The 230,686-nt window shown below is 34.4% G+C and carries 232 protein-coding genes, 11 tRNA genes, 2 other RNA genes, 2 pseudogenes, 1 riboswitch and 2 other annotated features (1 of these 250 cut by a window edge); of the genes and pseudogenes, 95 read left to right on the top strand and 152 right to left on the bottom strand.

The features are described 5' to 3' along the window. From fabF to GVV10_RS01210, 5 genes are all read left to right on the top strand, one after another. Positions 1–1,196 carry the 3' portion of a beta-ketoacyl-ACP synthase II gene (gene fabF, locus GVV10_RS01230; RefSeq protein WP_236261842.1) on the top strand. Its footprint begins 46 nt before the window's first position, so the window shows 1,196 of its 1,242 coding nt (coding positions 47–1,242); its start codon lies beyond the left edge, outside the window; it ends in the stop codon at positions 1,194–1,196. Continuing rightward, positions 1,186–1,611, top strand: coding sequence for a 3-hydroxyacyl-ACP dehydratase FabZ (gene fabZ / locus GVV10_RS01225; RefSeq protein WP_159518708.1), 426 nt, complete (start codon positions 1,186–1,188; stop codon positions 1,609–1,611). The genes fabF and fabZ overlap by 11 nt, the downstream gene beginning before the upstream one ends. Beyond that, positions 1,580–1,939: a holo-ACP synthase gene (gene acpS / locus GVV10_RS01220; protein WP_159518706.1), complete on the top strand. Its 360-nt coding sequence runs from the start codon at positions 1,580–1,582 to the stop codon at positions 1,937–1,939. Before fabZ ends, acpS begins: the two co-directional genes overlap by 32 nt. Continuing rightward, entirely contained in the window at positions 1,926–2,600 is a 675-nt protein-coding gene (locus tag GVV10_RS01215; protein ID WP_159518704.1) for a lysophospholipid acyltransferase family protein, read from the top strand. The genes acpS and GVV10_RS01215 overlap by 14 nt, the downstream gene beginning before the upstream one ends. A gap of 71 nt (positions 2,601–2,671) precedes the next feature. Further along, the gene (locus GVV10_RS01210) at positions 2,672–3,073 is read left to right on the top strand and encodes a hypothetical protein (RefSeq protein ID WP_159518702.1); all 402 of its coding nucleotides are present in this window, start codon (positions 2,672–2,674) and stop codon (positions 3,071–3,073) included. 32 nt (positions 3,074–3,105) lie between these two features. Here GVV10_RS01210 and GVV10_RS01205 read toward each other — a convergent pair whose 3' ends face one another. The 6 genes from GVV10_RS01205 to GVV10_RS01180 form a co-directional block, all read right to left on the bottom strand. After that, positions 3,106–3,522: a DUF2721 domain-containing protein gene (locus GVV10_RS01205; protein ID WP_159518700.1), complete on the bottom strand. Its 417-nt coding sequence runs from the start codon at positions 3,520–3,522 to the stop codon at positions 3,106–3,108. A 53-nt stretch (positions 3,523–3,575) separates the two neighbouring features. Beyond that, entirely contained in the window at positions 3,576–3,884 is a 309-nt protein-coding gene (locus GVV10_RS01200) for a GIY-YIG nuclease family protein (RefSeq protein ID WP_159518698.1), read from the bottom strand. A gap of 27 nt (positions 3,885–3,911) precedes the next feature. After that, entirely contained in the window at positions 3,912–4,745 is an 834-nt protein-coding gene (locus GVV10_RS01195) for a helix-turn-helix domain-containing protein (protein WP_159518696.1), read from the bottom strand. A gap of 156 nt (positions 4,746–4,901) precedes the next feature. Beyond that, positions 4,902–7,229, bottom strand: coding sequence for a family 16 glycosylhydrolase (locus GVV10_RS01190; protein WP_159518694.1), 2,328 nt, complete (start codon positions 7,227–7,229; stop codon positions 4,902–4,904). Positions 7,230–7,241: 12 nt separating this feature from the next. Further along, positions 7,242–8,135, bottom strand: coding sequence for a DUF7916 family protein (locus GVV10_RS01185; protein WP_159518692.1), 894 nt, complete (start codon positions 8,133–8,135; stop codon positions 7,242–7,244). Positions 8,136–8,160: 25 nt separating this feature from the next. Continuing rightward, positions 8,161–9,444 (bottom strand): PTS sugar transporter subunit IIC, encoded by a 1,284-nt coding sequence (locus GVV10_RS01180; protein WP_159519071.1) that lies wholly within the window; start codon positions 9,442–9,444, stop codon positions 8,161–8,163. Between the two features lie 221 nt (positions 9,445–9,665). Here GVV10_RS01180 and GVV10_RS01175 point away from each other — a divergent pair, with 221 nt between their 5' ends. Continuing rightward, a complete protein-coding gene (locus GVV10_RS01175) occupies positions 9,666–10,835 on the top strand; it encodes an ROK family transcriptional regulator (RefSeq protein ID WP_159518690.1) in 1,170 nt (389 codons plus the stop codon). 53 nt (positions 10,836–10,888) lie between these two features. Here the strand turns inward: GVV10_RS01175 and GVV10_RS01170 are convergent, their stop codons facing one another. The 21 genes from GVV10_RS01170 to GVV10_RS01070 all read right to left on the bottom strand — a co-directional run bounded on the left by GVV10_RS01170 (position 10,889) and on the right by GVV10_RS01070 (position 23,806). Further along, positions 10,889–11,536 carry an ATP-binding cassette domain-containing protein gene (locus tag GVV10_RS01170; RefSeq protein WP_159518687.1) on the bottom strand — a complete coding sequence of 216 codons (648 nt, stop codon included), beginning with the start codon at positions 11,534–11,536 and terminating at the stop codon, positions 10,889–10,891. Further along, entirely contained in the window at positions 11,533–13,659 is a 2,127-nt protein-coding gene (locus GVV10_RS01165) for a hypothetical protein (RefSeq protein ID WP_159518685.1), read from the bottom strand. The genes GVV10_RS01170 and GVV10_RS01165 overlap by 4 nt, the downstream gene beginning before the upstream one ends. A gap of 37 nt (positions 13,660–13,696) precedes the next feature. Then, the gene (locus GVV10_RS01160) at positions 13,697–13,978 is read right to left on the bottom strand and encodes a hypothetical protein (RefSeq protein ID WP_159518683.1); all 282 of its coding nucleotides are present in this window, start codon (positions 13,976–13,978) and stop codon (positions 13,697–13,699) included. A gap of 428 nt (positions 13,979–14,406) precedes the next feature. Next, a tRNA-Phe gene (locus GVV10_RS01155) sits at positions 14,407–14,482 on the bottom strand. Between the two features lies 1 nt (position 14,483). Further along, positions 14,484–14,560 (bottom strand) — tRNA-Met (locus GVV10_RS01150). 59 nt (positions 14,561–14,619) lie between these two features. Further along, a tRNA-Ser gene (locus GVV10_RS01145) sits at positions 14,620–14,708 on the bottom strand. Between the two features lie 12 nt (positions 14,709–14,720). Further along, positions 14,721–14,797, bottom strand: a tRNA-Ile gene (locus tag GVV10_RS01140). 30 nt (positions 14,798–14,827) lie between these two features. Next, positions 14,828–14,904, bottom strand: a tRNA-Met gene (locus GVV10_RS01135). A 39-nt stretch (positions 14,905–14,943) separates the two neighbouring features. After that, positions 14,944–15,020 (bottom strand) — tRNA-Pro (locus GVV10_RS01130). A gap of 8 nt (positions 15,021–15,028) precedes the next feature. Then, positions 15,029–15,105: transfer RNA gene (locus GVV10_RS01125), tRNA-Arg, on the bottom strand. A gap of 22 nt (positions 15,106–15,127) precedes the next feature. Then, a tRNA-Leu gene (locus GVV10_RS01120) sits at positions 15,128–15,215 on the bottom strand. Between the two features lie 11 nt (positions 15,216–15,226). Then, positions 15,227–15,300: transfer RNA gene (locus tag GVV10_RS01115), tRNA-Cys, on the bottom strand. An 82-nt stretch (positions 15,301–15,382) separates the two neighbouring features. Further along, positions 15,383–16,426 (bottom strand): ABC transporter substrate-binding protein, encoded by a 1,044-nt coding sequence (locus tag GVV10_RS01110; RefSeq protein WP_159518681.1) that lies wholly within the window; start codon positions 16,424–16,426, stop codon positions 15,383–15,385. After that, complete coding sequence (locus GVV10_RS01105; RefSeq protein WP_159518679.1) at positions 16,423–17,223, bottom strand: ABC transporter permease; 801 nt, start codon at positions 17,221–17,223, stop codon at positions 16,423–16,425. The genes GVV10_RS01110 and GVV10_RS01105 overlap by 4 nt, the downstream gene beginning before the upstream one ends. Further along, positions 17,220–18,065, bottom strand: a complete 846-nt coding sequence (locus GVV10_RS01100) for an ABC transporter permease (protein ID WP_159518677.1) — start codon at positions 18,063–18,065, stop codon at positions 17,220–17,222. The genes GVV10_RS01105 and GVV10_RS01100 overlap by 4 nt, the downstream gene beginning before the upstream one ends. Before the next feature lies 1 nt (position 18,066). Then, positions 18,067–19,110, bottom strand: coding sequence for a spermidine/putrescine ABC transporter ATP-binding protein (gene potA / locus GVV10_RS01095; RefSeq protein ID WP_159519069.1), 1,044 nt, complete (start codon positions 19,108–19,110; stop codon positions 18,067–18,069). A gap of 12 nt (positions 19,111–19,122) precedes the next feature. Then, complete coding sequence (locus GVV10_RS01090) at positions 19,123–19,656, bottom strand: helix-turn-helix domain-containing protein (protein ID WP_159518674.1); 534 nt, start codon at positions 19,654–19,656, stop codon at positions 19,123–19,125. A gap of 188 nt (positions 19,657–19,844) precedes the next feature. Beyond that, positions 19,845–20,150: a thioredoxin gene (gene trxA / locus GVV10_RS01085; RefSeq protein ID WP_159518672.1), complete on the bottom strand. Its 306-nt coding sequence runs from the start codon at positions 20,148–20,150 to the stop codon at positions 19,845–19,847. 55 nt (positions 20,151–20,205) lie between these two features. Continuing rightward, positions 20,206–21,090 carry a diacylglycerol/lipid kinase family protein gene (locus GVV10_RS01080; RefSeq protein WP_159518670.1) on the bottom strand — a complete coding sequence of 295 codons (885 nt, stop codon included), beginning with the start codon at positions 21,088–21,090 and terminating at the stop codon, positions 20,206–20,208. A 63-nt stretch (positions 21,091–21,153) separates the two neighbouring features. Continuing rightward, complete coding sequence (locus GVV10_RS01075) at positions 21,154–23,181, bottom strand: LCP family glycopolymer transferase (RefSeq protein WP_159518668.1); 2,028 nt, start codon at positions 23,179–23,181, stop codon at positions 21,154–21,156. Further along, positions 23,162–23,806 carry a hypothetical protein gene (locus GVV10_RS01070; RefSeq protein ID WP_159518666.1) on the bottom strand — a complete coding sequence of 215 codons (645 nt, stop codon included), beginning with the start codon at positions 23,804–23,806 and terminating at the stop codon, positions 23,162–23,164. The genes GVV10_RS01075 and GVV10_RS01070 overlap by 20 nt, the downstream gene beginning before the upstream one ends. A 108-nt stretch (positions 23,807–23,914) precedes the next feature. Between GVV10_RS01070 and yfcE the strand changes: the two genes are divergently transcribed. Then, on the top strand, positions 23,915–24,454 hold the full coding sequence (gene yfcE / locus GVV10_RS01065; RefSeq protein WP_159518664.1) for a phosphodiesterase: 540 nt from the start codon (positions 23,915–23,917) through the stop codon (positions 24,452–24,454). A gap of 30 nt (positions 24,455–24,484) precedes the next feature. Here yfcE and GVV10_RS01060 read toward each other — a convergent pair whose 3' ends face one another. The 5 genes from GVV10_RS01060 to GVV10_RS01040 form a co-directional block, all read right to left on the bottom strand. Further along, positions 24,485–25,291, bottom strand: a complete 807-nt coding sequence (locus tag GVV10_RS01060; protein ID WP_159518662.1) for a hypothetical protein — start codon at positions 25,289–25,291, stop codon at positions 24,485–24,487. After that, positions 25,285–25,983, bottom strand: coding sequence for an ABC transporter ATP-binding protein (locus tag GVV10_RS01055; RefSeq protein ID WP_159518659.1), 699 nt, complete (start codon positions 25,981–25,983; stop codon positions 25,285–25,287). The genes GVV10_RS01060 and GVV10_RS01055 overlap by 7 nt, the downstream gene beginning before the upstream one ends. Next, positions 25,976–26,347, bottom strand: coding sequence for a GntR family transcriptional regulator (locus tag GVV10_RS01050; RefSeq protein WP_159518657.1), 372 nt, complete (start codon positions 26,345–26,347; stop codon positions 25,976–25,978). The genes GVV10_RS01055 and GVV10_RS01050 overlap by 8 nt, the downstream gene beginning before the upstream one ends. A 64-nt stretch (positions 26,348–26,411) precedes the next feature. Next, positions 26,412–28,046 carry an arginine--tRNA ligase gene (gene argS, locus GVV10_RS01045; RefSeq protein ID WP_159518655.1) on the bottom strand — a complete coding sequence of 545 codons (1,635 nt, stop codon included), beginning with the start codon at positions 28,044–28,046 and terminating at the stop codon, positions 26,412–26,414. Between the two features lie 3 nt (positions 28,047–28,049). Continuing rightward, positions 28,050–28,895: a DegV family protein gene (locus tag GVV10_RS01040; protein ID WP_159518653.1), complete on the bottom strand. Its 846-nt coding sequence runs from the start codon at positions 28,893–28,895 to the stop codon at positions 28,050–28,052. Positions 28,896–29,180: 285 nt separating this feature from the next. On the opposite strand from GVV10_RS01040, the gene GVV10_RS01035 reads away from it, so the two are divergent. Both GVV10_RS01035 and GVV10_RS01030 read left to right on the top strand, forming a co-directional pair. Beyond that, a tRNA-His gene (locus GVV10_RS01035) sits at positions 29,181–29,257 on the top strand. Positions 29,258–29,348: 91 nt separating this feature from the next. Further along, complete coding sequence (locus GVV10_RS01030) at positions 29,349–30,485, top strand: TraB/GumN family protein (RefSeq protein WP_159518651.1); 1,137 nt, start codon at positions 29,349–29,351, stop codon at positions 30,483–30,485. Between the two features lie 21 nt (positions 30,486–30,506). Here GVV10_RS01030 and GVV10_RS01025 read toward each other — a convergent pair whose 3' ends face one another. Both GVV10_RS01025 and GVV10_RS01020 read right to left on the bottom strand, forming a co-directional pair. Next, positions 30,507–31,706, bottom strand: coding sequence for an MFS transporter (locus GVV10_RS01025; protein ID WP_159518649.1), 1,200 nt, complete (start codon positions 31,704–31,706; stop codon positions 30,507–30,509). Positions 31,707–31,753: 47 nt separating this feature from the next. After that, positions 31,754–32,659: a sugar phosphate nucleotidyltransferase gene (locus tag GVV10_RS01020; protein ID WP_159518647.1), complete on the bottom strand. Its 906-nt coding sequence runs from the start codon at positions 32,657–32,659 to the stop codon at positions 31,754–31,756. 102 nt (positions 32,660–32,761) lie between these two features. On the opposite strand from GVV10_RS01020, the gene GVV10_RS01015 reads away from it, so the two are divergent. After that, positions 32,762–32,835, top strand: a tRNA-Thr gene (locus GVV10_RS01015). Between the two features lie 151 nt (positions 32,836–32,986). Here GVV10_RS01015 and GVV10_RS01010 read toward each other — a convergent pair. The 16 genes from GVV10_RS01010 to GVV10_RS00935 form a co-directional block, all read right to left on the bottom strand. After that, positions 32,987–33,550 carry a Maf family protein gene (locus tag GVV10_RS01010; RefSeq protein WP_159518645.1) on the bottom strand — a complete coding sequence of 188 codons (564 nt, stop codon included), beginning with the start codon at positions 33,548–33,550 and terminating at the stop codon, positions 32,987–32,989. Positions 33,551–33,570: 20 nt separating this feature from the next. Beyond that, a complete protein-coding gene (locus tag GVV10_RS01005; protein WP_236261840.1) occupies positions 33,571–34,293 on the bottom strand; it encodes an NYN domain-containing protein in 723 nt (240 codons plus the stop codon). Between the two features lies 1 nt (position 34,294). Then, entirely contained in the window at positions 34,295–35,623 is a 1,329-nt protein-coding gene (locus GVV10_RS01000; protein WP_159518643.1) for a sensor histidine kinase, read from the bottom strand. Further along, complete coding sequence (locus tag GVV10_RS00995; RefSeq protein ID WP_159518641.1) at positions 35,620–36,276, bottom strand: response regulator transcription factor; 657 nt, start codon at positions 36,274–36,276, stop codon at positions 35,620–35,622. The genes GVV10_RS01000 and GVV10_RS00995 overlap by 4 nt, the downstream gene beginning before the upstream one ends. A gap of 16 nt (positions 36,277–36,292) precedes the next feature. Then, entirely contained in the window at positions 36,293–37,609 is a 1,317-nt protein-coding gene (gene glmM / locus GVV10_RS00990; RefSeq protein WP_236261839.1) for a phosphoglucosamine mutase, read from the bottom strand. Between the two features lie 14 nt (positions 37,610–37,623). Then, complete coding sequence (locus GVV10_RS00985; protein WP_159518639.1) at positions 37,624–39,000, bottom strand: CdaR family protein; 1,377 nt, start codon at positions 38,998–39,000, stop codon at positions 37,624–37,626. Continuing rightward, positions 38,981–40,648, bottom strand: a complete 1,668-nt coding sequence (gene cdaA / locus GVV10_RS00980; protein WP_159518637.1) for a diadenylate cyclase CdaA — start codon at positions 40,646–40,648, stop codon at positions 38,981–38,983. Before cdaA ends, GVV10_RS00985 begins: the two co-directional genes overlap by 20 nt. A 67-nt stretch (positions 40,649–40,715) precedes the next feature. Further along, a complete protein-coding gene (locus GVV10_RS00975; protein ID WP_159518635.1) occupies positions 40,716–42,386 on the bottom strand; it encodes an ABC transporter ATP-binding protein in 1,671 nt (556 codons plus the stop codon). Continuing rightward, complete coding sequence (locus GVV10_RS00970; protein ID WP_159518633.1) at positions 42,376–44,067, bottom strand: ABC transporter ATP-binding protein; 1,692 nt, start codon at positions 44,065–44,067, stop codon at positions 42,376–42,378. Before GVV10_RS00970 ends, GVV10_RS00975 begins: the two co-directional genes overlap by 11 nt. A gap of 1 nt (position 44,068) precedes the next feature. Then, a complete protein-coding gene (locus GVV10_RS09435) occupies positions 44,069–45,952 on the bottom strand; it encodes a DUF2207 family protein (protein WP_201289962.1) in 1,884 nt (627 codons plus the stop codon). Positions 45,953–45,997: 45 nt separating this feature from the next. Then, complete coding sequence (locus tag GVV10_RS00960; protein WP_159518631.1) at positions 45,998–46,546, bottom strand: LemA family protein; 549 nt, start codon at positions 46,544–46,546, stop codon at positions 45,998–46,000. A gap of 57 nt (positions 46,547–46,603) precedes the next feature. Then, positions 46,604–47,044 (bottom strand): SsrA-binding protein SmpB, encoded by a 441-nt coding sequence (gene smpB / locus GVV10_RS00955; protein WP_159518629.1) that lies wholly within the window; start codon positions 47,042–47,044, stop codon positions 46,604–46,606. After that, complete coding sequence (gene rnr / locus GVV10_RS00950; RefSeq protein WP_159518627.1) at positions 47,019–49,124, bottom strand: ribonuclease R; 2,106 nt, start codon at positions 49,122–49,124, stop codon at positions 47,019–47,021. Before rnr ends, smpB begins: the two co-directional genes overlap by 26 nt. Positions 49,125–49,170: 46 nt before the next feature. Beyond that, complete coding sequence (gene secG, locus GVV10_RS00945) at positions 49,171–49,395, bottom strand: preprotein translocase subunit SecG (protein WP_159518625.1); 225 nt, start codon at positions 49,393–49,395, stop codon at positions 49,171–49,173. 134 nt (positions 49,396–49,529) lie between these two features. Next, positions 49,530–50,192 carry an HD domain-containing protein gene (locus GVV10_RS00940; RefSeq protein ID WP_159518622.1) on the bottom strand — a complete coding sequence of 221 codons (663 nt, stop codon included), beginning with the start codon at positions 50,190–50,192 and terminating at the stop codon, positions 49,530–49,532. 19 nt (positions 50,193–50,211) lie between these two features. Beyond that, positions 50,212–50,418, bottom strand: coding sequence for a helix-turn-helix domain-containing protein (locus GVV10_RS00935; RefSeq protein ID WP_268892242.1), 207 nt, complete (start codon positions 50,416–50,418; stop codon positions 50,212–50,214). Positions 50,419–50,598: 180 nt separating this feature from the next. On the opposite strand from GVV10_RS00935, the gene GVV10_RS00930 reads away from it, so the two are divergent. Together GVV10_RS00930 and nrdG are read left to right on the top strand one after the other, a co-directional pair. Further along, complete coding sequence (locus tag GVV10_RS00930) at positions 50,599–52,917, top strand: anaerobic ribonucleoside triphosphate reductase (protein WP_159518620.1); 2,319 nt, start codon at positions 50,599–50,601, stop codon at positions 52,915–52,917. After that, positions 52,914–53,456, top strand: a complete 543-nt coding sequence (gene nrdG, locus GVV10_RS00925; RefSeq protein ID WP_159518618.1) for an anaerobic ribonucleoside-triphosphate reductase activating protein — start codon at positions 52,914–52,916, stop codon at positions 53,454–53,456. The genes GVV10_RS00930 and nrdG overlap by 4 nt, the downstream gene beginning before the upstream one ends. Before the next feature lie 13 nt (positions 53,457–53,469). On the opposite strand, the gene GVV10_RS00920 is transcribed toward nrdG, so the two are convergent. From GVV10_RS00920 to GVV10_RS00890, 7 genes are all read right to left on the bottom strand, one after another. Next, positions 53,470–53,802, bottom strand: coding sequence for a hypothetical protein (locus GVV10_RS00920; RefSeq protein ID WP_159518616.1), 333 nt, complete (start codon positions 53,800–53,802; stop codon positions 53,470–53,472). Between the two features lie 155 nt (positions 53,803–53,957). Continuing rightward, positions 53,958–54,380: a glycine radical domain-containing protein gene (locus tag GVV10_RS09430; protein WP_236261848.1), complete on the bottom strand. Its 423-nt coding sequence runs from the start codon at positions 54,378–54,380 to the stop codon at positions 53,958–53,960. Between the two features lie 321 nt (positions 54,381–54,701). Further along, entirely contained in the window at positions 54,702–55,493 is a 792-nt protein-coding gene (locus GVV10_RS00910; RefSeq protein WP_268892241.1) for a transposase, read from the bottom strand. Positions 55,494–55,510: 17 nt separating this feature from the next. Then, complete coding sequence (locus GVV10_RS00905) at positions 55,511–56,230, bottom strand: transposase (protein ID WP_159518595.1); 720 nt, start codon at positions 56,228–56,230, stop codon at positions 55,511–55,513. A 66-nt stretch (positions 56,231–56,296) separates the two neighbouring features. After that, on the bottom strand, positions 56,297–57,013 hold the full coding sequence (locus GVV10_RS00900) for a DUF6037 family protein (RefSeq protein ID WP_159518611.1): 717 nt from the start codon (positions 57,011–57,013) through the stop codon (positions 56,297–56,299). A 190-nt stretch (positions 57,014–57,203) separates the two neighbouring features. Beyond that, positions 57,204–58,127, bottom strand: coding sequence for a sce7725 family protein (locus GVV10_RS00895; protein ID WP_159518609.1), 924 nt, complete (start codon positions 58,125–58,127; stop codon positions 57,204–57,206). 15 nt (positions 58,128–58,142) lie between these two features. Continuing rightward, the gene (locus tag GVV10_RS00890) at positions 58,143–59,015 is read right to left on the bottom strand and encodes a sce7726 family protein (RefSeq protein ID WP_159518607.1); all 873 of its coding nucleotides are present in this window, start codon (positions 59,013–59,015) and stop codon (positions 58,143–58,145) included. A gap of 158 nt (positions 59,016–59,173) precedes the next feature. Between GVV10_RS00890 and GVV10_RS00885 the strand changes: the two genes are divergently transcribed. Continuing rightward, positions 59,174–60,460, top strand: a complete 1,287-nt coding sequence (locus tag GVV10_RS00885; RefSeq protein WP_159518605.1) for a UPF0236 family transposase-like protein — start codon at positions 59,174–59,176, stop codon at positions 60,458–60,460. A gap of 90 nt (positions 60,461–60,550) precedes the next feature. Here GVV10_RS00885 and GVV10_RS00880 read toward each other — a convergent pair whose 3' ends face one another. After that, positions 60,551–60,739 carry a hypothetical protein gene (locus GVV10_RS00880; protein WP_159518603.1) on the bottom strand — a complete coding sequence of 63 codons (189 nt, stop codon included), beginning with the start codon at positions 60,737–60,739 and terminating at the stop codon, positions 60,551–60,553. A gap of 124 nt (positions 60,740–60,863) precedes the next feature. On the opposite strand from GVV10_RS00880, the gene GVV10_RS00875 reads away from it, so the two are divergent. Next, a complete protein-coding gene (locus GVV10_RS00875) occupies positions 60,864–61,265 on the top strand; it encodes an HTH domain-containing protein (RefSeq protein ID WP_159518601.1) in 402 nt (133 codons plus the stop codon). A gap of 90 nt (positions 61,266–61,355) precedes the next feature. Continuing rightward, complete coding sequence (locus GVV10_RS00870; protein ID WP_159518599.1) at positions 61,356–61,733, top strand: IS3 family transposase; 378 nt, start codon at positions 61,356–61,358, stop codon at positions 61,731–61,733. Between the two features lie 215 nt (positions 61,734–61,948). Here GVV10_RS00870 and GVV10_RS00865 read toward each other — a convergent pair whose 3' ends face one another. The 3 genes from GVV10_RS00865 to GVV10_RS00855 all read right to left on the bottom strand — a co-directional run bounded on the left by GVV10_RS00865 (position 61,949) and on the right by GVV10_RS00855 (position 64,187). Next, positions 61,949–62,626: a transposase gene (locus tag GVV10_RS00865; RefSeq protein WP_268892240.1), complete on the bottom strand. Its 678-nt coding sequence runs from the start codon at positions 62,624–62,626 to the stop codon at positions 61,949–61,951. A 17-nt stretch (positions 62,627–62,643) separates the two neighbouring features. Next, on the bottom strand, positions 62,644–63,363 hold the full coding sequence (locus GVV10_RS00860) for a transposase (protein ID WP_159518595.1): 720 nt from the start codon (positions 63,361–63,363) through the stop codon (positions 62,644–62,646). Positions 63,364–63,461: 98 nt separating this feature from the next. Continuing rightward, a complete protein-coding gene (locus GVV10_RS00855; RefSeq protein WP_159518593.1) occupies positions 63,462–64,187 on the bottom strand; it encodes a tyrosine-protein phosphatase in 726 nt (241 codons plus the stop codon). 73 nt (positions 64,188–64,260) lie between these two features. On the opposite strand from GVV10_RS00855, the gene msrA reads away from it, so the two are divergent. Next, a complete protein-coding gene (gene msrA / locus GVV10_RS00850) occupies positions 64,261–64,776 on the top strand; it encodes a peptide-methionine (S)-S-oxide reductase MsrA (RefSeq protein WP_159518591.1) in 516 nt (171 codons plus the stop codon). Here the strand turns inward: msrA and GVV10_RS00845 are convergent. The 3 genes and pseudogenes from GVV10_RS00845 to GVV10_RS09475 form a co-directional block, all read right to left on the bottom strand. Beyond that, positions 64,773–65,510: a gamma-glutamyl-gamma-aminobutyrate hydrolase family protein gene (locus GVV10_RS00845; protein WP_159518589.1), complete on the bottom strand. Its 738-nt coding sequence runs from the start codon at positions 65,508–65,510 to the stop codon at positions 64,773–64,775. The genes msrA and GVV10_RS00845 overlap by 4 nt on opposite strands. A gap of 81 nt (positions 65,511–65,591) precedes the next feature. Then, the gene (locus GVV10_RS00840) at positions 65,592–66,863 is read right to left on the bottom strand and encodes a glucose-6-phosphate isomerase (RefSeq protein WP_236261847.1); all 1,272 of its coding nucleotides are present in this window, start codon (positions 66,861–66,863) and stop codon (positions 65,592–65,594) included. A 144-nt stretch (positions 66,864–67,007) separates the two neighbouring features. Then, a pseudogene (locus tag GVV10_RS09475) lies at positions 67,008–67,226 on the bottom strand (S1 RNA-binding domain-containing protein); the annotation flags it as partial. 75 nt (positions 67,227–67,301) lie between these two features. On the opposite strand from GVV10_RS09475, the gene GVV10_RS00835 reads away from it, so the two are divergent. Together GVV10_RS00835 and GVV10_RS00830 are read left to right on the top strand one after the other, a co-directional pair. Continuing rightward, a complete protein-coding gene (locus tag GVV10_RS00835) occupies positions 67,302–67,760 on the top strand; it encodes a divergent PAP2 family protein (RefSeq protein WP_159518585.1) in 459 nt (152 codons plus the stop codon). 8 nt (positions 67,761–67,768) lie between these two features. Further along, the gene (locus tag GVV10_RS00830) at positions 67,769–68,008 is read left to right on the top strand and encodes a NifU family protein (protein ID WP_159518583.1); all 240 of its coding nucleotides are present in this window, start codon (positions 67,769–67,771) and stop codon (positions 68,006–68,008) included. A 37-nt stretch (positions 68,009–68,045) separates the two neighbouring features. Here the strand turns inward: GVV10_RS00830 and GVV10_RS00825 are convergent, their stop codons facing one another. The 19 genes from GVV10_RS00825 to GVV10_RS00735 all read right to left on the bottom strand — a co-directional run bounded on the left by GVV10_RS00825 (position 68,046) and on the right by GVV10_RS00735 (position 86,480). Next, the gene (locus tag GVV10_RS00825; protein WP_159518581.1) at positions 68,046–68,969 is read right to left on the bottom strand and encodes an alpha/beta fold hydrolase; all 924 of its coding nucleotides are present in this window, start codon (positions 68,967–68,969) and stop codon (positions 68,046–68,048) included. 155 nt (positions 68,970–69,124) lie between these two features. Then, the gene (locus GVV10_RS00820) at positions 69,125–69,685 is read right to left on the bottom strand and encodes a thermonuclease family protein (RefSeq protein ID WP_159518579.1); all 561 of its coding nucleotides are present in this window, start codon (positions 69,683–69,685) and stop codon (positions 69,125–69,127) included. Positions 69,686–69,802: 117 nt separating this feature from the next. Further along, positions 69,803–70,606: a phosphonate ABC transporter, permease protein PhnE gene (gene phnE, locus GVV10_RS00815; protein WP_159518577.1), complete on the bottom strand. Its 804-nt coding sequence runs from the start codon at positions 70,604–70,606 to the stop codon at positions 69,803–69,805. Then, the gene (gene phnE, locus GVV10_RS00810; protein WP_159518575.1) at positions 70,606–71,427 is read right to left on the bottom strand and encodes a phosphonate ABC transporter, permease protein PhnE; all 822 of its coding nucleotides are present in this window, start codon (positions 71,425–71,427) and stop codon (positions 70,606–70,608) included. The genes phnE (GVV10_RS00815) and phnE (GVV10_RS00810) overlap by 1 nt, the downstream gene beginning before the upstream one ends. Next, a complete protein-coding gene (gene phnC, locus GVV10_RS00805) occupies positions 71,414–72,196 on the bottom strand; it encodes a phosphonate ABC transporter ATP-binding protein (RefSeq protein WP_159518573.1) in 783 nt (260 codons plus the stop codon). Before phnC ends, phnE (GVV10_RS00810) begins: the two co-directional genes overlap by 14 nt. Before the next feature lie 56 nt (positions 72,197–72,252). After that, complete coding sequence (locus GVV10_RS00800; protein WP_159518571.1) at positions 72,253–73,272, bottom strand: PhnD/SsuA/transferrin family substrate-binding protein; 1,020 nt, start codon at positions 73,270–73,272, stop codon at positions 72,253–72,255. Positions 73,273–73,409: 137 nt separating this feature from the next. Next, positions 73,410–75,173 (bottom strand): glycerophosphodiester phosphodiesterase family protein, encoded by a 1,764-nt coding sequence (locus tag GVV10_RS00795; RefSeq protein WP_159518569.1) that lies wholly within the window; start codon positions 75,171–75,173, stop codon positions 73,410–73,412. Between the two features lie 6 nt (positions 75,174–75,179). After that, positions 75,180–76,862, bottom strand: coding sequence for an NAD(+) synthase (gene nadE / locus GVV10_RS00790; RefSeq protein WP_159518566.1), 1,683 nt, complete (start codon positions 76,860–76,862; stop codon positions 75,180–75,182). Further along, the gene (locus GVV10_RS00785) at positions 76,852–77,574 is read right to left on the bottom strand and encodes a TrmH family RNA methyltransferase (RefSeq protein WP_159518564.1); all 723 of its coding nucleotides are present in this window, start codon (positions 77,572–77,574) and stop codon (positions 76,852–76,854) included. Before GVV10_RS00785 ends, nadE begins: the two co-directional genes overlap by 11 nt. Positions 77,575–77,629: 55 nt before the next feature. Next, positions 77,630–77,968, bottom strand: a complete 339-nt coding sequence (locus tag GVV10_RS00780; RefSeq protein WP_159518562.1) for a hypothetical protein — start codon at positions 77,966–77,968, stop codon at positions 77,630–77,632. Positions 77,969–77,972: 4 nt separating this feature from the next. Further along, positions 77,973–78,452 carry a hypothetical protein gene (locus GVV10_RS00775; RefSeq protein ID WP_159518560.1) on the bottom strand — a complete coding sequence of 160 codons (480 nt, stop codon included), beginning with the start codon at positions 78,450–78,452 and terminating at the stop codon, positions 77,973–77,975. A 24-nt stretch (positions 78,453–78,476) separates the two neighbouring features. Then, positions 78,477–79,508, bottom strand: coding sequence for a tRNA preQ1(34) S-adenosylmethionine ribosyltransferase-isomerase QueA (gene queA / locus GVV10_RS00770; RefSeq protein WP_159518558.1), 1,032 nt, complete (start codon positions 79,506–79,508; stop codon positions 78,477–78,479). Positions 79,509–79,550: 42 nt separating this feature from the next. Then, entirely contained in the window at positions 79,551–80,693 is a 1,143-nt protein-coding gene (gene tgt, locus GVV10_RS00765; protein ID WP_159518556.1) for a tRNA guanosine(34) transglycosylase Tgt, read from the bottom strand. 2 nt (positions 80,694–80,695) lie between these two features. Next, a complete protein-coding gene (gene typA, locus GVV10_RS00760; RefSeq protein WP_159518554.1) occupies positions 80,696–82,504 on the bottom strand; it encodes a translational GTPase TypA in 1,809 nt (602 codons plus the stop codon). Positions 82,505–82,613: 109 nt separating this feature from the next. Continuing rightward, on the bottom strand, positions 82,614–83,405 hold the full coding sequence (gene map / locus GVV10_RS00755) for a type I methionyl aminopeptidase (RefSeq protein WP_159518552.1): 792 nt from the start codon (positions 83,403–83,405) through the stop codon (positions 82,614–82,616). Between the two features lie 856 nt (positions 83,406–84,261). Continuing rightward, positions 84,262–84,753, bottom strand: coding sequence for a hypothetical protein (locus GVV10_RS00750; RefSeq protein ID WP_159518550.1), 492 nt, complete (start codon positions 84,751–84,753; stop codon positions 84,262–84,264). A gap of 1 nt (position 84,754) precedes the next feature. Next, positions 84,755–85,096: a hypothetical protein gene (locus tag GVV10_RS00745; protein ID WP_159518549.1), complete on the bottom strand. Its 342-nt coding sequence runs from the start codon at positions 85,094–85,096 to the stop codon at positions 84,755–84,757. Beyond that, positions 85,089–85,424, bottom strand: a complete 336-nt coding sequence (locus tag GVV10_RS00740) for a PadR family transcriptional regulator (RefSeq protein ID WP_159518546.1) — start codon at positions 85,422–85,424, stop codon at positions 85,089–85,091. Before GVV10_RS00740 ends, GVV10_RS00745 begins: the two co-directional genes overlap by 8 nt. Before the next feature lie 114 nt (positions 85,425–85,538). Then, a complete protein-coding gene (locus GVV10_RS00735) occupies positions 85,539–86,480 on the bottom strand; it encodes an L-lactate dehydrogenase (RefSeq protein ID WP_159518544.1) in 942 nt (313 codons plus the stop codon). A 102-nt stretch (positions 86,481–86,582) separates the two neighbouring features. Between GVV10_RS00735 and GVV10_RS00730 the strand changes: the two genes are divergently transcribed. Next, positions 86,583–87,815, top strand: a complete 1,233-nt coding sequence (locus GVV10_RS00730) for a hydroxymethylglutaryl-CoA reductase, degradative (RefSeq protein WP_159518542.1) — start codon at positions 86,583–86,585, stop codon at positions 87,813–87,815. Between the two features lie 90 nt (positions 87,816–87,905). Continuing rightward, positions 87,906–89,060, top strand: coding sequence for an AI-2E family transporter (locus tag GVV10_RS00725; RefSeq protein ID WP_159518540.1), 1,155 nt, complete (start codon positions 87,906–87,908; stop codon positions 89,058–89,060). A gap of 69 nt (positions 89,061–89,129) precedes the next feature. Here GVV10_RS00725 and GVV10_RS00720 read toward each other — a convergent pair whose 3' ends face one another. Further along, positions 89,130–90,374 (bottom strand): hypothetical protein, encoded by a 1,245-nt coding sequence (locus GVV10_RS00720; protein WP_159518538.1) that lies wholly within the window; start codon positions 90,372–90,374, stop codon positions 89,130–89,132. Between the two features lie 357 nt (positions 90,375–90,731). Here GVV10_RS00720 and GVV10_RS00715 point away from each other — a divergent pair, with 357 nt between their 5' ends. Beyond that, positions 90,732–91,613 carry an A/G-specific adenine glycosylase gene (locus GVV10_RS00715; protein ID WP_236261838.1) on the top strand — a complete coding sequence of 294 codons (882 nt, stop codon included), beginning with the start codon at positions 90,732–90,734 and terminating at the stop codon, positions 91,611–91,613. A gap of 52 nt (positions 91,614–91,665) precedes the next feature. Here GVV10_RS00715 and GVV10_RS00710 read toward each other — a convergent pair whose 3' ends face one another. From GVV10_RS00710 to GVV10_RS00665, 10 genes are all read right to left on the bottom strand, one after another. Then, positions 91,666–93,363, bottom strand: coding sequence for an FAD-dependent oxidoreductase (locus tag GVV10_RS00710; protein ID WP_159518534.1), 1,698 nt, complete (start codon positions 93,361–93,363; stop codon positions 91,666–91,668). 13 nt (positions 93,364–93,376) lie between these two features. Beyond that, positions 93,377–94,639, bottom strand: a complete 1,263-nt coding sequence (locus GVV10_RS00705; protein ID WP_159518532.1) for a YeeE/YedE family protein — start codon at positions 94,637–94,639, stop codon at positions 93,377–93,379. Positions 94,640–94,956: 317 nt separating this feature from the next. Beyond that, positions 94,957–96,591, bottom strand: a complete 1,635-nt coding sequence (locus tag GVV10_RS00700) for a hypothetical protein (RefSeq protein ID WP_159518530.1) — start codon at positions 96,589–96,591, stop codon at positions 94,957–94,959. Between the two features lie 93 nt (positions 96,592–96,684). After that, complete coding sequence (locus tag GVV10_RS00695) at positions 96,685–98,061, bottom strand: NCS2 family permease (RefSeq protein WP_159518528.1); 1,377 nt, start codon at positions 98,059–98,061, stop codon at positions 96,685–96,687. 64 nt (positions 98,062–98,125) lie between these two features. Then, positions 98,126–98,228: riboswitch (purine riboswitch) on the bottom strand. Between the two features lie 95 nt (positions 98,229–98,323). Continuing rightward, positions 98,324–100,180 carry a heavy metal translocating P-type ATPase gene (locus GVV10_RS00690; RefSeq protein ID WP_159518526.1) on the bottom strand — a complete coding sequence of 619 codons (1,857 nt, stop codon included), beginning with the start codon at positions 100,178–100,180 and terminating at the stop codon, positions 98,324–98,326. 200 nt (positions 100,181–100,380) lie between these two features. Beyond that, the gene (locus GVV10_RS00685; protein WP_159518524.1) at positions 100,381–100,857 is read right to left on the bottom strand and encodes an AraC family transcriptional regulator; all 477 of its coding nucleotides are present in this window, start codon (positions 100,855–100,857) and stop codon (positions 100,381–100,383) included. 25 nt (positions 100,858–100,882) lie between these two features. Next, on the bottom strand, positions 100,883–101,236 hold the full coding sequence (locus GVV10_RS00680) for a helix-turn-helix transcriptional regulator (RefSeq protein ID WP_159518522.1): 354 nt from the start codon (positions 101,234–101,236) through the stop codon (positions 100,883–100,885). Further along, on the bottom strand, positions 101,236–102,135 hold the full coding sequence (locus GVV10_RS00675) for a patatin-like phospholipase family protein (protein ID WP_159518520.1): 900 nt from the start codon (positions 102,133–102,135) through the stop codon (positions 101,236–101,238). The genes GVV10_RS00680 and GVV10_RS00675 overlap by 1 nt, the downstream gene beginning before the upstream one ends. Before the next feature lie 80 nt (positions 102,136–102,215). Then, on the bottom strand, positions 102,216–103,247 hold the full coding sequence (gene alr / locus GVV10_RS00670; RefSeq protein WP_159518518.1) for an alanine racemase: 1,032 nt from the start codon (positions 103,245–103,247) through the stop codon (positions 102,216–102,218). Continuing rightward, positions 103,247–103,654 carry a hypothetical protein gene (locus tag GVV10_RS00665; protein WP_159518516.1) on the bottom strand — a complete coding sequence of 136 codons (408 nt, stop codon included), beginning with the start codon at positions 103,652–103,654 and terminating at the stop codon, positions 103,247–103,249. Before GVV10_RS00665 ends, alr begins: the two co-directional genes overlap by 1 nt. Positions 103,655–103,804: 150 nt before the next feature. On the opposite strand from GVV10_RS00665, the gene GVV10_RS00660 reads away from it, so the two are divergent. The 9 genes from GVV10_RS00660 (at position 103,805) to GVV10_RS00620 (ending at position 110,664) form a co-directional block, all read left to right on the top strand. Then, a complete protein-coding gene (locus tag GVV10_RS00660; RefSeq protein ID WP_159518513.1) occupies positions 103,805–104,461 on the top strand; it encodes a beta/alpha barrel domain-containing protein in 657 nt (218 codons plus the stop codon). A gap of 37 nt (positions 104,462–104,498) precedes the next feature. After that, positions 104,499–104,783 carry a HesB/YadR/YfhF family protein gene (locus GVV10_RS00655; protein ID WP_159518511.1) on the top strand — a complete coding sequence of 95 codons (285 nt, stop codon included), beginning with the start codon at positions 104,499–104,501 and terminating at the stop codon, positions 104,781–104,783. A gap of 3 nt (positions 104,784–104,786) precedes the next feature. Then, positions 104,787–105,998 carry a DUF1576 domain-containing protein gene (locus tag GVV10_RS00650; protein WP_159518509.1) on the top strand — a complete coding sequence of 404 codons (1,212 nt, stop codon included), beginning with the start codon at positions 104,787–104,789 and terminating at the stop codon, positions 105,996–105,998. A gap of 30 nt (positions 105,999–106,028) precedes the next feature. Further along, entirely contained in the window at positions 106,029–107,939 is a 1,911-nt protein-coding gene (locus GVV10_RS00645) for a S9 family peptidase (RefSeq protein ID WP_159518507.1), read from the top strand. A gap of 205 nt (positions 107,940–108,144) precedes the next feature. Continuing rightward, positions 108,145–108,489: a transfer-messenger RNA gene (ssrA, locus tag GVV10_RS00640) on the top strand. Between the two features lie 278 nt (positions 108,490–108,767). Next, positions 108,768–108,989, top strand: a complete 222-nt coding sequence (locus tag GVV10_RS00635; RefSeq protein WP_159518505.1) for a helix-turn-helix domain-containing protein — start codon at positions 108,768–108,770, stop codon at positions 108,987–108,989. A gap of 307 nt (positions 108,990–109,296) precedes the next feature. Further along, complete coding sequence (locus GVV10_RS00630; protein WP_159518502.1) at positions 109,297–109,650, top strand: Type 1 glutamine amidotransferase-like domain-containing protein; 354 nt, start codon at positions 109,297–109,299, stop codon at positions 109,648–109,650. A 149-nt stretch (positions 109,651–109,799) separates the two neighbouring features. Next, entirely contained in the window at positions 109,800–110,390 is a 591-nt protein-coding gene (locus GVV10_RS00625; RefSeq protein ID WP_159518500.1) for a type IV toxin-antitoxin system AbiEi family antitoxin domain-containing protein, read from the top strand. A 22-nt stretch (positions 110,391–110,412) separates the two neighbouring features. Next, the gene (locus GVV10_RS00620; protein WP_159518498.1) at positions 110,413–110,664 is read left to right on the top strand and encodes a nucleotidyl transferase AbiEii/AbiGii toxin family protein; all 252 of its coding nucleotides are present in this window, start codon (positions 110,413–110,415) and stop codon (positions 110,662–110,664) included. A gap of 303 nt (positions 110,665–110,967) precedes the next feature. On the opposite strand, the gene GVV10_RS00615 is transcribed toward GVV10_RS00620, so the two are convergent. From GVV10_RS00615 to GVV10_RS00605, 3 genes are all read right to left on the bottom strand, one after another. Next, complete coding sequence (locus GVV10_RS00615) at positions 110,968–111,354, bottom strand: VOC family protein (protein ID WP_159518496.1); 387 nt, start codon at positions 111,352–111,354, stop codon at positions 110,968–110,970. Positions 111,355–111,430: 76 nt separating this feature from the next. Further along, complete coding sequence (locus tag GVV10_RS00610) at positions 111,431–111,715, bottom strand: helix-turn-helix domain-containing protein (RefSeq protein ID WP_159518494.1); 285 nt, start codon at positions 111,713–111,715, stop codon at positions 111,431–111,433. A 6-nt stretch (positions 111,716–111,721) separates the two neighbouring features. Continuing rightward, on the bottom strand, positions 111,722–112,210 hold the full coding sequence (locus GVV10_RS00605) for a DUF6597 domain-containing transcriptional factor (RefSeq protein WP_159518492.1): 489 nt from the start codon (positions 112,208–112,210) through the stop codon (positions 111,722–111,724). 317 nt (positions 112,211–112,527) lie between these two features. Here GVV10_RS00605 and GVV10_RS00600 point away from each other — a divergent pair, with 317 nt between their 5' ends. Further along, on the top strand, positions 112,528–112,731 hold the full coding sequence (locus tag GVV10_RS00600; protein ID WP_159518485.1) for a cold-shock protein: 204 nt from the start codon (positions 112,528–112,530) through the stop codon (positions 112,729–112,731). 51 nt (positions 112,732–112,782) lie between these two features. Here the strand turns inward: GVV10_RS00600 and GVV10_RS00595 are convergent, their stop codons facing one another. After that, on the bottom strand, positions 112,783–113,976 hold the full coding sequence (locus GVV10_RS00595; protein ID WP_159518482.1) for an MFS transporter: 1,194 nt from the start codon (positions 113,974–113,976) through the stop codon (positions 112,783–112,785). A 187-nt stretch (positions 113,977–114,163) separates the two neighbouring features. Beyond that, entirely contained in the window at positions 114,164–115,654 is a 1,491-nt protein-coding gene (locus tag GVV10_RS00590) for an aldehyde dehydrogenase family protein (protein ID WP_159518480.1), read from the bottom strand. A 146-nt stretch (positions 115,655–115,800) separates the two neighbouring features. Here GVV10_RS00590 and GVV10_RS00585 point away from each other — a divergent pair, with 146 nt between their 5' ends. Beyond that, positions 115,801–116,370, top strand: a complete 570-nt coding sequence (locus tag GVV10_RS00585) for a histidine phosphatase family protein (RefSeq protein ID WP_159518478.1) — start codon at positions 115,801–115,803, stop codon at positions 116,368–116,370. Between the two features lie 56 nt (positions 116,371–116,426). On the opposite strand, the gene GVV10_RS00580 is transcribed toward GVV10_RS00585, so the two are convergent. Next, a complete protein-coding gene (locus tag GVV10_RS00580) occupies positions 116,427–116,813 on the bottom strand; it encodes a MerR family transcriptional regulator (protein WP_159518476.1) in 387 nt (128 codons plus the stop codon). 71 nt (positions 116,814–116,884) lie between these two features. On the opposite strand from GVV10_RS00580, the gene GVV10_RS00575 reads away from it, so the two are divergent. Continuing rightward, a complete protein-coding gene (locus GVV10_RS00575; protein WP_159518474.1) occupies positions 116,885–117,460 on the top strand; it encodes a histidine phosphatase family protein in 576 nt (191 codons plus the stop codon). A gap of 29 nt (positions 117,461–117,489) precedes the next feature. Continuing rightward, entirely contained in the window at positions 117,490–118,443 is a 954-nt protein-coding gene (locus GVV10_RS00570) for a serine hydrolase domain-containing protein (protein WP_159518472.1), read from the top strand. Positions 118,444–118,451: 8 nt separating this feature from the next. Here GVV10_RS00570 and GVV10_RS00565 read toward each other — a convergent pair whose 3' ends face one another. Further along, positions 118,452–119,003 (bottom strand): phosphatase PAP2 family protein, encoded by a 552-nt coding sequence (locus GVV10_RS00565; RefSeq protein ID WP_159518470.1) that lies wholly within the window; start codon positions 119,001–119,003, stop codon positions 118,452–118,454. A gap of 41 nt (positions 119,004–119,044) precedes the next feature. Beyond that, positions 119,045–119,695 (bottom strand): metal-dependent transcriptional regulator, encoded by a 651-nt coding sequence (locus GVV10_RS00560; RefSeq protein WP_236261837.1) that lies wholly within the window; start codon positions 119,693–119,695, stop codon positions 119,045–119,047. Positions 119,696–119,801: 106 nt separating this feature from the next. On the opposite strand from GVV10_RS00560, the gene GVV10_RS00555 reads away from it, so the two are divergent. Further along, on the top strand, positions 119,802–120,473 hold the full coding sequence (locus tag GVV10_RS00555) for a metal-dependent hydrolase (RefSeq protein WP_159518468.1): 672 nt from the start codon (positions 119,802–119,804) through the stop codon (positions 120,471–120,473). Between the two features lie 26 nt (positions 120,474–120,499). Here the strand turns inward: GVV10_RS00555 and GVV10_RS00550 are convergent, their stop codons facing one another. The 7 genes from GVV10_RS00550 to GVV10_RS00520 are packed head-to-tail and all read right to left on the bottom strand — an operon-like array spanning position 120,500 to position 126,537. Then, the gene (locus GVV10_RS00550; RefSeq protein WP_159518466.1) at positions 120,500–121,603 is read right to left on the bottom strand and encodes a cation diffusion facilitator family transporter; all 1,104 of its coding nucleotides are present in this window, start codon (positions 121,601–121,603) and stop codon (positions 120,500–120,502) included. A gap of 3 nt (positions 121,604–121,606) precedes the next feature. Then, complete coding sequence (locus GVV10_RS00545) at positions 121,607–122,017, bottom strand: Fur family transcriptional regulator (RefSeq protein ID WP_159518464.1); 411 nt, start codon at positions 122,015–122,017, stop codon at positions 121,607–121,609. Continuing rightward, positions 122,014–122,655 (bottom strand): YigZ family protein, encoded by a 642-nt coding sequence (locus GVV10_RS00540; RefSeq protein ID WP_159518462.1) that lies wholly within the window; start codon positions 122,653–122,655, stop codon positions 122,014–122,016. The genes GVV10_RS00545 and GVV10_RS00540 overlap by 4 nt, the downstream gene beginning before the upstream one ends. Before the next feature lie 59 nt (positions 122,656–122,714). Beyond that, a complete protein-coding gene (locus tag GVV10_RS00535) occupies positions 122,715–123,473 on the bottom strand; it encodes an ABC transporter permease (RefSeq protein ID WP_159518460.1) in 759 nt (252 codons plus the stop codon). Then, entirely contained in the window at positions 123,457–124,326 is an 870-nt protein-coding gene (locus tag GVV10_RS00530) for an ATP-binding cassette domain-containing protein (RefSeq protein ID WP_159518458.1), read from the bottom strand. The genes GVV10_RS00535 and GVV10_RS00530 overlap by 17 nt, the downstream gene beginning before the upstream one ends. Then, entirely contained in the window at positions 124,323–125,885 is a 1,563-nt protein-coding gene (locus GVV10_RS00525) for a sensor histidine kinase (protein WP_159518456.1), read from the bottom strand. The genes GVV10_RS00530 and GVV10_RS00525 overlap by 4 nt, the downstream gene beginning before the upstream one ends. Further along, positions 125,869–126,537, bottom strand: a complete 669-nt coding sequence (locus GVV10_RS00520) for a response regulator transcription factor (protein WP_159518454.1) — start codon at positions 126,535–126,537, stop codon at positions 125,869–125,871. The genes GVV10_RS00525 and GVV10_RS00520 overlap by 17 nt, the downstream gene beginning before the upstream one ends. Positions 126,538–126,685: 148 nt before the next feature. Between GVV10_RS00520 and GVV10_RS00515 the strand changes: the two genes are divergently transcribed. Both GVV10_RS00515 and GVV10_RS00510 read left to right on the top strand, forming a co-directional pair. Beyond that, positions 126,686–127,558: a DegV family protein gene (locus GVV10_RS00515; protein WP_159518443.1), complete on the top strand. Its 873-nt coding sequence runs from the start codon at positions 126,686–126,688 to the stop codon at positions 127,556–127,558. A gap of 35 nt (positions 127,559–127,593) precedes the next feature. After that, on the top strand, positions 127,594–128,442 hold the full coding sequence (locus GVV10_RS00510; RefSeq protein ID WP_159518441.1) for a DegV family protein: 849 nt from the start codon (positions 127,594–127,596) through the stop codon (positions 128,440–128,442). Between the two features lie 74 nt (positions 128,443–128,516). Here GVV10_RS00510 and GVV10_RS00505 read toward each other — a convergent pair whose 3' ends face one another. The 3 genes from GVV10_RS00505 to GVV10_RS00495 form a co-directional block, all read right to left on the bottom strand. Then, complete coding sequence (locus GVV10_RS00505; RefSeq protein WP_159518439.1) at positions 128,517–130,067, bottom strand: DEAD/DEAH box helicase; 1,551 nt, start codon at positions 130,065–130,067, stop codon at positions 128,517–128,519. Positions 130,068–130,243: 176 nt separating this feature from the next. Then, complete coding sequence (locus tag GVV10_RS00500) at positions 130,244–130,594, bottom strand: DUF1622 domain-containing protein (RefSeq protein ID WP_159518437.1); 351 nt, start codon at positions 130,592–130,594, stop codon at positions 130,244–130,246. Between the two features lie 18 nt (positions 130,595–130,612). After that, positions 130,613–131,368, bottom strand: a complete 756-nt coding sequence (locus GVV10_RS00495) for an exodeoxyribonuclease III (protein ID WP_159518435.1) — start codon at positions 131,366–131,368, stop codon at positions 130,613–130,615. 109 nt (positions 131,369–131,477) lie between these two features. On the opposite strand from GVV10_RS00495, the gene GVV10_RS00490 reads away from it, so the two are divergent. Both GVV10_RS00490 and GVV10_RS00485 read left to right on the top strand, forming a co-directional pair. Further along, positions 131,478–133,874, top strand: a complete 2,397-nt coding sequence (locus GVV10_RS00490) for a PD-(D/E)XK nuclease family protein (protein WP_159518433.1) — start codon at positions 131,478–131,480, stop codon at positions 133,872–133,874. Further along, positions 133,874–136,990 carry a UvrD-helicase domain-containing protein gene (locus GVV10_RS00485; RefSeq protein WP_159518431.1) on the top strand — a complete coding sequence of 1,039 codons (3,117 nt, stop codon included), beginning with the start codon at positions 133,874–133,876 and terminating at the stop codon, positions 136,988–136,990. The genes GVV10_RS00490 and GVV10_RS00485 overlap by 1 nt, the downstream gene beginning before the upstream one ends. On the opposite strand, the gene GVV10_RS00480 is transcribed toward GVV10_RS00485, so the two are convergent. From GVV10_RS00480 to GVV10_RS00445, 8 genes are all read right to left on the bottom strand, one after another. Further along, on the bottom strand, positions 136,956–137,372 hold the full coding sequence (locus GVV10_RS00480; RefSeq protein ID WP_159518428.1) for an NUDIX hydrolase: 417 nt from the start codon (positions 137,370–137,372) through the stop codon (positions 136,956–136,958). The two genes, GVV10_RS00485 and GVV10_RS00480, sit on opposite strands and share 35 nt — an antisense overlap. A gap of 1 nt (position 137,373) precedes the next feature. After that, positions 137,374–138,333 (bottom strand): ribose-phosphate diphosphokinase, encoded by a 960-nt coding sequence (locus GVV10_RS00475; RefSeq protein WP_159518426.1) that lies wholly within the window; start codon positions 138,331–138,333, stop codon positions 137,374–137,376. After that, positions 138,333–139,697, bottom strand: coding sequence for a bifunctional UDP-N-acetylglucosamine diphosphorylase/glucosamine-1-phosphate N-acetyltransferase GlmU (gene glmU / locus GVV10_RS00470; RefSeq protein WP_159518424.1), 1,365 nt, complete (start codon positions 139,695–139,697; stop codon positions 138,333–138,335). The genes GVV10_RS00475 and glmU overlap by 1 nt, the downstream gene beginning before the upstream one ends. 37 nt (positions 139,698–139,734) lie before the next feature. Beyond that, positions 139,735–140,565: a 4-(cytidine 5'-diphospho)-2-C-methyl-D-erythritol kinase gene (gene ispE, locus GVV10_RS00465; protein WP_159518422.1), complete on the bottom strand. Its 831-nt coding sequence runs from the start codon at positions 140,563–140,565 to the stop codon at positions 139,735–139,737. Continuing rightward, positions 140,558–141,373 carry a 16S rRNA (adenine(1518)-N(6)/adenine(1519)-N(6))-dimethyltransferase RsmA gene (rsmA, locus tag GVV10_RS00460; RefSeq protein WP_159518420.1) on the bottom strand — a complete coding sequence of 272 codons (816 nt, stop codon included), beginning with the start codon at positions 141,371–141,373 and terminating at the stop codon, positions 140,558–140,560. The genes ispE and rsmA overlap by 8 nt, the downstream gene beginning before the upstream one ends. Next, positions 141,354–141,902, bottom strand: coding sequence for a ribonuclease M5 (rnmV, locus tag GVV10_RS00455; RefSeq protein ID WP_159518418.1), 549 nt, complete (start codon positions 141,900–141,902; stop codon positions 141,354–141,356). The genes rsmA and rnmV overlap by 20 nt, the downstream gene beginning before the upstream one ends. A gap of 65 nt (positions 141,903–141,967) precedes the next feature. Then, positions 141,968–142,804: a 3D domain-containing protein gene (locus GVV10_RS00450; protein ID WP_159518416.1), complete on the bottom strand. Its 837-nt coding sequence runs from the start codon at positions 142,802–142,804 to the stop codon at positions 141,968–141,970. A gap of 172 nt (positions 142,805–142,976) precedes the next feature. Beyond that, the gene (locus GVV10_RS00445; protein WP_159518414.1) at positions 142,977–143,429 is read right to left on the bottom strand and encodes a QueT transporter family protein; all 453 of its coding nucleotides are present in this window, start codon (positions 143,427–143,429) and stop codon (positions 142,977–142,979) included. 79 nt (positions 143,430–143,508) lie between these two features. Next, positions 143,509–143,741: a binding site (T-box leader), on the top strand. Positions 143,742–143,784: 43 nt separating this feature from the next. Between GVV10_RS00445 and GVV10_RS00440 the strand changes: the two genes are divergently transcribed. Both GVV10_RS00440 and GVV10_RS00435 read left to right on the top strand, forming a co-directional pair. After that, entirely contained in the window at positions 143,785–144,759 is a 975-nt protein-coding gene (locus tag GVV10_RS00440; RefSeq protein WP_159518412.1) for a methionine ABC transporter ATP-binding protein, read from the top strand. Next, positions 144,752–145,423, top strand: a complete 672-nt coding sequence (locus tag GVV10_RS00435; protein WP_236261836.1) for a methionine ABC transporter permease — start codon at positions 144,752–144,754, stop codon at positions 145,421–145,423. Before GVV10_RS00440 ends, GVV10_RS00435 begins: the two co-directional genes overlap by 8 nt. A 64-nt stretch (positions 145,424–145,487) precedes the next feature. On the opposite strand, the gene GVV10_RS00430 is transcribed toward GVV10_RS00435, so the two are convergent. From GVV10_RS00430 to mnmG, 10 genes are read right to left on the bottom strand one after another with little or no spacing between them, the layout of a single operon-like run. Further along, positions 145,488–146,831: an aldehyde dehydrogenase family protein gene (locus GVV10_RS00430; protein ID WP_159518408.1), complete on the bottom strand. Its 1,344-nt coding sequence runs from the start codon at positions 146,829–146,831 to the stop codon at positions 145,488–145,490. Next, positions 146,828–147,598: a TatD family hydrolase gene (locus GVV10_RS00425; protein ID WP_159518406.1), complete on the bottom strand. Its 771-nt coding sequence runs from the start codon at positions 147,596–147,598 to the stop codon at positions 146,828–146,830. The genes GVV10_RS00430 and GVV10_RS00425 overlap by 4 nt, the downstream gene beginning before the upstream one ends. Before the next feature lie 9 nt (positions 147,599–147,607). Beyond that, positions 147,608–148,945 carry a tRNA uridine-5-carboxymethylaminomethyl(34) synthesis GTPase MnmE gene (mnmE, locus tag GVV10_RS00420; RefSeq protein WP_159518404.1) on the bottom strand — a complete coding sequence of 446 codons (1,338 nt, stop codon included), beginning with the start codon at positions 148,943–148,945 and terminating at the stop codon, positions 147,608–147,610. Beyond that, on the bottom strand, positions 148,946–149,500 hold the full coding sequence (locus tag GVV10_RS00415) for an SIR2 family NAD-dependent protein deacylase (protein ID WP_159518402.1): 555 nt from the start codon (positions 149,498–149,500) through the stop codon (positions 148,946–148,948). Between the two features lie 49 nt (positions 149,501–149,549). After that, on the bottom strand, positions 149,550–150,422 hold the full coding sequence (locus GVV10_RS00410) for a ParB/RepB/Spo0J family partition protein (RefSeq protein WP_159518400.1): 873 nt from the start codon (positions 150,420–150,422) through the stop codon (positions 149,550–149,552). Further along, a complete protein-coding gene (locus GVV10_RS00405) occupies positions 150,412–151,203 on the bottom strand; it encodes a ParA family protein (RefSeq protein ID WP_159518399.1) in 792 nt (263 codons plus the stop codon). The genes GVV10_RS00410 and GVV10_RS00405 overlap by 11 nt, the downstream gene beginning before the upstream one ends. Positions 151,204–151,216: 13 nt before the next feature. Then, entirely contained in the window at positions 151,217–151,975 is a 759-nt protein-coding gene (locus GVV10_RS00400; RefSeq protein WP_159518397.1) for a ParB/RepB/Spo0J family partition protein, read from the bottom strand. Positions 151,976–151,980: 5 nt separating this feature from the next. Then, on the bottom strand, positions 151,981–152,691 hold the full coding sequence (gene rsmG, locus GVV10_RS00395) for a 16S rRNA (guanine(527)-N(7))-methyltransferase RsmG (RefSeq protein ID WP_159518395.1): 711 nt from the start codon (positions 152,689–152,691) through the stop codon (positions 151,981–151,983). An 11-nt stretch (positions 152,692–152,702) separates the two neighbouring features. Continuing rightward, positions 152,703–153,671: a Gfo/Idh/MocA family protein gene (locus GVV10_RS00390; protein ID WP_159518393.1), complete on the bottom strand. Its 969-nt coding sequence runs from the start codon at positions 153,669–153,671 to the stop codon at positions 152,703–152,705. Continuing rightward, on the bottom strand, positions 153,668–155,524 hold the full coding sequence (mnmG, locus tag GVV10_RS00385; RefSeq protein WP_159518390.1) for a tRNA uridine-5-carboxymethylaminomethyl(34) synthesis enzyme MnmG: 1,857 nt from the start codon (positions 155,522–155,524) through the stop codon (positions 153,668–153,670). Before mnmG ends, GVV10_RS00390 begins: the two co-directional genes overlap by 4 nt. A gap of 118 nt (positions 155,525–155,642) precedes the next feature. On the opposite strand from mnmG, the gene GVV10_RS00380 reads away from it, so the two are divergent. The 9 genes from GVV10_RS00380 (at position 155,643) to GVV10_RS00340 (ending at position 164,390) form a co-directional block, all read left to right on the top strand. Next, complete coding sequence (locus tag GVV10_RS00380; RefSeq protein ID WP_159518388.1) at positions 155,643–156,005, top strand: GntR family transcriptional regulator; 363 nt, start codon at positions 155,643–155,645, stop codon at positions 156,003–156,005. Continuing rightward, positions 155,998–156,873: an ABC transporter ATP-binding protein gene (locus GVV10_RS00375; RefSeq protein ID WP_159518386.1), complete on the top strand. Its 876-nt coding sequence runs from the start codon at positions 155,998–156,000 to the stop codon at positions 156,871–156,873. Before GVV10_RS00380 ends, GVV10_RS00375 begins: the two co-directional genes overlap by 8 nt. Next, the gene (locus GVV10_RS00370) at positions 156,870–158,870 is read left to right on the top strand and encodes a hypothetical protein (protein WP_159518384.1); all 2,001 of its coding nucleotides are present in this window, start codon (positions 156,870–156,872) and stop codon (positions 158,868–158,870) included. Before GVV10_RS00375 ends, GVV10_RS00370 begins: the two co-directional genes overlap by 4 nt. A 131-nt stretch (positions 158,871–159,001) precedes the next feature. Further along, positions 159,002–159,691 (top strand): DUF969 domain-containing protein, encoded by a 690-nt coding sequence (locus tag GVV10_RS00365; RefSeq protein ID WP_159518382.1) that lies wholly within the window; start codon positions 159,002–159,004, stop codon positions 159,689–159,691. A gap of 14 nt (positions 159,692–159,705) precedes the next feature. Next, the gene (locus tag GVV10_RS00360; protein WP_236261835.1) at positions 159,706–160,668 is read left to right on the top strand and encodes a DUF979 domain-containing protein; all 963 of its coding nucleotides are present in this window, start codon (positions 159,706–159,708) and stop codon (positions 160,666–160,668) included. A 13-nt stretch (positions 160,669–160,681) separates the two neighbouring features. Continuing rightward, positions 160,682–161,323, top strand: a complete 642-nt coding sequence (gene pcp / locus GVV10_RS00355) for a pyroglutamyl-peptidase I (protein WP_159518377.1) — start codon at positions 160,682–160,684, stop codon at positions 161,321–161,323. Continuing rightward, complete coding sequence (locus GVV10_RS00350) at positions 161,323–161,745, top strand: gamma-glutamylcyclotransferase family protein (RefSeq protein WP_159518375.1); 423 nt, start codon at positions 161,323–161,325, stop codon at positions 161,743–161,745. The genes pcp and GVV10_RS00350 overlap by 1 nt, the downstream gene beginning before the upstream one ends. 102 nt (positions 161,746–161,847) lie before the next feature. Further along, entirely contained in the window at positions 161,848–162,984 is a 1,137-nt protein-coding gene (locus GVV10_RS00345) for an acyl-CoA dehydrogenase family protein (RefSeq protein ID WP_159518373.1), read from the top strand. Continuing rightward, positions 162,984–164,390, top strand: coding sequence for an amidase (locus tag GVV10_RS00340; RefSeq protein WP_159518371.1), 1,407 nt, complete (start codon positions 162,984–162,986; stop codon positions 164,388–164,390). Before GVV10_RS00345 ends, GVV10_RS00340 begins: the two co-directional genes overlap by 1 nt. Before the next feature lie 125 nt (positions 164,391–164,515). Here GVV10_RS00340 and GVV10_RS00335 read toward each other — a convergent pair whose 3' ends face one another. The 8 genes from GVV10_RS00335 to tmk form a co-directional block, all read right to left on the bottom strand. Continuing rightward, a complete protein-coding gene (locus GVV10_RS00335; RefSeq protein WP_159518369.1) occupies positions 164,516–165,121 on the bottom strand; it encodes a histidine phosphatase family protein in 606 nt (201 codons plus the stop codon). A gap of 24 nt (positions 165,122–165,145) precedes the next feature. Continuing rightward, complete coding sequence (metG, locus tag GVV10_RS00330) at positions 165,146–167,062, bottom strand: methionine--tRNA ligase (RefSeq protein WP_159518367.1); 1,917 nt, start codon at positions 167,060–167,062, stop codon at positions 165,146–165,148. Positions 167,063–167,199: 137 nt separating this feature from the next. Further along, the gene (locus tag GVV10_RS00325; RefSeq protein ID WP_159518365.1) at positions 167,200–167,436 is read right to left on the bottom strand and encodes a hypothetical protein; all 237 of its coding nucleotides are present in this window, start codon (positions 167,434–167,436) and stop codon (positions 167,200–167,202) included. Between the two features lie 188 nt (positions 167,437–167,624). Beyond that, positions 167,625–168,020 carry a Fur family transcriptional regulator gene (locus GVV10_RS00320; RefSeq protein WP_236261846.1) on the bottom strand — a complete coding sequence of 132 codons (396 nt, stop codon included), beginning with the start codon at positions 168,018–168,020 and terminating at the stop codon, positions 167,625–167,627. Positions 168,021–168,045: 25 nt separating this feature from the next. After that, positions 168,046–169,020, bottom strand: coding sequence for a GMP reductase (gene guaC, locus GVV10_RS00315; RefSeq protein WP_159518361.1), 975 nt, complete (start codon positions 169,018–169,020; stop codon positions 168,046–168,048). Next, complete coding sequence (rsmI, locus tag GVV10_RS00310) at positions 169,017–169,865, bottom strand: 16S rRNA (cytidine(1402)-2'-O)-methyltransferase (RefSeq protein ID WP_159518359.1); 849 nt, start codon at positions 169,863–169,865, stop codon at positions 169,017–169,019. The genes guaC and rsmI overlap by 4 nt, the downstream gene beginning before the upstream one ends. After that, complete coding sequence (locus GVV10_RS00305; RefSeq protein WP_159518357.1) at positions 169,862–170,746, bottom strand: hypothetical protein; 885 nt, start codon at positions 170,744–170,746, stop codon at positions 169,862–169,864. Before GVV10_RS00305 ends, rsmI begins: the two co-directional genes overlap by 4 nt. A gap of 1 nt (position 170,747) precedes the next feature. Then, the gene (tmk, locus tag GVV10_RS00300) at positions 170,748–171,362 is read right to left on the bottom strand and encodes a dTMP kinase (protein ID WP_159518355.1); all 615 of its coding nucleotides are present in this window, start codon (positions 171,360–171,362) and stop codon (positions 170,748–170,750) included. A gap of 82 nt (positions 171,363–171,444) precedes the next feature. Between tmk and GVV10_RS00295 the strand changes: the two genes are divergently transcribed. Next, positions 171,445–171,954 carry an NUDIX hydrolase gene (locus GVV10_RS00295; protein WP_159518353.1) on the top strand — a complete coding sequence of 170 codons (510 nt, stop codon included), beginning with the start codon at positions 171,445–171,447 and terminating at the stop codon, positions 171,952–171,954. 108 nt (positions 171,955–172,062) lie between these two features. Here the strand turns inward: GVV10_RS00295 and GVV10_RS00290 are convergent, their stop codons facing one another. The 8 genes from GVV10_RS00290 to rpmH form a co-directional block, all read right to left on the bottom strand. Beyond that, positions 172,063–172,386 carry a septum formation initiator family protein gene (locus GVV10_RS00290; RefSeq protein WP_159518350.1) on the bottom strand — a complete coding sequence of 108 codons (324 nt, stop codon included), beginning with the start codon at positions 172,384–172,386 and terminating at the stop codon, positions 172,063–172,065. 84 nt (positions 172,387–172,470) lie between these two features. Then, positions 172,471–172,719 (bottom strand): RNA-binding S4 domain-containing protein, encoded by a 249-nt coding sequence (locus GVV10_RS00285; protein ID WP_159518348.1) that lies wholly within the window; start codon positions 172,717–172,719, stop codon positions 172,471–172,473. Further along, a complete protein-coding gene (mfd, locus tag GVV10_RS00280; RefSeq protein ID WP_159518346.1) occupies positions 172,709–176,113 on the bottom strand; it encodes a transcription-repair coupling factor in 3,405 nt (1,134 codons plus the stop codon). The genes GVV10_RS00285 and mfd overlap by 11 nt, the downstream gene beginning before the upstream one ends. Beyond that, positions 176,110–176,655 (bottom strand): aminoacyl-tRNA hydrolase, encoded by a 546-nt coding sequence (gene pth / locus GVV10_RS00275; RefSeq protein ID WP_159518344.1) that lies wholly within the window; start codon positions 176,653–176,655, stop codon positions 176,110–176,112. The genes mfd and pth overlap by 4 nt, the downstream gene beginning before the upstream one ends. A gap of 67 nt (positions 176,656–176,722) precedes the next feature. Next, positions 176,723–177,337, bottom strand: a complete 615-nt coding sequence (locus tag GVV10_RS00270; protein WP_159518342.1) for a Jag family protein — start codon at positions 177,335–177,337, stop codon at positions 176,723–176,725. A 16-nt stretch (positions 177,338–177,353) separates the two neighbouring features. Then, on the bottom strand, positions 177,354–178,196 hold the full coding sequence (gene yidC, locus GVV10_RS00265; RefSeq protein WP_159518340.1) for a membrane protein insertase YidC: 843 nt from the start codon (positions 178,194–178,196) through the stop codon (positions 177,354–177,356). Between the two features lie 26 nt (positions 178,197–178,222). Further along, the gene (gene rnpA / locus GVV10_RS00260) at positions 178,223–178,549 is read right to left on the bottom strand and encodes a ribonuclease P protein component (protein WP_159518337.1); all 327 of its coding nucleotides are present in this window, start codon (positions 178,547–178,549) and stop codon (positions 178,223–178,225) included. Positions 178,550–178,583: 34 nt separating this feature from the next. Next, on the bottom strand, positions 178,584–178,718 hold the full coding sequence (gene rpmH, locus GVV10_RS00255) for a 50S ribosomal protein L34 (RefSeq protein ID WP_159518335.1): 135 nt from the start codon (positions 178,716–178,718) through the stop codon (positions 178,584–178,586). A gap of 525 nt (positions 178,719–179,243) precedes the next feature. Here rpmH and dnaA point away from each other — a divergent pair. The 8 genes from dnaA (at position 179,244) to serS (ending at position 190,319) form a co-directional block, all read left to right on the top strand. Then, positions 179,244–180,611 (top strand): chromosomal replication initiator protein DnaA, encoded by a 1,368-nt coding sequence (dnaA, locus tag GVV10_RS00250; RefSeq protein ID WP_159518333.1) that lies wholly within the window; start codon positions 179,244–179,246, stop codon positions 180,609–180,611. 188 nt (positions 180,612–180,799) lie between these two features. Then, entirely contained in the window at positions 180,800–181,918 is a 1,119-nt protein-coding gene (gene dnaN / locus GVV10_RS00245; protein ID WP_159518331.1) for a DNA polymerase III subunit beta, read from the top strand. Positions 181,919–182,036: 118 nt separating this feature from the next. Next, the gene (locus GVV10_RS00240) at positions 182,037–182,852 is read left to right on the top strand and encodes a MerR family transcriptional regulator (RefSeq protein WP_159518329.1); all 816 of its coding nucleotides are present in this window, start codon (positions 182,037–182,039) and stop codon (positions 182,850–182,852) included. 218 nt (positions 182,853–183,070) lie between these two features. Further along, positions 183,071–183,283: an RNA-binding S4 domain-containing protein gene (locus GVV10_RS00235; RefSeq protein ID WP_456236450.1), complete on the top strand. Its 213-nt coding sequence runs from the start codon at positions 183,071–183,073 to the stop codon at positions 183,281–183,283. Beyond that, positions 183,273–184,364, top strand: coding sequence for a DNA replication/repair protein RecF (recF, locus tag GVV10_RS00230; RefSeq protein ID WP_159518325.1), 1,092 nt, complete (start codon positions 183,273–183,275; stop codon positions 184,362–184,364). The genes GVV10_RS00235 and recF overlap by 11 nt, the downstream gene beginning before the upstream one ends. Further along, positions 184,361–186,283: a DNA topoisomerase (ATP-hydrolyzing) subunit B gene (gene gyrB / locus GVV10_RS00225; protein ID WP_159518323.1), complete on the top strand. Its 1,923-nt coding sequence runs from the start codon at positions 184,361–184,363 to the stop codon at positions 186,281–186,283. The genes recF and gyrB overlap by 4 nt, the downstream gene beginning before the upstream one ends. A gap of 12 nt (positions 186,284–186,295) precedes the next feature. Further along, positions 186,296–188,797, top strand: coding sequence for a DNA gyrase subunit A (gene gyrA, locus GVV10_RS00220; RefSeq protein WP_159518321.1), 2,502 nt, complete (start codon positions 186,296–186,298; stop codon positions 188,795–188,797). Positions 188,798–188,817: 20 nt separating this feature from the next. Beyond that, positions 188,818–189,001: a binding site (T-box leader), on the top strand. Between the two features lie 31 nt (positions 189,002–189,032). After that, entirely contained in the window at positions 189,033–190,319 is a 1,287-nt protein-coding gene (gene serS, locus GVV10_RS00215; protein WP_159518319.1) for a serine--tRNA ligase, read from the top strand. A 25-nt stretch (positions 190,320–190,344) separates the two neighbouring features. On the opposite strand, the gene GVV10_RS00210 is transcribed toward serS, so the two are convergent. After that, complete coding sequence (locus tag GVV10_RS00210; RefSeq protein WP_159518317.1) at positions 190,345–191,139, bottom strand: HAD family hydrolase; 795 nt, start codon at positions 191,137–191,139, stop codon at positions 190,345–190,347. Positions 191,140–191,277: 138 nt separating this feature from the next. Here GVV10_RS00210 and ffs point away from each other — a divergent pair. Together ffs and GVV10_RS00200 are read left to right on the top strand one after the other, a co-directional pair. Then, an RNA gene (gene ffs, locus GVV10_RS00205) (signal recognition particle sRNA small type) lies at positions 191,278–191,365 on the top strand. A gap of 23 nt (positions 191,366–191,388) precedes the next feature. Then, positions 191,389–192,270: a GNAT family N-acetyltransferase gene (locus tag GVV10_RS00200; protein ID WP_159518315.1), complete on the top strand. Its 882-nt coding sequence runs from the start codon at positions 191,389–191,391 to the stop codon at positions 192,268–192,270. Positions 192,271–192,288: 18 nt separating this feature from the next. Here the strand turns inward: GVV10_RS00200 and GVV10_RS00195 are convergent, their stop codons facing one another. Continuing rightward, entirely contained in the window at positions 192,289–192,897 is a 609-nt protein-coding gene (locus GVV10_RS00195) for a sortase (protein WP_159518313.1), read from the bottom strand. Between the two features lie 66 nt (positions 192,898–192,963). Here GVV10_RS00195 and dnaX point away from each other — a divergent pair, with 66 nt between their 5' ends. The 3 genes from dnaX to GVV10_RS00180 are packed head-to-tail and all read left to right on the top strand — an operon-like array spanning position 192,964 to position 196,215. Continuing rightward, positions 192,964–194,757, top strand: coding sequence for a DNA polymerase III subunit gamma/tau (gene dnaX, locus GVV10_RS00190; RefSeq protein ID WP_159518311.1), 1,794 nt, complete (start codon positions 192,964–192,966; stop codon positions 194,755–194,757). 3 nt (positions 194,758–194,760) lie between these two features. Then, positions 194,761–195,351: a recombination mediator RecR gene (gene recR / locus GVV10_RS00185; RefSeq protein WP_159518309.1), complete on the top strand. Its 591-nt coding sequence runs from the start codon at positions 194,761–194,763 to the stop codon at positions 195,349–195,351. A gap of 9 nt (positions 195,352–195,360) precedes the next feature. Further along, complete coding sequence (locus tag GVV10_RS00180) at positions 195,361–196,215, top strand: hypothetical protein (RefSeq protein WP_159518307.1); 855 nt, start codon at positions 195,361–195,363, stop codon at positions 196,213–196,215. Here the strand turns inward: GVV10_RS00180 and GVV10_RS00175 are convergent. Further along, entirely contained in the window at positions 196,190–196,729 is a 540-nt protein-coding gene (locus GVV10_RS00175) for a CYTH domain-containing protein (RefSeq protein WP_159518305.1), read from the bottom strand. The genes GVV10_RS00180 and GVV10_RS00175 overlap by 26 nt on opposite strands. A gap of 43 nt (positions 196,730–196,772) precedes the next feature. Here GVV10_RS00175 and GVV10_RS00170 point away from each other — a divergent pair, with 43 nt between their 5' ends. After that, the gene (locus GVV10_RS00170) at positions 196,773–197,555 is read left to right on the top strand and encodes an NAD kinase (protein ID WP_159518303.1); all 783 of its coding nucleotides are present in this window, start codon (positions 196,773–196,775) and stop codon (positions 197,553–197,555) included. A gap of 7 nt (positions 197,556–197,562) precedes the next feature. On the opposite strand, the gene GVV10_RS00165 is transcribed toward GVV10_RS00170, so the two are convergent. Next, positions 197,563–198,753, bottom strand: coding sequence for an FtsW/RodA/SpoVE family cell cycle protein (locus tag GVV10_RS00165; protein ID WP_159518301.1), 1,191 nt, complete (start codon positions 198,751–198,753; stop codon positions 197,563–197,565). A 64-nt stretch (positions 198,754–198,817) separates the two neighbouring features. Here GVV10_RS00165 and GVV10_RS00160 point away from each other — a divergent pair, with 64 nt between their 5' ends. From GVV10_RS00160 to GVV10_RS00135, 6 genes are all read left to right on the top strand, one after another. Further along, positions 198,818–200,368, top strand: a complete 1,551-nt coding sequence (locus GVV10_RS00160) for a PTS glucose transporter subunit IIBC (RefSeq protein WP_159518299.1) — start codon at positions 198,818–198,820, stop codon at positions 200,366–200,368. After that, on the top strand, positions 200,365–202,881 hold the full coding sequence (gene mutS / locus GVV10_RS00155; protein ID WP_159518297.1) for a DNA mismatch repair protein MutS: 2,517 nt from the start codon (positions 200,365–200,367) through the stop codon (positions 202,879–202,881). Before GVV10_RS00160 ends, mutS begins: the two co-directional genes overlap by 4 nt. After that, positions 202,865–204,682, top strand: a complete 1,818-nt coding sequence (gene mutL, locus GVV10_RS00150) for a DNA mismatch repair endonuclease MutL (protein ID WP_159518295.1) — start codon at positions 202,865–202,867, stop codon at positions 204,680–204,682. The genes mutS and mutL overlap by 17 nt, the downstream gene beginning before the upstream one ends. Beyond that, positions 204,679–205,581 (top strand): tRNA (adenosine(37)-N6)-dimethylallyltransferase MiaA, encoded by a 903-nt coding sequence (gene miaA / locus GVV10_RS00145; RefSeq protein WP_159518293.1) that lies wholly within the window; start codon positions 204,679–204,681, stop codon positions 205,579–205,581. The genes mutL and miaA overlap by 4 nt, the downstream gene beginning before the upstream one ends. 65 nt (positions 205,582–205,646) lie before the next feature. Next, complete coding sequence (locus tag GVV10_RS00140; RefSeq protein ID WP_159518291.1) at positions 205,647–206,495, top strand: ABC transporter ATP-binding protein; 849 nt, start codon at positions 205,647–205,649, stop codon at positions 206,493–206,495. Then, entirely contained in the window at positions 206,488–207,636 is a 1,149-nt protein-coding gene (locus tag GVV10_RS00135) for an ABC transporter permease (RefSeq protein WP_159518289.1), read from the top strand. Before GVV10_RS00140 ends, GVV10_RS00135 begins: the two co-directional genes overlap by 8 nt. On the opposite strand, the gene GVV10_RS00130 is transcribed toward GVV10_RS00135, so the two are convergent. After that, on the bottom strand, positions 207,633–208,883 hold the full coding sequence (locus GVV10_RS00130) for a replication-associated recombination protein A (protein WP_159518287.1): 1,251 nt from the start codon (positions 208,881–208,883) through the stop codon (positions 207,633–207,635). The two genes, GVV10_RS00135 and GVV10_RS00130, sit on opposite strands and share 4 nt — an antisense overlap. Before the next feature lie 57 nt (positions 208,884–208,940). Here GVV10_RS00130 and dtd point away from each other — a divergent pair, with 57 nt between their 5' ends. The 5 genes from dtd to GVV10_RS00105 all read left to right on the top strand — a co-directional run bounded on the left by dtd (position 208,941) and on the right by GVV10_RS00105 (position 211,971). After that, positions 208,941–209,396: a D-aminoacyl-tRNA deacylase gene (gene dtd, locus GVV10_RS00125; RefSeq protein WP_159518285.1), complete on the top strand. Its 456-nt coding sequence runs from the start codon at positions 208,941–208,943 to the stop codon at positions 209,394–209,396. A 38-nt stretch (positions 209,397–209,434) separates the two neighbouring features. Beyond that, positions 209,435–210,286: a bifunctional 5,10-methylenetetrahydrofolate dehydrogenase/5,10-methenyltetrahydrofolate cyclohydrolase gene (locus GVV10_RS00120; RefSeq protein WP_159518283.1), complete on the top strand. Its 852-nt coding sequence runs from the start codon at positions 209,435–209,437 to the stop codon at positions 210,284–210,286. Further along, positions 210,279–210,461 carry a DUF951 domain-containing protein gene (locus tag GVV10_RS00115; RefSeq protein WP_159518280.1) on the top strand — a complete coding sequence of 61 codons (183 nt, stop codon included), beginning with the start codon at positions 210,279–210,281 and terminating at the stop codon, positions 210,459–210,461. The genes GVV10_RS00120 and GVV10_RS00115 overlap by 8 nt, the downstream gene beginning before the upstream one ends. 18 nt (positions 210,462–210,479) lie before the next feature. Continuing rightward, a complete protein-coding gene (gene ychF / locus GVV10_RS00110; RefSeq protein ID WP_159518278.1) occupies positions 210,480–211,583 on the top strand; it encodes a redox-regulated ATPase YchF in 1,104 nt (367 codons plus the stop codon). A 64-nt stretch (positions 211,584–211,647) separates the two neighbouring features. After that, the gene (locus tag GVV10_RS00105) at positions 211,648–211,971 is read left to right on the top strand and encodes a cyclic-di-AMP receptor (protein ID WP_159518276.1); all 324 of its coding nucleotides are present in this window, start codon (positions 211,648–211,650) and stop codon (positions 211,969–211,971) included. Positions 211,972–212,015: 44 nt separating this feature from the next. On the opposite strand, the gene GVV10_RS00100 is transcribed toward GVV10_RS00105, so the two are convergent. Then, positions 212,016–213,155 carry a hydroxymethylglutaryl-CoA synthase gene (locus GVV10_RS00100; protein ID WP_159518274.1) on the bottom strand — a complete coding sequence of 380 codons (1,140 nt, stop codon included), beginning with the start codon at positions 213,153–213,155 and terminating at the stop codon, positions 212,016–212,018. Positions 213,156–213,323: 168 nt separating this feature from the next. On the opposite strand from GVV10_RS00100, the gene gltX reads away from it, so the two are divergent. From gltX to GVV10_RS00005, 19 genes and pseudogenes are all read left to right on the top strand, one after another. Next, positions 213,324–214,763 (top strand): glutamate--tRNA ligase, encoded by a 1,440-nt coding sequence (gltX, locus tag GVV10_RS00095; RefSeq protein WP_159518272.1) that lies wholly within the window; start codon positions 213,324–213,326, stop codon positions 214,761–214,763. Beyond that, complete coding sequence (locus GVV10_RS00090) at positions 214,753–215,985, top strand: HD domain-containing protein (RefSeq protein ID WP_159518270.1); 1,233 nt, start codon at positions 214,753–214,755, stop codon at positions 215,983–215,985. Before gltX ends, GVV10_RS00090 begins: the two co-directional genes overlap by 11 nt. Further along, positions 215,982–217,214, top strand: a complete 1,233-nt coding sequence (locus GVV10_RS00085) for an aminopeptidase P family protein (protein WP_159518268.1) — start codon at positions 215,982–215,984, stop codon at positions 217,212–217,214. The genes GVV10_RS00090 and GVV10_RS00085 overlap by 4 nt, the downstream gene beginning before the upstream one ends. A gap of 96 nt (positions 217,215–217,310) precedes the next feature. Continuing rightward, entirely contained in the window at positions 217,311–217,703 is a 393-nt protein-coding gene (locus tag GVV10_RS00080) for a DUF1934 family protein (RefSeq protein ID WP_159518266.1), read from the top strand. Continuing rightward, positions 217,703–217,999, top strand: a complete 297-nt coding sequence (gene rpoE / locus GVV10_RS00075) for a DNA-directed RNA polymerase subunit delta (protein WP_159518264.1) — start codon at positions 217,703–217,705, stop codon at positions 217,997–217,999. Before GVV10_RS00080 ends, rpoE begins: the two co-directional genes overlap by 1 nt. Before the next feature lie 106 nt (positions 218,000–218,105). Next, the gene (locus GVV10_RS00070; RefSeq protein ID WP_159518262.1) at positions 218,106–219,713 is read left to right on the top strand and encodes a CTP synthase; all 1,608 of its coding nucleotides are present in this window, start codon (positions 218,106–218,108) and stop codon (positions 219,711–219,713) included. Between the two features lie 33 nt (positions 219,714–219,746). Further along, positions 219,747–220,613 carry a class II fructose-1,6-bisphosphate aldolase gene (gene fba, locus GVV10_RS00065; RefSeq protein ID WP_159518260.1) on the top strand — a complete coding sequence of 289 codons (867 nt, stop codon included), beginning with the start codon at positions 219,747–219,749 and terminating at the stop codon, positions 220,611–220,613. 65 nt (positions 220,614–220,678) lie between these two features. Then, positions 220,679–221,419, top strand: a complete 741-nt coding sequence (locus GVV10_RS00060; protein WP_159518258.1) for a formate/nitrite transporter family protein — start codon at positions 220,679–220,681, stop codon at positions 221,417–221,419. 58 nt (positions 221,420–221,477) lie between these two features. Next, positions 221,478–222,743 (top strand): UDP-N-acetylglucosamine 1-carboxyvinyltransferase, encoded by a 1,266-nt coding sequence (locus GVV10_RS00055; RefSeq protein WP_159518256.1) that lies wholly within the window; start codon positions 221,478–221,480, stop codon positions 222,741–222,743. Continuing rightward, on the top strand, positions 222,736–223,392 hold the full coding sequence (locus GVV10_RS00050) for an HAD family hydrolase (RefSeq protein WP_159518254.1): 657 nt from the start codon (positions 222,736–222,738) through the stop codon (positions 223,390–223,392). The genes GVV10_RS00055 and GVV10_RS00050 overlap by 8 nt, the downstream gene beginning before the upstream one ends. Before the next feature lie 134 nt (positions 223,393–223,526). Next, positions 223,527–224,567, top strand: a complete 1,041-nt coding sequence (locus GVV10_RS00045) for a transcriptional repressor (protein ID WP_159518253.1) — start codon at positions 223,527–223,529, stop codon at positions 224,565–224,567. Next, on the top strand, positions 224,560–225,303 hold the full coding sequence (locus GVV10_RS00040) for a hypothetical protein (protein WP_159518251.1): 744 nt from the start codon (positions 224,560–224,562) through the stop codon (positions 225,301–225,303). Before GVV10_RS00045 ends, GVV10_RS00040 begins: the two co-directional genes overlap by 8 nt. Before the next feature lie 254 nt (positions 225,304–225,557). Next, positions 225,558–226,529 carry an SIS domain-containing protein gene (locus tag GVV10_RS00035; protein ID WP_201289960.1) on the top strand — a complete coding sequence of 324 codons (972 nt, stop codon included), beginning with the start codon at positions 225,558–225,560 and terminating at the stop codon, positions 226,527–226,529. A 55-nt stretch (positions 226,530–226,584) separates the two neighbouring features. Next, positions 226,585–227,292: a GntR family transcriptional regulator gene (locus GVV10_RS00030; RefSeq protein WP_159518249.1), complete on the top strand. Its 708-nt coding sequence runs from the start codon at positions 226,585–226,587 to the stop codon at positions 227,290–227,292. Positions 227,293–227,301: 9 nt separating this feature from the next. Beyond that, positions 227,302–227,712, top strand: coding sequence for a PTS sugar transporter subunit IIA (locus GVV10_RS00025; RefSeq protein WP_159518247.1), 411 nt, complete (start codon positions 227,302–227,304; stop codon positions 227,710–227,712). 14 nt (positions 227,713–227,726) lie between these two features. After that, positions 227,727–228,190: pseudogene (locus tag GVV10_RS09580) on the top strand (PTS sugar transporter subunit IIB). Positions 228,191–228,302: 112 nt separating this feature from the next. Next, on the top strand, positions 228,303–229,064 hold the full coding sequence (locus GVV10_RS00015) for a PTS mannose/fructose/sorbose/N-acetylgalactosamine transporter subunit IIC (RefSeq protein ID WP_159518245.1): 762 nt from the start codon (positions 228,303–228,305) through the stop codon (positions 229,062–229,064). Beyond that, on the top strand, positions 229,051–229,860 hold the full coding sequence (locus GVV10_RS00010) for a PTS system mannose/fructose/sorbose family transporter subunit IID (RefSeq protein ID WP_159518243.1): 810 nt from the start codon (positions 229,051–229,053) through the stop codon (positions 229,858–229,860). The genes GVV10_RS00015 and GVV10_RS00010 overlap by 14 nt, the downstream gene beginning before the upstream one ends. 208 nt (positions 229,861–230,068) lie before the next feature. Beyond that, the gene (locus tag GVV10_RS00005) at positions 230,069–230,473 is read left to right on the top strand and encodes a hypothetical protein (protein WP_159518241.1); all 405 of its coding nucleotides are present in this window, start codon (positions 230,069–230,071) and stop codon (positions 230,471–230,473) included. Positions 230,474–230,686 lie beyond the last annotated feature (213 nt).

Below are 230,686 nucleotides of genomic sequence, written 5' to 3'. Positions count from 1 at the left end.
TCGGAAACAGTGTTAATGAAGCCTTCCAAAACGCCATCAATGGTGTCAGCGGAATAAAAATTATCGATAGTTTTAATACCGATGAACTCAAGGTAAAAATAGCTGCACCTGTCGAAAATTTTGATCCGAGTCCTATTTTATCAAAACGTGAAATAAGACGTCAGGATTTATTTAGTCAATTCGCAGTCGTTGGAGCCCATCAAGCTTTTGAGGATTCAAAACTCGAAGGGAACATTGATCCTAAACGACTTGGTGTTATCTTAGGGACTGGAATGGGGGGTATGCAAACATACGCCAATGATTTAAATAAAGCGTTTGATGGTGGACTTAAAAAAATACCACCGATGTTTATTCCTATGATTATCCCCAATATGGCGAGTGGTAATGTCGCAATAGCTTTCAATGCTCAAGCCCATACCACAACGATAACCACTGCATGTGCTGCCGCAACTCACGCAATAGGTGATGCTTATCGTTTAATTCAACATGATTATGCAGACGCCATGATTACAGGTGGAACAGAAGCAGCTGTCAATCCATACACACTTGCAGGTTTTTCAGCACTCACTGCTTTAAGTACAAACCCTGATCCATCCAAAGCTTCACGTCCTTTTGATAAACATCGTGATGGGTTTGTTTTGGGAGAAGGAGCTGGAATACTCGTCATTGAATCATTAGACCATGCACTCAATAGAAAGGCTCACATTTACGCTGAAATTATAGGTTATGGCTCCAGCAGTGATGCCTATCATATAACGGCACCCAACGGCATTGGTGCCCAAGACGCTATGAAATTAGCCTTAGACGATGCCAACCTAAAACCAGAAGACGTTGATTATATCAACGCACACGGAACCAGCACACCCATTAATGATAAATTTGAAACGGATGCTATCAAACAAGTCTTTAAAGATCATGCATACCATCTCGCAATCTCTTCAACCAAATCAATGCACGGACATGCTTTGGGAGCAACCGGTGGAATTGAAGCCATTCTAAGTGTAAAAACAATCACAGAAGGGGTCATTCCACCCACAATAAACCAAGAAACAAGTGATGAAGAATGCGATCTAAACTACACACCCAACGTTGCACAAAAGAAAAACATTGACGTCGCTATGTCAACATCCCTTGGATTTGGTGGACATAATGCCGTGTTAATTTTTAGAAAGTATGGTGAGAAACATGATTCTTAATAGTAACGACATTCAGGACATTATCCCTCATCGATACCCTTTTTTATTAGTCGATAAGGTCATAACAATGAATGAAACATCAATCAAAGCAATTAAAAATGTTTCCGCAAATGAAATGCATTTTATGGGACATTTTCCACAGAAACATGTCATGCCTGGTGTCTTAATTTGTGAAGCACTTGCCCAAGCAGGAGCCATCGTTCTTTTATCAAAAGAAGAATACAAAGGAAAACTTGCCTACTTTGTCGGCATTGATGACTTCAAATTCAAAAGACAGGTGATCCCTGGTGATACCTTGGAACTCAATGTTGAATTAATTAAACTAAAAAGTATTTTAGGCATTGCGAAAGCAAGTGCCAGTGTGAATGGAGAAGTGTGTGCCCATGGGACAATTAAGTTCGCAATCTCAGATTAAAATCGGAACAGACATTGTATATATCCCCCGCTTCAATGATAAAATAAACAATCAAAAATGGATCAATCGTATTTTGACTCCCAATGAAATCCTACTTTTCAACAATTTAAACTCCAAACGAAGAAAGCTTGAGTTTTTTTCAGGACGATTTGCTGCGAAAGAAGCCTATTCAAAAGTATTGGGTACAGGAATTGGACACTGTGATTTTCATGATATCGAGATCCTCTACGATACAATGGGAAAACCAATCTCCAATAAAATGGAGGTTTCAATCAGTCATGATGAAGATTATACAATTGCAATGGTGATGGTTTATGAAAAAGTTTAATATGTTCATTACATTTCTAGTTCTGCCTATTTATTGGATTCGAAGTCAAGTGATACGACGGTTTGGAAGCGAAACAAAGAAAGATAAAGAACTAAGAATGTATCCCGACCATTACCTAGGTTTTAGAAGAATAAGTGTAAAAATAATTGGCAAACAACCAAACAGTCAAACACCCTGTATTTATATTGCTAATCACCAATCCATGAATGATATTTTCATTACGATTGCTGCAGTCAACAAACCTTTTCGATTCATCGCAAAAAAAGAACTCTTTACCAATCCAATTTCAGGGACATTTATGAAAATGAGTCAATCTTATCCACTTGATCGTGAAGATCCTAAGCAATCTTTAATGATCCTTAAACAAGCATTAAAGGATGTTGAAAAAGGGTATAGTATTTTAGCATTTCCTGAAGGTACACGATCTCACACCAAAGAAATGCTTCCCTTCAAAGATGGTATGTTTGCAGTCTTAAGAAAAGCAAATGTACCGATTGTTCCGATGTATATTCAAGAAAGTTTTAACGAAAATCAAAAAGAATTTAACGTTCACTTTTGCCAAGCTATCGAAAAGGATACGTACCAAACAATGAAAACAATTGAATTAAGTCAATTAGTCCGTACACTGATGGAAGAAAAAATGAAATCAATCTACGCATAATATTCACTCTGCTTAACCAATGAACCTCATCTTGTTATAATAAGACTATATAATAGAAAAGAGGTTCATTCATGCAAGAAAGAATAAATAGAGTTATCAATAATCACCAGTTGTCATGTCAAGACTCAAATAATTATTTCTATGTACTGAGAGGATTTAAGGGTTTCATCGATACAATTTCCATTCCAGTAAAGAAACAAAACAACACGCTAGAAAACTTTACGAATTATTATTGCTTAGAAGAAGATTGGAATAGAGAAGAAATTCCAGGACTCATTACTGTAACGGTCACGTTTAATTTTTTTGATGACAAACTTCTTGATGAAACACTTGATCTAGTTCCTTTCTTACCCTTATCACTTGAAAATATTAATATTTTTAATAGCAATAATCCACTGATTGGAGTCAGTGAAGACTTAGATATGACCAATGAGCAACGATTGATGTTTCTTCAATCGATCAATCTAATCTAAAAGAGAAGCCGGCTAAACCGACTTCTCTTTCTTTATGATTCAATATCTTGATCACTAATATCATTCAATTGAATGGTCAACGCATCAATGGATATGCTGAGTTCTTTCAATAAATAAGCAAGCGAGATGATAAGCAACACTAACGATGCTGTAAATAAAATTCCTGCAAGCCAAGGTTGCTGGATAAGTGCAACCAACATACTTGAAACAGCTGCAATAAAACTCGAAGCTCCAAATATCTGCATCTTTTTGATGACGTCCATCCGATATTTTAAATTCGCAATTTGATCTAAATTTTCTTGCCGTGGATTTTGACGGTGTTCATTATAAAGATTTCGAATTAAGTCCGCTAAGACAACAAATCGATTCGTATACGCTAACATCAATAAAGATATCGCTGGAAAAATAAGTGCTGGTGTTGTGAGTGAAAAATCAAAAATAAATTTCATACGACCCCTCCCATGGCTCATAGACTCTTGACAAATTATACATCAATTTCTCTTCATTTAAAAGAATCAAAGTACCTATCCTCAATTCGACCGACCTCATAACCATCAAACACATCTGGATCTAAGATCAATGCTTCTTTTTGGGGCTTGCTTAGTTTTTTTATTGAATATTCAAGTTTGCTTGCACTCGAACGATCATTAGCATGCCATAAAGCCTCCAAGCTAATTACATTACGACTTTTTGTATACGCTGCTGCTTTAGGAGTTTTTTTAACATGTTCTTTCATCCGACGACTAAGATCAGTGGTGATCCCAGTATACAAACTATTGTCATCACACCGTATCATATAGACAACATACATTTTCTCACCATCCCTACATCTACACCACTATTTTGATTTTCTATATGCTTCTTCCAAAAAATCATATTCCTGATGAATTGATTCAAGAATATTATAAGGATCAATGATTTGTATCCCTTCTTTTTCAAAATATTTAAAAACAGGATAAAAGTACTGATATTCCTTCGTATTTGAATAATAGATTACATCAAGATCTAATTTATAAGTTTCCTGATTACGACATCTCACTAAAGCATAAAATTCTTCACGATTCATATGATTTTGTCGTTTACGATAATCAAGGCCTTGCGACCCTTTATAGCCACGTGTTTCGATAGATAATTCTATTGACTCAATATCTCTATAAGGGATAAACCTACCTTCACGCTTATTAAAGATTCCTTTGATAATTTTCACATAGGGTAAAGTTCCCCTTGTGACATCAACTTCAATCCCATTGCGTTCAACGACAAAATATGAATGATAACGATGATAATTATACAAACGTACAATAGACTGTAAAAGAAAAATGAAGAGACCAGAAGCAATTGGGTAGAGTCGTTCAACAGGATTTTCAAACGTTCCAAATAAACCTGCAACGATGAGAATACACGGTCCTAATAAAAACATAAACACTCTGAATTTACTTTCCGGTTTACCAAACTCAAATCCATCTGGAAAGTCTAATTTCCCTTTGACTAATTCTTCTAGTGGTATATGTAAAATCTGACTTAAGATCACTAAGTTATCAATCGTTGGATAACTTTCACCTTGTTCCCACTTTGAAATTGATTGACGTGATACATGCATTTTTTTTGCTAAATCATCTTGCGTCATATTATCAAGTAAACGATATTTCTTTATTTGTTGATTAATGATCATTGTAATTTCCTCCTAACCCAAGATTAGAATATCTTACGTTAAATTGCACGCACTTAATCGTTGCATCCCGTATTAAGTCCTTATTATTGTTGTTTTTATTATACTATACTCCTTGAGATTAACATAAGAAAACCGACTTTCGTCGGTTTATCTTGTTTATTCTTTATTTCTTATTTTGATTCCTAATCCTATAACAATCAGTGAGAGTGAGAGTGCATTCATCTTACTGAATGCTGAGATACCTGTTTGAGGTAAGATGCTTGAATCAGGGGTTTTATCTGAATTATCTTCTGTTGTCGTATCGCCATCTGTTTTATTATCAGTTGGTGTGTCGACATCAGCATTTCCATTATCATTTTTTTCTTCCAAATTACTTATAATAAAATCTAAGTATTCTACAGAAATTCTAACTTGTTCTTCTGTCATTTCTGTTTTTCTAATTTCCTTTAATAACTCAATTGTTTTAACAAGGTATTCTTTTGATTCTGGAGTATATTTATTATTATTCAATAATGCTTCCGCTTCCGCAATTTTTTCATCTAATAACGTATAATCAACTTTTTCGATGCGAACTTGAACCATTGATTTTTCATTGGTATCGAGTGTTTGATAGTATGCTTCGAATTTTTGATCTTTGTTAACAACGGTATCTGGACTTGTCCAATACCAATCTTGTGGAAGTTCAATATCTTTTAATTTCGTTCCTTTTTGAACGGTAAACTCTAAATCATCTGCAAGTGAGTTTTTAACAATTTCAAGTGTTGTCGACGTACGAGCAACTTTGGCTGCTAAATCATCATTTAACTTAACACCTTCTGGTAATGCACTGTAATGAATATTATATGTTCCAGCAGGAAGCTTGGAAAGTTTATCTAACTCATGGACACCTGCCACTTTTAGGTTAACGTTTTTATTTCCACCTTTGTGATCAAACATTGGGGAATCTTCGATTGAAAAATCTAAAAAGTAACCTTCTTTTGTGCTTAAATCTTTCAATGGGTTAAATGCTTGTCCACGTGTCATTGTTAATGGTTTAACACCATTAATATAAGGCGCAGTTTCATAATATGATTGATTGGCTTTGGCTTGTGTTTCTGTTTGTGAATATGAGACATAATCGACCTCAAATTCTGTTCCAGCTAATCCATCACCAACATGACCTGGCCATGCTCCACCCATTGCTAAGTTCAATTGAATGTATTGAGGCTTACTGAAGATATCTTTAGCCATTGGATCTTGTGCATAAGGCACTGTTCGTACTAAGACATCATCAACGTACCAATCCATACGGTCTTCATGCCAGTCAAATGCGAATGTATGGAAATCATCATTGAAGACTTCACCTATTGTATGTGATGTTCCACTTCCAGAGAATTTACCAACATTTTCTTCTGTTGGACCATAATGAACAGTTTGATAGACAGTTCTATTCCCTGCTGCACCATAGGTTTCACTACCAATTAATTCCATGATATCAATTTCACCTGTACTTGGCCATCCGTGACCTTGTTCACCATTTATTTTACCATCAAGTGTGAAATCAGCACCTAAAGTCCAAAAGGCTGGGAAGACTGCTTTACCTTTAGGTAACTTCGCTTTAATCTCTAATTTACCATAAAGGAATTCTCTTTTACCATGTGTTCTGATACTTCCAGAATTATATTTAACTTTACGACTTGGATCTCTTGGATGATCATATTGATCTTCTTTGGCACGGTCCGTTGCTCTTAAAACAAGTTTTCCATCTCTTAAAAATACATTTTCTTCATCATTAACATAGTGTTGATGCTCTGTTCCACGAATCATTCCTAATTCATAGCCCCAATCATCACTATTTAATTGATCTTGATCAAACTCATCACGCCATACTTCTTTATATGACTCTTCTGGCTTCGGTTTTTCTTCTTCAGGAAGCTTAGTTTCCCCTTTAGTAATAACAACATTATCGATGTATGCATTCGATTTCTTTGTTTCTTCTTTATCTGACCATTTCACAAGTTGTATTAAGGCTTGCTTATTTTTTTCAGTATTAAATGTATATTCCACTTTTGTCCATTCTGTATTTGTAACAGCTTTGTCTACAGACGAACCTTTGTGTTCAATGACACTTTGTTGACTATTATTTGCCCACCAACGACCTGTGAAGATAGCATCGGCTCCTTCAACGTCAACTTTAACATAAGCACTCACAGTATAATCTGTGTACTGTTCCAAATTAACTACTTGCCCAATAAATCCATTTGCCATTCCATTGGATACGGCTGTGTTAGGAATTACACCTGATTTAGTTCCATTACCAAAACTAACACCATCAGCAATTTCCCCTTTGTTTCTTTGGTTCCAAGCAGCTCCTCCCTTTTCAAAATCTCCATCAACAATGATTGGTGTTTCTTGTTTTGTTTCGGCGCTAATTGGGTTAACACTCGAAACCATAACCAGTAAGACCAAGAATGATTTGAATAAATTACTCATACTTTTTTTCATACTATCTCCTTTTTATCGATTAATTGAACGTGCAGCGGATGCGACTGTATGACGCAATCCTCGAACTGCTTTCCCAAGTGCAAAAATATTCTCAACAGGTGCTAAACCTGAAAATCCTGCATCCCCAATATGATGAATATCAACACCACATATTTTACTTTGTAATGCCATTTGAGCAACTGTCTCAGGATCTGATCCCTCTTGGCTTGTTCCAATTGCTGCCATGACTAAACCATTATGTGTATGAACATAATCAACAATCTCTTTTAACTGTTGACTATCAAATCCAGGTACTGTTCCAACTGCTGGTACAAGAATTATATCTGCGCCTGCATTTAAGAATTCTTCAACTGTCGCAAGATCAATAACAGGTCCAACAACTCCTGCTCCATGCATCTTTCCAGCAATGATTAAACCACTGTACTCTTTTTTTGCCAATTTGATTGAATCAGTAATTCCTTTATTACTTACACCAGTTCCAGGATTCCCTGTAAAACATACAAAGTCTAAGCCAATTTTTTCAATTTCTTTGATGGTTTCAAGCGTTGCTTTACGCCCTTGAGATAATTCAAATCGTGACTCACTCATTTCAGCATCGTCATCCACCGGCTCTAAATTCACACCAATAGGACGTCCTACTAAACGATGTAACTCATCAACGAAATTTTCATCAGTATTAAGAGCAAATAAATCTGGATTAAAAACATCAACCCCATTCAATAAAATAAGATCTGCACCACATGCTTTCGCAATTTCTGAATTACTAATATCGCCCACAAATGTTTCTCTTGATGCATAGTTTTCAGATAAAATAACTCGGCCTTCACTTGCTTTTATACTTGCTTTTAACTCACTAGAACTCATGTTTAAAATGTCTGATGTATTTGCACTAATTAAACGTTTCATAAAACACACTCTTTTCTACTAACAACTACTTTACTTCAATTCCTTCTTCTTTCTTAAAGCTCTTTTCAACCATTGCAAAGAAAGGTAAATACAGACACACATCAACAATAATTAAAACAATTTGAAGAATTGATCCTGCAATACTTCCTGTCGTTAAAAACCCACTAATAATCGGCGGCATAGTCCAAGTTGCCACAGTTCTTGTTAAGGGTACTAAATGCGTAGCCATTGCAGCATAGGTAATTAAAGCATTAATCATTGGCGCTAAAATAAATGGAATAATTAACATTAAGTTTAAGACAACTGGCATACCAAACATTGTTGGTTCATTAATATTGAATAAACCGGGCACAACTGTAACAGGTGCTAATGTTTTGGTTCGCTTACTTGTGTTTTTCTTACGAGCATAATATGCAATCGCTAAAACTAAACCTAAAGTAGCTCCTCCACCACCAAGATAAACGAAGTTATCCATGAATGGTTCTGTAATAATATGTTGTAATGCTTCTCCAGCTTGGTATGCAACTCTATTGGCATCCAAGTTCGCAATCCAAACAGGCTTCATAATTGAGTTAACAACATGTCCACCATGGATTCCTAAGAACCAGAAGATACTGTTGAATGCAACCACAAACATTGTTCCAATAATATTATTTCCAAGCAATCCTAATGGTTTTCCCAATACAATCCCTGCAATATCATGCAAGTTAGGTAAACCAAACTTATCAAGAACGCCAAATACGATTAACCAAAGTGTAATAATAACGGCACCTGGTAAAATTGCACTAAAACTTTTTGAAACTGCTGGTGGTACTGTTTCAGGCATTTTAATTTGAATATCACGATCAATAAATGCTTGGTAAATCTTAGCACTGATAAGACCTAATATAATGGCGACAAATAAACCACGTGCACCAATTAAACCAACACTTATTCCAGCACCCGCTTCACCACTCACAAATGGAGTAACTAAAATGAATGATGACAATGATATAATTCCTGCCGATAAACCATCCACTTTATTATGTTCTGACAAACTATACGCAATTCCGAATGCAGATACTAAACCAACTAATCCAAAACTACTGTCGACACCTTTCCAAAGATACCCTGAAACACCAATTTCACCTAACCACGCTTCCCACCCTGGTACCGGGAAACTCGCAATAACCATAAAAATTGAACCAATGATAATCAACGGCATTGACATTGTGATACCATCACGAATCGCAACCAAATATTGATTATTTGCAAGTTTACCCGCAATTGGCATAATCTTCTCTTCTAATACTCTTCCTATATTATCCATATTCTCTCCTCCATTATTTATATTTTCTAAGTATACACGTGTATAAACAGCTGTTTTATATGTAGTTGATTGTTTTTTGTTATCAACTAAGTACATATTAAACGATTTATCTGCAGATGTAAAGCCTTTCATAAGTAATAGTTAAGAATTTTATCTTTTTTCGGTATATTTGCTTACATTTTATAATCAATAGTGTAGAATAAAGATAAAGAGGTGGAATAATGACATTAAGTAAAGCACGTAAAAATCAAGTTTCAAGAATATTAGATGCAATCTACGCTAATGGGCCAATGTCCAGAATTGATTTATCAAAAATGTTAAATATCACTCCAGCAACAATGAGTGATTTAACTCAAATCTTAATTGATCAACAATTTTTATATGAAATGGGCGAAGAAAACGGCCTTGAAAATCGAGCAGGACGTAAGAAAATACTACTCGATATAAAACAAACAGATACCTATTACCTTGGAGCCGAATTATTTGAGAATGGTTTAACTCTGTGTATAACAAATAATAAAGCGAATGTTGTCAATAAAAAAGAGCTTAGCGTCCCTATATTAGAACACCAAGCCGTTATTAACCAAATTCATTCCTATATCCAAGAAAATTCAAATTATACAATTCAAGCCATTGGCATCGCAATCCCTGGTCACTATGACAATTCATCTTCTTATATCTTGACTAACAATCCATTTTGGCAAGACTTTTCACTCAGCGAAATAAAGAACGCATTTAAAATCCCTGTTTTTTTCGAAAACAATGTGAACACTATGGCCATAAACGAACGCTTATTTGGAGAATTTAAAAATGATCCAAATTTCTTATTCATGCACTTTAGACGTGGTATGTTTAGTTCATACCTTTACAAAAGTGAAATATATGCTCGTAACAATTATTATGTCGGTGAAATAGGTCATATGGTCATTAACCCCGACGGCCCTCAATGCGAATGTGGAAAACATGGATGCTTACAAACCTACGCAAGCCAAACATGGATGATTCGAAAAGCACGCCTTATTTATGAAAGTAATACTCATACTTACCTCACAACCTTGGTAGAAAACGCTAAAGATATCACAATGAATATTATTATCCAAGCGTACCACCTTGGCGATACTGCTGTCATTCATATGGTTGATTTAGCCATTGATTACCTCGCGATTGCTATTAACAACGTAATTGTGAGTTTGGATGCTGAAATCATCTATCTTCATGCGGAACTATTCAACAACCAAGAGTTAGGATGGTTGCTACTCCACAAGATCGAACAACATGATTCAAAACTCTTACCAAGAGTATCAATTGAAAAAATTATTAAACCATACAAGAAAATAAATGGAGCAAAAGCTGCCTGCGCCCTAGCAATTCAAGGTCATATCTTAAGTTAATTCCTTAAACAATTAAATATTTTTACTAGACTACATACTCTCGAGTAATATTATTACGACAGAGTTTTTTCATATTTATGTATTGTAATAACCTCATCAGCAATTTTTACTAAGTCTTCATCATGAGTTACAACGACAAGTGTCTTCCCCTGACTTTGAAGGTACTTTAATAGGTTAAAAACAGTGTGCTTGTTTTCCTCATCAAGACTTCCAGTCGGCTCATCACATAAAACTATTTCACATGGTTTCAATAATAACCTCGCTATCGCAATACGTTGTTGCTCTCCACCAGAGCATTCAAATACTTTTTTATTTTCGAATCCTTTTAAACCAACTTTTTCAAGAGCGTCTACGATAAGTTTTTTCTTATTTTTGCTTTTCACATGCTCCAAAGCAATCATGAGATTATACTTGACACTTTTATTCTCTATGAGAGCAAAATTTTGAAAGAGATAACCTATTTCATTTCTTAAAATATCACTCGCATACTTAGAAAATGGTTTGACATTCTCATGTTGATTGATTCTTATACTTCCTTTGTCAGCACCATCCAATAATCCCATTATGTTTAAAACAGTACTCTTACCTGATCCTGAGGACCCTGTAATAACCGTAAAATTTCCTTCTCTAACAGATAGACTTAAGTCATGCAAAACCTCAACATTACCAAATGATTTATATATATTGTTTAACTCGATCATGAATGTTCTCCCTTCAATACAATGACTGACTTTCTTTCAAATTTTCTAAGTTGAAGATTTACCATTAACAAATCAAAACCTAAAATAACAACAAAGTACACACGAACAAAACTTGAACGAGCTAACATCAACCCATCAATTTCTTTTAATAAAAAGTGAATTGTTAACCTGGACGAAATAAAGATTGTTAAAGTGTGAATCATATATACTCTGAAAAACCTCTCAAACCGAGATAATCCGTGAAGATATTGAATTGTTAACTTCTTTCCATTGTTATTTAGGTAGAGACCCACCAGTAACTTCGAGTACACAAAGATAAGTAAAAACATAACAGACAGTTTCATTATTAACTCATAAACAGTTCGAGTTAATACTTTCTGGGAACTTTTTTGGATTGCTTCCAACTTTAAAACTTCAGGACTCGTTATTTCTTTGCTTACTTGTTCTATAAAACCATTTAAGTTTGTATGATTATCTTTTAGTGTATAGAGTGACATAAAACCAATCATCTCTAAGTCCTCATTCGTGGGCTTAAGGACAAGCCGGTATGATGGATTTTTTACTACACCCCCTGTAAAGAATGCTGTCGTAATTTGGGGAGTCTCATCAAGACAAATTGCATCAGAAGAAATATAAGGATTCTGACCTTGTTTGCTTGTGATATCAATAAAATCATTTTCTTGATTAGTAACTTGTATTTGAGGAAATAGAATTTGGAAAGCTACCTTATTAATTGCAATGGGAACTGGGGTATCAGGATTTTCCAAATTACGTGACACATCTTGAAAACTCATATACGCCACATCATTCTCAGTAGCAATTTTAAATAACTGTTGATTCATTCTATTCTCATCATCGTAGCTATACTCATATCCGTAATTAACTGATGATATTACTTGATCATAGTTTTGTGTCATATTACTTAATTCACGAAGATAAGATCTACGACCTAACACATCTTCACCATCTGAAACCAAAGGAATACTTAAAAATACTATCACCGCTATTTTTAAAATGTTATTACCGATGTATATTAAGGGAGATCGTCTATTCTTTTTTAAAGATAATCCTTTATTTGTCAGCCTTTGTATACACGCTAAACCAAAGATAAGAACTACAATACAAATCAAGAAAACAAAACTAACTTTTAATAATGTTAAAAAAAGACTTTTCAATAAAAGATAAGGTCCTTCATAAGTAATAAAAAAGAACAATATTAATGTTGATACAAAAACTAATAATGTTTGAACGATTAGCGGGAACACCAGTCTCAAGAAGATGATCCAATCGCTATTACCATGCATTTTTCGAACTACAATCTCTTTCTCATTTTGAATTTGCCGATATATTATAAGTGTAATTAATGAAATACAAGATACTAACATAATGAACAGTGGATAATTAACATCTTGATCAAACAAACTCCATTCAAAATTTCTAATATCAACTGGTGTTTCTGATGAAATATTTAATCCGCATATTCGATCGAAACTCGAAGCCTCTTCACAATTATAATACTTATTAAAGTAATCAGTTTCCAAATTCTTTTGAAATGCTAAAATCTCATCGAGTGGTACGTAAAAGTTCAGATTTATGATGAAGTCCTTTGCATTACCCACCATTTCATTTAAAACATCAATAGATTTATATTCAAGTTTATTTTTAAGGCCATCATAATAGATATCCCTATTAAATCGGAATGGTTGAATAATTTGAACATTTTCATTATCATAGTTTGTCATGAAGGGTTCTAAGTATTTCTCTTGAACCCGATTGTCATGCATGTTCCCTTTAATATACAGATGCGAATAAAGATTATCATTAGGTTTGACATAAAGTATGTCCACAGCTTCTTCATGACCGTCCGTCGCTCCAACACTAAGTACCGAAGCATCATATGGAATCTCGTTTAGATAGCTTGTAAGTTTTTCTACAAAATCTTCTTGCGAACCCTTAAATGTTTCAGTTGAAACAGATAAAGATACAACTCGCATATCATCCGTTCTATCTTGAGACGAAAAATCATATTCACTTAAATGATACTCTTGATTAAATGAACTCGAAATCATTTGAAATAAAAGTACCGCAACAATCATCGTTAAAACGAAATTTATTTTTTTCATTATAATCCCCCTAAAAGAGCGCAACGCGCTCTTTATATCAATACATAGGTCCTCCAAAGTATTTATGATACTGTACTTTTACACCATAATCAGTAATTTCCGTAGGCCCTGTTAACTGTCCACCACTACTCTTGACTTCTTTTCTTGTTGACATCTTTATGTAAACAGTTCCTCCACCTCCATTATGCCAAGTCGCCGATGTTTTTCCTTTATTTTTCTTTCCATTGTAACTAGCACGATATGAACCATACCTACCTGTTGTATGTGTATTTGATTTTAATTTTCCTTTGTCTGACTGAAAAGCAAAAATTGGTTTCATACCAAATAAAATAATTAGGACTGAGAAAACTATTCCAAATCTTTTTGATGTTTGACTACTTTTGATATTTTCACCTCCCTTTAACCATAATTATGAAAGGTTCTAATCTAATCCTAAAAGTTCTTATATATTATTATATTAGTCATAGTTTCGTCTGTTTAAATTATGCACTGAATGATTACAAAATATATTAAATTACTTGTGATAGTATTTTTAAAAGTTTTAGATTTGACAGCTAGCACTGTATAAATAAATCAGTTTGCTTAATAAAGATAATTTTTAGTAATCAATTTACTCTTTCTCAAATTATAACATGCTTGAGCATATGTGCATCTCCTAAAAATCCCTAACTTTCACTAACTAAAATACATTATTTAATGAATATACAAAAAAACTATCGAATAATCGATAGTTTACTTTACATTTGATGGTGGCCTCTCTCAGAATCGAACTGAGGACACACGGATCTTCAATCCGTTGCTCTACCAACTGAGCTAAGAGGCCATGGTTGCGGGGGCAGGATTTGAACCTACGACCTCCGGGTTATGAGCCCGACGAGCCACCAGACTGCTCCACCCCGCGATGTATTTGTTGCTAAGATATTATAACACATGTATAAATTAAATCAATAGTAATTTAAATGGCGGAGGAGGGGAGATTCGAACTCCCGCATGCGCGAACATCTGCTGGTTTTCAAGACCAGTCCCTTCAGCCACTTGGGTACTCCTCCAGATTAAATTGATGGTGGACCCTGTAGGACTCGAACCTACGACCAACCGGTTATGAGCCGGTAGCTCTAACCAACTGAGCTAAGGGTCCGCTCATTACGCCCTTAATTTAAATTTTTTATGGTAGCGGGAGTGAGGTTCGAACTCACGACCTCCCGGGTATGAACCGGACGCTCTGGCCAGCTGAGCTATCCCGCCAACTTTTTAAGGTTAACGTATCTAAATAAAAAAAATTAATGGTCGGGATGACAGGATTCGAACCTGCGACCCCCTGGTCCCAAACCAGGTGCACTACCAAGCTGTGCTACATCCCGAATATTAATGGCGCGCCCGAAAGGAGTCGAACCCTTAGCCTTTTGATCCGTAGTCAAACGCTCTATCCAATTGAGCTACGGGCGCATAATAAACCTCTTATAATAAATGGTGGGGATGAAGGGACTTGAACCCATACGAAGTTGCCTTCAACGGATTTTAAGTCCGTTGCGTCTACCAGATTCCGCCACATCCCCATATACATAATTGGAGGTTCCTGTCGGATTTGAACCGACGATCACAGAGTTGCAGTCTATTGCCTTACCACTTGGCTAAGGAACCGTTTCTCACTGTGCTTTATCATTATACAACATCAAAAATAAAATGCAAGAAAAAAACGGAAATATTTCCGTTTATTTTTTTTCTATACTTTTACACGTGTCCAAAGGTCAGTCATAAGTGCTTTTAAAGCCTCATCGTAGTGGAATTCTTCATCTTTTTCAAAGCCTAGACGCGTAACATATGAAGAGATTCCTTCATAAATACCACCATTTGTTGAAACTTCATCAATTGCCTCCTGAATTGGACTTGTATAGCCGACTTCAGTTGTATTAGCAATTGCTGTTTCCTTTTCTAACATAAAATTAATCCACTCATGCGCTAAATCAGGGTTCGGTGAATTTTTGGGAACTACTAATCCATCAATCCAATTATTAGTTCCTTGTTGTGGTTGGTAATAGTCCATGTCAGGATTTTCAGAAATAATCCACGTTGCATCTCCTGAATAAACGACTGCTAAATCTTTAATACCATTTCTCATGTTATCGATTGTGTCATCCATCGAATAAATAGGATTCATTGTTTCTAACATTTGAACCAACCACTCATACGCCTCATTTAATTCTTTTTCATCTGAGCTATTTGCTGAATAACCCAACGCTTTTAAAGCAATCATAAATGCATCACGTTCTGAATCATAGAAATAAAGACGATCTTTATATTTTGTATTAACAAGGATTTCCCATCCTTGAGATTCTAAATCTTTCATGTCTACATTATTCTTATTATAAAGAATACCAACATTTCCCCAAAAGTATGGAACACTGTATTCATTTTTAGGATCGAACTGTCTGTTTTTTAAACTTGGTAATACATTCTCATAATTTGGAATTTTTGAATAATCTAATTTTTGAATCATATCTTCTTCATGTAAACGTTGAATCATATAGTCTGATGGAACAAGCACATCATATTTTGACCCATCTTGAAGTTTATTATACATTTGTTCATTTGAATTATATTCTTCATAAATCACTTTAGCATTAAATTTATCTTCAAACTCACTGATAACATTTTTATCAATAAACTCTCCCCAACTATAGACCCTTAATTCTTGAACCTCTTTTTTTGATCCACATGCTGTTAAGACTAACAACAATGCAAGAACTCCTAATATTCTTTTTTTCATTGCACAACCACCTTTCTTTTATTTTTCTTAAATATTGGCGCTACATTTAAAATAATTAACGCAACAGTAATGACGGCAATAATAATTGTTGATAACGCATTAATTTTTGGATTGATACGTTTTGACATTGTATAAACAATGATTGAAATATTACTTACTCCCTTACCCGTTGAAAAGTAAGAAATTACAAAATCATCAAATGACATTGTAAAGGCAATTAAAGCCCCTGATATAATTGCTGCTTGTAATTGCGGTACAATTACCTTCGTTAATGCTTGATATGGGGTGGCCCCTAAATCCATCGCTGCATCCGCTAAACTTGGATCAAGTGACCTTAGTTTAGGTAATATTGTTAGAACGACGTAAGGGATACTAAAGGTAATATGAGCAATCAATAACGTTGTATAACCTTTCTCTAATCCTTTAATTGATACAAACAAAAGCATAAAACCTATGGCTGTCACAATTTCAGGATTCATGACCGGAATATTATTAATACTATTAAATACTTTCTTTACGATTTTTTTATGACTTGTTAAACCAATCGCTGTAATTGTCCCCACAACGGTTGATATTGCCGTAGAAATGAGTGCAATTGATAATGAAGTCTTCACAGCCTCCATAACCCTTCGATCACGCCATAATTCATGATACCAACGTGTCGAGAACCCCGACCATGCCGTTAAAGATCTAGAATCATTAAACGAAAATATAATTGTGATTAAAATCGGACCGTAAAAGAATAATAACATTAAGAACAGTGGTAAAACTGATTTAAATTTACGATGTTTTTTCATGCTATCCTCCTTTTCTTATTGATGGAAGATTCACGTTCCTCAAACTTATTTGCAAAGTGAAGTGACAACATCATAAGCAAGGCTAAGATTAACGATATCGCACTTCCAAAATGATAATCACCTACCGAGATAAATTGTGTTTCAATTAGGTTACCAATTAAAACATAAGACCCTCCTCCTAAAAACTGTGGAATAACGAAGGTCGAAATCGCTGGCAAGAAAACCAATGTAATACCTGAAATGACACCCGACAACGACAACGGAAAAATAACCTTTGTAAACGTTTCAAAACGATTTGCACCCAAATCATAACTTGCATCAATGATTGAATGATCCATTTTCGCAAGCACCGTATAGATTTGAATAATCATAAATGGCAAGAAGTTATAAACCATACCAACAATAACAGCAAAATCGGTGTACATCATTTTGACAGGACCTAAACCAAAAATCCCTAAAAAGTTATTAATAATTCCAACATCTGACAAGATGCTTATCCATGCATAAGTACGAACCATCATATTGATCCACATTGGAATCGTAACCAAAAGAATCAACAATGTCTGCATACGATCTGTTTGCTTAGAAATAATGTATGCAAGGGGGTATCCGATAATCAAGCAAATCACTGTTGTGATTGCAGCAATCTTCAACGAATTATAGAGAACTTTTAGAAATACCGGATCTAAAAACTTTTTAAAATTTGCGAAAGTAAATTCCAATGATATAACTGCATTACCTGATTGAGTAAAAGCATACAATGTAATGAGTAACATAGGTAACATAACAAAGATAGTCATCCATGTTAAGTACGGAAACACTAATGATTTATATGACTTCATCTTAGTAGGCCTCCAATACATCCATTACGTGAATATCCTCAGGTCCAAATTGAATATCAACGGTTTTTCCTTCTTCTTGAACATCTGTCGTATGAATTTTGAATTCTCTATGACTTGTTACTACAACAATCTCATAATGAACACCTTTGAATAGAACTGAATCAACAACTCCTTGTATGGTCCCTTTCCCAACTTCAACAATATCAATATCTTCAGGTCGAATCACAACATCAACCTCTTGATTTTCTTTAAAACCTTGATCAACACAAGCAAATTCTTGATCATCAAAGCTTACTTTAAAATCTTCAACCATGGTCGCTTCGATGATGTTAGAATCTCCAATAAACGTTGCAACAAATCGATTTTCCGGTTCGTTGTATACATCCATCGGACTTCCAATTTGTTGAATTTCACCTTCATTGAGCACAACAATCTTATCAGACATTGTTAATGCTTCTTCTTGATCATGGGTTACATAAATAAACGTGATACCAACATTTTCTTGAATTTCTTTTAATTCTTTTTGCATTTCTTTTCTTAATTTTAAATCAAGAGCCCCAAGCGGTTCATCTAACAATAAGACCATTGGTTCATTAACCAGCGCCCTTGCAATCGCAACACGTTGTTGTTGACCCCCAGATAGTAATGTTACTTCACGTTCCTCAAACCCTTCAAGACCAACTAATTTCAACATCTTACTTACTTTCTGATCAATGACTTCATCGCTTTCTTTTTTTATACGAAGTCCGAATGCTATATTCTCAAAAACATCCATATGTGGAAACAATGCATACCTTTGAAAGACTGTGTTAATTTCTCTTTTATAAGCAGGAACTGAGCTAATCTCAATCCCTTCAAAATATACTTCTCCAGAATTTTGTTCTAAAAATCCTCCCAAGATTCTAAGTAGCGTTGTCTTCCCACAACCTGAAGGTCCTAACAACGTCACAAACTCATTCTCAAATATTTCTAAATTTAAACTCTTTAGAACAATTTGATCATCAAAACTTTTAACAATATTTTTAAATTCAATTAACGCTTCCATCATAACTACCTCCTAAAAAATTGGTGGTGTTGATACCCATATTAATACAGCATCTTCACCCGTCTCATTTTTCAAATAATGTGATTTATTTCCTTCCAAGTAAAATGTTTCACCTTTTTCAATTGATAAACTCTCATCACCAAATGATAAAGTTAAGTGACCTTCTAAAATAAAACCAAACGCCTCACCTTCAAACGGATCAACACATTGCGATTGTGATCCACCCTTGATCCTCAACATAACTGGTTCCATCATATTCTTTTGTGCATTCGGTACAATCCATGTTGTAATGAGATCTTCTTGTTCATCAATAAAATAATCTTCTTCAGTAAATACAACCTGTTCTTCTTTATCAACGGTAAAGAAGGTTGCCAGATCTATTCCCAACGCTTCAACGATGTCATTGAGTGTTGAGATTGACGGTGAAGTCAAATCATTCTCTATTTGTGAGAGAAATCCTTTTGATAATTCGCAACGACTTGCTAATTCTTCTTGAGTCAAATCATTCATCACTCGATATTCTCGAAGCTTTTTTCCTATATCCATTCCATCACCTCGTTTAGTAAAAGTAAACTTATTAATTAGTATTGTAAAACTCAATATTTATTATACGTTTTTACAATGAAAAATCAAGACCTTTAATATATTTTTTTATTTTTCTATATTACCCACGAAATGATGATAAAAAAAGAACTACCACTGATACGTGATAGTTCTTTAAAATAGTTTAGTTATTAAGCAGATTTAATAAATTTTTCTAATTCAGGTTTTGGTAAAAATCCTGTTTGTCTTCCAACTGGTTTACCATCTTTGAATAGAATTAAGGTCGGAATTGACATAACATCGAAACGTTGTGCTAATTCACTTTCTTCGTCGACATTAACTTTAACAATTGCCGCTTCACCTTCGAGCTCTGTTGATAACTCTGACAAGATTGGTGAAATCATTTTACATGGTCCACACCAGTCTGCATAAAAATCAACTAAAACTACGCCATTTTCAATTTCTGTATTAAAATTATCTTTTGTAACATTTTTCATCGATACGTCCTCCTTTAACAAATACAATTATATCATACACTTTTTATTTTTTAACTCAAATGCTTGAACCTTTTGGAATTCTAAATTTAAGTCTATCGGGTGCAATAGAAATTGATATGTCATCATATTCAAATAATTCTCCATCACATCCCAACGTAATAAACGTCTCACTTTTCAATCGGACAGAAGAAACTTGTTGATAAGTAACTTCAGGAATATCAAGATGTTTTCCTCGATAATATTTAGGAACAAGTCCCCATATTCTTCTTAAAGGGATATCCTCAATTAAACAGACATCGAGCTTTTGATCATCTAATTGTGCAAGTGGAGCACTTTTGAAACCACCACCATACCATTTACCATTCATAAACGAACTAAGAATGATACGATGTTTCTCAATACTACCGTTAATTTCTACTTCAATTTCAATCGGCTTATATTTTACTAACTCTTTAAATGCTGCAAAGATATAGATAATTTTTCGTGGAAACAAAGGATGACGGATACTGTTTACATATTTATTAACTTCCGCATCCAAGCCAAGATTTGCACAATTTAGAAACTTACGACCATTGGCTAAACCAATATCTATTTCACGCACTTCACCTTCGATGGTATCAAATAAAACAGAGCGAAGATCTTTATCATATTGAATCATTTTCCAAAAATCATTTCCCGTACCGACAGGTATGACGGCCATCTCAACACCTTCATTAATACCGTTGAGAACTTCATGGGCTGTTCCATCACCACCAACAGCATACAGTATGACATCACCATGATACTCTTGAGCAACTTCGCTTGCATGCCCTATATATTCCGTGTAACGAATTTCATACTCTTCTTTTGAATCATAAAAATATTCCTCAATCCATGAGAGCACATCTCGATAACGACCAACCCCTGATGCAGGGTTAATTATAAACACATGTTTTTTCATATACCAGAACCTCATCTTTTTTATCATTATGAATGAAGCCTTTGATAAATTTCAAGCTAAGAATTAATCTTCCACCTGAACATTTCTATTCTCAAGACGATTCACTTCAAACACAATATTTATACTACCATTAATTGTATGTGTTCCCACAACACTTTGACTCAATATTATACCATCTTCAACTTCTTCATTGCTTAATTCTTTAATTTGATACTTAACAATATCTTCTTTTAAACCACTAATCCATGCACTAATTTCATCTCTTCCACGTCCTACCATATTCGGTATCTCAATGGTTCTTCCAGTGGGTTCACTGACCTCGACTTCTTTTTTCTTAACGCCATATCTGATATAGACTTCGCTTGGTCGAGACGACATGGTACTGGAAGTAGGATTTTGACTGAGAAGTCCTGTTGTTGATCCCTCAACTTCTTCTACCCTAATTGCAATACCTCGATTATTCCCCCATGATTTAATTTCATCCAATGCCCAACCACTAAAATCAGGCATCTCAAATAAACTATCTGAACCCAATGTACTCTCTGAAGCACCAGCCATATCAGGATCTGCTAAAACTAATTTATATGGCTCTTTAAATGAAAAGTTAAAGAACTTATCGTCATTTCGACTTATTTCCTTCTTAAGATTTCCATTGATAAGCTCATTGGATTGACGGATATCTTTTGTATACGGCATAACAACTGACATGCCATTAATTGTTGGGGTTGTTCCTGCAACTTGCGACTGCACAATTCTAAATGTTTCAATTCCATCAACAGGTGATACATTCATCTGTTCAATTGAATAACCCATCAGTGCAGAAATACTTTGAATCGGAATATTCATAACAATATTATCTTTCGCAACATCCAAGACATCGAGTAAGGTATCAACATTTCGTGTTGATAATATTTTTGTTGCTAATTCTTTAATAACATATTGTTGATTTAATTGACGATCAAAATCTCCATTGGGCATATGAACTCGTTCACGAGCAAACGTAATGGCTTCTTTTCCATTCATAACATATTTACCCTTTTCAACTTTAATTTGTTCATATTTACCAACTTCACCTTCAATCGGTAAACTTCCACTAAAACTCACAGGCGACTCTAACTCTAAACCACCTAAGGTATCAACAATTTTAACCAACGCATAGAAATCAGTTTCAAAATAAAAATCAATTTCAATATCTAAGAAATCTTCAATTGTATCAATGAGACACTGACGACTAACACCCCGTGAGTGATTCAACTTATCTGACGATCCACTCGCATAACATGCAATCGGCACATATGAATCTCGAGCGAGACTTGTCATCGTTACTTTCAAGGTTTTAGGATTAAAGGTCGCAACAATAATTGAGTCAGATAAGCCCTCATTATTCCCTAGCATTAAAACAGAGAAGGGGTCATTGAGCACATCAACATCACTCACATCCTCGTCTTGTTTTTGACTAAAGGTTAAAAGAACGACAGAGTCTTTGAATAATGTTTCATCCGCTGGACTATTCAACAATTTTCTAAAATCTTTGGGCACCAACATTAAGTCATACTCTTGAGCACGTGCAGCAAGCAACAACTCTCTATAAGAATCATAGCTTATATATTCAACATTCTCGGAATACGTTGCAACTTTATCCTGGACCTCTTTCTTGAATTCAGGATTGATATTATCAACAATTGCAATCTTTTGGTTATGGAGATCTTTCAGTGTGGTTTTTCCATCAACACTTACCAAAGAAAATTCAAGTTCTTCAACGCCCATATCATTGATAATTTTATCAATCGAGGAGTTCCCACGATAGATGTACCATGTCCCAAGTCCCAAAACAATCGTTAGAACAAACGACAATAAGACAAACATAACTCTAAACGATTTCTTTCGTTTCACATAACCAATCAAGAATAACATATTTATAATGAGTGTTACGAGTATCGCGATTAAAACACCAATGAAATAATAACGACTATAAATTTTACTGTAACGATTTAACATTGAAATAATTGCCACAACAAAAACATTGGTTGCAACAGCAAGAACTATACCAGCTAAGGGTGAGTTAAAGACACTATTCTTCGTTTTCTTCATTAATGTTTACCTCCACCACAGAAATTAGCCCCTGTTCATTTTCAACGACCGTAATAAATGCATGACTTTGAAATTCATCGGTATCAAGAATTGAACCGCTTTTATATTTCCACGAAGCGTCAACACTATACGCAACAACTTCTTTTTCATCCATCATAATGCTTGTTGTTTCAGTGGATGTATCAATCATCTCAACTTCCAACGTCTTTTCAATTTCCTCTGTATCTAAATAGTAGCGAACATCATTGTAAAAGGTATCCAGCGATTTCGCATAGACCCATGACCGTATGTCCTTCGATACATAACCCAAACCACCAACATCATTAAAGCGAATTTTATTGGACCAGGTATAATAATCGGCAATATAATTTTTACTGACTAATTCAGCAATTTTCACTTTGTCCTGTGGTTCTTCTTTTAACGCGGCTTTAAGTTCTGCATGGATTGTCTTTTGATAATCTGTTGCATTCTTTCTTAAAGGGTAATCTTCATTCGTATTGACTTGCAAGGTGTCACTCTTTGCCATGTCGACATAAGCGCCATAAGCAAAAAAACCTCCTACCCCTATAACGACGATAGAGAGTAGAACTATAAAATAGGTAAAAAATTTACTTTGATCTTTCATTTGACACTTCCTTAACTTATAGAGTAATTTTACCACAAAGCTTCGATTATATTAACTATAAATAAAAACATGTTTAGGATATACTATATTTAAAGGTGAAGATTAAACATGAACATTCAAATTATTTCAGATATCCACGGCAATAAAGACTCTTTACTCGACGCTTTAAAGTGCCCCTACCCCATTGATGCATATATTTTTGTCGGTGATTTCCTCTACCATGGACCACGTAATCAAATATTAGAGCAGTACAACCCAAGTGAAACTTCCGATATTTTGAACAACATCAATAAACCTGTAATTGCTGTAAGAGGTAATTGTGATGCTGAAGTCGACCAAATGCTTCTCAACTTTCCAATGATGAGCGATTCTCAGTATTTCCACTCTAACCAACAGTTGATATTTATTACTCACGGTCATTTATATCAGCCAAACGACGATATACGTGAACGTCATGCAAATATCTACATTAGTGGACATACACATATTCCAGTGTTGGAAAAAACAAACTTTGGTATTCTTTTCAATCCAGGCTCCATCAGCCTACCTAAAGAAAACAATAAGCCAAGTTATGGCCTTATCCACAATGGCCAATTATCGTTAATAGACCTTGAAAGTCACACACCTTTACAATCAATTAAATTATAAAAATATGACCTCCAAGTGGAGGTCATATTTTTATAATGTTACTTCTAATTTATTTTCCCACAACCACAATGTTCCAAACACAAAGGCTGATATCAATAAAATCTGATACATGAACACCCAAAAGAAATCAAAAATATGAATTCGAGTTGTTCCATCGAGCATACCTTGGTAACTAAAACGAGAAAGCACTGAGAAAAAGTTTGCCTCAAATATTCCTGATAGTTGACCAATAACCATCATTGTGATTAAAACAATTGCGAACGTCACAATCCCACGATTTTTACGGATAAAGCTTGAATTAGCTAAACTACCAGCAAATAAAATAACCATGGATCCCATCAATGCATCCAAAATCACATTGAAGAAGAATGAAATATAGATTCCAGGCTGAACATTTTCAAAGAATATTTTCAAGCCTTCACCTAGACCCGCTAAAATTTCAAAGAAATTGAATCCCGTTGATGTCACGATGATTAACATTGAAATCAACACACCGATACTAACTAAAACATTCCAAATAATAGATGTAATTATTTTCGATACAAGAATTTGCCAAGTTTTTACAGGTAATGTAAATAAACGATAAGCTTTTTCCTTATATAAACTTGTATAAAGGACGTAAATGCTTGCTTTAATTGACATTACGGTCACAGCAACCATTAAACCAAATAAAACAATGCTTAGAAGCGATGTAATCAGTGATAACACACTATTAGGATCTTGAGAAATAATCATCAAAGAAATTGAGATTAATGTCCCTAATAAGATAAGACCAAAGACAGGCAAGTATGCACGACTCGAGTCAATCAAATCATGTTTTATTAATTTTCCTACCATTTGAATTCCTCCCTAAACACTCCATCCACTGACATTCCTCGTTCCTCACGAAGATCATCACAGTTTTGATGTAACACAACTGAACCTTCTTTTAAGAAAATGACTTCTTCTAATACTGGTTCAATATCTTGAATTAAATGTGTTGATATTAATAACAACGCATCCTTTGTATATGTTTCAATAATTGTTTCAATAATTGAATCACGGGATGCAGGGTCTACACCAGCAATGGGCTCATCAAGAACATACACATCCGCTTTACGTGAAAGGCACAGTGCTAATTGAAATTTTTCTCTCATCCCCTTAGACATTTGGCCTACTGGCATTCTGCCATCTAACTTCATCTTAATAAACAAATCTTCTAATAAAGCCATATCAAAATCAGCATACATATCTTTATAAAGTGATGAAATTTTTTGTGCCGTCATATTCGAATCGAGATATTCAACATCAGGCAAATATGAAACAACAGCTTTGGTTTCTGCACCAATCTTTTTATCGTTGATTTTGACTTCCCCTTTGAAATCCTTTAATAAACCAACAATGATTTTAATAAGTGTCGTTTTACCTGCACCGTTTGGTCCACATAAGCCAACAATTTTTCCAGGTTCTAATTCTAAATTAATATTCGTTAACACACGCTTCTTCCCATAGTGCATATTAACATTCTTTATTTCTAATATGTTATTCATGATTCGTTTCCTCCCAGACATCTTGAATCAGTGTCATTGTCTCAGAAAATGATAAGCCCAGCATTGTTGCTTGTTGTAATACAATTTTTCCGATGTCATGACCTAACTTGTCTCTTAATTTAACAATCATCTCTTCATCTTCTGTAACAAATTTACCATTCGTTCTATCGGTAAATATTAACTGGTCTCTTTCAAGTTCGTTCAATGCTTTTTGGACTGTATTCGGATTGACTTTAAATGACACAGCCAATGACCTAATTGACTCTATACGCTGTCCTGCTATCATTCTTCCCGATGCAATCTCATGTTCAAAGTAATCAATAATTTGACGGTATACAGCTACCGAACTTTGTTTTTGAAGCATTGCGCACCTCCTATTTCATTATGTGTACTACGTTAATAATACAATAAAAAAAGAAACGATGCAACTACATCGTTTCTGGTGCCTCTACACCAATTAAATTTAAAGCATTGTTCAATGTAATCTTCGTTGCTAAAAGCAAATGAAGACGTTCATTTGTAAGGTCTGGTTGTTCCATATCAATGACCTTAACATTTCCATAAAAGCTATGGAAATGTGCTGACAATTGCTGAATATAATTCGGTATTTTTTGAACTGAACGTGTTTTAGCTGCATCGTTCACAACATTTGAGAATTCATTAATATATTTCATTAATTCAATCTCTTTTTCATGAGTGAGCAAGGAATAACTTTCTTGCTTTTCCATGGCAGGAGCTTGTCTTAAAATTGAACATATTCTAGCATGGGCATATTGCGCATAAAAAACTGGATTATCATTTGATTTTTTTCGAGCCAAACCTAAATCAAAGTCCAAAGGTGTATTTAAATGACGACTTACAAAGAAATATCGAGCCGCATCCACACCAATGTCATCCACTAATTCAATTAAGCCAATAGCGTTTCCTGTCCGTTTAGACATTTTAACTTCGACACCTTCATCAATTAAGCGAACCATTTGAATGATATCGACATCCAATACATCCTTATGACCTAAGGCTTCAAGCGCCGACTTCATCCGTACAATATAACCATGGTGATCACCACCCCATAAATTTAACAAGTTGTCATAGCCTCGCTCTAATTTATACATATGATTTGCAATATCAGGGACTAAGTAAGTATACGACCCATCACTCTTGATAAGAACACGGTCCTTGTCATCGCCAAAATCTGTCGACTTAAACCACAATGCGCCATCTTTTTCATAAGTAACTTGCGCCTCTTTTAAATCACTGAGAACCGCTTCAACACGACCCTCATCATACAAAGCCTTTTCACTGACCCATGAGTCAAAACTTACTCTAAATCCAGATAAATCGTGTTTAATACGATCAAGTTCAAATTTAATTCCTAATTCTTTGAAATAAGGAATCCACTGTTCTTCATCCGCATCCACATATGAATCACCGATTTCAGAAACAACATCTTTCGCAATCTTTTTAATATCATCACCATAATAACCATCTTCTGGCATCTCAAATTCAAGCCCTAATTCTTCACGATATCGCGCATACAGTGAATGAGACAACATGGTAATTTGGTTCCCTAAATCATTAACGTAGTATTCTCGCAAGACATCATAACCTGCAAACTGCATAATACGTGTCAAGGAATCTCCCCAAGCTGCACCACGAGCATGACCAATGTGTAACTGACCAGTAGGGTTCGCCGAAACATACTCCACAAGCGTACGTTTTGGTGTTTCTAAAACACTGCTTCCGTACGTCTCATTCTCATCTAGAACTTTATTAATGACACCAGACATAACGTCTGCCTTAATATAGAAATTAATAAAACCTGGGCCCGCAATTTCAACCTTTTTAATAATGTCTAATCCTTCCAAGCCTGCGACAATCACTGTCGCAATTTCTCTTGGGTTTTTCTTAAGAACACGTGTTAAACGCATTGCAATATTACTTGAGTAATCCCCTTGTTCTTTCTTATTAGGAATTTCAAGCATCACAACGCCTGCTTCTAACTCCTCACCAAATGCATCTAAAACAACGTCTTCAATCCGTGCTATTAGCTTATCTTCAACCATTTTCTAAAACTCCTTGTCTAACTTCTTTACTGCCGCAATCCCAATACTTCCTGGACCTGTATGCGCCAATACAATTGGATAAAGGTCAGTCTTAATTATTTCAGTTTTCAACACCTTTTCCATTTCTTTCACTATTTTATCATAGAGTTCACTTGAGCAACCACCATTTAATACAATAAAATCATATTCTTCCTGAGTTTTTCCCTCTATTGTTAATTCCATACCACGCTTCACTGCTTTTTTAAATGTTCTGACTTTATCTGCAACATCAATTTCTCCATCCGCTACTTTTAAAATAGGAACAATTTTCATCATATTTGCCAAGGCTGCAGCTGCTGGCTTTATTCGACCACCGCGTTTAAGATAATTCAAATCTTCTGGAATTAAGGCAGCCCACATGAAACCTTCTTCTTCAACATATTCTTTCACTTCTTTGGGATGAATACCTTTTTCAAGCATCGCTTTAACTTGAGTTGCTAAAAGACCTAAAGGAGCACTTACAAATTTAGCATCAATAACTGTAACTTTATCGGCATAATCTTTTGCTAAAACTTCTGCTGTTTGATATGTTCCACTCAACAAGCTTGAAATTGGAATAAAAACAACATGATCGTAGTCTTCTAAAAGAGAATCGAATAATGTTACTAAACGACCCATTGGTGGTTGTGATGTTTTAACAACGGCACCATTCAACATTTTTTCCATAAAAAGTTCGCGAGTAATCTCTTCTTCTTCAATGTAATCAACACCATCAATGGTTAATGGCATCCTTGCAACATAGATTCCAAGTTCTTCTGCTCTTTTTTGACTTAAGCCTGCCGACGAATCGGTAACTACTGCTGTTTTCATAAATAAACCTCCATATATTTTAAAGTATATCATAGCTTCTACTACTATTTTATAAAAATATCCTTCCAATCCTAAACACATAATTTACACGACTTTTTCTCATCACGCAACTTTCATCGCTTTATTATCAAATAAGACCGATCAATTTAATTCCTATGATAGCTTAAAGACCACAAATAAAGGGCTATTTTTCACCAAATAGCGAATGAACGATACGAAATTATAGAAAAGACATTTTTCCTATTTACAAACCAAATGAAATGTTATACAATGATTTAGCAGTTGGCGGTCGTGGTGAAGTTGGTTAACACACCAGTTTGTGGCACTGGCATGCGCGGGTTCGAGTCCCGTCGGTCGCCCCATATTGTAAATCATCCACTCTACATAATGTAGAGTGGTTTTTTTATATATTCTTCTTAAAGTTTGTTATAATTAAACATACGAGGTATAAATATGAAAACAATCCATTATGAAAATAAAACGATTCACTTTGTTCCAACAGCACACGTATCAAAACAATCCGTTGAAGATGTCAGACATGCTATAGAAACAACCCAACCTGATGCCGTATTAATCGAATTAGATGCAGGCCGAGCTCATGGTTTAATGAACGAATCAGAACGTCAATCTGATATCGATGTTATTGAAATTATTAAAAATAAAGAATTTGCTAATTTTTCCGCTAAGTTACTTATGGGAAGTTTTCAAAAAAAGATTGCTGAAGACCTAGAAACTGAGGTTGGAGCTGAAATGAAAGAAGCAATCATTTTAGCCAATGACCTCGGCATCACAAAATACTACATTGATCGTGATATTAATACCACCATGCAACGCTTATGGGGTGACTTAGGTTTTTTTAAGAAAACATCGTTTATTGTTTCTTTAGTTTTATCATCCTTCGATTCCAAGGAAGAAATTGATATTGAAGAACTTAAACAAGAAGATATGTTATTTAAAGCAATGAGTGAAATGGACACAAAGCTTCCACAATTATCAAATGTTATTTTACATGAACGAAATGAGTATATGGCCAAAAAAATAATGGATAATCCATATGACAATTTAGTGGTTGTAATTGGTGCTGCTCATCTTGATGGAATTATTGAAAACCTTGGTAAAGACATAAGCTTATACCAACTTGATCAAATTCCATTAAAGAAAAAAACAAATCCATTACAATGGATCCTTCCAATCATATTCGTTCTATTATTCACAGTTTTATTCTTTAAAAATCCGACATCAGGTAAAGATGAGTTGATCCGTTGGATTTTATTAAGCAGTGGTTTATCAACACTGGGTGCATTACTCGTTGGAGCTCACCCTAAAACATTGGTTGCGACAATTATTGGAGCACCTCTAGGAATTTTATCACCTGTATTAGCTGTTGGATTCTTTTCTGGAATAGCAGAAGCCTATGCACGACCACCTAAAGTCAGCGACTTTGAAAACCTAAGCGATGATGCAAGTTCCGTAAAAATGTGGTTTAAAAACAGATTCTTACGAATAATACTTATCATGTTTGTGACCTCTCTTCTCAGTTCAATTGGAACCTTTATTGTCACAGGAAAAATAATTTCTAAACTATTATAAAAAAACTGATTGAAAATGCAATCAGTTTTTTACTTTAATATTTAAAACAAAAACAAACAAAGTCGAAAGCAATAATAAAATACCAGAAACCATAAAACTTGAGGCAGGATTTAAACTATACACATAAGAGGTTATCAATGCCCCTAAAATTTTACCTAGCATCAAAAGAGCATTATAAAGTCCCGTTAGACGATTACCACTTTCATTATCTTCTTTAAATGTCATCACAAGGTTTTGTTGTAAGGGTATCATCACTGTATTTAAACCAAACCATGCAAGTGACACTTGTAGAAAGAGATTACTCTCATCAATTGTACTTGCATAAATTGCTCCTGCTCCCATCATCAAAACAAGATATGGTAAGAGTTTCGCCTCAGTGCCGCTCCCTTTTTTCCGTTTTCTCCAAATGACCAACACATTTAATAAGACAGCAAAGACGCCAACAATTGCTTTTACGTTACCATTAACACTCGGTGGGAAATCAAAGATATCTTTAATATAATAATTAAAACTTTGATCATACAATGTCACAGCAATAGAGCTAACTAAAATAGACAAGAAGAGATACTTTGTAAATCCTAACCAATATTCAGACGATGAACTTAAAACTTTAAAAGGATTAGAGTCTCTTAACATTTCTTTTTCAAAGTGTTCTTCAATTTTTTCTTCACGCCCTAACACGTAAAAGAAAAGCAATCCCATACCAACATGTAAAATCATTTGAACAATGAACGTCAACAATACCGAAACATCGCCAATTTTTCCACCGATAAAGAACCCCAAAGCCGCTCCAACACTAATAATAATTGAAGACATCGTAATATATCGAGATTGATCTTCAGGCTTGGCCTCATTAATGATATAACTCATTAATCCGACTTGAAAACCACCTGCAAAGGCACCAGCCAACAAACGGGCAAGATAGATTGTAAATTCATTGGGTGAAAATGCAAACAAAATTTGGGCGAGCCCATAGCCAATCGAAGAGATCATTAAAATTCTCGTCTTTTTTAAGCCGTTCGCAAGATTTGACCATATTAGTGCAAAAAAGAAATTTGTGGCTGACATAGCTGCAAAAGAAATCCCAAATACATGGGGAGCTAAATCTAAACTTTTTAACAAACTCGGTGTGACAGGATGACCTAAGTTCATACCGATGGTTAAAATAAGGTTAAATACAATAAAGATCCTCATCTTATGTTTACTGACAAATTGATTCATACTTCCTCCAAACGATACAAAAGTAGGCTTAAAGCCTACTTTGTTTTTTATTCCTTAACCCAAAGTTTTTCTGGATATGTTCCATCACTTTGTAATTTTTCAAATGTGCTAAGTACTAAAGGCTTATCATCTTGATATGTTACACCATACCAACGATCTGGTGTTTCTAATATCTTAACATTTAATACACCATCATCAATCAAATCGCCCACGTGATTTGGCAACAACGCTTCTGATTTCATTGGATTACCTTCAACATCTTCTTTTAAGAAAGTTTCAAATTTATCATTTAATTTAGAAAATACAGCTGGCGTGAATCCCCAAAAGTTCATTGAAACCAATGTTCCTTCAGCTAATTGATGAGCATCATCTCCTGCAACAACGACATCACCTTCACGTTTAATACCATCTGTCTCAACAATAGCTTGTAAATACCCTTCTTTACCTTCACAAACACCACGTGTAACTGTTCCATGATCCGTTAATGTTTTTTCGACAACATACCCCATCATAGCAGCATTATCATCACGAACTTCTTCTTTTAAGAAACGTGCCATTTCAACAAAAGCTGCTTTACCATAAAAATCATCGGCATTAATGATTGAGAATGGTCCATTGACCTTATCACGTGCACTTAATAATGCATGTGTTGTACCCCATGGTTTTTCACGGCCTTCAACACCTGCAAACCATTCAGGAACATCATCAATTGATTGAAATGCGTATTCCACATCAATAAATGGACGAAGTTTTCCAACAAGTTCTTCTTCAAAAATTGCTTCATGTTCTTCACGAATAATTAAAACAAGTTTTGTGAATCCTGCTTCAATTGCATCATGAATTGAAAAATCAATGATTGCTTCTCCACTCTTTCCAAATTTATCAATTTGTTTTAAACCACCATAACGGCTACCCATTCCTGCCGCTAAAATAACTAAAGTTAAGTCCTTCATATGTCCTCCTCTTATTACTGTTCTCATTGTATCATAATAAATTGCTTTATAAAGCGATAACTCTTGATTTTTGTATTCTAATTGAGTATCATAGGTATGCATGCCGCCATAGTTCAATGGTAAAATAGAGCAATGGTAATGCTCAGTTCCGAGTTCGATTCTCGGTGGCGGCACCATTAATATTATAGCTAACCAAAACCTACTTAACAGTAGGTTTTTTGCTGTCTTATATTGTTTAATTGCGAAAAAGTACTACAAAATAAAAAAACTGTTTTTTTCTAGACTTAATCATTTAAAAACGACTCTTTGAATTAGAGTCGTTTTACTTTACCATTCCTTATTATTAATTTCTTGATACACCCTTGCAATTGGTAAGCCCATGATTGCGAAATGATCACCTTCAACCTTGCGGACAAATAAAGAAGCAAACCCGTTTACACTATACGCACCTGCTTTATCCATCGGTTCTCCACTTGAAATATATTTTTTTATTTCATCGTCGCTAATATCATAAAAGCTAACATTTGATTTCACAATGAATTCGCTTGTTGCTTCACTAGACTTCATGGATACAGCTGTCCACACTTCATGGGTATTACCCGATAATTTTGTTAGCATATCAAATGCTTCATCTTCAGTTTGAGGTTTTCCTAATACTTTATTATTATGGATAACAATGGTATCCGCACCGATAACTAAAGCATCTGGATACTCTTCAAATACTTCATTTGTTTTTGAAAGAGCAATATTTTTTAAATTTTCCTCAATCGATAATGCTTCATTGAATATTTCTTCTCCCATTGCTGGTTTAACCAAAAAAGGTAACTGCAATAAAGATATCAACTCTCTTCTTCGTGGAGATTGACTTGCTAACACTATTTTCTTACTCATAATCTTCTATATCTTCCAATCTATTTATTTCGAATAAAAACATGTTTGACATTTGAATTTGCTGTTTTTCTCTCATCAATTTCAAATGCCCCTAACGCCTTAACAAGCGGCGTTAATTGATAATAACCATAGTTTCTAGGGTCAAAATCAGGATGTTTTTTCATAATTAAATTTCCTAAATCACCCATAAAAACATAACCATTATCATCTGCTAAATCTTTGATTGTTGTCGAAATTAATTGAATTAATTCCCGTTCCTCTTCTAAACTCAACTTTGAACTTCTATGACCTTTTCCATCATCTAAGGCCTCAATGATATCCATATAAATGAACTTATCACATGATGCTATGAATGGATTTGGGGTTTTTCTTTCTCCAATACCAATAACAAATTTACCAGACTCTCTTAATCTTACCACAAGTCGCGTAAAGTCACTATCACTTGAAACTATGCAAAAACTTTCAACATTTCCTTCATACAAAATATCCATGGCATCAATAATCATCGCTGAATCGGATGAATTCTTACCAGTAGTGTAAGCATATTGTTGGATTGGCGTAATTGCATGCTCCAACAATGACTTCTTCCAACCTGATGAACTTTGTTTTGTCCAATCGCCATAAATTCTTTTGATGGTTGGTACACCATAACGTGCAACTTCACGAAGCACTTTCTCTATATGAGCATAGGGGACATTTTCTGCATCAATTAAAACAGCAATTTTTCTTTCTTTAGTATCCAAATTACTCACCTTCTTTCCAAATTTTAAATTGTACACCTTCATGGATATTTTCTGCCATAATCCGATATCCATAGTTATTAACCACACGATTCACAATCGCTAAACCTAATCCAAACTGACCTTCTTCACCAATTTCATATGCTTTAAATAGCTGATCCATTCGTTCTTGATCAATCGAGCTACCATCATTATACACTGACAGATAGTTATCATTTATTTCAATGATAACCTTAGAGTTGGCATAACGCAGTGCGTTATCAAGAAGATTTTCAAACACAACACGCCATGGCTCATCAGCACCTTTGATTCTTGCTTCATCACCTAAAAGTTTTATTTCAACATCTGGTCTAATTTGACTACTTGAAACAATGACACGTTCCACAATTTCCCTTAAATCTATGTCATGAACTTCAAGAATTTCTTCATGAGTCATGTAATCCATTCGGTTGAGCATCAATAAATTAAACACTTTCTTTTCCAAACGTTCAGCATGTTCAATGATTACATCCACTGATTTTTCCAGTGTTTCGTAAGGATAAACACCATCTTTAATGCTTTCACCATAGGACTTTATTGTTGCGATTGGTGTTTTCAAATCATGAGAAATATTTTGAATCATTTCTTCTTTAAGTTTTTCTTGCCGTTGAAGTTCTTCGTTCATTTCAACTAAAACATTACCCAATTCACCAATTTCATCTCCACGATTTAAATTCAATTCAGCGTCTTTATTTTTTCTAATTTTATTAATATAGTCACGAATTTGATTAAGAGGATGAATAATTGATGATACCCAAATAAGTAGTAATAAAAACACAACACCCATCACAACTAAAATTATATTGATTACACTACTAATTAGCGTTGTTTTAAACTCATCATGGTAGTTTTTTGTTATCAGGGTTGCGATTGTAGCATCCTTGTTAGGGATATTGGTTATGGTGTATAAACTATTATCTTTAAAACGGTAATCAACACTCTCTGACATCTCAACAGCATCCATATGGTGCTTAATTTGATTAATCAAATCAGGGTCAATTCTGTTAATGCCATTTGAAAGATAACGACCATCCTTGGTTCCAATCACATGGATTATATTTGGATCATTGGCTCCGTAAAGCGCAGAATCATCTAAATTACGAATATAATTATAGATAACATTTTGTTGTGAACGATGAACCAAACCATACATTTGTTTATCAACAAAACTATCTATTTTAAAAGACAACGCCCCAAAGAAAAAAACTAAAAAGAAAACTAAGGTAAAAACAACAATCGTTACCAACTGCTGAGTTAGCGATAGCTTTCTTATCGAATCTTTTAATTTTCTCATCCGAGTCGATACCCAAAACCATAAATTGTTTGGATATTTAATCCTGGCATTTTTTTACGTAATCGACGCAAGGTATCATCCACAACTCGATCGGATCCAAAATAATTTGTCTCCCAAACATGAACTAATATTTGTTCACGAGTAAAGGCCACACCTCTATTTTTAATAAACAACATCAACAAATCAAATTCTTTGGTGGTCAGTTCGAGTTCCATCCCATCCTTTGTTGCTGTACGTTGTTTTTCATCGATAACATAACCATCAACTTCAGTTTGAATATCTTGACTATAGGCACGGCGTATAATGTTATTAACACGTAAAACAAGTTCTTTAGGCGAAAATGGTTTCGTGATGTAATCATCACTTCCTTTTTCCAATCCAATAATACGGTCGAACTCTTTGTCACGAGCAGACATAAATACAACGGGAGTTGTTGGTGAATATGCTTTAATTCGTTCAATCAAATCAAATCCACTTTTATTATCCAACATTATATCTAAAATCCAAAGATGAACATCGTCATCTTGAACATGTGCATTAGCTTCATCGTATGTATAGTACGAACGAACCTCATAACCTGCATTCTCAAGATAACTCTTTACGAGTTCATTTAAATCTTTTTCGTCTTCTACTATGTTGATCACATATTTCATTTTTATCACCTATTTTTTATATGTTGTTGATCACTTTAATCATATCATTGACATACTTCTGGCACAACTCATGTTCTTTCGCTTCAACCATAACTCTGATAACAGGTTCTGTACCTGATGGTCGAACTAATACACGTCCGTCATCTCCAAGGTTCGTTTCTATTTCCTTAATTTTATCTTGAATGATTGCTAATTCCATCATTTCATGCTTGTTTTCAACCATAACTTTTTCTAAAACTTGTGGATAAGTAGCACAGTCTTTTGTTAGTTCTTCTAGACTCGCTTCGTTTTTAACCATAATATCCGTTACTTTTAATGCTGTCAGCACACCATCACCTGTCGTTGCGAAATCTTTTAAAATAACATGTCCGGACTGTTCTCCACCTAATTTATAATCATTTTTATGCATAGCTTCAAAGACATATTTATCGCCGACATCCGTAATTTCAACGTGGATACCTAATTTTTCGCACGATTTCATAAATCCTAAATTAGCCATCACTGTTGTCACGACTGTGTTGTCTTTTAACGTATCATCTTGCATCATATCTTTGGCTAGAACATAGAGCAGTTTATCTCCATCAATAATATTTCCACGTCCATCGACTGCTAAACAACGATCAGCATCACCATCAAATGCAAATCCAAAATCTGCCTGATGCTTTATGACTTCGTCTCTGACCACATTAATATGAGTTGAACCACAATTTTCGTTAATATTAAACCCGTCTGCTGATGTGTTTATCGCCAAAACATCAGCACCTAAGTCTGTGAAAATCTGTTCAGCTGTTGAAATCGATGAACCATTTGCACAGTCTAGAACCACGCGTAGTCCAGAGAAATTCCGTTTTGTAAAACTCTCTATGTGTTTAATATAGTGTTCTAAACCTTGGGGATACTCTATTATTTTCGCAACTTCTGCACTGATGGGTCTTACAAGTTGTGTTTCACCCTGAATATATTGTTCAATTTCTGCTTCTTCTTCAAGGGTTAATTTCATTCCTTGTTGATTAAAAACTTTCAATCCATTGTCATAATAGGGATTATGACTCGCTGATATCATGACACCCGCTGCAAATTTTTCGGTTGGAATTACGTATGCTAGTGCAGGAGTAGGACAAACGCCCATTAGATAGACATTTGCTCCCATTGAACTTGCTCCCACAGCCACTGCTTTCGCAAGAATCGGAGAAGAAATTCTTGTGTCTTCCCCGATTAAAATGCGCTTTCCTTTATTTTTATTTCCTAAAAACTCACCTAATTTTACGGCAATTTCTACAGTTAATTCTGTATTAAATTGACCACGTATTCCATCTGTTCCAAACCCAATCATTCAAAAACCCCTACCTATTCTATAACATTGAAAATTATTGATTCCTTACTTGATTTAATGTCTAAGTAAGGTGTTGATGACTCAATATATAACTTACCTTCTTGATTATCGCCAACCTCAACATTTCTCATATCAATATATACCCAAACATTGTCGACAGTAAATTTCTTAACGTTTTCTTCAGTACCAAAGACTTCTATGCTGGTGTATACATCATCTTTATTAACCGGTGACATTTTATAACCATTCACATTGTATCGCCAGTTAATCGGAACTTTATCGAATTTTTTACTGATTCCTTTTCCAAGTTTAATTTCCATATTGACTTTACTTACGGTACCGAAACGGACACCTGATGGTAAACTCACATTTTGAACAGTTTTTGTATCATCTGTTAAACTTGCGGCTGGAATTGGAACAACAACTTCATCAATGCTATCTAAGACTGATTGTGGCGCATAAATTGTAATTGCTTCGTGATCCATCTTTACTTCTTTAATTGCTTTATTATTTGGTACTTCTCCTTCAAAAATAGGACGGACAGGCACCGTTTTGTGCGGCGAACTGACACCCACTTTTACTTTTGCTTTCTTCGGTATAATGTCAACACTCTCGATTTTCTCACCTTGTTGATTATAAGCAACTAACTCCGCTTCAGTCGTAAATTCTTCCGTTTGACCTGAAACATCAATTAATGCTTTAACAAATGCAACGTTTGATAGTGTCTCTTTTGAGGCTTTGATTGAAACATCTCTTGATTCAAATTCTGGTTCACCTAAGACATATTTTGGATCTAACTTATCAAGATTAATAAAGTCATAACTCAATTGGACAGTCTTAGTTTCTTTTTTACGAATTGTAATTTCTGCCGTAGCAGGTTCTATATATGTTTTGATTCTAGAAGAAAACCCGATTGCTTTATACGGAACTCGGTGTGTACCTTCTGTTAATCCACCTAAGTCAAGTTCTACTGAGTAATCCGAGACATCTGAAACCATTGAAATATCAGAATAATCTCCTATGACTCCAATGTTTACTTTTTCATCATACCCACTAATTTCATACATTTCTTCGTTATAAACCAAGGATACATTAACGTCTTTTAATTCTTTTGAATTTTTTAACGTTGCTGTTGCTCCTGCATCATTTGCATTTAAGGCTAAAAATATTAAACCTGATAATGCAAATGCAACAAACTTGGAATGTCTTGGATTGAATAAAATTTTGTCAAAACTATCACTTAACCAGCGTAAAATTCTGAAAAATCCATTTCCTATTGCCTCTGTTCGTCGACTAAACTTTTCGGATTGACGGGCAATTCGTTGAGCAAGTTCTAATTTTTCTTCTGAATTAAACTTAGGATTTGTATTTTTAGGACTCTTTTCCTTCATTGCCTTCACCTCCATCGTTTACTTCATTGGTTTTTTCACCATTTTTTTTCTTTGCTTTGGTTTCTACTTCTTCTGCACCATCGACTAACAATTCAATTTGCTCAATTGACTTGCCTAACTCAAGGTCATCTGAACTCTTTACAGTTTCTTTTTTCTCTTCTGATGCTTTGATTTCCTCAGCTTTTTTCTTAGCTTCTGCTTTCTTCTTAGCTTCGGCTTTCTTTTTAGCCTCTGCTTTCTTCTCAGCTTCTGCTTTCTTTTTAGCTTCTGCCTTCTTCTCAGCTTCGGCTTTCTTTTTAGCTTCTGCCTTCTTCTCAGCTTCGGCTTTCTTTTTAGCTTCTGCTTTCTTCTCAGCTTCTACCTTCTTCTCTGCTTCCGCTTTCTTTTCAGCTTCTGCCTTCTTCTCAGCTTCAGCTTTCTTCTCAGCTTCAGCTTTCTTTTCAGCTTCTGCCTTCTTCTCAGCTTCTGCCTTCTTCTCAGCTTCTGCCTTCTTCTCAGCTTCAGCTTTCTTTTCAGCTTCTGCTTTCTTCTCAGCTTCGGCTTTCTTCTCAGCTTCGGCTTTCTTCTCAGCTTCTGCCTTCTTCTCAGCTTCAGCTTTCTTTTCAGCTTCTACCTTCTCAAGTTCTCGCTTTTCTTTTTCTTCTCGTTTAGAGACCATTTTTTCTTCTTTTTTATCTTCATGGTCTTTTTTCTTACGTTCAAAAATACCACGAAGTTTTGTCATTGGACTTTCTTTATCTTCATCCTTGACTTCTTTTTTAATCACTAGATCATCAGTATCAACTTTTTCAACTTTAATTGGATCAATATTTAAACGATTCCAATTAAATTTACGACGACGTGATTTTTCTAAACTTCTACTTAGTTCTTGTTCACTATTTTGAATCAATAAGTTTAAATATTCACGTAAACTTGTTTCATCCATTTCACGTAGTTTTCCGGCTTCAGCGATTGAGATTGTTCCTGTTTCTTCTGAAACAACAATCGTGACTGAATCTGTTACTTCGCTAATTCCCAATGCAGCACGGTGACGTGCACCATATTTCGAAGGTAAATCTAAATTGGTTGGTGGGAAATAAGCTGATGCACACGCAATTCTATCACCTTGAACAATAACCGCTCCATCATGAAGTGGTGTGGATGTAACAAAAATAGACGTTAAAATGTCAGCTGTAACTGTCGCGTTAATCGGTGTACCAGTCTTAATATAATCAACAAGTGAATGCCCCTGTTCTAATGTAATTAGAGCCCCAATGCGCTTCTCAGACAATTCAGTCGTTGCATTGACTAATTCCTCAATCAACTGGTCTTTTTCATTTCCAGATAGAGAATGCAGTGCAGAAAAGACCGATGTTTTTCCAAGTCTTTCTAAAACAGCACGGATTTCTTGTTGGAAAATAATAACAACAACCAACACACCATACTGAAGCATAAAGTCTAATAGTGCTTTTGTTGTTTTAAATCCGGCAAAACTTGCAACAACTTGCATTGCAATTACCAATACAATTCCTTTAAATATTTGGACAGTACGTGAATTGTTCCGTACGATTCTTAATAAGTAGTAGACAAGAACCCAAATAATAATAAAATCAATAATCATTTTAATGCCGCGTAATACTGATTGCAGCGTAAATATATTTAGTGGCATAAGAACCTCCTAGTCTTAACAATTATATCATGAATTAGTAAAATTTCATGACGCAATTAATTCCTCTTTAAAACTGACTTTCATATAAGTTTTTGTAAAAACCCTCTGCTTCCATAAGTTCATCGTGGTTACCCTGTTCAATAATTTTTCCATCTTTCATTACAATAATAGTTTTAGCATCTTGAATTGTATGCAAACGATGAGCAATCACGACACTTGTGTGATTTTCCATGATTTTTTGAAATGCTTCCTGAATTTTATACTCTGTTAAGGAATCAAGATTACTCGTTGCTTCATCGAGAATGTAGATTTCTTGTTCCAACAGCAATGCTCTTGCAATCGTTAACATTTGTTTCTCACCAAGAGATAACCTCGATGCATTGCTATCATATCCCTCTTCAAATTGCATAACAACATCATGAAACATTGCTTGTTTTGAGGCTATAATTACGTCTTCTAGACTTGCATCCTCATCACCATAAGCGATATTTTCAAAAATTGTGCCATCATAAACCCAAGGTTCTTGAAGTACAATTCCAATTTTATGACGGATTGATTGCCTTGAATAATCATTCAACTCTGCATCATCAAAGAGTATTTTACCTGAGGTTGGATTATAGTATCGCATTAACAAGTTAATCATGGTCGATTTTCCTGCACCCGTCGGCCCAACAATGGCTAATTTCGATTTATTTTCAACACATAAGTTTAAATTTTGAATAAGTTCTTGATCTTTGGTGTAGGCAAAATCAACATTTTTAAATCCGATATCAATATCTTGACCCTTAAAGTCAATTGAAGAATCTTCTTCAATTGGAAGTTTTAAAAATGTACGAATTCTTTCATTAGATGCTTTGGCTGCGATAAGATCTGCAAACATTGCACTCAGTTCATTCACAGGTTTTGTATACATTAACAAATAACTTGTAAAGCTTAAAAAGCCACCAATTGTAATTGCACCATTCCAAAAAACATAGGCTCCCGCAATCGCTATAAAAACATTCAACAAATTATTAACGAGCCGCGAGCTTGGATTAATATAAGACGAAAGGACTTGTGCTCTGATACCTTTTTCATTTAAATTACGATTATGTTCAATAAACTCTTTAATTGCATCATCTTCATAATTATAATCTTTAATTAAAACATGACTCTGTAGATTGTTTCGTGTGTAGGAACTCAAATCATCCAAAGCACTTTGTTGTTCCCTGTACGCCTTCAATGAGGAATGCCCAATCTTTGTTGAAATTAAAAATAAGAACGGACTAAACACCAATACCGTAATGGTCATCATCACATTAACACTTAACATCATGAAAACTGCAATTAAAACAGTGAATCCCGAAACAAATGTTTGACTTAATAAAAGAGCTAAGCCATCTGCTAATCGGTTAGAATCATTCCCGATAAGATTTTGAATCTTAGCAGTACTAACTAAATCCAAATGTGACATAGGCAGCTTTAATAACCGTCCATGCATTTGATTACGCTTATCAAAAACTTCATTCACAGATAAACGATACGCTATTAAATTCAAAAAGACCGTTGTGACAAAGTGAACACCATAACAAACAATCACGATGAATAAATATGTTTTAACCATGTCAAAGTTCGTTGATTGATAAACCATCACATCCACTGCGTTTCCAATATATAACGGGCTAAGCATCAAACTTAAACTTGATATTATACTAAGGATAACCATTGTGAAAAGCATTAATATATTTTTACGATTCAAGTTCTCCACCTCCTTGCAATTCAAACATCAAGGCAAAGTTTTCATTGGTCTTGAGAAGCTGGTCTGCTGTGCCATTATCAACAATTTCCCCATCTTCTAAACAGATTATACGGTCCATTCGTGATAATTCCTTGAACTTTTGCGAAATAACAATTTTTTGTTGTTTTTCTGTCTTTAATATATTATTAAAAACTAAATTAGCTGTTTGATTATCTAAACCACCTAAAGAATCATCTAAAATCAAGAGTGAGCTCTCTTTAACAAAAGCTCTTGATAAATGAATACGTTGTCGTTGACCCCCTGAGAAATTACTTCCAAACGCCGATACAGTAACATCCAATCCTTTCGCAAGGATATCTTTACCCCCTGCTTGTAAAAGTGCTTGCTTAGGATCTGAATTATACGACATTTGAATATTTTCTTTTAATGTTTTTTCTAAAAATAAAGGTTCCTGACTCACAAAATTTATCTTCGTTCGCAAATCCTTTAAATCGTAGGTTTCTATTTTTTCATGATTGATATAAATTTGACCACTTGTTGCTTCTATATGACGAGTTATCAGATGCATCAAACTTGTTTTTCCACTTCCTGTTAAGCCAAATATACCAAGATTTTCATCTGAATCTAAGTGCAGATTTATATTTTTTAAAACAGTTCTATTTGTCACGGGATCGCTGAAGTTTACATCCACAAATTCAATCGATATCCCTTCACTCACATCAAGTTTTTTGTTGCCATACTGACGTTCAATTTCATAATTCAACACTTCTTCTATCCGTCCTGATGAAACAACACCCCGTGAAAAAATTAAAACTAAATTCATAAACACAATAAATGATAAAACCAATTGAGTACAATAATTAATGATTGCAATCATTTGTCCTTGAGTCATCAGTCCGTCTTGTATTTGAAATGCCCCTTGATATATCAACAAGACTAAGACAAAATTCATTGTTAAGTTTGTGACTGGGCTTGAAAAACTGGCAATTCTACCAAGCACTCGTTGACTTTTTTTCAAGAGTTCATTAATAAATCTAAATCTATTCTGTTCTTTATTTTCCTGATTATATGCCCTAACAATTCGCATACCACTGACTGTATCGTTAGATTTCGAAAGTAAATCATCAAGATTTTTTTGACTTCTACGATGATATTTCAAAGATAACCTCATAAATACGATGGTAATAAAAATCATTAATGGAAAAGACTTTAAAAGTGTCATCGCTAACATTGGATTAATTTTATACATGGCAAAAAGACTCCCAACCATCAAGATTGGAGCCCTCACCGCAAGCCGTATTGTTTTCGCAATCATATCCTGGACCATTTCAACATCAACTGTGAAACGATTCATTAAACCATCAACATCAAATAAACGGAAATCCTCGAGGTTAAACTCTTGAGTTTTTAAGAATAAATCTTCACGAATCGAACCCGCAACTTTTTGTCCAACATTGGATGCAATGGTTTGACATGTTAGTGACGCTAAATATCCCATTATAGTAAAAACTAACATCAAAATTACATTGTATTTTATAACATCAATATCTTTCATTTGGACGCCATAGTCAATCATTTGCACCATGGCTAAAGGCATTAACAATTCAAAAATCGCCTCAATTAACTTAAAGACAACTCCTGTGAAGGAAAGAAAGCGATATTTCTTAATATATTTCCACATCTTACCAGCCTCCACCTCCGCCGCCACCAAAGCCGCCACCAGAGAACCCGCCTCCGCCGCCACCAAAGCCGCTTCCGCCACCAAAGTTACCGCCACCACCAGATTTACCTGAAGGCGCTGGAACTGAGGTTAGATTTGAATTAACATGATTCATACTTCGGTTTAAACTCGACCACATGTACCAAGTCGTAAAGTTTGAACTGTTTGTTTGATACCAATCAGGTTGACTGATCGCTATATCTTTAAACTTTTCAGACCAAACATCCGTCACATCTAGAACATATGCATACGGTAAAACATCAAAAAATACATTTGGATTACTAAACACCAAGCGCTCTAAACGATCCTTTTCTGCTTTTTCAATGAATTGTCGTAACCCTAATACTTGCCCATACCATGCTGTCCCTTGTTTACTTCTTCTTGACATATTCGCAAGTATAAACGATGCAATTAATAAAATTAAAATATGAAGACCGTAAATTATTTGAATCACGTGAGAAAAGTTTTTAATTGTAACTGTGTAAATAACAAAAGAAATCGCTAAGTACAAACCAATAATAAAACCTTGAGTTAGTTTACTGCGATGTCCTTTGCCTTGATCAAACCCATACAATCCAAGACCAATAATCACAGCAGCCAAACCAAAACCCATCGCCCCATAGCCAAACGAATAAGAATCAGTTGGGACCTTAGCATAGCCAATTAAACCCATAACTACCGCACTTAATATGGAAAATATTGGCAAGAATAACCATTTCATCGTTATCCCTGAATATTCAAAAACACGTTTCTCTTTATCATTACGGAATGTATTTGGAATTGCTGCTTGAACATGTTGAACAACAGGACCAAATTTATTCTTTAACTCTTTTGTTTGAACAACATCTCCTGATTTAAATAAAGCTTTAAACAAGCGAAGCTCTTCTTGACTTGTATAGTCATTAAGTTCTTTCAATTTTTCAAACTCGAGCTCATCTCCTTCAATTTCGGTAATCCTCAAATACCCTTTTGAGCCCCAATAAATAATTAACGAGGTAACATCTTGACTCCGTAAATAGCCACGATAAACATATCCCACATCTGCACTATTTAATCCTTCAGGTGCCGTAAACTCTACGGGAACCACAAGCGGATAGTCTTTACCAAATTTAAAAAATAAGAACAATAATAACACAAAAACGCTTGCTTCAATGGAAATACCAATTTTTGTGTAATCAAAACTTGGATAATTAAAATAATTGTCCCCTAAATAAATATAGCTTGTAAGAGCCTCTTGTAATAAAACTTCATCAAAACTCCCTGATATCTTCGTATCTGTTTTTCGATACGAAACTGGTTTATTGTCCAACGTTGCATAAAAGTGAATTTCGTCACTTATTGGCTTAGGAAAATTAAGTTCAAAATTGACGTGATGAATTGGGAAATCCCATTTATTTCCAATCAAATCAAAGTAAAAATAATCGGCATCACCCTCCAGCCAATCATACATTCTCACAGTATATTTTAACTTATAGGTCTTATGACCATATAAATAGGTTCCACGTTCTCCAATTCTTATGAGAACACCATCACCATTATCCTCTACATCATAAGGATCATCCATTACCTCAATGTCGCGAATTGGAAACTCAAAATCTAATCGTTGATCATTGATCAGAACATTTTCATATTTTTGAGGTATGTTCACAAAAATCCCTTGATGTTCTTCATTAAAATACATCTCAATTTCTTGTTCTACTGTTATTGATCCCGATTCATGAACATCAATTTTAATATTGATGTTATCAGCTTCAAGAGGAACAGTTCGTGGTGTTTCTGCACGTATCCCTGTTGTACCTAATAACAAAAAGAGCAAGGACATGACAATAACTTTCATTTTTCCCATTCTTTTCCTCCTTTAAAAACAAAAAAGGGGCATTCGCCCCCTTAATTAAAATTCAATTTTAACGTTTTGGCGTTCGTGTTCTTGCTCTACTTCATAGAGTGGCATTCTCTTGAACCCAAACATATTCGCCACAATAACTGAAGGGAATGTTTCTGTTTGAACATTGTACTCACGTGTTACAGCATTGTAATACTTACGTGATTGAGCAATTTCAGTTTCTAAACTCTTTAATTGACCTTGTAAATCCATAAAATTAGTGTTTGCTTTTAAATCTGGATAACTTTCAGACAAAGCAAATAATCGGCCAAGCACTTGAGATAACTGACCTTCAGCTTCAAACTGAGCTTCTGGATTACTTGCACTCATTGCCATATTCCTTGCTTCAATGACACCTTGCAATGTTTCCTTCTCATGACTTGCATAGCCTTTAACCGTTTCAACTAAGTTTGGCACCAAATCATAGCGTTTCTTCAAATACACATCAATTGTGGAAAAACCTTCCTCCACCATATTTTTTTTACGTACAAGTGAGTTATAAATCGAAATAACTGCAATAACAATTATGACTAAAATTCCTAAAAGAATATATCCCATTCTTTTCGCCTCCATGTCTTAAATTAATAATACAACGACCCAAAGCACAAGTCAATCTTAACGACGAGTCGCTCGTTCTATTTCCCGTTTCATTGACCGCTCTTTTTCTACTTGACGTTTGTCGTAAAGATGCTTCCCTTTTGCAGTAGCAATCTCTAATTTAGCACGTCCTTTAACCAAATGCATTCCAAGTGGCACAATCGTATACCCTTGCAATGTTTCTGCCTTCTGTAATTTCTCTATTTCATGTTTATGTAAAAGCAATTTTCGATCGCGAGTTTCATCGTGATTAAAGCGATTACCCTGTTCGTAGGTTCCAATATGCATTCCTTTTATAAAAGCTTCACCATGACGAATTGAAATATAGGCATCCCCAAGTTGAACACGTCCTTGACGTATTGATTTTATCTCAGTTCCTTGCAATACGATACCAGCTTCATAACGATCTTCAATAAAGTAGTTATGAAATGCTTTACGATTTTTTGCGACGACGCTCACGTGGTGCCCTCCTTTTTTTTCTTACTTTCTTTAATTCAAAATTTACAACAGATTCAACCATATCAACCGAAACTAAGTTTACCGATACTTTTTGACCAAGTTTATACTCATTGTTACCACGCTCACCCACAAGTTTTTGTGCTTGAGCATCATAGTTATAAAAATCATCTTTCAAACTTCGAATATGGACAAGACCTTCAACCGTATTATCTAACTCAACAAAGAAACCAAAGTTTGCAACACCACTGATGTAACCAATGTATGAAGAACCAACCTTATCTTCCATATATTGAGCTTTTTTAATTTTTTCAACTTGACGTTCTGCCTCAAGGATTGCTCTTTCCTTATCCGATACATGTCCTGCTGCTTTCGCAACATAAGCTTCATCTTTAATATAGCCATTCATATTCCCTTTGATCAAATATTTCTTTAATCGTTGATGTAACAATAAATCCGGATAACGACGAATCGGCGATGTGAAATGAGTATAATCCTCCAACGCTAACCCAAAATGACCCAGGGGTAATTCTGAATACCTCGCTTTGCTCATTGTTCTTAAAACCAACCGTGACACTACAGGATATTCTGGTTTATCTTTAAAGTAATCGAGTGCTTTCTGCAATGTTTTAGGGTGAACATCTTCTAAGTTTCCACGCATTTTATACCCTAATATTCTCAGTGTATGTGATAACGTTTGAAGTCTTTCTTTTTGAGGTTCTTCATGAACACGATAAAGAACAGGCATCGATTGGTATTTACAATGCTGAGCAACAACCTCATTCGCTTTAATCATAAACGCCTCAATCATCGTTTCTGATTCGCCACGTTCTTTTCTAAAAATATCTAAAACTACACCATCATTATCAACCACAAACTCTGTCTCATCACTGTCAAAATCAATGGAACCAGCTTGCTCTCGGTTGTAATTTAATCGACGTGCACAATCTAGCATTAATTCAACCATGTCTTGGTGTTCTCCTAAGTCTTCGCCTTGATTAATTTGATTATATGACAAGCGTTGACGTGAACGAATCACTGATTCGTAAATATTGTAATCAATCACTTCACCTTGAAAACTTAAATCAATTTGGCACGTTAAAACTAAACGATCAACACCTGGATGGAGTGAACAAATTCCATTTGAAAGTTCTTTTGGTAACATAGGCACAACACGATCAACCATATAAATAGACGAACTACGCTCTAATGCACTTGCATCAATAAGACTACCTGATGGAACATAGTGACTCACATCAGCAATATGAACATAAAGACGATACCCATTATTTAATGTTTCCATATATACTGCATCATCTAAATCCTTCGCATCTTCACCATCAATCGTAATTACAGCTTGATCACGATGATCCATACGACCTTCCATTTCTTTTTCACTGACTGTCTTTGGCATATCTTGAATTGCATCTAACACATCGTCATTAAAATCAACATCCAAGCCATAGACATAAAGAACACTTAACACATCCATACCCGGCTCATCAGCTTGACCTAAAACTGAATCAAAGCGAACATCAATTCGCTGAGCCACTTTCATGATTTTCGCAATAACACGATCATTCTCAGCAACATCAATTCCATAGGAATCATAATCTACCTTTTGAACAATTCGTGTATCATATGGAATAAACCGTAACTTGCCATCAATCTTCTTCATCGTCCCCAATAAAAAATCTCGATGACGTTCAACCGTCTTTAAAATTTTTCCAAATACTTTTTTCCCGTGATGAATTTCAACCAAAACATCGTCTTGGTCTAGGGCGTTCATAAAATCATCACTCCCTATATATATCGACTCGTCCTCAGTTTCAACAAAACCAAAACTTTCACGAACAAGCCTAAAAGACCCACACCCATAATGAATATTATCAATATAATAAACTTCATCATTGTGGATAACTAATTCTCTATCTGCAACCATCTCTTCCATTACTTCATTTACTTCAGGTAAAGATATTTCTAACTCACCGATGATTAACTCATGCCAATCATTCAATAAAATTGGTTTAGGATGATGATCTAAGTATTTTTTTATTGCTTCATAATTTTTATATTTTTTCATAGTCCATCCTTACATAAAAGAAAAACCGCATCCGCGGTCTAGTTTATTACTGAGTTATTACTGCAACAATTGTTAGGACAAAAAACAAGATTCCTGTAACCATTGTTAAATTGGAAATCACTTTTTCTGCTCCACGCTCTTTTGAGTTCGAAAATAAATCTAAACCTGAACTCCCAGAGAACGCGCCAGTAAAACCTTCTGATTTTCCACTTTGTAATAATGAGAGTAAAATTAACATCGCCGATACTATTAATAATAAAACTTGTGTCATTTAAACGTTCACCTATTTTCTACTTTTCTCTACTAGTTCTTATATTTTAACAAATCTATCTTGAAATTACAATATTTTTTCCTTCATCCTTTAGTATCCAGAAAAAAACAGGCATTGCTGACCTGGAAAACAACTTATAAACTCGACATCAAAGGACGTTGCCAAACTACACCATCCATCCTCACACAAGGAGTTAAATCATTAAACTCGCAAAAAGCACCAATCGATGCAAAGGTCTTGTCTAAAAATGAGAAACTGTTCAACTCTTCAACGTTTATATCTTTATAAGTAAGAAAATCAATCTCACATTCATGATGACGTATTGTAATGTGTACGTCTTTTATGAATTGAAGTTGACGAATACCAGGTGTTTCAAATCCTTCTGGTGCTAATCTTGCCATTGTTAAATCCAATTTATCACACATTATTAAGGTTAACGTTATCAATTCTTGGCGATCATAACCTGATCCATGATGTTTAATAGCATTCAAAACTTCATCATGATAAGGAATATTTATGTTCTGTTCAACAAAATAATCGCTGACCATCGTATAAGATCTAAGCGCATGACCTTTTTTCCCATCCACACATCCAACATCATGAAGTAAAGCCGCAATTTTAGCCGATTCAATCAGGTTAGCCTCAACATCTAACTGTATTAAGACTGATTCTACCAACGCTACAACGTTTAACACATGAGACAAATCATGTTTAGCAGTGCCAGAAATCAGTTCATTTTGTTGAACTTTACGATAATTCCCATTTACAAAGTGACTTTTCAATAATATATCGTACATCGTCTTTTCACCACTCTCACTATAAATCATAGATAAACTCTAAGATATCGCGGGGTTGACATTTTAATTCGGTACATATAGCATTCAACGTACTAAAGCGAATTGCTTTAACATGACCATTTTTCAGCTTTGATAGGTTTACAGTTGATAAGCCCGTCTTTTCTGATAATTCTTTTAAACTCATTTTCCGATCCGCCATGACTCGATCCAAACGCACTATAATCACATTATCACCTCTTAAGTTAAGTTTAGCACAAATAATTCATTTTTTAACTCCAAGTATCGTTTATCGTTAATTTATTTACCTTAATACTTGTGAAGTTGTGTACAAATGAAGTTTTTATCTGTTTTACATTGAACAACTCCTATAAATTTCCTATGATTAGTTCATCAAGGGAGGCAGATTATGGATATAATTATATTAAAAAGAGATAATCAAAAAGACAAGTTTAATGGCACTAAAATCGCCATCGCAATAAAGAAAGGCTTCGATTCGGTTGAAAACGACCATTATAACGAGGATGATGTAAACGGTGTTTACAACCAAGTCCTAAAACAAATTAAGACACTATCCGAAACAGAGAAATTTGTTTCAATTGAATTTATTCAAGATTTAATTGAAAAAGAACTCCTTCGACAAAACTATATCGACGTCTATGAATCATTTGCTTCATACCGTGCAAGAAGAAATGACTCACGTAAGATTTTCATTTCTAAACAACACAAATTTTTGAAAGCAATTGAGAAACTTAATCAAAAAGAAGCCATTGATGAAGATGCAAAACGTGAAAATGCGAACGTTGATGGCAACAGCCCGATGGGTATGATGCTTCAATTTGGTAGCACAGTTTCAAAAGAATTTGCGAAAGCATACCAAATGAATCAAGACTATTACAACGCTCATGATTCAGGACAAATACATATCCATGATTTGGACTTTCTACCTATGGGGACAACAACCTGTAATCAGATTAACCTTGAAAAGTTATTTAAGGAAGGTTTTTCTACAGGTCATGGTCACCTTAGACCGCCTAAAGACATTATGTCCTATACAGCACTCGCGGCTATTGCAATCCAATCCAATCAAAATGATCAACATGGTGGCCAAAGTATTCCTGCCTTTGATCATTACATGGCACCAGGTGTTCTTTACACCTTTAAAAAGCAATTTAAACAACGTATTTATGATTACTTTGAAATCCAAGACAAATTAGACGACATTAAAATTAATGAAGCGTTGAAACATATCGATTCACTTGATTCGATCACGATTGATATTTATGAGTTTGAACAATTTTTATCTGATAAACAAGATATTAAAACTGTTGACAAAGCATACGATAAAGCAGTTCGTGTAACCAATCGTATTACCTATCAAGCAATGGAAGCATTTATTCATAACTTAAATACAATGCATTCACGAGCAGGTGCTCAGGTTCCATTTAGCTCGATTAACTTTGGGACTGATATTTCTCCAGAAGGTCGAATGGTCATTGAAAACTATCTTAAAGCCCTCGATTCTGGTTTAGGTAAAGGTGAAACACCGATCTTCCCAATTGCTATATTCAAAGTAAAAGAAGGCATTAACTACTTCCCTGAAGATATGAATTATGATTTGTTTAAATTAGCCATGAAAGTATCAGCTAAGCGCCTTTTCCCTAATTTCTCATTTATCGATGCCCCTTATAATAAGGAATATTACCAAGAAGGACGGTATGAAACTGAGATAACCTACATGGGATGTAGAACTCGTGTTATGAGTGATATCACCGATCCAGAGGATGAAGTGGTAACTGGAAGAGGTAACCTAAGTTTTACATCCATTAACCTTGTCCGTTTAGGAATCAAATATGGTATTTTAAACAATGAAGAAACTGATATGGAAGGCTTCTATGATGAATTAGGGGCACTTATGGAACTTGTTAAAGATCAGTTACTTGATCGTTATGAAATTCAATGCAATAAAACCATTGGTAACTTTAAGTTCTTACTAGGACAAGGTGTTTGGAAAAACTCTGAAAATCTAAAACCAAGTGATAATCTCCATGAAGCTTTAAAACATGGTTCATTAGCCTTTGGCTTCATTGGTTTAGCAGAAACATTAAAGGCACTTGTTGGGGAACATCACGGCGAATCAGAAGCCTCACAAAAACTAGGCCTTGAAATTGTTGAATTCATGCGTCAAAAAGCTGACGAGTATAGCGAAGAGTATCAATTAAACTTTTCATTAATCGCAACGCCAGCTGAAGGGTTATCTGGACGATTCGTAGGAATTGATCACTCGATTTTTGGTAATATCCCTGGAATTACAGACCGCGATTATTATACCAATTCATTTCATGTTCCTGTTTATTATGACTCAGGCATCGAAGATAAACTTCGCTTAGAAGCACCTTATCATGCCCTAACAAATGGTGGTCACATCACGTATGTTGAACTCGATGGCGATACCAATCAAAACCCCGATGCATTTGAAGAAGTTGTTCAACTCATGAGAAAATATAACATCGGTTATGGCGCAATCAACCACCCTGTTGATCGTGACCCTGAATGTGGATACACCGGCATCATTAACGATGAATGTCCTCAATGTGGACGCATCGAGACAAGTGCTCAACCTTTTGAACGAATCCGTCGAATTACAGGGTATCTCGTTGGAACCCTTGACCGTTTCAACGATGCCAAACGAGCTGAAGAACACGATCGAGTTAAACACACATTATGAAAATAAGACTATCCTCATTTGTAAAAGATTCAATTGTTGATGGAGAAGGCATCCGTTCTGTGATATTCACCCAAGGATGTCCTCACAATTGTCCAGGATGTCATAATCAAAAAGCGATCCCATTTGAAGGTGGCGAACTGATTGACACCGATGAGGTCATCAAACAAACCATTGCTGCTGGTCATCAAAAAGTTACTTTCTCAGGAGGCGAACCCTTTGCACAACCCAAAGAACTTTACATTATTGCGAAAGCCTTACGCGAAGCTGGATTTAATATTTGGTCTTACTCTGGCTATACCTATAATGCTCTGATACGTCATCATGATCCTTATGTGCAAAAGTTACTTTCCCAACTAGATATTCTAGTCGATGGTCGATTCTTACTTGAAAAAAGAAGCATCGCTGCATTATTTAGAGGATCAACCAATCAAAGAATTATCGATGTCCAACAATCACTTAAAACAGGCACTGTCGTTTTAGCTGAAAAATTTCAAGATGAACGTGAGTTTATTGAACGTGAACCAGATATTTTTATATAAAAAAATCCTTGACTTAATCATCAAGGATTTTCTTTGTATTCCCTCTAAATATATAAAAATAAAAGAATATAAAATTAAAGGGATAGCTGATAAATGTTTGTAAATCCATCAACCAACCCATGTTGTAATAAACAAATGTTAGCATCACAAAACACATAAAATAATCTAAGATATGATGAGCTTGCTCAGAAAACATAAAAACAAACCCAAACAAACGAGATTTTAATTGATACTTAGAACGGTAAAAAAGAAGCATGAGTATCACAAGTGGAATGAGAATACGTACGTCGAGTTTCAAGGCATCGAGAATAAACATTGCAAATAGCAATAAACTATAGATTACCATGGAAACAAAGACACTGTGCCAAGTGAAAAGGCCCATCCCAATAAAACAAGCAATAACACTATTTTTTGATACCATTTAATACGTTTTATCTCTTCAATATAGTCTTTCATTAATGTTTCCTTTGTTAATTAACCACTAAATTCAAAGAAGATTCTTTAAATTGATTCATGAAATGTTCGACTAATGACTTCTTCTTGTTGTTCACGTGATAAACGTGTAAAGTTAACAGCATACCCTGAAACTCGAATTGTTAATTGTGGATACTCTTCTGGATTTTCCATTGCATCTCTGAGTAAATCTTGATTTAAAACATTCACATTTAAGTGATGCGCACGACCGACAGGTGTTGTTGGATCTTCCAATAATTTAGCATAGGTTTCTTCTGCAACATTAGCAACCTCAGGTGTGATTTCCTTATTATCAATTTGAGGAAAAATACACTCTGTGCATACTTTCAATTTTTGTGAAACAACGGTTCCATCTTGATCGAAATCTACCTCAACTGTATGTAAGTCTTCTTTGCCTTTAATTCCTTTTTCGCATAAGGCGCAAAAAGCGATATTGTATTCGTTATCCATCATAAATCCCTCCTATTATATTATTAGATTAACACTATCAAATGACATTAGCAATGAGTTCTGATGCCTTTTCAGATTAGATATTGATTATCATTTCATCCTTTAGCATTGTTTATCCACCTCGTTAACAAATCCTTAATTTACACAAAGTACAAAAAGGGGCTGTAACGAAACGGATGCAATAAAGCATTCGGAATCGTTATAGCTTTTTTCTTTACCTAATTTATCATAAAATCTTTAATCTGCAATTTTAAAGAAGTCGCTAGTCAAGTTTAGACACACTTAAAAGAACTTTAAAGTGTTCTAAAGATAATGGTTGTCTTAATTCATTTTCCTTAATTTCTTAGCATGAAATTTCCTAAGATTATAGCCTAGAGCTACAAGAGTTAGTTCTGTTTGTACACTTCGTTTTCCTCTTCGCTGTATTCTTACATAATCTGTGTTTGCTTTTATGTCTCCAAAGGCCCCTTCAACTTGTATTGATCGTTGTTTTCTTAATTCAATTCCGTTGGGGCTTTTGAGATTTTTTCGTGCTTGATTTTGAAGTTGTACCATCACTGAGTCGTAGCTGATTGTTTTAGGTATTTTCCGTTCTTTCATTGACTCATCCCAATTGTCATGGTTGTATACTTTTTTATGTTGTGGATACAAACCTCTTCTTTGTATGTAATCATGACTATAGGTATAAGTAGTACCGTCTATCGCAGTAATTTTGTTAGGCGTGATATCCATATTCTTAACGTTATATATTTTTCGTTTAAATTTACTTTCATTTTCTTTATTGAAATGACCGTATTTCATGAATAATCCCATATCATGGTCAAGACAATATAGGTAGTTATCATAACTGCCATATCCTGCATCTGCTACTGGATATTTAGGGTTGGATTTATATCTTTCAAAGTAAGTTTCTAAAAAAGGAATAAATGTTTTTGTATCGGTTGGGTTAGGATAAACTCCAAGATGAAGAATGTACTCATCACTTACACCAATTTGAAGATTGTAGTATGGCTTAAAAATCCCTGTTTTACTGTAATAATCTTCTTTACCATGCATGAAGGTCGCATCATGATCTGTTTTAGAATAACTGTTTCTGTCACCACATATCCGCAAGTGCTCTTCGTAGTTAGTTAGTTTTTTTGGTATTCACAAAGTGTCTCATAGTAACGTTGAAAGGCGGTTTTACGTTTCCCTTTTCCGTAAACAAACGGAATAGAATAGTGATAGCAGTATAGGCTAAATGTGTTGATGATGTTACTTAGGTCTTCGGGTAAATAAGTATCCTTGACAGTGAGTGATATTTTAAATTGTTTTTCAATTATTTGATACAGTTTCGATATTTTGAGGTATAAATTATCACGATGTTTTAGAACTGCTTTCTTCCACACAAAACTAAATTTTCTTGCGTTAGCTTCAATCTTAGTTCCATCAATGTAAATAACATCAGTATTAATGGATTCTTTATGAATAAGAAACTCATTAATCTCATAAAAAATATCATCTATTGATTCATTCAATTTTGAGTCAATGAATCGTTGAAAAGCCATGAAGCTTGGTTTCTTACATCTACAAATATACATAAAACGAACATCTGTACGGCAAGCTTTTGCAAGATTTCTAAGTGATCGTATATTTTCCATGAATTCAAAAAGAATGACTTGTAACATCGTCTCTGGATCATAAGCATGGCGTCCCACATTTGAAGTTTTAATAAATTTCGATAAGTTTAATCTCCCTACAACTTCAATAAATGAAACAACCGGATCATGTTTATCAATAATATGTTCATAGTTCAGTGGTAAAATAAGCTGAACTGGTTTATAATTTAATTGTAATTTGTTACTAAGCATAATTAAATTATAACAAATGCCGAGACCTCTCACATGAGAAATCTCGGCATTTTGTTGTCTATAGGACTAGGTTAATTCGTTACAGCCCTTTCTTCTACGGCTGATTGCTTTGTTTAATGCTACAATAAACTCATATTTAGATTTAATTTCAGTATATTTTCCATTATCTATATCTTTTCTTTCGCAAAAACGGAAACTAAAAATCCCTTCTTCATCCAATCCGACATGATTAGATTCCTCCGCAACTAAAATATTGTAAAATTCTTCATATAGTAACTTCGACTTAGCTCCATTTTGACGAGTTTCTCTTGGAGGATAATTATTCTTAATCCCAAATAATACAGTTCGGTTTTTATCTTCAGAACTCTGTTCGTTAACTCCTCTTGAAATAATTTCTTTTTCTTGTACATTGAATCCATCGTAAGTTGCTAGTTTTATCGCAGAGTTAATTGTTGATCTTAGTCGGTCAAAAAATCCGAGATCACCAAAGCCTTTTTTTCTAGAGTCATACTCAAAGTAAGATAGTAAATCTTTAGTCTCAACACCAACTGTCCCTCTACTGTTTAAATACAAGACTAACTCGCTATCATCTCTTTTTTTTACGAAAAATAACATTACTTGTACTTTATATCCGTGTTTATTTGTAAGTTCATCTTTTCTTTTTTTTGATAAACTTAAAACTGTTACCATATAATCATTTTTATATAGCGACAGAGAAAAGAAACCATAAGGTGTTTTGGGATCATCTAAAATCTTCTCAACATTGTCTATCTCTGCTAACATAAAACCCACCATCCTTTACATGTATCTCAATTGTATCATAAAGCACACATTTGAGACTTCTTTTTGGGGAGGGTTATTGACACATATTAAATGTTTTTGATATAAGATTATGAGACACTTTTCAGGGTGTCCCATTAACCATAGTTTTTGAGACAACTTAAAAACAAGTTGAAATTCAGCTTGTTAAAAATTATTGTAGATTAATAAAGAAATCATTCATTAACTCTAAGTGATGCATTATTGACATTTGTTTATATTTACCTAATCCTCGATTCCTTTTCTCTTCATAAGACTCTCTGAACTGCGATAGCCCATCTGTATGCAAAAGGGTTAGGTTAGGACACTCTATAATTTTTTCTAAAGCCTCCATTACTTTTAAAGCTAAATTTCGCGTATCATCATTCGAATCGGATACATAATGATTAATCATCAATTGATTATTTGGATTAAAATACAATAAATGGAAAGCTACTGCTCTTGCTGGACCGCCTCCTAAATTTGGGTTAATATCTCCAACTGTTGAGTAGTCCGATGAGCCGAAAATGGATAAAGAATCAATTTTAAGATGATCTTCACTGAATAAATAATTACCTAAACCTTCATAATCAGCATTGCGACTTTTTCGTATAAATGGATCACTTAAAATTACTTTGTTATGTTCAACTTTATCAAATTCAACTGCCTTTGAAGAAACGACATTGTACCTAATATTGTTTTTTATTGAATCTTCCTCAACATAAAATTCCAAATTTGTTGGTCTCCAGAGAATAATACTATTTTCAATGTTTTCCCTGTCATAAATACCGAACTCTCCATCATAAACTTTAATAAAATTATTTTCAGAAAGTAATTTTATTAAAACTTCAAACTGTTCTGGCGAGTCCTCTTTTAGTTGCTCTAATTGCTCATCAAAATGATCTGAGTAGTCGGAATTCATCAAAATCCCAATAGTGAACTGATCGTCCGAACAAACTTCCAAGGTTTTTATTAGTGTTGTGCTTATGCTAGTTGGATCAATGATTGGAAGAATATTCTCCCCAATTAATTCTTTTTCAACCAACTCCCTAACCGCTAATAATTCATACTGCTTCCCTAGTAAAATAGGCATGTACATATTATCTCTCCTTTTTTAAATTATGTCAGACAGAAATACATGAAACTTTTCATACTCTTTTTTTGTTAAATTCATCGAATAAATAGGTGATAATATTTCTTTTGGGACTTTATCAAGTTCTTCTTTATTCTTGTTTCCTCTATTTTTTAATTGTTGAACAAAAGAAGCATAAAACTCATCAAAATCAATACCTGACACTAAACTTCTACATTCATCATAATACATAAAACTTTTTTGTGGAAGAGGCATTCCAAAATTGCTGATAACGTTTTCATACTCCTGCATTCGAAGTAGGGAAAATATTACATCTGTATCTAATGATTCCCTATCTGATTGAGGTTTTTTTATTTCTGTTAAAACATTATTTTTTCTTAACACATAAATTCCGATCTTTTCTTTAGAATACATTTCTAAAGATTTTTCTAAAAATGACTCTGGTATAACAAGAGAAACAAATTCAAATGCTTTTTTATAATCATTTATTTGGGATTGTAATCGAGAAAATGAGTCTAATTCTGTTTTTATTTCATAGGCAATAGCACGACCGTTAATAATAAGTAAATCCAGGATAGAATCACCTACTCTTTGCTCAGTTATCGCGGTTGTAGTTTTGGGGCTGTGTATTCCAAATATAATTTTATTTATTAAAGTGTTTTTATAGATGTATTCATTACGATAGTTCTTATTTAAATAATTGTATGTTTCAAGATATACATCTTCCCTGGTTAAATTGCTTTGTTTTTCAAGGCCTAATATTTTTACAATTCTTTGAAAATCTTTGTCCATCTTATGGTTTAACTTCTTGTTTGAAGTCATGGAATTCTTGATAAATGTTTTACTGAATATTTTCATTAAAGAATTAGCATCTACGCTTTCAATTGTTTTCATTATAATTCATTCCTTTTCAATTGTTTTTAGTTTATCATATTTTTGTCTAGAAGACACCTATATATGCTATGGATTGTGTAAAATGAATGGGGGAATACAAAAAAGCGATATCTCGTTTATAATAGATTTACCAAGAACAATTAAAAGGAGATATCGCCATGACTATTTTAACACATAACAGTGAACTTCCATACTTAAATGAGCTACAATCTAATTTTCTAGATCATGTTTCCTTAATAATGAAACCACACAATCAAACATTTGATATTCAAAACTATTCCATGACGATTGAAAAACTTGCTTCTTATTTTCAAGAATTTTGTAGATGTGCTTTGGTTTCTTGGTTCTCTACTATTGATCAAGCATATAAAGATTCTGAACTTCTTAAACGCGATTATTATGTTCACAATAAACGAGAAAGAACGATTATTACTGTATTTGGTGTCATACGTTTCGAGCGAACTATTTATAAAAACAAATCGACAGGAAAAACATTTACGTATCTAGATCGCAAACTCGGACTTCCAAAATGGACCAAATATGACCCTTGTATTAAGGCAATGATTTATGAATTATATGCAGATCAAAATTCAATGATTAAAGTACGTTCCATTATTGGTGATCGAATCTATTCTCCGTTCTCTGTTTCTAAAGAAAGACATCAATTCAATATCTCTCGACAGACTGTCTATAATGTCGTCAAAGACAGTTTACTCACCCATCAAGCAATTACTCAAGCACAAAACACGCCAAATAGACTTTATATCATGGCTGATGAAAAGTACGTACATACTCAAGGTAATGATAAAGATGCAATGATAAAAGCAGCCGTTGTTTTTGAAGATAACGTTAACCTACAAGGAAGAAATACGTTAATCAATAAAACAATCTACGCCAGCCTTAAACCATTCTTTTGGGAAGATGTTTATGATGTAGTCAGCATCAAATACGATTTAAACTCTATAGAAGAAGTTATCGTGTTAGGTGATGGGGCATCTTGGATTAAATCAGGAGCCAAAATATTTTCCAACGGTATGTTTGTTCTCGATAAGTTCCACTACAAACAAACCCTTAACCGTATAAGTAAAGATAAAGATATCAAACAAATCATCCACTCCAATATCATCAATCAGAATAAACCAACATTTATCGATATCATCAATGCAATGATAAAAGAAGAACCAAAAGAAAATCGAAAAACAATACTTTCAAACAACAAGAAGTACATACTAAACAATTGGCAAGAGATTCAAAGAGCATATGAGCCAAAGCAAATGGGTTGTAGTATGGAGTCTGCCATTTCTCACATGTTTGCTTCAATATTTACAAGTAGGCCCAAAGGTTATAAAAAAGAAAATTTAGAAAGATACCTCAACAACCGAATTCAATTTCTAAATAACGTTGATTTAAGACTTCATTATTTAAATACACTAACAGAACCATGAACAAACGACTATTATGAAGACTCCGAATCATTTGATTTATCCATATTTGAACCAAGTACCAATTATTACAGTTCATCAGTATCGAATTGGCTAAAAGAAACAATAACAAAATTTTAAACGAGAAAAGTAATAATTCCCCCATTCATTTGACACTAACATGCTATGAGTATAACCAGTCCGTCTGAGTCCGTTTATTTCTTTTTTTCTATGATTTGAGATGTCTGTTGCAAGTCCTCTTCTTACTAAATCTTTTATTTCTTTTTGTGTATATTTTTTCATTTTGTTTTCTCCTTTATAAAAGAGTGCTTCTAAACTGTACCCTATAGAATAGACACGAAAATAAAAAGTCTATCTAAAGGGTTTTTGTTTGCGTCAAAGTATAATACAAGAAAGAGGTATAGATATGGGAAAAAATAAATTTACTAAAGAAGAAATTGACTTTTTATCTAAAAATGAATATGTAGTAAAAGTAACTGAATCTCAAGTTACTTTTACCAATGAATTTAAGAAAATATGCGTTCTACAGAGCAATAAGGGAATGACTCCTTCACAGATTTTTAATAATGCAGGAATCGGATATCATTTAATTGGGAATAGTAGAGCACGGAATAATATTTCACGCTTCAAAGAAAAATATTCAAGGGAAGAAGGGTTTAGTCGGAGGACTGGTTCTGGGAGACCCAGAAACAAAGAGTTTACTTCCATCGAAGAAGAACTTCAATACTATAAAGATAAAGCAGAATACTTAAAACAGGAGAATAATTTTCTAAAAAAGCAGAAGGCGTTGGAACGACAGTTCAAGTAATTCCAACGGTTGAAAAATACAGAATTATTGAAAGTATGTATCACAAGAAAAAGAGTAATTTGAATATAAAAGTGATTTGCAAAATAGCTGGTGTCAGTCGTTTTAGGATATTACAGTTACCTTAAAAGGCTTGATGATATAAAAAGAAAAGAGTTATGCGATACTGATGATTTTAATCTTGTAAAGAAAGCCTACAACCACAAAACTTGGAAGAAAGGTGCTAAGCAAATTAAGATGCGTGTTCAACGTAATTATGGGATCATCATGAATCTTAAGAAAATAAGACGTCTGATGAAAAAATATGGATTGATATGTCCTATTCGTAGGAAAGATCCTGTGAAAGCTATGATTAAAGCGAATCATACAAATAAAATTTATTCGAATATACTTGAAAGAAAATTTAATCAAGGTGTGTCAAAAAAATTAGATAAGATTTGTCAACCAGAAGTTTATCTTTGTTTTCATTAAAATTGACCGAACTAAAAACAACTCAACAAGCACAGTCTTAAAAAATATGTTAAAATAGAGTTACATTTTGTATAATTCGCCGGTCAGATTCATCCTAAAGATAATTTTTAGTAATTTGTCACAACCAGCGATATAGGCAGACCTTGTTGTGAGGTGAACCGAACCCCTAATCTTGGACAGAGATAAGGAGGTTCGGTTTTTTATGACTAAATTGACTAGAATTCAAAAGATTGAAATATACAACAGACACAAACAAGGTGAAAAGGTAACTGACTTAAGTCGGATTTTTGGAATACGTAGGTCCAACATAAATTATTTAATTTCTTTAATCGATATGCATGGTACTGATATATTAAGAAAAGAAAAAAATAAGAAATATTCCTCTGAGTGTATTTGTTATGGTTGTATACTTTTTTATGTTGTGGATACAAACCTCTTCTTTGTATGTAATCATGACTATAGGTATAAGTAGTACCGTCTATCGCAGTAATTTTGTTAGGCGTGATATCCATATTCTTAACGTTATATATTTTTCGTTTAAATTTACTTTCATTTTCTTTATTGAAATGACCGTATTTCATGAATAATCCCATATCATGGTCAAGACAATATAGGTAGTTATCATAACTGCCATATCCTGCATCTGCTACTGGATATTTAGGGTTGGATTTATATCTTTCAAAGTAAGTTTCTAAAAAAGGAATAAATGTTTTTGTATCGGTTGGGTTAGGATAAACTCCAAGATGAAGAATGTACTCATCACTTACACCAATTTGAAGATTGTAGTATGGCTTAAAAATCCCTGTTTTACTGTAATAATCTTCTTTACCATGCATGAAGGTCGCATCATGATCTGTTTTAGAATAACTGTTTCTGTCACCACATATCCGCAAGTGCTCTTCGTAGTTAGTTAGTTTTTTTGGTATTCACAAAGTGTCTCATAGTAACGTTGAAAGGCGGTTTTACGTTTCCCTTTTCCGTAAACAAACGGAATAGAATAGTGATAGCAGTATAGGCTAAATGTGTTGATGATGTTACTTAGGTCTTCGGGTAAATAAGTATCCTTGACAGTGAGTGATATTTTAAATTGTTTTTCAATTATTTGATACAGTTTCGATATTTTGAGGTATAAATTATCACGATGTTTTAGAACTGCTTTCTTCCACACAAAACTAAATTTTCTTGCGTTAGCTTCAATCTTAGTTCCATCAATGTAAATAACATCAGTATTAATGGATTCTTTATGAATAAGAAACTCATTAATCTCATAAAAAATATCATCTATTGATTCATTCAATTTTGAGTCAATGAATCGTTGAAAAGCCATGAAGCTTGGTTTCTTACATCTACAAATATACATAAAACGAACATCTGTACGGCAAGCTTTTGCAAGATTTCTAAGTGATCGTATATTTTCCATGAATTCAAAAAGAATGACTTGTAACATCGTCTCTGGATCATAAGCATGGCGTCCCACATTTGAAGTTTTAATAAATTTCGATAAGTTTAATCTCCCTACAACTTCAATAAATGAAACAACCGGATCATGTTTATCAATAATATGTTCATAGTTCAGTGGTAAAATAAGCTGAACTGGTTTATAATTTAATTGTAATTTGTTACTAAGCATAATTAAATTATAACAAATGCCGAGACCTCTCACATGAGAAATCTCGGCATTTTGTTGTCTATAGGACTAGGTTAATTCGTTACAGCCCCTTTAATCATTTATTCAGTATATTTTAAGCGTAACTTAGTAATATTCTCTTCATTCAAATCAAATTCTTGCTCTAAATAGTTTTCCACTGTTTCATACTCTTCTAATACAGCATCTAAAGCAGCTTTCAAGAATGCTGGCTTGACAACCAACCCTGATAGTTTATGCATTAAAGTTTCCTCGGCATGACCATTTAAACGACGACGTTCATTTTGTAAGATGTATTCATACGCATCCATTGATTTTAGATAATCTAATAAGATTGCATCATAATCAACACCTAAACTTAATTGAATAAGAGCTGTCGCAATACCAGTTCTATCTTTACCTGCTGTACAGTTGTGTAACATAGGCACTGCATCATCTTCAAGTAATGTCTTGAACAAGTTTTTATAAGCTGGGTTTCCCATTGGTAACCTTTGGTAAAACTCAATCATCGATGCATCATCGATCGTAATAAATTCGTCATCTGTATTTTGTTCAAAGGTTCCTAAATGTGCTGAAGCAGATATTTCATGAAAATTTTGAGTGAGTTCTTCACGCTTTTCATCTTTATCTAATTCATTGGTTTCACGGTAATCAAACAAATTTTGAATCCCTAATGATTTAATATACTCACGATCTTCTTCTAGTAAATCCCTGTATGAACCACTTCTAAAAAATATTCCCTCTTTAATTTTTTTTCCTTCTTTGGTTTCAATTCCACCAAAATCTCTAAAGTTAATTAATTCTGACATAACAACCTCCACTTTTAATCATTCTAGCACACTTTTATATATTAAAGTATATAATACCTACAAGGAGGTTCTTATGACAAACTATAAAACATTATTTTTAGCAGGTGGCTGTTTTTGGGGAGTGGAAGCTTATTTCCAACAAATAGAGGGTGTCTTAAACACAGGGGTCGGTTATGCACAAGGCCATGTTGAAGAACCCACCTATCAACAAGTCTCTTCAGGAAATACTGGCCATACTGAAACCGTGATGATTTCCTATGACCCCACTATTTTGGAGTTAACGACACTTCTTGATCATTTCTTTAGAATCATTAATCCCTACTCATTAAATAAACAAGGGAATGATGTTGGCACACAATATAGAAGTGGAATTTATTATGCACATGATGAAGATTTATCGGTTATTTTAAATTATGTTAAAGCATTACAAAAACAAAGTGATCAACAAATTGTTGTTGAAGTGAAGACGTTAGAGAATTATTACAGAGCAGAAGAATATCATCAGCATTATCTTGATAATAACCCTGGTGCCTACTGTCATATTGACTTAAGTTTATTGAATGATCATGAGAAGAAGCCTGCAAATTAAGCAGCTTCTTTTTTACTTTCTTTAATAAACTCTTTAAAAAGTTTTTGCATTGCTACATTTTGTTTACTTAACATTTCTGGATGCCACTGAACACCCACTCTAAATAATTCACCCTCTTTTTCGATTGATTCAACGCATGAATCATTTGTATAAGCGCTTATGATGAATGATGGTGCTAACTGATCAATTGCTTGGTGGTGAAAAGAATTAACCATTAACACTTCTCCTAAAACTTTACCAATGAATGTATTAGGCACCGTATTAATAAGATGTGTTTCTAATTCAACAGTTTGATTTTGGTTATGTTTCAACAACTCTTCAGAGTGATACGATAAGTCTTGATGTAAACTTCCCCCATAATATACATTCATCAATTGCATCCCACGACAAATTCCAAGCACTGGTATTTTATATTTATCCGCCCACTCTAATAAAGTCATTTCAAACCGGTCTCTTTTCGGATAGATATCACCAAGTTTTTGTTTTGGTTCTTGTCCGTATAAATACGGATTCACATCATGGCCTCCACTCAAAATTAATGCATCACAGAGTTTGACGTGTTCTTCTAACACCTCTTTGTTTTCTGTGATTGGTATCATAATTGGAATTCCACCTGCAGCAATCACTGAACGATTGTAATCATCAGCGACATAGGTTCTTTCATATCCTGGAAAAACTGGATTCACTTCCAAAATTGTACTTGTACTTATTCCTATGACTGGTTTTTTTCTCATTTCATAACACCCTTTCTTTGATTTTGAATATTATACTATAAAGCCATAAAAAAAGCGCTGTTTTAACAACGCTTTAAGTTATTATTTTTTTCCTAAAAGTCTAAACATGTTTTTCTTGTAGACTTCAACACCTGGTTGATCGAATGGATTAACATCCAACATATAAACTGACATTGCTAAAGCTTTAAAGAAGAACATGACTGTATAACCGAAGTTATAAGCATCTGCTTTGGGAATATGTAATAAGACATTGGGCACATTTCCTGTAACCTCATGTGCTTCAAGAGTCCCTTTAAATGCCTGCTCATTAATCCAATGCAAGCTTTTTCCTTCAAGATAATTTAATTCATCCAAGTCATCTTTATCACTTGGCACATTCATATCTTCCATTGGCTCATCAACTAACACAACAGTTTCAAAAAGGATTTTCTTACCATCTTGAACAAATTGTCCCATAGAATGTAAATCAGTCGAGAAGTTAACACTTGCAGGGAGCAAGCCTTTTTCTTCTTTTCCTTCTGATTCTCCAAATAATTGTTTCCACCATTCTGCAAGGAATAGTAGGTGCGGTTCGTAACTTACGAACATTTCCACATCTTTTCCTTGTTTCTCCATCATCCGACGAACCACCGCATACACATATGCTGGGTTTTCTTCAAGATTAGGGTTATTGAAATCAGCTGTTGCTTTTTTGATACCATTCATCATCTCATCAATATCAATACCAGCAGCTGCGATTGGTAATAAACCAACTGGTGTAATCACTGAAAAACGTCCACCAATATCATCAGGTATTACAAATGTCTCATAGCCTTTTTTATCAGCAAATGGTTTTAATAAGCCTGTTTCTTTGTCCGTTGTAACGTAAATACGATCAACAGATTGGTCACCGTATTTTTCTTCCATAAATTGACGAATCAATCGGAAGGCTAAAGATGTCTCTGTCGTAGTTCCTGATTTAGAAATAACATTACATGCAACGTCTTTGTCTTTTATGTAATCTAATATTCTCACAATTGATGTTGATGAGAACGTATTTCCAACGTAAATAACTTCTAAATCATCGTTATAGTATGTTCCTTGAATCATTTCAATCGCTGCACGCGCTCCTAAATATGAACCACCAATTCCACACACTAACAAGACATCAGCTTGTTCACGGATTTTTTTAGCACTTGCTTTAATGCGATTAAATTCATCTTTATCAAAAGTTTCTGCCCAGTCGACCCATCCCAAGTAGTCGCTTCCTTTACCAGTTTTTCCGTGAATCATCGCATGAATTCGATTCACTTCTTCTTGATAATCTAACACATTACCTTCCAATAATGCATGACTTAAATCTACTTTAATCATTGCGTCCTTCCTCCCTTTAACCCAAGTGGGTAATACCTGTTCCAAGGTAGAGAAACCAAGATTACTTTTAGGGACTAAAGGTCGCTTATATTCCTCATTAATTCTTTGCTTACGCGAAGAGTAATTAAGCGCCTTGAGTGATAATCGTAAATGTTGATTTCCATCACTAGTATCAATTATCTTGACGATGATTTTCTCACCTTGACGAACATAATAATTAATATCTCGGACATAATCATCCGATATTTCTGAGATGTGTATCAAACCAGATACATCCTCACTTAGGCTAACAAACGCACCGTAAGGTTGTACCCCAGTTATGACACCTTCTACAATTTGTCCATTTCTAAATTTATTCTTCATTTACCTACCTCTTAAACATGTATAATTATACCATAGAATAAAATTGTGGTATAATCTTTTGACAGGAGGACACCTATGCTTGAAAAATTTTATCCCATTATTGCAGCTGTTTTCGCAAATCTTTTAGCTCAAATCATCAAACCAATCCCTCATTATTTACAACACCGAGAATGGAAATGGACTTTAATTTTTGATAGCGGTGGGTTTCCCAGTTCGCACTCCTCATTGGTTGTTGGATTAACAACAGCGCTTGGATTACAATCTAATTTCCAATCCAATGAATTTTTTATTGCTGCTGTTTTCTCATTAACAGTTCTGTATGATGCAGCGAATGTTCGTTATTATACAGGCCAAAACATTAAATTAACGAAACAATTAATTGAAGATGTTGAAGTGTTATTGCAGACAAATCTTGATAATCCTATTTATCAACAAAAAATAAAAATGGTCTTAGGCCATAAATGGGTTGAGGTTTTTGGAGGCATAATTCTTGGCATCCTGAGTGCATGTCTATTATACTTAAAGATAGGATAGGTGATAATATGGAACTTGATCGACGCATTATTAAAAGTCTAGACCGAATACGTCCTTACATCCAACGTGATGGTGGAGACATGGAGTTTGTGAAAATCGATGAAAATGGTATTGTTACTGTGCGTTTACTTGGAGCATGCATTGGTTGTGGCTTAGTTGATTATACTTTAAAGAACGGGGTTGAAGCGCTGTTGATGGATGAAATTCCTGAAGTACGGGGCGTCATTGCCGAAGATTACTTTCGTTAAATAAAAAAGCTTCGTTTCTAATTGAAACGAAGCTTTTTTATAGTTGTTTTGTAATCCATTCACTGACATCGTGATAGACTTGTTCTTTACCTATTTCATTGAGTATTTCATGACGATAATCTGGATACAAAATCCATTCAGCGGGTTGGCTCAAGACTTCATTAAAGTCTGAAACTACGTCGTGGATGTATTGTCCATTTTTTCCAACTGGATCTTTATCACCTGCAATAAATAAAACAGGTAAGTCCTTTCGCATTAATGATAATTTCTCTTTGTCTTGCATCTTAATGCATAAGTCAAACAGTGTTTCATAACCATTGAGCGTAAAAATAAATTGACAGCGAGGTTCATGATTATAAAAATCAACAATTTCTTCATCTCTTGTAAGCCAGTCACTGGTTGTTCTAGCAGGCTCAAACTGACGATTCATTCCCCCAAATGCCAGTTTATCAATCAACTTCGATCGATGGCGCCACCCTCTAAATTGAGCGAGTGTACGAGTTAGGATTTTGGCTGATTTTAATTGAATCAGTGGGTTTTGACCCGTACCGCAAATGATTACGCCATCGATAGATTCACTATGTTTCAACAAATAATTTCGTGTAACAAATGAACCCATGCTATGCCCTAGAATAAAATACGGAAGCTCTGGGTATTTTTCAGCTGTAATTTTTCGTAAACTTTCGACATCTTCCACCAGTATGTCTGCACTTTCTTCTTTCGCAAAATAACCCCATTCTGATTCATGGTTCACTGATTCACCATGCCCAAGATGGTCATGCCCCACAACTAAAATATCCTGTTGGTTTAAATAACTCGCAAAGCCATCATAACGATCGATAAATTCAACCATACCATGAACTATTTGTAGAATTGCTTTGGGTTCATTGTCTGGGATCCATTGACTTGCTTTTATATTGGTCCGTTTATTTGTTGATGGGTAATTGAAATTTTCCTTCATAAATATCCTTTCCTTACCTGTCGACTATGAGTATTACGACAGTGACATCCTCTTCTTTAACTATAAATTGCTTTTTCTACTTAGTCTTATACTAACTGAACGAGTAGAGAACTTGCAACTTTTTTCGTCATGATTTGAGTCAGACTTTATAATAATTACTGCCAAATACCGATTTTCGCTTGTTTCGCACGACTTTCAGCATTTTTTAATTGATCTAAAATGCGATTGTCCACAGTCTTTTTATTAATGTATTTAATTTCCGCAAACCCTTTTGTCAATAAATCTTCTTGCAACAAGACATCATCAAGATAAACCCATGCCAACATTCGATCGTACTTATCAAATTCATTGCCCTTATCTTGTTTTAAATCAATTTTTTTCGCACTTTCTAACTTTTTACAAGTATAATCACTAGCTTCTTTTCCAAACGGTTCGACCGGATGATTCGGCTTAACTGATTCTGGCGTATCAATACCTAACATTCTTATTTTCTGATCATTTAAAACAAACGTATCACCATCAACACATCGTATCTTATAATCATTGGCAACAAGAACTGGTGCTGCCTCATTTCTATAGTGGAGATAATGCTCATTGAAATAATATACACCACCTGCAATTACCAATAAAAGAATAATTGCTACGTATTTGTTAGTAATATTACGTTTGATAAAATTTTCCATATCTTTTTGTTGCTTCTTTGTTATTCTCTTCATATTCCACCTCTAATCGACCTTTATCATAGCATTATTCTTTCATCTTTTCATCGCTTTAACTTTCCTTTCTTTTAGAATAAAAAAACTGTTATGTTTCCACAACAGTTGAATGAATAATTATGCTAGTCTCTCTCTGATTTTGGATGATAAAGCTTCTACAATAACGACAAGGATAATGAGTCCCCATAACAATGATCCAACATCAGCCCAACGATAGCCTGACATTGCGAAGAGTAATGGAGCACCAATACCCCCAGCTCCAACAAGTCCTAAAACCGAAGCATTCTTAACGTTTATTTCAAATCGATAGATTGCGATTGAAGCAAAGTTTCCCATTAATTGAGGAATAATACCATACCGGATTTTCTGAAGGGTGTTAGATCCTGAAGCATCCAAGGATTCAATAATTCCTTGATCTAAATCTTCAATAACTTCCACAAACATTTTTGAAATCATTCCGATTGACGTTACGGCTAAGGTTAAAACCCCAGTTAAGGCCCCTGGTCCAGCAACACGAATCAAAATTAGACCATAGACAAAGGGTGGTATTGTACGAATAACTGAGATTGCGAAAGTCCCAATCCAAGCAAGCTTACCTGTCACAATATTTTTAGATGATAGAAACGCAATTGGAATTGATAATATTAGACCAATAAATGTCCCTAAGAAAGCGATCGCAACCGTTTCTAGGATTAAGTAAGGAACTCCCCCTTTCGTCACATTCAATAAAATTGACCAATTTGGTGAAATGATTCCTCTTAGAATACTCATGACTATCTTTGATCCACCATCCACAATCCCACTATAATTAACATATGGAATTGAGACAAGTGTGATGATTGCAATGATTAATGTCGGAATAAAAATCTTTAAAAACTTTTTAGGGCGGTTATCATAAACCGTTTGAACGGATGGATTCATTATGCTAACCTCTTTCTAACTTGACGACTTAAGGCTTCAATTGAAACGACAGTGACTAATAACATAATCAAAATGATAGATAATCGTTGATAATCACGCCAACCAATTGCTTGGTTCATTAAAATACCAATACCACCTGCACCAACATAACCTAAGACAGCAGCTGAACGAATATTCATTTCCAAATTATAAAGAATGGTTGAAATATACAAGCCACTTATTTGTGGTAAAACAGCTGCTATGAATGATTGACCTCGAGTTGCTCCTGTGGAAATACTTGCCTCAAAAGGTCCCATATCCACTAATTCGATTTGCTCGTATGTCATTTTTGTAATTATTGAGAATGTAAACAGGAAGATTGCAAGCATTCCCGAAAATGTATTTAAACCAAAAATATACGTCATGATTAAAGCAATAATCAAAACAGGTATGGTTCTAAAAACACTCATAATAAATCTTAGTGCTGTTCTGGTGACTGGATTATGATTCATATTTGAGGATGACAGATAAGCAACTGGCAGTGAGACAATTGCTGCCAACAGTGTTCCCAAAAATGACATAGCGATTGTTTGTAGCATTGGATCAAAAACCGAACTTGCATAGCCCCAATTTGGGGGAATCATTCGCTTAAAAAAACTACCCACTTCACCAAATCCTTGAAATAAGACCATTAGATCAAACCGAGTAATCTTTGCACTAATTGTTAATAAAAGAATAATAACGATCAGGACAACAGTACCTACCTTAAAGGGAGGTTTAACGACTTTTTCATTCGACAAGACTATTTCATTAGGAATAAATAATTGTTTAAGAAAGGACATGGGAATCAACCCCCATCATTTCATCTTCTTTCAATGAACGACCATAAACTTGTTCTAAAACGGCTTCATTCACATCATCACTCGGTCCATCAAAAACAATTTGACCAGCTTTAATGCCAATGACTCGTTTTGCATACTTTAAGGCTAAATCAACATGATGCATGTTCACAATAACCGTAATATTCGTTTGTTCATTGATACGAACAAAGTCTTCCATGACTGCTTGAGCAGTAATTGGATCAAGCGATGCTACAGGCTCATCTGCAAGAATAATTTGTGGTTTTTGAGCTAAACAACGAGCGAGCGCAACACGTTGTTGTTGTCCTCCACTCAATTCATCTGCACGACTATAGGCCTTTTCTAAAATACCCACTTGATCAAGTGCTTCAAGTGCTTCAAGTGTATCTTCTTTTGAGTAAAGACCTAATAGACTTTTAATCCATGACATCTCAGCAACGCGAGCTGTTAAGACGTTTTTTATAACAGTGGTTCGACTGACCAGGTTGAATGATTGGAAAACCATCCCAATTTGACGACGAAATTTACGGAGTGATTTTCCACTTAACGATCGAACATCTTCATTATTGACATTGAGTTCACCATCCGTAATTGGATGCATTTGATTAATACTTCTCAACAATGTGGATTTTCCTGCACCTGAAAGTCCGATTATTGCGACAAATTCGCCTTGTTCAATTTCTAAATCAACGCCATCCAAAGCCTTAACACCATTGGGATAAACTTTGGTTACATTTTTAAATTCTATCATAAAACTCTCCTAACCTATAAAAGGCGAGTCCATTGACTCGCCTTGTCTCATTAATTTTATTGACGATCTTTTAAGGCTTCTAACACTTTTCGTGATGGATCGTAATCAGCATCTGTAACTTCTTGATAACCAGTGTGGTTATAGATTGAGATTGCTTCCTTACCTGATTCTGTTTTTGCAATTTCTTTGAATGCTTTTTGTAAAGCAACTTTCATGTCTGCATCAACTAATTTATTTGATACTGAAATTGTATCATTCATGATCTTATCGGTAACACCAATGATATCTGTTTCTTTCCAGATGTTTTCTTTACTCCACTCATCTGTCCAGTTTTTTTCGTAATCACGACGAATATCAGCATATCCTACTCCCACATCACATTGCCCTGTTGCTAAACGAGCTGCTGTATCTGGGTATCCTGTTACTTCAATTTTATTATCTAGATTTTCAATCATTTTTCCATCAAAGCGTTCTGCCAACCAAACGGATGGTTGAACATATCCTGCTGATGATGTTGTATTTGAATGACACCATGTTGCTCCATTCAAGTTTTCCCAAGTTAATTCTTTACCACTGTTAACAATTTCTGCAAGTTCACGGCCTTTTGGTGATGTTCCTGCATAAATTAATGAACGATAATACGTTACTTGTTCTTCAACTGGTAATGTTGGTTCTCCATCATTCCAATCTTTTGCTTCGACTGAGTCTTTGTTAAGTCCATCTCTCGCTGCTGCTAAGATAACATCAACATTTTTGTCTGCTGAGTATAATGCATAGGTGCTTGCTGGAATAAATCCAATATGAGCTTTCCCTGCATCCAATGCTTCACCTGCTGATTCATATGTAGGTGATACTTCAATATTAACTGCCCCAATTGTATAGCCTTCTTTTTTCATTTCGTCTATAATCAATTGTTTTAATGGTTCAGTTTTTGTTTCTACCTCTTTTGGATCTCTACTTGGCACAAAGAATACTGTAATCTCATCAAATTCTTTTGATGAAGTTTCATTTCCTTTTGCACTACATCCTGCTAAAAACAACAACATTACTACTAATGCTATGAAATATTTTTTCATTGTCTCCTCCTGTTTTTTGGACACACATATAATTTCATATTTTCACATAGATTTCAACTGTTTCAAAACATATTTACACAATTTTAACAAACTCGTAATGTTTATCATTAATAAAGCAATATTGTTCGTTATTCTCACTAAATTTCCAATAGCGTCAATAACTCTAAAATACCTTTTTCTATCACACTGGTTGATAGAACTTTTTTCGCAAGCATGGGATTATCAGTAATGATATTATCCACTTGCCACACCTGCATTTTTTCCATATCCTCTTCACTATTCACAAGCCACACATGAATTTCTTTACCTTGATCTTTTATTCGTTGCACTAAATTTTTAGACATAAATGACATTTCCAAGCTATAAAAATCTAAACTATCATCATTCTCAAATTTTCCAAGTGCAACTGGAACAATAAATCCAACTTGTAAATTTGAATTATATTTTTTTACCGCATGAAGGGCTTGTCGATCAAGGGATGAGATCACTGCAAACTCGTTATACTTCATTTCATCTAGAATTTCGACAACTGCTTTAGCAAGTTCATCTGCGTTTCCGCTTGGTTTTAATTCAATGTTTAAATGTAAATCAATCCCTGACTCTTCAATCACTTCTTTTAAGGTCGGAATCTTTTCACCCTTAAATTCTGGAGAAAACCATGAACCAACTTCTAATTCCTTTATTTCTTTTAAAGTAACATCTTTCACTGAGCGTGAATCGTGGGCTAATCTTTTTAATGTAAAGTCATGAATGACCACAACTTCCTTGTCTTTTGTTAGTTGTACATCAATTTCAGCATAATCTGCTTTTTCTTTTTTCGCTGCTTTAATGGCTGATACAGTATTTTCTGGCGCAACTGATGAATTGCCGCGATGTGAAGTCACTTGAATTTGGTGTGCAAGATAATCAGAAGAACTGTAAAGAATCGTTTGATGATAAGCACTGATGGATTGGAGCACTATTGTGAAAGCCAACAGCATAAAAATCGCAAATTGTAGTTTGTGTTTCTTAGCTTTGTAGGGTTCATGGAAAATTGCCATGTGCGCAACTTCACCACCATACTCATTGTATTTTTTATTCAAAAACATGACGTTAACACTTGTTCCGACCGTTATTAAAATTAATAAGTAGAATTTGTTAAACATAAATACAATCGAGATTGACAAGGCACTCAATTCAAACGAAGGTGGAATTACATAAGCACCAAAAATAGTTAGTGCTAAGAGAACACCATAAATCACAAATGAAAATATCCCAAGTTTGAGGTTCATGATTAAGGAGTCCATAAAGAAATTTAATCGGTGTTTTTTTACATGGTAATAGCTTTCTTGAAGTGATTCCTTAATACTTAATTTCCCAAGAAATAAACCATGGAATAAAAAGACCCAATGAAATGCTAATACAAATGAAACCGCAAGGACAAGTAAGTAAATATTTAAGAATTTTGGTGTCTTCATGATGGTATCCATGATGAATTCTGGAATGAAAAGACTCTCACTTACCATTGAATTCATACCCCAATGAAAACCTAGTAAAACGATTAAAATTAAAGGAACAAAAAGAATATTGCTTGATTTCAATAATCGCATGACGCGATGGTGACTGGTCATAAAAACACTATCCGTGAGTTCGTCATATTCCCCTAATAACGTTAATGCGGCCAGCTCGATCAGTAATAGATACGAAATAATCACCAATGAGATAATCATAAATAACCAAACCCCTGGCTTACTCATGAGATCTAACAGCGCTTCTGTACTTAAAAATTGAACATTGTAAAATCGTAGCATTCGACGCATTCCAAATAAAAGAATGGGACTAATTAACCATTGCATGACAAAACGATAGGTCATAGAAAATGCTAAGACCTTTCTAAATTTCGAATTATTAAATATTTTCATAGTTTCTTATTTCTCCAATATTTTTGTGCGATATGCTTCATATGTTTTTGTGGGTATATGAGCATATTGAGCTTTTAATTTTCCAGTTCCAAATGCTGTTTCTGACATAACTGCAATGGGTGGCATTTGTATTCTTTTGTAAATCGACCCGTATAATTGACGAATAACCCAATCAAGATCCTCAATAAATAATTGCGGATCATCAAGCCCGTAAACCTTTAAGTAATCTCCAAAATCTGTATCATAAATAGTGCCATTATCATACATTTCAAGGAGTTTTTCAACATCGTTTTTTAATATGAAACTCAGGAGATGGTCGTGGTATCCCCATTTCATTGGGTCTGTTTGATCATCTCTTAATTCAGCACTGGGTGCAAAGTCCCATTCGATTTTTTCTTTCGAAATTTTTGCGATTAAGTTGTATGGAATTATTTCTTGTTTATAGTCATTGTTTATTGCTTCTGCAATTGCTGAGACTTCTAATTTAGTCAAATCTCCCAGAATTGATAACGCACCAATGGCATCGCCATACATCGTTGCATAGCCAAACGCTGATTCTAGTTTATTCCCATTATTCATGATGACACCATTTCTTACACTTGATATCGACATAAGAATATGACCACGAAGTCTAGCTTGGATGTTTTCATAAGCTAAACCTTCTGAGGCGTCAATTCCAGCGACGTCAAGGCTTTCTAACGTAACCTGAGCCAACTGTTCAATCGGAACTTCTAAAAGTTCCACAGAGAGCGCACTCGCCATCTTTTTAGCATTATTTTTACTGGTACTTTGATTGTACTTACTTGGCATTGTGACAGCCAAGACCCGCTTGTTCCCTAAAGCTTTACTTAGTAAACCTAACGATACCGCGCTGTCCAAACCACCTGAAAGACCAACAATCCACATCGGTTTAAAAGGAAATATCTCATCATCATACCAACGAATTAAAGATAACAAAGCATTATAATGATGAGCATCACACTTCTTCTGTCTTTCAATCGCATCAACATCAACCACAACAGCCTCTTCTTCAAAGCAAGACGCAATTTGAACTCGACCGATTTCACGATCAAAATAAAAACTCGCACCATCATACACAAAGACATTGTTTCCCGTATTTTGCATCCCAACGTGATTCACATAGAGAACTTTTTCCTCATAAGATTCAACTTTTTCTAAACGCTTTTCTTCAATGCCTTGATACCAATAAGATGAATCAATCACAATGTTTAAATCACTGGGCACAGGAATGAAATCATCAAAATAACTAAAGCTAATTTTTCTCCCCTTTAAAATTACCAAATTTTGATTGGGACGGTGTAAATCATAATACTTAGATTCACTATGATAAACAGAATCGTTGAGACTTCTTTTGTATATTTTTTTAATTTCTTGATGACGACAAAAATGAATACACTCATAGAGTTCATCATCCAAATAATCTAATCCCCCCCATACGATCGCAAAGTCAGTACTCTCAACTCGTATCTTTTCTTGATAGTATAAGACATCTTGAATGAGATACTTATTCTCAATTCGATCACCATGCATTGTACCTAATAAAGCATTCCTAGGAAAAACTAAAATTTCAACATCGTTTTGAGTTTGTTGAATTATTTCCATCATGCTCAAATAGTTTGCTTTAACATCTAATGCTTTGACTCTCATTTGTGCTATTTTAATCTTCATGATGGCCTCCTCTTTGCCTGAACGACTCATAAGCAAAAACAGTACAAGCACCTACTGTACTCAACGATGTTTTAGCATTATAGTCAATTCGAACCGTATCATCACATGAATCCCTAACCACTCGAGACAAGCCCCTTAATGCTCCCCCTAATACAAAACAAGAACGTTTAGGAATGACATAGTTTTGTAACGAAGTACTTTTATCATCACGATGAGCTGCAATCATACGAACATCCAGTTGTTTAATCTTGTTTAAGTCCTGCGCAACATCCTCCGACTGCAACCACCACAATTTTTCACTGGCTCCTGCACTGGCTCTAATTAGTTTTGCCTCATGCACGTAAAAATCATAATCAGAACTAATAACACCATCAAACCCCAAACTATGAACCGTGCGTAAAACCTCTCCTAAATTAAACGGGTCACGCAATCCTTCAACACACATCAATGCCAAATTTTTGTCATGATCCAAAGTCTGAATTGAATCTGAAATACGCTTCCCACACTCAATCGCATACCCCCCATGACTCGTATTGTCTGCCAAACGATCAATTTCCTCACGACTCAAATAATCAATCCTCATACCATTCGCAATTCTTAAAATATACGCAACATCTTTATTACGCATATCCTTAAGTAATATAACTCTTTTAATTTCTCTTTTTTTATTCTCTATAATAGCTTTCACACTAATTTTACCTGATACGATCATACACTTACCTCACTTCACCTTTTCATTATACACTACAGTAAAAAAAAAGAGCCTTTTAAACTTGAAAAAAGGCCCATCCACAATATAAAATTAACAAATCAAGAAACACACCATTCAAACCAACTAAATTCAAAACATGATTTAATTGTGGCCAAACAAACCAACCCATACGCTGAGCAACTATAAACACAAATAAGAGTGATAAAACAACCTTACCAAGCCAACGATTATTTTTCTTTTGACTTGGAGCCATTGAGTGACCAATGACCAATAAAATTGTAAACCACACAAGATCCAAAATAAACATGAGCCCTCTAGGCATAAATCTTGTCAACAATTGTAGTAGCAAAGCACTTGCTATGATCGTAAACAACACTGTCCAATAACGCTTCATAATCTCAATTCCCTTTCTTATTACCACATCGAATACCAAGCATTATACCCATTGCTGGTATAAAACCTGAAAACACCCACGTTAAACTCCATAAATTTTCTGGTACTCGATTGTACATAATCGTACCAAACAACGGATTCACCAAAGCATACGATAACCAAATCGATTGGTATGATCGAAACATAAAGAAACCCCAACTGACCACAAAGACCAAGACAAGTGCCATTGTAAGTCCCGTTAACACTTTATCAATCCCTAACAAGAGTTGAGGATTTCGATTTAACCCAATCATCAATAAGTAAGTTACCCCTGAATAAACCACAAGTGCATAGACTCCACTTGATAAAACCTGAAAGATAACAGGCAAATCTTTGGTATATTTAGCGAGTGGATGGCTGAAATTAAACATCAATAAATGGATAAATCCAACAATCAAGTACATCCCTATCACTAAGACTGTCGTTCTTTTAATTTTGTTTTTCATTGACTCACCTCGTATTAGTTTATATTATACACTTTTTTTAGTGGTTATGAACATGCTATCTCCAAAAGAGAAGAATCGATACGACGATTCAACGGCGTGCTTATACACATCCATCGTTTCTTCATAACCGGCAAACGCACTCACTAACATAATTAATGTTGATTTAGGCAAATGGAAATTCGTAATAATTGCATCCACTGCTTTGAATTCATACCCAGGATAAATAAAAATTTCACTATTCCCCTCACAGGCCCTAAATTCACAATACTCTGTATAAATCGTTTCCAAGGTACGAACACTTGTTGTCCCAACAGCGACAATTCTTCGGTTTTCTACTTTGGCTTTATTCAAGACATCGGCTGTTTCTTGCGACATCATATAATGTTCTGAATGCATTTTATGGTCAAAGACATTATCAACTTTAACAGGTCTAAAGGTCCCCAATCCAACATGCAATGTAATTTCAGCAATCTCAACACCCTTAGATTTTAAAGCCTTGAGTAGGTCATTCGTAAAATGTAACCCCGCTGTGGGTGCTGCAGCACTACCATCCACTTTTGAATATACCGTTTGATAACGTTCTTTGTCTTCAAGTTTTTCATGAATATATGGAGGAAGCGGCATTTCACCCAGTTCATCAAGAACTTCCAAAAAGATCCCTTCATAGATAAACTCAAACATCCGAATACCTTCCTCTTTAACAGCCAAGCATTTTGCTTTTAAACGACCATCACCAAAGGATACAACCGTCCCAACTTTCACTACTTTCGCATTACCCACTAAACACTCAGCGACATCATCTTGAACTTTCAAAATTAAAACTTCAACATGGGCACCTGTTTCTTCTTTGGTCCCAAAGAGTCGAGCCGCTAAAACACGTGTATTATTAAGAACTAAAATATCGCCTGAATTAAAATAATCCACAATGTCGTAAAAGTGTTGATCCAGTATTTTATCGTCATGCATGACTAATAACCGTGATTCACTTCTATTTTTGCTGGGTGTTTGGGCAATTAATTCTTCTGGTAAATCAAAATCAAACATATTAATATCCATCTTTATTCTCCTTCAAAATAAAAAAGACGAAAAATTCGTCTTTTACCAACCTGGATGATCTATGGAATCAATGCCATAACGCGCATAGACTTCATCACGTAACTCAAGTAAGCGATCCTCATCAATCGCATCTCGAATATCTTCCATGAGTTTTAATAAAAACCTAAGGTTGTGAATGGACAAAAGACGCATTCCAAACCCTTCATTTGCACGAATTAAGTGTCGTAAATATGATTTTGTATAATGAGTACATGCTTCACAATCACAATTTTCGTCCAATGGACTCAAATCATATTCAAATTTTTTATTCTTGATATTCACACGACCTGTTGATGTCATAGCAGTACCATGACGTGCAATTCGAGTGGGCAATACACAATCAAACATATCAACACCTCGAATAACACCTTCAAATATTCCAGCGACATCACCAACCCCCATTAAATAGCGAGGTTTATTTTCAGGCAAATGTTTTACGGAATAATCAATCATCTTGTACATTACATCTTTTGGTTCACCTACCGATGTTCCACCAATAGAATATCCTGGAAAATCCATATCAACTAATGTCTTTGCTGACAGTTCACGAAGATCTTCATACTCTCCACCTTGAACAATACCAAACAAAGCTTGATCATGAGGACGTTGATGAGCATCTTGTCCTCTTTTAGCCCAACGAAGGGTACGTTCTACACTTTTTTTCATGTAATCGTGATCTGCTGGATAAGGTGGACACTCATCAAAACTCATTATAATATCAGCACCTAAATCATTTTGAACTTGAATTGATTTTTCTGGTGTTAAAAACAGCTTTTCACCGCTTAAATGACTTCTAAAATGAACTCCTTCTTCTTCAATGGTACGAATTTTACCTAAGGAAAACACTTGAAAACCACCACTATCCGTTAAAATTGGTCCATCATAATTCATAAACTTATGCAACCCACCAGCGTGCTTCACTACACTTTCTCCTGGTCTTAACCAAAGATGGTACGTATTGCTTAAAATAACTTGTGAGTTCATATTTTTTAAATCTTCTGGGGATAAAAATTTAACACTCGCTAAAGTTCCAACCGGCATAAACATAGGTGTTTGCACTGTTCCATGAGGTGTTTCTATGGAACTACGACGTGCTTTACATTGACTCGATGTTTTTAAGATTGTTTGTTTTAGGGGTTGTGTCATACTTAGTCTCCTTTCCGACTTGCTCGTTTTCTATCATGACTCTTCAAGAATCGTTTTCTTAATCGTATATTTTGTGGTGTCACTTCAACAAGTTCATCATTACGAATAAACTCAAGTGCATATTCTAACGTCAATGGGATGGGTGGCGTTAATTTCATCGCTTCATCTCTTCCTGAACTACGCACTGCAGTTGCTTTTTTATTTTTTGTTGGATTGACTTCCATGTCCATATCTCGTGCAGATAACCCAACAATCATGCCTTCATAAACTTCAGTTTGAGCACCAATAAAGAACTCTCCTCGTTCTTGTAAGTTAAAGATTGAGTAGGTCATGGATACACCATTTTCAGTCGAAACCATTGATCCTTGTTTTCGTTGAGGGACAGCACCACGCATTGGTTCATAATCTTTAAATTGACGCACCAAGGTCCCTTCACCATGAGTCATGTTAATAAAACGACTTCTAAATCCAATGAGTCCACGAGTTGGCGCTGACCATGTTTGGTGAGTCATACCTTGAGTTTCAACCATATCAATCATTTCTGCTTGGCGTAACATTAAGTCAGAAACCACTGATCCACTATAATCATTAGGAACTTCGATATGAACTTCTTCAATCGGTTCATACTTACGTCCATCAATTTCACGAATAATAACTTGGGGATTACTGATTGCTAATTCATAGCCTTCACGACGCATATTTTCAATTAAAATCGTCAAGTGTAATTCCCCACGCCCTGAAACTTTAAACTGATCAGCTGAATCAGTTGCTTCAACTTTTAATCCGACGTTAACTTCTAATTCTCGTTCTAAACGTTCCTTGATGTTACGAGATGTTACATATTTACCATCTTGCCCTGCAAAAGGTGACGAGTTAACACCAAAATTCATCGACATCGTCGGTTCTTCAATGACAATTGGCTCCATTGGTAAAATAGCATCTGTTTGACACAGTGTGTCACCAATCGAAACATCATCAAGCCCTGATACCATCACGATATCACCTGAATAGGCGACTTCTTTCTCTACACGGCTAAGACCTTCATAGGTGAATAATTTTGAGACACGTTTGTTGACGGTATTTCCTTCGCCATCAACAATCGCAACCATTTGTCCTTTAGAAATTTTCCCTTTATAGATACGACCAATTCCTAAACGACCAATGTATTCATCATAAGCTAGGGATGAAATCTGTAGTTGCAATGGTTCGTCTGTGTAATCTGGGTAACTATCAGTATGTTCTATGATTGTATCCAGCAATGGAATTAAATTATCACTGCTTTCTTCCATGGATTTTTTAACCATACGTTCTTTCGCAATTCCATAAAGAATTGGGAATTCTAATTGTTCGTCTGTTGCATCAAGCTCCATAAACAATTCATAAACAAGTTCAATAACTTCTTCAACACGTTTATCAGGTTTATCAATCTTATTAATCAGAAGAATTGGTTTTAAACCTTCTTCCAATGATTTTCTTAAGACAAATCGTGTCTGAGGCATTGGGCCTTCTGCACTATCCACAAGCAAAATAACAGTATCCACTGTTTTAATAATACGTTCGACTTCAGAAGAGAAGTCAGCATGTCCTGGAGTATCTACAATATTGATTTTATAATCATTGTATTCGATACTACAGTTTTTCGAGTAAATCGTAATTCCACGTTCTCTTTCTAGATCATCACTATCGATGACAGTACTGGTTGCGCCTTCTTTTCCGTTAATTAAATCTTGTGATGCTAATAAAGCATCAACCAGTGTACTTTTTCCTGCATCAACGTGTGCAATAACTGCGATGTTTATAATTTTTTTCATATTTTATCGACTCTCTTCCATTAACTGGTTTATTATACATGAATTCATTCCAAAATTATAGTTTTTTGTTTCAAAGCCTTGACTTTTTTACAAATAAAGCCTATATTAATTAGTTTTTACTTGGATTTTTAGCAAATGGAAGGACTTCTCCTTCTTGAATTGTTGTGATGAGCGGCCCATCTTTTGTAATCGCTAAAGTATGTTCATATTGACAACTTAATCCGCCATCAATTGTTTTCGCTGTCCAACCATTCGATTCAATTTTGGTGTAACGACTCAATTCATTCACGATAGGTTCAATGGTGATGACCATCCCTTCACGCAATCGGGCTCCTTTACCTTCAATTCCCGTAAATGGAACCATCGGATCTTCATGAATTGTTGGTCCTAGACCATGACCTGAAAAGTCTAAAGACATATGATAACCATACGGACGAATATGGGCATCCATAACGGCTCCAATATCACCCACTCGATTTCCAACAACCGCTTTTTCTAATCCAAGATACAGTGCCTCTTGAGTCACTTTCATCATTGTATCGACTACATCATGTTTTTGGTTTCCTACCTTATAAGACCAGCAAGAATCTGACAAAAACCCATTCAAATCCACACAAAAATCAACTTTAACTAAATCACCATCCTGCAATTTTTTATTGGTAGGGAAGCCATGACACATTTCATCATTCACACTACAACACGTTGCAAATTCATAGCCCTCATACCCAATTTGAGCAGCGGTCCCGCCATTATCTTCAATCATTTTATGAACAAAACGATCAATGTCAAACGTAGTTTTTCCCGCTTTAATAAACGTCCTTAGTGCTTCATGAATTGAAGCAAGTAACTTTCCTGATTCATGCATTCCTTTAATTTCACGTTCTGATTTAATTGATATCATTTCTTTTCCTCATTTCTGCCTACTCATTATCACATGCTTTGTCACGCTTATCAACACAACCATGACGAGTACAAAACAAAAAAAATACCACAAACAAATTGTGGTCATCAGTTTATTAAACTTATCAATGAAAAATTAACACACTCACCACCCTAAATAATATGCATTCGCAAACATTAAGGCCATAATAATAAGAACAATAAAAAAATTGAGTGGATTCAATATTTTGTTTTTGATTCTTCTTATCATTTAATCCCCCATTAAAAGTGTGATACCTTAAGCATTTTTTGTAATTTACATGAATCCCCAATAAGATCTGTAATAACTACCAACCTTCTATCACGAATTCTTCGACATAACATCTCAATCATGCACATTGTTTACCAAGAATACAGTGCTCTTAGTCTAACGGTTTATTATATCAACATGAAAATATTGTGTGGGTTTATTAACATGGTTACCATCGACTAAAACTTATGATGTTATACGAGCTGTATGCTAGAATCTAAGACATAATAAATAAAAGTTTTGGTACTTTTTTCTGAATGATTAGGTCGACAAGAAATAGGATTAGCTTTTTATAAGAGAGTCATTGATAACCAAGGGCTAGTTATCCCACGACTGATTCATAAAAGCATTTCTTGTACATTAATTGTACACTCAGGAGCAAGATTTCCCGAAATGCCTAATATAGTTGTTTAGTAATTCTTTACTATGCTTTACTATTGTATCCCCATCATTTTTTTTACAAACCTAAGGTAGCACGAATAAAATATATCACACAAATGGTTATAATACAATGATACCTATGTTATATAAGTATAGATTGTTAAAAAAAAAAGGATTTTCATCCTTTTTATGATAAAACTCCCTTTGTACTGCATGCTAATTGAACAGTACGCTCAACGGTCTGAACGGGCAATCCCATGAAATAACGTTTTCCTTCACCAACTCCAATGGCTGAATTAGCAGAAACTCGATTACTTTTGCGGGTCACCTTCCACGCTGAATCAAAACTTGTTACCGTCGTTGCAGATGTTAAGGCTTTAGAAAATGTCCCTGTATACGAGAATGTACCTTTCACAACCACAGACCACAATATTTTGTTTTCTTTATTATAATAATTGACTGTTTTACTTCCAGATTTAGTTTTTGCTGCAGCACGACTCATCACTGCATAGATAGGATCTTCTTCTATAATTATTTCAATCCAATCCCCATTTTCTAACGTTTCAACTGTCACATTTTTCTGTGGTTCTTCTAATGCTTCCACTGACTCAGTAAGAACAGGTGCACACACTAATACCATTAATACAAAAACAAATAACACTTTAACAATTTTCTTCATCTTATTCTCCCTCCACAATAATAACTTCACGATCGATAAATGCACGCTCACTTTCGAAATGATTTCGTAATACGATATAGAGTCCAACAAACAATGCAAAGACAATAAAAGTAAGAATATACAATTTGAACTTATGTCCCTTAGGAACATCTTTGAAACCGCCCGCAGCTAAATAACCGTTCGCTATTTCATCAGTTGTTCCATATTGTTCGACTAAATCTTGGTATGTCGCATCATTTCCATGAGCTAAGATAATCGTATTCTTAAAGTCTTTGATATATGCTCTACCTTCTTTATTTAAGTATCCAATTTTTTGTTGGAGTTCTCTTATAAACTTATTCATGTGCTTCCCTTCCACTCTTGATTAAACTATCGATTGCCATATAACCCGAATAGAATTCATTGACAAGGTGTTCTAACTCCTCAACACCCTCTTTTTCAATTTTGTAATAAACCCTTATTCTACGGTTAATTGGAACTTCATAGCTACTAATCATCTTCTTCTTATTTAACTTATAAAGGATTGGATAAAGAACCCCCTCTTTAATCTTAAAACTTCCATTACTTTCTTCTTCAATCATCGATGAGATTCCGTATCCATAGTTATCTCCTCGTTTTAAGACACTCAATACTAGAAGATCAAGTGTGAAAAAAGAATTATTTCGACTCATACTATCACTCCTTATGGTGCGCTTTCTCTATAAGCTTATCAATCTTTATTATATACATTTAATCACACTTGTCCAAGACAGCAAACAAAAAAAGACACGACTGTGTCTTTTGGGTTAGAGATTTGAGGCATCAATGATTGATTTAAGAATCTTAGCTGATTCTTGCAGTGCTTCAATTTCATTGGAACTGTAAGGAACTTCGACTGTATGTTTTATCCCACTTCGTCCAACTACTGTTGGAACTGAAATATAGACATCGTCAATGCCATAATCTCCTTGAAGTAGACTTGAGACCGTTAAAATCGAGTTTTCATCACGAAGAATGGCTTGAACAATCCTTGTGACTGCCAGGGCAACTGCATAATTTGTATACCCTTTTCGGTCGATAATTTCATAAGCTGCATGCTTAACATCTGTTGTAATCTTATCGGCCATCTCAGCATTAAACTCAATGCCCATATTACGGCAATACTGATCGATAGTTAGTCCTGCAATGGTTGTTAAGGACCACGTAGCAATTTCACTGTCTCCGTGTTCTCCGATAATGTTAGCATGAATATTGCGAGCATCAACATCAAACTTATTGGAAAGCATTGACTGGAAACGAGCAGTATCTAAAACAGTCCCTGATCCAATCACACGCTCTGCTGGGAATCCTGATAATTTATACGTCACATGCGTCAAGATATCCACTGGATTTGATACGACTAGCAAGATGGCATCAGGATTATATTTCACAATGCTTGGCACTAATTGTTTATAAATCTCAATATTACGATTCACTAAGTCAATTCGGGTCTCGCCTGGTTTTTGAGCCAATCCAGCTGTGATAATAACAATATCTGATCCTGCTGTGTCTGGGTAATCCCCCGCTTTAATATTAACCGGCGAAACAAACACCTGACCTTGTTCTAAATCCATGGCCTCTCCGACCGCCTTTTCATGATTAATATCAACAATAACAATTTCAGATGCTATGTTGTGATTCATTAAAGCAAATGCAGTTGTCGAGCCAACAAAACCTGCTCCAATAATAGAAATTTTATTTGTCTTCATCTTTACATCTCCCTTATTCTATACATGTAATATAACATGGATCTCATAATCTTTCACTTGATTTAATTTATCCATTCGCTATGCTTTATGTAGGTGATAAAAATGGAAATTTTTAATAAATTCTACAAACGTTCAATTCAAGAAAGACGGCAAATAATTATTGATACATTCAATCATGCCGATTTATTTTCATCCCTTCATCAAGATACTTATGACAATATGATTGAAAATGCAATTACAACCTATGAAATTCCTTTCGGAGTGGCCCCAGGTTTAATCATCAACAATAAATCCTATGTCATCCCCATGGCAACTGAAGAACCTTCTGTCATTGCAGCACAAGCCAATGCAGCAAAAATCATAGCAATGAATGGTGGCTTAACTGCTAAAGTTATCAACAAAGATATGATTGGTCAACTTGCCTTCTACAACCCCAAAGAATCATTTGAATCTATTCTAGAAAACGAACTCGAAGTTTTATTTAAAATCGCAAACGATGCAAAACCATCGATTGTAAATAGAGGCGGTGGTCTTAAAAAAATAACCTGGGACACCAAACACAGTGACAACAACGGAAGCTTTTTTATAATCTATGCCAGTATTGACACCCAAGAAGCGATGGGTGCCAATATTGTTAATACGATTATGGAAGCCTTAAAAAATCATCTTGAACCTCTTTTTGAACAAGAGGCAACAATGGCAATTTTAAGTAACCTTGCTGATGAAAGCCTTGTTGAAGTTGAATGCATTCTTGATCCTTCAACATTAAAAAACTCAGAGACAATTGCTGATAAAATCCAGGAAGCAAGCGCCTTTGCTCAGGTGGATCCTTACCGCGCAAGCACGCACAACAAAGGAATCATGAACGGCATCGATGCCTTAACCTTGGTCAGCGGAAACGACACCCGAGCCATTGAGGCAGGCGTCCATGCCTATGCTGCACGTTCTGGATATTACAAAGGATTAAGCCAATGGCAATCTATTAATGGTAAATTGCACGGCACGATGACCCTTCCCGTATCCGTTGGAACAGTTGGAGGAACCATTAAGCTCAATCCAAAAGCCCAATTAGCCCATGAAATACTTGGCCGTCCTACCAAAGAAGAACTCATGATCATAATAGCTGCTGTGGGTCTAGCACAAAACTTTGCTGCACTTTACGCACTAACAACAGACGGGATTCAAAAAGGTCACATGGCCCTTCAAGCCCGTGCACTTATTTTGGATTGTGGTGCCACTACTTCAGAATTAGATGTTCTTTTACCAAAAGTTAGAAACCTTAAAAATCCCGATAAGAATACAATTATGAGCTTACTGGATGAGTTAAGGCAATAAATCATAACTTTTATTAGACTTCACGAAACAAAACTACCCTTAAGACAGTACATTTGCTATCATAAGAGTAGTTAACAAAAGGAGTATTCTATGAAATCAAAAATCGATCCAAAGCACCTCAGTGCTGCTTTAGCTGCTTTTTTAGTCTTAATAACAACACTTTTATTTTATCTTGCCATTGTAAAATTCCCTTCAATCTTGAGTTTTGTTCAAACATTATTAAGGGTGTTTCTCCCCGTCACAACAGGTCTTGTCATGGCTTACTTATTTAATTTCTTTCTTGTTTTATATGAAGAAAAGTTAATCAATCGATACAAATTAACCCACACTATCAAACGAACCATAGGCCTCATTCTAACTTATGTTACCGTATTCCTTCTTGGAGCCCTGTTTCTTCGTTTTATTCTTCCACAATTATTAGATTCACTGACTGGAATTATCAACGATATCCCTACTTACATTCGAGATGCCAGTGCATTTGTAAATGAAATAACGGATAAACTCGATATAAGTGATCAATTCAATACCATGATTTTAGAAAAAGTGAATGAATTTGTATCCTACCTCATGAACTTCTCAGCTAACCTTATCCCAATGATTGCGAATTTAGGTCTAAGAATAATTTCAAGTATTTGGAACATTGTCATTGGCCTTATCATCTCTGTTTATTTATTAGCTGACAAAGAACGCTTTCTTGCCATGAGTAAAAAATCAACATATGCCCTGTTTCCTTTGAAAATTGCTGATCGTTCTGTTGAGCTTGTTCAGTTAGCCGATGATATCTTCGGTAACTTCCTCAGTGGAAAAATACTTGACTCTGCAATTATTGGTGTTTTAACCTTTGTTGTCTTATTGATATTTAAAATGCCTTATGCACTTTTAGTCGCCTTTATTATTGGTGTCACCAATATCATTCCTTTCTTTGGACCCTTCATTGGTGCAATTCCCGCATTTTTTATCATTTTATTTGTCTCAGGACATAAAGCATTTATCTTTTTGATTCTCATCTTTGTTATTCAACAAATTGATGGAAATTTCATCGGACCTAAAATATTAGGAGATTCTCTAGGTATCTCTGCATTTTGGATTTTGTTTTCAATACTAATTGGTGGAAAACTCTTTGGTTTTCTGGGGATGGTCATAGGCGTTCCTTTATTTGTCTTCATTTACACAATTGTTAAAGAAATCCTAGAAGACAGACTTGCGAAAAAGCAACTCCCCACCGCCACAGATGATTATCGCTAATTCAAACTAACTATGGATAGTACTACAAAAAAGTCGAGGTAACATAAATTTGATGTTGCATCGACTTTTTTATTTTTTAAAATATATATCTTTTTTTACCACAATCGAACCGGGTGTATTCATCAAACTGTTTAAATACTCATAGTAAGCACCTGGGGTGATAACTCCACTCATCTGAAATAGTTTCATCCCTGTCCTTTGAATTGTTTCTTCAACCAATAGAACACAATTGGTTGTGAAAACATTATACGTTTTAAACGGTTCATCATTAAACTTTCTAAATTCAACATCTTCACTATAATCCAAGAGATGCGTTAAATGAAACTCTTTATTTTCATCCTTTTCTACAGGATAATCAAAAACATGTGAGCGATCCAACATCCTTTGAATCGTACTTTTCATCGCTTCATTTTGATCATCATCCAATTCACAAAGGAAACGAACTACCGTTCCACCATGATCGACCGAAAATTGAGCATAATCTTCTTCTTTAATGACAATGAGAACACCATCGCCATAGGCCATTGTTTTTGCTCGATTGTATTGATCATGTGCACCATAAGAATATATTTTACCTTCATAACCAAAATCTAAATGCCCCATACGGTTATAGCCTTCATCTTTTGCATAGACATAAATTGAGATATAGGACCCACGTGTTGGTATTATGGTATCTTCAAAATTTTCTGGATGTTCTAAAACTTCTTTCCTTGCACGTTTAACCAAAAAATTCGGAATCATTGCCGCTAAGAATACAGGCGCAGATAAGCGGATACTAGCATCCTTTAGAAAAGCGACACGTATGGAAGACAGTATTTGAACCAAACCAAAATAGATTGTATAAATAGCAATTTGTAAATTCACCAGTAGAAAACGATTTAAGCCTTTACTCAATAATATTGAAGCCATAAGAATATTCAATATTAGTTTCAACAAATGAACAATTTTTTTATTTTGCTTTGTTTTGAAACGAATAAATATTTCTAAACCATGAACTGCTGCATTAAACAATGCCCAAACACCAAAGAACCTTGCAATAAATCGCATGAGAAAATAATCATCTTTTAACGAAACAGAAAAGAGAACAAAAGCTCCTAAACTAATCAAAAAATCGACACGATCTTTTTTCTTCCATGTTCTAACCATAAAGACAAGAAATGTTAAAAAGAATGTAACTTTAATAGCAGTCGTTAAAACAGTTGGTAGTAATTTTTCTTCATAGATAAACAAGAATCCTAAAACAATATAAATGACACCTAATGCAAATTGTCCCCCCAAATATATTTTTTCATTTTTTAAATGATTTTTAAACATATCATTACCTCACGTTAAGATTATACATTATTCTTGCAATATATGTTATAAAACGGTATTATATAGCTAACAACTTGTACAATTAAGTAGGTTGTTACTGCACATCAAATGAGTTCGTATTTTATGATTTCCTTCTTAACCACGGATTAAAATACGCCATTGGATGCGCACTATCTCTCATAAAAGGAAAGCATCGGCTTTCCTTTTTATATGCACAAATGTATACTTTGTCTTAATATTTGATATAGTATAACCATGGAATTTACAAGAAGATTATTAGAGTGGTATCACGAAAATAAACGTGATCTCCCGTTTAGAGAAAACCAAGACCCTTATAGTATATGGGTGAGTGAAGTAATGGCACAACAAACACAAATTGCAACCATGACACCTTATTTTAACCGTTGGATGGAAGTTTACCCAACAATTGGAGATTTAGCAGGTGCGAACATCGATGATGTTTTAAAAATGTGGGAAGGTTTGGGCTATTATCGACGTGCTCGTAACCTTCATAAAGGTGCAATTTTCGTCATGGAAAACTTCGATGGGAAATTACCTGCAAATAAAAAGAAACTCATGGAAATACCTGGCATTGGTGATTATACTTCGAGCGCAATTGCCTCAATAGCATTCGAATTACCTGAAGTTCCAATTGATGGTAATGTGAAGCGGGTTATGGCTCGATACTTAAATTATACTGAGAATGTTAATGCACGAAAAGCCCATAAAGTATTCGAAACGTTCTTAAAAGAACGCCTCAAGGCTTCAGGCGCTAACCCTAACGAGTTTTCACAAGCGTTGATGGAATTAGGTGCTTTAGTTTGTACACCTAGTAATACAACCTGTGAAGGATGCCCATTTAAAGAAATGTGTGCCTGTTATCGTGGAGAAGTCACAACTCAAGTTCCCTTTGTTCCAAAAAAGAAGCCGGTACCAAGCTTTGATAAATCCGTGCTCATCATCAAGAACCATGATTCCATTTTAATGTCTAAAGACGATTCGGATGGACTTATGGAAGGTCTTGTTCGATTACCACAGATTGATGGGCACACTGATAATCAACCCATCACAAAACTACGACATGTCTTCAGTCATCTTGCCTGGGATATTAATGTATACAATCAAAACTTACCTATAAACTTTGAATTTGAAACCTACTGGGTCCCAATCAAAGACTTAAGTAAATTGACGATTATAACAGCACATCGAAAAATCTTACAAAAATTAGACCTATTATAAAAGGCAGAACAATCTAAGTGATTGTCCTGCCTTTTTTGAATAGTTATTCTTATTAGTTAAAATTGTATTCTGTAACGATTTTTTCTCGACCAGTCATTTGGTCATTGAAATATTCATGACAGCAAATTCCTAAGTATGATCCTGAGATATTAAAGACGTTCTCAATACCATTTCCTTTTAATGCCAATAAAGCATTGTAGCTTCGTTGACTTGAACGACAGTGAACATACACTGGTTTATCTGTTGGAATTTCATCAATTCGATCTCTAATTTGACTTAGTGGAATATTGACAGCATTAATTAAATGACCTAATGCATATTCATCTTCTTCACGAACATCAATAATAAAGGCTCCCGATTCAACAAGTCCACGAACTTCATCAACACGAACTTGTTCAAAGCGACCATAAAGTAAGTTTAGTCCAACTAAAGCTGCATGGTTAACAACATCTTTAGCTGTTCCAAATGGTGGAGCATAACATAGTTCTAATTCTTTAAGATCTTCCAATGTTCCACCCATTGTAATCATGGTTGCAATGACATCAATACGTTTATCTGCATTACCTTTACCAATTGCTTGAGCACCAAGAATTCTTCCCGTTGGGTATTCATAAACAAGTTTGAAGTGCAATGGATTACTATCTGGCATTAAACCAACTTTGTCACCTGGAATAATATAAACAATGTCATAAGGAATTCCTGCACGTTGTGCTGCTTTTTCGTTTAAACCAGTTGCTGCAGCTGTTTGGTCAAATACTTGCACAACTGAAGAACCAATAACTCCTTTGTTATTATGTGGAATACCATACATATGATCTGCTGCTGCACGTGCTTGGCGTTGAGCAGGACCTGCAAGTGGAAGGCGTGTTACTGAACGTGTAATTGAATGGAAAACTTCAATTGCATCACCCACTGCATAAATATCTTTATCACTTGTTTGGTAATGGTGATTTACTTTAATACCACCTGTTTCACCTAAATCTAAATTAGCTTGTTTTGCTAATGTTACTTCAGGATGAACCCCAATTGCCATAACAACTGCTCCTGTTTCAATGGTACGACCTGAAGCTAAGGTTACGGAATCTTTCGCAATTGAACTCACGGCATCACTTAATACTAACTCAATCCCATGATCAATCATTTCTTTATGTAAGATTTGAACCATGTCCAAGTCGAATGGATTCATAATTTGATCCATTGCTTCAACCAAAGTAACATCTTTACCTGCTAACTTAAAGTTTTCAGCAACTTCAACTCCAATAAAACCACCACCAACAACTGTAACATGTTGAGCATTATTTGCTTCAACATAAGCTGTTAATGCTTTAATATCCACAACATTTTTTACGATAAATACATTTTCACCATCAATACCTGAGATACTTTTTGGTAAAATTGCGTTAGCTCCTGGTGCTAAAACTAATTTATCATAACCTTCTGTAGACTCTTCATTTGTTAATACGTTTTTAACAGTAACTGTTTTTGCTTCTTTATCAATCGACACGACTTCTGTGTTAACACGAGCATCGATATTGTATTGATTTTTAAACACAACTGGATCCATCAGTACCAAATCATCACTTGAAGGGATAATTCCACTTAAATGATAAGGCAAACCACAGTTTGAAAAGGATACATTAGGTCCACGCTCAAACATAACAACGTCTGCTTGTTCATCAATTCTACGAACACGTGCAGCAACTGATGCTCCACCAGCCACGCCACCAACAATTAAAATTCTTTTTGACATATTTTCCTCTTTTCTATTGATTCAATTTCTTTGAAAGACGATTACCTAAGACTCCACCAATAACCATAACAACCAAGAATACCCATCCTGATAATGAAAGGTTAGCAATTGGTGTATAAAGTGCTCCAACGTTACAGCCATTCGCCAAACGAGTTCCAAGCCCCATTGTTAATCCACCCATAGCAAATAACAATGCATCTTTTAAGCTTAAATTCATTTCTGACATAAAGGTTGTTTTAAACTTACCTGAAGTTAATAAGTAAATAACAGTTCCAACTAAAATACCAAAGTTTTGAACATTAATTGGATGAGCAAAGAATGGATTTGTAAAGGCTTCTGCAGGAACTTTACTAAAATTAGAAAGTGATTCTGCTGAAAAACCAAACCAAGTTAACGCTTTTCCAAACCAGTGTCCATAAGGAGTTGATGCTCCCCATCCTGCTCCAGTTACACCCATTAATAATGTAAATAGAATTGCAATAACAACAGCACCCGTCTTTAATGACCATGCATTAACAAATAAACGATCATACAATCCTTCACTTGGGAATGTGTAGTCTTTCTCTACTTTATAATCCGTTTGTGCATCTTGCATATTTTCAATAAAATGACCGGTATATGTACCATCTTTTTTACGTTTTGCTTCATACATGTTACTTAAAACAACAACTAATCCGCAAAGTACTGCTGTTAGAATTAAAGCACCAAGGTATCCTTCCAAACCATCCCATTTAAAAAGATCTGGCAAGAATACTCCACCCGCTGTTTTTTCTCCAATTGGGCTTGTAAACCATGAATTAGCAACCCATCCTTGTTGTTGTAATGGGAAACCAACAAACACTCCCATACTAAAGAATATTAAAGTTACTAACGCACGTGGTAATGCTGTAACAAGGTCTGTAAGAACGCCTGAAGCACAGCATGATGAGAATGCCATCCCAAAACCAAAGAGCACACCACCTACAAGTAGTCCACCATTAATTGGGTTGACCCATAAACCTAATTCAGAAGGGTCTTTAAATAACATAAATCCAACAGATAAAGCTGCTGTAATAAAGAACATAAACATTAAGGTCTTCATTAACTTTGTTGAACCTGTATCGGCAGCACGGTTAACACTACCCGCAAACCCAGTGTATGCACGTGTCAGTGTATACCCAAACGCCATCCCCATAACTAATCTAAAAAACAACATTTCTGATGCTAAAAATCTTTTCCCCAGAACAAGACTTAAAGCAATTACAACAAAACCGAATAAATTTTCAGTCTTTTTCATAACTTCCTCCTCTTCTCTCTACACTGTAGAGTAATCCTCTTCACACAGATACTTTAACAAATTTTCACACTTTTACATCGTTTTTTCACAAACTTATGAGTCTATTTACCCCAATTATAGTCAATTAGGCTGTTATTTGACTAAAAATAGGTTCGGTTTGTGAACATAGTTATTCCATTCACATATAGAACGATATTCCATTTCTCTCATTTAACAATCAATTGATTGGTATTATCATTAATACGAAATCGTAATAAAAAAGGAAGGTATTGTTGAATCACTTCCTTTATCCTTTTATAAAAACCATTTAAATTTTCTTACTTCATACGTTCATTCACAAGCTTCATCAGTGTAGGACGGTTTTCATACTCATCTTTCCATTTTTTGCACAAAATAAATTCTATATCATCCTCAAGATTTAAAGACTTAATTTGATCAAAGTATGTAAGTACTTCTTTATACTTTACTGTTCCGCCACCCTTCGAAACTTCAAAGTCTAAAGTATTTAAAAGCATCTTTGATAAACCATTTGATTCAAGTGTCGTTATCTCATCCCAATATAAATCTAGAATTTTAATACTTGTGTTGTTTAACAATTCTTTCTTAAATTTTGATTTATTGTTTTTCATCAAATACTCTAACTTTTCTTGATACTCCATTTCATTCACTAATGCTTCTTCAACTTTAGAAAAGTATAATTCAGGTAATTGCTCTTTAAACCTCGCCAGTGTAAATGGATTGACAAAGATGTAAGAAGACGACTTGTTAATCTCATTAACGACCTTTTCATATGATTTTTCTTCTATTAGTATCGCGATCTGTCTGTTTACAATTGCTTTTTTATGCGATGGATCAAGGTCGTGATGTAGAATTTTCTTTATCATTTTTAATTGATCGTTATTTGACATCATATCAAATCGTATCCTGTGATAGAGAATCGTCGGACTACTTGGAAACATCCTATAAATAACTTCCAGAATATTATCATCATTAACTAAATTGGAGTATTCCAAAATCTTTTCCAAGTATAGTTCAGTGTTTTTCTCTTTTTCTTTTAACAATTTTCTTTCTTTATAGTTTATACAATGATTAATTAACGACATCATATAGCCATCATGTTCACTTTGTTTACAAATTTGATCAACAACTTCAAGCAGGATAGTCTCTGAAACTTTATTCCCTTTTGGATTTTCCAAAATTGTTTGATTAATAGCATCCATATAAAGTATCACAAACTCATAATTTTCCACAAGGTCGTCTTGATCCTTATATTTTTGAACAAATTCTAATAACATAGATTTAATTGGATTTAATGCAATTTGATCAAAAAAATCATTCAGTGTAGGGAGCAAGACAATAAACTCAAGTAATTGTCTAAACTCACCAAAAAAGATTTCTTGATTATAATCTGCATAATTTGTTATTTCATTGAACCAATCATGAATTAAATACACAAACGAATCCGGTATATAGGGACTCTCATTAAGTTCATCCACATATTCATCATTAAATAGTTTTAACATCTTTTCAGCAATCGAATAATTTCCGTCATATTTAGATTGTGTGAGTTCTTCCGCATACATCTCAAGAATATCTAATACACCTGGATTATCTGATGATAATAAAGCTATGAAGTTGATTAAATCTTCACGATTTAATGTTTCTGAAGTCTTGATAATTTGACTCATCAAGTCTTCATAATTTTCTTGTGTAAATTCTTCGGGATCTTCCAATTCTTTCATTAAGATAATCGCTGTTTTATGGACACACATTGCCAAAGACCCACAAGAGCAATAGTCTTCTAATTCTATATAATCAATCGTTACATTGTAGTCTTGATCATCTTTTACAATTCCACGCGTTTCATTTTTATCATCAACTATAATTTCTACTTTATCATTTTCAATTAACTCAAACGCTTTTTTGTTTATCATTTCAGAAATATTCATCATTTTTCCTCCATCAATTATAGTTTAACAAAATTTCCATATAAAAAAACAGAATCTTGATGATTCTGTTTGGTTAATATATCAAACTAAAAGTAATTATACCGCTTTTAGAGCTTCTACTGCTATCATTACAAAGTTTAGAACAAACAGTGCTGCACTTCCATAAATAATAGGATGAACTTCTTTCGCTTTTCCTTGAACAACATTCACAAGGATATAGGCTACAAATCCAAAAGCAATACCATTTGAAATACTATAACTTAACACTGTCATGATGACGGTAAAGAAGGCTGGAATTGCAAGTTCAAAGTTACCCCATTCAATATCTGCAAATGATGCACTCATCAAAATACCGACAATAATCAACGCAGGGGCTGTAGCTGCCGAAGGCACTAAACTGATAACTGGTGCAATAAGAATACTTAACAAGAACATTCCTGAAGTAACAACTGCTGTTAAACCAGTACGACCACCCACTTCAATTCCTGCTGAACTTTCCACAAATGTTGTAACGTTTGAAGTACCAAAAACAGCACCAGCCATTGTAGCAAATGCATCTGCAAATAAACCACGTTCTAAGCGTGATGATAAACCACTTCCTGTTTCCATGCTTTCTTGTTCTGCTTCATCAAAGATACCTGAACGACGGCCAGTTCCAATGAATGTACCGATTGTATCAAATGTATCCGTTAAACTAAAAGCTAAAACAATTGGAATAATTTTTGTTAATGAATGATTTTTAAAAAGACTGACGATTCCTTCTGAACCCAACGCCTTACCAAAAATTGACCCAAAGTCCTTAAAGACTGCTGAATAACTAAGTCCTGATGATAAAGATGCTTGAACATCAACTACTCCCATCGGAATCCCAATGATTGTGGTAAGAATAATACCAATTAGAATTGCACCTTTAACATTCTTCAACATTAATACAATTGTAATGGCTAAACCAATCAACGCTAACAATACATTTGGATTCGTAAAATTTGTTAATGTAGGAACAGCTCCGAATTCAATAAGATTAACATTTAACATTCCAATATATGCAATGAAGAGTCCGATTCCCGCACCAATTGCTTGTTGTAATGTTTCTGGAATCGCTTTAATTAAATGCTTTCTAAAACTTGTAACGGTAATAATAATATTTAAGATACCACACACAAAGACAAGTGCAAGTGCTTCAAAAGGTGTATACCCATTTAAAATTACAACTGTATATGCAAAGAATGCATTCAACCCCATACCTGGAGCTTGCGCATACGGTAAATTAGCAAAGACCCCCATAATCATTGTTCCAACAACCGCAGCAAAAATCGTTGCAATATAAACACCATTAAATGGTAAACCTGCATCGGATAACACCAATGGATTAACAAATAAAATATACGCCATCGTAAAGAAAGTGGTGACCCCCGCTAATACCTCTTTCCCAACTGTCGTATTGTACTCCTCAAGCTTAAAGAATTTTTTCATATTTTCTCCTCTCCTATAGCTATCTGATTCAATCAACCAAATAAAAAAAGATCGAGGGGAAAACGATCTTAAGTTCCCACCACGATAGTCGATCTATTTACGGTAGACCGGTAGATACTACTTTGCCATATTCAAAGTATTATATTTGGTTATTAAATACAGTATTAGTATAGGGTATATGAAATCTTTGTCAAGCGACATAACCATTAGAACTTAAATAAAAACTACTTACAAATGAAGTAGTTTTTATAGATTATGCTTTTTATTCTTTATCAAATTTTAACGGTTTTAATAATCTTAAACTATTTAAGATAACCAGTATAGTACTTCCCTCATGACCCACGACACCAATTGGTAAATTAATTTTGTCAAAAAAGTTAGCAAATACTAATAACGCAATGACACTGAATGAAAATATGATATTCTGTAGCACGACTTTTCTTAAACGTTTAGACAATTCAATCGCATAACGAATACTACTAATATCATCTTGAACCAAAATGACATCGGCTGCCTCCATTGCAATGTCCGTTCCACTTCCCATTGCAACACCAATTGAAGCATTCGCTAAAGCAGGTGCATCATTAATTCCATCACCCATCATAATTACAGTACCGAATTCCTCTTCTAGGTCTCGTATTATCGTTGCTTTTTCATCAGGAAGTGCTTTTGAGATGATGCGCTGGGCTCCAATTTTCGTACCAATGTTATTCGCTGTTTCTTCATTGTCTCCTGTTATCATGATGGTTGCTATTTTATTTTTATTTAACCATTGTACTAATGCTTTAGAATCTTCGCGGACTTCATCTATTAACCCAAGGACACCAATCATTTGATCCGACTGTTGAATATAAACAATACTTTTCCCTTCTTGGGCCCATTGGTGAGCTTTCTCAACAATTTCATCATCAACATGATCCATGTATTCTATTTTCCCTATTTTATAACGAACATCATGATATGATCCTGCAACACCATGACCAGCTTTTTCTTCAATATTTTCAGCTGATGGACGTTCATTGATTTCAAAGGTTCCTAATAAGCCTGAAACAATCGCACTTGCTAAAGGATGTGTTGAATATTGCTCAATTCCAATGATTGCTTTTGAAATTTCAACTAAATCCTCACGGTTGAAATAATAATCTGTTAAGGATGGAATCCCTTGTGTTAAGGTCCCTGTTTTATCAAACGCTACCGCTTTCGCATCCATCATGTTTTCGAAATGAACGCCACCTTTAACAAGAATCCCACGCTTTGCACCATTTGATATTGCAGATAATGTTGCTGGTGTCACCGAGGCAATCAGGGCACATGGTGAAGCAACCACTAAAAGAATCATACCTCGATAGAAAGCATCTTGAAAACTATGCCCCATAAATAACACAGGAATTGCAATAACTAAAGCAACAACAATTAATACAATTCTAGCGTACTGATCTTCGAGGTTATCAATAAATCTCGCAGTTTTTGACGGATAATTTTGAGCATCATCTACCATCTTTACAATTTTTTGAATGAGGGTCTCACTGACTTCACTGTTTACATCAATGGTAAGGGGAGCACTAACATTTAACGTTCCCCCAAACACTGTATCTCCTGGATTTTTTTCAACAGGTAATGATTCACCGGTAATTGCAGCTTCTTCAATACTACTGGTTCCTTGAAAAATCATACCATCAATCGGGATCGTTTCTCCAACTGCAACAATTACCTTATCGCCTATTTTAAGGTCGTTCACATCCACAACTTTACTTTCGCCATTTTCTAACAACACAGTTGCTTCGGTAGGCTGCAATTCCATTAATGAACGGATTTCTCGTTTACTGCGATCTAATGTTAACTCTTCCAACGCACCTGACAACGAGAAAATAAAAATTAGAACAGCTCCCTCCATATAATAACCAATCAAAGAGGCTCCAATTGCTGACAAAATCATCAACAACTCCACATTCAAATGTTTATTCTCAAAGGTATCTAATAACCCTTCTTTGGTTTGCTGGTAACCTCCTACAATAATTGCCATGACAAGTAAAATGGGTTGATTCCAAAAATACCCCATTAACATTAAAATACCACTCATGATTGTTTCTTTAAAACTCATTAAATCTTGTTTAGTCATGTCTTCCTCCTCATACAATATTGATAATCATTATCACTACCAATAGTATAGCATAATTTAGACAAGAATAAAGAGAAGTACAAAAAATAATTCAGCATCATGAAGATTATATTTCGGAAAATGAAATTATATAATTTTAGGGTATAAAAAAAGAGAATCGCTTGGTTTACAATCCTCCTTAGTTAATTCATAAAAATCTATTATTGAATTGGTATATAAAAATCTACGTTTCTTTGCTCTTTACTTGATGGTTCTTCCAGATACATTTCAAAGGGAGGAGCATCTCTTAACGTATACTCTTCTTGAGTAATCCAATCACGATACACATTTTCCCATGCCTCTTTATATTCTTTCGGACTCAAATTAAGATGCACAACAGCATATTTCCCATGAATCATTTTCTCAGTAATCTCATCCTCCAAATTAACAGGATTATTGTTACTGCATGTAAATGCGACACTGGTCCTTAGATTATCTTGATCCGTAATATATGGATTATCATCATAAATCGTTAAGACCTTCGACACTCCTTCAACAACTATCTCATGACTCATACCAAACGAATATAATCGTTTAAACATTTTAGATGCTTGTTTTCTAAAATCTTTATAGGCTCCTTTGTGTCTTAAATAAATTATCCTAAATTCAATTTCTTCAATACTTATCACTGGTTTCATAATATCCTCCTTTTCTTAATGATACTTATAAAACTAAGGATGTTCTTGACATATCTTGCTGTTTCCTAAACTCACTTGGACTCATTCCATAATGTTTTTTAAAACTTCGAGCATATGCACTGCTTTCACTAAAACCGTAATTTAGAGAAATAGTGGTGATAGATACTTCTTTAAACATCACCAAATACAATGCTGAACGTTCTAATTTCATTCGTAGCATAAATGTATTAAACGTTTCATCGGCATATTTTGTAAAGTTTCTATGAAAATGATAAGGAGAAATATTTAAATGTTTCGCAACATCTTCTAGTCGTATTTTTTCAGATAAATGGTCTTCAACATAATCTTGTGCCTGATTTACGATGCGTGCGTTGACCATCAGAACTTACGTTTGATTTTTTCAAACCAAGTTTCCTTTTTATGGATATTTTGTATTTCTTTAAGTTTTTTCAAAACAGCTTTGTTGCCTTCTTCGATTGTATAAGGTCCTTTCCCAGCATCAAATACCCATACACCATCTAATGGGACATTAATACTTACACTTGCTTTTTTCAATAAAAGCTTATCTTGTTCAATTCGACCTAAATCAGTAATCCGTGTTCCCAGTGCCATCAACGAATCAAATTCATGAAACTCTTTTTCACTGTGCATTGTGACAGCGATGCTCTCGTCCACGCCATAGGCCTCAATTAATGGAAGAGGTAAATTCATACGAATACCTCCATCTGATAAATGGTAGTTTTCATACGGACATGCATCAATCACAAATGGAAATGAGCACGATGCTCGGACCGCTTTCGCAATGGAGACATCACTCACAACTACCCAATCGTCATCCAAATGTTTAAATTGTTCTGGATGCGAAACAAAGACAATTATTTTTCCCGTAATAATATCCACTGCTGGAATTGCGAGAGGAATTTTCACTTCATTAATGTTTTCAATGTTGTATTGTTCAAAATATTTACCCAACATCTCTTCGAAGATGATCCCATCAACAAAGCCACTACTATCTTTACCGCGTGCCATACTAATCATTTTTAACACCGGTCTTGAGAATACTTTCATATCCTTAACTTCTGATTCAAGTTCTAATAAGACATTCGTTAAGTCTTCAATGGGCATTCCAATTGCTAAAAATGCCGCGATAACTGATCCCATTGATGTACCAGAAACAGCATCTATATGAATGCCTTCTTCGTCCAATGTTTTGAGGATCGGTAATTGAGAGAAGGATTTTATTCCTCCACCTGATAATGCTAGACCAATTTTTTTCATAATATGACCTCCTACTCCTTATTATAGCACTGCTTTTCCCCTTGGTATAAAAAAACACATTCCTAGAAAGAAACATGTTTTTAAAGATAGATTCGTTTAACGCGAGGACCGATGAGTACAATGACTTCATAGATCATCATATCCATTGAATCCGCAATTTCACTGAGGGGACGATTAGGTCCAATCAATTCGACCGTATCATAAAGCCTTATTGATTCATCACATAAAATCATGCTTTGATCCATGCATATCCCACCAACTATTGGATAGGGTTTATTATTAATGTAAACTGGTATTCTTTCGTTTAACCGAGAAAATCCATCGGCATAACCTATAGGTATTGTTCCTACAATGGCTTCTTGTTCAACATTATACGCATAGGAATAGCCCACTGTTTCATCTTTAAACACCTTTTCCAAATAAATAATTTTCGAGTACATACTTAAGACCGGTTTCAACCCTAAACCACCCCGGTACCCATACAAACTAAGACCAACACGAACACCTGTAAAAAATTCAAAGTGATTAAAAAGCTCATAGTCAATATTTCCAGCATGGATATATTGAAAATCATAGTCAATGGACTCAAGTAACGTCCTAAAGGTATGACCTTGTTGAAGTGTTTGTTCATTCCATTGTGGAACCACAAAGTGGGTATAAATCCCTTCAATGTCATAACCATTCATGGCGATAATTTCTTTAACTTCCTGATGGTTCTTTATCCCCATACGATTCATTCCAGTGTTAACCTCTAGGTGAAAACGACCTTTCCCTTTGGTTTGCTTATACCATTCTATTGAAGGAATTGTATAAATAAATTGTGAATTATTTTCTTCAAGCATCAGTTTGGGATTAACATAACTAAAAATTAAAATATCTTTTGTGATACCTTTCGCAGCAAGTCCGCGTGCTTCATCAAGACTTGCAACACAAATAAATGGGCTCTCTTGATTATCATCAAATAGTTTCGCAACCTCATAGTCACCATGACCATATGCATCTGCTTTAACAACAGGTAAAACGTGTTTATCATTGATGACTTCACGAATTGTATCGTAATTATATTTGAGATTTTCCAGAGAAACTTCTGCCCATGTTTCTCTTGTTAGCATTAAATAACCCTCGAATAATTATAAGCAATATAAAGTGCAATTAAGCGATAAACAAGCCAAACAATTGAACCAATATCATCATTTAACACTAATTGAATCACGGTTATGTATGCTTGAAGATCAAAAATTTGAGCTAAGCCAAAGATCGCTATTACATCTGAAATCAAGATACCTATTAAGGTAAATGCAACACCTGTAACGGAAAACTTTAACTGAACTCCTCGTCCAAGTTTGCGAATCGCCATCGCAACACCATAACCTACTAACCATACTAATAGAGAGAAATCAATTTGCTTTCGTATAACCCCTGTTAAGACGCCTAAAACAATTGCAGCGAGTAAACCCGACACAAATGCATATTTATAGCGTTGTTTTTGAGTTAGTGCTCTTATATTAAATATTTCCATAGAATCCTCTTTTCTCATTCTTTCTTACTATTTTACCATAAAGTCAAATATTGTCATGCTTAACTTGTGTGAAAAAACCTTAAATTGATTAAGTTTCATTTTTGTAATAGTTTTTTGTTATAATATCACTATGTAGAAAAGGATGATTTTATGACATTTACACCAGAATATAATGGTAACTTACGCTCAAATATTATCAAAGTACCCGAAGCAGTTGAAAAAGCTAGCGGTATTAAAGTGTTTGGTCGAACAATTCGTTCGTTTGTATTTACAACGGATGTTGCTATTATTCGAAATTGCAATGCTGATGCAGTAATTGCAATCTATCCCTTTACACCTCAACCAGTTATCAGTCACGCGATTACTCAAGCAGCTGACATACCTGTTTTCTCAGGCGTTGGTGGCGGAACCACAAGAGGTCCTCGTGTTGTTGCATTAGCCGTTGATGCTGAACAACAAGGCGCGATGGGGGTCGTCGTGAACGCCCCGACTAAGAATCAAGTGATCACCTCAATTAAACAACGACTTGAAATACCAGTTATTGTCACAGTATTGAACGAACGTGAAGATATTCAAGGTCGCCTTGATGCAGGAGCAGACATTATTAATGTTTCCGCAGCATCACGCACCCCAGAAGTTGTTTTAGAAATTAGAAAAAAATTCCCTGATATTCCAATTATCGCTACAGGAGGACCAACCAATGAATCCGTTAAGCAAACAATTGATGCAGGAGCCAATGCCATTACGTTCACACCGCCAACAACAGCTGATTTATTCAAAAGCATGATGACGCGGTACCGCGAATAAATATGTTACGATATTGCTAAGGAAATGGGAGGATTTTATGAAACTTACAATCACAGATGATGCAGCAAACTGGTTTATATCAGAACTTGATCTCAAAAAAGGAGATCATATTAAATTTTTTGGAAAAGTCTACGGACCACATGACGGCTTCTCAATCGCAATGGAAAAAGTAGAACCAAGCCGAATCTTTCATATGACTCAAGCTCAAGGTATTAATTTTTATGTCGAAAAAAATGATGCATGGTTTTTTGACAATTCAGACCTAGCAATTACATTTAACGAATCTATAAAAGAACCTCACTATGAGTTAATCAACAGGTGATTTATGGAAAAAAACAGTCGACCCTTAGTGCTCCTCGCACTATTCTTTATCATTTTAGGTATCTTTCAAGGAGCCTCATTAGAGTCATTCAGACATCTCGTTGTTACTGCGGATGTTTTAGTCGCTGATTATTTTCAAATTGCTGGAGAAGGTAGCACTTATTTAAACGTCGGAGTTATGCTATTAAGTTCGACGTTTTTATTATGCTTTCTTGATGTTAAATTTAATGGAATTGTCGTCTCTTCATTGTTTTTAATTATTGGGTTTTCCTTTTTTGGAAAAAACATCTTAAATGCAACTCCGATTGTAATTGGTGGACTCATTGCAAACTATGTTCACCACGATGATATTCAAAGAACGATTCCCTATATCCTAGCCGCGACAGGGCTTTCGCCCTTAGTCAGTGAAATTATGTTCCATCTTCCATATTCGTTTTTTATTACCGTACCCCTTGCAATTGTTGTTGGCATTAGTGTTGGATTTATTACACCTTCTATCACAATCTACCTCAGAAAAGCACATAAAGGACTCACACTCTATGGCACAGGATTTTCTCTTGGTTTCATTAGTTTAGTCTATGTGTCAATCATGATCTTATTTTCATATCAATTTCAATCTGTTGATTTTTGGTCCCATGAGACAGTACTCAAAATACATCTTGCTCTCATTTTTATTGTGATTCTATTAGGTGTTTGGTTAAAGGGTGGTTCTTGGGGAGAATACAAAGAACTTCTTCAAGATCACAACATCGAGAAAATGGATTATTTAAACCATTACTCTGTAGAAACAAGCGTCATGAACATGGCACTTAATGGACTGGTTGTCCTAGCCTACTTGCAGCTAATTCAAGCACCTTTAAACGCCCCTACTCTTGGAGCCTTATTGGTCGTTGTCGGGTTTGGTGTTTATGGAAAAACACCTTATTCTATCATCCCAATCTTAATTTCTATTTATCTTGGAGGAATCCTAAATATTTGGGATCCTACCAGTCCAGCTATGATTTTTGCTGCATTATTCGGAACATCACTGGCTCCAATTGTCCATCATTTTGGAATTGGACCTGGAATGCTTGCTTCTTTCTTAAACGCAACAATCTCAACTCAGACTGGTGCATTTCATGGTGGACTCGATTTATATAACACAGGATTTGCAGCAGGAATTATTGCAGTCTTATTCGCTGCGGTTGCTGAGTCATTTTCTCATCGTAAATTATGATATAATACTTAACAAAAGGAGACTATGTACATGAAGAAATTAATAAATAAAGATTTTCTAAACTACAATTACCTCTCAAATGTAAATACCAGTCCAAATGGCCAACTCTTTACATTTGTTAAAGCAAAAGCAAACTATGATGACAATAAATATGATCATCAGTTATACGTCAGTGATGGTTTATCTCACCGTCTCGTCATGAATTTGAAAGAATCACCTTACCACATTTGGTACAACGACACATCAATTCTGAGATCCAATGTTAACGATAACAAAACCAAGGTTGAGATTATCGATATTAATACAAAAGAAGTGCTTAAAACAACAGAAATCCCTTTTCCTGTTTCAAGTTTAAAAAAAATTAGTGACTCTCAATTTATCGTAAGTGCTTCATTACAGCCTGATTTTTTTGATGATGACTTTTCTGAACATGATTATGATTTACACGAAGTCATTGAGACCATTCCTTTTTACAGTAATGGTGGAACTTTCACAAGAGGAAAAACAAATCAAATTTTTATCTATGATTTAGAAACTGGAGACTTTGAGCAAATCAGCTCATTTGATGAAATTGTTTCTAATTATCGCTTTGTAAAAAAGGAAAACATTATTTATTTTACATCAATTCCAAACACTGGAATCACAACGTTCTATGATTCAGTTTATATCTATGATTTAAATACTGGTCAAAGAAAAGATGTTTATACTGAAAAAGAGTATTCTATTGCAGATCTTATTCCCTTGAATAACAAACTTTATGTTTTCGCATCAACTCTTAAAGAACATGGTATCAATCAAAACAATGATTTTTACTTGCTTGAAGATGGGGATCTAAAACAAGTTGCTGAGTTTTCACTCAGTGCATGGAATTCTATTGGTAGTGATGTTCGTTTGGGTGGTGGAACAAGCCGAAGAATCCATCATAATAAATTCTATTTTGTAGGGACGTATCATAAAACAAACCGTTTATATGTTTTTGATGGAGAAACGGTTGAGATTGTGATTGAGCCTGAAGGAAGTATCGATCATTGGGAATTCTATAAAGATACTATTTTAGCCGTTCATCTTGATTCAACTCGACTACAAGAACTTGCATTTATAAATGAAGCTAACCAGATTGAACTCATTTCAAACTTTAATCATTCAAATCTAGAAAACTACTATGTTGCGAAACCTGAGTATATTGAGTTTGAGAATGATGGTCAAAAATTAGATGGTTGGATCCTCTTTCCAAAAGATTATGAAGAAGGAAACACTTATCCAGCAATTTTAGATATTCATGGAGGTCCAAAAACAATTTACTCTGATGTTTTCTATCACGAAATGCAAGTTTGGGCAAATGATGGTTATTTTGTCTTCTTTGCAAATCCGCGTGGTGGTGATGTCTATGGCAATGATTTTGCTGATATTAGAGGGAAATATGGAACCATTGACTATGATGATCTCATGGCCTTTACAGACCTTGTTCTAAGCAAATACCCTATCGATCCAAGTCGTGTTGGTGTTACAGGAGGATCGTATGGAGGATTCATGACAAATTGGATTGTTTCTCATACAAATCGCTTTGCCGCTGCCGCTACTCAACGAAGTATCTCTAACTGGATTTCATTTTATGGTACTTCAGACATTGGCTACTACTTCGCAAGCGACCAAACAGATGCTAATCCTTATGAAAAGCATGAACAGATGTGGGAACAATCACCGCTAAAGCACGCCCAAAACATAGAAACACCTTTATTGTTCATTCATGCTGAACAAGACTACCGTTGCCCAGTAGAACAAGCAATGCAACTCTATACGATTGTTAAGGAAAAAGGTGTCGAAACTCGCTTCATTTGGTTCAAAAATGAAAACCATGATTTATCACGAACTGGTAGTCCAAAAAATAGACTTACTCGCCTTGAAGAAATACAAAATTGGATGAATAAACACATAAAATAGTCATTCATGACATCTATTCACCAATTTATACAATTCGAAGCCGAATCGATGATGATTTAGATATTATGTATATGCAGCCAATGGTTGCATACTTAATAATAATATAATCTTCATCTTCTAACTCACATATTTTATTAAGTAGAGAAAGAGCCGCAAGGCTCTTTTTTGTTGCGCCATTTCGATGGGTTTGGTATAATCAATCTACGGGGATGTCATGGTTTCGACAGGATCTCGTTTGATTCAGATAGCAGTGGCTGGTCACCTAAAACCAAAAAACTATAACTGGAAACAACAGTTTACAATTTGCTGCTTAATTAGCGATTACGCTGCAGCATGATTCTAGGCACTTTGTCTTTGGGTAAATAGAATCAACAAACTCACAAAGAATAAGGGTGTATGAGCTCGTCATACCACCTCGAAAAACTTAGAGCACATCAAAGTAAGGTTTGTCTGTGGCTCAAGCTTTGATTATCTAGAAACAGAATAAACTGTAGACATCTGAATGTGGAACATTTCTTGGACGCGAGTTCGACTCTCGCCATCTCCACCATATTTATTAGACATCATAAAAACCCACTTAACAGTGGGTTTTCTTGTTTTTAAAGTTTGTTTTTATACGAAAAGGACTACAAAAGGACTACAAAATTAAAATTTAAAAATTCGACAACTGATACTATCAAGAAACTTTCCTATAATAAATTTAGAGCGCTGAATGAGTTTTTGTTATATTGTCACATTTTTTATTCTTACTTAATTCGTTTCCAAAATACTTGCTTTACTACTCAATGTGTAATGTAATGTAAGTAAAGAAAGAAAAGGAGTGATATAATGACTTTCCAAGAATTACTTAAAAAGAATAATATGACTAACTATCGACTACACAAAAATACCGGAATTCACGAATCAGTGATCGGCAATTGGGTCAATAACAAACGTGATCCTTTAAGAATGCCTTTTGAGCATGCATTCTTAATTTCAAAAGAATTTGGACTGTCGATGGAGGAACTGTTTTTAACTTTATCTTCTGGTCATGAAAAAACGGAGCCCTAAAAAGATCTTCGTTTTCTATTTCATTATGAATAACATGATGGCTACAATCGAACATAACAACTGTTTCTCTTTAAATCCCATCACTGCATCTTCCAATCAACCTTACTAACTCAAGCTTGATTTCTAGGAACATCAAAATTTTATGTTGGATTTCACAACCAACTAAGTCAACATCATCTTTAATACAACGTTTGAAAACAGTTTGTTCCAATAAAAATTACAAGACTGCTGTTTTAGTTACCCCGCAGATAGTATATATAAGGAAAAGAATTACCACATCGAAAGACTTACTCAAGAATTAGAGCAATTGAATTTAACAGTAACAATATTCGACTATGATACAGATGCCCCTGCAATTTTGATGAAAGCAGATGTCATTGAATTTATTCGCGCATCAAACACAGTAAAATTTCTTAAAAACTTTTCAAATACAAATATTCTTATCGGAATGAGTGCAAGTAGTCTTATTCTTCAAAAAGTTTTAACTCTTATTAATCAACTCACACCAGAGATGAACTTTTTAAATTTAACAAATATAAACACATTAAATTTAGTTGTGGTTGAAATTCTACCTCATTGGAATAAGTTAGAAGATCGATCCCCTAACATTCATAAGGTATTAAATAACTATAACTACGATGTCATTACTCTTAGTGATTAAGAAATAATTATTATTGATCAGAGTAGTATCGAAATTATTAGGGACTTTAATCGCTTCTAGAAACTTCACCCTGAGAGATAACACATTAATGTACCTGTCCCTTCCGTACAGTATCGTGCTATAATTACTGTACGGAAGGGACGTGTCAAATGGATAAACTTAAACAACTGGCAAAAGAAAACAACGGTTTATTAAAATATTCAGACTTATTAGAGAACAATTATAGTAAAAGAGAAGTCGGAAAACTTGTAGAAAATAATACTATTCGAAGAGTTGCTCGCGGATACTACTATCATAAAGACTTCACAACAGACAACATGTTTCTTTTACAAAATCAAAATAATTCAATCGTTTATAGTCATGAAACTGCAGCATATCTTCATAATTTAACAGATAGGTTTCCAAGAAAATTATCTATGACAATGATACATGGTAGCAGAATAAGGGAGATTAATTCTTTTAATGTTTTTTACGTAAACGCTAGCGTGCATGAGATGGGCATTATTACTATGAAGAATAATCTGGGAAATGACGTAGTCGTTTATGACAAAGAACGAACTATTTTTGATCTGATTAGAAGTAAAAACAGAGTTGAATTACAAGTTTATCAAGATAGTATACGAAACTATTTTCGAAACAAAACTAATCTTAATAGACTTTCTCAATATGCTAAAGAACTAAATATCCTAAATGAAGTGTATGAAATTGCTCTTTTATTTCAAGATGATAAGGAGATTTAAAATATATGGTAAACATCGATTCATGGAAACACCGAATGAAAAAATTTCCGAAACTAAAAATTTAGATATTCAAGAAGTTTATCAGCGATTTATCCTCGAGGAATTTGCAAGAAAAATTTCTTTTTCAAAACATAAAGAACAATTTGTTTTTAAAGGCGGATTTGTAGTATCAACCTTGTTAGGTTTTGACACAAGAATGACACGCGATATAGATGTAACTTACAAGAGTATTGTGTACTCGAAAGAAGAAGTTGAGACAATCATCAAATCGTAAAATCTTTATCAGATTCCATTATCTTTAATAACAACTTCAAAAACTATATAACTGTTCAATATTCCGAATATAGTATTACTCTAGCAGATGTCATAGCTAAGTTTGATAAAATTTATTACGCTCTCGAATTCAAAAAAACAATTGCCACACAATTAGTTTAGATTAATCCCTAATTTATATTCACTTATATTGTTTTTCTTTAAGAGTATTCATGGATTAAACAATCAACGTTGCCATGACTTCCACAACAAACAAGTCAACATCAAAAAGCCCACCAAATAGTGGGCTTTCAATGTTTTATACTTAATTCTCTTTTAAACCATTACAAAATAAACTAATATAGTTTCCATCCGCATCCAACACAATCGCATAGTATTGTCCCCACACTGCATTCCATGGTTCTTTGAACACCTTATATCCACTATCTTTTATTGCTTTGACTTTAAGTTCTAGTTCATCAGTTGAATCGCATAAAAAAGCAAGTTCTATTCTTTCTCCGGTCAACTGAGGTTCAAATCCGTATACACCTGATATCATTTCTTTGGTGTTTAAAGAAATTCTGATGTTCTCACTCACTAACTCAACATAGTTTTCCATTGCAACATCTGATACTTCAAATCCTAGTGTTTTATAGAACTGAAGTGACGCTTCCATATTTTCAACAATTATTCCAATCATATCTAGTTTCATATCATTATAGCCTCCTAATTACTATCTTATCTAAATAATTGTATATTCTCTTGTATAAAATGGACAAATTTCAAAGTTAACGATATTTATCAATTAATTCCGTCGGATTTGTACCACAATATTTTTTTATTTCCTTATTTAAATGTGATGAATCAAAATAATTTAATCGATGTGATAACTCTGTAATTGACTCAAAATCACCACTGAGCAATGATTGCAATGTTTTTTGAAGGCGGATTGTGTTGACAAGTTCTTTGGGTGACAGGCCATAATGCTTTATCACTTCTCTGTAGAATGTTTTGTTCTTTAATTCTTTCTGTTCTTGAAATTGTTTTAATTCTAATTCAATGTTTTCACTCAAATAGGATTAATCGATTATATTAACCCAATCATTATCAATAACAGGAGTATAATGGTCTAAAAACTCGTAAATCAGTTCTTGTTTAGCATTCCTATCTTTCAAATCAAAGATCTTCATCAGTGATTTTAATTCTGGCGTATTTTCATTGGTAAATTGACGATTTGTGAAACAATCACTCATCTTAATCTTTGGAAATATATGGTAAGCAACACCGGGTCGGAGTCGAATACCCATAAAGTCAAATGGATCACTACTCTTTAATTTAACAGTCGATGTTTTGGTTGCACCGATAAAAATAGTTCGCTCTTTCAAATCAAATATAATATCAATGCATGCGTCAGTTAAGATTGAATTATAAATATCTTTTGTTGATTCCTTGGTCATATACCAAAGACAAATTTCGGGATTGATTCCAGTACGGACGACTTCTTTATACATTACTTCTGTATTAAATTCTTTATCAAGTGTTTGTGGGATTTGAACAACCTTGTACATCAATGATCACCTTCCATAACGTAATTATACAATAAGCAGTTCTGTTATATTGCACTTCTTCTTGAATTATTAGACATTCAAATCGTTTTCACTCATTGTTTAGGCAATAAACTATAAATTATCAAACGTAAAAATCACAAATTCTAGGTTTTTCAGGGGTGTTTTCGGTTTTTTTGGACAATATTAGCCTTCTAGGCAAGTTTAGTTTGAATAACTTTTCAAATCATGATATATTTAAACTACATAATGAAAGCAACATTAAATAATACCAAAACTGTTATTCTATGTTTCATTTTGTAAGAAGGAGGTATTTTTTAATGGAATCAGGAAAAGTAAAATTCTTCAACGCTGAAAAAGGCTTCGGCTTTATCGTAGTTGACGGATCAGAACAAGAAGTATTCGTTCATTTCTCAGCAATCGTTTCAGATGGTTACAAAACATTAGAAGACGGACAAGCTGTTTCATTCGACATCGTTGATGGCGAACGTGGACCACAAGCAGATAACGTACGTGGTTTATAATCACTAAATTAAAAGGAACTGATTTTTTATAATCAGTTCCTTTTTTTGTATTTAAATACCATTATTTTTGTCTAGACGATAACTCATTACACATAAAATCATTCCTAAAACAATAAAATATATAGGCATTGTTGTTAACGAATCGGTCCGAATAAAAGACATAACTCTCATTAATCCACTTATTGCTAGGTAGTAGCCTAAACTAAGAAGTGAACCGGCTGTTCCATAAACATCTTCAAAGCCATTGAGTGATAAACTGATGGCATTCGAGAGTGCCATTGCTGTTCCAAACCTAATGACAAACATACCTATAATATATAACAAAGGTTTGATAGGTAATGGATAATTCAAACTACCAATGAATAACATCAGGACTGCTCCTGTTAAAACTATTCCATTACCGATTGAAATAATGCGCTGTGGACTGTATTGTTTTAGAAGCCTTTGGGTAATTAGAGCTCCTAAAATTGTCGCCACAGCAAGATAAACTCCAAATGTTCCAATTTTAGCGAGAGACATATTAAAATGACTTGTAAATAGTAGAGGTATCTCCATATAGTAAATAGACATAATTGCATTGTAAGATGCAATAAAGAATCCATAGATTAATACATTTTTTGACAATGCCATTCGTTTCATAACTGCTAGAATATTGACATGTTTTCTATCAGTTTTTATCATTGTTTCAGGAAGCTTGTAGTATGCTATTCCAACAATTAATAAACTTGCTAACACAAGGAAAGTAAGAAGTATTTGTACTCCGCCTTTATCTACTAAAGCACCGCCTAAAATAGGTCCTATGCCCGGAACCAATGCTAGAGCAATTGAAACCTGGGAAAAGAGTTTGTTTTTAACATCTTCTGAAAAAGCTTCTCTTAAAATTGTTTGGGTTGTCACTGATCCTGTTGCTAAACCAAATGCTCCAACAAACCTTCCCAGCATAAACAAATTGAACGAGGATGATTGTATAGAAAAAATAGTTCCAATAATATAGGTTATAAAACCTGAAATCATTGCAGTCCGTCTACCTTTTATATCTGAAAAATAACCCCAAAAGAGCACTCCTAGAGCAAAAGCGACGAAATATAGACTTAGAACAAGTTGTGCTTGATTAATATGGATTTTGAATCGTTGTGCAATGTTTTGAATTGATGGGGATAGCATTGCTTCATGTAATTGTGGAAACCCCAATAGTAATATAAGTAAAACAAAATTTGGTTTTTTATTTTCGATGTTTTTCTTCAAAATATTCCTCCTATCGAATTAGATATGAAAAAAAACATCAAAATCGGGTAGGGGAGCTATTTTTTTGATTATCTCTGAATATATCATTAATAACAGTTCCTTTCAACCAAAGAACTATAGCACACTTGATAAGCAAATGACAATAAAACACCAATAATTTTGGTGTTTTATTATGCTGTTCAAGTTTTTAATAAAGTCCAGTTTTAGTTTCTTTCAAGTTTATAATGATATTTTTTTGTTGTGTGTAATGTGCAATCATTGATTTATGTGTCTCACGTCCTATACCTGATTTTTTATACCCACCAAATGGTGCTCCTTCTGGAACTGTATTGTAAGTATTGACCCACATTCTTCCTGTTTCGATTGCTCGTGAAACACGGATGGCTCGGTTGATGTCTTGTGTCCATACACCACCACCCAGTCCGTAGTCACTGTCATTCGCCATCTTGATGACTTCATCTTCATCACTAAATTTAATAACAACTACGACAGGTCCGAAAATTTCTTCTTGGGCGACGGTCATCTCGTTAGTAACATTTGATAACATGGTTGGGGCTGTAAAAAATCCTTGGTCCATAACACCACCTTCTAAACGATTTCCTCCCGTTGTTACAACTGCTCCTTCTTCAATTCCAAGTTCGATGTAACGAAGAACTTTATTCATTTGATTTTCACTAACTTGTGCACCCATTTGTGTTTCTGGATCCCACGGCATCCCTACTTTTACTGTCTCAAATTCTTGGGCTGCTTTCTGTAAGAATTCTTCATAAATATCTTCATGAACAAATACTCTTGAACCTGCACAACAGACTTGACCTTGATTAAACAGAATACCAATCAGTACGCCTTCAATTGCAAGATCCATATTAGCATCTGGAAAGATAATGTTTGCTGACTTCCCACCCAACTCTAATGTTGCGGGAATAAGCTTATCAGCTGCCGCTTTTGCAACCTGATACCCTACCTCTGTTGATCCAGTAAAACTTAATTTTTGAATTCCTTCATGTTCTAAAATATATTGACCCGACTTAGACCCTGAACCGGTAATTAGATTCAAGACGCCTTTTGGTAAGATATCAGCTTCATCAATAAGACGCACAAGTTCTAGTGCACTTAGTGATGTTGCGCTTGATGGTTTTAACACAATCGTATTTCCTGTGGCTAATGCAGGAGCAAGTTTCCAAGCTGCCATCAATAGGGGGAAATTCCACGGAATAATTTGTCCAACCACCCCAAGTGGTTCGTGAAGAATAAGGCTAAGGGTGTCTTCATTCAACATGACTGCTGAACCTTCTTCGGCTCGAATGACACCCGCAAAATATCTGAAGTGCTCTATTGCTAATGGAACATCCATTGCTGATGTTTCCCGAATAGGTTTTCCATTATCCATTGTCTCGACCAAGGCGAGGTGGTCAGTATTTTCTTCCATTACATCCGCAATTTTATGCAATATCTTTGCTCGTTCTGATGGACTTACAGCCTTCCATTTTGGGAATGCTGCTTTAGCAGATTGTACTGCATCATCCACATCCGCTTGACTTGCTTGCGCAATCTTTGCTAACTCTTCTCCATCAGAAGGTGAAAAGGATTTAAAGTATTCACCATCACTGGGCTGTTGCCACTCACCATTAATGTATAATTCATATTGTTTAGCTATATTCAATTTTGGTTTATTCATATTATTCCTCCTTCACAGTTTACTCTATCACCTACTGAAAGCGCTATCAACGGTTGTGACCTTAGTCAAAAATACAATATTATGTCTTTTCATTTGACCCTTCTATCGACGTTCTATATCATAGGTATAGAGATGGAGGAAATACAGTGAAAAAAGTTTATTTAGTAAGACATGGGGAGACTTTATTTAATTATTATAAGAAAATGCAAGGATTTTCTGATTCGCCGCTTACCAAGGATGGTATTCAACAAGCTGGTTTAGCAAAACAATATTTTGAGGAACAAAATATCCTCTTTGATGCAGTTTACGCTTCAACCTCTGAACGTACCCATCAAACCTTAGAAATAATAACAGATCAACCATACACCCGTTTAAAGGGCATTAAAGAGTGGAACTTTGGGAGTTTGGAAGGAGAAAGTGTCTTAATTTTACCAACGCCTTTTGAAAAAGACTTCTTTGTTCAATTTGGTGGTGAACACCGTGAAGACTTTTCTAAAAGAGTTTTGGATACGATTCATGATATTGTAGAAACATCTTCAGCATCATCTATATTAATTGTTGTCCATGGTGGTGTAATCTTTGAGTTTTACCAAGAATGGCTTAACCATAGTGAAATTCGTTTAAAAGACAATGTGAAAAACTGTTCTATCTTTGACTACACATACTCGGATAACGTCTATACATTAGAAAATATTATTGAACACGACTTGGATTAATCAAAAAAAACTTAGACATTGGAACGGTATCGACCAACTTCCATTGTCTAAGTTTTTTATTCGAAATTACTGACGTATTTAATTTCGCCAGCAATGATTTTATCATACAAGGATTGTTTTTGATCAATATACGCTAGAGATTCTTGGATTTTTTCCAACTTCAGCAACAATTCATTTCGTGTTTCTTCAAGCATGATTTTACGTTGGGGAATCGAATCAATACCCGCTATACACAGTCCCATATATCTTTTAATGTCTATGAGACTCATTTCACACTGTCTTAAACACACTAGTCCTTTAATCCATGCAATATCCTTCTCATCGAACTTCCGATGATTGTTGCTATCTCGTTGATGGTTAGGAACAAGTCCTTCATTACAATAGTATTTTAATGTCTCATAACTTAATCCTGTTTCTAAACAGACTTCTTTCATTGATTTCATAAGTTTCTCCTTTTCTTCTTGACCGGTAGTGACACCCGTATTGTATCATTAATCTAGAGGAGGAATAAGATATGAAAAGAATTTATTTAATTAGACATGGTCAAACTCTCTTTAATCAACAACAGAAGATCCAAGGTTTTTGTGATTCTCCGTTAACCGAGCTTGGAATAAAACAAGCACTCGTTGCAAGAGAACATATTGATCAATTAGATTTTAATTTCGATGAAGCATACTGCTCCACATCTGAAAGAGCAAGTGATACCTTAGAGATCATCACTGACTTACCATATAAACGTGTCAAGGACCTTCGTGAATGGAACTTTGGAAGTTTAGAAGGTGAATCGGAGCATTTAAATCCACCCCTTCCCTACAAAGATTTTTTTGTTCAATTTGGGGGTGAGGATGAGCATGCATTTCAACAACGGTTTACAAGCGCTGTTGACTCCATTGTGTCTCATTCATCTAAGAAAAATATATTAATTGTAGCTCACGGTGCTGCGATTGCTCAATTTTATAGAAAATGGGAAAAACATAATTGTGTCTTTCGATCCAATCGAATTCAAAATTGTTCAATTTTCAAATATAAATATGAAGATAATGTTTATATCCTTGAGGACATAATTGAACATGATTTTAGTAACTTGTAGTGGTATAATTATCAAAAAGGTGGATGATTATGACAAGTTTTGAAAATGAATTGAGTGAGATTATTCATTCAAAAAGTGTATTGGGATTAGTGGCATGTACAATGAATGACGATAAAATTCATACGTATTCTAAAGGAACAACAAATGGAGAAATCGCAACAAACATTGAAACTCGTTATGATCTTGCTTCAATCACAAAGTTATTTGTTACAACTCGAATTTTCCAATTGATGGATGAGAATCGTTTAAGTTTAGATACAGTTGTACAAACGATTATTCCGGAATTTAAGCATCATTCAATGACAATTTCTGAATTGCTTTTACATACCAGTGGTCTTTTACCTAGTGCTAGAACACGGTATGAATTAAGCAATCAAGCCTTAATTGATTATATTTTTTCAATGAATGATTATGTTGACCAACAGCGAGGTCAAACCGTTTATTCGTGCTTAAATTTTATAATTCTAGGAAAAATTATTGAACGTCTTGATCAGTCTTTAGACCAAAGTATAAAGGAAAACATTCTCGATCCATTGAATATGTCTTCCACATCATTTAATGGACATAATGCAGCTCCAACTGAAATTTTGAATAATGGTTCAACGATACAAGGACGAGTTCACGATCAAACAGCTTTTGCTTTAGGAGGCATTGCTGGTAATGCCGGTCTATTTAGTACCTTGGAAGACATGAGCCGTTTTGCTAAAGGCTTGTTGAGTGATGATCGCATCATGAGTTTTGAAACAAAAAAATTAATCATGGAAACAAATATTGGTCAGCGGTCGTATGGATGGAATCGTTTTAATGATGATGTATTATTTCACACTGGATCAACAGGTCCTTTATTTCATATTGATTTTAAGCATAATCAAGCATTTATTTTATTGACAAATCGGACGTATCCAGATCGGGAAAACCCTCTTTTCTTACGTCAACGTGAAAACTTATTCACACTCTATTTAGATACAAAAAAAGGAGCTTAGCTCCTTTTTTAAATTTCAAATTTTTCTAAATTAATCTTTTTTAATACTGCATTAATTAGATGTATAAAAGTATCTCTTTTACGATGAACAAATTCCCCAATCCCTATGCCAATTAATGCACCAACGATCACATCACTTGGGTAGTGGACATAAACATATAATCTTGAAAAGGACATCAGAATTGCGATCGTCATAATCCAATGTTTATAACTGGCATTTTCTCTGTATAAGAAATATGCAACAGCAAATGAGCTTGCTGCATGTCCCGAGGGAAATGAAGCTCCAAATGGTTCGGGAATTAATAACGCTATGTCAGAAACTAAAAACGGTCTTGGGCGCATAAAAATCGGTTTTAGAATTAAACTTACGACAATTAATTCAATAATAATCGATACAACTGCTAAAGAAGCTGTTTGTCGTCTTTCTTTTTTCATCCACATAATAAAAATCAGTAATAGCCATATTTCTGCATGATCTCCCATGCGTGTTAAAACGGTAAAAAATATATCTAAGAGTGGATTTCTCCATGTTTGTATCAAATCTAAAATTTGCAATTCCATGCTATCACCATTTCCATTTTCTAATATTATACCACAAGTTTTTAGTGATGTTTTAAGACAAAAATTTCTTGAGCTGCATGGTATGATATTGAGACTTCAAGGCCGTTGACTTCAACAACAATAGGCCCTTCATAAGGTAACTTTTTAACAACTTTGAAATCGTCATTTAACTTAAACTTTATAACTTCTAAATATTCTAGGAGTTCTCCTGTATCACTGACTTTTTGAAAGGTGCCATGATCATCAATTGTTAAAGAAGCAAGCGATACTGTTGAATCATCGACTTCTTCACTATTTCCAAAGATTATTTCTCCATGAGGACAATGTTTGGGTTCGTCTAAAAATTCATTTAAGCGATCGGCTAACTTTGACGATGTAACGTGTTCTAAAACCTCGGCATCATCATGAACTTCTGTCCAGGAATAACCCAAGTGATTGACTAGAAACACTTCCCACAGTCGATGTTTCTTCACAAGATCTTTGGCTTCATTTTTTCCTTCTTCAGTTAACATTAACCCCATTGTTTTATCACGATCAACATGACCTGTATCAATGAGTTTACGAATCATTTCACTTGTGGAAGCAGCAGAGACTGAAAGATTTTCAGATAAATCTTTGTTGTTTAGCTTTGTTCCTTTTTCATTGTGTTTGAAGATTGCTTTTATATAATCTTCACGACTGGGAGTCATCATCTTCATCATCCTTTCAAAATTAGGTGCGCCTAACTATATTCATTATACATGTAAAGTTTGGGTAATTCAATTAATTTGGTATTATTAGAAGTAGGAGGTTTTATATATGATACTATCTTGGCATGGGCATTCATGTGTACAAATACATTGTGCGAATGGGGAATCAATACTCATTGATCCTTTTATAACCGATAACCCAGATTCTGATTTAAATCTTAATGAGTTGAATCCAGATTATATTGTGCTTACACATGCTCATAACGATCATTTTGGAGATACACTTGAGATTGCTAAAAAGTCAAATGCTTTGGTGATTGCAATGGTCGAGCTTGCTGACTTTATTGAGCTTCATGACCTTCGAACTCATGGAATGAATATCGGTGGTAGTTATAAATTTTCTTTCGGTAATTTAAAGTTTGTTCCTGCACTTCATTCTTCGTCCTTAACAATCAATAATCAAACCCTAGCAATGGGGCTTGCAGCTGGGCTTGTCTTTGAGATTGAGGGCAAACGAATCTATCATGCTGGTGATACAGCATTCTACTCAGACATGAAAGAACTGGCACCGATTGATTTAGCATTTGTCCCCATTGGAGATAATTTCACTATGGGAATTGACGATGCAGTCAAAGCCAGCCAAACGATTCAAGCAAAGAATGTCGTACCGATTCACTACAATACTTTTCCAGTAATTCAGCAAAACCCTCAAACATTTATTGACCGTCTTGATCCTGGTCAAGGACTTCTAGTCAATGCGGGTGATAAAATAGAGTATTAAACCAATTCTGTTTAGAATTGGTTTTTTTAATCGAGTAAATAGTTTCGATCGATTGTTATTTTTATCTTATATGGATGAGCTTTTAACGCTTGATTCAAGTCTTGAATAATTTCCTCATCATCTAATTTCACAGAATTGGGAACAACGACATCAAAAATTAGAATATTATGAACTAACCTTAAATCATGATATCGTAAGTCTTCATCAATGGTATTCAATGCCTTTTTAACATCTTCATTCAATCCATTAAGTAAGGGACTCTTTAAATCTAACGGATCTAAATGAACAACCATATCCATTTTAAAAAGTTTATTTATTTTATATTCTAAGTGATCAATAATATCATGTGCTTCTTGCAAACTCATTTGGACATCCACTTCAACATGAACACTGGCATAATGACGCCCTGATCCATACGTGTGAATGATTAAATCATGATAACCAATGATTTCTTTTGATGCATCGAGAATATCTTGAACGCCTTTGATCAATGCATCATCTGGTCGAGCACCTAATAAGTCATGAACAAAATCTCTTAACATTTCAATTGATGATCCAATGATTAAAAAAGAAATCAAAACTCCTAAAAAACCATCAATCTTATAACCTGTAAGTGTTTGAATCCAAATTCCTAAAAGAATCGAACTTGTAATAAGAACATCATTTCGGCTGTCTTTGATATTAGCCTCAATCACTTCTGACTTTGACTGTTGAAACATCCTTCGATAAAAAATCATTTGGAGTATTTTCACAACAATTGAAATGATCAATATCCATATTAAGACAGAAGACACTTGAAGTTGACTGGGTTGAATTATTTCTGTTACCGATTCTCTAAGCACATCAATTCCAAGATATAACATAATAATTGAGATAACAAACCCACTAATTAATTCGAATCGTGCATGACCAAAAGGATGTTCTCGATCGGCTGGTAAACTTGATAATTTAAAACCAATGGCCGTGATAATCGATGAAAGAAAATCTGAGAGGTTATTAATAGCATCACCAACAATCGCTGTACTACCTGAACTTAATCCAATCACAATTTTCATAATAAAAAGCAGAAGGTTACTCAGTATCCCAACTGCTCCAACTTTAATCCCGATGTTTGATCTATTTTCATTCATAGATTAATTGCTCCTTTGACATCTTGGACATAAACCATAAAGTTCCAATTGATGTCTTTCAATAATATAGCCCGTTTTTTCTTGAACTTGTTTTTCATAGTTTCCTAATGGACATGATTCAATAACAATGATTATACCACATTCAGTACAGGTTAGGTGGTGTTTATGAATATCACGATTATAATCATAAAGTGACATTGAAGGCTCGATAGGAACCGTTTTATTAACTAAGTGTTTGGCTTCAAATGCATCAAGAATTCGATAAATTGTGGATAAGTCCATTTCAATCTGTAATTCATCCCGAATTTGATTTATCGTTAAAGGAATCTCGCTACTTTTCAATACATGAAGAACATCAGCTCGTTGTTTTGTGTACTTTAATCCGTTCGATTTTAGTTCCTCTTTTACTTTCATGACTTTTCCTCCTTCATGTATTCAACACTCACGCCTAATTCTTCAATACTTATTGTTCCTCTAGTCATATCACTAAGTGGCTCTAGTTGATCTTTTTGACTTGTAAGAATGGTATAAATTGCTTGTTCTTCATAATCACGTTCAGTAACGATCGCATAATCTGCTAGATTGTTTTCAACATCATTCGTATATTCATAAGGAAATTGTATTTTGATTTTAAAGACTTGTTGTGGAATTAGAAGTTCTGCTTCTTCAATCGCAAGACTTACACTTGAACCATAGGCTCGAATCAATCCACCAACACCCAACTGAATTCCACCATAATATCGAACCACAACCGCGATAACATAGTTTAAATTATTCCCTCTTAAAACTTCGAGCATTGGCAATCCTGCACTTGAGGCAGGTTCTCCATCGTCATTAGATCTCTCAATTTCATCACATATATATGCAGAACAATGGTGTGTCGCTTTATAATGTTCTTTTTTTATCGCTTGCAAATATTCTTTGGCCTGGTCTTCATTTTGAACCGGTGCAAGATAGGCAATGAATTTTGACTTTTTAATGATTTGCTCAGTCATCAACTCTTTTTCAATTGTCTTATAATTTGTTTTTATCATAGCTCTATTATAATCCATTTTAGAGTTTGAGTAAAACGTGACGATTTAATAAAAAGGAAGCATTCATTTGCTTCCCCTTAAAAATTTTCTAATTTTCTTTTTCTTTGTGCTAGAGCTCCATAACAAACTAATCCGCTAACAGCGCCAAAAAACAGTAAGGATTGAATTAAAGGAGCGAAATTATAACTTGTTAACGTCCACACTTCTTTGAAATCACTCACAATAAACGAGGTTGGAAATCCTTTGGATATATACTGAAAAACTTTGGGTAAATCTTGTGTCTCGATCCCCATCATCCCTGAAAAAACCATCATACCAAAATAAAGAGTCATGGTAATGCCATAAGTCACACTGAATTTTTTTGCTAACAAGGCAATTGAGAACGATAAAATAAACAAGATGATTGATAATATGATAATGGCAATAACTAACGAAATAACCGCAAAAATTGTTGGTTTGGGTAAGTTTAGTATGGGTAATGTAAACAAGGAGTAGATACTTATTCCTACTACAACAGAAAGACCTTGAGCAACCATCTTGGCTTTCATTTGCTGTGACTCATTAATGCCAAATAATTGCATCCGAATGGTTACATCGTTTTCCAGTTCTTGGGAGAATAATGCTGAAAACCCGACAAACATCATTGCTAATGGAACCATGAGTAAATTTGTAATATATATTTGAACACTTGCACTACCTTGTGCAGCTTCTGGTACTTTTGACATGATGACAGGATGAAGAATGTTTGTCATCAGAATTGGAAATGCAATCCCAAAGAAAATACCAAAGAAATTGCCGAGTAGATTTCTAAATTCATATTTAATGAGTTGTTTCATGATAGACTCCTAGCGCATTGATTGTTAATAACTCAATGTCATTGTTACTTCGTTTATAATTAATATTCGCATTGGATAGCATCTTAATTAAACTTAATTCTTCTTCTAAATTTTTACAGGATATTGCACATAGTCCTTGTTGGGCTTTTAAGTGGTTAAATGACTTAGTATCAATCTTCGTTAAAGCGTCTTGATCAAAGGATATGACTGATTGACCACAATATTTCTCAAACAGTTGACGACGTTCTCCAAAAGCGATCACTTCCCCCTTATCAAGGATCAATAATTTATTGGTTAGTTTTTCTAATTCTTCATAATAATGACTAATAAAAATAATCGAGGTATTCTTTCCTTGGTACCAGGCTAATATTTTTTCTATTAAAGCTTGACGGGTTTCAAAGTCTAGACCTGTCGTAACTTCATCAAAAAAAGTAATGGGTGCGTCTTGCATTAAGACCATAATTAACGTGAATCTTTGCTTTTGTCCACCTGATAAAGTCTTATATTTTTGACTTAATTGCTTTTCAAATTCAAAGAATGAAATGAGTTCTTGTAATTTTACATTCTCTTTAATTTTTGTTTTTAAAATTGTTTCTAAAATATGACGAGTGGCCATCGTATCGACATAATTGTTTTGCTGCATGTGAACTGACATTTCTTCGGGTTTTACGTTGGTTGTGATGAGCCCATTGTAGGGTATTAATCCCAAACACGCTTTCACAAACGTCGTCTTTCCTGCACCGTTCGAACCAATTAAACCAATCCGATCATTTTCTTTTATTTCAATTTTTTCACAAATATTAAGGGCTTGAAAGTCTTTGTAATACACATTTAATTCTTCTATTGTTATCATACATTATTCTCCTTATAGTTCAGTGTCACAGTAACACCTTCATCAGTATTTTTAATACTCCAGTTCATCTCTAACATATTCACAAATGTATCCACCAAATATAAACCAATTCCTGTACTATCTTGTTGATGGTTATCTTTTACAAATGGTAAGGTTATATAGTCTATGATTTTTTCATTAATTGATGATTTTAGATTTGTAATTATTAGATTGTTTTTATTTATTTTTATCTCAATTTTTCCACCGATTTCTGTGTATTTTATTGCATTTAATATGATGTTTTCAACGATTGTTGAAAAGAATTGAGGGTCGGTCATGATTTTTGATTGCTCTTCTTCTATAGCAATCTCAAGTTTTTTATGAATGATTTGCTGGTTTAGTTTTTCTAACAATACTTCAATCACTTGATTCACAATCACTTCTTCTTTTTGATTTTCATTGCTTTGATCTTGATACGTCATTAACATCGCTTCGACGAGTGTGTTCATACGGATTATTTCTGTTTGAACTATCGGAAGATAAGCTTCCACATCCTTATAAGGGCCCACCTTGCCCATCATTCCTTCCAATAACAAGTTAGCACTCGCAATCGGTGTTTTTAGTTGATGAGATGCGTTCATAATAAAGATATCCTGTTTCTCTTTTTCCATGCTTAATTGTTTGTTTTGCTCTTGATAAGAGTTTATCAGCATCAGTAAATCATGATGCATCGTATTCAAAGCATCTTCTAAAATTACAAATTCCTTATCGTTACTCTTTTGTTTAAAAACAAAGTCTTTTGAATCATCACGATGTCGTGCTTGACTGGCTAACGTTTCAATTGGGGTTGCTAACATTTTACTAAATACTTTTGCTGTTACCATCGCAAACAACAAAAGCAATACCATAATCATGGGTGTACTCATTAAGATTATCGGCATCAATTCTTGTAATTTTGGTGTCATCGCGGAGGCTACAGTGATATAAAATACATCATCCTTCTGATTAAACACACTGTAATTAATGTATTGATTGGTTGCATCATGAACTTTACTACTTATAATTGCATAACCTTGATTATTGATTCGAAAGTTTTCACTAACAGTATTTTCTTGAATAAAACTGTGATTAAATTTCATGTTTTCACTTCTAATTAGGGATGTTTCCGCAAAACTCTCTAGCCTTTTCTTCGCTTGACTAAAATCAATTGCATTGAAAATTTCTTGACTGTCTTCAAATTCATTACCGTCAAATACCATACGTATCTCATCAAAGGTTTGTCTTAAAACAGGATCCTCAATCGTAAGGGTGGTTGAGAAATATTGATTACAAACATCAATTGCGTAGCCTTCTTTGTACAGTTTAAAACTTGTTAGCATAAACATATCGTCTACATTAGCTTGGCATGCTTCCTCAGTTTGAATCGCAGTATGCAGATTAAGAATATTATCAAGATAACGTTGTGTTTTGTAGTCAATATAAAGTCCAGGTAATAGAAAGACAAAATACACAATAATCATACTTCCAGCAATAAATGTTGTTATGGTGGTATAGATTAAAACTTTACGTGATAATTTCATCGCCATCCTCCTGATATTGATATCCTAAGCCAATTACCGTCTTGATAAGTTTAAGGGGTAATTTCCTTCGCAAATTTTTTATATGAGCATCGATGACACGATCACTTACCATTAAGCTATCAGGATCAATAGCATCCAATAACTCTGGTCGTGTAAACACTTTTTGAGGATAATTTGACAGTGTATCGAAAATAATGAACTCAGTCATCGTTAAATCACAGGATACTTTATTATAAAAAACTTGATAAGCATCATTTGACTTGTACAAACCTTCAGTAATAAGTTCAGCGTTGCCTCGTCGTAAAATCGCCTCAATTCTTTTTAGTAAAATAATGGGAGAAAAGGGTTTAATAATATAGTCGTCTGCAAAATAATTAAAGGCTTCAATTTGCTGGTTTTCATCCCCAAGTGCAGTGAGCATAATAACCTTTGTTGAAGGATAAGATTCACTGATTATTTTCAAGACATCAATCCCAGACCCTTCTGGAACCATGATATCTAAAATCGCTAAATCAAAAGATTTAAGGTTTAAAAGTTCGATCGCTTCTGTAGCAGTGCATGCTAAAGAAACTTTGTACTCTTGTGTTTTTAAATACTCATGGGTAACTTCTCGTATATGTTTCTGATCTTCTAAATAGAGTATATTAATCATCTTAACCTCCTAAAAAAAGTATATAGACTTGCTATGAATTTCGTATGAATTCATTATGAATTGATATTGTTTAGATGTAAAGCATTAAGTTATTCCTTTGACAGTCAAAGTAATTAGCTGTATAATCATTTTTGTTGGAGGATATTTTATGAAAAATATAGCAATCATTTGTGACTCATCAGTCGCATTAACACAAAAACAAGCAAATGAAATGGGGATCTACATTGCTCCACTCACCATTATTCACAGTGACAAAGAATTTTCCGATCAAATTGATATTAGCCATGAAGAAGTCAGTGAATTAATTCGGAACAAAGTAAGTTTAAAAACATCTCAACCAAACTTAGGAACGATGATTAATATTTTAAACAACGTTAAAGAAAAAGACTACGATCATATTTTCGTATTAAGTTTAACTTCGAGTTTGTCTGGAACCTACGCTTCATTTCAATACGCTTTAAATGAAGTTCAACTCGATAATTTAAGTTTAATTGATACTCAATCTCTTGCTGGACCAGTCCAAGAAGCAATTAAACATATCAGATTTTTAAATGAGAACCACTGGGAACCTCAAGCGATTACTGATTACTTAGACAATGTTTTCTTTAAAAATACTGAATCTTATGTTTATCCTGAAAATTTGGAACAGCTAAAGCAAGGGGGGCGTATATCAAAGCCTGCTGCGACGTTAGCATCTATGCTGAAAATTAAAGTCTTATTAAAGTTAAGTAATCATGGTGATACGATTGATAAGTTCAAGACAACTAGAACTGAACAAAAACTTATTGATGAAATTATCAATGATTTAAAAAAGAACAATATTAATCCACAAGAACATGTTTTATACTTACCTCATTTGGAGGCCGATCGTGTTGTGGAAGAGTTAATCAAACAGATTCGTGAAAAAATCGGTGATTTTAAATTCACTGTTACAGTTCTACCTGCAGCGTTATCAAGTCATGCAGGATTGCATACAGTAGCATTGCAATGGGCGCTAGATGTTGATAACATTAGTTTATAGAAACTAATGTATAATACATGTAGGAGGTAAAAGCGATGAAAACAGCAATTGTAGTTGATAGTGGTAGTAATTATTTTAATGAAGGAATTAATCAGGCTGGTCTCTATGCGATACCACTCCAAATTATTGAAGGGGAAACATCATATTTGGAAAGCATTGAAATTAGTGTCGATGAGGTCAACGATAAAATGAGACGGGGAATTCGTGTTCAGACTTCTTTGCCTATCTTAGGAGAAATCGAAAGCTTATTTAAAAAAATTAAGGATGATGGGTATGATCAAATCCTAGCAATTCCCATCACAACAGGATTATCCGGAACAATTCAAGCCATGATTAGTGCAGCATCGTTTGCTGACATTGCCTTTGATTATTTTGATTGTTTTACAACCATGCACATTGAATTGTATTGTGGTTTAACTGCTCGTCGTCTTTTAAATGATGGCCATACAGTCGATGAAGTGAAAGTGATACTTAATGATATCGTTGATCACAGCAACACGTTTATTATCCCAGATGATTTAAAACACTTATCTGCAGGAGGGAGACTTTCGCCACTTGCAGCAAAATTAGGTGGGCTATTAAGAATTAAACCTATTTTACACCTTGATCGCTCGACAAAGGGGATTATCGATCCTTTTGATAAAGTACGAACCATGTCTCGGGCATTAGAACGTGTTGTAACTGCCTTTGAAGAAGAAGGAGTCGATGAGAATTACCAAATAACACTTGCGGACGTGGATAACGAGAAAGATGCTGTTCAAATGGAAAAGCTCCTAAAGGAAACTTTCCCTAAAACAGAAGTCGTTAGAATCCCTTTAATTTCTACTGTTTCAGCACATGTTGGTATTGGTACGATTGCCTTACAGTATTTCAAAAAAATATAAATGAACACCGTATCGAAATGATGCGGTGTTTTATTATCCATAAAAAAAAGCACAGACTTTCATCTGTGCTTTACTTATAATTTTATTTTTCTATTTTTATAAGATTGATTGTTCAAGGCTTGCTTTACTTGTTTTAGATCTTTTTTAGGAACTTCAACATGAGATTCCCTGTTTCTGATCTTAATATTTCCAAATGAACGACTGTTTAAACCAGTCTTTTCATGTAAGAATTTTAGTAATTCAGCTTTATGAACTTTTTGGTTACGACCGATTGGTAAAATAAGCGTTTGATATGCTCCACCTTTTGCTTTACCACGTTTTTCTTCACGAATTGGTTTAGAACCATGACGGAAATAGAAATCTTTAATAAAGACTTCAAGAATTGCTTCTTGATCCATATCACTATTCTTAACACGATCGATAAATGCTTGAACAGATTGATTATTCTCTTTACGAGGACGATCCACAAATTCTGTTAACGTTGAGAACACTGCATTATCCAAATCATCTTGAGTTGGTAATGGTAATTGTTCAATTTTAGTTTGAACTTTACGTTCAATTTGACGTAGAGAGTTTTTCTCATTTGGTTTAATTAATGAAATTGCTTTACCTTCTCTTCCAGCACGTCCTGTACGACCAATACGGTGTACATAATACTCTAATTCTTGTGGCAAGTCATAGTTAACAACTAAGTCCATACTATCGACATCGATACCACGTGCAGCAACATCAGTTGCTACCATAACATTTGCTGCTTGACGTTTAAACTGTCTCATAACAACTGTTCTTTGATCTTGCTTAATGTCACCATGTAAGCTTAAAACGGATATTTTCTCTTTTTGTAAAACTTCTGCTAATTCATCTACCATACGTTTGGTATTACAGAACACCATAATTTGTTTCCCATCATTCAACTTCAACAATTGAATTAAAAGATCCTTTTTATTTTTTGGTGTAACTTCATAGTAAACTTGTTCAATACGACCTGACGCCAAAGATTTTTGTGATAATTTCACAATCTTAGGATTATCAAGGAACGATGAACTTAAATCTAAAATTGCTTTGGGCATGGTTGCTGAGAAGAAAGTCATTTGACTTTTTTTGTCAATATGTGTTAAGACTTCTTTAATATCATCAATGAATCCCATGTTAAGCATCTCATCTGCTTCGTCTAATACTAAGTATTTACATGTTTTTAAATTAATCGTTTTACGATTGATATGGTCTAATAATCGACCTGGTGTTGCAACAACAATATTTGCACCGCGTTTTAAATCTCGGATTTGCAAATGAATGGGTTGTCCACCAAAAATTGTTGCGATGTTAACATTTGGCATATACTTTCCAAATTCTGTTAATTCTTGCGCAACTTGGATTGCTAATTCACGTGTTGGACATAAAATTAATCCCTTCACGCCTTTTCCAAAATCAGTTTCTAGCTTATTTAGTAAAGGAAGACCAAATGCCGCCGTCTTTCCCGTTCCTGTTTGTGATTGAGCCAAAACATCTTTACCTTCAAGTAATAAAGGAATACTTTTTACTTGTACTTCACTTGGCTCTTCATAACCCTTGTCTTTAATAGACGCTAGTAACGGTTGACTTAAGCCTAATTCTTCAAATTTCATTCTTTACCTACTTCTTCCTAAACACACCGGTCAAGTATAACATATTCACCTATGGATGTCATGTATTATTCTTTTAAGATAACAAAAACAATGACCTTCTAACTCATCTCCTATCCAATCTATTCTTTTGAACTAATGGTTAACTCAATAAAAAAGTACGCGCTATCGTCGTACTTTTAGTCTTCATCACTGTTTTCAATCTCTTTTGCTAGGAAAAATGATATTGCCGTTCTAATTATAACGACCCCTGCAAGAATGATTAAATCTTGATACGTAGGATTAATGATTGATTCGATGATATCCGCAGCAATCAACACCTCTAAACTTAACAAAATATATGTTCCTAATTGATATTTAATTCGATTAATCGACATCCGCTTATCGAGTTCTGTTGCATGTTTGGAATTTTTAGTAAATTCGTTGTACACAAATGATAAGGTTGCCTTCACAACACCATAAATTAGAATTAAGATGGAAATGGCATTAATAAATAAAACTAAGCCTTCCACAATCTCTTTAAGTGACATGTTTTCTCCTCCTATCGATTAGATACTCAATTCAAGTAAGACAGGACAATGATCGCTTCCCATCATTTGATCGAGGATATCTGCATTAAGCATTGCATCTTCTAATTGTTGGGAAACAACAAAGTAATCAATTCTCCAGCCAACATTGCGGGTTCTGGCAGCTGTTCGATAGCTCCACCATGAATATCTATTTTCTTCTGTTGGGTGGAAATAACGGAACGAATCAATGAATCCTTCTTCAAGGAGATTCCCTATCTGTGAACGCTCTTCGTCTGAGAAACCAGGGTTTTTACGATTGCTGTCTGGATTGGCTAAATCGATTTCCTGGTGAGCAACGTTTAAATCGCCGCATAGCACAACAGGTTTTTCTGCATCTAATTCAGTTAAATACTCACGGAAATCGTCTTCCCATTGCATTCTATACTCTAGTCTTTTTAACTTCGTTTGTGAATTGGGTGTGTAAACATTCACGAGAAAGAAGTCTTCAAATTCCAAAGTAATAACACGTCCTTCTTGATCATGTTCTTCAATCTCGATGCCATAACGAACCGATAAAGGTTCAATCTTTGAAAACACCGCAGTTCCTGAGTATCCTTTTTTCACTGCATAATTATAATACGTGTGATATCCTTCTGGAAAAAAGTCAAGTTGTCCTTCTTGCATCTTTGTTTCTTGTAAACATAAGATATCCGCATCAAGTTCTATAAACTGTTCTGGAAACTCTTTTTTCATAATTGCACGTAGTCCGTTAACATTCCATGATATTAATTTCATATTTTTATACCTCGTCTCTATCAAAACTATAATCTTTAATATTAACTTTATCAAGATAAATAAACATATCAAATGAATATGACCTATAATATAGATAAGGAGTGTGTTTATGAGGAAAAATTACATCTGTGCTGGGGCATTACAAAATCAAGTTAAACAATCATTATTATCTTCAAAAGAGTATGAATTAGGAACTGCGGTTCATCCTATTTCTTATCTTTTTAATTATCAAGATCACATTGAACTTTCTTTCAATGTTTTTAAAGCATTGCAAACACTTGATTTGACGATTCTTAACGATACTATCATGTACCCCAAAACAACAGAAACGTTAATTCAGTTTGTTCAAAGTCTAAAACTTTACTCGATAACGCCAGATTCACTTCCAGACGATACTGAACTTGATAAAGAAATTCATCAATGTGTTGACTTAATCTTTCCTTTAATTGAAAATCCTATATCGTTAAAAGACAATGATTTTGTCATTCCGACAAATTTAAACAATGCAAATTTTCATTACACTAAAGATAACCATCTCTTTTTTAGTGAAGAGAAGAACCCGTCAACCATACGATACTTTTTCGCACAAAATAAACGACAAGAAATCGAAAGTGTCATTCAAGAAATTTTACTTACAAAAGAAACACATGTCAATATTGCATTACCAAGCCTCAATGATTACTTACCATTACTCGAATCAATCTTACTTCGTTATGGAATGAATGCTCCCTTAGAACAACGTAAGATTAATATCTTGAAGAAACAATTTGTTAGTTTCTTAGAGTTTATTGATAACCCAAATACTCGGAATTTTTATAATGCATTAAAAGACAACGCTTTTCAGTTGAAGCGATCTGGTGATGTTTTAACATACCTCCAACATTTTGAACTTCGTTACGATCGCTCAATATTAGACAATCTCCATTCTCATTACACAACAGATTGTGAATCAAGTATTTATAAACTTCAAGAAAAAGTTGCGGAGGACATCCAAACACTACATACTATCATCGAATCGATTCAACCATTGACTTATAATGAGTCTTTCTCATTCATTTATACTTTAATGAAAGAATCGTACCCTCAAGACATCAACGTGTTTAAATTATATTATGAAAATTATACTCAATTTTTAATTAAAGAAAATCATCAGTTGATTATTTCTCATCTTACGTCGTTTAAAGGACAATCTGTTGTACCAGAACACTGGAACATTTTTGATTACAATAATTTACCTTTAAGTGTAGAAGGACCTCTTTATGTTCTTGGTTTAACGGCAGCAAACTTTCCAAATGTTTCTTCATTAAAAGGGATTATTGATGAGAATTATGTCTCAAGAATCGATCATTACCCAAGTCTTCAAGATCGAACATATTACGAACTATTACAAAAACGACGTCTTTATACCTTGTCTGATAATCTTACCTTGAGTTATCATGTCGCAAACTATGAGGGGAAAGGACAAGAACCAGCATTCGAGATTAAAGATTTCTGTGATAAAAATAATCTTGAGGCTAAAATGTGGCCACTTGATGAAATTCAGTATCGTTATAAAGAGAAGCCATCCCTTGACCCCCATCTCGCAAAACAATTATTCACCCGTGATGACGTAATCTTTGGGTCTGTTTCATCGTTACAAAAATATGCGCAGGACCCTTTGCTTTATTTTTATGAGAATGGTCTTAAATTAAGGGAAGAACAAGACCTATCGTTTAATCCTCTTGTTTTGGGTAATTTAAATCATGAGATTGTTGAAACGGGTGATGATCATTCTGCATGGAAACATCATGTTTGGAATCGTTTCCCACATGACTCGCTCTTTTTAAAGTTGATTGAAGATCGTAATAATAAAATGATGGCTAGCAACTTAGAGCACCTTAAAGAGGCTGCTGAAAATACTCGTTTTAAAGCAGACTCATTTGAAAAAGAAGTTATCACAACTGATATGTTTGCAAATGTCCGCTTAAAAGGCTATGTGGATCGAATTGATGTCTTGGATGACTATTTTATTATCGTTGATTACAAAAGCAGTATGACAAAAATGCAAGAAGCAGAAGTCTTGGCTGGGCGACAATTACAACTTTTAACCTATGCATCAATTATTCAAGAAGAGACAGGTCGTAAACCATTAGCTGTCTTCTATTATAGCTTTAGAAATCCGTTAGCGATTAACCATAAAACCTATCACTATACGACAACCAAGGGTTTAGAACCTGTTGACACCATAAACAATCAAGACGAATGGTTAAAGGAAAAACGCTACACAGGGTGGTTTTTTGAAGACCCTATGACATACTTTCTTTCTGAAGTGTACTGGAATGGGTTGTCGAATAAAGATGGTGAAATTATTCATAGAACAAAATATGTCTATGATTTTGAAAAATTAAAAGAGGTTCTTAAAGATCGTTATAACACCCTTTATGAATCTATAATCAAGGGTATTTTAGATCCCGATGAGCTTCACATCGAGCTTGAAGATATTGATCTAAGAAAGGAGATTCGTTAATGGCAACCTTTAATCCACAACAACAACAAGCAATTAATGAACTTGGAAAAAACATTATTGTATCAGCCTCGGCCGGGGCAGGTAAAACAACGGTTTTAATCGCTCGGTTGATGAAACGAATCTTGAATGATCATGTACATATTCAACAAATTTGTGCAATGACCTTTACTGAGGCAGCTGCTCAAGAAATGAAAACACGCTTATTGAAAGAGTTACACGATACCTTCAAGACTCAACCCAGTGAGTTTTTAGAAGAACAAATTGCTTTGGTTGAAACAGCTGAAATTACAACAATTCATTCTTATTGCTTATCACTGATTAAAAACTACGGCTACACTTTAGGTATTAACCCAAGCCGGACGGAAAACATTCTTGATGAAGCACAAGTCAATTTACTCAAAGACGAAGCCTTTAAAAACATTTTAAACCAATGGTTAAAACATCAATATGACCTAACCTATAATCTCGTAGAGTATTTTTCAAGTAATCCACTCGATGTTAACAGTTTTAAAAAGTCAATTAACGAATCTGGATTGTGGTTACGTTCAAAAAAAGATCCTAAACACGCAATTCAAGATCTAAATAGTGTCTACACAGCACAATCATTTGAGCAATGGCCACCCCATTTCCAGACAATGTTCTTTATTCGTTATGAAGAATTGCTCTCACAATCTCTTTTTCACCTCAACAACATTATTGAAGTCGTGGATCGAGAAGCTAAAGAAACAACTGTTGCTGCTAAAAACAATCCTATCTTAAGAGTCAAAAGTGATTTAATGACCCAAGCATTAATGAAATGCAAACAGAAAGATATCAGCTTCTATAAAGATTTACCCTTGATTTTTGACTTCAAACTTCCGGCAGTAAGAGGATCCGAAGATTTTAAGGAAGCAAAAACACCCTTAGAATCTTTGATTAAACAATCACTCTCAAATTATATAAGTTTAGAAAAACATTTCGAATTAATGAACGACAGTGCTCCACTCGTTAACAGTTTTATTCAATTTACAGTTGAATATCTTGACGAATACCAACGGTTAAAGGAAGCTGATAACAGTCTTGATTTTGATGACTTTGAACACTTTGCACTTGATATTTTAAAGGCAAATAACTATGCCGTCGCACGTCAATTACAAAACCATTATCAAGAAATTATGGTTGACGAATTTCAAGATACCAACGAAATTCAAGATGAAATTATTCGCTTAATTTCTAATGGTTACAATCTGTTTAGAGTTGGCGATATCAAACAATCAATTTACCGTTTTAGAGGTGCTAAACCTCAAATTATGAAAAATCTCATGGAAGATGACGATCATCAAAATTTATATTTGAGTTATAATTATCGCTCCAAAGAAGACATTGTTATGTTTAACAATGATGTTTTTGATCGACTCATGAATTTGAGCAATAACAGTAAATATTCTGAACATGATCACGTTATTTGTGGTTTAGATTCACAAAAAGAAGGTGGCTTTCCAGTGGAACTTCACCTATTCGAATTGGGTGATGAGGAATATGAACTGAATAAAAATGATCAACGGGCTCGTCATATTGCCAATGAAATTATTCGTCATTATAATGACGGGTATTCTTTTAACGATATGACTGTTCTCATTCGAGGCCACGCCCAAAAAACATACTTAAAACGTGCCTTTGAAGAAGCAAACATTCCTCATTATATTAGTGAAAGAATCGGTTTTTTTAATTCGGAAATTGTTGATGCTGTTCTCAATTTATTAAGATACAGTGTTTCTTACAACGATTATTACCTTGCGAAAGCATTACGATCACCATTCTTTAACTTATCCGAAAACGACCTTGCAATCATAAAACTTACAAGCAATCAGTCGTTTAATGAGAATTTAAGGTTAACACATCCCAAACTTTATCAAGAAATCCATGATATGGTTCAAACATGGAAATTCAAAGACATCATATCGATCCTTCAAGAAATTTATCAGCTTAACAATGCTTACATTCAAGTACTCTCAATTCAAGATAAAACAAATCTAGATTTTTTACTCGACAAAGCCATTCAGTTTCAAAAAAACTCAGTGCCTAATATCCAAGGATTCTTGATGTTTGTTGAAGCATTAGAAGATGACCAAAGCAGTGAAGCAAGTCATTTAAGTAACGATGATGATGTTGTAAGAGTGATGACGGTCCATCAATCGAAAGGTTTACAATTTCCAATCGTATTCTTTTGGTCTGGCGGACGTTTAACCGTTATGGATCACATGAGCCCCATCGTTTTTGATGATTTATTTGGTTTAGGGATTAATCACTTAGATATGCCTTTACGTATTCGTAAGAAAACACTCATACGAGAACTCATTGAATATAAACAAACACATGAAGAACTAGAAGAAATGCTTCGCTTGCTTTATGTTGCTTTAACCAGACCTCAAAATAAGCTCATTGTTTTAGATGTTGTGAAAGAAGTCCAATCACAACCATTAAACCGTCACTTACTTCTAAATTATCAACGTCAAATTCAATTATTACTTGCAGCAGCAAGTCCACAGTATAGCCAAATCATTGTCAGAGATGCTTCTGAAATTAATTTTGAGTCACTGGATGACGTAAAATTAGAAAAACGTCAATTATTCTTCGACAACCTTGAATTAACTGTTCCAACAATGTTTTCAAGTGATCCGTTTGGTGGATTAGACTTAAACCCCGAATCAAAATGGGCGATGAACTATGGAACTACCCTTCATGAAGCCATTGAATCCTTGCCACACACACTGTGGCACAAACATCAGCTCTTTTCATTTGATCGTAGCATTCAACAAAGGCTCTTAGCTTATAATAACCATCCTTTCACCCAAAAATTATATTCATTTATAACAATTGAACATGAATTACCGTTCCTAATACGAGAAGACAACGAAATTGTGAATGGAATTATTGACTTTACCGCCATTAATCCTGATGAAATCATTATTGTCGACTTTAAAAGTGACAATGTAACAGCTGATGTTTTGATTGAGCGATACAAAGATCAAATCAAGCGATATAAAAACGCTTTAGATAAAGTTTATCCAAAGCGCTCAATTAAGTGTTATATCTATAGTTTTAATCTTGGCGACTACGTTCATGTATCGCTTTGATTAATAAAAGCATATGTTTAATATTACCTTCACCGGCAAATTTACTTTCATCCGCAAAGTTTTTTTCGAGGTTCATCCATAATAATGGGTGAGCCTCTTCAATGAGTTCAACCTCATGCTTTAGTGTTCCAAAAAATACTTGAAGTTCAATTTGATCGATATAATACTGAGTTTTATACAAGTACTCTAAGTTTATATCGCTGCGTTTGATTCCTGTTTCTTCAAATAATTCACGGTAAGCACCCTCTTTGTCAGTTTCACCGTCAATCTGTTTGCCACCTACAAAATTATAGAGCCCTTTATAGGGCTCTTTTTGTCTATGGCACATTAATATGTTTGTTTCTGTTGGATCAAAAACAATAATTATATTAACGCGCTTCATATTAATCGTTAAATAAATCAAAGAGGGTACTGACTGGTGTATGGTCTTGAATTGCTTCAATACATTTGGCCAGCATGTATGCAACTGAGATTTGTTTAATCTTTGAAACACTTTTTGCTTCTTCAGATAATGAGATTGTGTTTGTAATTAGTAGTTCTTTTATATCAGAGTTAGCAATTCTTTCAACTGCTGGTCCTGATAAAATACCGTGTGTACATGCACAGTATACTTCCTTAGCTCCTTTTTCATAGAGCACATTGATTCCGCCCATTAATGATCCAGCTGTATCAACCATATCATCAATAACAATCGCGATTTTTCCATCAACTTCACCAATTAAGTTCATTGCTTCAGCAACGTTTGGCTTGGTACGACGCTTATCAATAATTGCAATGCTTGAATTAGGGATGGTATCCGCTAATTTACGAGCACGTGTTGCACCACCATGATCTGGTGATACGACAACAATGTCTTGATCAAAGCCTTTTTTGCGATAATATTGTCCAATCATTGCAACTGCTGTTAAGTCATCCGTAGGAATATCAAAGAATCCTTGAATTTGTGGTGCATGCAGATCAATAGTAACAACACGATCTGCCCCAGCTGTTTCAAGCAAGTTCGCCATAAGTTTCGCTGAAATTGGTTGACGAGCACGTGCTTTACGATCTTGTCTTGCATAACCAAAGTATGGCATGACCACTGTAATCTCTTTTGCTGATGCACGTTTACAGGCATCAATTGCAATTAATACTTCCATATATGTTTCACTAACTGGTGTACTTGTTGATTGTACAATATAAACATGTTTTCCACGAACTGATTCTAAAGGTTCAATTAAAATTTCGCCATCCGCAAAATGTTTAACATCAATTTTACCTGGTTTAAGATCTAAATGTTCGCAAATCTCCGCTGTCAACTCCACGTTTGATGACAATCCAAAAACTACTATATTTTCTCTCATTATACTTCCTTTTCCTTCTTTTTCTTCACATATTCTTTCTTTACTTCTTGTCGTGTTCGTGCAATAGCTAAGTCATAAGACCCCACATCATCAACAATTGTTGAACCGGCAGCAATTTTTGCATTTGCTCCAATCTTCAGAGGTGCAATTAAACTTGAATTACTCCCTACAAATACATTATCTCCAATAATTGTTTTATGTTTCTTTGAACCATCATAATTTGCTGTGACCACTCCACAGCCAATATTAACGTTCTTACCTATTTCTGCATCACCTAAATATGTTAAGTGTGCACATGAACTTCCAGAAGCAACGGAACTATTTTTTAATTCCACATAGTTCCCAATACGGACATTTTGACCTACTTTTGAGTTAAGGCGTAAATGAGCATTTGGACCCACAGTACTATTTTTTCCAACCCGAGATTGGCTTATCTTCGAACTGTGAATTTCTGTATTCTCACCTATGACTCCATCTTCTATCCAACATCCAGGATATATTGTAACATTATTTTTGATGCTTGTAACACCGTAAATGTGATTATTCGGATAAATTGTTGTATCTTCTTGAATTTTTACGTCTGGTCCAATAAAAGTTGTGTTTGGATCTAAGATTGTTACACCCTTATCCATATGTCCTTCATTAATTTTATCTTGAAGCCATCTTTGAGCACTCGCCATGCGATGACGATCTGCAATCGCCGTAAATTGTTTTGAATCACTGACTCGCAAAGCTTGAACTTGACGTCCGTCTTCTCTCATAATCCGGACTAAGTCAATGATATTTAAATCCATTCGTGGACCTGTTGCTTCTATTTTTGGTAAATACTCAAACAATAGTTCATTATCAAAGCAATATACACCTAAATTTACTTCATTGACTGACTTTAATTCAACATCACTTAAATCACGATGATTCACAACCTTCGAAACCATTCCTTGATTATCGCGAATGACTCGGCTCTCACTTCCTGGTTCCTTTGAAATAGCCGTAGTGATTGTTAAATCATGACCTTCATGCTTATCAAAAATTGTTTGAATCATTTCTGGTTGTAATAAACCTGTATCTCCAAAGACTAACAATGTCGATCCTTTTTTATCGGCAAGTTGTGTAACCTTTGAAACTGCATCACCTGTACCAATTTGTTCATCCTGATAAGCATAAGAAACTCGATCTTTCAGGTATGCTTCCACACTTTCACTATCATAACCCGTCACAACCACAGTTTGATCAATCTTTATTTTTTCTAAATTAGAGACCAAATGTCCAATGGTTGGCTTATGAAGTAACTCATGCATCACTTTATTTTTTCCTGTTCGCATACGAGTACCACGACCCGCTGCAAGTACAATTGCATATTTCATGACTACCGCCTCCTTTTTTATTTTAACATAACAAAGACTAAATCTTTCCGTATTTTACAAATGGATACTTTAGTGCTAAATCTTTATGAATCTTTAACACCAAATCTAAATCTTGTGAAAAACCATAAACAGCAGTCCCACTCCCAGTCATACACACCCCTTCCAATCCATAGTCATTCATCTTTTTGACGAGACGATTAATGTTGCGATTACGTTTTCCTACACTTTTTTGGAAGTCATTATGGGTTGTGTTAACAAAACGATTGTAGTCATTCGTTAACAACGCATCATAACATTGTTCAAATTTTTCATCGTCGTCACTAAAAATATGAAATCCTTTCATAAAACGTTTTGTGCTGATTCCATACTTTGGTTTAATGAGTAGATAGTACATTGATATCTCTGTATCAATGAAGGTTAACTCAGAACCTTCTTTTTCAACAATCGCCGGACGATTGAACAAACAAAAAGGAGTGTCTTCATCAATTTCCCGCCCAATCGAAATAAGTTCTTCATGTGATAACTGAAGATCATACTTCTCATTCAACATCTGAATCACTGCCGCAGCATCTGCACTGCCACCGCCTAATCCTGATTGTGCAGGAATGTTCTTTACAATCCTTATATGAAAATTTTCTTTTATTTTATATCGTTTCTTCATCAATTTCACTGCTTTAAAAACAGTGTTACGTTTGTCATTAGGTAAATATGTCTTATTACTCTCTATTCTTAATTCATCACTAACATCTAAATAGACCATATCAAATAAATCAATTGGATATAAAATATTACGAAAATGCAGTTTACCGTCTTCACGACCAACTACTTGTAAAAACAGACTGATTTTTGCGTAAGCTTTCCTACGCATAAAGCTCACCATACAAGTTTAAGTAATCATTAAGCGTTAAATAGTCTGCTCGTACTCGCTCATCTAATCCAATTTTATTCAAAGTTTTTGCATAATCAATATCTTTATCGATTGTTTTTAAATTATTCACTAATGTTTTTCGTCTAAACTGAAAGCATTTTCGAACAAATTCGAAAAATTCTTTCTCATTAAAAGGCATTGTTGATTCTAAGGGTGTCAATTGAATAATAATTGAATCAACATTGGGTCTTGGGTGAAACGATTCTCGTGATACTTTCATGACAGTTTTAATTGAGAAATAATATTGCATCATAATGCTCAATGAACTGTAGTCTTTTGTCTTAGGTTGAGCAGTCAGGCGGTCTGATATTTCTTTTTGTACCATGACTGTGATCCGTTTGGCTTTAAGTTCCATTAATTTAAATAGAATTGGTGTTGTGATGTAATAGGGTAAATTAGCACATACAGATAATGGTTTATCTTCAAGATACGATAAATCAGCTTGTAGAAAATCTTCAAGAAGTACTTGAACATTATCATAGCCTTCTAAACTTTCTGATAATATCTCAACCATATGCTCATCGATTTCATAAGCAATCACTTCGTCATAGCGCTTGGCTAATTGTTGGGTTAGTGAACCCAGTCCTGGTCCAATTTCTAAACACAGACCACCTTGACCAGAGTGCTCTGCTATTCTTTCAACAACGGACGGATCGATAATGAAATTTTGCCCAAATCGTTTCTTTGCTTTCCGTTCATATTTTTCAAGTAAGTCCATACTTACATTCTTATTTGCGATTGTTTTCATTCAACACCTCTATATGTTCTTTACATTCCTCATACGTAGCACCCACCATATTTAGATACTTAAACATGGTTTTCGCGTTCGCTTTTGGAATTGAATAAGCTTCTGATAGTAAATCTCGTCGTGCTTGACTCATTGTTTTTCCACTTAATCCTAAGCGGTTAAAATCTTCTTTGCTTATTGTATCATGAGATAGCACAAATTTACTTCTTTTTAATAGAGCATTTTTAATCATTTCGCACGATGCATGTTCAATACCAACTTTTTTTTTACTTTTGGCTTGTTTTACATCTAAACTTGCATGTTCACAATCTCCAACATAATCCATTATTCTACGACGTATCCATTCGCCAGGACCATCTGGATCTGTAAATAGTATAATCCCACGTGTTTCATTTATTTTTTTGCATTGTTCTAAGAAAGACTGTGATACATGAGTACCATTTGTTACCAAGACATCAGCATCCACACATGCTTTAATTCGACTCACATCATGTTTTCCTTCAACAATTATAACTTCTCTTATCTTCATGCCTTCATTATATCACTAAGTTGTGCTAATTAGAAAGCATAATAAAACACTGAGTTTCCCCAGTGTTATACGCCACATGCCCATTTACCGTTTGTTTTGGTTCTTGAGTTTAGGCCTAATATTTTCACTTTAGCGTCTTGACGACGACCTTGAGTTACAGGCATATTGGTCTCACGACCTACGAATAAGTCAATCTTTGATCCTTGTATTGCGCCTCCGCGATCAAGGACAATCGCTTTAAATGGAACTCCAGGAGTAATTCCCATACCGCTCACAGTATGATTACTAATTTCTACAGTTGTACATAATGGGATAGTAGCAGACGTTGCGATAATATAATATCCTTCATATGTAATTCCTTTTTTCCATTCGCCATTCCGTTGACGAACTGAATCTAATCCTAAAGCAATACCAGCTGAGGTACCACCTTTACCATCACTTGACATATTACATCCGACACAGTCTACACCATAACGAGTAATACGACTCGCGTCATAGAATGCTCCTGCTTGGGCTCTTTGTCCGCCTTCATATAAGGTCGGCTTTGTTGCGTCCACAGTTTTAGCATCCGGTATTTCTATACGGGATAGTAAATCTCCGTTACGATTATATAATTTCTCAAATCGTTTTGTTACTGTTCCACGACTTCCTTCTTGGGTCTTGGCAAAAATCCAACTTGCACCACCAGAAACTACAGAACTCGCTTCGCGAGTCTCTACTTTCGGCTCATCTAATTGTTCAACTACTTCTTCGATCTCAAACCGATAGGGCTCTTCATCTTCATTACTTACTTCATTTAATATTGGATATGTTACATCAGCATTTGCATCAGCATTAACTGTACATGCACTGATGAGAGCTGCCATGACCATCATATAGACAATCATTGCCACTTTTTTCATACATAAGTCTCCTTTCAAAAAAGACTTTGAAAATATAGCATAATCAAAAAAAATGGTCAAATAAATGACCATTTATTACTTGACACGATTCATAAAATGCTCAAATACCTTTTATATACGGTCTAATTTTATAATTGTGTACATTATGTGATAATATGTGATTATCGTATTTTTATAGATTCCTTAGAACATGACGTAATCGATCAAGGAACAGAATACCGGGAACAAACACTGCAATAATTTCTCCCAAGAACACTTGAATACTTGACAAGAAAAATGGTAAATCTGCAAAGAAATATAACTGTGCACCAATAATAGGACCATTCACAATTGCTGGCAAAAGCAACCCAAGATATTTATTTTCTGTCTTTGTCATTAAAAAAGCTGCAAGTGCTGTTGCTGATGTCCCAATAATCGCATCATAGATAAAAGGACTGTATAAATTAGCAATAAAGCAACCAATCACAACTCCAAACGCAAACTTTTTATCAACTAAGATGAGTAGCATTAAAATTTCTGATATTCGAACTTGTAAAGGACCAAAGGATAATGGTTCAAATGCAAGTGTTAATGCCACATAAATTGCCGCTATTAAGGCATTGATTGTTAAATCTTTTGTTTTCATTAAATCACCCTGTTTATTATACACAATATTGACTCGACTTGACAATTAATCGTGTTTAATTGATAATACTATTAATAAAGAAAAAGCGATGAAAAGAAAAGTAATTAATACTGAACTATTACAGAGAATCCTGAAATGCTGAAACAGGTATAGAACGTATTGATGAAAATGGTCTTGGAGTTAGGGTCTTGAAATTAAGTAGAGGCTTTCGGTTATGCCCGTTAACGCATCAAAGTATGATAGTACTTGTAGAGGTCAAATAAGTGATTATTTGATAAATTAGGGTGGTAACACGACTATTTCGTCCCTTGCATTGTTTATGCAAGGGATTTTTTATTTTTAAGGAGGAAGTATTATGATAACGATTAACAATGTATCAAAAACATTTATTACAAAAGACCGATCGATTCATGCCTTGGTTGATGTCTCTTTAAATATCAAAAAAGGGGATATTTATGGAATTATTGGCCAATCTGGTGCTGGAAAAAGTACGTTAATTCGTACAATTAACTTTTTAGAAGAACCAGACTCAGGAGATATTGTTATTCAAAATGACGATCTTAAAAACTTGAGTTTGCCTGCATTGAGAAATAAACGGAAACGAATTGGGATGATTTTTCAAAACTTTAATCTCTTTTCAACTCGAACAGTATATGAAAATATTGAATATCCTTTGAATCGACGTGAAAAAAAAGGTGCAGAAGAAAAAATTAATAACCTTCTAAAGCTTGTAGGATTAGAAAATCGTCAACATGCTTATCCTGACCAACTCAGTGGTGGTCAAAAACAGCGTGTTGCAATTGCTCGGGCTTTAGTCAATGATCCTGATATCTTACTTTGTGATGAAGCAACCAGTGCCCTTGACCCTAAAACAACCGAATCTGTATTAGAATTACTGGCTAAAATCAATCGTGAGCTTGGGGTAACGATTGTCCTAATCACCCATGAGATGAGTGTTGTTAAAGCAATTTGTAATAAAGTTGCCTTGATGAAGGATGGGCGTATTTTGAACAATGGCTCATTAGAGGACGTCTTCTCAAGTTCATCTGATTTACTTGATTCTAATAATTTTGATTTAGAATCACTTAAATTGAATCGAGAAGGTTATCTTCTTCAGTTAAGTTTTAAACACGAAGAAGCCCAAGTTCCTTTAATTTCTAAGCTCAGTCGCCTTTACAGTGTCGAAGCTAATATTTTACACGGAAATATTGAAACGATCGGTAAAAGTCAATTTGGGCGTCTTATTATTAATTTATACGGGTCTGAGGTTGAAGAGGCTTTAGATTATCTAAAGAAAAATGTCGATGTGGAGGTCTTATCTTATGAGTAAATCATTTCCAAATTTAATTCTTTACTGGGATGAGTTTTGGACCAGTATCCTTGAAACATTAAGCATGATGGCTTTCTCTGGTATTTTTGTTTTAGCCTTAGGTCTTTTATTTGGTGTTATTCTTACCATAACACGTAAAGGTGGATTGAAAGAGAATCGTTCGATCTATGAAGTATTGGACAAATTAATCAATATCTTCCGATCCATTCCCTTTGTTATCTTTAGTTCTGCTTTAATCCCCCTTACACGAGCAGTTGTTGGGACTCCCTTAGGTGTAAAAGGAGCGATTATTCCTTTAGTCCTTGCAAGTTCCCCATTCTTTGCTAGACAAGTTGATTTATCCCTCAGTGAAATTGATGAGGGTTTGATTGAGGCTGCGCTATCAATGGGAGATTCAACGAAAGATATTATCTTTAAAGTCTATCTTCGCGAAGGTCTTGCTTCGATTATTCAAGGGTTTGCTATTACAATCATTAGCCTCTTTGGTTTAACGACTATCTCTGGAACACTGGGAGCGGGGGGTCTAGGTGCATTTGTCCAACGCTATGGTCATGCTCAGCGAATGGGTGACATAACCATTGCATCATTAATTGTCATCATCCTTTTCGTTTCATTTATCCAAGGTCTTGCGAAATTATCAGTCAAACTTTTACGTCATTCCTAAAAAAAAAGTGATCTAAGCACACATGCTTAAATCACCTTTTTTAATCTTATTATAAATACAATCGCTATTTAAAATACTTTTTAAACCAACGTAGACGATCGGCATAAGGTGGATAAAGAAAGGGAATCACAAGCCGACTTGATTCAACATAACTTTGTTGATGGGAAAAATTATTAAACCCTTCTTTCCCATGATACATTGACATACCTGACTGTTTGATTCCTCCAAAAGGAATCCATTCATTGGCTAAATGAAGCACTGTGTCATTCATCATGCCACCGCCAAAAGGTATTTTCGTCATGATATTTTTGACTTGACGACGATCCTTTGAAAACACATACAATGCAAGGGGATTGGGATTAACATCAACAATCTTATAAACATCATTCATTGTCGTAAAACCAATAATGGGAAGGATGGGTCCAAATATCTCTTCATTCATTATGTCTGATTCCATAGAAGGATCTAAAATCAAGGTCGGTTCAAGTCTGAGGCCTTCAACAAGCCCGCCATGAATAATTTCTTGTCCTTGAAGAAGTGCAATTTGTCTATCGAGCGATTTTTGATCGATCATATGACCATAATCTTTAGAATCAAGCGGAAATTCTCCATAAAAACTTCGAATAGATTGTATTACATGGTGGACTAATGACTGTTTAATTTTCTCATCCACTAATATATAATCAGGAGCTACACATGTTTGCCCTGAATTCATGAATTTCCCCCAAACAATCCGGTCTGCTGTTTGTTTCAAATCTGCATCTTTGAGGACAATTGCTGGACTTTTTCCACCTAATTCTAAAATAACAGGTGTTAAATGTTTTGCGGCATGGCTCATTACGATTTTTCCTACCTGTGGACTACCAGTAAAAAATATTAAATCAAAATCTTCGTCCAATAATTGGCTCGTAATTTCTTTTTCACCGATAAACGTTTGGACTACTTTATCTTCAAATGTATTATCAAGCATTTCTTTGAGTAATTTTGCCGTTTTCGGTGTTTTGGATGACAATTTCAAGGTTGCTAGATTACCTGAACTTAAGGATGTAATCAGTGGGACTAAACTTAGTTGGATGGGATAGTTAAAGGGAGAAATTATCAAGACAACACCTCTTGGTCGAGGTGTAACATAGGATTTTTTTCCCAATAATAGTACTGACTGACGTTTTCTTTTTGTTTTAGACCATTTTCTTGTTTTGTTAATAGCCTGTGTCAGGCTTCTTTTCACAATTAACAATTCACTTACATAAACTTCAAAGTCGCTTCTTCCCATATCTTGAGCTAATGCTTCGATCAAGCGATCTTCATAGTCAAAAAGACTCTTTTGAAGAGCCTTTAACTGTTTAAGTCGCCATGAAATGACATGAGTTTCTGTTGTCTTATAGAAAGACTTTTGCTTTTTGATCATCGCTGACTCCTTTTAAAGAGACGATAATAGTTTGATTTAAAGATAGTCGAAAGTTCATCTTCTTTTAGATTCAAATAACTCGCCATATATTGAGCCGTATGCATCACAAATGAAGGTTCATTTCTCTTCCCACGCTTAGGAACGGGGGCTAAATACGGAGAATCTGTTTCACTTAACATTCGATCATGTGGACAAACATCCAATGCTTCTCGAACATTTCCACCATTTTTAAACGTAACAATACCACCAAAACCAATATAATAGCCCTTATTGACCAGCGTTTTAAGGATTTCATCTGTTTCACTGTAGCAATGAATAACCCCTTTTTTATCAACTGGATTAGCTTGAAGCATCTTCAAAGTATCCTCAATTGATGAACGAACATGAACAATAATTGGTAAATCATGAGTGTTCGCAAGTTCTATTTGTTCTTTGAATCGTTGCAGTTGAAGCGGTTTTGACTCTTCTGTCCAATAATAATCAAGACCTATTTCTCCAACAGCAACAACTTGAGGATGATTTAAATAAGTCATCATTTCTTTAAATTCATGGTTACTTATGTCTGATACTGAACCTGGATGAACCCCAATAGCCAAATCAAACATGGTGTTTCCTTCAGTTTTTTTAAGGGCTCGTTTGATTTCCATAAGATTACCACAAATAATCAGTATTTTTTCTATATTATTGCGTTGTGCATTATCGACTAATTCATCAAAATCTTCATATAAACCATCACTTACTAAATGTGCATGCGAGTCTATCCACATAAATAACCCCTACTTTCCTAAACAAAAACGACTAAATATTTCATCTAATACATTGATATCTTCTCGTGGCATAATGACTGATGCCAATTCGATATACGCTTCATTTAAATCAATCGTTACAAGATCTAATTCAATCCCCATATTTAACGCCTCTTGTGCTCGTTGCATTGCTAAGTAACTCTTACGAACAGATGCGATATGACGTTGGTTGGAGAGTGTTGGTCTGTCTAAGGCAATCTTGTGCTCTTTAAACCGTTGGTTAATCTCATCCGTCAGTCCAGAAACATCACCTTTGATTGCACTAACATAAACCCCATCTTCTTTTTTTGTTGTGACTAAATCTTCTTTGTTGTAAACAATTATTCGCTGTTTATCGCTTGTTAGTTCAAGTAATTCTTGATCTTCTTCATCTAATTCTCGCGATGCATCAAGAACAATAATGAGTAAATCTGCACTTTCTAGTGCTTGGCGACTTTTTTCAATCCCTATTTGCTCAATAATATCTCCCGTCTCACGAAGACCAGCTGTATCAACTAAGTGCAACGCTACATTTTCTAAACGAATCCAACCTTCAACGAGATCTCGTGTTGTTCCTGCGATGTCTGTAACAATAGCTTTATCTTCATTCAGTAGAACATTCAAGATGCTTGATTTCCCAACATTAGGTTTACCTAGAATAACTGTTTTAACTCCTTCACGCATAATCGTACCACTTTTTGATTCTTCAAGAATTTTTCCTAAATCAAGTAAAAAGTCATTCACCAAGGGAAGTGTAATATCTTCTGTTAACACTTGAACATCATCATACTCTGGGTAATCAATATTAACTTCAATATTAGCAATAATTTGCATTAAACGATCTAAAAATGGGTCAATTAATGCTTTGACATGCCCTTGAACACCTGAAATAGCCAGCTCACTCGCAAACTCATTGGGCGCTTCAATTAAATCCATGACTGCCTCTGCTTGTGATAAATCAATTCTTCCATTAAGGAAGGCACGTTGGGTGAACTCACCCGGATTTGCCATGCGGGCTCCTTGCGCTAAACATAACTCAAGAATTTTCTTCGTCACTAAAATACCACCATGTCCACTAATTTCTACAACATCTTCTCGAGTATACGTTTTCGGTGCTTTAAAAACAGTCAATAAAACCTCATCTACCGGTTTGTTATTAATTGGATCGATTATATGTCCATAATTTACGACATGAGAGTCGACTTTGTTTAAATCACGACTGAAAAGTGAATTAGCGATTTCGATTGAATCACGCCCACTTAGTCGTATCACTGATATGGCACTTTCTTGCAGTGCCGTAATTATTGCTACAATTGTATCTGTAATCATTTATTTTACCTCATTTAATTTTTCTAATATACGTCGAACGTTTTGACTTGCATTCTCTTGAATTTCTATAATTGTTGCTCCTTGGCTTCGTGCTATTTCACGTAAATCAACAGCAATCCCTGTAAAATGAGAAGCACCTACAATTAAAAAGGTATCATTCTCTTTCAATTCCATGACTTTCTCATAGGCCTTATGATAATTAGGGGCTGGATCGCCATAAAGGACAGGTTTATTATACAACAATTCAGCATATTCATACTCGTCAACGCTTGGTAATTCTCCATGCAATAAAATGGGTGAACTGCCCGCCTTTTCATGAAGTCTGTCTATATTCATCGTAATGATTGGAATATTATAATCGGAGAGTGCATAATGAGCATCATTTGGCTCTTTGACTCTTATATCTTCACTCAAAGTTTTAATGGTTTCACGATACACCTCAGGATACTCTAGGGCGAATTGACGATGGAGTCGATCCCTTACATCTGGTCTTTCCATAAATGTACTAATTCCTGATTCTTTACTAATCCCTGCACCGGTAAACGCTAAAATCATCTTACTCTCTCCTTTATCTTCTAATATAAAATAAAATAACCCTTTAGGGTTATTCTATCATGTTTAAGATTTCCATTATACGATTTAAATCATCATCATCATTAAAGTGAATACTCAATTTTTTATTCTTAATTTCAATCCGTGTTTGCAGTTTATCTTCAAACAATGAAACAGCATAACTATAATCAGTTTCTTTGTTTTCTTTATGATCAGTCGCTTCACTTGGATTCATAATATCTTTAACAATTCGTTCGGCTTCACGTGCAGATAACTTTTTGCTAATGATTTCATCAGCGACTTCCTCAATCAACTTGTCATCTTCAAGCATGATAAGAGGACGAGCATGTCCCATACTTAACTTGTCTTCAGCGACCATTTTTTTAACACTGTCAGGTAGGCGTAAAAGTCTTAATAAATTGGTGATATGACTTCTTGACTTACTGACACGTTTTGCAACTTGGTCTTGTGTTAAGTCTAATTTTTCGATAAGTGTTTGATACGCCATTGCTTCTTCAATGACACTTAAATCTTCACGCTGAACGTTTTCAATTAATGCAATTTCCATCATTTGTTCATCATCAAAGTTCACAACAATTGCTGCAATCTCTTCAAGTTCAAGCGTTTTACTTGCTCTTAAACGACGTTCCCCTGCAACCAGTTCGTAACCCTTGCTAGTTTCTCGCACCAAGATTGGTGTAAATAACCCATGAATGCGAATTGAATTTGCTAATTCAGCAATCTTGTCATCATCAAAATGGCGACGTGGTTGATATGGGTTAACTCGAATATCTTTAATCTTTAGATTAGTTTTAACTCCACCAAAACGATCATCACTGCCTTGCTGAATATCTTCTAAAACATTACTGACATCATCGCCAAATATGGCACCTAACCCTCTACCAAGTCTTTTATCATCTGCCATCCTTATCACCTTTCTTCTTATTATTGTTTAGAACTTCTTTGGATAATGCTGCATATGCTTTCGCACCTTCAGAACGCAGATCATATTCAAAAATTGAATTTCCACGAGACGGTGCTTCTGATAATTTTACGTTTCTAGGTATATTTGTTTTATAGACTCTTTCTTTAAAGTATCGACGAACTTCTTGTTGAACCTCAATACTTAATTTTGTACGGACATCAAACATTGTCAGTAAGACACCCTCTATTTTTAAATCAGGATTAAATAATTTTTGAACCAAGCGAATTGTAGAAAGAAGTTGTGTTAATCCTTCCAATGCATAATATTCGCACTGAACTGGAATGATAACAGAATCCGCAGCCGTTAAAGCATTGGTGTTTAAGAGTCCCAATGATGGCGGACAATCAATAATGACAAAATCATAATCATCTTTTACTTTCATGAGTTTATTCTTCAATAATCGTTCACGGCCAATTTTAAATTCAACCATTTCCAAATCAGCTCCAGCTAAATCAATCGTTGCTGGAATTAAATCCATTGGTGGTGTATTTAAAGTCATTGCGACCTCTGGCACATCTTTTTCTGTTAACAATAAATCATAGGTACTGTACTCAATTTCAACTCGATTAGCACCGACACCTTGCGACGCATTCCCTTGGGGATCTAAGTCGACTAAAAGAACTTTTTGCCCTAAGTAGGCTAAGCCTGCAGCTAAATTAATACTCGTGGTTGTTTTACCAACCCCGCCTTTTTGATTCGCTACTGCAATTATTTTCCCCATACCGTCACATCCTTCATTCTTTAGGGAAACGGACCAATACTATGACTTCATCTTCCGTCTCTTTCACTTCTTGTTTTACTTTTATTCCTGTTTGTTCAATCATATCAACTGATTTTTTTATGGTATTAATACCAATTTTAATATGGCCTGAGAACCCCTTTGTTACAGGCTTAACTTTTCTTTTTGGTTTATTAACTAATTTTTCTGTCTCACGGACATTTAATTTTTTATTTAAAACTTCATCCAAAATTGTCTCTGCTTTTTGGTGTTCAATGCCAACCATCGCTCTTGCATGACGTTCTGTTATTTTTTTCTCGTCAAGTGCAGACAACACATTTTGAGGTAAATCAAGCAAACGAATCTTATTCGCTATGGCTGATTGTGATTTTCCTATTTGTTTCGCTAGATCCTTTTGAGTTAATTGTTGAATCCTTAATATTTCACGATAAGCTTTAGCTTCTTCAACAGCCGACAAATTCTCTCTTTGTATGTTCTCAATCAAGGCTAACGTGGCACTTTTTTCTTCATCCGCATCCGTAATAATGCACGGAACAACAGTATAACCGATCATCATCATAGCACGATATCGTCGTTCTCCAGCAATTATTTCATAGGTGTTTTCATCATGTTCACGAACAACAATGGGCTGGATCAATCCATTTTCACGAATTGACTGCGCTAATTCAAATAAGCTATCATCATCAAAATAAGTACGAGGCTGATGTTGATTTGGATGAATCTTCTCGATTTCTATATTACGATGTTTATTCATAAAAATTATAGCCTCCCTGATAATGGTGTCTTCTTTATTTTAGCATATGTCCGTGGATATTTCTTAGGTGTTTTTCGTTTCTTCGTAAATTCTAAATTATAACGAACACCCATTCCTTCATCGTCTAAATAATTTTCATTTTCTAATTCTAAAGCAAGAAGAGTCAATGCCTTTTTCGCTTCATCCACCTCTTCAAGCCCACGCATTCCCTTCATGGCAATAAATGTTCCATTTATTTTTAACAAAGGGACACATAACTCACTTAGTATATCTAAATGTGCAACGGCTCGGGCAGTGACGACATCAAAGTGTTCTCGATAGTCATCAACAACATGTTCTGCTCGATCATTGATTATTTTCACATTTGTTAAGTTGCATTCAGACACAACTCGTTCTAAAAAATCTGTTCTTTTTTTAGTCGGTTCAACACAGACAATTGTGATATCTGGACGAGCGATTGCTAAAACAATCCCTGGAAAACCTGCACCACTACCCACATCACACACACGAGCATTCTTTGGAATCATTGGGCTGATGAGAAGAGAATCCCAAAAATGTTTAAGATATATTCCCTCATCATCGTCAATACCTGTTAAATTCAAGACCTTGTTAACCTCTTGGATTAGGTTTTTATAGTCTAAAAATTGTTGTCTCATTAATTCTGAAACAACAATTTCCATTGATTCTAGTGATTTTATAAACGCTTCAAAATCCATTCCACTCCACCTTACTTTATAAAGTTTAGACCGATTGTCTTTCTAGCTTCTTCCGCTAACTCAACAACCATTAAACTATGTTTTAAATTCTCTACCATTATATCATAGTTTTTTTGATTAAGAATGGTTTGAAATGTTTCCATTTGATAATAAAGTCTTGGTTTGTCTTGAATATTGTACTCAGTATCGCCATCTTTATCCATGTGAATAACTTTTTCTAGACCGTTGCTACCATTTGGAATATGAAGTGTGCCATTTTCACCTTGAATTTGCACAAAGTTATAAGAAAAACTGTCTTTCGCCCCCACTGATTCAACAATAAAGTCATCATAGTCTAAGATTAGAATTCCTGATGTGTCGATTCCGTTATCGTGTTGATTTGCCTTGTAATCAATCGTTTTAGGACGACCAAATAACTTCGTAATAAAGTGTAGATTATAGATATTTATATCGGCGAGTGCACCTCCAGAAAAATTAGGATCAAATACATTGGTTATAACCCCTTCTTTAAGCTGATCATAACGACTTGAATATTGACTATAATTAGCTTGGACAATTTTTAAAGGTCCAAGTTCTGGTAATAAATCTTCGATTGTGAGCATATGTGGCATGTGAATATTACAAATTGCTTCAAACACATAAACACCTTTTTCGATGGCTTTATCATAAACTTCTTGGGCTGCTTTTAACGTTCCTGCAAACGGTTTTTCCACAATGACATTTTTTCCATAGTCAATCGCTTGAAGAGCTTGAGTTGTATGTAAACTATTCGGTGATGCAATATAGACGGTATCGATGTCACTTTCTAGCATTGCTTCGTAATTGTCATACGCTGTTTCCATCTGATAAAGTGCAACAAATTCTTCTGCCTTGCTTATATTGCGTGAATACGACGCAACAAAAGCAACACCCTCAACGAGTTGTGCTGCTTCAATAAATGCTTTAACAATTACACCTGTACCGATTGTTCCGATTCTCATTTTTTGGCCTCCTGTTTTAGATGCATTGCTAAAACTGCAATATCGGCTGGATTGACACCTGAGATTCTGGATGCTTGGCCAAGGGTTAAAGGCTTGATTTCTTGTAATTTTTGGCGACCTTCAATTGATAAGTTCAAGATAGCATCGTAATCAAGTGTTTCCGTTAATTTAACGTGTTCCATTGAACGCAGTTTTTCGGCATCTTTCTTTGCCTTACGGATATATCCTTCATACTTAATTTCTACTTCAATTTGAAATACTAAATCTGAACGTAACGCTATGTTCATGAGGTCAAGCATTTCTTCTAAAGAAATGCCAGGTCTCTTAACTGCATCATATAGGCTTAAGTCATGAGAGTCAAATGGTGATTCTTTTTTTGCAAAAAATTCTTTGTATTTGGGTTCATGTGGAATCTTAAGGGTCTTACTTTTTTCTATAAATTCGTCAATTGTTTTCAGATCATTCGCAATAATTTTATAGTGATCTTCCTTTACAAGACCAATGTCATGACCAAAGTGTGATAAACGACGATAAACATTATCATGACGTAGTAATAGACGATATTCTGCACGGGATGTAAGTAAACGATACGGCTCCAAAGTTCCTTTTGTGACTAAATCGTCCAACATCACACCAATATAGGCTTCATCTCGTTTTAGAATAAGGGGTTCTTTACCCTCATTTTTTAATGCTGCATTAATTCCTGCCATCAGACCTTGACCTGCAGCTTCTTCATATCCTGAAGTTCCGTTAATTTGTCCTGCTGTATAAAAATTTTCCACAGTCATTATTTCAAGGGTCGGTTTAAGTTGAATTGGATCGATTGCATCATACTCAATCGCATAACCGTATTGTTGAACTCGACAGTTTTGTAATCCTGGCACTGTACGAATCATTGCATCTTGAACATCATCGGGTAGAGATGATGAAAGACCTTGAACATAGGTGGTATCAAGTGATGCTGCTTCTGGTTCTAGGAATATTTGATGACGTTCTTTATCGGCAAAACGAACAATCTTATCTTCAATCGATGGGCAATAACGAGCACCAACTCCCTCAACAACACCTGAATACATACTTGATTTTTCTAAGTTGTCTTCAATAATTTTATGGGTTTCAGCATTTGTATATGTAAGATAACAAGCATATTGTTCTTGAATTACATCTTCTTTTTTTGTTTCATTTGAGAAATAATATGGACGATCATCCCCAGGTTGAATCGTCGTTTGGCCAAAATCAATTGAATCTGTATAAACACGTGCTGGTGTTCCGGTTTTAAGACGGAATGTTCGTAAACCCAGTGCTCGCAATGACTCCGATAGTTTATTGGTTGTTGGATCACCCTCAGGACCACTCTCAGTCACTTTATCTGATTGGAGAATCTTTGAGGACATATAGGTTCCAGACGTCAAGATAACACTTTTTGCTTCAACAACTTCGCCACCTTGACATAAAATCCCTTTAACTTTACCTTCTTCAACAACAATACCTTCGACCATTTTACCAACAACTTCAATTCCAGGTTCACTTAAAACAGCGTCTCTCATCGCTTTAGAATACTCTATTTTATCGGATTGTACTCTTAAACACTGAACACCGGGTCCCTTACTTGAATTGAGAATTCTAAATTGGAGTGCTGTCTTATCAGCAATTTTGCCCATAACACCACCCAATGCTTCGATTTCTCTAACAACAATCCCTTTTGCTGGTCCACCAATAGATGGATTACATGGCATAGTTGCAATTCGATTAATATTTAATGTGAATAAAGCAGTCTTTTGATTAAGACGAGCTGAGGCTATAGCCGCTTCAACTCCTGCATGCCCTCCACCAACAACGATTACATCATACATAAACTTCGCCTCCGTGTTTATAATTCTAGCACAAATCGAAGCTATTCTTGATAAACTTGCTTGACTTTTTTTCAGTGTAGTATTACTGTATTATTATAGATAGTACAGGAGGTCAACAATGTTTTCAATAAACTTAAAAGACTCAAAACCCATTTTCGAGCAAATCATTGACCAAGTTGGACAGTATATAGCACTTGGTGTCCTCAAAGAAAATGAACAATTACCGCCTGTACGTTCCCTTGCCAGAACTCTAGGTATCAATCCAAATACGGTATCCAAAGCATATCATGAATGTGAAATGCTCGGTCTTATTTATTCAGTACCAGGCAAAGGTTCGTATGTCAGTCCAGGTAATTTCGGTCTTGATTCGATCAAAGAAGATGCTTATCAAGTGCTTCATGAAGCGTATGACAATTTAATTCGCTTGGGAGAAGATAAGACATCAATACTAAATTATTTAAAGGAGGTCAAACATGATTGAATTTATTAATGTCAACAAGAAATTTGGTGAAAAACTGGTTCTTCATGATTTGAACCTAACAATCCAAGAAGGCTCTATTGTTGGATTAGTTGGAGCCAACGGTTCTGGTAAATCAACCATTTTAAGGTTGTTGAGTGGAGTTATGTTAGCTGATGCGGGTGTTGTTCGTGTTGATAACCAAGAAGTTTACGACAACGATCTCATTAAACAAGAAATTTTCTTCTTAGCCGATGATCCTTATTTCTTCAGCCAATCAACTATTTTAGATATGAAACGTTTTTATAAAATATTCTATAAGAACTTTAGTGATGACTTGTTTGAAACGCTTCTAGCTGATTTTAAATTAGATGTGAATGCTAAAATAAATTCCTTTTCAAAAGGAATGAAACGACAAGTATCGGTTATTCTCGCTTTATCATGCCAAGCAAAGATTTTACTTTTAGATGAGGCATTTGATGGCTTGGATCCCTTAATGCGCTTCAAATTAAGACAGTATATTACGGATAAAACATATGAAAATAATTCAATTGTCGTCATTTCATCTCATAACTTGCGTGAACTTGAAGATATTTGCGATACCATCGCAATCATTGACAATCATCAATTAAAAATGAATCATTCGACACAAGAATATTTAGATCTTTATCATCGTTATCAACTTGCATTCCAAGAACCAGTTGACCCTCAAGTATTCCAAGAATTGAACCCAATTCACGTTTCAGGTAAATCACAATTATTTACCCTTATCTTAAAGGGTGACAAAGAAATACTGGATGAAAAGATCGCTGGTCTCAAGCCAATCATTAACGAACGGAGCAATGTTTCTTTAGAAGAAATATATGTTTACGAACTGGAGGATAAACAATGAAAGACTTCCTACACTCTCGGATTAATTTAAATTTATTCAAATTTAATGTTCGAAATAAAAAAGGACTCTTGTTCTTCTATACACTTTTATTATCACTGACATTCCCAGTATTTATTATTGTTGCTGCATTATCAGGAAACGGTTCAAATATAAGCAACAATGAAGTTTTAACAAGTCTAATTTTATTGACCTTAATGTTAATACTTATTTTAGTTTTGACCCCCTTCTTATTTTTCAATTTTCTAAATACTAAGAAGTCGGTGGATGTATTTCATTCTTTAGCAATTAAGAAAAATGACCTTTACTTAACTTACTTAAGTCTTATTCTATTCTTTGTCTTTGTTCCCTTGACCATCTCATATTGGGGAGGCTACTTCTTAGCTTACAATTTAACAGAAGTAAGCTTTGAAATGTTCCATTTATACCATTATGGTCGATTACTTATGGTTTCCATCGCTGTCATCGCTCCTAGTATCTTCGTTATTATGAACACTGGAACACTGGCAGACTCCCTTATTTATACAGGTATACTGATGATTGCCCCTTTTGTTGCTTTTGCTTCTTTCCAAGCATTTGCTCAAGTCTTTATCATTGGCTTTGGTGTAAGTAGTGGCTATTCATTAACTTACTTAAGTCCTTTGGTTGGTCTATTTACAATTGTTGATTCCTTTAAAATGCCTGTTGATGGTCACTTAGTCGCCTCTTACTGGTTATTACTTGGAATTATCACCAATTTATTCTCATTAAAACTATACAAAAATTGGAAATCTGAGATGAGTGAAGTTCCTTTCTCTAACAAAACATTCTTTCCTTTTGTAACATCTTTATTTATTGGAATTGTGTTTGTCCTCTTGTTAGCCTTAAACATTAACCCTAATCCAAAGTGGGCATTCTTATCGATTGAGAACTTAATTATTCCAATCATTGTGACCTATGCAATGTTCTTGATCTTATTCTTCTTAAAAGATCGATCAATCGATAGCATTAAAAAAGCAAGTAAGAACTACTTGATCTTATTTGTCGTTATTATGGTCATAACAACAAGTCTCTATTTCACCCAAGGTTTTGGTTATACTTATCGGCTTCCAAAAGACGATGAAATTGTTAGCGTTGAAGTTTCGAGTCAACGGAGTAATCTTCCGTTTGTTGCTGGAAATAAAGTAACGATCATAAATCCAGATGAAGTAAAAAATATTTACAATCTTCATCATCAACTTATCGATCAAATAAAGAAAGATAAAGACTTATTTAGAGATATTTCAAGCAGTGATTATGTTGAACCTATGTTTACTCCTTACCAACTGTTTGGTGATTATTCTGATGTAACCATTAAGTATAAATTGGAAAACAATGGTAAATTAAATCGTACCTTTAAAATCCCCAATGAATACCATCACCTCCTGTTGCCACTTGCTCAATTAGAATCGTTTAAAGTCACAAACAATCCAATCATTGACCCAAGTGCACGACTCGATTCAAATCGTTTTACACTCTATGATTCTTTATTCCAAAAAGAATACTCTTTTGTAGAAAGTGACGATGCATCGATTCGAAAAGCTCTGTATGAAGATATGATTGAAATGAAGCATGAAGAATTCTACCAAGCAAATTCTAAAATAAATTTTGTCTTGATCTATTCTTTCGATGGTTTGCCAATGCAGATTAACATTGATGCTCGTTTTAAAAACACGCTCAAGTTATTAACGCCTGAAACCTTAATTCTAAACGAAGACTACGACGCTTCAAACCTTAATTATGCTATCGTTCCTTCTACTGTAAATCCTGATAATTTACTGAAACATGGAATAAGTCGTAATATTAATCAAAACTTTTCAATGGATATTACAAGCCCTATTTCAGAAGGCATAACGCTTCATGATGCTTTAAAATATCAAGATCAACTCTACGACAAACAATATGATGGTAAGGAAACGTTTGATGTCCTTCTTATTTCAATTGATTATGGTCAAATCGCCTTTCCAATTGTTACAAAATAAATTATTCTTTTAATTAGACTGTCTCATGCTTATGGGCAGTCTTTTATCTTACATACACTATTTTATACTATCGGTTGTAATCAAAAAATGACCACTGTATAATAAACGTAATACAAAAGGAGAAGAAATTTATGGCAGATGTTAATTTATGGCTGTTAGTCGGTATAGCAATCGTTGTTGTCGGTTTTTTTCTAAAACTAGACTCCATTGCAGTTGTATTGATTGCAGCAGTTGTTACCGCACTAATTGGCGGTATGAAATTCAATGAAATTCTTGCATTGATTGGAAAATCTTTCGTTGGGGGACGAGGTGCAAGTATCTTTATTATCACACTTCCTATTATTGGAATCAGTGAACGGTATGGTTTGCGTGAGCAGGCTGTCAAGCTAATTCAAAGAATTGGGAATCTTACAGCAGGACGTGTTTTATGGGTTTACAATATTATTCGTCAATTTGCAGCAGCGTTCTCATTACGTTTAGGAGGACACCCTCAATTTATTCGCCCGTTGGTTCATCCTATGGCTGAAGCAGCAGCTCAATCTGAATTGGGTGAAGGTCAAAAACTTGATGAAAAATCGATTGAAGAGATTAAGGCAGCGGCAGCAGCTTCTGAGAACTATGGAAACTTTTTTGGACAAAATATGTTTGCGGCAGCTTCAGGTGTTGTTTTGATGGCTTCAACTCTTTCTGAAAACAATATACAAGCACAACCTACAGAAATTGCAATGTGGAGTTTACCTGTTTTTATTACAGTTTTAATCCTCAGTGGCATTCAATTTACACTTCTAGATCGTAAAATTAGAAAGCGAGGTAAAAACTAATGGACTTTTGGACAATGTTTTTAGAAATGTGGTATATCCTTATTGGTTTTCTACTTTTAGCAACTGCGATTATCGCATTCAAATCCAATAAAGAAAATGAAGAAGAATCTAAAAATTATACTGCAAAATATATTTCAAGTGGTTTTTGGGCCATTCTAGCATTCTTATTTATCGTTGGACCTTATATTCCTCATGAGATAAGTGGTGCTTTAGTCTTAGTTATGGGTGTTTTATCTTTTACAAAACAAGTTAACTTAGGTCCTATTGCGCAAATATCACAATCATTCAAGGATGAACAATCCAACCGTATTGGTAATTTAATTTTCTTACCATCCGTCTCAATTGCGATTGGAGCATTTGTTTTTTCACAAATTCTACCTAAATTGTATCCTGAGGTGAGTGCATCACTTCTAGGATTCATTGCAATTGGTATCTCATCACTCATTGGTCTAATCACTGTTTTACTCGTAACAAGAGCGCCGATCAAAGCAGTTACATCTGAAGGAACTCGTTTAATGAGAACAATGGGTTCGCTTGCAATTCTTCCACAGTTACTTGGTGCACTTGGGGCAGTCTTTACAGCAGCCGGTGTTGGTTCGCTTATTTCTGTATTACTGGGTGGCATCATACCTGATGGAAATGCATTCTTAGGTGTTGTTGCATATTGTGTTGGTATGGCAATCTTTACCATGATTATGGGAAATGCTTTCGCAGCATTTACAGTTATCACCGTTGGTATTGGAATTCCATTCGTCTTTGCTCAAGGAGCAAACCCGATTATTGCGAGTGCCTTAGCAATGACAGCTGGATTCTGCGGTACTTTAATGACACCAATGGGGGCCAACTTTAATATTCTTCCTGCTACACTTCTTGAAACCAAGAGTGAATATGCAGTCATCAAATTCCAAGCACCCTTAGCAATGACCTTGCTTGTTATCCATATATTCTTAATGTATTTCTTAGCATTTAATTTTTAGGAGGTTTTATTTTATGAAAGTTTTAATTACAGGTTTTGATCCATTTGGTGGGGAAGCAATGAACCCAGCTTATGAAGCAGTAAAATTATTGCCAGATACTATTGAAGGTGCTGATATCATCAAGTTAGAAGTTCCAACAGTGTTTGGTAAATCAATCCAAGTTTTAGATGAAGCAATGGCAAAACACCAACCAGATATTGTCATTAACATTGGTCAAGCAGGCAATCGTTTTGGTATTACTCCCGAGCGAGTTGCTATTAATCAAGATGATGCACGCATCACAGATAACGAAGGTAATCAACCGATCGATACAGTGATTGTTGAAGAAGGACAACCCGCATACTTTGCGAAAATGCCAATTAAAGCCATTGTTGAAAACATTAAAAAAGCAGGGATTCCTGCTCAAGTTTCAAATACTGCAGGAACCTTTGTTTGTAACCATTTAATGTATGGTTTATTAAATCTAATCGATACAAAATATCCACAGGTTCGTGGGGGATTCATCCACGTTCCATTCGCAACAGAACAAGTCATTGATCGCCCAACATCGCCATCATTAACCTTAGAACAAATTGCGAAAGGTTTAGAAATTGCGGTAGCTACAACCATTACCACACACGATGACATCCAAGTCCAAGGTGGAGCTATTTCATAATGTCAGATCAGATTTTCGTTTATGGAACCTTGATGGAAGGTTATCGTAATTTTGATAAATATCTTCAAGGTCATGTTCTAAAAATTGAAAAAGCAACCGTCAAAGGAAAACTTTATGACATGCCTTATTTAGATTTTCCAGCACTTCTTGAAGGGAATGATACAGTTCATGGTGAAGTTATCACCGTCGATAATTTTTCAAAACTTCAAAAAGACATTGATGCAATGGAAGGCTATAAAGGGAACGATGACGATATGTATAAACGTATCCCAAAAACAGTTTTCTTAGAATCCGGAGAAGAAATTATTCTTGATGTTTATCAATATCATGCCTATAGTTTTGATCCTCAATTTAAAACAGAAGCGTGCTATATTCCCGAAGGAAGCTGGCGTGCTTTCAATAAGAAATTAGGTCGAGATTAATCATCTCGCCTTTTTTTTATATCTATTAAAAAGTTTCATAGTACATCACATGATATGCCTTCATGTTCTTGTTATACTTTATCTATAAGAAGGAGGTACTGAATGTTTTTAAATGAAGAATTACTACTGACGATTAGGGAGCGTGCTGATTATTATGATCGAACAAACCAATTCCCTAAGAAGGATTACCAGGACTTAAAAGATGCCGGTTACACTAAAGCATTTGTTCCAAAAGAGTACGGAGGATTTGGCCTTTCACTCAAAGAAATTGCACAAGAACAAACCCGTCTTGCTATGTATGCACCCGCAACCGCCTTGGGCATTAATATGCATCACATTATTGTTGGTGTTGCAAGTCATATGGTTAAAAATGGCAACATGAAAGGTGAACAAATACTCAAAGATGCTGCGAGTGGAAAATTACTTGCCTTTGGTATTTCTGAACCCGCTAATGATCGTGTATTATTTGGTTCTATCTGTAAAGCAGAAAAAGATGATAACAATGGCTATACATTTAATGGTCCTAAAGTCTTCATTTCAATGATTCATGAGTGTGATAATCTTGTAACCTATGCTCATTCCGATGAAGGTGAGCAAGGTCTTTCTGTATTTGCATATCTTGACAATGATAGAGAGAGCATTGTTATTGATGAAAATTGGGACACATTAGGCATGAGAGGAACTCAATCCCATAACATGACACTCACGAACGCCTATGCTCCAGAATCAAGGATTTTAACAAAAACTGCGCCAGTACCAAGCAACGATCCAGTTGTTTTCGGTATTTTCGCATATTTTGAAATTTTACTCGCCGCAACCTACCATGGAATCGGTAAACGTGCTTTAGAATTAGGCATAACAACCATTAAAAAACGTAAGAGTGTGGCGAATAACACAACCTATGATCAAGATAAAAATATTCGTTGGAGAATCTCTGATTCCGCAATTATGCTTGATGCAATTCAACCTCAAATTGACCAATTATCCGATGATTTTGAAAACGGTGTTGATCATGGAACCTTATGGATGCCTAAATTATCTGCAATCAAAAACAGATCTGTTGAAGCATCGATAGAGACAGTCAACCAAATGGTTAGAGCCAGTGGAGGACGTTCGTACTACAATGACCAAGAACTTTCACGTTTATTACGTGATGTTTATGCTGGTTTATTCCAACCATCCGATCAAGAATCCTTACATGATGCTTGGGCCCAAGTTCTCATCGGAGGGATTGATTAATGACTTTAAAAGATATTACCCAACAAATCACAAATCAAGAACTTACTCCTTTAGACCTTGTTGAAAAGGCAATTCAAAATATCGAAAAGAAAAATGGTGAGTTAAATGCAGTTGTTCATACCCGTTATGAAAAAGCGCGTCATGAAGCGATGAACAAAGACTTTTCCAACACGAAGTATAAGGGTATACCAATTCTCATAAAAAGTTTAGGACAAGATATCAAAGGCGAGCCCAACACAAACGGATCAACACTTTTCAAAGATTCAATTGCTCAACTGACTGATAACTTTGTTCAACGTATCGAAGATCTTGGTTTTATCATCTTAGGACAAACAAATGTTCCAGAATTTGGTTTTAAAAATATCACCGACTCACCCCTTTATGGTGATGCAAAATTACCTCATAATCCAAAACATACACCCGGTGGTTCGAGTGGTGGTAGTGCAGCTGCACTTGCAAGTAACATGGTTGATATTGTGAGTGCAAGCGATGGTGGAGGATCTGTACGAATTCCGGCAAGTTATAACGGACTTGTTGGCTTGAAACCGACACGAGGAAGTATGCCTGTCGGTCCCTTAAATTACCGTAGTTGGCAAGGTGCTTCCATCAACTTTTTCTTAACCAAGACCCTTGAAGACACCGTCGAACTCTTCAATGATATGCTTGTCTACGAACCATCATCACCCTTCACGTATAAGAAAGTAAGTCAACTAAAAAAGAAATATAAAATCGCTTATTCCACCGAATCACCCGTCAACCTCCCTGTTTCAAATGACGCTATCCAAGCTATTGAACAAACTGTTCGTCATCTAAAAGCATTAGGACATGATGTTGTTGAAGCTAAACCAGATATTGATGGAATGAAAGTCATGGAAAGTTACTACTTAGTCAACGGTGTTGAAACTGCATCCATGTTTAAGAATATCGAAAAATTTATCCAACGAGATGTTACAATTGATGATGTTCAATTAACAACTTGGACTATGTACCAATACGGATTATCCATCCCAGGATATGAAATGGTTGATGCCTTAAACTACTGGGACCAAGCCAGCAGTACTATGAACCAATTTCATGAAACATATGACTTATACTTAACACCAACCACAGCACATACCGCACCTCTTTACGATGAAGTTTACCAAAGTAAAGAACTTCAAGAAAAAATGCGAGATATCGTGAATCGTAAGGATCGTTATCAGTTATTATGGGATATGTTTGAAGATTCCTTGGCAAAATCTCCCTATACAATGCTAGCAAATGTAACAGGACAACCTGCCATTAGTTTGCCATTATATAAAAATAGTGACGGATTACACCTTGGGATTCAGTTTATGGGAGTTAAAGGATCTGAAGAACTTCTCTTCGATATTTCTGAACAACTAAAACCTCATTTCATTAAGTAGTGCCGTTAAAAAAAGATTCTTAACGATAAGAATCTTTTTTTGTATCTAAAATTTATTATAAAAAACTACCACTAATTTATAAGTGATAGTCTTTCATGACTTTATTGTTGTGCAAGCTTATGACTCTAGTCTTTCTTTTCAATCTCTTGGTACTTATTCATCAATACTTTACCACTATCTGCATCATAGTCCATATCTAAGATGTATCCCAAACCATTTTCAGTTGGAATTTCTTTAAAATCTAAGAAGCCTCGATGACCTAAGAAAATCAAGTATGTTTTGATGACACCAGAGTGACAAACAATGGTTGCACTTTTTTCATTGTTTTCTTGTAAATCCTTTAATATTTGTTCTAGTTTAGAAATAATACGGTAACTAAACTCAGTCATGGTTTCCCAATTTTCATGACGCTCATTCAAGCCCCATAATTCTGAAAAGTTAATTTCAACGTCTTTACCATATTGATCTTCTAAATTTCCAAAATAGATTTCTCTTAATTCTGGACTTTTTTCATATAATTCGTGCTCATCACCAAAAAGAATATCAAAGGTATGAATTGCTCGAATTAAATCTGACGAGTAGTAACGATCAGTTTTAGGATAAGCATATTCTTCTTTATAGCGTTTTAAGTCTTCAATACCTTCTTCTGTTAAAGCAACATCACTCCAACCAGTATAAGTTCCTTTTTTATTACCAACAGAATAACCATGTCTTACTAATACTATTTTCATTTACTTCTCCTTCTTAAAATTTACTTAACTAATTAATGTTCCATTTTTAATCTTGTCAACAAATAATAATTCAAAGTTTTCTTTATCATTCGCAGCTAATACCATTCCTGATGATAAAACACCACGAAGTTTAACTGGTTTTAGATTTTTAACAAGAACCACCTTTTTATTCAAAAGTTCTTCTGGACTATAGTGAGCAACAAGACCACTAACGACTTGAACATCTTGGTTCCCAGCATCTAATTGAAGAACATATAACTTATCAGCATTTGGATGTGCTTCAACTTTCTTAACTTGAGCAACAACCATCTCTATTTTCTTAAATTCTTCAAAATTTACTTCATTTACTTCCTCAATTCCAACAATTTCTTCTTCTGGTTCAAATTTCTCAAGTGTTTCTTTCACGTCAAGTCGATGAAAAATAATATCTGGTTTTTCAACAACTTTGTTATTTAATGGGTATGACCTTGCTCCCTTTGCATCATCCAATTGACGATCTTCCACGTTTATTTGATTGAGAATTTTCTCTGCCGTTTCAGGAATGAATGATTGAAGGACAATGGCTCCTACGCGAATTGCATCGAGTAAGTTATAAAGAACTGTTTGCAATCTTTCTGCATCGTCCTCATTTTTTGCTAATGCCCAAGGTTCTGTTTCATCAATATATTTATTACAACGTCTGAATAATTTAATGACTTCATCAAGCGCTTGAGCGACATGAAGTGTTTTCATTTTATTTTCAACCTTCGAAACAAGGGTTTCAGTCATGGTTAAAAGTTCAGTATCTATATCCGCACCACTTGAGTTATGAGTGATTGTTCCATCAAAATATTTATTAACCATCGAGATTGTTCGGTTCACAAGATTGCCTGTGATATTAGCTAAATCAGTGTTAATGCGTTCAATCATCAATTCATACGATAAGGTACCATCTCGATCATAAGGCATTTCATGAAGCATGAGATAACGAACTGGGTCTACACCAAATACAGCCGCTAAATCATCAACATATAAAACGTTGCCTTTAGACTTACTCATTTTACCATCACCCACAAGCAACCAAGGATGACCAAAGATTTGTTTTGGTAACTCCACATCTAATGCCATTAGTAATATAGGCCAATAAATCGTGTGGAACCTTAAAATATCTTTCCCAATGACATGGACATCGGCAGGCCAATAATGATTAAATGTTTCCGCATGATTGCCATCGACATCATATCCCAAACCTGTAATATAATTGGTTAATGCATCAATCCAAACATAAATAACATGCTCAGGATCAAAGTCAACCGGAATTCCCCATTTAAAACTTGTTCGAGACACTGCTAAATCATAAAGTGGTTCCTTTAAAAAGTTTTGGACCATTTCATTTTTTCTTGATTCAGGCTGAATAAAATTAGGATTCTCTTCAATATGCTTAACTAATCGTTCCTGATATTTACTCATTCTAAAGAAATAAGTCTCTTCTTTTTGACGTGTAATTTTTGCACCACACTCTGGACAAATCCCTTCCTCAGTTACCTGTGTATCTGAATAAAAAGATTCACATGCCTTACAATACCAGCCTTCATAAAACCCTTTGTACAAATCATCTTGTTCAAATAGTTTTTTAAATATTTTTTGAACTTCTTCTTTATGACTAACATCCGTTGTTCGAACAAACCCATCATATGATACATTCATTAAATCAAATAATCCACGAATTATTCCTGCAATATTATCAACGTATTCTTTAGGTTGTGTGTTATTTTTACTTGCATAATCCTCTATTTTTTGACCATGTTCATCAGTTCCTGTTTGAAAGTATACATCATAACCTTGTGCACGTTTAAATCGAGCAATCGCATCGGTTAAAACGATCTCATAGATATTTCCAATGTGTGGCTTTGCTGATGTATATGCAATAGCGGTTGTTATATAGTATTTTTCTTTTTCCATTCTTATTCCTCCGCAAACTCTATCTCTTATTATAGCGCATTTTCTAAACACCTACAAACTAAAGCTTTCCATAGTAAAAAGGCATTGTTATACGTGTTTCACTTCAACAATGCCGATGCTAAATAATTAAGTTAATGTTATTTTTTACGTTTATATTCTGTATACAGTTCTTTGAATAAACTAAGAATGAATACTGAGAATAGTATAATATTCGCAATATATATCATTATTTGCTCTGTATGCTTTAAGTAAGCAAAATAACTAATGGTTATTGCGTCTCCTCCAAAAAAAGCACTCTCAATAAATCCAGACTTCAATAACGTAAAAACAACCAATGATAAGACAAGTCCAATTGCATACAATGTTTTTTTCATAAATGTATCCCCCCCATTTGTATATTTTTATTTTAACGGTTTGTACCAACAAATTCAATCTTTTAATCTATTTCTCTTTTTCAACAATCGTTATAGTCAAGTTTATGGACCCAACACCATAATTTCAAGAACAAAAAACTACGTAACTCTCATTTTTTAGAATTACGTAGTTGATTTAATATAAAATATTATTTATTTTTTTTCAAACATTCACTACAAATACCTTCGAAGTTTATATCATGACTGAATACTTTCGCATTCAACTCATCTTCCACAACTTTATGTAAACGATCTTGATACTCAATACTTACGTCTTGAATACGATCACATTCTACACAACGAAAGTGATAATGGTCGTGAATATTTTTATCATAGATGTATCCCAATTCTGGATGTCTAACTCGGTTAATCAAATGCTCTTCGTAGAGAACATTTAAATTACGATAAACGGTAGCAATACCTATTTTAACGTTTTGCTCCTTTAAAACAGAGTGGATTTGATCAGCGGTCATATGTCCAGAACTATTTCGTATTAAATCTAGTATTTCTTGTCTTTGTTTTGTTAATTTTAGACTCACTATCATCACCCACCGTTATTGTATCATAAAATTAGCGATCACCGTTAAAAATTGAATTTTTAACAATTATATAATCTACTTTTGTTAAAGACTCAAGTGTTTTTCCTCCAGCATATGAAATGGAGGATTGTAAATCTTGTTGCATTGCTTTTATCGTATCAGCAATATTTCCTTTATGTTCGATAAGGATTTTTTTACCTTCAACGTTTTTCTTTTCACCTTTTTGATATTCAGATGCACTTCCAAAGTACTCTTTGTAGGTAACACCATCTTTATCAATTGTTTCTCCTGGGGATTCTTCATGGCCTGCAAAAAGTGAACCAATCATGACCATACTTGCACCAAATCGAATTGATTTCGCAATATCACCATGGTCTCTAATTCCACCATCTGCAATCAGGGGTTTACTGGCTGCTTTTGCACACCAATTCAGTGCCGCTAGTTGCCAACCGCCTGTTCCAAATCCTGTTTTTAGTTTTGTTGTACATACTTTACCTGGTCCGATTCCAACTTTTGTTGCATCAGCTCCTGCTCGTTCTAAGTCTCGAACGGCTTCAGGGGTTCCAACGTTTCCAGCAATCACGAAAGATTCTGGTAAATGTTGCTTAATGTATTTTATCATTCGTATTACAAATTCCGAGTGGCCATGAGCAACATCAATCGTAATATACTCTGGTTTTAAGTTTTTCTCAACCATTTCATCAACAAATGAATACTCATCTTCCTTAATTCCAACACTGATTGAAGCAAACAAACCTCTGTCTTGCATCATTTTAATAAAATCGAGACGTTTATTTTCCTCGAAGCGATGCATTACATAAAAATAATCGTTTTCTGCTAAAGTAATAGCTAGTTTTTCATCAATGATAGTTTGCATATTAGCTGGAACGACAGGCATCTTAAATGTTCTGTTTCCAAATTGTATGCTTGTATCACATTCTGATCGACTTTGTACGATACATTTATTCGGTATTAACTGTATATCTTCATAATCAAATATCTTCATTCTTTCTCCTTCTTTTGATGGTAAGCATTGTAAAGTTCATTTTTACTAACCTTTGATTCTTTTGCGGTATGACTGATCGCTTTAGATGGTTTCATACCATCTTCAATCAATGAATCAATTTTTGCCAATAAGTCATCCTGGGATGTCGTCTCATCCTCCGACTTTTCAATGACAATAACGTATTCACCTTTTTGAACATCGATCGAATTCATAACGTCTAAAAGAGGTCCTCGAATAAACTCTTCATGCTTTTTGGTGATTTCCCGTGCGAGGCACACCTGCCGGTCACCGAGAACATCATACATAATTTTTAAAGTCTTTTCCACTTTGTGAACCGATAAATAATAGACTAAGGTCATTTTTAAGTCTTTTACTTCATTTAATTGATTAATAATACCCTGTTCTTTCGCCTCTAAAAAACCTAAAAAAGCAAACGGATGAACGATTAATCCAGATGCAACAAGCGCTGCTAAAAAAGCACTACTCCCTGATATTGGCACAACATTGTAGCCCGCTTTAATCACTTCATGGGAGACAGTATGTCCAGGATCTGATATTAATGGATAGCCTGCATCACTTATTAAAGCAATATTTTTACCAGCCTCTAAATGCTTAACAATATCAATACTTGCTGTATCTTCATTGAAATCATGATAGGCAATCATCGGAGTTTTAATGTCAAAATGTTTCAATAAAAAAGCTGAGTTTCTTGTATCTTCCGCCGCGATTAAATCAACAGTTTTCAATATCTCAACTGCTCTTGGCGTCATTTCATTTAAATTTCCAATGGGTGTCGCAACTAAAAAGAGTGTTGCTTGATCATTTTTAAAACTTTGTTGAATCATAACATCTCCCTTTCACTCACCATATATGAGAACTGATCAATGAGTAATTTAACACTAACTCCTGGCCTTATACGATCTTGAATATCAACAATGATTGACTTTAAATCGTAGTTATCTGTCAATCTGAACATCATTTTTAAACTTTCTGAGAACTTATTCAGGTCCACTTTCATATGATTATTTAATACCGCATTATAAAGACTTGCGGCTTCAATTTTACTGTTTGAATAAACACTGAGAAAATCATTCACAGCATCAAACAATTGGGCACTTTCTTTGTCGTTTAGTCTTTTTTCTAATCCTTCCCAATCATTTTCTAATTCGAGGTAAGCATGGATCATCAACTCATCATAACCTTCTTCAAGGGCTTTTTTCCGTAACACATCCTGTTGTTCTTCATCAAGGGTTAAAATTAAACATCGGGACTGAATTGTATCAAGGACTCGATTCAAAGATTGAGCTGTTAAGATTGCTGTTATATCCGAACTGGGTTCTTCTAAAAATTTTAATAAACTATTTAACGCTGATGGTGTCGCTGCATCGACATTGTGAATAATATAAACTCGTTTTTGTCTTTTTTCTAAAGCAGTTTGACTTAGTTCGCTTTTTAATTCAAGTATATTTTCTTTTTTAATTCGTTCTTCATCAGGATTTACAATAATTAAGCTCGCATGTTCTTCTCGTTCAACATTGAGACAATCACTACAATGATCACAGTACCCTGGTGTTTGTTGTTGACATAAAATAGACTTTGCCATATATTTCGCAAGTTCGTCTGTATTTTTACCATTTAACAAATAGGCATGTGACGTCATATTTTTTAATTGTTGACGATGAAAAAAGTCAAGAACACGCTTTTGTCTTAACTTTAGTGAACTCATTTTAAATGTACTCCTTTATTTTTTTAATACTTGAAGCGATGACTTCTTCCAAACTTACTTCAGCATCAATTCGTTGAATTCTTTGAGGATTTTCCTGCCATAATTGATGGTAAGCTTCATAGACTCTTTCATGAAATGTATCACCTGCTTGTTCAAGGCGGTCTTTGAAACCTCTTTGACCAATGCGTTCCATCCCTATTTCTGGGTGAACATCAAAAAATAAGGTCAAGTTAGGCATGCAATTCTCAATTGCGAACGTATTAATTTGATAAACTTCGTCAATTCCAATGTCTCGACCATAGCCTTGATACGCGAGCGAACTATCGATAAAACGATCGCATAAAACTATTTTATTTGCTTTAAGTGCAGGTTGTATCTTCTCGACAACATGTTGTCTTCGACTTGCTGCATAAAGTAAAGCTTCTGTTCTGTCGTCCATTTCTTGATGGTCAGGATTCAATATTAGATTTCGTATTTCTTCAGCAATTCTAATGCCTCCTGGTTCACGGGTCATGATAACATCATACCCCTCTTGAGTTAGATAATCATAAACTTCCTTGATAACTGTTGATTTTCCACTTCCTTCTGGTCCTTCAAAACTAATAAAATATCCCATAACACACCTCTTTTTGATAATTATAGCATGGATTAATGACCTTGCGACAAGCATATGATAGACTTAAGATTATGGAGGGTTTATGAAACAAGAAAAAAAGAGGTATTCCGGTAAAATTATTGATGTCTATGATGTGATGTTTGATGATTTTGAAGCAGAGGTTTTAAAACATTCTGGTGGTGTGTGTGTTGCTACAAGTCTGAACGGCAAAGACTTTTTTCTGGTGAAGCAATTCCGTTTTGGTTCGAATGAAACCATGATTGAGTTTCCTGCTGGTAAAATAGATCCCGGTGAAAAACCAATCGAGGCTGCTCATCGTGAATTGCGTGAAGAAATTGGCTATGCATGTGAGACCTTGATTCCTTTGGGTCATGTCTATCCATCACCAGCATATTTAGATGAAATATTGTATCTTTATTATGCTGAAGGATTAACATTTGTGGGACAGGATTTAGATGATGATGAAGAACTAGACGTATTCACTCAAGATTTAGAATGGATCGAAGATAAAATATTAAAAAATGAGATTACGGATAGTAAAACGATTGCATTACATATGCGATTAAAACATTATCTTAAGTCGAAGGTATAATGCTTTTTGGTAAGTTTAGTGTTGATGAGAAAATTCTTGTCAACACTTTTTTATAAAAAAAAGAGCTTTCGCTCTTTTAATGTTAATTTAAATGTTCTTGATGCATGTTTATTCTTTAGCTTTATTCTTAGGTAAAATAAAGACTTGCTCTTCTGATTTTGATAGAAGATGGGTTCCACGTGCATAATTTTGAACATAGGTTGGATCTTCTAGTTTTGTTTTTTCTAATGTTAATTCGTTTTGACGTGTTGTTAGTGTTTCAAATTCTGTCTCAACAACTTTAAGTTCTTGATTTAATTTGAATGTCGTCATTAACTCTTTTACTGAATTCATCATGAAAAAAGCAAAGATTGTTAATCCGACTGCACCTGCAATAAACGGACCAATCTTACGAGTTCGATTCTTCTTTCTCTTCATTGTAGCTTGTGTCATTTATTGTTCATCTTCTTTCTACTTTATAATTCTTACACTTCAATTATACTGACAATCTCATTTTTTGCAAGAGTTGGCAGTGTTTTACGCGTTGTGATCAATTAGTTTATACATCATACCATCTTTATTGAATAGTTTGGGATTTAGGTCGGTTATTTCACAAAAAATTCGTTTATGCTCGAAATTAATTTCGAGGATATCTCCAGCAAATACTTCTGTTGAAGGCTTCGCGACTTTACCATCAATCAATACGCGTCCTTCAGTAGCAAGTTGTTTTGCTATCGTTCGTCGTTTAATAATTCGTGATACTTTCAAGTATTTATCAAGTCTCATTGTCATTCACCTGCACTTCCTCTAAGATTTGAATCATTTGTTTTATCCATTCGTTGCTATTGGGTATTATGATCACAATTTTTTGTTTTATATATTTTATTTCTATATCATAAGACATTTCTGATATTAACTGAAATAGATGGACACCATCAATAATATCAGAATATTCTTGTGTAAATACAAGTTCGACATGGTTATATTTTTCGTGGAATGCTTCAATTCGTAGATCTTTCAAGAAAAGTTCTAATCGTGTTTTTTCGAGTAACATTTCAACAGATTCTGGGAGCTGCCCATAACGATCTTGAATACTTTGGTAATAGTTTTCATAGTCTTTTAATGTTTCGATGGATTGGATTTCTTGATAAAAATCTAATTTTTCTGAATCGTTAAAGGTAAAATTATCTGGAAGATAGCCACTTGAATTAATGGTCAGATCTTCTTTTTTCTCTTCTTTTTGAATCCCTTTTCTCTGATCAATGGCTTCTTTAAGTAATTCCACATAGAGATCCATTCCTACTGTATCGATAAATCCTGACTGATTAGCACCTAACATTTCTCCTGCACCTCGTATGCTTAAATCTCGCATTGCGATTTTATAGCCACTACCTAGCTGAGAAAACTCTTTGATTGCTTGTAATCGTTTGGTGGCAATTTCTGTTAAACTCTTTTTCTGAGGTACAACAAAATAAGCATAAGCCAAACGATCACTCCGTCCAACTCGTCCTTTTATTTGGTAAAGTTGTGATAAGCCAAATTTGTGGGCATTATCGACAATCATGGTATTGGCATTGGGGATATCAATCCCGGTTTCAATGATTGTTGTACAGACAAGCACATTAATATTTTTGTTGATGAACTCTAACATTATATCTTCAATACTATGGCGATCCATTTGACCATGTATGACGCCAACCTTCGCTTCTTCGATTTCCATTGAAATTGAATTTGCTACGGTATAAATTTGATTAACATTGTTGTAAAGATAAAACACCTGACCATCTCGTCGTATTTCTTTAAGTATAACGTCATGCAGGGTCTTTTTATTCTTCTCAATCACATAGGTCATAACTGGTAATCGATCTTGGGGAGGTGTATTGAGTTGAGATAAGGAACGTAAACCAATAAGAGACATTTGTAGGGTTCTGGGAATTGGTGTAGCACTTAAAGATAGAACATCGACCATTGCACGATATTCTTTAATTCTTTCTTTATGCTCAACACCAAAACGTTGTTCTTCATCAATCACTAAAAAGCCTAAATCTTTGAATACAATATCCTTTGACAGCACTCTGTGTGTACCAATTAAAATATCGACCTTCCCTTGTTTAACACGGTCAATGATTTCTTTTTGCTTCTTATCTGAAACAAATCGATTTAACACTTCAATTGTTACTGGATAGTTTACAAATCGTTCTTTGAAGGTTTGGTAATGTTGTGAACTTAGAATTGTTGTTGGACACAGAAAGACAACTTGTTTTCCTGATATAACTGCTTTAAATGAAGCACGAATTGCAACTTCAGTTTTACCAAAACCGACATCTCCGCTTAGAAGACGATCCATTGGTTTGTTGCTTTCCATATCATTTTTAATCTCAAGAATTGCTTTTTCTTGGTCAATCGTGAGGGGGTATGGAAATTCTTTTTCAAATTGCATTTGTAACTCGTTATCTTTCTCAAACTCAAAGCCAGTCTCTTCAAGGCGCTGTGAGTAGATATGAATCAGTTTATCCGCAATTTGAGCAACATCTTCTTTAACTTTTGCTTTGTTTCTTTCCCAAGTATCTGTCCCTAATTTATTTAGACGAACTGCATTCGCATCTGAAGACATGTATTTACGGACAAGATGAAATTTTTCTAAAGGTACAAATAACTCATCACCATCTTTATACATTATTCGCATGAAGTCTTTTTCAATGTTATCGTAGTTTTTTGTTGTTATCCCCATGTATTTTCCAATACCATATTGGCGATGCACAACATAATCATAGGTTCCTAAGTCTTGAAGACGTTCTAAGTTCTCTGCTTCGAAGAATTTATTATCATATCTAAATGTCTTTCCTTTGTGATTTAAAATTTCTTCAGCACTGTAAACATCAATTTCCAAGTCATCAAAAGAAATACCAACAACCTGTGATGACTCAAATAAATATAAACCCGGTTTTTTAGGGTAATTCACTTGTTCTTTGTATTCTATGCCTAAATGATCGAGTCTAGCGTGTAGAGAGCTTTTATTATCCTCTGTAACGGTAATTATTTTTACTTTGCTGGTGCTCTCACGCTCTAACCAACGTAAAACATCGTCACTATTGTTCATTGTTAAACGATTTTGGTGCCACGGTAAAAGATATGTTTCTCTTTGACCTTGGAATTCATACACAGATATTGAATTATTTAAGGTGGGTTTAATGTCGATAAACAGATCGTTAAATTTAACAAGTTGATGCAAACTTGTTTGCTCACTGATAAACAAATCACTGTCTAAAACATAACTTTCCAATTCTTTTGTGAATGATTCAATCGGTGATATATAAATATCATTAAGATTCACAAATTCTAAAATGGAGGTAGAATTTTCCCATTTTGCAAGCAAAGGATACATCGTATGATCATAAATACCTTGCTCTAATTGATCAAGAGCAATTGCCATATTATCCCGTGTTTCTTTATCTTTAATTTGATCTCTTGCATTCTTTGTGATTGATTTACATTCCTCTTGGGTTAATAAAACTTCCTCTGCAAAGATGATTGTTGCTGTGGTTAGTGGGGCAATTGATCGCTGAGTCTTCACATCAAAAAAGCGAATACTTTCAACAAGATCATCAAAAAACTCAATTCTGATGGGATGAGAATAATTCGCAGAATAAACGTCAAAAACACCACCTCTAAAACTAAAACACAGTGGCCTATCAACATACTTAACTCTTTGGTAACCCATATTATGTAAAGATTTAATCAAGTCATCGCGATTGATTTCATCATCTTCATTTAGCGTAAGTATATGTTCTTTAAAGGTATCAGGTTTTGATATCCTACGAACACTTGCTGATGCGTGAGTAATTAAAACATCATAGTCTTGTGCTAACAATGCATAAATTGTATTTAAACGTTCTTCCTTCAGAACATCTGACTGAGAAATTGCTTCTACCCGTAATGACGTTTCATGTAAATAATGTTTTACTTTGATGCTTGGATCAATGCTTAAGATCATTTCGTATAAGTTCAAAACCTGTTGATCATTTTCTTTTAATATGACTTGATGTTTTTTTCCTTGAACTTTTGCACCAACAATTAGTAAAGCTTCTTGCAATAATGACAAGTGTGCAAAAGACTCTTCTCCACGAAACCAAGCACTGACCAATTCATTGTTTTTTAAATACTCTTCAAACCACGTCATTTTTGATTATAGGTGTTCATGAGAGTACTCAACGATTCACCATCTAAATACTCCACAACGAAATCTGTAGCCCTTCCTAGTGCTACATCATCATCAAGTTTACCCAAAACATATTTAACAGTTTCAATTCTAGGGTTTTTTCCAATACCAACTCGTAACCTTGGGAATTCATTATGACCGAAATGATCAATAATATTTTGAATTCCTTTTTGTCCCCCCGAACTTCCTTTCAAACGAACACGTAATCGTCCACGATCTAAATTCATATCATCGCTAATCACCAAGACATCTTCAGGATTAATATTGTAATAATTTACAAATTGAATCAAAGATTCCCCAGATAAATTCATATACGTTTGTGGTTTGATGAGTAATACTTTCTCATTATTATAAAAGAACTCTGCATAATGCGCATTAAATTTCTTGAGTTCAACTTTTTCATTTAATCGTTTAGCAACCTCGTCCACAACTAAAAAACCAACATTATGTCGGGTTTTTGCATATTGTTTTCCTGGATTGCCTAATCCTACTATAACTTTCATAATTTCCTCCAAAACACCTTTAATTTTAGCATGTTTAAGGTAAAAAAATAAAGAATAAGGAGTGTCCCTATTCTTTATTTCCATCATACATGATTTTTAAATGACGATTACGACCCGAGCCTTCACTTTGAGTTTTAATGTTCGGCATCGATTGTAACTCTTTATGAATTACTTTACGTTCATCATTTGACATTGGATCAAGCGCTGCATCAATTTTTGTTCTTTGAACAGTCTTTGCAACTCGTTGGGCCATTGCCATTAATTTTTGATAACGATTCTTTTTATAACTATTAATATCAAAATTCACATAGAAGCGACGTTTGAACTTAGAACTTATAACACTTCGAATCAGATTGCTCATGCCATTTAAGGACGAGCCATTCTTCCCAATCAGAATTGCATTGTTCTCTGCATTCAAATCAATCGTCACATTGTTTCGTGTGGCAACAACTTGGCATTCTACCTCAAGTCCTAAACCTTCGAAAAAATTTGTGAAGTATTCTTTAACAAATTCTTCAACATCTTGAGGGGCAAAAACTTCCGCTGTTACACTTGCACCAAATCCTAAAAAGCCTGATTTTTCTTCTAGTATATGGTATGTCAACTCTTCAACACTCGTATTTTTTTCTAATGCTACTTCATTTAGTACATCTTCAATTGTACGTGCAGTATATTGCTTCATGGTATCCCCTTTCTAATTATTTGTGATCTGAATATTTATTTTGAATATATAGTGTTTGAATCAATTGAGTAAATGCTGTAACCATCCAGTATAAACTCATTCCAACACCCCAACGCAATGCTAGTACAACAATCATAACAAGTGATGTATACATCATTGTATTTGCACTCTTTGGTTGACTTTGTTTTTGATATGACTTCATCTTTTTCTTTGTCAAATATTGTGGTAAGAACATGGATAGGAATTGGAATAAAGCCATTAAAACGAAAATTCCAATGTAAACCGCATTTCCTGTTTTAAATCCATCCAGTGGTGTTCCTGATAAAGGTTGACCAAATACATTACCATTAATAATTTGCTCAGCACGCATAACTGCTTGATACATCGCAATCATGATAGGAATTTGTAAGAATGCTCCACCTAATGCTCCAAGTGGATTAATATTGTGTTTCTTAAACAATTGTTGAAGTTCATTCGCTTTTTGCATTTTAGCTTGCTCATCATCACGACCACGATATTTTTCTTCAATTCGTTGTTGTGCAGGTCCAATCTCCTGCATTTTTTGTTGTTGAACTGTTGCTTGAATCGATAACTTCAATGTTAATAATTTAATTAAAATTGTAACAATGAAAATCGCTGCTAATGCACCAACTCGTGCTGCAAAAAAGTTTAATAACTGAGCAATAGGCCAAACAATTAACGCACTAAACCATCCTTGCTCACCAAAATTCCATTTATCTCCAATTGAGATAATTTTCTCAGTCATTACTTGGCCTGTTTTTGGATCGATAACTTGTGTACATCCAGTCAGGGCAATTAATATGACTGCAATTAATAATAGTTTTTGATACTTTTTCATCGTATTCTCCTTACTAGACATTCACCTTACATTTTAACCGTTTTCATAAGTTTTTCCAAGTCATTTCGGTTTTCTTCAAATGTTTTAGTAAAATATCCTCTTCTAACCATAATTACATAATCATATTCATGTGTTTGACAGTCTATTTCTTTGATCATATTCCGTATTTGTCGCTTCGTTTTATTTCTTACAACAGCATTCCCTAATTTCTTTGATACAGCGATACCATAACGCGCATTATCTTCAGATTTTTCTTTAATATAAATTGTGTAAGACTTTGAAGCTTTATAGCGTCGTTTTTGAATAATTTGATCGAATTCACTACTGTCTTTAATTCTATATTTTTTTTTCATATTTTTAAAAAAAGTCACCCGCTAGGGTGACCATTTACGCTGTTAATTCTTTTCTTCCTTTTTTACGACGACGGGCAACGACGCGACGACCGCTTGAAGTTTTCATGCGCGCTCTAAAACCATGAGTTTTTTGATGTTTCCTTTTACTCGGTTGATATGTTCTTTTCATATGAAAAGCACCTCCAATTCTTTATACAAGAGTAAATGCTTTAAAAGTATATAAGATATAGAGCAAAATGTCAATTTTATCTCATAATTTGTTTAATTTAAAGTGTGGATTACTCTCAATCGTCTTTGTGGATAACTGTGTTTACTCGTTTCCATATTTTTTTTGATAAAAAAACATATCCACGACTAATTAACACCATTTTCAACATGAGTTATCAACATTTTGTGGAAATGTTAATAACACCATTTTAACCTTTATACAAGCCATTTTTATCTGTTGACACTTACTGTATAACTTGTTTGTTTTTCCTCTTCATAAAAACTATCAACATGACTGTGGACAATTTAAACTTATCCACAAGTTATAAACATTCCAAATTTTGTGGATAACTGTGGAAAACTATTATATATCCACTATATAAGCCTTTTTACAATGTTAATGTTTGTGGATAAGGTGTTGGTATCTTTTTTAGCAATGGAAATGTCTTTTTAATTTGCTATTATAGAACTAAAGGAGAAGTGAAAAATGTCAACATTGCAATTTTATTTAGAAGACGTTTGGGGAAATGTCAAAAGATCCATCAAAGATAGTAATCATTTTGATGAACCAATCTATAAAACTTACTTTGAAGAATCCCGACTCGCTTCTTTAAATGATACGAAAGCTATAATTTTAGTTCCAACGTACTTACAAAAGATTATTTTGTCAGAAGAAATGCCAATTATTTCAAATACATTGAATTCAGTATTAGAAAAAGAAGACATCGCCTGTGAAATTTTCCTCGAAAGTGAATTTAAAGAAGATATTGTCCATCAAGAAGTTCAAAAACCTGTTGTTGTTCAAAATAAAGTTCTAAGAAATGATGGGGTGAACCCTCAGCAGACCTTTGATAACTTTGTTGTTGGACCAAGTAATAAAGAAAGTCATTCTGCTGCACTTGGATGTGCTTATCGACCTGGGCAATTTTATACACCCTTATTTATATATGGTAATTCAGGTTTAGGAAAAACTCATTTACTAAATGCTATAGGAAACTATATTAAAAAACTCAATCCCAACGCTAAAGTACTCTACACATCAAGTTCTGATTTTGTTCGGAAAGTTGCAAGCACGATTGCAAGTGGTTCGATCGAAGTCTTTAAAGAAGAAATGTACCAACTCGATGTCTTATTAATTGATGATATTCAGTTCTTAGCTGGTAAAGAGAAATCTCACGAGATTTTCTTCCATATCTTTAATGAATTAATCTATAACCGAAAGCAAATTGTTATTACCAGTGACCGTTTACCAACTGAGATAAAAGGTCTAGAAGATCGCTTAATTAGTCGCTTCTCATCAGGTTTATCTGTTGGTGTCGACTCTCCAGAGTTCGAAACTTCACTGGCTATCCTTGAAGTTAAAATTAAAAACGAAGGCATTGATATGTCACTCTTTGACGATGATGTGCTGCATTATATTGCCGCTAATTTTTCTAAAGATGTCAGGATGCTAGAAGGTGCTTTGAATCGATTACTCTTTTATTCAATTGAGTTTTCTCGTTATGAGCATATTGATATTACGATTGCGATGAATGCATTTAAAACTGGCGGGGAACCTATCCACTCTAAGGATTTGGATACTCGAACAATTAAACGGATTGTTTCTGATTATTATGGATTAACTCAAGCCCAGCTTGTTTCAAAATCTCGAACGAAGGCCATTGCGAATGCGCGACATATTGCCATTTACTTATGTCGAAAACATTTAGATCTTCCCTACAATAAGATTGGTGAAGATTTTGGTGGAAGAGACCATTCAACGATTATAAATTCATGTGACAAGATTGAAAAGCTATTAAAAACTGATCAATTGCTCGCTAAAGCAATCTATGAAATAGAAAATAAAATCTTGTAATTATCCCCACTGTTAAACATTCTATCCACACTGTAAAAACATCATAATAACCTTTAACAATGCGTTATTAGAGTTTTGTCCACGAATCCACAGTGCCTAATAGTATTAATTCATTAAATAAGTATTATATATAACACATGCGTGTTTCAATTTATGTTATAATTACATAAACTACATTGGAGGTCCTTATGAAATTTAGTATCAAAAAAACATCACTACATAAAGTACTATCTTCAGTTGGTAGAGCATCTTCAACTTTTTCACCTTTACCAATTTTATCAGGAATCAAATTTGATCTTAGAAATGATGCATTGACTTTAATTGCAAGTGATTCAAACATTAGTATTAAAGAAACTATTTATGCATCGAAAGATAATGAACTTAATATTTCAGAAGAAGGTAGTGTTGTTTTAGAGTCTCGTTATATTTTAGAATCTGTTAGAAAATTAGATAGCGATATTATTCATTTAGAAATCATTGATGGTGCACTGACAAGAATTAGTGGTAATCATGCTGAATATATGATTAATGGAAGTAAGTCTGATTTATATCCAAACATTGATTTCACAAAGCCTGAAGCAAGTTTTAAAGTACCGGGTCGCACGTTAAAAGAAGTGATTGATCAAACGGCATTTGTTTGTTCGACAAGTGAGGATCGCCCAATTTTTACAGGTGTTAATTTTAAGACTGATGGAAATTTATTACACTGTGTAGCAACTGATAGTTATCGTTTAGCTAAAAAGGTTGTTGATTTAGGCGTGGAAATGGATTTCAATATTTCAGTCCCTGCTTCAAATTTATATGAAGTAGCTAAATCAATTCAAGATGGTAATGATGTTGAGATTGCTGTATCAGATAAATTGGTTCAATTCTATGTTGAAGATACTTTGATTCAATCACGTTTGATTGATGGTATTTTCCCTGATGTCAATCGTTTAATTCCAAGTGAATTTGGCTTTGAATTACTGATTAGTAAAAGTCATTTTATTACTGCGATTGATCGTTCTTCATTTTTAAAGAGTGAAGGGTATTGGACAGTTAAATTAGAAGCAAGTCAAGATACTATTGAATTAAGTTCTAAATCTCAAGAAATTGGGTCGTCTCAAGAAGTCTTAAATCCTATTGAATATAAAGGTGGTTTTTTAAAGATTTCATTTAGTGGCCGTTATATGATGGAAGCGTTGAAATCATTTAAACATGATGAGATTTTAATTAAATTTGTGGGTGAGATGCAAGCGTTTGTTTTAATTGATTCAAAAGATGATTCAATTTTACAACTCGTTTTACCAGTTAGAACGTTTGACTAATTGTTTTAAATAATAGTTTCTAAGGTGAACTTTTATAAAAGTTCACCTTTTATTTATTGACTCTACCACGGTGTGAGCCTTTATAATGGAATTGAGCTCAAAGAAAGGAATGTCATATATGATAAAAATTGGTGATTTTTCTAAACTTTCAAGAATTAGTATTCGAATGTTGAGATACTACGATGAGGAAGATATTTTAAAGCCTTACTTTATTGATGAATCAAATGGTTATCGTTATTATAAAGCCTCACAACTTTTAACAACATCACTTATCGTGAACCTGCGTGATTTGGGATTTGGGAGTCATGCAATCCGGGATATTGTTGATAATGACGATAATAAGCAATTACTTCAATCTCTTTTTGAAGTGCAAAAGAAAACGTTGAAAGACGATAAGAGGGCGTTAGAGCATCGTTTAAAGCTTCTTGATAGTTTGATGTCAAAATTAGAAGGAGACAGTGATATGAGTTTAGTTGTTAATGTAAAGACGATTCCAGAACGTTTGGTGATGAGTACAAGGGATACACTTGAAAAGTATGAAGATGAAGGCAAACTTTGGGAAGTAATGTTCCAAGACCTAAAACATCAAAAGTTTGAGATGGCTAATCCAAGTATTTCATGTGCTATATTTCATGATAAAACCTACAAAGAACAGGATGTTGATGTAGAAATTCAAGTATCAATCGTATCAGAAATTCAAGAAACTGATAATGTAAAATGTAAAATGATGCCAAGTGTAGAGGTTGCTTCAGTTATTATGAAGGGAAGCTACAACACGATGACAGATGTTGCCCACACAATGGGTCATTGGATCGAAAATAATGGTTATGAATTTGCTGGAGCGATGTTTAATATATACATTGTTAGTCCAGCACAAAATCCTGATCCCAATGAATGGATTACGGAAGTGTGTTACCCAATAAAGAAAAAATAAAAATGCGGATTGATTATTTGTTAAAAGCAAAAATCAATCCTTTTTTATTACCGAACGTTTGACGATAATGAACGATAAGATAAAATTAGTATTACCGTTTATAGACTTTGTTTTAACAAGCTTGTGAAATAAAACTTTTTTTTCGTATTGGGACTGCTAAAGATGAAATTTTTCACGATTTGTAGTATAATATGAGAGTGTGAAAAAGGATGGTTATTATGAAAAAACAAGAAGCTCATATCACTTTAGGACAATTTTTAAAGTTAAAAGATTATGTTAATTCAGGTGGTGAAGCGAAACACTTAATTAATACTTTTTCGATTCAAGTCAATGGCGAAGAAGATAATCGTCGTGGTCGAAAATTATACAATGATGACGTTGTTGTGATTAACGGTACTCGTTACACAGTCAATGGTATCAATGAAAATTGAGAAGATTAAACTTCGTCAGTTTCGTAATCTTAATCAGGTTGAATTAGAGTTTAAGAATAATCTTAATATTCTTGTTGGTAATAATGGACAAGGTAAAACTAATTTTATTGAGTCGATTGTTTATTTATCATCAGGACGATCATTTCGTTTAGGGAATGATTTAGGTTTGCTTGAAGATTCAAAAGGATTTGCTAGGGTTGATGCGCTTTTGAAGCGTAAAGAAGAAACATATCAGCTTCAAGCTGTTATTAGCAATCAAGGAAAGTATTTTGAAGTGAATCAAAAAGCATGTTCATTAATGAGTGACTTTATTGGTTACTGCAATGTCGTGTTATTTAATCCAGATGATTTACAATTTTTCAGTAATACCCCTAAAAAGCGTCGAAGGGAAATTGATTTTGAATTAGGAAAGATGTCAAAAATGTATATGCATCGTTTAAGTCAGGCAAGTAAAATTTTAAGCGAAAGAAATGCATATTTGAAAACACACACTATTGATACCGATTATCTTAGTATATTAACTGAATCATTGATTGAAGAATCAGAGTACATTATTAAGTCTCGTCAAGCAATGATTAAAAAATTAGAACCAATTGTTGATGAAAAATATAAATTTTTAAGTGGTAGCCAAGCTTCAATAGAACTTGAATATCGATCAACATGCACTAATATGGAAAATATAAAAGATGATTTGCGTGGGAAAATGAACCAAAGTTTACAACGCGATCTTGATTTTAAAATGACTCATGTAGGAATACATCGAGATGATTTTGTATTTAAGATGAATGGTAACATGGTTGTTGATGTCGCATCGCAAGGTCAAAAACGATTGATAATTCTTGCTTATAAATTAGCACTTGTCGATATGATTGTGGCTAAGGATCATGAATTTCCAATTCTTTGTCTTGATGATTTGTTTTCAGAATTAGATAAAGAAAAGCGAGCGATGGTTTTAAAGACACTTGATCCAAGAATGCAAGTATTTGTGACAACAACAGATGTAGAGTTTGTTTCTCAAAAAGAAGATGTATCAGTATTTACAGTTGTGCAAGGTAGAATAAATGAGGAGGTTAGTGCATGAATAACAAAGTTGAACATTCGTACACGTCAGATGATATACAGGTTCTAGAAGGATTAGAAGCTGTTCGTAAACGACCAGGAATGTATATTGGAACAACATCATCAAGGGGATTGCACCATTTAGTATGGGAAATTGTTGATAATGCAATCGATGAGGCGCTGGCAGGCTATGCGAGTGAGATTGTTGTTGAAGTTGATAAAGATAATATTATTTATGTCAAAGACAATGGACGTGGAATTCCAATTGGAGTTCATGAAAAAACAGGTGTATCGACATTAGAAACCATTTTTACTGTGCTTCATGCAGGTGGAAAATTTGGTGGAGGCGCTTATAAAGTTTCTGGAGGACTTCATGGTGTTGGAGCTTCAGTTGTTAATGCGCTCTCTGAATTTTTAGAAGTACGCTCATTTATTGATGGCATCGAATACTATGTTCGGTTTGAAAATGGTGGAGAGATTGTTGTCCCAATTGAAGAACGAGGTGCAACAGTCGAAAAAGGTACGCATGTAAGTTTTAAACCAGATGCGAGCATTTTCACTGAAACCACAGAATTTTCTCACGACATACTTAGAGACCGACTACGCCAAATGGCATTTTTAAACAAAGGAATTCGTATTGTTTTTGTTGATCAAAGAATTGAAAAAGAAGACGAAAAAATTCAAGTATTTCAATATGAAAATGGACTTCAAGAATATATCCAATTCATGAATAAGAACAAAAATCCAATTCATGAAGAAATTGTTTATGTTGATGGAGAAGAAGAAAATATTATGGTCGAAGTTTCAATGCAATATAACGATGGCTTTGTTCCAAATATTTATTCTTTCTGTAACAATATTAATACACAAGAAGGTGGGACTCATGAAGATGGATTCCGTCTTGCTTTAACACGTGTGATTAATAATTATGCCCGTGATAATAACTTACTTAAAAAAGATGAAGAAAACTTCCAAGGTGATGATGTTAGAGAAGGGTTGACGGCCATTATCTCTGTTAAACATCCTGATCCACAATATGAAGGACAAACGAAAACCAAACTAGGAAATAGTGAAGTACGTCGAATTGTTTCGAGTGTATTTGGCGCTCAATTAGATCGTTTCTTAATGGAACATCCAGATGAAGCTAAAATCATTATTGAAAAAGCGAAAGTTGCGTCAAAAGCTCGTGTAGCTGCAAAAAACGCACGTGAATTAACACGTCGTAAAGGAGCCTTAGAAGTCTCATCACTTCCAGGTAAATTGGCAGACTGCTCAAATAGAAATCCCGCAGAATCTGAAATCTATATCGTGGAGGGTGACTCTGCTGGTGGAAGTGCTAAGCAGGGTAGAGATAGTAGTTTTCAAGCTATTTTACCACTTCGAGGTAAAGTTATTAACGTTGAAAAATCACGTGTTCATCGAATTTTTGAAAATAATGAAATTAGGATGATGATCACAGCATTTGGAACAGGTGTTGCAGATGAACTTGATTTGGATAAATTACGCTATCATAAAATTATTATTATGACGGATGCTGACGTTGATGGTGCTCACATCCGAACATTACTCTTAACCTTCTTTTATCGATTCTTAAGACCATTGATAGAAAATGGTTATGTTTATATTGCTCAACCACCATTGTATAAAATTTCACGCGGTAACAAGTTTGATTATGCTTATGCTGAAGAAGAACTTGAGGAATTGAAAGAAGAGTATGGAGAACGTCATAACGTTCAACGCTATAAAGGACTTGGAGAAATGAACCCTGAACAATTATGGGAAACTACCATGGATCCTGAAACACGTACTTTAATTAAAGTAAATATCGAAGACGCTATGGAAGCAGATTCAGTCTTTGAAATTTTAATGGGTGATGAAGTAGCGCCACGTCGTGAATTTATTGAAACAAATGCCCAATATGTTAAGAACTTAGATATCTAGGAGGATGAATTAATGGAAGAAAATGCAAATTTTGATCGTATAAAAGAGATTAACATTGCAGATGAAATGAAAACGTCGTTTTTAGATTATGCAATGTCAGTTATTGTTTCTAGAGCACTCCCAGATGTCAGAGATGGTTTAAAACCAGTTCACCGTCGTATTTTATTTGCGATGTTTGATCTAGGAATGACAAGTGATAAACCATTTAAAAAGTCAGCTCGTATTGTCGGGGAAGTCATTGGTAAGTATCACCCTCATGGTGATAGTGCTGTTTATAACTCAATGGTGCGTATGGCTCAAGACTTTTCATATCGTTATATGCTTGTTCAAGGGCATGGTAACTTTGGTTCGATTGATGGTGATGGTGCAGCTGCGATGCGTTATACGGAAGCACGTATGTCCAAGATATCGATGGAATTATTAAGAGACATTAATAAAGATACAGTTGACTTCGTTCCAAACTATGATGGTGAAGAAAATGAACCCAGTGTTATGCCATCACGATTCCCTAATCTACTTGTTAATGGAGGAACAGGGATTGCGGTTGGAATGGCGACGAATATTCCACCACATAACTTAGGTGAAATAATCGATGCAACAATTGCTTTAATGTACAATTCAGAAATAACAACATTAGAATTAATGGAAAACCACATTCAAGGACCAGATTTCCCAACTGGGGCTTATATCTTAGGCCGTAGTGGAATAAAACGTGCATTTGAAACAGGACGTGGATCTGTTGTAATGCGTGCAAAATCAGATATCAAAGAAATGCCGAATGGAAAAACAAAAATTACAATTACAGAAATTCCATACCAAGTAAATAAAGCAAATCTGGTTGAAAAGATTGCGGAATTAGTTAGAGAAAAAGCAATTGATGGCATCACGGATTTAAGAGATGAATCAAATCGAGAAGGAATTAAAATTATTATCGAACTCAGAAAAGATGTTCAAGCTGAAGTTGTTATGAATCAGTTATATCGTTTAACTGCTTTACAAAGTTCCTTTGGTGTAAATATGCTTGCGCTAGTTGATAATAAACCTAAATTATTAAGTTTGAAAGATTCACTCAGTCTATATCTTGACCATCAAATTGAAATTATCACACGAAGAACTCAATTTGATTTGGATCGTGCTGAAAAACGTGCTCATATTTTAGAAGGCTTAATTATTGCTTTAGATAATATTGATGAAGTCATTGAAATAATTCGTTCGTCTAAAGATGATAATGAAGCAGGAAATCGTTTATTAGAGCGATTTGGTCTGACAGAATTGCAATCTAAAGCTATCTTAGATATGCGTCTTCGTCGATTGACAGGTTTAGAGCAAGAAAAATTAGAATCTGAATATCAAGAAATATTAGCTGTTATTTTAGATTTAAAAGATATTTTAGCAAATCATGCTCGTTTACTATCAATCATTGAAGAAGAATTATTAGAAATTAAAGATAAATTTGGTGATGATCGTCGTTCAGTCATCAGTGATGCTGATATTGATATGCTCGATGAAGATTTAATTCCAGAAGAAGAAATTGTTATTGCTCTTACACAGAATGGTTATATCAAGCGTACAGTTCTTGATTCATTCAATGTTCAAAACAGGGGTGGTAAGGGTGTTCGAGGCATTTCCACATTTGATGATGATGTTGTTGAACAGATTCTAGCAATGTCGACACACGACTATTTACTAATCTTTACAAACAAAGGGAAAGTTTATCGCTTACGCGGATTTAATATCCCACAAGCTAGTCGTACATCAAAAGGTGTTCCAGTGGTAAACTTAATCGAACTTGATGAAGATGAAACTGTATCAAGCTTGGTAAAAGTTTCACAAGAAGATGACTCTAAATTTGCTTTCTTTGTAACACGTAAAGGAATTGTTAAACGAGTAGCGTTGGAAGAGTTTGACTCGATTCGTCGTAATGGTAAAATTGCAATATCCTTAAAAGAAGATGATGAGCTTTACACAGTTCGATTAACAACTGGTGAAAATGAAATTATTATTGGAGCAAGTAATGGGAAAGCAGTTCGCTTTTTAGAAGATGACGTTCGTGTCATGGGACGGACAGCTTCAGGTGTTATTGGCTTTAGTCTTGAAGACGAAGATTCAGTTGTTGGTGCTTCAACAGATCGAGAAGGACTTGAAATTTTATCCATCACTGAAAATGGATATGGTAAACGTACTGACTTGACGGAGTACCGCAAGACTAAGCGAGGTGCTAAAGGTGTTAATACAATCATTGTGAATGAACGCAATGGTAACTTAGCAGCTCTTAGAGCGATTAATGGTGACGAAGAGTTACTCTTAATGTCAGATCAAGGAAGTATGATTCGGATTTCAGTTGATAATATCGGTAAGTATGGTCGCTCAACAATGGGAGTTCGGATATTTAACCTTTCAGATGGTGACTTTGTCGCTTCCACAACAGTTTTAGCGGCTGAAGAAGAATTGGATGATGAAAATCTGCTTTCTGAAAACAATGAAAACGAAGACACAGTTGAAATTGACAAGTAAAAGAAAAATGATATAATTTAATAAACTCAATGAAAGGGAATAATGCAGGGCGTTAGTACAGAGAGATGATGGTAGGTGTGAATCATTCTAACTAACTGCAATTCCACCCTGGAGAGGATCCGGATACTACCGTTATCAGTGTAAAGATATGTTTCATGTGAAACATATGAAAAAGGGTGGCACCACGATTTTATCGTCCCTCAAGGGTGTTTTTTTTATTCTAAGGAGGAATAATATGTTAGATATTCAGTTGTTTAGAGATAATCCAGAGATTATTAAAGAAAATTTAAAGAAAAAATTTCAAGAAGAAAAAATTGATTCTGTGGATGAAATTAGAGAACTTGATACAAAATACCGAGAATTAAAAACTCGTGCAGATTATTTAAGAGGTCAAAGAAATTCATTAAGTAAAGAAATTGGAACCCTAATGCGCGAGAAAAAACTTGATGAAGCGAATGAAGTCAAACAAAAGGTCCAAGATTTTGCAGATGAACTAAAAAGAATTGAAGAGGCTGAAGATCCATTGTTTGAACAAATCCAAACACTTATGAAAAACATCCCTAATTTAATTGCAGATGATGTTCCAATTGGTGTTGATGATACAGAAAATGTAGAATTATACCGTGTTGGAAGTTATGAAGAAAAAGGTTATGAAATACCTTATCATGTTGATATTATGGAATCATTTGAAGGGATTGACTTAGATAGTGCTCGTAAAGTAAGTGGGGCAGGATTTTATTACTTACAAAAAGAAATTGCACGTTTACACTCGGCAGTTACAACCTATGCCAGAGACTTTATGATCGATAAAGGTTATGATTATGTTATTCCACCGTTTATGATTCATTCAAATGTTGTTGAAGGAGTCATGAGTTTTGAAGAAATGGAAAATATGATGTATAAAATCGAAGGTGAGGACTTGTATCTAATCGGAACAAGTGAACATTCAATGATTGGTAAGTATATTGACACGATTGTTGATGGTAATGACTTACCCCATAAACTAACGAGTTACTCACCATGCTTCAGAAAAGAAGTTGGGGCACACGGCATTGAAGAACGTGGCGTTTATCGAATCCATCAATTTGAGAAACAAGAAATGGTCATTGTTTGTCATCCTGACGACAGTACTCGCTATTTCGAAGAATTATATAAAAACACGGTCGAATTTTTCGAAACACTAGATATACCTGTTCGTGTCTTGGAATGCTGTTCAGGTGATTTAGCAGACTTAAAACATAAGAGTGTTGATGTTGAAGCATGGAGTCCACGTCAAAATAAATTCTTTGAAGTAGGAAGCTGCTCTAATCTAACGGATGCTCAAGCAAGACGTTTAAAGATTAGAATTAAAACTGATGATGGAAATATTTATGCACACACACTAAATAATACTGTGGTTGCACCACCAAGAATGCTGATTGCTTTCTTAGAGAACCATTTGTTAGAAAATGGAAATATTAATATTCCAAAACCATTACAACCATATATGGGGTTCAAAGAAGAAATAATCAAAAGAAAATAAAAAAAAGGTTAACTGTTAATGGCAGTTAACCTTTTTCATGAATAAGGCTTCTTATAGTGTTTAAGACAGCATTATCTTTATTTGACCCAATGATTTCGTCTACGATTTCAATGACATCTGGATGAGCATTGCTAACAGCAAAGGAATGTCCGACTGCTTTTAACATATCAATATCATTGTGATAGTCACCGAATGCTGCGATTTCATCATACTTAAGATTATAATGCTCTACAATATAATCTAAACCACTTTTTTTATTAATTCCTGGATTCATGGCATCAACCCATACTTCACCCGCTAAAACAATGTTAACGTCATTTTCAAACTTCGGATGGATTCTATCGTAATAGTATTCATGCATATCGTTAGTATTAAGATAGGTTACTTTAACAATTTCCTGGTCAACATGATGCAAAGAATCGAGAGCTTCATAGCCATGATAATATTCATTGAGATAGACATCATGATCACGGCTAGCTGCTTTAACATATGCTTTGTGTTCACCAATTAAAATGATTGATGTGTTTGGTAGAGTAAGTCCAAAAGCGATTAACTCATGAATTATCCCTTTATCCATAACATTTTTATAAATTGTTTGGCCATTGACCGAAACAAACGCTCCGTTATCAGATACAAAATCTAATCTGTGTTGATAATCCTTTACTTTATCTTTCATATTATACAAAGAACGACCACTGGCCAAAACAAAGTGTTTATCATTATTCTCAATTTCATCTAGAAATTGTTCAAAATCTTTGGGAACTTGGGAGTTTTCATCTAAAAATGTACCATCCATATCACTAACAAATAATTTAATCATATTACCTCCTGATGTTTCACATGAAACATTATAGTATGAGAACGAAATTTAAGCAATTTGAAGACTAATGTTTCATGTGAAACATTAAAGAAAGCATCGTTATTAGTTGCATTTTGAGTAGTATTTGATATAATTATACTTGTCACTACAACATATTCTAAAGAACCAGGTCAGGGTGGGAACACAGCAGCCTTAATTTAGCTCTTATGTGTGTAGTGACCTTTTTTTATATTTAAAAGGGGTGATTGAATGAATGACGAAATATATATGAACTTGGCACTACAGGAAGCTTTTAAAGCATATGATAGTGATGAAGTTCCTGTCGGTGCAGTGATTGTTTATCAAGACCAAGTTATTGCAATGGGTCATAATATGCGTGAAAGTAAACAATCATCGATTAGTCATGCTGAGATTGAAGTCATCAAGGAAGCGAACAAATTATTAGGTAGTTGGAGATTATCAGAGTGTACTCTCTACGTTACACTAGAACCTTGCATGATGTGTAGCGGTGCCATTCAACAATCACGAATTAGAAAAATTGTATATGCAGCGACTGATCATAAGATGGGCTTTATGAGTCGTCTTAATAACTATGATTATTTAAATCATTATCCTATCGTTCGCTCTGGTGTGTTAAAAGAGGAGTCAGAATCACTGATTAAGGAATATTTTATGAAAAAAAGAAAAGAAAAAGTTTTTGTTAAAGAACTTAATGATAAATATATGGATGATTATCATTGCTTACGGATCAAAGTCTTTGTAGAAGAACAGGGAGTGTCGCTCGAAGAGGAGTTCGATCAGTATGATGAACCAGGGCGTAAGGATGTTAAACATATTGGGGCGCTTGTTGATGATGAAATCGTGGGAACAATGCGATTGCTTATTCAAAAAGATACGTTAGTTTTGGGCCGTTTAACAGTCCTTAAAAGTCAAAGAGGTTTAGATATAGGAACAAAGTTAGTGACTTATGCAATACGTCAAGCAGAAAATCAAGGATTTAATGAAGTTATATTAGGTGCTCAAGTCAATGCAGTTCCATTTTATGAAAAGAACGGATTTGAGATGTTTGGTGAGATTTACCTTGATGCGGGTATTAAACATATTAAAATGAAGAAAAACACAAAAAAATAACAGCTATGCTGTTATTTTTTAATTCTTTGGTTCTGTTTTTATGAGTTCACCTTTAACAATTGTTCGATACTCATCATAAGTTGTTTGTTCTGTACACGTCACTAATGTTATCGTTGTCTTTCCTTTTGTTTCATTTAATACAGAAGTATCAGTATGAAAGACTTCAAAGATATCATATATTTTATAAGTATAGACATTTTCTTTGTCAACAAGTCGTACTTCATCGCCTTTATCAAGTTTTTCAAAGTTCCTAAAGACACAACTTGCGCATCGACCATTATGTCCTGCTATTGAGAAATTCCCTTCACCTGGAGGATTAGTTGATTCTTCCCATGCAACTAGATAGCGACTAAGGTAAGACCAGTCATTGGACTTAATGATAGGAAAGTTAATATCAAGTTTATCTATTTGAATCATTCCCCATAAATCTTTATCACTGGCTTCATCGGGCATACTTGCCTCATCCGTTAAGAGTGGTGCATTAAAGAAATCTTGCATCTCTTTTTCTATTGATTTTCGTTCGAGATAAGTTGTTCCTAAATCCCATGCGATGAATCCTAAACCAGCAATCATTAATACGGTACCTAATACACCTAAAATACTTCTTTTTCTATTGTTTTTTGTCATAAAATCACCTTAGTTTAATTATAGTAGATAGGAAAACTAATTACAATGATAACGACACATGATATAATGATAGTAGGTGATAAAATGGCTTACCAATCGTTGTATAGGAAGTATAGACCCGCTAATTTTAAAGATGTAGTCGGGCAACAGTCAGTTGTTAGAATAATGAAGAATGCAATTAAAAAAGATAAGATAGGACATGCTTATCTATTTTGTGGTCCTAGAGGTACAGGAAAGACGTCAATGGCTAAATTAATGGCCCAAGCTGTTAACTGTACCAATATGGATGATGATGTCTGTGGTGAGTGTGAGAACTGTCAGGAAACAATTCACGGGAATCACCCAGATATAGTTGAAATTGATGCGGCGAGTAATAATGGTGTTGATGAAATACGAAATCTAATTTCAAGAGTTAAATATACACCAATCTTAGGGAAATATAAAGTATACATTATTGATGAGGTTCATATGTTATCTCAAGGGGCATTTAATGCTCTTTTAAAGACACTCGAAGAACCACCTGAACACGTCATTTTTATTCTTGCTACAACAGAAGTCCATAAAGTGCTACCGACGATCGTATCGAGATGTCAACGTTTCGACTTTCGAAGAATCAATGACGAACTCATAGCAAAACGACTTGAAGATATTCTAGAACTTGAAAATGTAAAATCAGCACCAGGAACAGGTCAAGCAATTGCTCGTTTATCGGGTGGTGGCCTTCGAAATGCACTCACAATCTTAGAACAAGCAATTGTTTATGCGGATGAAGAGTTAACGGTTGATGATGTTTATGAAGTTTCGGGTATCATTAGTAATGGAGATAAAATTAGAATGATGAAATCCATTGCAGAAGGGGATATGGAGTCAACGTTAGCGTTAGTCCAAGAATTCCTCAAGAAAACACATAATGTTGATCAATTGATGTCAGACCTTCTTGTAGCATTTAAAGATAGTGTTATTTATAAAGAATCAAATAATCGTGAACTTGTCTTGTATGAACACTTGGAGTTTGTAGAATATTTAAGCAAAACGTTTAGTGAGGATGCCTTGCTTACAATATTAGAAGGCTTACTCAGTGATATTGAAAAAATGAAATTTAGTCAAAATCAATCCATTTATTTTGAATTATCAGTTTTAAATATCTACAAGGGATACAATAATAAACCTCGAAAGATTGTTCTCGACAGTATTGAGCCGGAAGATGATGATGCCTTTGATGAAAATATATTAGATTTACCTGAACAAGATCACATCAATCAAAGTGTTTCACGTGAAACAAAACAAAACGAACAATCAATTAAACCACAGGATGTTAATATCACAATTGAGAAAGAACAACCTGAAGAAAAGATAGAAATTACGGAAATAGTTGGAGAATCAGAAGATTTACTGGATCTTGAGACGATCTTATCGCTCATGGTCGGTGCGGATAAGGAACAAAAAAATACGGACATAGAACAGTATGCAACCATCGATCGATATAAGCATGATATTAAATGGGCAAAAACAATCCGATTATTGGAAAAATCGGAAATAGTCTTAAGTAGTCATGAGTTTGTAGTGTTTGCGTTCCCATACGCAACAGCCGCAAGAGAAAGTATGGTAAAACAAAATAAACATGATTTAATTAATTTAGTCGAACTCTTGACTGGATTAAAACGACAAGTTCTCGCAACAACATTTCCTGATTTTAATAATAGTGTAAAAGTTTTTATTGAAAAAAATAAACAAGGCAATCTACCTAAACCATTGGATTCAAGTTTTTTTGAAATTGAAGAAGAAGTAAAGGAAGATGAAAATACATCTTTAAGAAGTATACAAGAATTGTTTGGTGACAAATTAGAAATAAAGGAGTAAGTTATGTATCCAAAATCATTAGAGAAATTAATTGAGTCCTTTAGAATCTTACCAGGTGTTGGACAAAAGACGGCAGAACGTTATGCGATGCATATTTTAGATCAAGATTTGAGTAGAGTCGATGAGTTATCAGTGAATTTAAAAGAAGCAAAAGATAAAATCAAAGAATGTGAAGTGTGTCATAACTTAACGGATCAAACAATTTGTGATATTTGTACAGATGATTATCGTGATCAATCGATGATTTGCGTTGTATCGAATGCGAAAGAAGCATTTTCTATTGAAAGAATGGGTGAGTATAACGGATTGTACCATGTTCTTGGAGGATTAATATCGACTAAGAAAGGAACACTACCTGAGGACCTAAATATCGAATCTTTAAACAATCGATTAAAGAATGATGTTTCAGAAGTCATTCTAGCGTTAAATGCCACAGTAGAAGGTGAGATTACATCACTTTATCTATCAAAAAAATTTGGAGAACAATGCAAGGTTAGTCGTTTAGCATTTGGATTGCCGATTGGTGGTCATCTCGATTATGCTGATGAAATGACATTAATGAAAGCTTTTGAGGGAAGAAACAAGATGGAATAGGAGGGTACGATGAGTTCGATAGCCTATATAGCAGATGAAAATATGTTGGATTACCATAGGATGCACGGAAGTACGAGCATTAATTTTTGGCGAGTAGGAATAAGAAATTTTGAAAATTTCGAACCTGGAGATTTTTTATTTCTTATTGATGGTAAATATCGTCATCCTCAAACACGTGAAAAAGGAATTGTTGGTTATGGAGTCTTTAAACAAATGAGAGAGATGAGTGTTAAACGAACTTGGAACCAATATAAAAATGACAATGGTTTTAAAAATTATGAACGTTTCAAGGAAGCAGTTTTAGAACTTTCTAAAACAGACGAACTTCCTGAAAAAATTCAATCCATTGAATTATCAAATGTTATCTATTTCAATGAGACAATATTTATGGGGGAGTTAGGTCAGTCGATTAATATTAATCTTGAATCGTTTCAATATTTAAGTGGAGAAGATACACGTAAAGTATTAAGGAAAGCAAGTCACTATGGAATTGATCCCTGGTTTCAAGTATATAACCCTCAGGTAAATAAAGAAAAAATAATTCATGATATTGAGATAAGTCGGTTACGGACTGTTTTGGAAGGGGTTACAACGGATTGGACCCAAGATCAAACACGTTTGATCAATCAATATCCTGCTTTAAGTAGAGTTGGGAATCTTGCTTATCTTGTTAAAGGAGATTTAGTTGAGGTGTTTATCCCTGTTTCTTCTGCAAAGAATCAATTTTATACAGTTTTGGGAATTATCTACAAAATAAAAACTGAGATTCAAACGAAGACTCAGTTTACATTAGTTGTTAGAGAAAATGCTCGGCCTTATGAAGAAGAATTTAAAAAATTCAATTTAAAGCTCTTATATACTTAGGAAGAGCTTTTTTAAACGTAATATTTAAACGACTAAGTGTTTCATAATAATGGTGATAGGCTTTATCGACATCAACATCATCGTGTAATTCATACTCAAGTTCATGATCAATTCCCCATGAAAAAGAGTTAAAATCAAGACACCATGTGCCATATTGATCGCTGAATTCCCGACGATCTGTCGTGCTTTGCGCAATCATTTCTAAATGATCCGTTTTAATATCGAAATCAGATAAAAGTCTTTGAATTTTGGGATGGTTAATGTTGAATGTTTCTAAATCAAATTCATGTTCCATAACGCCTAAATCTTGTGGTATTTTCAATGTGAATTCATAAGAATCATCATATTTTCTTATTCTCATCATTGTTTTTAAAGAGAATAATTTTTTTGAAGGCGTGTCAAAATAAGAGTTAATTTGACGATAACTGAGTCCAAACTCTAACACTTGTGTAAGATGAAGATACTCTTTTTCTGTGAGCATCGTTTTAAATTCGATTTCTAAATGTTGTTTCATATAACTATGGTACAATATAAATTAAAGAAAAGGAAGTGAAGGAATGAGAAAATTTACCTTAGTCAATCGCGGGGATGAAAATTCACAAAGAATTTGCAGTGAAATTAAAGATAAACTCATTCGTGCAGGCTTTGTAATGGATCAGGAAAACCCTGAACTAATCGTTTATGTGGGGGGAGATGGAACGCTTCTGCACGCGATGCATGAGTGGGTTGATGATTTAGATCATGTTTATTTTACTGGTATTCATACAGGTACTTTAGGGTTTTCAACAGATTATACAGCTGATGAAATTGATGTTTTTATTGAGGATATTTCTACTAAAAAAGCTGTCATAGAAGAGAAGCGAATTTTACAAGCAAATTGTGTGAATGATACGAAAGAATTGACCATTCATGCTTTGAATGAGATACGAGTTGAAAATATTGTGAAAACTCAAGAAATGGATGTTTATATTAATGATTCATACTTTGAAACATTTAGAGGGAATGGGATGTGTATTAGTGGCCAATATGGTTCCACAGCATATAATCGTTCAATTGGTGGCGCTGTTATTTATCCTGGGTTAGATTTATTGCAAATGACGGAAATTAGTGGAATTCATCATCGACATGCTCGAAGTTTAGGTGCACCTTTAATTCTTAATCCAGATGCAAAAATTACTTTCAACCATGATGATTTTGCACATGCTTTGCTATGTTTTGATCATTTGCATATCCATTTAGATGGTTACCATCAGATTGAGGTTTCTTCTTATTCTAAAACAATGAAATTTGCCCATTTCAATAAAAAAACGCATTTAGAAAGACTAAACGCGTTATTTTAACAATCTTTTAATGACGATGAGCGTTAACTGTTTCACTCGACATAAAGAATGCGGCAGCAAGGGGGATCATATATGATAATAAGGAAGAACCCCCATAGGATACAAATGGAAGGGTAATACCAGTAATTGGTAAAAGACCTAAGATCATGCCAATATTTTGAAATTGTTGAAACATTAACATTCCCACAATCCCCATCATCATGTAACGTTCTTTATTAAGGTTACTATAAAGTGTGATGAGAATTAATTTTATATCTAAAATAAATGATGTAATAATAACAAATGTACCACCGACAAAACCAAAGTTTTGTGAGATTACAGCAAAGATAAAGTCTGTTTGTGCTTCCGGGATTAAACTAACGACAGTTCGGTAAGGATGCCCCGTTAGACCTGAAGTTCCGACAGCAAGGAGTGATTGAAAGAGTTGGTATCCTTGTGTTTGAGAATATTCTTCAAAGTCGAGCCAACCATAGAAACGATCAAGACGATAACCACCACCCATAAGTGTGTTTAAGAACTCTTGATGATAGTAGTAAAGATAAATAATTCCGAAAAATAAGGTCAAGGCCAATGACATAATGATAATAAACCATTCACGTCGAACACCCGATAAGAAAAACATGATCGCTAAGCTAACTAAGATTATAATAGGAATCCCTGTGTCGGGTTGTAATATATTGAGTATTAATGCTGGAACAGCATAGAGAGCCATTTTCCACATTAAGTGTAAATCGGATTTGAAAGACATTTCGACTTTTTCTTGGTTGTGTTTTTCAATAATATCAGCAAAGATAATAACTAAGACAATTTTCATAAACTCACTGGGTTGAAACGATCCAAATAATGGGAATTGAAACCATGCGTACGAACCTTTAATAGGCGTTATAAACGGAATATTTAAACCTGTGTAACGGGCAATGACGAGTAGAACCAAGCACGCCATCAAAAACCAATAAGCTAAATATGATAAGGAAAAGAGCCGATCAATCCCTAACTTTAACGTTATGAATAATGCTGTAAATCCAATACCAAACCAGACGATTTGCCGAATAACGACCTTGTTTGCCTCTGCGGCATTTAAGAATGGTCCGGCCATGTAGATTGAAACCACACTTGTAATGGCAAGAACTAACATAATTGTTAATAAGGTATAATCCATTGAAAAGTGGCGTTTTGATTCATTTATAAATTTATGCATAATGCCTCCTTTTGTGAAGTGATTGAATAGTGTATAATATATAGGAAAAGTGAGAGGTGCTTATATGAATCGAATACAATCATATTACGAACAATTACAATTTCCAATCAAGCTATTATTTTTGAGTAGTTTTTTAATCGCAATCGGTTCACTGTTTTTAAATCCATATATATCAACATTTATTAATATAGAAAATACAATCATCTTTACAATAGCACAAATATTAACATACTGTGGTGGTATTATTTTATCATACTTTCCGTTTTATGTTTTTATCAAATTATTAGCGCATCGTAAAGATGAGCCAAATATCGTTATTACAGGAATTATTTCTTATATTATATTTATTGTTGTCCTTACAATTCTGTCTCCCGCTAAATTTGAACCATCGGTTTATGAAAAAATCGGAGAGATTGTTTTACTCGGTGAAACAACTGGGATATATAAAACAGGGATTTTTGGATTGCTAGGGATTTATTTAATTGTGACATATGTCTATCAATCGACAAAAGACAGTAAGTTATTTAGTATGATATCGTATGTTGATCGTGATACAGTACGCTTTATTTATTCAATTGTTGGTGCAGGTGTCTTAGCATTTGGTTTTAGTTTCCTATGGCCAATCGTGATTGAATATATTTATAAAATTTTAAATTTTGTTTCGACAGACGTCAATAATCCAATGACAATGTTTGCCTATGGTGGATTTGACCGTTTGATGACGTTGTTCAACCTTGATTCAATTGTCCATAGTGAAATGTGGTTTGGTTCACTGGGTGGTACTTGGGTTGATTTATCGGGTGTCACATTCAACGGTGATGTCACAATTTGGATGGCTCAACTGAATGAGAATATGAATATTATTGGGACAAGTGATGCAGGTCGCTTTACAAGTGCCTATTATGTCTTGAACTTATTTGCAATCCCAGCATATCTTATTGGTATTTATTCAACATTCTCTAATAAACAATATCTAACGCGTAATATATTTGTTTTACTTTTAGCAATCTTAATATCAATGGTATCAGGTGTTTTATTACCAATAGAATTATTAATGATTGTTACAAGTCCAATCTTGTATGTATTCCATCTTTTCATGACAAGTCTAATTTTTGCAGTGCTAAGTGGTTTGTCGGTTTATCTTGGATTCTCATACACAGGGAATTTGTTAGCTGCAAACCCAGGAAATTTAATTGATTTAATTTTCTTGTTTAGAAGAATTGCACTCGTTGATAAAATAATGATTATGTTGTTAGTGGGGGCGTTTGTCTTTATTGCTTATTTTGCAATGACACGTTTATATTATGGAAAGCTAGCACTTGATATATTAAATATTGGAAATAAAGAAGAAAAGATTAATGACTTTATCGAGCGACTGGGTGGTATAGAAAATGTGAGCTATATCAGTAGTACACCGACTCGTATTCATGTTCAACTTGAAAATAGAGAAAAATTAAATGTTGCTGGAATGCATCAACAAGGGGTTACTCGAATCATTGAGACGAAACAAGGGTTTGTGTTGTCAATTGGTTCCTCCTCTTATATCTATCAAAAAGAAGTGAACAAGAAGTTAAAGACCATTGTGAAGGAAGAACAGGTTGAAGTAGCAGTATGAATAAATTAACACCAATGATGAAACAATTTATGGAAATTAAAGAGAACACCAAAGATGCTTTGGTGTTTTTCCGCCTAGGAGACTTCTATGAATTGTTTTTTGAAGATGCTGAAATAGCTTCTCGTGTACTAGATTTAGTCTTGACAGCTCGTTCAGCTGGTAATGATGTTAAGGCACCGATGTGTGGGGTTCCACATCATGCAGCCAAAGGATATATTCAGAAACTTGTTGCTAATGGCTATAAAGTAGCGATTGTTGAGCAGGTTGAAGATCCTAAAGATGTTAAAGGCATTGTAAAAAGAGAAGTCATTGAAATTGTTACACCAGGAACTTATTTTGAAATGGATGATAATGAAACACGAGAAATAGCTTCGTTAAGTCTAGATTTAATTTACGCTACAATCGTGAGTTGTGATGTGATGAGTGGTGAAATCAAAGCCTTGAGAATTATGAATGAACCGGCTGAAATCATTAAAAACCTACAACAATTTCAAGTTAGAGAAATTATTGTTCCTGATAATTTTGATGAATTTCTTGTCGAAGAAATTCAAGATAAAACAAAAATATATGTTTCACGTTTTAATGAAAAAGATAATAGTATTAAGCATGATGATCAAAGTATTGAAGATGCATACGCAAGATTAATTGCTTACTTGAATGCAACACAAAAATCGTCACTTCAACATTTAAGTGAAATTAAAGTTCTAAATGATGAAGCTTATTTAAGAATGGATTATACATCGATGATGAATCTTGAATTGATTGATCATCAGAAAAATAAAGAATTGTCAGTTTACAATTTTATGGACAAGACAAATACAAGTATGGGTTCACGATTGTTAAAAGAAAAACTAATGAGACCTTTGTATAATATCAGCGAAATAAAAGAACGTCATACACAAATTGATTTACTAATGCATGATTTCATTTTGAGTGATGACTTAAAAACAGACTTAAAAGAGACCTATGATATCCATCGGATTGTTGCTAGAATTACAACAGATAAACACAATCCTCAAGATTTTGTTCGTCTTAAGAATACATTGAGGGTGTTTAGTTCTATAAAAATGAAAGTAAACAATCTTGAAGAATTTAAGTTTTTGACACAGGTGGATGAACTCGTTCATGTGTATGATACCTTAGAAAACGCATTTTTAGATAATGCACCTGTTACATTTAAAGATGGTCGTACATTTAAAGAAGGAATCTCGCCAGAACTTGATGAATTAATTACAATATCCAACGAAGGCAAGACTTGGTTATTAAATTATGAACAACAAGAACGAGAAAAGACAGGTATCAAAAATTTAAAAGTAGGGTACACACGTGCTTTTGGATACTATATTGATATAAGTAAAGGTCAAGTTGAAAATGTAAAAGATGAATACAATTATATTAGAAAGCAAACTCTAACAAATTCTGAACGTTATATAAACGAAGAACTTCAGGAATATGAAGTGAAAATTAGTGAGGCGAAGGAAAGAATACAAAAATTAGAGCTTGACTTATTTAAGGAATATACACAGTTTGTGGTTGCGCATGCTCAAGAAATCCATGAAGTTGGAAATGCGATTGCGTATTTGGATGTACTGATGTCGTTAACGGAATTTTCTGGACAACCTGGCTATGTTAAACCAGAAATTGTGAATGAACCTGTACTCAACATTAAAGAAGGGCGTCATCCAGTTCTTGAATCAAGTTTAAAAGATCACCAATACATAGCTAGCTCTGTGGAAATGGATCCTAAGCGACGTACATTAATTTTGACGGGGCCCAATATGGGTGGAAAAAGTACATATATGAGAATGTTAGCCGTCAATACAATTCTTGCACAAATGGGATGTTATATTCCTTGTGATGCAGCTAAAATTGGAATTGTTGATCAGATATTTACAAGAATGGGCGCGAGTGATGATATTTTAATGGGACAATCCACATTTATGGTTGAAATGTTAGAATCACAAACTGCGCTTTCAAGAGCAAGTCAACAGTCGCTGATTTTGTTTGATGAGATTGGACGTGGAACATCAACGTATGATGGAATGGCCCTTGCTCAGTCAATTATTGAATATATTAATGAGACAATTGCTTGTCGAACAATTTTTTCAACACACTATCATGAACTTGTAAGTTTAGAGGATATGTATGATGAAATTTTCAATGTGAATGTATTGGTGCATGAAGAAGATAAAAAAGTTACCTTCTTGTATCGTGTGGAGGAAGGACGAGCCACAAAATCGTATGGGATTAATGTTGCGAAATTAGCGCATCTACCCAATGCTGTGATCCAACGAGCAGAAGAAAATTTAAAAATGTTAGAACTTAATCGAGAAAATAAATCTACAAGCATTGGAAGTAAAATACTGACCGTTGAAGTTGAGCCGAAGGAATTTCAATCATTAAAGCAACATCTCAATAAAATTGATCCAAATAACATGACACCATTTGAAGCCCTGCAGACATTAGCGAATTTAAAGGAAATATTAGGTGATAATCATGACAAACAAGATTAAAACACTCAATTCACATTTAACCAATATGATTGCTGCGGGAGAAGTTGTTGAACGTCCAGCAGGGATTATTAAGGAATTGGTTGAAAATTCATTGGATGCGAAAGCAGATCGAATTGAAGTCCGAGTTAAAGAGGGTGGCATGGAAGTTATCGAGGTCATTGATAATGGAGAAGGCATGTCATTTTCTGATTTGAAATTAGCATTTGAAAGACATTCGACAAGTAAAATCAAACAAGAGGCTGATTTAACTAAAATCAGTACTTTTGGATTTCGTGGTGAAGCGTTACCTTCAATTGCATCCGTAAGTTTGGTTGAAGCAAGTTCAAATGATGGAGAAGAGAGTAGTAAAATTGTGATTGATAACGGTCAAGAAATTGAACACAGTCCCTTTGCTAGAAATAAAGGAACAAGTGTTAAAGTCTATCATTTGTTTACTCAACTACCAGCTCGTTTAAAGCACATAAAAAACCTTCATTACGAAACAGCAATTATATTAGATATTATTCAAAAATTTGCCCTTGGAAATCCGAAAGTATCTTTTTCATTCTACAACAATGATAAATTGTCGTTTCAATCTTTGGGACATGGAAACATGGAGGATATTTATTATCGTATCTATGGTAAAGATGTATCTCAAGATAGTTTTTATTTTAAAGATGAAAATTATGATTTTAACATTGAAGGTATTTATACTTTGCCAAATCATAATAAAGCGAACCGTTACTCGATGTGGATTTATGTTAATCAACGTATGATCCGTTATCCGAAGTTACAAAATGCAATTCTTGATGCCTATCGTCGTCATTTACCTGTAGGAAGAAATCCAATTATTATGATGAATATCACAACGGATCCAGAATTGGTTGATGTTAACGTTCATCCAAGTAAATGGGAAATTAGAATGGCTCAAGAACGTGAATTGCTTACATTGGTTCAAAACAGAATTGAAGGCTTGTTGTACAAAGAAAATAGAGCTCCTAAAATAAAAATTAGTGAGCCAGAACAATTCTCGATCAAGGACGAACTTCTTGAAGCAAGGCCAACAGAAAAAATTATTGAATCAGTGCAAGAACCACAAGAAATCGTCGAAAACTTACAGGAAACAATCATTCCTTCAAAACCGTTGACTGTTAAAGAAACGGACAGTTTTACTGAAGCAATTGACAAACTTATGGTTGATTATGAGCCTGAAGAAGAAGTGATTCAAGAACAAAATTTTATTAGTAAAATTGAACCGTTGAAGGTTCTATCTCAAATGAGTGGTAAATACATCCTCGCACAAGGTGATGAAGGTCTCTATATTATTGATCAACATGCCGCGATGGAAAGAATCAGATATGAATACTATCAAGAAAAACTTTTAAACAAAAAAAATCCAACACAGCCTCTCCTCATTCCCTTAGTATTTGAAGGAAGAACGGCACTTATCCCAATGTTAAATGACATAAATGATGAGTTAACTCAGTTTCAACTTCAACTTGATGTATTTGCGGAAGATAGTTTAATTCTTCGTGAAATACCTCAATGGCTTAGTCAAATTGAAGCGAAAGATTTTGTTTCAGAAATTTTAGATTTATTTGAAAAGAATCGAAAAATTCGTGAAGAAGATTTAAGAAGAGATGCACTTGCGACTTTAGCGTGTCACTCTTCAGTACGGTTTAACGAGTACTTATCCTATGAAGAAATGGTAAAATTAGTTGAAGATTTGCGCATGTGTGATCAGCCCTATCACTGTCCTCACGGTCGCCCCACATTAATTTCGATAAGTCATAGTCAACTCATTAAGGAATTTAAGCGATGAAAAAAGTCATTGTTATTGCTGGGGTCACAGGCAGTGGAAAAAGTTCATTGGCAATAGAACTTGCTGAACAATACAACGGTGAAATAATCAGTGCAGATTCTGTAGCAGTGTATGAAGAACTTGATATTGGTAGTGCAAAACCAACGAAAACTGAACAAAATACTGTCCCACATCATTTGATAGATCATGCAAAAATTGATGAGATATACAGCGTTGCTGACTTTCAAAAAGACGCAAGGGCATTGATTGATGAGATCAGTAGACAAGGAAAAATCCCAATTGTTGTCGGTGGAACGGGTTTATACATCAATGCATTGATCTATGATTATTATTTTGATGAGCAAGAGCTAGTAGCAATTGATGAAAGCTTAAGCAATCAAGAACTTAAAAATATTTTGGAGGACATAGATCCTGAAACATCAGCGAAAGTCCATATCAATAACCGAAAACGATTAATCCATTCTGTTAGAATGGCTAAGACACACGGCAAAGGAAAAAGCGAAATTAATCAAGCAAATAAAAACACAGCCTACTATAATGCCTGTGTCTTCTTTCTTGAAGGTGAACGAGAAAAATTATATGAGCGAATGAACAAGCGGGTTGAAACAATGTTTGAATTAGGCTTACTAAAAGAAGTCGAAGATTTAAACCAAAGGTATGATAAATTATGGACTTACCAAAGTGTTAATTCCATTGGTTATCGGGAATTTAATGAGTATTTCCTGGGAAATAGAACATTGGAAGAAGTTAAAGAACTGATCAAACGTAATACTCGTCGCTTAGCAAAACGCCAGATTACATGGTTTAAACATCAAACGCCATGTCACTTTGTTGATATTTATGATCAAAAATTCAAATATAATATAGAGAAGAAAATTGACGAATTCTTAAAAGATTGAGGTGACACTCAATCTTTTTTTAAAGGAAAAACATTTGTAGTGACATATCTTCTACAGGTGATAGAATGAAATTAAAAAATGTAAGTATGGTGTACAAAAATAAAAAAGGCATCCATAATATTGACTTGGATACCAGTCAAAACAAGGTCATTGCCGTCTTGGGTCATAATGGCTGTGGGAAAACGACACTCTTTAAAACGATGTTAGGATTACTGAAATTTCAAGAGGGAGAACTAAGTGTTAATCGTGGTGTGTCAATTGGATATTTACCAGAATGTCGTTGCCTCTATCAAACAATGACTGTTTGTCATCATATAAGATTTATGGGAAAACTAAGGAAAATGTCGAAAATAGAAATCGAAGTTAATATGAATCAGTGGTTGGCTTCGTTTAAGATGGAGCATCTAAAATACGAAACAATTAGTTCTTTATCGAAAGGAAATCAACAGAAGGTTCAGTTTATTTGTGCAATGATTCATAATCCAAACCTCATGATTTTAGATGAACCGATGTCGGGATTAGATATTGTGAATATTCAAATATTTAAGAAAATTATTACCCAAGAAATTGAAAAGGGAACCAAAATAATTCTATCAAGTCATCAGTATGATGATGTTGAAGAATTTAGTGAATATGTTGTTATTCTTAAAGAAGGGAAAATAGTCTTACAAGGTTATTTAAGAAATCTTAAAGACGATTATGATTATGAGTTTATTTCATTAAGTGATGACAACAAACAAAAATATAAAGATCATAAAGATGTTTTAGGTATTGAAACACAAGGTCATACATCACGGTATAGGGTGAGCAAAAAATCAAAATTGCTGGCAAGCGTATTAGAAAAAAGACGATTGAACACTGTGAAATTGGAAGCAGTAAGTTTGAAAGACTTGGTGTCGTCATATTATGAATGACTTAGTAAAATTATCAATGAAACATCGGTTTTGGAATAAGACCTCAGCAACAATGCTAATCATTATTACGTTGATATTAGGGTTGTTAACTTTTTCAGATAAAGTCATAGAAAAATTGATGCCACAACTTTTAGAGAAAACCAAGATTAATATAGAACTTGAAAAGTCAGAAGATTTGATAGAACCATTTAAAGACACGTTTACTTTAGATGAGACTGCTAACATAAAGATAAGTAAACATGAGAATATGTATAAAGTCGAAAGTGATTACGAACTCTATGAAGAAGAAAAAGCATTGTTGGATATGATGATTAGCACTTATGAAAATAAAGAAAAAGCGTCTATTGAAATTCCTGTAAATTTTGTAACTAAACATGATACAAACCAAAGCCACAGTAAGTTACTCTATGTCATTATTACTGGGGTTTATTTTATGATGCTTGCTTACTCAACATCAATTGCAAGTGAGATTGTTTCAGAAAAATCGTTAAATGTTTTAGAGTTAATTGGAAGTACTATCGATTTAAAGTATCATTTTTATGCAAAAATAATTGTTGGAACATTCTCAGTTTTTCTTCAAGCATTTTTTGTTGGACCTATTCTCTCTACATTGTATTTCGTTCGAAATTATTACGATAAAGGGGAAGGCTTATTTAAGATGTTGAGTCGATTCAATTTTGTAGAGGGTGAGATTACAAGTTTTTCAAGTTTCTTTCAGTCATTGAATATAAGCAAGGAGTTCTTGCAAAAAGGCTTGGTTTCACTTTTGTTCATGTTTGTTGGTTTAGTTTTGATTCAGGTCATTGCAATCCTTTTATCGTCTTTGATTCATCAAATTGAAGAATCTGGGACACTACAAGCTCCCTTTTATTTAATATTACTTTCCATTTACTATGGAGTGGTTTATTTGAACGTTACCCATCAATTAGAAAGTCCAGTCAGCGTAATCTTAACAATGGTGCCAATTGTATCGATGTTACTAGGACCTATTCGAATAATGGCAAGTCGAGTGAGTGTTTATCAAATCCTCTTATCTTTAGGCGTGTCGGGATGTTTGTTTATATTTTTAATGAAGTATGGATCCAGGTTGTATAAATATAATGTTATGGTAAAACAGTCAAAAAAAAGAAAAGCCGTTTAGCTTTTCTTACTACTATTTAACGTCACAATATCAGAAGATCGTTTGAATTTTTTTAACTCGTTATAGTTGTTTGCTAGAACTTTCTCTGCAGAATTTAAATTAAGAGGCTCATAAAATTTAACATCTTTGATGGTATTTGGAAGGTATTGAATCTTATGCCAAAGGTCACTTCGACTATAATCATACATTTCAATGTCACTTAAACCCACTGCTTTTAATCGTAAATATTTCGGAACAGAGTATGACGACGAACCGACAAGGGCAAGAGCATTATCAATAGCATGTTCAGCACTCTTTGATTTTGGTGAGAGTGCGCATTCAATAACAACCGCACTGATTGGAATTCGTGCTTCAGGGAACCCAACTTTTCTTGCTGCAGAAAGTGCAGATTCAACGCGACTACAAAGACTTGGATTCGCTAAACCAATATCCTCGTATGCAATGACAAGGAGGCGTCGTTCAATTGAATCGAAATCCCCTACATGAATCAACTTAGCTAGATAATACAATGCGGCCTGTACATCACTTCCGCGTATCGATTTTTGAAAAGCTGATAAGGTGTCATAATAATTATCGCTGTCTTTATCCATTGATGTATTCATCCCAACATTAATCTCTTTGAGATGATTTTTGGTAATAACTTCACCTGGATAGGCGTTGAGTAAAAGTTCAAGAATGTTCAAACTATACCGTGCATCGCCATTAGCACTTCGCAGAATATGTTGATAGACATCATTCTCAAGAGTACGATCTTGAGGTGTAGCATTTGTTAATATTTCAAATAAATCATCATTACTTAGAGGATGAAATTCGAACAAATGAACACGTGAACGAATCGCTGGATTGATTGAAAAGAAAGGATTCGCAGTTGTTGCACCGATCATCGTAATTAATCCACTTTCAATATGAGGTAGTAAGATGTCTTGTTTGTCCTTATTCAATCGATGGACTTCATCAATAATAACCACAAGTCCTTGGCTCATTTCAGCCTCAATAAAAAGTTGATCTAATTTTTTCTTATTATCAGTCACAGCATTAAAAAGACGATAGGGTCTGTTTAACTCTTCAGCAATCGCCATTGCTGTGGTTGTTTTTCCAGTTCCAGGTGGACCATAAAAAATCATTGAATAGAGTTTTTTTTGCTTTATTAAATTTTTTAAAACTTTTCCTTCACCCAGAAGATGTTTTTGTCCTATAATATCATTAATGGAACTGGGTCTCATTGAGTAAGCTAATGGATTGCTCATAAATATCACCTGACCATATTGTACCATGTTTTTGTTATACTATAGATGAGGTGTCGTATGAAAATAGTTATTCAAAAAGTTAAAAATGCATCGGTTGATGTCGAAGGAATATTATATAATAAAATTAATGAAGGCTTTGTTCTTTTAGTAGGCATTGAGGAAGGCGATACAGTCGAAGACCTTAAACGAGCAAGTACTAAAATTGCGAATATGAGAATATTTGAAGATAATGATGGAAAAATGAACCATTCGATTTTAGATGTTGGTGGAAAGATATTGTCTATCTCTCAATTTACACTTGCAGCGGATGTCCGAAAAGGGAATCGTCCAAGTTTTACTCAAGCAATGAATGCCGAACAAGCGAATGATCTTTTTGAAACATTTAATGATTTGCTAAGAACAGAAGGGTTGATAGTAAAAACAGGAAAATTCCAAACACATATGAATGTGAAGTTGGATAATGATGGACCTGTTACCATCATTCTTGAAGTAAGAGATGGCAAGGTTATCTAACATATGCTATTATTAAACCGTGTGAATGGAGGTTTTTCATGACATTAATTGATGGTAAAAGTGTTGCTAATGAGAGGTTAAACAATCTTTCGAAGACAATAACAAGCCTAAAAGAACAAGGGAAACGTGCCCCTGGACTAGCGGTTGTATTGGTAGGAGAAGATCCTGCATCGCAAACTTATGTTGCATCGAAGATTAAACAATCAAAAAAAGTTGGCATCGAATCAAAGTCTATTGTTTTGAAAGAAGATACAAGTGAATTTGAATTGATTGAAATCATAAAGTCTTTAAATAATGATGAAGCAATCGATGGGATCTTGGTACAACTTCCATTACCAAGACATATAAATAGTGAAAAAATTATTGATAGTATAAATCCCAATAAGGATGTGGATGGACTTCATGTTCATAATGTTGGACGACTTGTCCAAAATAAAGAGGCTTTTATACCTTGTACACCCCTTGGGATCATGTCTTTGTTGGAGGCATATGAGATTGATCTAGAGGGTAAAGATGTTTTAGTCATTGGGAGAAGTCAACTCGTTGGTAATCCAGTCACAACATTATTGAAACACAAAAATGCGACAGTGACTCAAGCCCACAGCAAAACAAAAAATATTGAAGAAAAAATATTGAATCATGAGATTATTGTTGTTGCGACAGGTGTCAAAGCGATGGTAAAAGCTGATATGTTGAGAGATTATCATATAGTTATTGATGTTGGCATTCATCGCGAGAATGGTAAATTGTGTGGAGATGTTGAGAAGTCAGCGTATGAGAAAGTAAAAATGATTACTCCTGTACCCAAAGGTGTGGGGCCGATGACCATCGTTAGTTTATTAGAAAATACAGTCAAAGCATATTATTTAAAAGGAGACAATCATGGATAAAACTTATGAACTCAATGATCATGTAGAAATGAAAAAACAACATCCTTGTAAAAAGTCTAACTCATTCAAAATTATTCGAATGGGTGCCGATATAAAAATAAAATGTGATGGGTGTGGAAGTGTTATAATGATGACACGTCATGAATTTGAAAAAAAATTAAAGAAAGTATTATAAATGAAAGAGGAATAAAATATGGCATTAACAGCAGGAATTGTTGGCTTACCAAATGTTGGTAAATCAACCTTATTTAATGCGATTACTAAATCGCAAATTGAAGCAGCAAACTATCCTTTCGCAACCATTGCACCGAATGTTGGTATTGTAAAAGTTCGCGATGATCGTATGGAAAATATACGAAAGTTTATTGAATCAAAGAAAATTATTCCAACAACGTTTGAATTTACAGATATTGCTGGTTTAGTGAAAGGTGCATCAAAAGGAGAAGGATTAGGGAATCAGTTCCTATCCAATATTCGAGAAGTTGATGCAATTGTGCATGTGGTTCGATGTTTTGCGGATACAGATATTGTTCATGAACATGGAACAATCGGTGATCCTGTTTCTGATATTGAAATTATTGAAATTGAATTAATGCTTGCTGATTTACAATCGGTAGAAAACAGATTACAAAGAGTTGGAAAAAAAGTAAAAGCTCAAGATAAAGAAGCGTTAGTTGAAATTAAATTATTAGAAAAAGCAAAAGAAATCTTGGACAACAATCTACCACTCAGCAATTTAGAATTAAACGAAGACGAAGAAGAGTTAATTAAACCATTTCACTTCCTAACACGTAAACCTGTTATCTATGTTGCTAATATTGATGAAGATAGTTTAGGTGATATTGACAACAATCCTATGTATCAAGCAGTAAAAGCATATGCAAGTGAGAGACAGTGTCGTGTTATTCCAATCAGTGCAACCGTTGAAGAAAGTTTATCAGGATTGGAAGATGATGAACGAGAAATGTTCCTTGAGGAATTAGGTGTAGAAGAAAGCGGACTAGATCGTCTTGTTAAAAATAGTTATGATATTCTAAATTTAAGAACATTCTTTACAGCAGGACCACAAGAAATTCGAGCCTGGACATTTACAGAAGGTATGAAGGCACCAGCCTGTGCTGGAATTATTCATACTGACTTTGAGAGAGGATTCATCCGTGCAGAAGTTTATCACTATGATGATTTAATGACACATGAAAGTGAATTAGGCATTAAAGAAGCAGGTAAAATGCGTTCAGAAGGTAAAGAATACGTCATGAATGATGGTGATATTGTTCACTTTAGATTTAACGTTTAATTAAATCTATTCTGTGTTTTTTAGCTTTGTGGTATAATCAAGATATAAAGAGGAGGAGATCTCAATGAAATTAGTATTAGCAATTGTTTCAAATGATGATAGTTCAATTGTTTCATCAGCACTAAATAAAGAAGATTTTCAAGTAACTCGTTTAGCAACTACAGGTGGATTCCTAAGGGCAGGAAACACAACACTGATTGTTGGTGTTGAAGATGATAAAGTGGATGCCTGTTTAGAAATTATTGGTAGAGAATGTAAAAAACGTACTGAGGTTGTCCCTTCCACAGCGTCCTATGATATTGGACGTCATGTATCGTTCCCAGTGGAAGTTCCAGTTGGTGGAGCAACCGTCTTTATTCTTGATGTCGAACAATTCCATAAGTTATAAAAAAAATGAGTGATGTATCGGATAATGATACACACTCATTTTTTTTAGTTTTTTTGATAATAACGACGGTGACCTTTGATTTCTTTGAGTTGAAAGGTTTCATTGTCGTCTGGAAGAATCATGTGGCTTCCATCACTGACCAATTCAGCAGTAAACATGGATTCATAATCTTTAATCGTTAATTTTTCACGTGTGTCAAATTGGTGGGGAAGATTTGGATCAAGGGCATCTTGATACCCTTCAACTAATTTCATTGAGAAAAATTCTCCAACAGCTCCACTTCCATATGAATATAAACCAATTCTAGCATTTGCGTCTAAATCTGCATTGTATAAAAGAGAAATTAAACTTAGGTATAGAGAACCAGTATAAATATTACCAACCTTACGGTTAAATAATGTGGACTGGTTGAATGTATTGATAATCTCTTTAGAAGGATTTATGTAATTAATTAATGTTTTTCGACCTAATTTAGTATAGGGAATATGGAATAAAAACGCATCAAAGTCTGAGTTTTGTCTATCATATTTTTCTTTATAATCTTCAAATGTTTGGTTAAAGAAACGTTGATACTGTTCGTTGGAATAGTGTCCATCAACAATCGCGGTATCACTATAATTTGGTCGCCAAAAGTCCCACACATCTTCGGAAAAATAAGAACTCTTATCACTTAAAACTAACAGTGATGGATCTTTAGTGATAAGCATTGCAACTGCACCTGCACCTTGGGTTGCTTCCCCAGAGGTATCAAGGCCATACCGAGAAATATCACTAGCTATAATTAAAACTTTTTTATCATCATTTGATTGTAAATGGTTTTTGGCAAACTGTAATGCTGCTGTTGCTGAATAACACGCTTGCTTAATTTCTATACATCTCGATTTGGGGTTGATACCCAAAAGAGAGACAATGGATGTTGATCCAGATTTTGAAAAGTCTGAACCAGTTTCTGTTGCTAAAATTACTAAATCAATATCATTAAGATCTTGTTCTGAAATAGTATTGTAAGCGGCATTGGTTGCTAAACTAATCATATCTTGGGTGAGAGGTGGTACCGACATTTCATCTTGACCTAAACCATAAGTGAATTTGTCTGGGTCAATGCCACGCATGGTTGCTAATTCTCTCATATCTATATAATACTTAGGGATATAGAAACCAATCTTATCAATTCCAAACTTCATATTGCAGTCTCCTTTATTATTTTTGAGTATCTCTATTATAGTGGTAAATGACACGAGAATCAAAAACTATGTGAGAAATACGAAAATTTAATTTAATTCAGCTCTGGAGCATGCACAGATTTCACAAAGCATGTTATAATAAGAAAGAATTTGAAAAGAGGTATAAATATGAAAAGAGTACGTGTACGCTATGCACCAAGTCCAACAGGTTTTCTTCATATAGGAAATGCTAGGACAGCATTATTTGATTACTTAATCGCTAAACATTATGATGGTGATTTTGTATTAAGGATTGAAGATACAGATATTGAGCGAAATGTCGAAGGTGGCGAAGAGTCTCAGTTGAAGTATTTAGAATGGTTGGGGATCATTCCTGATGAATCACCTCAAAAACCAAATCCTAAATATGCACCATATCGTCAAATGGAACGTCTTGATATTTATAAGAAATATACAAACCAATTGATTGAAGAAGGACATGCTTATAAATGCTACTGTACTTCAGAAGAATTAGATGAAGATTACCAACGTCAAAAAGACGCAGGGTATGCATCAACACGTTATAGTCAAAAATGTTTACATTTAGACGAAGAGACAAAGAAACAATACGAAGTGGAAGAAAGACCTTATTCTGTAAGGTTGAAAGTTCCAACAGATGAAGTTTATACATTTGAGGATATTGTTCGTGGCACTGTAACGTTTGAATCTAAAGACATTGGCGATTGGGTCATTATGAAAACAAACGGTATTCCTACCTATAACTTTGCAGTTGTTGTCGATGATTATTTAATGGAAATTAGCCATGTATTGCGTGGAGAAGAACATATTTCCAATACGCCTAAACAATTGATGTTATTTAGAATGTTTGGTTGGGAAGCTCCCTTGTATGGTCATATGACATTAATCGTTAATGAAAATCATAAAAAACTATCAAAACGTGATAATTCAATTATGCAATACATTAGTCAATATGAAGAACAAGGATATCTAGCAGAAGCAATGTTTAATTTTATGGCTTTACTTGGTTGGTCATATCCAGGAGAAAAAGAATTATTTACCCATGATGAGTTAATCGAAGTATTCGATGAGTCACGTTTATCCAAATCACCTTCGATGTTTGATGTTAATAAGTTAACTTGGATGAACCATCAATACTTAAAAGATAAGACAGATGAAGAGTGGTTAGCTTTTGTTAAACCTTATGCAAGTAAAAATTATGATTTGAGTGCTAAGGATGAAGCTTGGGTTGATCAGTGTTTACTTCTTTACAAAGAACAATTACAATTTGGAGCAGAGATTACTGATTTAATTGAAATGTTCTTTAAAGACACAGATTTAACGGATGAAGCGAGGGAAGTACTAGCAGAAGATTCAACGAAAGTGGTAGCACAAACATTTTTAAATAATCTACCAAGTGATTGGACTGTTGAGGCGTTGAAAGAAGCGTTTAATGCAACAAAGAAAGAAAGTGGACTTAAAGGGAAACCATTGTTCATGGGACTTCGTGTTGCAGCAACACATCAAAACCATGGTCCTGATTTAATGAGTTCTTTATATTTACTTGGAAGAGAAACTATAGAGAAAAGACTCACAGATTATGTTGGATAAAAAATATAAACTTTGTCCTGAATTGAAGGTCATGCGTGATCCAGTTCATGGCTACATAAATGTAAAGTATAAAGTTGTTTGGGATCTAATTAATTCTCCTGAAGTTCAACGCTTACGTCGAATTCAACAATTAGGGGGAACGCGGTTGGTTTACCATACGGCTGAACACTCACGTTTTTCGCACTCTTTGGGTGTCTATGAAATCGTTCGTTTGATGATCGAACGTGTGAGTGATTTACAAAGTGTCTTAGAAGAGCAAGAACAAGTTGCTCTTCTTTGTGCAGGGTTGCTTCATGATGTTGGTCATGGCCCTTTTTCACACTCATTTGAGGCAGTAACGAAAACAGATCATGAAGAGTTTACAGAGCGTATTATTTTAGAAGATACACAAGTCAATAGAATTCTTAACGAAGCGGATCCTGACTTACCTCAGTTGGTGGCAGATATTATTGCACATCGAAGTGAACGTAAAATATTATCACAAATAATATCAAGTCAAATGGATGCTGATAGGATGGATTATCTCTTAAGAGATTCATATTTTACAGGTGTGAGTTATGGTGAATTTGATCTCTATCGTATTTTAAGAACCATTAGAGTTATTGATGATAAAATTGTCATTAAAGAAAGTGGTATCCATGCGGTTGAAGATTACATCATGGCCCGTTATCAAATGTACTGGCAAGTTTATTTGCATCCTGTTTCACGAAGTTTTGAATCAATTCTTCATGCGTTGTTTCGAAGAATGCAAGACTTGTATTCAGAAGGACGCTTTAATGAGACTGGTTTAGAAGTGTTTGAGCCTTTTATTAAAGGTGATACCGATATTCCTTTGAGTGCTCATTTTAAATTAGATGAATCGGCTTGTTTTGCAGGATTTGTGAAATTGATGGACTCAGAAGATGAAATATTAAAAGACTTGTCATCACGATTATTGAATAGAGATTTATTTGAATATATTGATTTCCCAGGTAACGATAGAAAAGTTGAAATTGAAAAGATTGCAGTTGAGAAGGGTTATGATCCTCGTTACTATATTCTGGAAGATTTTGCGACACAGATTCTTTATAGTCCTTATAAAGAGGAAGAAGAGTCTGCGATCTGGGTTAACAGCGATTGTGGATTACGGGAGTTATCGAATGCCTCCACAATTGTTAAGGGGTTTGCACAAGGAAAAGATAAAGAAGACCATAAGCTCTTCTTTCCAAAGGAGTTACAATGAATTCAACAACATATAGACAATTAAGAGACCGTTTTAAAACAACATTACAAGACAATGAACTTGTTGTCTTGATGAGTGGCACAGGGATAAGAAAAAGTGCGGATGCACAGTATCCCTTTCATGCTAATCGTAACTTTGTTTACTTAACAGGAATTGAAGAACCAGAAGCAATTTTAATGATGAATACAAAAACAGATGAAGAAATATTGTTCTTGAGAGATATTGATCCATTTATGGAAAAATGGGTAGGTCGTTTTATGACGAAAGAACAAGCTCAAGAAATTTCTGGAATCGAAGATGTTCGATATTTCGTAGATTTTGAAGAGTATTTTGAAAAGAATATTGAACAAGTTGATACGATTGGTTTGGACTTAGACCATGATTCGCCAAGTGATTTATTCTATGGAAGTGGCGTTAATATGCAAGAGGAACTTGAAGGGTTCCCTGTTTATGATGTTTTTCCTAAATTAGTTGAATGTCGTACGGTTAAACACGAAGATGAAATAGAAGCGATTAAGCATGCCGCTGTTGTGACCAACACTGCTATTGAGAACATGTTAAAAGAAATGAAACCAAATGGTAATGAACAAGACATGGCAGCTCGCTTCTTATACGAAGGACAAAAACGTAACGGGTCATTGATGTTTGACACAATTGTTGCAGGTGGAGCAAATGCAACAGTCTTGCATTACATTGAAAATAATCAGAAATTACAAGATGGTGACCTTGTGCTTGTTGACTTAGGAATTTGTGTTAATCACTATGGTGCCGATATTTCACGTACTTTTCCAATTAACGGACAATTCACACAAAGACAAAAAGAAGTGTATTCTGAAGTCTTAAATACATTTAAATATATAAATGACAGTGTTAAACCAGGTATTAGTATTTTGGAATTGAATAACCTTGCGAAAGTATCGTTGGGTGAGGCATGTATTCGTTTGGGCTTGATCGATGATATTAAAGATGTTGATCAATACTATTATCACAGTATTGGGCACTCCCTAGGGCTTGATACACATGATGTATGGTTAGATAGAGAGGCACCTTTAGTTCCTGGAAATGTGATTACAAATGAGCCAGGACTTTACATTGCTGAAGAGGGAATAGGCGTTAGACTAGAAACAGATTTACTCGTTACCAAGGATGGAAATGACGATTTAGCACCACAAATTCTCATTGAAATTAACGATATAGAAAAATTATTGTACTCAATGAACAATCAATAAGAAAGCATGTTTTTCCGTGCTTTCTTTTATTTTGAGAAAATGACTTGACAAAGAATGATATTTGAATATAATTCATAAGTACAGAAGTGAATTGGGGTGGTTATCATTAAATATTCAGTCCATGTTGAACAGAAAACGGTTGATGAACATTTGTTCATAGAAGATCATGAAGCTGTTGTCGTATCGGGTGATTCTTACCACAGAGTTATCTACAAAGAAAAAGACGGTGTTGATGTGGTTCTCGACATTAGTCCAAATGAAGTATCTTTGAAAAGATATGGTGAATGGTTGACCCATGGTTTGTTTTCAAGTAACAACAAAAGTTATTTATCTGTGAATAATGAGCTAGGTACATTAAACATTGATATAGCATTAATGGATTTGAAGTATGATAAACAATCACTACTGTTGAAGTACAATATAGAAGATGAAGAAGGTATAGTATCTGAACATGAATATATTTGTCGATGGAACCGGAGGGATGAATAATGTCATCAAAATCACTTAGTGATATAGCTTATGATAGACTAAAGCAAAAAGACGAAGAAGTATTATTCAATGAATTATGGAATGAAGTGAGTAGTGCAGCGAAATTTCCTGAAAATGTAGCAAAAAGAAAAGTTGCATCATTTTACAATGCAATTATGTTAGATTCTCGATTTATATCATTAGAGGGAAATAAATGGGATTTACGCGAACGTCATGCAGAGATCACATTAACAATTGATCCTGATTTGCTTGAAGATTACGATGATTATGAAGAAGATTATGAGGATGAAGAATAAAGTTCATTTTAATATTGAAGATTATCATCTTGTTTGTTAGAATAAAAAAGGGCACAAGCTTCCGTTGAGGAAGCTTTTATTTTTTGTCTTGGTGAAGGAGATGTTTATGACTAAATATATATTTGTGACAGGCGGAGTCGTGTCGGGGATTGGTAAGGGTATTATCGCAGCGTCAGTTGGGAGATTACTAAAAAACCGCGGTTTAACTGTCTTTATGCAAAAGTTTGACCCATATATTAATGTTAATCCAGGTAAAATGTCTCCATATCAACATGGAGAAGTTTTTGTTACAAAAGATGGAGCAGAAACTGACCTAGATTTAGGACACTATGAGCGTTTCATAGATGTTGAGTTAACTCAGAATGCCAGTATGTCTGCTGGTCGTGTTTATCAAAATGTTATAGAAAATGAAAGACAAGGTAAATATGAAGGTGCAACAATTCAAGTTATTCCTCATATTACGGATGAAATTAAGAATAAAGTCTATGCTGCTGCGGAAGAATCTGAGGCGGATATTGTCATCACAGAGATTGGTGGAACAGTTGGTGATATTGAATCATTACCATTTGTTGAGGCTGTGAGACAAGTTCATGGGGAACAAAATACAGAAGATGTCATATTTATTCATACAACATTAATTCCTAAAGTACCAGCAAGTAATGAGTATAAAACAAAGCCAACACAACATAGTTTTAAAGAGTTAATGTCACAGGGAGTTAAGGCTAATATCATTGTAACTCGTTGTGATGAACCGTTAGAAGAAGACATGAAAAAGAAAATAGCAATGTTTTGTGATGTCAATGAACAGGCGATTATTGAGTCTAGAAATGTTGAAAATTTGTATGATTTACCGTTGTTGTTTCAAGAGCAAGGCTTGGATGACTATATCTTAAAGAAATTTAAGCTTGATCATTTACCTAAGGCTGATATGACGGATTGGAAGGCTATGATTGATCGTACAAATAATCTTACAAACAAAGTGAAAATTGCTTTGGTTGGGAAGTATGTTCAGTTGCATGATGCTTATTTATCAACGTATGAAGCGATGTTGCATGCGGGGTTTGATTTAAGTACTGAAATTGATTTGGAGTGGATTAATTCAGAAGATGTGACGGATGACAATGCAGGTGAAATATTTAAGGACGTGGATGGCATCATTGTTCCAGGAGGTTTTGGTCAACGGGGTATTGAAGGTAAAATTGTTGCCTCAAAATTTGCGAGAGAGAATAATCTTCCTTTCTTTGGTATTTCTCTTGGTATGCAAGTTGCGGCTATTGATTTTGCAAGAAATGTTTGTGGTTTAGAGAAAGCCAACTCAATTGAGATGAATCCTGGAACACCGCATCCCATTATAGTGCCTACAGCAGGTATTCTTGATCCGGGTGATAGTTTAAGACTTGGGAATCATCCGTGTCAGCTAAAACAAGGTACAATGGCTTCTGAGCTTTATAAAGAGTCTGTTGTATTTGAACGTCATCGTCATCGTTATGAATTTAATAATAAATATCGTGAAATATTAGAAGAGAAAGGATTGTCATTCAGTGGTGTAACACCTGATGGGCAAATCGTAGAAATAATTGAATTAGAAGACAATGATTTCTACGTTGGATGTCAGTTCCATCCTGAATTTAAATCAAGACCGAATCGTTCTCATCCATTATTCTACGGATTTATTAAAGCATCTTTGCATTTTTCTCAAAAAAGAGTAAAATAGTAGTGTAAAGAAAACAAGGAGGATTAACTAATTATGGCATTAGTTTCAGCAAAAGGAATTTTAGAAACAGCACGTGATGGACATTATGCTGTTCCAGCAATTAATATTAACAACTTGGAGTGGTCAAAAGCAGTTCTTGAAACAGCTCAAGAATTAAATTCACCAATCTTATTAGCAGTATCAGAAGGTGCTGGTAAATACATGGGTGGATACAAAACAATCGTAGGAATGGTAAATGGTTTAATTGAAGAATTAAATATTACAGTTCCAGTGGCTCTACACTTAGACCACGGTAGCTTCGAAGGAGCAAAAGAATGTATCGCAGCTGGTTTCACATCAGTTATGTATGATGGATCAGCATTACCATTTGACGAAAACTTAGCACAAACAAAAGAAATCGTTCGCTTAGCACATGAGCAAGGCGTTTCAGTTGAAGCAGAAGTTGGTTCAATTGGTGGAGAAGAAGATGGAATTGTTGGTACAGGTGAATTAGCAGATCCAGCAGAATGTAAAACAATCGCTGATACAGGAATTGACTTCTTGGCAGCAGGTATTGGTAACATCCACGGTAAATACCCAGAAAACTGGGCTGGCTTAAGCTTTGAAACATTAGAAGCAATTAAAGCAGCAACAGGAAATATTCCATTGGTATTACACGGTGGTTCAGGAATCCCTGAAGACCAAATCAAAAAAGCAATCGATTTAGGAGTTGCGAAAATCAACGTTAACACAGAATGTCAATTAGTGTTCGCTGAAGCAACACGTAAATATATCGAAGCAGGCAAAGACTTAGAAGGTAAAGGATTTGACCCACGTAAATTATTAGCACCAGGAGCAACAGCAATCAAAGAAGCTGTTAGAGAAAAAATCGAAGTATTCGGTAGTGCAAATAAAGCGTAAATTTAAAAACTAAGGCTGTTGGTTGCATCATGCAATCAACAGTTTTTTTATTGAAAGGATAAAACATGTATAGTTTAGTCGAAGCAAAAGATAGAGTTGTGGAATTAGGATGTAAAAAAGTTGAGAAAAAAGCTTTAACGAAATTAGCGTTAAGTTTTTCTGCTGGCGCCATGATTTCTCTTGGATACATTGCCTACATCAAAGCGGTAGCAACCTTAGGAAGTGGTGTTGGGACGTTAGTTGGTGCATCATTATTTCCCATAGGCTTACTTGTGATTTTATTAGCAGGTGGTGAATTAATTACAGGAAATATGATGGTGGTTGGAACCAGTCTTCTGAATAACAAAGTAACCGTCAAAGAAACCTTGATAAATTGGTTACATATTTCACTAGGAAATGCATTGGGAGCTGTTTTTATTGTTTGGGTTGCGATTACTTTAGGGATGTTTGATGGGATCGAAACTGTCTTACACACAATTTCACAAACAAAAGTAAACGGAAGTGCCTTACAATTTTTTGTCTCAGGGATGATGTGTAATTGGTTTGTTGGCTTGTCAGTTTGGTTAAATGTTGCTTTAAAAGAAGGTACTGCAAAAATAATTGGAATATGGTTTCCCGTCATGATCTTCGTCTATTTAGGCTTTCAACACAGCGTTGCGAATGCTTTTTTATTGACTGCAGATTTCTTTGTTAACGGTTTATCCTGGGGATTAATTGCTCCCAATTTACTCTTTGCTTACTTAGGAAATATAGCCGGAGCACTTATATTTGTGTCTTTGATTTATACAATTGCTGCAAAGGATTAAAAAGTTATGCTTTAGCTTACTTATATTGTATAATTAATTGAGTGAAGGAGTTGTTTGTATGAAAGAAGTAATAAAAATTGAGGGAGGACACCGACTAAATGGTGAGGTGTCAATTAGTGGTGCTAAAAATGCCACAGTAGCTTTAATTCCTGCTGCAATTTTGGCAGAAAATAGTGAAGTTGATATATATGGAGTTCCAAACATTTCAGATGTTGAATCACTCTCAGTTCTACTAAAAGAATTAAATGTATCAGTTACTTCTCCAAGCTCAGATCATTTTCAAATCGATACAAGTAATATGAAAAATATAGATTTAGACCATGAAGCAGTGACCAAGTTAAGAGCATCGTACTATTTTATGGGGTCATTACTAGGTAAATATAAATATGTAAAAATGCAAATGCCTGGCGGTTGTTATTTAGGTCCACGTCCTTTTGATTTACATTTAAAAGGATTTGAAGCACTTGGGGCAGAAGTAAATTACGAAGCAGGTTATTATGAAATTAAGGCTGATCGATTAATTGGCTCAAAAATTTATCTTGATTTCCAATCTGTTGGTGCAACAATCAATATTATGCTTGCTGCAGTTTTAGCAGAAGGTAAAACGATGATTGAGAATGCGGCAAAAGAACCAGAAATTATTGATGTTGCTAACTTTTTAAATAATATGGGTGCAAATATTCGTGGGGCAGGAACTAGTGTTATCACAATTGAGGGTGTTGAAAGCTTAACAGGTCATCCTCATGAGATTATTCCTGATCGAATTGAAGCGGGAACCTATTTAATCATGGCGGTTGCGATGGCAGATGACGTTACGATTAAAAATATTATTCCTCAACATATTGAATCATTAATTTCGAAGTTAATTGAAATGGGTGCGAACATTGAAGTAGGTATGGATTATGCTCGTATTCGTCGTTCAGATGATCTAGAAGCAATTGATATCACGACTCAAACCTATCCAGGTTTTGCAACTGACCTCCAACAACCTCTAACGAGTTTACTTGTTAAGGCAAAAGGAAGTTCAAATATCAAGGAAACAATTTATGCAGAACGTTTTAAACATTGTGAAGAATTACAACGAATGGGTGCTGACATAACCATCCTTCCATCACAAGCAATCATCAATGGGCCAAAGTCTTTATACGGATCAAAAGTAGAAGCAACAGATCTTCGTGGTGGTGCAAGTATGGTAATTGCTGGACTTATGGCAGATGGAATTACAGAAATCCATGAAGTTTACCACATTGATCGTGGGTACCATAATATCGATGAAAAATTAGAAGCATTGGGTGCTAAAATGTGGAGAGAAACGATTGAGTAAAAATTATAAACTAATTATATTTGATATGGATGGCGTTATCATTGATAGTGAAATGAATTATTTAGCTGAGATAGAACTGTATCTCAATAAAAATCATCCCAATCATACGATTAAAAAAGAAGATTTATACTGTTTAGTTGGTGTATCATGGGACGAACATTACCGGACGTTAGCTGGTTTAATGGGTGAAAACATTGACCCAATTGAACTAAGACAATCATTCGATGAATTTGAAGAAAGTATTCATCGTGATTATAAACAATGGATTTTTCCTGATGTCTTATCAACGCTTGATAGAATAAGCTCAAGTCACTATACCATAGCGCTTGGTTCTAATTCATCAACAGAAACAGTTCATAAAGTATTAGATACATTAGATATAAAACACAAATTTAAACATGCACTCAGTGGGGATCAATTTTCAAAAGGAAAACCATCTCCTGAGATGTATAACTATATTATTTCTGACCTCGGCTTTAAGCCAGAAGAAACACTCATTATAGAAGATTCTCCGTCAGGAATTCATGCAGGTAAAGCAGCTAACGCAGATGTAGTTGCCATTTATGATCAATATTTCAAAATGGATCAAAGCAAGGCAAATTATGTTGTTCAAGATTTTAAACAACTTGAAAAATTACTAAAGATTTAACGACTAAGACTATTCTCATGAATAGTCTTTTTTGATTTTTAAACGTTTAAAGTCGATATTATCACAAAACCTTCAAATTATCACACCATTGATAATTTGAAGGTTTTGTGATAATATCAATGTGAGGTGATAGTATGAATAGTGCTTTAGACTTACTAGATCGCTACTGTTTTACCTATGAAATTGAGATCAAAGAGATGAGTGATCTTCCTGCAATTTTTAAAAAAAAATACAACTATATTTTTCTTCGGTTCAATGAGACAGAAGAAGTCGTTTTAATGGATAGAACAAGAGATTTTTCAATTGAAAGTTTTGTTAAAGATAGTTTAATAGTATCTCAAAAATTAAATATAAGAACTGTTCTTTCATTTGATAAATTATCTGAGAAAGATATTAAACGATTAATTCAAAGTAATATTTCTTTTATTGCGCACAATGCCATTTCTTTAAGATTTTTGGGAGTTATAATAAATGATATATCCCAACCAAAAATGTTAAGGGATTTTTATAACCATAATCAACAACAAATTTTAATTTCTATGTTGTTGAGTAGTAAAGAAAAATTCAGTGCAAAAGATATCCAAGATAAAACTGAGATATCGATTGCTACAGTATATAGAGTACTTCGATATTTTACTGAGGCTGGTTACATAGAGTCTGTTCACGGAAGCTATTTTTTAAAACTGAGTAGAGCAGAGATTTATGAAGATGCAAAAAAGTATTTCATAATACCGATAGAGAAAAGGGTGGTTATTCCCCCCCAAGATCTAGCTATTCTAAATAATGAAAATTTAGTTGTATTTGAATCAAACTTGGATGCAGTCAGTCATTATACAATGTTGTCATCAACTCAATCAGATTACGGTGTTATTATGAGTGACTTGTCGAATCAATTATCAGATAGTAATTTAAAGAAAAGTCCTGAAAAAGAATTCATATCAAAACTATTAGAAAAAGAAGAGTTTTTATATGCTAAAATTGATGATATTAATTTAGAACTTTGGAAATATAATCCAATCTTATTAAATAATAAAGTGGATCCAATAAGTTTAAGGTTGATTCTAGAAAATAGTGATAATGATCCTCGAATAGAGGAAGCAATTATTGATCTTGATGAGTACATTAGTCTTCTATTAAATAATGAGGAAGCGAGAGTAAAATTTAATAATGTATAAAATTTATGAATCATTCAGTAAAAAATTTAAATATTTTTCAGATTGTTTTTGTATAATTGGTGGAACAGCAAGTGCAATCGTATTAAGTCGTGAAGGCTTGGATATCAGAATAACAAAAGATTATGACATTGTAATTTATGAAGAAGCACGAAACAAAGAATTCTATGATACTTTCATTGAGTTTTTACATGAAGGAAAATACGTCATGGATGAACGACGAGAGAATGAAAATCTTTATCGATTTAAAACTAAAGATAAACTTTATCCTCCAATGATTGAATTACTATGTAAGAAACCTGATTTTGCGAATCAGTGGATGGGTCCTATAAGATCTTTAAGTTTTAGTAATGAGGATAGTCTATCCGCAATAATGCTTGATGATGAGTATTATCAATTTATTATTAATAATACTGAAATTGTGCAAGGAATACCTATTTTGAATAAATCAGGACTATTGATTTTGAAAGCAAAGGCTTGGTATAACTTAAGTCTTGCAAAAGAAAATAATGATGGGGTGACGAGTACTGAAGTATCTAAACATATTAAAGACATAGCTCGACTTGTACAATTGTTCAATGACGAAGATTCAATTGAACTTAATAGATCGATTAAAAATGATATGCTGGTGTTTCTAGAATTACTAAAGAGTAATCTAAATGCAATACCAGAGAGTAGGGATTATTTTTATACTCGTGAAGAAGTATTTGCGATGTTGAATAATTTAATAATAAAATAAAAAAAGATTAAAAGTTTAAGTACCAGGACTATTCATAAGAATAGTCTTTTTTTCTAAAAATACATAAGTGAAAAACATAGTATCACTTATCCTTTAAATTATCATGATAACGACAAATTAAAGGATTTATGATAATAGATATTCGATACAAAAATGAATGCGATTACATTATTTAATCAAAAACCATTGACTTATAAAAAGATAAGGCGTAAGATATAAGTGTAAGACGTCATATGACGTTATAGGAGGAGTGAATGATGGATTTGAATTCAGTAGTGGAAAAAGTTTTAGAGAAATCAGACACAAGACTTGAAACAATATATCTTGTAGCTTGTGGAGGATCTCTTGTCGATATGTATACTTCTGATTATTTTATTAATACAGAAGCAAAGGAATTGGTGGCTGGATTATATACAGCCAATGAGTTTAATCATGTAGTTCCCAAGAAACTTAATGAAAACTCATTAGTTATTATTTGTTCACATGGTGGTAACACACCAGAATCAGTGGAGGCAGCAAACGTTGCAAGACGTCACAATGCTCAATCGATTGGTTTAACATACAATGAAGAGTCGATGTTATTTGAGACAGTTGATCATAAAATTCTTTATGAGTGGGGTGAGGATACAAGTGTTGAAAATAACCCAATGGCAATTATCTTGAACATTGTTGTTGAAATCTTACATCGTCAAGAAGGATATGCACATTACGAAGCATTTAAACAAGGAATGCATCAAATTGATGACATTGTAAAGAATGCTCAAGATCAAATTCAAGAAAGAACGGATCAGTTTGCCGATACTTATGGAAAAGAAGAAATGTTCTATATTCTAGGTAGTGGCGCATCATATGGTCATGCATACGGATTCTCGATTTGCTCTTTAATGGAAATGCAATGGTTACATGCATCAGCAATTCATAGCGGAGAGTACTTCCATGGTCCGTTTGAAGCAACTGACCACAGCACACCTTACATTCTCTTAATGAGTGAAGGACCATCAAGACCTCTTGATGAACGAGTTCTTAAGTTTTTCAAAACATATGCTAAAAAATATGAAGTGGTGGATGCAAAAGAGCTTGGACTATCAATTATTGATGAAAACGTTTCAGATTACTTTAACCCAATTTTATTTTATAGTGTGTTAAGTGTTTATCGTTACAAACTATCCATTGTTAGAAATCATCCATTGGATACTCGCCGATACATGGGTAAAGTAGAATATTAATTAGGTAAACAGAAACAATTCTTGTTATAATTGGTAAAAGGAAAGAGGGACTAAAATGGCAGAATATTTACCAATGTACCTGACAATTGCTAAAGAAATTCAAGGTAAAATTGAAAATAAGGAATTTATAAGCAATTCCAAGTTACCAAGTGAACAAGAATTAATGGCACATTATGATGTCAGTAGAATTACAATTCGAAAGGCAATCAATGAGTTGGTACAAGGGCAATATGTAGATAAGATTCATGGTAAAGGAACATATGTAAAAAACATTTCAATCCAAAGAAAAATAACGCATTCAAGTGTTATTGGCTTTAGTAAATCAGTTGAAATGAACGGATACAAAAGTAAAAGTATCGTGACTCATCAAGAAGTAATCAGCAATAAAACAATTGCGAAATATCTTGGCTTAAGTGAAGACGCGGCCATACTATATATACAACGCATTCGATATGCCAATCAGGAACCAGTGATGATTGAAAATAACTATTACGACAATCAAAAATATAAAGATCTCGTCAATAAAGATTTAACAAAGTCTCTCTATACAGTCTTAGAGAATGATTATAATATCAAAGAGTTTTCTTCAATCAGCACAAGTTTGGAAATTAGTTTAGCAAGTACAGAGCAAGCAAATCAGTTAGGTTTGATCATTGGCTCACCATTGTTTCTAATGAAAACGTGCATCATCGATGAGAATAAAGAACCGATTCATTATGGTGAACAATACATCGTTGGAGATAAATATAAATTCGAGTTTTAGGAGGATGTAATGGACTATCAAATACTTCTAGCAAGTCATGGTAAATTAGCATCAGGTCTTTTAAGTTCTGTTGAAATAATCTTGGGAAAACAGGACTCAATCAGTGTAATCGATGCCTATACCACTGACAATTATGATCTAGAAAAAGAAATAACCTCCTTTTTCAATAAAAATCAGAAACCATGTGTGGTGGTTACAGATATATTAGGAGGAAGTGTACACACTAAACTCAAAGAATTAAAGGAAGAATATCAATATCATTTGCTAACAGGCATGAACCTTGCACTTGTCTTAAATTTAGCATTAAAGCTAGAAACGATGAGTATAGAAGATGCGCTGAGTGAATCATGTGAAGAAGCTAAACAGAGTATATGTATTGATACAGATGTAGCTTTGGAAATAGAGGATGAAGATTTTTAGAAAGGATTCATACTATGATAAAACTAGTGAGAGTGGATCATCGCTTATTACACGGACAAGTTGCCTTTTCGTGGTTAGGGTTTCTTGATGCAAATTGTGTACTGATTGCTAATGACGATGTACCCAATAATAATATTAGAAAGAACTCACTGAGAATGGCAAAACCAGCAAATGTAAAATTAGTGATGAAAACAGTCGAAGATGGCATTGATGCAATAAACAGTGTGTCACAGACAAATACAACCTAATGGTCGTTGTTGAAACAATTGAAGATGCACATAAATTATTAACAGGATTAAATCAAGATGACGTAAAAACACTCAATCTTGGTGGAACAAAACCAAACTCAGATAATAAAGCATACACTTCAACAATCTCTTTATCAGAACACGATGAAACATTACTCAATGATCTAAAAGAACAAGGGTTTGAGATAGAGATGCAACAGGTACCATCAGAAAAGATTACAAAATACTAACAAGATAAATGCATTATTAACATTATCTGTTTTAAGCGTGGGAAAAATAAATAAAACTGTAATACAAACGAAAGGAGTACATAACTCTAATAAGGGCTATGTGTAAAAACATATGATAATAGAAACAGTTTTGATTGCGCTAGTAGCGACAATTGGTTATGGAGAATACTTTTTAACAGGTAGAGGTCAGGTAAGTCGTCCAATTATAATGGGACCACTAACCGGACTCATCATGGGGGATTTAACAACTGGAATCATGATTGGAGCCAGTTTAGAATTAACATACATCGGAGTACAGGAAGTTGGAGCATCCATTCCACAAGATTTAGTATCAGCAGGAATCTTAGGAACAGCCTTCGCAATTTCAACAGGTAAAGGAATTTCAGCAGGACTAACATTTGGCTTGCCAATCTCAATGCTTGTTTTACTTGTACAAAATATGTTCTATATTTTTGTCTCACCACTTTACGTTGCGAAATGTGATCAATACGCAGCAGAAGGTGAATCAAAGAAATTAAGTAACATGGCATTTTGGGGAGGAACAATTGTTAACTTTGTCCCGTCGATTCTTATTGTTGCCTTATGTTATTATTTCGGAAACGAAGTTTCACAAAATATTGTTGAAGCAATTCCAATGTTTGTTCAAGACGGACTCGTCATTGCAAGTGGAATCTTGCCAGCATTTGGGTTTGCAATGCTATTACAAACAACAATGAAAAAGAAAACAATTCCATTCTTTATTTTAGGCTTCTTATTATCAGCCTACTTAGAACTACCAATTATTGGAATTTCATTATTTGGTTTAGTTATCGTCTTAGTCATGCAATTCTATGGTAAAACAAACGTGGAGGTAGATTTAGATGAAGAATTCTGATACAAAAAAAGTACTAAAGAAAACATTCTGGCGTACATTCACAATGGGAGCATCATGGGAATTTACAAAACAAATGGCAAGTGGATTTGCTTATGCAATGGTTCCTTCAATTGATGCAATCTATGGAGATAAAAAAGAAAAAAGTGAAGCGCTGCAAAGACACATGGAGTTCTTCAACATTACAAACGTATTTGCACCCTTAGTACTAGGGATCTCAATTGCAATGGAACAAAAAAACTCAGAAGATGAAAGCTTTGATACCAGCTTAATCAATAATATCAAAGTCAGTTTAATGGGTCCTTTATCAGCAATTGGTGACTCATTAATTATGTCAACATGGAGAATCATTGTTACAGGTATTGCCATTACATTTGCAGTCCAAGGAAATGTAATGGGACCAATTCTTTTCTTCTTACTATATAATGTTCCATGCACAATCTTACGTTATTATGGTCTATATTTCGGATACAACAAAGGTGTTGCATTCTTTGAAAAAGCCGACAAGAGTCATATCGTTAATGACATATCCGAGAAAGCATCAATCCTGGGAATGATTGTTATAGGCGCTATGACATCAAGTCTGGTTTATATCAACTCACCTGTGACATTTGGAATGGGTGATTCAGCAGTTGGATTAATCGATCTCGTGAACCAAATTGTTCCAAATCTTATCCCACTTCTTGTGACCTTGGGAGTCTATGGACTCTTACAAAAGAAATTCAAAATTGGTCATATTTTAGTTATTATTATTGGAGTTAGTATCTTAGGTAGTTACTTCAATATTTTGATTCCATAGTACTTAAAAACAACCTCTTTAATTTACTAGAGGTTATTTTTTTGAAAAAAACTAATTTGTGTAGTGGGTGAAAAAAATCATACAATAATATTTTGAGTTTTAAAAACTACGTATTTAATAAAGAGTGATAAGTTGACATTTTAATTAATGGCAGTTAGATTATAAGAAGAGAGGAACAGATAAATATTAAAAATGAAAGGTGAAAAAGATGAATAAAAAAATTAAATATATTTATGTCGCTGCAATTGCTTTTGTTTTGGTTTTAGTGACATATGTTTACGTACTATTAATCAAACAGTCATCCTTTGAAAGTAGTTTGAAGAATAATGTAGAGAATTATTACTCAACAACATATTACCCAACTGTCTCAAATGAGAAAAAAGAAGATGAAAAAATAGAATACTTAGGAATGATTTCATCAGTCGGATTAAAAATTGAATTTGAAAACTTAGAAAGAATAAAAGAAATAAATAAAGATAATTTAGTTACTGATTTTGTAAAGAATGATAAAAATAAGCAATGTGACTTTAAAAAATCATATGTTATATTGAGACCACAAGTACCTTTTGGTGAAAACGATGTTGAAGTAGAAATAAATTTAGAGTGTGAATAATAGCGATAAGAAAAACTATTTTACAATATATATTAATTATATCTAGAGTAATTTTTAATTACTCTTTTTTTATTTTAGATAAACTTGAGTCAAGTCCATAATCTTGTGTAAAATTCATTATGTCAGCAAGTGGATCTAACCAATCCACTTTTTTGTTGATTCAGTAAAACTAATATACTGTCTTGAACTCGATTGCCAATCTTCATGAATATC

It is taken from the genome of Erysipelothrix urinaevulpis, from assembly GCF_009828835.1.
Classification (GTDB): Bacteria; Bacillota_I; Bacilli_A; order Erysipelotrichales; family Erysipelotrichaceae; genus Erysipelothrix; species Erysipelothrix urinaevulpis.
This window is presented reverse-complemented; position numbering and strand designations above follow the sequence as displayed.

What these genes read in the sequence shown, in the direction of transcription:
- rpmH (WP_159518335.1), bottom strand. Translation starts at nt 178,718, where the DNA reads ATGAAAAGAACATATCAACCGAGTAAAAGGAAACATCAAAAAACTCAT.
- GVV10_RS00785 (WP_159518564.1), bottom strand. Translation starts at nt 77,574, where the DNA reads ATGATCGTATCAGGTAAAATTAGTGTGAAAGCTATTATAGAGAATAAA.
- GVV10_RS01040 (WP_159518653.1), bottom strand. Translation starts at nt 28,895, where the DNA reads ATGAAAACAGCAGTAGTTACCGATTCGTCGGCAGGCTTAAGTCAAAAA.
- GVV10_RS00235 (WP_456236450.1), top strand. Translation starts at nt 183,071, where the DNA reads ATGAAAAAACAAGAAGCTCATATCACTTTAGGACAATTTTTAAAGTTA.
- GVV10_RS00960 (WP_159518631.1), bottom strand. Translation starts at nt 46,546, where the DNA reads ATGGGATATATTCTTTTAGGAATTTTAGTCATAATTGTTATTGCAGTT.
- recF (WP_159518325.1), top strand. Translation starts at nt 183,273, where the DNA reads ATGAAAATTGAGAAGATTAAACTTCGTCAGTTTCGTAATCTTAATCAG.
- ispE (WP_159518422.1), bottom strand. Translation starts at nt 140,565, where the DNA reads ATGCGTAGGAAAGCTTACGCAAAAATCAGTCTGTTTTTACAAGTAGTT.
- GVV10_RS00335 (WP_159518369.1), bottom strand. Translation starts at nt 165,121, where the DNA reads ATGAAAATAGTATTAGTAAGACATGGTTATTCTGTTGGTAATAAAAAA.
- rnr (WP_159518627.1), bottom strand. Translation starts at nt 49,124, where the DNA reads ATGAAAAAATATAAAAATTATGAAGCAATAAAAAAATACTTAGATCAT.
- GVV10_RS00115 (WP_159518280.1), top strand. Translation starts at nt 210,279, where the DNA reads ATGGATAAAACTTATGAACTCAATGATCATGTAGAAATGAAAAAACAA.
- GVV10_RS00900 (WP_159518611.1), bottom strand. Translation starts at nt 57,013, where the DNA reads ATGTTAGCAGAGATAGACAATGTTGAGAAGATTTTAGATGATCCCAAA.
- GVV10_RS00030 (WP_159518249.1), top strand. Translation starts at nt 226,585, where the DNA reads ATGGCAGAATATTTACCAATGTACCTGACAATTGCTAAAGAAATTCAA.
- GVV10_RS00090 (WP_159518270.1), top strand. Translation starts at nt 214,753, where the DNA reads ATGTTGGATAAAAAATATAAACTTTGTCCTGAATTGAAGGTCATGCGT.
- GVV10_RS01090 (WP_159518674.1), bottom strand. Translation starts at nt 19,656, where the DNA reads ATGGATATAGGAAAAAAGCTTCGAGAATATCGAGTGATGAATGATTTG.
- nadE (WP_159518566.1), bottom strand. Translation starts at nt 76,862, where the DNA reads ATGAAGATTAAAATAGCACAAATGAGAGTCAAAGCATTAGATGTTAAA.
- GVV10_RS00340 (WP_159518371.1), top strand. Translation starts at nt 162,984, where the DNA reads ATGACTTTAAAAGATATTACCCAACAAATCACAAATCAAGAACTTACT.
- dnaX (WP_159518311.1), top strand. Translation starts at nt 192,964, where the DNA reads ATGATAGTAGGTGATAAAATGGCTTACCAATCGTTGTATAGGAAGTAT.
- GVV10_RS00500 (WP_159518437.1), bottom strand. Translation starts at nt 130,594, where the DNA reads ATGTCACTTAAAGAGATTGTGGAAGGCTTAGTTTTATTTATTAATGCC.
- GVV10_RS00600 (WP_159518485.1), top strand. Translation starts at nt 112,528, where the DNA reads ATGGAATCAGGAAAAGTAAAATTCTTCAACGCTGAAAAAGGCTTCGGC.
- rnpA (WP_159518337.1), bottom strand. Translation starts at nt 178,549, where the DNA reads ATGAAAAAAAAATATAGAATTAAAGACAGTAGTGAATTCGATCAAATT.
- gyrB (WP_159518323.1), top strand. Translation starts at nt 184,361, where the DNA reads ATGAATAACAAAGTTGAACATTCGTACACGTCAGATGATATACAGGTT.
- GVV10_RS00745 (WP_159518549.1), bottom strand. Translation starts at nt 85,096, where the DNA reads ATGAATAAGTTTATAAGAGAACTCCAACAAAAAATTGGATACTTAAAT.
- GVV10_RS00520 (WP_159518454.1), bottom strand. Translation starts at nt 126,537, where the DNA reads ATGATTAATATACTCTATTTAGAAGATCAGAAACATATACGAGAAGTT.
- GVV10_RS00130 (WP_159518287.1), bottom strand. Translation starts at nt 208,883, where the DNA reads ATGAGCAATCCATTAGCTTACTCAATGAGACCCAGTTCCATTAATGAT.
- GVV10_RS00575 (WP_159518474.1), top strand. Translation starts at nt 116,885, where the DNA reads ATGAAAAGAATTTATTTAATTAGACATGGTCAAACTCTCTTTAATCAA.
- GVV10_RS00435 (WP_236261836.1), top strand. Translation starts at nt 144,752, where the DNA reads ATGAGTAAATCATTTCCAAATTTAATTCTTTACTGGGATGAGTTTTGG.
- GVV10_RS00895 (WP_159518609.1), bottom strand. Translation starts at nt 58,127, where the DNA reads ATGTACATGCCTATTTTACTAGGGAAGCAGTATGAATTATTAGCGGTT.
- argS (WP_159518655.1), bottom strand. Translation starts at nt 28,046, where the DNA reads ATGGTTGAAGATAAGCTAATAGCACGGATTGAAGACGTTGTTTTAGAT.
- GVV10_RS00445 (WP_159518414.1), bottom strand. Translation starts at nt 143,429, where the DNA reads ATGAAAACAAAAGATTTAACAATCAATGCCTTAATAGCGGCAATTTAT.
- pth (WP_159518344.1), bottom strand. Translation starts at nt 176,655, where the DNA reads ATGAAAGTTATAGTAGGATTAGGCAATCCAGGAAAACAATATGCAAAA.
- GVV10_RS00140 (WP_159518291.1), top strand. Translation starts at nt 205,647, where the DNA reads ATGAAATTAAAAAATGTAAGTATGGTGTACAAAAATAAAAAAGGCATC.
- GVV10_RS00560 (WP_236261837.1), bottom strand. Translation starts at nt 119,695, where the DNA reads ATGATGACTCCCAGTCGTGAAGATTATATAAAAGCAATCTTCAAACAC.
- GVV10_RS00475 (WP_159518426.1), bottom strand. Translation starts at nt 138,333, where the DNA reads ATGAGAGAAAATATAGTAGTTTTTGGATTGTCATCAAACGTGGAGTTG.
- GVV10_RS01080 (WP_159518670.1), bottom strand. Translation starts at nt 21,090, where the DNA reads ATGAAAAAACATGTGTTTATAATTAACCCTGCATCAGGGGTTGGTCGT.
- GVV10_RS00995 (WP_159518641.1), bottom strand. Translation starts at nt 36,276, where the DNA reads ATGAAATATGTGATCAACATAGTAGAAGACGAAAAAGATTTAAATGAA.
- GVV10_RS00880 (WP_159518603.1), bottom strand. Translation starts at nt 60,739, where the DNA reads ATGAAAAAATATACACAAAAAGAAATAAAAGATTTAGTAAGAAGAGGA.
- phnE (WP_159518577.1), bottom strand. Translation starts at nt 70,606, where the DNA reads ATGAATCCATCCGTTCAAACGGTTTATGATAACCGCCCTAAAAAGTTT.
- GVV10_RS00855 (WP_159518593.1), bottom strand. Translation starts at nt 64,187, where the DNA reads ATGTCAGAATTAATTAACTTTAGAGATTTTGGTGGAATTGAAACCAAA.
- GVV10_RS00840 (WP_236261847.1), bottom strand. Translation starts at nt 66,863, where the DNA reads ATGATTAAAGTAGATTTAAGTCATGCATTATTGGAAGGTAATGTGTTA.
- yfcE (WP_159518664.1), top strand. Translation starts at nt 23,915, where the DNA reads ATGAACATTCAAATTATTTCAGATATCCACGGCAATAAAGACTCTTTA.
- tmk (WP_159518355.1), bottom strand. Translation starts at nt 171,362, where the DNA reads ATGGGATATTTTATTAGTTTTGAAGGACCAGAAGGAAGTGGAAAATCA.
- serS (WP_159518319.1), top strand. Translation starts at nt 189,033, where the DNA reads ATGTTAGATATTCAGTTGTTTAGAGATAATCCAGAGATTATTAAAGAA.
- phnC (WP_159518573.1), bottom strand. Translation starts at nt 72,196, where the DNA reads ATGATAGAATTTAAAAATGTAACCAAAGTTTATCCCAATGGTGTTAAG.
- GVV10_RS01215 (WP_159518704.1), top strand. Translation starts at nt 1,926, where the DNA reads ATGAAAAAGTTTAATATGTTCATTACATTTCTAGTTCTGCCTATTTAT.
- GVV10_RS01100 (WP_159518677.1), bottom strand. Translation starts at nt 18,065, where the DNA reads ATGAAGTCATATAAATCATTAGTGTTTCCGTACTTAACATGGATGACT.
- glmM (WP_236261839.1), bottom strand. Translation starts at nt 37,609, where the DNA reads ATGATTGGGTTTGGAACAGATGGAATACGTGGTCAATTTAATACAGAA.
- GVV10_RS00615 (WP_159518496.1), bottom strand. Translation starts at nt 111,354, where the DNA reads ATGAAACTAGATATGATTGGAATAATTGTTGAAAATATGGAAGCGTCA.
- GVV10_RS00325 (WP_159518365.1), bottom strand. Translation starts at nt 167,436, where the DNA reads ATGAAAAAAACATTGTATGCAATTGGACTTGTCTTATCATTGGTTGTT.
- GVV10_RS00480 (WP_159518428.1), bottom strand. Translation starts at nt 137,372, where the DNA reads ATGAAGCGCGTTAATATAATTATTGTTTTTGATCCAACAGAAACAAAC.
- acpS (WP_159518706.1), top strand. Translation starts at nt 1,580, where the DNA reads ATGGGACAATTAAGTTCGCAATCTCAGATTAAAATCGGAACAGACATT.
- GVV10_RS00705 (WP_159518532.1), bottom strand. Translation starts at nt 94,639, where the DNA reads ATGAAAAAGACTGAAAATTTATTCGGTTTTGTTGTAATTGCTTTAAGT.
- GVV10_RS00625 (WP_159518500.1), top strand. Translation starts at nt 109,800, where the DNA reads ATGGATAAACTTAAACAACTGGCAAAAGAAAACAACGGTTTATTAAAA.
- GVV10_RS00360 (WP_236261835.1), top strand. Translation starts at nt 159,706, where the DNA reads ATGTTTTTAGAAATGTGGTATATCCTTATTGGTTTTCTACTTTTAGCA.
- GVV10_RS01200 (WP_159518698.1), bottom strand. Translation starts at nt 3,884, where the DNA reads ATGTATGTTGTCTATATGATACGGTGTGATGACAATAGTTTGTATACT.
- dtd (WP_159518285.1), top strand. Translation starts at nt 208,941, where the DNA reads ATGAAAATAGTTATTCAAAAAGTTAAAAATGCATCGGTTGATGTCGAA.
- GVV10_RS00440 (WP_159518412.1), top strand. Translation starts at nt 143,785, where the DNA reads ATGATAACGATTAACAATGTATCAAAAACATTTATTACAAAAGACCGA.
- GVV10_RS00180 (WP_159518307.1), top strand. Translation starts at nt 195,361, where the DNA reads ATGAGTTCGATAGCCTATATAGCAGATGAAAATATGTTGGATTACCAT.
- GVV10_RS01060 (WP_159518662.1), bottom strand. Translation starts at nt 25,291, where the DNA reads ATGGTAGGAAAATTAATAAAACATGATTTGATTGACTCGAGTCGTGCA.
- GVV10_RS00590 (WP_159518480.1), bottom strand. Translation starts at nt 115,654, where the DNA reads ATGAATAAACCAAAATTGAATATAGCTAAACAATATGAATTATACATT.
- GVV10_RS01165 (WP_159518685.1), bottom strand. Translation starts at nt 13,659, where the DNA reads ATGAAAAAAATAAATTTCGTTTTAACGATGATTGTTGCGGTACTTTTA.
- GVV10_RS00555 (WP_159518468.1), top strand. Translation starts at nt 119,802, where the DNA reads ATGATACTATCTTGGCATGGGCATTCATGTGTACAAATACATTGTGCG.
- GVV10_RS01020 (WP_159518647.1), bottom strand. Translation starts at nt 32,659, where the DNA reads ATGAAGGACTTAACTTTAGTTATTTTAGCGGCAGGAATGGGTAGCCGT.
- mnmE (WP_159518404.1), bottom strand. Translation starts at nt 148,945, where the DNA reads ATGATTACAGATACAATTGTAGCAATAATTACGGCACTGCAAGAAAGT.
- GVV10_RS01050 (WP_159518657.1), bottom strand. Translation starts at nt 26,347, where the DNA reads ATGCTTCAAAAACAAAGTTCGGTAGCTGTATACCGTCAAATTATTGAT.
- fabZ (WP_159518708.1), top strand. Translation starts at nt 1,186, where the DNA reads ATGATTCTTAATAGTAACGACATTCAGGACATTATCCCTCATCGATAC.
- yidC (WP_159518340.1), bottom strand. Translation starts at nt 178,196, where the DNA reads ATGAAAAAGTATCAAAAACTATTATTAATTGCAGTCATATTAATTGCC.
- msrA (WP_159518591.1), top strand. Translation starts at nt 64,261, where the DNA reads ATGACAAACTATAAAACATTATTTTTAGCAGGTGGCTGTTTTTGGGGA.
- GVV10_RS00375 (WP_159518386.1), top strand. Translation starts at nt 155,998, where the DNA reads ATGATTGAATTTATTAATGTCAACAAGAAATTTGGTGAAAAACTGGTT.
- GVV10_RS00735 (WP_159518544.1), bottom strand. Translation starts at nt 86,480, where the DNA reads ATGAAGACAAATAAAATTTCTATTATTGGAGCAGGTTTTGTTGGCTCG.
- GVV10_RS00515 (WP_159518443.1), top strand. Translation starts at nt 126,686, where the DNA reads ATGAAAAATATAGCAATCATTTGTGACTCATCAGTCGCATTAACACAA.
- rsmI (WP_159518359.1), bottom strand. Translation starts at nt 169,865, where the DNA reads ATGATTCAACAAAGTTTTAAAAATGATCAAGCAACACTCTTTTTAGTT.
- dnaA (WP_159518333.1), top strand. Translation starts at nt 179,244, where the DNA reads ATGTCAACATTGCAATTTTATTTAGAAGACGTTTGGGGAAATGTCAAA.
- GVV10_RS00750 (WP_159518550.1), bottom strand. Translation starts at nt 84,753, where the DNA reads ATGAAGAAAATTGTTAAAGTGTTATTTGTTTTTGTATTAATGGTATTA.
- secG (WP_159518625.1), bottom strand. Translation starts at nt 49,395, where the DNA reads ATGACACAAGTTTTATTATTAATAGTATCGGCGATGTTAATTTTACTC.
- GVV10_RS00675 (WP_159518520.1), bottom strand. Translation starts at nt 102,135, where the DNA reads ATGAAAAAAATTGGTCTAGCATTATCAGGTGGAGGAATAAAATCCTTC.
- GVV10_RS00010 (WP_159518243.1), top strand. Translation starts at nt 229,051, where the DNA reads ATGAAGAATTCTGATACAAAAAAAGTACTAAAGAAAACATTCTGGCGT.
- GVV10_RS01210 (WP_159518702.1), top strand. Translation starts at nt 2,672, where the DNA reads ATGCAAGAAAGAATAAATAGAGTTATCAATAATCACCAGTTGTCATGT.
- GVV10_RS00400 (WP_159518397.1), bottom strand. Translation starts at nt 151,975, where the DNA reads ATGAATAAACATCGTAATATAGAAATCGAGAAGATTCATCCAAATCAA.
- GVV10_RS00680 (WP_159518522.1), bottom strand. Translation starts at nt 101,236, where the DNA reads ATGGTCAACGCACGCATCGTAAATCAGGCACAAGATTATGTTGAAGAC.
- GVV10_RS00985 (WP_159518639.1), bottom strand. Translation starts at nt 39,000, where the DNA reads ATGAAGGAAAAGAGTCCTAAAAATACAAATCCTAAGTTTAATTCAGAA.
- GVV10_RS00665 (WP_159518516.1), bottom strand. Translation starts at nt 103,654, where the DNA reads ATGGAAATATTTAATATAAGAGCACTAACTCAAAAACAACGCTATAAA.
- GVV10_RS00135 (WP_159518289.1), top strand. Translation starts at nt 206,488, where the DNA reads ATGAATGACTTAGTAAAATTATCAATGAAACATCGGTTTTGGAATAAG.
- GVV10_RS00660 (WP_159518513.1), top strand. Translation starts at nt 103,805, where the DNA reads ATGACATTTACACCAGAATATAATGGTAACTTACGCTCAAATATTATC.
- metG (WP_159518367.1), bottom strand. Translation starts at nt 167,062, where the DNA reads ATGGAAAAAGAAAAATACTATATAACAACCGCTATTGCATATACATCA.
- recR (WP_159518309.1), top strand. Translation starts at nt 194,761, where the DNA reads ATGTATCCAAAATCATTAGAGAAATTAATTGAGTCCTTTAGAATCTTA.
- GVV10_RS00820 (WP_159518579.1), bottom strand. Translation starts at nt 69,685, where the DNA reads ATGAAGAGAATAACAAAGAAGCAACAAAAAGATATGGAAAATTTTATC.
- GVV10_RS00510 (WP_159518441.1), top strand. Translation starts at nt 127,594, where the DNA reads ATGAAAACAGCAATTGTAGTTGATAGTGGTAGTAATTATTTTAATGAA.
- GVV10_RS00200 (WP_159518315.1), top strand. Translation starts at nt 191,389, where the DNA reads ATGAATGACGAAATATATATGAACTTGGCACTACAGGAAGCTTTTAAA.
- GVV10_RS01185 (WP_159518692.1), bottom strand. Translation starts at nt 8,135, where the DNA reads ATGAAACGTTTAATTAGTGCAAATACATCAGACATTTTAAACATGAGT.
- GVV10_RS00650 (WP_159518509.1), top strand. Translation starts at nt 104,787, where the DNA reads ATGGAAAAAAACAGTCGACCCTTAGTGCTCCTCGCACTATTCTTTATC.
- GVV10_RS01010 (WP_159518645.1), bottom strand. Translation starts at nt 33,550, where the DNA reads ATGAGTAAGAAAATAGTGTTAGCAAGTCAATCTCCACGAAGAAGAGAG.
- GVV10_RS00270 (WP_159518342.1), bottom strand. Translation starts at nt 177,337, where the DNA reads ATGAAGCAATATACTGCACGTACAATTGAAGATGTACTAAATGAAGTA.
- GVV10_RS00450 (WP_159518416.1), bottom strand. Translation starts at nt 142,804, where the DNA reads ATGAAAAAAGTGGCAATGATTGTCTATATGATGGTCATGGCAGCTCTC.
- GVV10_RS00530 (WP_159518458.1), bottom strand. Translation starts at nt 124,326, where the DNA reads ATGATAACAATAGAAGAATTAAATGTGTATTACAAAGACTTTCAAGCC.
- mutL (WP_159518295.1), top strand. Translation starts at nt 202,865, where the DNA reads ATGACAAACAAGATTAAAACACTCAATTCACATTTAACCAATATGATT.
- GVV10_RS01180 (WP_159519071.1), bottom strand. Translation starts at nt 9,444, where the DNA reads ATGGATAATATAGGAAGAGTATTAGAAGAGAAGATTATGCCAATTGCG.
- GVV10_RS01055 (WP_159518659.1), bottom strand. Translation starts at nt 25,983, where the DNA reads ATGAATAACATATTAGAAATAAAGAATGTTAATATGCACTATGGGAAG.
- GVV10_RS00800 (WP_159518571.1), bottom strand. Translation starts at nt 73,272, where the DNA reads ATGAAAAAATATTTCATAGCATTAGTAGTAATGTTGTTGTTTTTAGCA.
- GVV10_RS00285 (WP_159518348.1), bottom strand. Translation starts at nt 172,719, where the DNA reads ATGAGACTTGATAAATACTTGAAAGTATCACGAATTATTAAACGACGA.
- GVV10_RS00740 (WP_159518546.1), bottom strand. Translation starts at nt 85,424, where the DNA reads ATGAGTCGAAATAATTCTTTTTTCACACTTGATCTTCTAGTATTGAGT.
- GVV10_RS00720 (WP_159518538.1), bottom strand. Translation starts at nt 90,374, where the DNA reads ATGTTTAAAAATCATTTAAAAAATGAAAAAATATATTTGGGGGGACAA.
- GVV10_RS00070 (WP_159518262.1), top strand. Translation starts at nt 218,106, where the DNA reads ATGACTAAATATATATTTGTGACAGGCGGAGTCGTGTCGGGGATTGGT.
- GVV10_RS00550 (WP_159518466.1), bottom strand. Translation starts at nt 121,603, where the DNA reads ATGAATGAAAATAGATCAAACATCGGGATTAAAGTTGGAGCAGTTGGG.
- GVV10_RS00940 (WP_159518622.1), bottom strand. Translation starts at nt 50,192, where the DNA reads ATGTACGATATATTATTGAAAAGTCACTTTGTAAATGGGAATTATCGT.
- gyrA (WP_159518321.1), top strand. Translation starts at nt 186,296, where the DNA reads ATGGAAGAAAATGCAAATTTTGATCGTATAAAAGAGATTAACATTGCA.
- GVV10_RS00730 (WP_159518542.1), top strand. Translation starts at nt 86,583, where the DNA reads ATGGAAATTTTTAATAAATTCTACAAACGTTCAATTCAAGAAAGACGG.
- GVV10_RS00195 (WP_159518313.1), bottom strand. Translation starts at nt 192,897, where the DNA reads ATGACAAAAAACAATAGAAAAAGAAGTATTTTAGGTGTATTAGGTACC.
- GVV10_RS00725 (WP_159518540.1), top strand. Translation starts at nt 87,906, where the DNA reads ATGAAATCAAAAATCGATCCAAAGCACCTCAGTGCTGCTTTAGCTGCT.
- GVV10_RS00570 (WP_159518472.1), top strand. Translation starts at nt 117,490, where the DNA reads ATGACAAGTTTTGAAAATGAATTGAGTGAGATTATTCATTCAAAAAGT.
- rsmG (WP_159518395.1), bottom strand. Translation starts at nt 152,691, where the DNA reads ATGGATTTTGAAGCGTTTATAAAATCACTAGAATCAATGGAAATTGTT.
- GVV10_RS01110 (WP_159518681.1), bottom strand. Translation starts at nt 16,426, where the DNA reads ATGAAAAAAAGAATATTAGGAGTTCTTGCATTGTTGTTAGTCTTAACA.
- GVV10_RS00390 (WP_159518393.1), bottom strand. Translation starts at nt 153,671, where the DNA reads ATGAGAATCGGAACAATCGGTACAGGTGTAATTGTTAAAGCATTTATT.
- typA (WP_159518554.1), bottom strand. Translation starts at nt 82,504, where the DNA reads ATGAAAAAAATTATAAACATCGCAGTTATTGCACACGTTGATGCAGGA.
- guaC (WP_159518361.1), bottom strand. Translation starts at nt 169,020, where the DNA reads ATGAAGATATTTGATTATGAAGATATACAGTTAATACCGAATAAATGT.
- GVV10_RS00710 (WP_159518534.1), bottom strand. Translation starts at nt 93,363, where the DNA reads ATGTCAAAAAGAATTTTAATTGTTGGTGGCGTGGCTGGTGGAGCATCA.
- GVV10_RS00100 (WP_159518274.1), bottom strand. Translation starts at nt 213,155, where the DNA reads ATGAAGTTTGGAATTGATAAGATTGGTTTCTATATCCCTAAGTATTAT.
- GVV10_RS00715 (WP_236261838.1), top strand. Translation starts at nt 90,732, where the DNA reads ATGGCACAACAAACACAAATTGCAACCATGACACCTTATTTTAACCGT.
- GVV10_RS00775 (WP_159518560.1), bottom strand. Translation starts at nt 78,452, where the DNA reads ATGAAAAACAAAATTAAAAGAACGACAGTCTTAGTGATAGGGATGTAC.
- rsmA (WP_159518420.1), bottom strand. Translation starts at nt 141,373, where the DNA reads ATGAAAACAATCGCAAATAAGAATGTAAGTATGGACTTACTTGAAAAA.
- GVV10_RS00890 (WP_159518607.1), bottom strand. Translation starts at nt 59,015, where the DNA reads ATGAAAACAATTGAAAGCGTAGATGCTAATTCTTTAATGAAAATATTC.
- queA (WP_159518558.1), bottom strand. Translation starts at nt 79,508, where the DNA reads ATGGATATTAATATGTTTGATTTTGATTTACCAGAAGAATTAATTGCC.
- GVV10_RS00685 (WP_159518524.1), bottom strand. Translation starts at nt 100,857, where the DNA reads ATGAAACCAGTGATAAGTATTGAAGAAATTGAATTTAGGATAATTTAT.
- GVV10_RS00695 (WP_159518528.1), bottom strand. Translation starts at nt 98,061, where the DNA reads ATGAAAAAATTCTTTAAGCTTGAGGAGTACAATACGACAGTTGGGAAA.
- GVV10_RS00160 (WP_159518299.1), top strand. Translation starts at nt 198,818, where the DNA reads ATGAATCGAATACAATCATATTACGAACAATTACAATTTCCAATCAAG.
- mutS (WP_159518297.1), top strand. Translation starts at nt 200,365, where the DNA reads ATGAATAAATTAACACCAATGATGAAACAATTTATGGAAATTAAAGAG.
- GVV10_RS00835 (WP_159518585.1), top strand. Translation starts at nt 67,302, where the DNA reads ATGCTTGAAAAATTTTATCCCATTATTGCAGCTGTTTTCGCAAATCTT.
- GVV10_RS00885 (WP_159518605.1), top strand. Translation starts at nt 59,174, where the DNA reads ATGACTATTTTAACACATAACAGTGAACTTCCATACTTAAATGAGCTA.
- GVV10_RS01170 (WP_159518687.1), bottom strand. Translation starts at nt 11,536, where the DNA reads ATGATCGAGTTAAACAATATATATAAATCATTTGGTAATGTTGAGGTT.
- GVV10_RS00580 (WP_159518476.1), bottom strand. Translation starts at nt 116,813, where the DNA reads ATGAAATCAATGAAAGAAGTCTGTTTAGAAACAGGATTAAGTTATGAG.
- GVV10_RS00605 (WP_159518492.1), bottom strand. Translation starts at nt 112,210, where the DNA reads ATGTACAAGGTTGTTCAAATCCCACAAACACTTGATAAAGAATTTAAT.
- fba (WP_159518260.1), top strand. Translation starts at nt 219,747, where the DNA reads ATGGCATTAGTTTCAGCAAAAGGAATTTTAGAAACAGCACGTGATGGA.
- GVV10_RS01075 (WP_159518668.1), bottom strand. Translation starts at nt 23,181, where the DNA reads ATGAAGAAAACGAAGAATAGTGTCTTTAACTCACCCTTAGCTGGTATA.
- GVV10_RS00860 (WP_159518595.1), bottom strand. Translation starts at nt 63,363, where the DNA reads ATGCTTAGTAACAAATTACAATTAAATTATAAACCAGTTCAGCTTATT.
- GVV10_RS00210 (WP_159518317.1), bottom strand. Translation starts at nt 191,139, where the DNA reads ATGATTAAATTATTTGTTAGTGATATGGATGGTACATTTTTAGATGAA.
- GVV10_RS00920 (WP_159518616.1), bottom strand. Translation starts at nt 53,802, where the DNA reads ATGGTAATCTATAGTTTATTGCTATTTGCAATGTTTATTCTCGATGCC.
- tgt (WP_159518556.1), bottom strand. Translation starts at nt 80,693, where the DNA reads ATGACACAACCCCTAAAACAAACAATCTTAAAAACATCGAGTCAATGT.
- GVV10_RS00540 (WP_159518462.1), bottom strand. Translation starts at nt 122,655, where the DNA reads ATGGATTATAATAGAGCTATGATAAAAACAAATTATAAGACAATTGAA.
- gltX (WP_159518272.1), top strand. Translation starts at nt 213,324, where the DNA reads ATGAAAAGAGTACGTGTACGCTATGCACCAAGTCCAACAGGTTTTCTT.
- GVV10_RS00040 (WP_159518251.1), top strand. Translation starts at nt 224,560, where the DNA reads ATGTATAAAATTTATGAATCATTCAGTAAAAAATTTAAATATTTTTCA.
- GVV10_RS00410 (WP_159518400.1), bottom strand. Translation starts at nt 150,422, where the DNA reads ATGGCAGATGATAAAAGACTTGGTAGAGGGTTAGGTGCCATATTTGGC.
- GVV10_RS01195 (WP_159518696.1), bottom strand. Translation starts at nt 4,745, where the DNA reads ATGATCATTAATCAACAAATAAAGAAATATCGTTTACTTGATAATATG.
- GVV10_RS00105 (WP_159518276.1), top strand. Translation starts at nt 211,648, where the DNA reads ATGAAATTAGTATTAGCAATTGTTTCAAATGATGATAGTTCAATTGTT.
- GVV10_RS00525 (WP_159518456.1), bottom strand. Translation starts at nt 125,885, where the DNA reads ATGAAATTATCACGTAAAGTTTTAATCTATACCACCATAACAACATTT.
- GVV10_RS01160 (WP_159518683.1), bottom strand. Translation starts at nt 13,978, where the DNA reads ATGAAACCAATTTTTGCTTTTCAGTCAGACAAAGGAAAATTAAAATCA.
- GVV10_RS00830 (WP_159518583.1), top strand. Translation starts at nt 67,769, where the DNA reads ATGGAACTTGATCGACGCATTATTAAAAGTCTAGACCGAATACGTCCT.
- GVV10_RS00005 (WP_159518241.1), top strand. Translation starts at nt 230,069, where the DNA reads ATGAATAAAAAAATTAAATATATTTATGTCGCTGCAATTGCTTTTGTT.
- GVV10_RS00055 (WP_159518256.1), top strand. Translation starts at nt 221,478, where the DNA reads ATGAAAGAAGTAATAAAAATTGAGGGAGGACACCGACTAAATGGTGAG.
- GVV10_RS01025 (WP_159518649.1), bottom strand. Translation starts at nt 31,706, where the DNA reads ATGAATCAATTTGTCAGTAAACATAAGATGAGGATCTTTATTGTATTT.
- GVV10_RS00305 (WP_159518357.1), bottom strand. Translation starts at nt 170,746, where the DNA reads ATGAGTTCACTAAAGTTAAGACAAAAGCGTGTTCTTGACTTTTTTCAT.
- GVV10_RS01105 (WP_159518679.1), bottom strand. Translation starts at nt 17,223, where the DNA reads ATGAAAAAACATCGTAAATTTAAATCAGTTTTACCACTGTTCTTAATG.
- alr (WP_159518518.1), bottom strand. Translation starts at nt 103,247, where the DNA reads ATGCTAACAAGAGAAACATGGGCAGAAGTTTCTCTGGAAAATCTCAAA.
- GVV10_RS00060 (WP_159518258.1), top strand. Translation starts at nt 220,679, where the DNA reads ATGTATAGTTTAGTCGAAGCAAAAGATAGAGTTGTGGAATTAGGATGT.
- GVV10_RS00405 (WP_159518399.1), bottom strand. Translation starts at nt 151,203, where the DNA reads ATGGGGAAAATAATTGCAGTAGCGAATCAAAAAGGCGGGGTTGGTAAA.
- GVV10_RS00120 (WP_159518283.1), top strand. Translation starts at nt 209,435, where the DNA reads ATGACATTAATTGATGGTAAAAGTGTTGCTAATGAGAGGTTAAACAAT.
- GVV10_RS00415 (WP_159518402.1), bottom strand. Translation starts at nt 149,500, where the DNA reads ATGATTTTAGCGTTTACCGGTGCAGGGATTAGTAAAGAATCAGGAATT.
- GVV10_RS00620 (WP_159518498.1), top strand. Translation starts at nt 110,413, where the DNA reads ATGGAAACACCGAATGAAAAAATTTCCGAAACTAAAAATTTAGATATT.
- GVV10_RS00170 (WP_159518303.1), top strand. Translation starts at nt 196,773, where the DNA reads ATGAGAAAATTTACCTTAGTCAATCGCGGGGATGAAAATTCACAAAGA.
- GVV10_RS00845 (WP_159518589.1), bottom strand. Translation starts at nt 65,510, where the DNA reads ATGAGAAAAAAACCAGTCATAGGAATAAGTACAAGTACAATTTTGGAA.
- nrdG (WP_159518618.1), top strand. Translation starts at nt 52,914, where the DNA reads ATGAAAATAAGACTATCCTCATTTGTAAAAGATTCAATTGTTGATGGA.
- GVV10_RS00690 (WP_159518526.1), bottom strand. Translation starts at nt 100,180, where the DNA reads ATGACTAAACAAGATTTAATGAGTTTTAAAGAAACAATCATGAGTGGT.
- GVV10_RS00635 (WP_159518505.1), top strand. Translation starts at nt 108,768, where the DNA reads ATGACTTTCCAAGAATTACTTAAAAAGAATAATATGACTAACTATCGA.
- GVV10_RS00025 (WP_159518247.1), top strand. Translation starts at nt 227,302, where the DNA reads ATGGACTATCAAATACTTCTAGCAAGTCATGGTAAATTAGCATCAGGT.
- GVV10_RS00655 (WP_159518511.1), top strand. Translation starts at nt 104,499, where the DNA reads ATGAAACTTACAATCACAGATGATGCAGCAAACTGGTTTATATCAGAA.
- GVV10_RS00970 (WP_159518633.1), bottom strand. Translation starts at nt 44,067, where the DNA reads ATGTGGAAATATATTAAGAAATATCGCTTTCTTTCCTTCACAGGAGTT.
- glmU (WP_159518424.1), bottom strand. Translation starts at nt 139,697, where the DNA reads ATGAAATATGCAATTGTACTTGCAGCGGGTCGTGGTACTCGTATGCGA.
- map (WP_159518552.1), bottom strand. Translation starts at nt 83,405, where the DNA reads ATGATATCAATTAAATCAGAACGTGAAATTAAAGGAATGCATGAATCA.
- phnE (WP_159518575.1), bottom strand. Translation starts at nt 71,427, where the DNA reads ATGTCCTTTCTTAAACAATTATTTATTCCTAATGAAATAGTCTTGTCG.
- GVV10_RS00645 (WP_159518507.1), top strand. Translation starts at nt 106,029, where the DNA reads ATGAAGAAATTAATAAATAAAGATTTTCTAAACTACAATTACCTCTCA.
- GVV10_RS00490 (WP_159518433.1), top strand. Translation starts at nt 131,478, where the DNA reads ATGAGGAAAAATTACATCTGTGCTGGGGCATTACAAAATCAAGTTAAA.
- GVV10_RS00045 (WP_159518253.1), top strand. Translation starts at nt 223,527, where the DNA reads ATGAATAGTGCTTTAGACTTACTAGATCGCTACTGTTTTACCTATGAA.
- GVV10_RS00175 (WP_159518305.1), bottom strand. Translation starts at nt 196,729, where the DNA reads ATGAAACAACATTTAGAAATCGAATTTAAAACGATGCTCACAGAAAAA.
- GVV10_RS00795 (WP_159518569.1), bottom strand. Translation starts at nt 75,173, where the DNA reads ATGAAAATATTTAATAATTCGAAATTTAGAAAGGTCTTAGCATTTTCT.
- GVV10_RS01205 (WP_159518700.1), bottom strand. Translation starts at nt 3,522, where the DNA reads ATGAAATTTATTTTTGATTTTTCACTCACAACACCAGCACTTATTTTT.
- pcp (WP_159518377.1), top strand. Translation starts at nt 160,682, where the DNA reads ATGAAAGTTTTAATTACAGGTTTTGATCCATTTGGTGGGGAAGCAATG.
- GVV10_RS00370 (WP_159518384.1), top strand. Translation starts at nt 156,870, where the DNA reads ATGAAAGACTTCCTACACTCTCGGATTAATTTAAATTTATTCAAATTT.
- ychF (WP_159518278.1), top strand. Translation starts at nt 210,480, where the DNA reads ATGGCATTAACAGCAGGAATTGTTGGCTTACCAAATGTTGGTAAATCA.
- mnmG (WP_159518390.1), bottom strand. Translation starts at nt 155,524, where the DNA reads ATGTATGATGTAATCGTTGTTGGTGGAGGGCATGCAGGAGTTGAAGCG.
- GVV10_RS09435 (WP_201289962.1), bottom strand. Translation starts at nt 45,952, where the DNA reads ATGGGAAAAATGAAAGTTATTGTCATGTCCTTGCTCTTTTTGTTATTA.
- GVV10_RS01175 (WP_159518690.1), top strand. Translation starts at nt 9,666, where the DNA reads ATGACATTAAGTAAAGCACGTAAAAATCAAGTTTCAAGAATATTAGAT.
- GVV10_RS00565 (WP_159518470.1), bottom strand. Translation starts at nt 119,003, where the DNA reads ATGGAATTGCAAATTTTAGATTTGATACAAACATGGAGAAATCCACTC.
- GVV10_RS00495 (WP_159518435.1), bottom strand. Translation starts at nt 131,368, where the DNA reads ATGAAATTAATATCATGGAATGTTAACGGACTACGTGCAATTATGAAA.
- GVV10_RS00165 (WP_159518301.1), bottom strand. Translation starts at nt 198,753, where the DNA reads ATGCATAAATTTATAAATGAATCAAAACGCCACTTTTCAATGGATTAT.
- GVV10_RS01030 (WP_159518651.1), top strand. Translation starts at nt 29,349, where the DNA reads ATGAAAACAATCCATTATGAAAATAAAACGATTCACTTTGTTCCAACA.
- GVV10_RS01190 (WP_159518694.1), bottom strand. Translation starts at nt 7,229, where the DNA reads ATGAAAAAAAGTATGAGTAATTTATTCAAATCATTCTTGGTCTTACTG.
- GVV10_RS00930 (WP_159518620.1), top strand. Translation starts at nt 50,599, where the DNA reads ATGGATATAATTATATTAAAAAGAGATAATCAAAAAGACAAGTTTAAT.
- GVV10_RS00430 (WP_159518408.1), bottom strand. Translation starts at nt 146,831, where the DNA reads ATGATCAAAAAGCAAAAGTCTTTCTATAAGACAACAGAAACTCATGTC.
- GVV10_RS00535 (WP_159518460.1), bottom strand. Translation starts at nt 123,473, where the DNA reads ATGAAACAACTCATTAAATATGAATTTAGAAATCTACTCGGCAATTTC.
- GVV10_RS00825 (WP_159518581.1), bottom strand. Translation starts at nt 68,969, where the DNA reads ATGAAGGAAAATTTCAATTACCCATCAACAAATAAACGGACCAATATA.
- GVV10_RS00380 (WP_159518388.1), top strand. Translation starts at nt 155,643, where the DNA reads ATGTTTTCAATAAACTTAAAAGACTCAAAACCCATTTTCGAGCAAATC.
- trxA (WP_159518672.1), bottom strand. Translation starts at nt 20,150, where the DNA reads ATGAAAAATGTTACAAAAGATAATTTTAATACAGAAATTGAAAATGGC.
- GVV10_RS00905 (WP_159518595.1), bottom strand. Translation starts at nt 56,230, where the DNA reads ATGCTTAGTAACAAATTACAATTAAATTATAAACCAGTTCAGCTTATT.
- GVV10_RS00345 (WP_159518373.1), top strand. Translation starts at nt 161,848, where the DNA reads ATGTTTTTAAATGAAGAATTACTACTGACGATTAGGGAGCGTGCTGAT.
- rnmV (WP_159518418.1), bottom strand. Translation starts at nt 141,902, where the DNA reads ATGAAGATAAGAGAAGTTATAATTGTTGAAGGAAAACATGATGTGAGT.
- GVV10_RS00035 (WP_201289960.1), top strand. Translation starts at nt 225,558, where the DNA reads ATGATGGATTTGAATTCAGTAGTGGAAAAAGTTTTAGAGAAATCAGAC.
- GVV10_RS01000 (WP_159518643.1), bottom strand. Translation starts at nt 35,623, where the DNA reads ATGAGAAAATTAAAAGATTCGATAAGAAAGCTATCGCTAACTCAGCAG.
- GVV10_RS00875 (WP_159518601.1), top strand. Translation starts at nt 60,864, where the DNA reads ATGGGAAAAAATAAATTTACTAAAGAAGAAATTGACTTTTTATCTAAA.
- rpoE (WP_159518264.1), top strand. Translation starts at nt 217,703, where the DNA reads ATGTCATCAAAATCACTTAGTGATATAGCTTATGATAGACTAAAGCAA.
- GVV10_RS00505 (WP_159518439.1), bottom strand. Translation starts at nt 130,067, where the DNA reads ATGAAATTTGAAGAATTAGGCTTAAGTCAACCGTTACTAGCGTCTATT.
- GVV10_RS00780 (WP_159518562.1), bottom strand. Translation starts at nt 77,968, where the DNA reads ATGAAGCGTTATTGGACAGTGTTGTTTACGATCATAGCAAGTGCTTTG.
- GVV10_RS00085 (WP_159518268.1), top strand. Translation starts at nt 215,982, where the DNA reads ATGAATTCAACAACATATAGACAATTAAGAGACCGTTTTAAAACAACA.
- GVV10_RS00365 (WP_159518382.1), top strand. Translation starts at nt 159,002, where the DNA reads ATGGCAGATGTTAATTTATGGCTGTTAGTCGGTATAGCAATCGTTGTT.
- cdaA (WP_159518637.1), bottom strand. Translation starts at nt 40,648, where the DNA reads ATGCCACTAAATATATTTACGCTGCAATCAGTATTACGCGGCATTAAA.
- potA (WP_159519069.1), bottom strand. Translation starts at nt 19,110, where the DNA reads ATGGAAGCGTTAATTGAATTTAAAAATATTGTTAAAAGTTTTGATGAT.
- dnaN (WP_159518331.1), top strand. Translation starts at nt 180,800, where the DNA reads ATGAAATTTAGTATCAAAAAAACATCACTACATAAAGTACTATCTTCA.
- mfd (WP_159518346.1), bottom strand. Translation starts at nt 176,113, where the DNA reads ATGACGTGGTTTGAAGAGTATTTAAAAAACAATGAATTGGTCAGTGCT.
- GVV10_RS00700 (WP_159518530.1), bottom strand. Translation starts at nt 96,591, where the DNA reads ATGATGAATATTTCTGAAATGATAAACAAAAAAGCGTTTGAGTTAATT.
- GVV10_RS00350 (WP_159518375.1), top strand. Translation starts at nt 161,323, where the DNA reads ATGTCAGATCAGATTTTCGTTTATGGAACCTTGATGGAAGGTTATCGT.
- GVV10_RS00290 (WP_159518350.1), bottom strand. Translation starts at nt 172,386, where the DNA reads ATGACACAAGCTACAATGAAGAGAAAGAAGAATCGAACTCGTAAGATT.
- GVV10_RS00485 (WP_159518431.1), top strand. Translation starts at nt 133,874, where the DNA reads ATGGCAACCTTTAATCCACAACAACAACAAGCAATTAATGAACTTGGA.
- GVV10_RS00240 (WP_159518329.1), top strand. Translation starts at nt 182,037, where the DNA reads ATGATAAAAATTGGTGATTTTTCTAAACTTTCAAGAATTAGTATTCGA.
- GVV10_RS00545 (WP_159518464.1), bottom strand. Translation starts at nt 122,017, where the DNA reads ATGAAAGTAAAAGAGGAACTAAAATCGAACGGATTAAAGTACACAAAA.
- miaA (WP_159518293.1), top strand. Translation starts at nt 204,679, where the DNA reads ATGAAAAAAGTCATTGTTATTGCTGGGGTCACAGGCAGTGGAAAAAGT.
- GVV10_RS09430 (WP_236261848.1), bottom strand. Translation starts at nt 54,380, where the DNA reads ATGGATAACGAATACAATATCGCTTTTTGCGCCTTATGCGAAAAAGGA.
- GVV10_RS00425 (WP_159518406.1), bottom strand. Translation starts at nt 147,598, where the DNA reads ATGTGGATAGACTCGCATGCACATTTAGTAAGTGATGGTTTATATGAA.
- GVV10_RS01070 (WP_159518666.1), bottom strand. Translation starts at nt 23,806, where the DNA reads ATGAAAGATCAAAGTAAATTTTTTACCTATTTTATAGTTCTACTCTCT.
- GVV10_RS00320 (WP_236261846.1), bottom strand. Translation starts at nt 168,020, where the DNA reads ATGATAGTGAGTCTAAAATTAACAAAACAAAGACAAGAAATACTAGAT.
- GVV10_RS00295 (WP_159518353.1), top strand. Translation starts at nt 171,445, where the DNA reads ATGAAACAAGAAAAAAAGAGGTATTCCGGTAAAATTATTGATGTCTAT.
- GVV10_RS00015 (WP_159518245.1), top strand. Translation starts at nt 228,303, where the DNA reads ATGATAATAGAAACAGTTTTGATTGCGCTAGTAGCGACAATTGGTTAT.